This window comes from Pseudomonas migulae, from assembly GCF_024169315.1.
Classification (GTDB): Bacteria; Pseudomonadota; Gammaproteobacteria; order Pseudomonadales; family Pseudomonadaceae; genus Aquipseudomonas; species Aquipseudomonas migulae_B.
Genome location: NZ_JALJWR010000001.1, coordinates 4,792,519 through 5,023,204, shown reverse-complemented (window position 1 = coordinate 5,023,204; position 230,686 = coordinate 4,792,519). Strand labels below are relative to the sequence as shown.

The 230,686-nt window shown below is 58.9% G+C and carries 193 protein-coding genes and 3 pseudogenes (2 of these 196 running past the window's edge); 89 read left to right on the top strand and 107 right to left on the bottom strand.

Features of this window, described 5'->3' with window-relative positions; genetic code table 11:
* Nucleotides 1-420 carry the 5' portion of a hypothetical protein gene (locus J2Y86_RS22915; RefSeq protein ID WP_253436801.1) on the bottom strand. It extends 57 nt beyond the left edge of the window, so the window shows 420 of its 477 coding nt (coding positions 1-420); its start codon is at nucleotides 418-420; its stop codon lies beyond the left edge, outside the window.
* A 261-nt stretch (nucleotides 421-681) separates the two neighbouring features.
* Here J2Y86_RS22915 and J2Y86_RS22910 point away from each other — a divergent pair, with 261 nt between their 5' ends.
* Both J2Y86_RS22910 and J2Y86_RS22905 read left to right on the top strand, forming a co-directional pair.
* Nucleotides 682-2,604 carry an alkaline phosphatase D family protein gene (locus tag J2Y86_RS22910; protein WP_253436798.1) on the top strand — a complete coding sequence of 641 codons (1,923 nt, stop codon included), beginning with the start codon at nucleotides 682-684 and terminating at the stop codon, nucleotides 2,602-2,604.
* A gap of 63 nt (nucleotides 2,605-2,667) precedes the next feature.
* The gene (locus tag J2Y86_RS22905) at nucleotides 2,668-3,177 is read left to right on the top strand and encodes a shikimate kinase (RefSeq protein ID WP_253436795.1); all 510 of its coding nucleotides are present in this window, start codon (nucleotides 2,668-2,670) and stop codon (nucleotides 3,175-3,177) included.
* 308 nt (nucleotides 3,178-3,485) lie between these two features.
* On the opposite strand, the gene J2Y86_RS22900 is transcribed toward J2Y86_RS22905, so the two are convergent.
* Entirely contained in the window at nucleotides 3,486-4,661 is a 1,176-nt protein-coding gene (locus J2Y86_RS22900; RefSeq protein ID WP_253436792.1) for an aspartate aminotransferase family protein, read from the bottom strand.
* A 102-nt stretch (nucleotides 4,662-4,763) separates the two neighbouring features.
* On the opposite strand from J2Y86_RS22900, the gene J2Y86_RS22895 reads away from it, so the two are divergent.
* Nucleotides 4,764-5,669, top strand: coding sequence for a LysR family transcriptional regulator (locus J2Y86_RS22895; RefSeq protein WP_253436789.1), 906 nt, complete (start codon nucleotides 4,764-4,766; stop codon nucleotides 5,667-5,669).
* 65 nt (nucleotides 5,670-5,734) lie between these two features.
* A complete protein-coding gene (locus J2Y86_RS22890) occupies nucleotides 5,735-6,748 on the top strand; it encodes a sensor domain-containing diguanylate cyclase (RefSeq protein ID WP_253436785.1) in 1,014 nt (337 codons plus the stop codon).
* Nucleotides 6,749-6,769: 21 nt separating this feature from the next.
* Here the strand turns inward: J2Y86_RS22890 and msrA are convergent, their stop codons facing one another.
* From msrA to msrB, 3 genes are read right to left on the bottom strand one after another with little or no spacing between them, the layout of a single operon-like run.
* Nucleotides 6,770-7,477: a peptide-methionine (S)-S-oxide reductase MsrA gene (msrA, locus tag J2Y86_RS22885; protein WP_253436782.1), complete on the bottom strand. Its 708-nt coding sequence runs from the start codon at nucleotides 7,475-7,477 to the stop codon at nucleotides 6,770-6,772.
* Nucleotides 7,478-7,510: 33 nt separating this feature from the next.
* Entirely contained in the window at nucleotides 7,511-9,277 is a 1,767-nt protein-coding gene (locus J2Y86_RS22880) for a cytochrome c biogenesis protein DipZ (protein WP_253436779.1), read from the bottom strand.
* Between the two features lie 31 nt (nucleotides 9,278-9,308).
* Nucleotides 9,309-9,827, bottom strand: a complete 519-nt coding sequence (gene msrB, locus J2Y86_RS22875; protein ID WP_253436776.1) for a peptide-methionine (R)-S-oxide reductase MsrB — start codon at nucleotides 9,825-9,827, stop codon at nucleotides 9,309-9,311.
* A gap of 151 nt (nucleotides 9,828-9,978) precedes the next feature.
* Here msrB and J2Y86_RS22870 point away from each other — a divergent pair, with 151 nt between their 5' ends.
* The 6 genes from J2Y86_RS22870 to J2Y86_RS22845 all read left to right on the top strand — a co-directional run bounded on the left by J2Y86_RS22870 (nucleotide 9,979) and on the right by J2Y86_RS22845 (nucleotide 16,958).
* Nucleotides 9,979-10,695 carry a response regulator transcription factor gene (locus J2Y86_RS22870; RefSeq protein ID WP_084320741.1) on the top strand — a complete coding sequence of 239 codons (717 nt, stop codon included), beginning with the start codon at nucleotides 9,979-9,981 and terminating at the stop codon, nucleotides 10,693-10,695.
* Entirely contained in the window at nucleotides 10,692-12,212 is a 1,521-nt protein-coding gene (locus tag J2Y86_RS22865) for a sensor histidine kinase (RefSeq protein WP_253436773.1), read from the top strand. Before J2Y86_RS22870 ends, J2Y86_RS22865 begins: the two co-directional genes overlap by 4 nt.
* Nucleotides 12,213-12,523: 311 nt before the next feature.
* The gene (locus J2Y86_RS22860) at nucleotides 12,524-13,837 is read left to right on the top strand and encodes a hypothetical protein (protein ID WP_253436770.1); all 1,314 of its coding nucleotides are present in this window, start codon (nucleotides 12,524-12,526) and stop codon (nucleotides 13,835-13,837) included.
* Between the two features lie 166 nt (nucleotides 13,838-14,003).
* Nucleotides 14,004-14,513, top strand: a complete 510-nt coding sequence (locus tag J2Y86_RS22855; protein WP_253436767.1) for a DUF6622 family protein — start codon at nucleotides 14,004-14,006, stop codon at nucleotides 14,511-14,513.
* A gap of 91 nt (nucleotides 14,514-14,604) precedes the next feature.
* Complete coding sequence (locus J2Y86_RS22850; protein ID WP_253436763.1) at nucleotides 14,605-15,309, top strand: hypothetical protein; 705 nt, start codon at nucleotides 14,605-14,607, stop codon at nucleotides 15,307-15,309.
* A 221-nt stretch (nucleotides 15,310-15,530) separates the two neighbouring features.
* Nucleotides 15,531-16,958, top strand: coding sequence for a PLP-dependent aminotransferase family protein (locus J2Y86_RS22845; RefSeq protein ID WP_253436760.1), 1,428 nt, complete (start codon nucleotides 15,531-15,533; stop codon nucleotides 16,956-16,958).
* A 110-nt stretch (nucleotides 16,959-17,068) separates the two neighbouring features.
* Here J2Y86_RS22845 and J2Y86_RS22840 read toward each other — a convergent pair whose 3' ends face one another.
* The 10 genes from J2Y86_RS22840 to J2Y86_RS22795 form a co-directional block, all read right to left on the bottom strand.
* Nucleotides 17,069-17,869: an N-acyl homoserine lactonase family protein gene (locus tag J2Y86_RS22840; protein WP_253436757.1), complete on the bottom strand. Its 801-nt coding sequence runs from the start codon at nucleotides 17,867-17,869 to the stop codon at nucleotides 17,069-17,071.
* A gap of 14 nt (nucleotides 17,870-17,883) precedes the next feature.
* Nucleotides 17,884-18,843, bottom strand: coding sequence for a diiron oxygenase (locus J2Y86_RS22835; protein WP_253436754.1), 960 nt, complete (start codon nucleotides 18,841-18,843; stop codon nucleotides 17,884-17,886).
* A gap of 67 nt (nucleotides 18,844-18,910) precedes the next feature.
* On the bottom strand, nucleotides 18,911-19,669 hold the full coding sequence (locus tag J2Y86_RS22830; protein ID WP_253436722.1) for a TauD/TfdA family dioxygenase: 759 nt from the start codon (nucleotides 19,667-19,669) through the stop codon (nucleotides 18,911-18,913).
* Nucleotides 19,670-19,690: 21 nt separating this feature from the next.
* Nucleotides 19,691-20,563, bottom strand: coding sequence for a branched-chain amino acid aminotransferase (locus J2Y86_RS22825; RefSeq protein WP_253436719.1), 873 nt, complete (start codon nucleotides 20,561-20,563; stop codon nucleotides 19,691-19,693).
* Nucleotides 20,564-20,587: 24 nt separating this feature from the next.
* On the bottom strand, nucleotides 20,588-21,928 hold the full coding sequence (locus J2Y86_RS22820) for a KamA family radical SAM protein (protein ID WP_253436716.1): 1,341 nt from the start codon (nucleotides 21,926-21,928) through the stop codon (nucleotides 20,588-20,590).
* A gap of 33 nt (nucleotides 21,929-21,961) precedes the next feature.
* Nucleotides 21,962-22,618: a glutathione transferase gene (yfcF, locus tag J2Y86_RS22815; RefSeq protein WP_253436713.1), complete on the bottom strand. Its 657-nt coding sequence runs from the start codon at nucleotides 22,616-22,618 to the stop codon at nucleotides 21,962-21,964.
* A gap of 195 nt (nucleotides 22,619-22,813) precedes the next feature.
* A complete protein-coding gene (locus J2Y86_RS22810) occupies nucleotides 22,814-23,281 on the bottom strand; it encodes a cupin domain-containing protein (RefSeq protein WP_253436710.1) in 468 nt (155 codons plus the stop codon).
* 83 nt (nucleotides 23,282-23,364) lie between these two features.
* Entirely contained in the window at nucleotides 23,365-23,862 is a 498-nt protein-coding gene (locus J2Y86_RS22805; RefSeq protein WP_017340366.1) for a RidA family protein, read from the bottom strand.
* Between the two features lie 50 nt (nucleotides 23,863-23,912).
* Nucleotides 23,913-25,193, bottom strand: a complete 1,281-nt coding sequence (locus tag J2Y86_RS22800; RefSeq protein WP_253436707.1) for an ATP-grasp domain-containing protein — start codon at nucleotides 25,191-25,193, stop codon at nucleotides 23,913-23,915.
* A 42-nt stretch (nucleotides 25,194-25,235) separates the two neighbouring features.
* Nucleotides 25,236-26,336, bottom strand: a complete 1,101-nt coding sequence (locus J2Y86_RS22795) for a hypothetical protein (protein ID WP_253436704.1) — start codon at nucleotides 26,334-26,336, stop codon at nucleotides 25,236-25,238.
* 148 nt (nucleotides 26,337-26,484) lie between these two features.
* Here J2Y86_RS22795 and J2Y86_RS22790 point away from each other — a divergent pair, with 148 nt between their 5' ends.
* Both J2Y86_RS22790 and J2Y86_RS22785 read left to right on the top strand, forming a co-directional pair.
* Nucleotides 26,485-27,903: a PLP-dependent aminotransferase family protein gene (locus tag J2Y86_RS22790; protein ID WP_253436701.1), complete on the top strand. Its 1,419-nt coding sequence runs from the start codon at nucleotides 26,485-26,487 to the stop codon at nucleotides 27,901-27,903.
* 389 nt (nucleotides 27,904-28,292) lie between these two features.
* Nucleotides 28,293-28,570: pseudogene (locus tag J2Y86_RS22785) on the top strand (DUF3077 domain-containing protein).
* A 132-nt stretch (nucleotides 28,571-28,702) separates the two neighbouring features.
* Here the strand turns inward: J2Y86_RS22785 and J2Y86_RS22780 are convergent.
* The 15 genes from J2Y86_RS22780 to J2Y86_RS22710 all read right to left on the bottom strand — a co-directional run bounded on the left by J2Y86_RS22780 (nucleotide 28,703) and on the right by J2Y86_RS22710 (nucleotide 42,053).
* Nucleotides 28,703-28,867 carry a hypothetical protein gene (locus J2Y86_RS22780; protein WP_253436697.1) on the bottom strand — a complete coding sequence of 55 codons (165 nt, stop codon included), beginning with the start codon at nucleotides 28,865-28,867 and terminating at the stop codon, nucleotides 28,703-28,705.
* Nucleotides 28,864-29,316: a hypothetical protein gene (locus J2Y86_RS22775; protein ID WP_214380770.1), complete on the bottom strand. Its 453-nt coding sequence runs from the start codon at nucleotides 29,314-29,316 to the stop codon at nucleotides 28,864-28,866. The genes J2Y86_RS22780 and J2Y86_RS22775 overlap by 4 nt, the downstream gene beginning before the upstream one ends.
* Nucleotides 29,300-29,938, bottom strand: coding sequence for a DUF6036 family nucleotidyltransferase (locus J2Y86_RS22770; RefSeq protein WP_253436693.1), 639 nt, complete (start codon nucleotides 29,936-29,938; stop codon nucleotides 29,300-29,302). The genes J2Y86_RS22775 and J2Y86_RS22770 overlap by 17 nt, the downstream gene beginning before the upstream one ends.
* A 347-nt stretch (nucleotides 29,939-30,285) precedes the next feature.
* Complete coding sequence (gene cyoE / locus J2Y86_RS22765) at nucleotides 30,286-31,173, bottom strand: heme o synthase (protein WP_017340372.1); 888 nt, start codon at nucleotides 31,171-31,173, stop codon at nucleotides 30,286-30,288.
* An 11-nt stretch (nucleotides 31,174-31,184) separates the two neighbouring features.
* A complete protein-coding gene (gene cyoD, locus J2Y86_RS22760) occupies nucleotides 31,185-31,520 on the bottom strand; it encodes a cytochrome o ubiquinol oxidase subunit IV (RefSeq protein ID WP_084320724.1) in 336 nt (111 codons plus the stop codon).
* Nucleotides 31,521-32,147: a cytochrome o ubiquinol oxidase subunit III gene (locus J2Y86_RS22755; protein WP_253436690.1), complete on the bottom strand. Its 627-nt coding sequence runs from the start codon at nucleotides 32,145-32,147 to the stop codon at nucleotides 31,521-31,523.
* Between the two features lie 3 nt (nucleotides 32,148-32,150).
* The gene (gene cyoB / locus J2Y86_RS22750; RefSeq protein WP_253436687.1) at nucleotides 32,151-34,181 is read right to left on the bottom strand and encodes a cytochrome o ubiquinol oxidase subunit I; all 2,031 of its coding nucleotides are present in this window, start codon (nucleotides 34,179-34,181) and stop codon (nucleotides 32,151-32,153) included.
* A gap of 3 nt (nucleotides 34,182-34,184) precedes the next feature.
* The gene (gene cyoA / locus J2Y86_RS22745; RefSeq protein WP_253436684.1) at nucleotides 34,185-35,120 is read right to left on the bottom strand and encodes a ubiquinol oxidase subunit II; all 936 of its coding nucleotides are present in this window, start codon (nucleotides 35,118-35,120) and stop codon (nucleotides 34,185-34,187) included.
* Between the two features lie 828 nt (nucleotides 35,121-35,948).
* Nucleotides 35,949-36,458 carry a disulfide bond formation protein B gene (locus tag J2Y86_RS22740; protein WP_032828589.1) on the bottom strand — a complete coding sequence of 170 codons (510 nt, stop codon included), beginning with the start codon at nucleotides 36,456-36,458 and terminating at the stop codon, nucleotides 35,949-35,951.
* A gap of 266 nt (nucleotides 36,459-36,724) precedes the next feature.
* Nucleotides 36,725-37,501, bottom strand: coding sequence for an ABC transporter substrate-binding protein (locus tag J2Y86_RS22735; protein WP_253436681.1), 777 nt, complete (start codon nucleotides 37,499-37,501; stop codon nucleotides 36,725-36,727).
* Nucleotides 37,502-37,801: 300 nt separating this feature from the next.
* Complete coding sequence (gene moaE / locus J2Y86_RS22730) at nucleotides 37,802-38,254, bottom strand: molybdopterin synthase catalytic subunit MoaE (RefSeq protein WP_253436678.1); 453 nt, start codon at nucleotides 38,252-38,254, stop codon at nucleotides 37,802-37,804.
* 3 nt (nucleotides 38,255-38,257) lie between these two features.
* On the bottom strand, nucleotides 38,258-38,500 hold the full coding sequence (gene moaD, locus J2Y86_RS22725; RefSeq protein WP_214380762.1) for a molybdopterin converting factor subunit 1: 243 nt from the start codon (nucleotides 38,498-38,500) through the stop codon (nucleotides 38,258-38,260).
* Complete coding sequence (gene moaC / locus J2Y86_RS22720; RefSeq protein ID WP_253436675.1) at nucleotides 38,497-38,970, bottom strand: cyclic pyranopterin monophosphate synthase MoaC; 474 nt, start codon at nucleotides 38,968-38,970, stop codon at nucleotides 38,497-38,499. The genes moaD and moaC overlap by 4 nt, the downstream gene beginning before the upstream one ends.
* Nucleotides 38,971-39,198: 228 nt before the next feature.
* A complete protein-coding gene (locus tag J2Y86_RS22715) occupies nucleotides 39,199-40,593 on the bottom strand; it encodes a PhoH family protein (RefSeq protein ID WP_253436671.1) in 1,395 nt (464 codons plus the stop codon).
* A gap of 335 nt (nucleotides 40,594-40,928) precedes the next feature.
* Entirely contained in the window at nucleotides 40,929-42,053 is a 1,125-nt protein-coding gene (locus J2Y86_RS22710; RefSeq protein ID WP_253436668.1) for a polysaccharide deacetylase family protein, read from the bottom strand.
* Nucleotides 42,054-42,316: 263 nt separating this feature from the next.
* Between J2Y86_RS22710 and yaaA the strand changes: the two genes are divergently transcribed.
* The 13 genes from yaaA to J2Y86_RS22645 all read left to right on the top strand — a co-directional run bounded on the left by yaaA (nucleotide 42,317) and on the right by J2Y86_RS22645 (nucleotide 60,559).
* On the top strand, nucleotides 42,317-43,096 hold the full coding sequence (gene yaaA / locus J2Y86_RS22705; RefSeq protein WP_253436665.1) for a peroxide stress protein YaaA: 780 nt from the start codon (nucleotides 42,317-42,319) through the stop codon (nucleotides 43,094-43,096).
* Nucleotides 43,097-43,909: 813 nt separating this feature from the next.
* Entirely contained in the window at nucleotides 43,910-45,226 is a 1,317-nt protein-coding gene (locus J2Y86_RS22700; RefSeq protein WP_253436663.1) for a nucleotide sugar dehydrogenase, read from the top strand.
* Between the two features lie 162 nt (nucleotides 45,227-45,388).
* Complete coding sequence (alg8, locus tag J2Y86_RS22695) at nucleotides 45,389-46,870, top strand: mannuronan synthase (RefSeq protein ID WP_437180668.1); 1,482 nt, start codon at nucleotides 45,389-45,391, stop codon at nucleotides 46,868-46,870.
* 35 nt (nucleotides 46,871-46,905) lie between these two features.
* Complete coding sequence (locus J2Y86_RS22690) at nucleotides 46,906-48,075, top strand: alginate biosynthesis protein Alg44 (protein WP_253436660.1); 1,170 nt, start codon at nucleotides 46,906-46,908, stop codon at nucleotides 48,073-48,075.
* Between the two features lie 15 nt (nucleotides 48,076-48,090).
* Complete coding sequence (algK, locus tag J2Y86_RS22685) at nucleotides 48,091-49,596, top strand: alginate biosynthesis TPR repeat lipoprotein AlgK (protein WP_367399730.1); 1,506 nt, start codon at nucleotides 48,091-48,093, stop codon at nucleotides 49,594-49,596.
* A complete protein-coding gene (locus J2Y86_RS22680) occupies nucleotides 49,593-51,077 on the top strand; it encodes an alginate export family protein (RefSeq protein WP_253436657.1) in 1,485 nt (494 codons plus the stop codon). Before algK ends, J2Y86_RS22680 begins: the two co-directional genes overlap by 4 nt.
* Before the next feature lie 26 nt (nucleotides 51,078-51,103).
* Nucleotides 51,104-52,675, top strand: a complete 1,572-nt coding sequence (algG, locus tag J2Y86_RS22675; protein ID WP_253436654.1) for a mannuronan 5-epimerase AlgG — start codon at nucleotides 51,104-51,106, stop codon at nucleotides 52,673-52,675.
* A gap of 10 nt (nucleotides 52,676-52,685) precedes the next feature.
* Nucleotides 52,686-54,134, top strand: coding sequence for an alginate O-acetyltransferase (locus tag J2Y86_RS22670; protein WP_253436650.1), 1,449 nt, complete (start codon nucleotides 52,686-52,688; stop codon nucleotides 54,132-54,134).
* Nucleotides 54,135-54,141: 7 nt separating this feature from the next.
* Nucleotides 54,142-55,266, top strand: a complete 1,125-nt coding sequence (locus J2Y86_RS22665) for a mannuronate-specific alginate lyase (protein WP_253436647.1) — start codon at nucleotides 54,142-54,144, stop codon at nucleotides 55,264-55,266.
* Nucleotides 55,267-55,469: 203 nt separating this feature from the next.
* Nucleotides 55,470-57,035 (top strand): MBOAT family O-acyltransferase, encoded by a 1,566-nt coding sequence (locus J2Y86_RS22660; protein ID WP_253436644.1) that lies wholly within the window; start codon nucleotides 55,470-55,472, stop codon nucleotides 57,033-57,035.
* An 11-nt stretch (nucleotides 57,036-57,046) separates the two neighbouring features.
* Complete coding sequence (locus J2Y86_RS22655; RefSeq protein WP_253436641.1) at nucleotides 57,047-58,222, top strand: alginate O-acetyltransferase; 1,176 nt, start codon at nucleotides 57,047-57,049, stop codon at nucleotides 58,220-58,222.
* Between the two features lie 14 nt (nucleotides 58,223-58,236).
* Complete coding sequence (locus J2Y86_RS22650) at nucleotides 58,237-58,893, top strand: alginate O-acetyltransferase AlgF (RefSeq protein ID WP_253436638.1); 657 nt, start codon at nucleotides 58,237-58,239, stop codon at nucleotides 58,891-58,893.
* A 214-nt stretch (nucleotides 58,894-59,107) separates the two neighbouring features.
* The gene (locus tag J2Y86_RS22645) at nucleotides 59,108-60,559 is read left to right on the top strand and encodes a mannose-1-phosphate guanylyltransferase/mannose-6-phosphate isomerase (RefSeq protein ID WP_253436635.1); all 1,452 of its coding nucleotides are present in this window, start codon (nucleotides 59,108-59,110) and stop codon (nucleotides 60,557-60,559) included.
* A 78-nt stretch (nucleotides 60,560-60,637) separates the two neighbouring features.
* Here the strand turns inward: J2Y86_RS22645 and J2Y86_RS22640 are convergent, their stop codons facing one another.
* Nucleotides 60,638-63,382 carry an RHS repeat domain-containing protein gene (locus tag J2Y86_RS22640; RefSeq protein WP_253436632.1) on the bottom strand — a complete coding sequence of 915 codons (2,745 nt, stop codon included), beginning with the start codon at nucleotides 63,380-63,382 and terminating at the stop codon, nucleotides 60,638-60,640.
* A gap of 61 nt (nucleotides 63,383-63,443) precedes the next feature.
* The gene (locus J2Y86_RS22635) at nucleotides 63,444-66,230 is read right to left on the bottom strand and encodes an RHS repeat domain-containing protein (protein ID WP_253436629.1); all 2,787 of its coding nucleotides are present in this window, start codon (nucleotides 66,228-66,230) and stop codon (nucleotides 63,444-63,446) included.
* Nucleotides 66,231-66,324: 94 nt separating this feature from the next.
* Here J2Y86_RS22635 and J2Y86_RS22630 point away from each other — a divergent pair.
* Nucleotides 66,325-66,510: pseudogene (locus J2Y86_RS22630) on the top strand (mannose-1-phosphate guanylyltransferase/mannose-6-phosphate isomerase); the annotation flags it as partial.
* Between the two features lie 89 nt (nucleotides 66,511-66,599).
* Here the strand turns inward: J2Y86_RS22630 and J2Y86_RS22625 are convergent.
* The 4 genes from J2Y86_RS22625 to J2Y86_RS22610 are packed head-to-tail and all read right to left on the bottom strand — an operon-like array spanning nucleotide 66,600 to nucleotide 82,551.
* Complete coding sequence (locus J2Y86_RS22625) at nucleotides 66,600-69,455, bottom strand: RHS repeat-associated core domain-containing protein (protein WP_253436625.1); 2,856 nt, start codon at nucleotides 69,453-69,455, stop codon at nucleotides 66,600-66,602.
* Nucleotides 69,452-74,080, bottom strand: a complete 4,629-nt coding sequence (locus J2Y86_RS22620) for a SpvB/TcaC N-terminal domain-containing protein (RefSeq protein WP_253436622.1) — start codon at nucleotides 74,078-74,080, stop codon at nucleotides 69,452-69,454. The genes J2Y86_RS22625 and J2Y86_RS22620 overlap by 4 nt, the downstream gene beginning before the upstream one ends.
* Complete coding sequence (locus J2Y86_RS22615) at nucleotides 74,077-78,978, bottom strand: neuraminidase-like domain-containing protein (protein ID WP_253436619.1); 4,902 nt, start codon at nucleotides 78,976-78,978, stop codon at nucleotides 74,077-74,079. The genes J2Y86_RS22620 and J2Y86_RS22615 overlap by 4 nt, the downstream gene beginning before the upstream one ends.
* Nucleotides 78,979-78,987: 9 nt before the next feature.
* A complete protein-coding gene (locus J2Y86_RS22610) occupies nucleotides 78,988-82,551 on the bottom strand; it encodes a Tc toxin subunit A (protein WP_253436614.1) in 3,564 nt (1,187 codons plus the stop codon).
* A 2,451-nt stretch (nucleotides 82,552-85,002) separates the two neighbouring features.
* Between J2Y86_RS22610 and J2Y86_RS22605 the strand changes: the two genes are divergently transcribed.
* The 4 genes from J2Y86_RS22605 to J2Y86_RS22590 all read left to right on the top strand — a co-directional run bounded on the left by J2Y86_RS22605 (nucleotide 85,003) and on the right by J2Y86_RS22590 (nucleotide 92,270).
* The gene (locus J2Y86_RS22605; protein WP_253436611.1) at nucleotides 85,003-90,129 is read left to right on the top strand and encodes a hypothetical protein; all 5,127 of its coding nucleotides are present in this window, start codon (nucleotides 85,003-85,005) and stop codon (nucleotides 90,127-90,129) included.
* Nucleotides 90,130-90,431: 302 nt separating this feature from the next.
* Nucleotides 90,432-90,896 (top strand): multidrug transporter, encoded by a 465-nt coding sequence (locus J2Y86_RS22600; protein ID WP_253436608.1) that lies wholly within the window; start codon nucleotides 90,432-90,434, stop codon nucleotides 90,894-90,896.
* A 33-nt stretch (nucleotides 90,897-90,929) separates the two neighbouring features.
* On the top strand, nucleotides 90,930-91,754 hold the full coding sequence (locus J2Y86_RS22595; RefSeq protein ID WP_253436605.1) for an SDR family oxidoreductase: 825 nt from the start codon (nucleotides 90,930-90,932) through the stop codon (nucleotides 91,752-91,754).
* A gap of 120 nt (nucleotides 91,755-91,874) precedes the next feature.
* The gene (locus J2Y86_RS22590; RefSeq protein ID WP_253436602.1) at nucleotides 91,875-92,270 is read left to right on the top strand and encodes a DUF4440 domain-containing protein; all 396 of its coding nucleotides are present in this window, start codon (nucleotides 91,875-91,877) and stop codon (nucleotides 92,268-92,270) included.
* Between the two features lie 3 nt (nucleotides 92,271-92,273).
* Here the strand turns inward: J2Y86_RS22590 and J2Y86_RS22585 are convergent, their stop codons facing one another.
* The 4 genes from J2Y86_RS22585 to J2Y86_RS22570 all read right to left on the bottom strand — a co-directional run bounded on the left by J2Y86_RS22585 (nucleotide 92,274) and on the right by J2Y86_RS22570 (nucleotide 97,181).
* Nucleotides 92,274-93,122: an efflux RND transporter periplasmic adaptor subunit gene (locus J2Y86_RS22585; protein ID WP_253436599.1), complete on the bottom strand. Its 849-nt coding sequence runs from the start codon at nucleotides 93,120-93,122 to the stop codon at nucleotides 92,274-92,276.
* Between the two features lie 25 nt (nucleotides 93,123-93,147).
* On the bottom strand, nucleotides 93,148-93,348 hold the full coding sequence (locus J2Y86_RS22580) for a DUF1656 domain-containing protein (protein WP_007896379.1): 201 nt from the start codon (nucleotides 93,346-93,348) through the stop codon (nucleotides 93,148-93,150).
* A complete protein-coding gene (locus J2Y86_RS22575) occupies nucleotides 93,338-95,530 on the bottom strand; it encodes an FUSC family protein (RefSeq protein WP_253436595.1) in 2,193 nt (730 codons plus the stop codon). The genes J2Y86_RS22580 and J2Y86_RS22575 overlap by 11 nt, the downstream gene beginning before the upstream one ends.
* A gap of 139 nt (nucleotides 95,531-95,669) precedes the next feature.
* Nucleotides 95,670-97,181, bottom strand: a complete 1,512-nt coding sequence (locus tag J2Y86_RS22570) for an efflux transporter outer membrane subunit (RefSeq protein ID WP_253436592.1) — start codon at nucleotides 97,179-97,181, stop codon at nucleotides 95,670-95,672.
* Between the two features lie 275 nt (nucleotides 97,182-97,456).
* On the opposite strand from J2Y86_RS22570, the gene J2Y86_RS22565 reads away from it, so the two are divergent.
* From J2Y86_RS22565 to J2Y86_RS22555, 3 genes are all read left to right on the top strand, one after another.
* Nucleotides 97,457-98,425 (top strand): LysR family transcriptional regulator, encoded by a 969-nt coding sequence (locus J2Y86_RS22565; protein ID WP_214380739.1) that lies wholly within the window; start codon nucleotides 97,457-97,459, stop codon nucleotides 98,423-98,425.
* Nucleotides 98,426-98,663: 238 nt separating this feature from the next.
* Entirely contained in the window at nucleotides 98,664-99,638 is a 975-nt protein-coding gene (locus J2Y86_RS22560) for a 2-hydroxyacid dehydrogenase (protein WP_253436588.1), read from the top strand.
* A 164-nt stretch (nucleotides 99,639-99,802) separates the two neighbouring features.
* The gene (locus J2Y86_RS22555) at nucleotides 99,803-100,312 is read left to right on the top strand and encodes a DUF2165 domain-containing protein (RefSeq protein WP_253436585.1); all 510 of its coding nucleotides are present in this window, start codon (nucleotides 99,803-99,805) and stop codon (nucleotides 100,310-100,312) included.
* Between the two features lie 28 nt (nucleotides 100,313-100,340).
* Here the strand turns inward: J2Y86_RS22555 and J2Y86_RS22550 are convergent, their stop codons facing one another.
* Nucleotides 100,341-101,243 (bottom strand): DMT family transporter, encoded by a 903-nt coding sequence (locus J2Y86_RS22550; RefSeq protein WP_253436582.1) that lies wholly within the window; start codon nucleotides 101,241-101,243, stop codon nucleotides 100,341-100,343.
* A gap of 138 nt (nucleotides 101,244-101,381) precedes the next feature.
* Here J2Y86_RS22550 and J2Y86_RS22545 point away from each other — a divergent pair, with 138 nt between their 5' ends.
* Nucleotides 101,382-102,257, top strand: coding sequence for an AraC family transcriptional regulator (locus J2Y86_RS22545; protein WP_253436579.1), 876 nt, complete (start codon nucleotides 101,382-101,384; stop codon nucleotides 102,255-102,257).
* 144 nt (nucleotides 102,258-102,401) lie between these two features.
* Here J2Y86_RS22545 and J2Y86_RS22540 read toward each other — a convergent pair whose 3' ends face one another.
* The 8 genes from J2Y86_RS22540 to J2Y86_RS22505 all read right to left on the bottom strand — a co-directional run bounded on the left by J2Y86_RS22540 (nucleotide 102,402) and on the right by J2Y86_RS22505 (nucleotide 110,731).
* Complete coding sequence (locus tag J2Y86_RS22540; protein WP_253436575.1) at nucleotides 102,402-104,831, bottom strand: TonB-dependent siderophore receptor; 2,430 nt, start codon at nucleotides 104,829-104,831, stop codon at nucleotides 102,402-102,404.
* A gap of 215 nt (nucleotides 104,832-105,046) precedes the next feature.
* Nucleotides 105,047-106,033 carry a FecR family protein gene (locus tag J2Y86_RS22535; protein WP_253436572.1) on the bottom strand — a complete coding sequence of 329 codons (987 nt, stop codon included), beginning with the start codon at nucleotides 106,031-106,033 and terminating at the stop codon, nucleotides 105,047-105,049.
* Entirely contained in the window at nucleotides 106,030-106,593 is a 564-nt protein-coding gene (locus tag J2Y86_RS22530; RefSeq protein WP_253436569.1) for an RNA polymerase sigma factor, read from the bottom strand. Before J2Y86_RS22530 ends, J2Y86_RS22535 begins: the two co-directional genes overlap by 4 nt.
* Nucleotides 106,594-106,597: 4 nt before the next feature.
* The gene (locus J2Y86_RS22525; RefSeq protein ID WP_253436566.1) at nucleotides 106,598-106,924 is read right to left on the bottom strand and encodes a DUF3325 domain-containing protein; all 327 of its coding nucleotides are present in this window, start codon (nucleotides 106,922-106,924) and stop codon (nucleotides 106,598-106,600) included.
* Nucleotides 106,925-108,505, bottom strand: a complete 1,581-nt coding sequence (locus tag J2Y86_RS22520) for a PepSY-associated TM helix domain-containing protein (protein ID WP_253436563.1) — start codon at nucleotides 108,503-108,505, stop codon at nucleotides 106,925-106,927.
* Nucleotides 108,502-108,795, bottom strand: coding sequence for a DUF3649 domain-containing protein (locus tag J2Y86_RS22515; RefSeq protein ID WP_253436560.1), 294 nt, complete (start codon nucleotides 108,793-108,795; stop codon nucleotides 108,502-108,504). The genes J2Y86_RS22520 and J2Y86_RS22515 overlap by 4 nt, the downstream gene beginning before the upstream one ends.
* A gap of 367 nt (nucleotides 108,796-109,162) precedes the next feature.
* Entirely contained in the window at nucleotides 109,163-109,570 is a 408-nt protein-coding gene (locus J2Y86_RS22510) for an HPF/RaiA family ribosome-associated protein (protein ID WP_008150614.1), read from the bottom strand.
* 213 nt (nucleotides 109,571-109,783) lie between these two features.
* Entirely contained in the window at nucleotides 109,784-110,731 is a 948-nt protein-coding gene (locus tag J2Y86_RS22505) for a LysR substrate-binding domain-containing protein (protein ID WP_253436557.1), read from the bottom strand.
* 135 nt (nucleotides 110,732-110,866) lie between these two features.
* On the opposite strand from J2Y86_RS22505, the gene J2Y86_RS22500 reads away from it, so the two are divergent.
* Both J2Y86_RS22500 and J2Y86_RS22495 read left to right on the top strand, forming a co-directional pair.
* The gene (locus tag J2Y86_RS22500) at nucleotides 110,867-112,243 is read left to right on the top strand and encodes an L-serine ammonia-lyase (RefSeq protein WP_253436553.1); all 1,377 of its coding nucleotides are present in this window, start codon (nucleotides 110,867-110,869) and stop codon (nucleotides 112,241-112,243) included.
* A gap of 263 nt (nucleotides 112,244-112,506) precedes the next feature.
* Complete coding sequence (locus J2Y86_RS22495; RefSeq protein ID WP_253436550.1) at nucleotides 112,507-112,821, top strand: DUF3509 domain-containing protein; 315 nt, start codon at nucleotides 112,507-112,509, stop codon at nucleotides 112,819-112,821.
* Here J2Y86_RS22495 and J2Y86_RS22490 read toward each other — a convergent pair.
* A complete protein-coding gene (locus J2Y86_RS22490; RefSeq protein WP_253436545.1) occupies nucleotides 112,818-113,318 on the bottom strand; it encodes a phosphate-starvation-inducible protein PsiE in 501 nt (166 codons plus the stop codon). The two genes, J2Y86_RS22495 and J2Y86_RS22490, sit on opposite strands and share 4 nt — an antisense overlap.
* Before the next feature lie 247 nt (nucleotides 113,319-113,565).
* Between J2Y86_RS22490 and J2Y86_RS22485 the strand changes: the two genes are divergently transcribed.
* Entirely contained in the window at nucleotides 113,566-116,394 is a 2,829-nt protein-coding gene (locus J2Y86_RS22485; RefSeq protein WP_253436542.1) for an RHS repeat domain-containing protein, read from the top strand.
* Between the two features lie 154 nt (nucleotides 116,395-116,548).
* Nucleotides 116,549-116,803, top strand: a pseudogene (locus tag J2Y86_RS22480) (YebG family protein); the annotation flags it as partial.
* 152 nt (nucleotides 116,804-116,955) lie between these two features.
* Here the strand turns inward: J2Y86_RS22480 and J2Y86_RS22475 are convergent.
* From J2Y86_RS22475 to J2Y86_RS22465, 3 genes are read right to left on the bottom strand one after another with little or no spacing between them, the layout of a single operon-like run.
* On the bottom strand, nucleotides 116,956-117,381 hold the full coding sequence (locus J2Y86_RS22475; protein WP_253436539.1) for a hypothetical protein: 426 nt from the start codon (nucleotides 117,379-117,381) through the stop codon (nucleotides 116,956-116,958).
* The gene (locus J2Y86_RS22470; RefSeq protein WP_253436536.1) at nucleotides 117,378-118,289 is read right to left on the bottom strand and encodes a hypothetical protein; all 912 of its coding nucleotides are present in this window, start codon (nucleotides 118,287-118,289) and stop codon (nucleotides 117,378-117,380) included. The genes J2Y86_RS22475 and J2Y86_RS22470 overlap by 4 nt, the downstream gene beginning before the upstream one ends.
* 18 nt (nucleotides 118,290-118,307) lie before the next feature.
* Complete coding sequence (locus J2Y86_RS22465) at nucleotides 118,308-119,327, bottom strand: Glu/Leu/Phe/Val dehydrogenase family protein (RefSeq protein ID WP_253436531.1); 1,020 nt, start codon at nucleotides 119,325-119,327, stop codon at nucleotides 118,308-118,310.
* Nucleotides 119,328-119,501: 174 nt separating this feature from the next.
* Between J2Y86_RS22465 and J2Y86_RS22460 the strand changes: the two genes are divergently transcribed.
* Complete coding sequence (locus J2Y86_RS22460) at nucleotides 119,502-120,305, top strand: SirB1 family protein (protein ID WP_253436527.1); 804 nt, start codon at nucleotides 119,502-119,504, stop codon at nucleotides 120,303-120,305.
* A gap of 119 nt (nucleotides 120,306-120,424) precedes the next feature.
* Here the strand turns inward: J2Y86_RS22460 and maiA are convergent, their stop codons facing one another.
* From maiA to hmgA, 3 genes are read right to left on the bottom strand one after another with little or no spacing between them, the layout of a single operon-like run.
* Nucleotides 120,425-121,060: a maleylacetoacetate isomerase gene (maiA, locus tag J2Y86_RS22455; protein ID WP_253436524.1), complete on the bottom strand. Its 636-nt coding sequence runs from the start codon at nucleotides 121,058-121,060 to the stop codon at nucleotides 120,425-120,427.
* Between the two features lie 12 nt (nucleotides 121,061-121,072).
* Nucleotides 121,073-122,377, bottom strand: a complete 1,305-nt coding sequence (fahA, locus tag J2Y86_RS22450; protein ID WP_253436520.1) for a fumarylacetoacetase — start codon at nucleotides 122,375-122,377, stop codon at nucleotides 121,073-121,075.
* A gap of 3 nt (nucleotides 122,378-122,380) precedes the next feature.
* Entirely contained in the window at nucleotides 122,381-123,685 is a 1,305-nt protein-coding gene (gene hmgA, locus J2Y86_RS22445) for a homogentisate 1,2-dioxygenase (protein ID WP_253436517.1), read from the bottom strand.
* Nucleotides 123,686-123,850: 165 nt separating this feature from the next.
* On the opposite strand from hmgA, the gene J2Y86_RS22440 reads away from it, so the two are divergent.
* Complete coding sequence (locus tag J2Y86_RS22440; RefSeq protein WP_253436515.1) at nucleotides 123,851-124,645, top strand: IclR family transcriptional regulator; 795 nt, start codon at nucleotides 123,851-123,853, stop codon at nucleotides 124,643-124,645.
* 6 nt (nucleotides 124,646-124,651) lie between these two features.
* Here J2Y86_RS22440 and J2Y86_RS22435 read toward each other — a convergent pair whose 3' ends face one another.
* The 5 genes from J2Y86_RS22435 to J2Y86_RS22415 all read right to left on the bottom strand — a co-directional run bounded on the left by J2Y86_RS22435 (nucleotide 124,652) and on the right by J2Y86_RS22415 (nucleotide 133,541).
* Entirely contained in the window at nucleotides 124,652-127,099 is a 2,448-nt protein-coding gene (locus tag J2Y86_RS22435; protein WP_253436511.1) for a dermonecrotic toxin domain-containing protein, read from the bottom strand.
* Nucleotides 127,100-127,177: 78 nt separating this feature from the next.
* Nucleotides 127,178-127,510, bottom strand: coding sequence for a hypothetical protein (locus J2Y86_RS22430; RefSeq protein WP_253436508.1), 333 nt, complete (start codon nucleotides 127,508-127,510; stop codon nucleotides 127,178-127,180).
* Between the two features lie 150 nt (nucleotides 127,511-127,660).
* The gene (locus J2Y86_RS22425) at nucleotides 127,661-130,216 is read right to left on the bottom strand and encodes a LuxR C-terminal-related transcriptional regulator (protein ID WP_253436505.1); all 2,556 of its coding nucleotides are present in this window, start codon (nucleotides 130,214-130,216) and stop codon (nucleotides 127,661-127,663) included.
* A 140-nt stretch (nucleotides 130,217-130,356) separates the two neighbouring features.
* The gene (locus J2Y86_RS22420; RefSeq protein WP_253436502.1) at nucleotides 130,357-131,724 is read right to left on the bottom strand and encodes a DUF1329 domain-containing protein; all 1,368 of its coding nucleotides are present in this window, start codon (nucleotides 131,722-131,724) and stop codon (nucleotides 130,357-130,359) included.
* Nucleotides 131,725-131,747: 23 nt separating this feature from the next.
* Nucleotides 131,748-133,541, bottom strand: a complete 1,794-nt coding sequence (locus J2Y86_RS22415) for a DUF1302 domain-containing protein (protein WP_253436499.1) — start codon at nucleotides 133,539-133,541, stop codon at nucleotides 131,748-131,750.
* Nucleotides 133,542-134,250: 709 nt separating this feature from the next.
* Between J2Y86_RS22415 and J2Y86_RS22410 the strand changes: the two genes are divergently transcribed.
* Both J2Y86_RS22410 and J2Y86_RS22405 read left to right on the top strand, forming a co-directional pair.
* On the top strand, nucleotides 134,251-136,431 hold the full coding sequence (locus J2Y86_RS22410; protein ID WP_253436496.1) for an S-type pyocin domain-containing protein: 2,181 nt from the start codon (nucleotides 134,251-134,253) through the stop codon (nucleotides 136,429-136,431).
* Nucleotides 136,428-136,688, top strand: coding sequence for an immunity protein (locus J2Y86_RS22405; protein WP_253436493.1), 261 nt, complete (start codon nucleotides 136,428-136,430; stop codon nucleotides 136,686-136,688). The genes J2Y86_RS22410 and J2Y86_RS22405 overlap by 4 nt, the downstream gene beginning before the upstream one ends.
* Nucleotides 136,689-136,737: 49 nt before the next feature.
* Here the strand turns inward: J2Y86_RS22405 and J2Y86_RS22400 are convergent, their stop codons facing one another.
* The 4 genes from J2Y86_RS22400 to J2Y86_RS22385 all read right to left on the bottom strand — a co-directional run bounded on the left by J2Y86_RS22400 (nucleotide 136,738) and on the right by J2Y86_RS22385 (nucleotide 140,082).
* On the bottom strand, nucleotides 136,738-137,649 hold the full coding sequence (locus tag J2Y86_RS22400; RefSeq protein ID WP_253436490.1) for an SDR family oxidoreductase: 912 nt from the start codon (nucleotides 137,647-137,649) through the stop codon (nucleotides 136,738-136,740).
* A gap of 113 nt (nucleotides 137,650-137,762) precedes the next feature.
* On the bottom strand, nucleotides 137,763-138,665 hold the full coding sequence (locus tag J2Y86_RS22395; protein WP_253436487.1) for an alpha/beta fold hydrolase: 903 nt from the start codon (nucleotides 138,663-138,665) through the stop codon (nucleotides 137,763-137,765).
* Entirely contained in the window at nucleotides 138,665-139,447 is a 783-nt protein-coding gene (locus J2Y86_RS22390; protein ID WP_253436484.1) for a class II aldolase/adducin family protein, read from the bottom strand. The genes J2Y86_RS22395 and J2Y86_RS22390 overlap by 1 nt, the downstream gene beginning before the upstream one ends.
* A gap of 176 nt (nucleotides 139,448-139,623) precedes the next feature.
* A complete protein-coding gene (locus tag J2Y86_RS22385; protein ID WP_253436480.1) occupies nucleotides 139,624-140,082 on the bottom strand; it encodes a flavodoxin in 459 nt (152 codons plus the stop codon).
* A gap of 103 nt (nucleotides 140,083-140,185) precedes the next feature.
* Here J2Y86_RS22385 and J2Y86_RS22380 point away from each other — a divergent pair, with 103 nt between their 5' ends.
* Both J2Y86_RS22380 and J2Y86_RS22375 read left to right on the top strand, forming a co-directional pair.
* Nucleotides 140,186-140,662, top strand: coding sequence for a PAS domain-containing protein (locus tag J2Y86_RS22380; protein WP_253436478.1), 477 nt, complete (start codon nucleotides 140,186-140,188; stop codon nucleotides 140,660-140,662).
* A 60-nt stretch (nucleotides 140,663-140,722) separates the two neighbouring features.
* The gene (locus J2Y86_RS22375) at nucleotides 140,723-141,328 is read left to right on the top strand and encodes a hypothetical protein (RefSeq protein WP_017336578.1); all 606 of its coding nucleotides are present in this window, start codon (nucleotides 140,723-140,725) and stop codon (nucleotides 141,326-141,328) included.
* Between the two features lies 1 nt (nucleotide 141,329).
* On the opposite strand, the gene J2Y86_RS22370 is transcribed toward J2Y86_RS22375, so the two are convergent.
* Nucleotides 141,330-142,289, bottom strand: coding sequence for a MerR family transcriptional regulator (locus tag J2Y86_RS22370; protein WP_253436475.1), 960 nt, complete (start codon nucleotides 142,287-142,289; stop codon nucleotides 141,330-141,332).
* A gap of 211 nt (nucleotides 142,290-142,500) precedes the next feature.
* Between J2Y86_RS22370 and J2Y86_RS22365 the strand changes: the two genes are divergently transcribed.
* The 11 genes from J2Y86_RS22365 (at nucleotide 142,501) to J2Y86_RS22315 (ending at nucleotide 151,308) form a co-directional block, all read left to right on the top strand.
* Nucleotides 142,501-143,070 (top strand): antibiotic biosynthesis monooxygenase, encoded by a 570-nt coding sequence (locus J2Y86_RS22365; RefSeq protein WP_253436472.1) that lies wholly within the window; start codon nucleotides 142,501-142,503, stop codon nucleotides 143,068-143,070.
* Between the two features lie 171 nt (nucleotides 143,071-143,241).
* Entirely contained in the window at nucleotides 143,242-143,952 is a 711-nt protein-coding gene (gene folM / locus J2Y86_RS22360) for a dihydromonapterin reductase (protein ID WP_253436469.1), read from the top strand.
* Between the two features lie 21 nt (nucleotides 143,953-143,973).
* Nucleotides 143,974-144,534, top strand: a complete 561-nt coding sequence (gene folE, locus J2Y86_RS22355) for a GTP cyclohydrolase I FolE (protein ID WP_253436466.1) — start codon at nucleotides 143,974-143,976, stop codon at nucleotides 144,532-144,534.
* Nucleotides 144,535-144,536: 2 nt separating this feature from the next.
* Nucleotides 144,537-144,908 carry a dihydroneopterin triphosphate 2'-epimerase gene (gene folX, locus J2Y86_RS22350; RefSeq protein ID WP_008000591.1) on the top strand — a complete coding sequence of 124 codons (372 nt, stop codon included), beginning with the start codon at nucleotides 144,537-144,539 and terminating at the stop codon, nucleotides 144,906-144,908.
* A gap of 68 nt (nucleotides 144,909-144,976) precedes the next feature.
* Complete coding sequence (locus tag J2Y86_RS22345; RefSeq protein ID WP_253436463.1) at nucleotides 144,977-145,273, top strand: DUF1244 domain-containing protein; 297 nt, start codon at nucleotides 144,977-144,979, stop codon at nucleotides 145,271-145,273.
* Nucleotides 145,266-145,604, top strand: coding sequence for a HopJ type III effector protein (locus J2Y86_RS22340; protein ID WP_253436460.1), 339 nt, complete (start codon nucleotides 145,266-145,268; stop codon nucleotides 145,602-145,604). Before J2Y86_RS22345 ends, J2Y86_RS22340 begins: the two co-directional genes overlap by 8 nt.
* 240 nt (nucleotides 145,605-145,844) lie before the next feature.
* Complete coding sequence (locus J2Y86_RS22335) at nucleotides 145,845-147,095, top strand: 2-aminoadipate transaminase (RefSeq protein ID WP_253436456.1); 1,251 nt, start codon at nucleotides 145,845-145,847, stop codon at nucleotides 147,093-147,095.
* 129 nt (nucleotides 147,096-147,224) lie between these two features.
* On the top strand, nucleotides 147,225-148,199 hold the full coding sequence (locus tag J2Y86_RS22330; RefSeq protein WP_017336570.1) for an amino acid ABC transporter permease: 975 nt from the start codon (nucleotides 147,225-147,227) through the stop codon (nucleotides 148,197-148,199).
* 69 nt (nucleotides 148,200-148,268) lie between these two features.
* Nucleotides 148,269-148,997 carry an amino acid ABC transporter ATP-binding protein gene (locus J2Y86_RS22325; protein WP_253440401.1) on the top strand — a complete coding sequence of 243 codons (729 nt, stop codon included), beginning with the start codon at nucleotides 148,269-148,271 and terminating at the stop codon, nucleotides 148,995-148,997.
* A gap of 46 nt (nucleotides 148,998-149,043) precedes the next feature.
* Nucleotides 149,044-149,877: a transporter substrate-binding domain-containing protein gene (locus J2Y86_RS22320; protein ID WP_253436453.1), complete on the top strand. Its 834-nt coding sequence runs from the start codon at nucleotides 149,044-149,046 to the stop codon at nucleotides 149,875-149,877.
* Between the two features lie 147 nt (nucleotides 149,878-150,024).
* Nucleotides 150,025-151,308, top strand: coding sequence for an NAD(P)/FAD-dependent oxidoreductase (locus tag J2Y86_RS22315; protein ID WP_253436450.1), 1,284 nt, complete (start codon nucleotides 150,025-150,027; stop codon nucleotides 151,306-151,308).
* Between the two features lie 191 nt (nucleotides 151,309-151,499).
* On the opposite strand, the gene trxB is transcribed toward J2Y86_RS22315, so the two are convergent.
* Nucleotides 151,500-152,462 carry a thioredoxin-disulfide reductase gene (trxB, locus tag J2Y86_RS22310; protein ID WP_054049855.1) on the bottom strand — a complete coding sequence of 321 codons (963 nt, stop codon included), beginning with the start codon at nucleotides 152,460-152,462 and terminating at the stop codon, nucleotides 151,500-151,502.
* Nucleotides 152,463-152,777: 315 nt separating this feature from the next.
* Here trxB and cysZ point away from each other — a divergent pair, with 315 nt between their 5' ends.
* Entirely contained in the window at nucleotides 152,778-153,533 is a 756-nt protein-coding gene (cysZ, locus tag J2Y86_RS22305) for a sulfate transporter CysZ (RefSeq protein ID WP_253436447.1), read from the top strand.
* A 204-nt stretch (nucleotides 153,534-153,737) separates the two neighbouring features.
* Here cysZ and J2Y86_RS22300 read toward each other — a convergent pair whose 3' ends face one another.
* Nucleotides 153,738-154,349 carry a hypothetical protein gene (locus tag J2Y86_RS22300; RefSeq protein WP_253436445.1) on the bottom strand — a complete coding sequence of 204 codons (612 nt, stop codon included), beginning with the start codon at nucleotides 154,347-154,349 and terminating at the stop codon, nucleotides 153,738-153,740.
* A gap of 302 nt (nucleotides 154,350-154,651) precedes the next feature.
* On the opposite strand from J2Y86_RS22300, the gene J2Y86_RS22295 reads away from it, so the two are divergent.
* Nucleotides 154,652-156,229 carry a beta-N-acetylhexosaminidase gene (locus J2Y86_RS22295; protein ID WP_253436442.1) on the top strand — a complete coding sequence of 526 codons (1,578 nt, stop codon included), beginning with the start codon at nucleotides 154,652-154,654 and terminating at the stop codon, nucleotides 156,227-156,229.
* An 89-nt stretch (nucleotides 156,230-156,318) separates the two neighbouring features.
* Nucleotides 156,319-157,518 carry a glycosyltransferase family 4 protein gene (locus J2Y86_RS22290; RefSeq protein ID WP_253436439.1) on the top strand — a complete coding sequence of 400 codons (1,200 nt, stop codon included), beginning with the start codon at nucleotides 156,319-156,321 and terminating at the stop codon, nucleotides 157,516-157,518.
* A 137-nt stretch (nucleotides 157,519-157,655) separates the two neighbouring features.
* On the opposite strand, the gene J2Y86_RS22285 is transcribed toward J2Y86_RS22290, so the two are convergent.
* The 3 genes from J2Y86_RS22285 to J2Y86_RS22275 form a co-directional block, all read right to left on the bottom strand.
* A complete protein-coding gene (locus J2Y86_RS22285; protein ID WP_253436436.1) occupies nucleotides 157,656-158,759 on the bottom strand; it encodes an NADH:flavin oxidoreductase in 1,104 nt (367 codons plus the stop codon).
* Nucleotides 158,760-158,994: 235 nt separating this feature from the next.
* A complete protein-coding gene (locus J2Y86_RS22280) occupies nucleotides 158,995-159,477 on the bottom strand; it encodes a glutathione peroxidase (protein WP_253436433.1) in 483 nt (160 codons plus the stop codon).
* Nucleotides 159,478-159,599: 122 nt separating this feature from the next.
* Entirely contained in the window at nucleotides 159,600-160,085 is a 486-nt protein-coding gene (locus J2Y86_RS22275) for an FKBP-type peptidyl-prolyl cis-trans isomerase (protein ID WP_116260360.1), read from the bottom strand.
* Here J2Y86_RS22275 and J2Y86_RS22270 point away from each other — a divergent pair.
* From J2Y86_RS22270 to J2Y86_RS22260, 3 genes are read left to right on the top strand one after another with little or no spacing between them, the layout of a single operon-like run.
* A complete protein-coding gene (locus J2Y86_RS22270) occupies nucleotides 160,054-160,392 on the top strand; it encodes a DUF3565 domain-containing protein (protein WP_253436430.1) in 339 nt (112 codons plus the stop codon). The two genes, J2Y86_RS22275 and J2Y86_RS22270, sit on opposite strands and share 32 nt — an antisense overlap.
* 60 nt (nucleotides 160,393-160,452) lie before the next feature.
* On the top strand, nucleotides 160,453-162,552 hold the full coding sequence (gene pta, locus J2Y86_RS22265; protein ID WP_253436427.1) for a phosphate acetyltransferase: 2,100 nt from the start codon (nucleotides 160,453-160,455) through the stop codon (nucleotides 162,550-162,552).
* Nucleotides 162,553-163,455 (top strand): acyltransferase, encoded by a 903-nt coding sequence (locus tag J2Y86_RS22260; protein WP_253436424.1) that lies wholly within the window; start codon nucleotides 162,553-162,555, stop codon nucleotides 163,453-163,455.
* Nucleotides 163,456-163,618: 163 nt separating this feature from the next.
* Here the strand turns inward: J2Y86_RS22260 and cysN are convergent, their stop codons facing one another.
* The 3 genes from cysN to J2Y86_RS22245 all read right to left on the bottom strand — a co-directional run bounded on the left by cysN (nucleotide 163,619) and on the right by J2Y86_RS22245 (nucleotide 167,451).
* Nucleotides 163,619-165,517, bottom strand: a complete 1,899-nt coding sequence (cysN, locus tag J2Y86_RS22255) for a sulfate adenylyltransferase subunit CysN (protein WP_253436420.1) — start codon at nucleotides 165,515-165,517, stop codon at nucleotides 163,619-163,621.
* A gap of 9 nt (nucleotides 165,518-165,526) precedes the next feature.
* Nucleotides 165,527-166,444, bottom strand: a complete 918-nt coding sequence (cysD, locus tag J2Y86_RS22250) for a sulfate adenylyltransferase subunit CysD (RefSeq protein ID WP_010463281.1) — start codon at nucleotides 166,442-166,444, stop codon at nucleotides 165,527-165,529.
* Between the two features lie 248 nt (nucleotides 166,445-166,692).
* Entirely contained in the window at nucleotides 166,693-167,451 is a 759-nt protein-coding gene (locus tag J2Y86_RS22245; protein WP_214380695.1) for a Nif3-like dinuclear metal center hexameric protein, read from the bottom strand.
* 102 nt (nucleotides 167,452-167,553) lie between these two features.
* Here J2Y86_RS22245 and algW point away from each other — a divergent pair, with 102 nt between their 5' ends.
* Nucleotides 167,554-168,714 carry a Do family serine endopeptidase AlgW gene (gene algW, locus J2Y86_RS22240; RefSeq protein ID WP_253436416.1) on the top strand — a complete coding sequence of 387 codons (1,161 nt, stop codon included), beginning with the start codon at nucleotides 167,554-167,556 and terminating at the stop codon, nucleotides 168,712-168,714.
* 122 nt (nucleotides 168,715-168,836) lie between these two features.
* On the opposite strand, the gene hisC is transcribed toward algW, so the two are convergent.
* The 10 genes from hisC to J2Y86_RS22190 form a co-directional block, all read right to left on the bottom strand.
* Nucleotides 168,837-169,889 carry a histidinol-phosphate transaminase gene (gene hisC, locus J2Y86_RS22235; RefSeq protein WP_253436413.1) on the bottom strand — a complete coding sequence of 351 codons (1,053 nt, stop codon included), beginning with the start codon at nucleotides 169,887-169,889 and terminating at the stop codon, nucleotides 168,837-168,839.
* Between the two features lie 2 nt (nucleotides 169,890-169,891).
* Complete coding sequence (gene hisD / locus J2Y86_RS22230; protein WP_253436410.1) at nucleotides 169,892-171,229, bottom strand: histidinol dehydrogenase; 1,338 nt, start codon at nucleotides 171,227-171,229, stop codon at nucleotides 169,892-169,894.
* A 125-nt stretch (nucleotides 171,230-171,354) separates the two neighbouring features.
* A complete protein-coding gene (gene hisG, locus J2Y86_RS22225) occupies nucleotides 171,355-171,990 on the bottom strand; it encodes an ATP phosphoribosyltransferase (RefSeq protein WP_253436407.1) in 636 nt (211 codons plus the stop codon).
* Nucleotides 171,991-172,118: 128 nt separating this feature from the next.
* Nucleotides 172,119-173,384, bottom strand: coding sequence for a UDP-N-acetylglucosamine 1-carboxyvinyltransferase (murA, locus tag J2Y86_RS22220; RefSeq protein WP_017336551.1), 1,266 nt, complete (start codon nucleotides 173,382-173,384; stop codon nucleotides 172,119-172,121).
* A 22-nt stretch (nucleotides 173,385-173,406) separates the two neighbouring features.
* The gene (locus tag J2Y86_RS22215) at nucleotides 173,407-173,658 is read right to left on the bottom strand and encodes a BolA family protein (RefSeq protein ID WP_253436403.1); all 252 of its coding nucleotides are present in this window, start codon (nucleotides 173,656-173,658) and stop codon (nucleotides 173,407-173,409) included.
* A gap of 113 nt (nucleotides 173,659-173,771) precedes the next feature.
* Nucleotides 173,772-174,077, bottom strand: coding sequence for an STAS domain-containing protein (locus J2Y86_RS22210; RefSeq protein ID WP_253436399.1), 306 nt, complete (start codon nucleotides 174,075-174,077; stop codon nucleotides 173,772-173,774).
* The gene (locus J2Y86_RS22205; protein ID WP_253436396.1) at nucleotides 174,074-174,715 is read right to left on the bottom strand and encodes an MlaC/ttg2D family ABC transporter substrate-binding protein; all 642 of its coding nucleotides are present in this window, start codon (nucleotides 174,713-174,715) and stop codon (nucleotides 174,074-174,076) included. Before J2Y86_RS22205 ends, J2Y86_RS22210 begins: the two co-directional genes overlap by 4 nt.
* An 11-nt stretch (nucleotides 174,716-174,726) precedes the next feature.
* Nucleotides 174,727-175,194, bottom strand: coding sequence for an outer membrane lipid asymmetry maintenance protein MlaD (mlaD, locus tag J2Y86_RS22200; protein WP_010463308.1), 468 nt, complete (start codon nucleotides 175,192-175,194; stop codon nucleotides 174,727-174,729).
* Entirely contained in the window at nucleotides 175,194-175,991 is a 798-nt protein-coding gene (gene mlaE / locus J2Y86_RS22195; RefSeq protein WP_084318116.1) for a lipid asymmetry maintenance ABC transporter permease subunit MlaE, read from the bottom strand. Before mlaE ends, mlaD begins: the two co-directional genes overlap by 1 nt.
* Complete coding sequence (locus tag J2Y86_RS22190) at nucleotides 175,991-176,800, bottom strand: ATP-binding cassette domain-containing protein (protein WP_028623782.1); 810 nt, start codon at nucleotides 176,798-176,800, stop codon at nucleotides 175,991-175,993. Before J2Y86_RS22190 ends, mlaE begins: the two co-directional genes overlap by 1 nt.
* Before the next feature lie 275 nt (nucleotides 176,801-177,075).
* Here J2Y86_RS22190 and J2Y86_RS22185 point away from each other — a divergent pair, with 275 nt between their 5' ends.
* From J2Y86_RS22185 to J2Y86_RS22140, 10 genes are all read left to right on the top strand, one after another.
* Nucleotides 177,076-178,050 (top strand): KpsF/GutQ family sugar-phosphate isomerase, encoded by a 975-nt coding sequence (locus J2Y86_RS22185; RefSeq protein ID WP_253436393.1) that lies wholly within the window; start codon nucleotides 177,076-177,078, stop codon nucleotides 178,048-178,050.
* Complete coding sequence (locus tag J2Y86_RS22180; RefSeq protein ID WP_008037377.1) at nucleotides 178,050-178,574, top strand: KdsC family phosphatase; 525 nt, start codon at nucleotides 178,050-178,052, stop codon at nucleotides 178,572-178,574. Before J2Y86_RS22185 ends, J2Y86_RS22180 begins: the two co-directional genes overlap by 1 nt.
* 7 nt (nucleotides 178,575-178,581) lie before the next feature.
* Entirely contained in the window at nucleotides 178,582-179,154 is a 573-nt protein-coding gene (gene lptC / locus J2Y86_RS22175) for an LPS export ABC transporter periplasmic protein LptC (protein WP_253436390.1), read from the top strand.
* Complete coding sequence (lptA, locus tag J2Y86_RS22170) at nucleotides 179,141-179,689, top strand: lipopolysaccharide transport periplasmic protein LptA (protein ID WP_253436387.1); 549 nt, start codon at nucleotides 179,141-179,143, stop codon at nucleotides 179,687-179,689. The genes lptC and lptA overlap by 14 nt, the downstream gene beginning before the upstream one ends.
* Complete coding sequence (gene lptB / locus J2Y86_RS22165; RefSeq protein ID WP_017336541.1) at nucleotides 179,689-180,414, top strand: LPS export ABC transporter ATP-binding protein; 726 nt, start codon at nucleotides 179,689-179,691, stop codon at nucleotides 180,412-180,414. Before lptA ends, lptB begins: the two co-directional genes overlap by 1 nt.
* A 184-nt stretch (nucleotides 180,415-180,598) precedes the next feature.
* Complete coding sequence (locus J2Y86_RS22160) at nucleotides 180,599-182,092, top strand: RNA polymerase factor sigma-54 (protein WP_017336540.1); 1,494 nt, start codon at nucleotides 180,599-180,601, stop codon at nucleotides 182,090-182,092.
* A 74-nt stretch (nucleotides 182,093-182,166) separates the two neighbouring features.
* Nucleotides 182,167-182,475 (top strand): ribosome hibernation-promoting factor, HPF/YfiA family, encoded by a 309-nt coding sequence (gene hpf, locus J2Y86_RS22155; RefSeq protein ID WP_007941242.1) that lies wholly within the window; start codon nucleotides 182,167-182,169, stop codon nucleotides 182,473-182,475.
* Nucleotides 182,476-182,487: 12 nt separating this feature from the next.
* On the top strand, nucleotides 182,488-182,952 hold the full coding sequence (ptsN, locus tag J2Y86_RS22150) for a PTS IIA-like nitrogen regulatory protein PtsN (RefSeq protein ID WP_253436383.1): 465 nt from the start codon (nucleotides 182,488-182,490) through the stop codon (nucleotides 182,950-182,952).
* Nucleotides 182,953-182,954: 2 nt separating this feature from the next.
* Nucleotides 182,955-183,812, top strand: a complete 858-nt coding sequence (gene rapZ / locus J2Y86_RS22145) for an RNase adapter RapZ (protein WP_253436380.1) — start codon at nucleotides 182,955-182,957, stop codon at nucleotides 183,810-183,812.
* A 15-nt stretch (nucleotides 183,813-183,827) separates the two neighbouring features.
* The gene (locus J2Y86_RS22140; RefSeq protein WP_253436377.1) at nucleotides 183,828-184,103 is read left to right on the top strand and encodes an HPr family phosphocarrier protein; all 276 of its coding nucleotides are present in this window, start codon (nucleotides 183,828-183,830) and stop codon (nucleotides 184,101-184,103) included.
* Between the two features lie 170 nt (nucleotides 184,104-184,273).
* Here J2Y86_RS22140 and J2Y86_RS22135 read toward each other — a convergent pair whose 3' ends face one another.
* The 6 genes from J2Y86_RS22135 to pmbA all read right to left on the bottom strand — a co-directional run bounded on the left by J2Y86_RS22135 (nucleotide 184,274) and on the right by pmbA (nucleotide 189,626).
* On the bottom strand, nucleotides 184,274-185,167 hold the full coding sequence (locus tag J2Y86_RS22135; RefSeq protein ID WP_253436374.1) for a ZIP family metal transporter: 894 nt from the start codon (nucleotides 185,165-185,167) through the stop codon (nucleotides 184,274-184,276).
* 30 nt (nucleotides 185,168-185,197) lie between these two features.
* A complete protein-coding gene (locus J2Y86_RS22130; protein WP_253436371.1) occupies nucleotides 185,198-185,809 on the bottom strand; it encodes a superoxide dismutase in 612 nt (203 codons plus the stop codon).
* 1 nt (nucleotide 185,810) lies between these two features.
* Nucleotides 185,811-186,242, bottom strand: a complete 432-nt coding sequence (locus J2Y86_RS22125; RefSeq protein ID WP_253436367.1) for a hypothetical protein — start codon at nucleotides 186,240-186,242, stop codon at nucleotides 185,811-185,813.
* A gap of 27 nt (nucleotides 186,243-186,269) precedes the next feature.
* Nucleotides 186,270-187,646 (bottom strand): class II fumarate hydratase, encoded by a 1,377-nt coding sequence (locus J2Y86_RS22120; protein WP_253436364.1) that lies wholly within the window; start codon nucleotides 187,644-187,646, stop codon nucleotides 186,270-186,272.
* The gene (locus J2Y86_RS22115; RefSeq protein WP_253436361.1) at nucleotides 187,627-188,034 is read right to left on the bottom strand and encodes a FagA protein; all 408 of its coding nucleotides are present in this window, start codon (nucleotides 188,032-188,034) and stop codon (nucleotides 187,627-187,629) included. The genes J2Y86_RS22120 and J2Y86_RS22115 overlap by 20 nt, the downstream gene beginning before the upstream one ends.
* Nucleotides 188,035-188,279: 245 nt before the next feature.
* Nucleotides 188,280-189,626, bottom strand: coding sequence for a metalloprotease PmbA (pmbA, locus tag J2Y86_RS22110; RefSeq protein WP_253436357.1), 1,347 nt, complete (start codon nucleotides 189,624-189,626; stop codon nucleotides 188,280-188,282).
* 108 nt (nucleotides 189,627-189,734) lie between these two features.
* Here pmbA and yjgA point away from each other — a divergent pair, with 108 nt between their 5' ends.
* Complete coding sequence (gene yjgA / locus J2Y86_RS22105; RefSeq protein WP_007901505.1) at nucleotides 189,735-190,259, top strand: ribosome biogenesis factor YjgA; 525 nt, start codon at nucleotides 189,735-189,737, stop codon at nucleotides 190,257-190,259.
* Between the two features lie 60 nt (nucleotides 190,260-190,319).
* On the opposite strand, the gene tldD is transcribed toward yjgA, so the two are convergent.
* The 8 genes from tldD to mreB form a co-directional block, all read right to left on the bottom strand.
* Nucleotides 190,320-191,762 carry a metalloprotease TldD gene (gene tldD, locus J2Y86_RS22100; protein ID WP_253436354.1) on the bottom strand — a complete coding sequence of 481 codons (1,443 nt, stop codon included), beginning with the start codon at nucleotides 191,760-191,762 and terminating at the stop codon, nucleotides 190,320-190,322.
* A gap of 12 nt (nucleotides 191,763-191,774) precedes the next feature.
* Nucleotides 191,775-192,629, bottom strand: a complete 855-nt coding sequence (locus tag J2Y86_RS22095; protein WP_253436351.1) for a carbon-nitrogen hydrolase family protein — start codon at nucleotides 192,627-192,629, stop codon at nucleotides 191,775-191,777.
* Nucleotides 192,630-192,794: 165 nt separating this feature from the next.
* Nucleotides 192,795-196,598: a YhdP family protein gene (locus J2Y86_RS22090; protein WP_253436348.1), complete on the bottom strand. Its 3,804-nt coding sequence runs from the start codon at nucleotides 196,596-196,598 to the stop codon at nucleotides 192,795-192,797.
* Between the two features lie 75 nt (nucleotides 196,599-196,673).
* Nucleotides 196,674-198,131, bottom strand: coding sequence for a ribonuclease G (rng, locus tag J2Y86_RS22085; RefSeq protein ID WP_253436345.1), 1,458 nt, complete (start codon nucleotides 198,129-198,131; stop codon nucleotides 196,674-196,676).
* A gap of 57 nt (nucleotides 198,132-198,188) precedes the next feature.
* On the bottom strand, nucleotides 198,189-198,785 hold the full coding sequence (locus J2Y86_RS22080) for a Maf family protein (protein WP_253436342.1): 597 nt from the start codon (nucleotides 198,783-198,785) through the stop codon (nucleotides 198,189-198,191).
* Nucleotides 198,786-198,830: 45 nt separating this feature from the next.
* On the bottom strand, nucleotides 198,831-199,322 hold the full coding sequence (gene mreD / locus J2Y86_RS22075; RefSeq protein WP_008037410.1) for a rod shape-determining protein MreD: 492 nt from the start codon (nucleotides 199,320-199,322) through the stop codon (nucleotides 198,831-198,833).
* Nucleotides 199,322-200,488 carry a rod shape-determining protein MreC gene (gene mreC / locus J2Y86_RS22070; RefSeq protein ID WP_367399729.1) on the bottom strand — a complete coding sequence of 389 codons (1,167 nt, stop codon included), beginning with the start codon at nucleotides 200,486-200,488 and terminating at the stop codon, nucleotides 199,322-199,324. The genes mreD and mreC overlap by 1 nt, the downstream gene beginning before the upstream one ends.
* Nucleotides 200,489-200,628: 140 nt before the next feature.
* Entirely contained in the window at nucleotides 200,629-201,666 is a 1,038-nt protein-coding gene (mreB, locus tag J2Y86_RS22065) for a rod shape-determining protein MreB (RefSeq protein WP_002555108.1), read from the bottom strand.
* Between the two features lie 215 nt (nucleotides 201,667-201,881).
* Between mreB and gatC the strand changes: the two genes are divergently transcribed.
* From gatC to J2Y86_RS22035, 6 genes are all read left to right on the top strand, one after another.
* On the top strand, nucleotides 201,882-202,169 hold the full coding sequence (gatC, locus tag J2Y86_RS22060) for an Asp-tRNA(Asn)/Glu-tRNA(Gln) amidotransferase subunit GatC (protein WP_007901429.1): 288 nt from the start codon (nucleotides 201,882-201,884) through the stop codon (nucleotides 202,167-202,169).
* Between the two features lie 16 nt (nucleotides 202,170-202,185).
* Nucleotides 202,186-203,637 carry an Asp-tRNA(Asn)/Glu-tRNA(Gln) amidotransferase subunit GatA gene (gene gatA / locus J2Y86_RS22055; protein WP_253436336.1) on the top strand — a complete coding sequence of 484 codons (1,452 nt, stop codon included), beginning with the start codon at nucleotides 202,186-202,188 and terminating at the stop codon, nucleotides 203,635-203,637.
* Nucleotides 203,638-203,647: 10 nt separating this feature from the next.
* Nucleotides 203,648-205,093 carry an Asp-tRNA(Asn)/Glu-tRNA(Gln) amidotransferase subunit GatB gene (gene gatB, locus J2Y86_RS22050; RefSeq protein ID WP_253436333.1) on the top strand — a complete coding sequence of 482 codons (1,446 nt, stop codon included), beginning with the start codon at nucleotides 203,648-203,650 and terminating at the stop codon, nucleotides 205,091-205,093.
* Between the two features lie 149 nt (nucleotides 205,094-205,242).
* Entirely contained in the window at nucleotides 205,243-205,617 is a 375-nt protein-coding gene (locus J2Y86_RS22045; RefSeq protein ID WP_253436331.1) for a septal ring lytic transglycosylase RlpA family protein, read from the top strand.
* Nucleotides 205,618-205,667: 50 nt separating this feature from the next.
* A complete protein-coding gene (locus J2Y86_RS22040) occupies nucleotides 205,668-206,729 on the top strand; it encodes a calcium/sodium antiporter (protein WP_253436328.1) in 1,062 nt (353 codons plus the stop codon).
* Nucleotides 206,726-207,106 carry a carboxymuconolactone decarboxylase family protein gene (locus J2Y86_RS22035; RefSeq protein WP_109627965.1) on the top strand — a complete coding sequence of 127 codons (381 nt, stop codon included), beginning with the start codon at nucleotides 206,726-206,728 and terminating at the stop codon, nucleotides 207,104-207,106. The genes J2Y86_RS22040 and J2Y86_RS22035 overlap by 4 nt, the downstream gene beginning before the upstream one ends.
* 129 nt (nucleotides 207,107-207,235) lie before the next feature.
* On the opposite strand, the gene J2Y86_RS22030 is transcribed toward J2Y86_RS22035, so the two are convergent.
* The 5 genes from J2Y86_RS22030 to kdgD all read right to left on the bottom strand — a co-directional run bounded on the left by J2Y86_RS22030 (nucleotide 207,236) and on the right by kdgD (nucleotide 213,884).
* On the bottom strand, nucleotides 207,236-208,177 hold the full coding sequence (locus tag J2Y86_RS22030) for an AEC family transporter (RefSeq protein ID WP_253436324.1): 942 nt from the start codon (nucleotides 208,175-208,177) through the stop codon (nucleotides 207,236-207,238).
* 186 nt (nucleotides 208,178-208,363) lie between these two features.
* The gene (garD, locus tag J2Y86_RS22025; RefSeq protein WP_253436321.1) at nucleotides 208,364-209,917 is read right to left on the bottom strand and encodes a galactarate dehydratase; all 1,554 of its coding nucleotides are present in this window, start codon (nucleotides 209,915-209,917) and stop codon (nucleotides 208,364-208,366) included.
* 11 nt (nucleotides 209,918-209,928) lie between these two features.
* Nucleotides 209,929-211,299 carry an MFS transporter gene (locus J2Y86_RS22020; RefSeq protein ID WP_253436318.1) on the bottom strand — a complete coding sequence of 457 codons (1,371 nt, stop codon included), beginning with the start codon at nucleotides 211,297-211,299 and terminating at the stop codon, nucleotides 209,929-209,931.
* 167 nt (nucleotides 211,300-211,466) lie between these two features.
* Complete coding sequence (locus J2Y86_RS22015; RefSeq protein ID WP_253436314.1) at nucleotides 211,467-212,912, bottom strand: aldehyde dehydrogenase family protein; 1,446 nt, start codon at nucleotides 212,910-212,912, stop codon at nucleotides 211,467-211,469.
* A 60-nt stretch (nucleotides 212,913-212,972) separates the two neighbouring features.
* Nucleotides 212,973-213,884, bottom strand: a complete 912-nt coding sequence (gene kdgD, locus J2Y86_RS22010) for a 5-dehydro-4-deoxyglucarate dehydratase (RefSeq protein WP_008026855.1) — start codon at nucleotides 213,882-213,884, stop codon at nucleotides 212,973-212,975.
* Between the two features lie 238 nt (nucleotides 213,885-214,122).
* Here kdgD and J2Y86_RS22005 point away from each other — a divergent pair, with 238 nt between their 5' ends.
* The 3 genes from J2Y86_RS22005 (at nucleotide 214,123) to J2Y86_RS21995 (ending at nucleotide 216,037) form a co-directional block, all read left to right on the top strand.
* Nucleotides 214,123-215,427, top strand: coding sequence for a phospholipase (locus J2Y86_RS22005; protein WP_253436311.1), 1,305 nt, complete (start codon nucleotides 214,123-214,125; stop codon nucleotides 215,425-215,427).
* Nucleotides 215,428-215,441: 14 nt separating this feature from the next.
* Complete coding sequence (locus tag J2Y86_RS22000) at nucleotides 215,442-215,633, top strand: hypothetical protein (RefSeq protein WP_253436308.1); 192 nt, start codon at nucleotides 215,442-215,444, stop codon at nucleotides 215,631-215,633.
* Between the two features lie 179 nt (nucleotides 215,634-215,812).
* Nucleotides 215,813-216,037: a hypothetical protein gene (locus J2Y86_RS21995; protein WP_253436305.1), complete on the top strand. Its 225-nt coding sequence runs from the start codon at nucleotides 215,813-215,815 to the stop codon at nucleotides 216,035-216,037.
* Here J2Y86_RS21995 and J2Y86_RS21990 read toward each other — a convergent pair.
* The 4 genes from J2Y86_RS21990 to J2Y86_RS21975 all read right to left on the bottom strand — a co-directional run bounded on the left by J2Y86_RS21990 (nucleotide 216,034) and on the right by J2Y86_RS21975 (nucleotide 220,691).
* A complete protein-coding gene (locus J2Y86_RS21990; protein ID WP_253436302.1) occupies nucleotides 216,034-216,783 on the bottom strand; it encodes a FadR/GntR family transcriptional regulator in 750 nt (249 codons plus the stop codon). The genes J2Y86_RS21995 and J2Y86_RS21990 overlap by 4 nt on opposite strands.
* Nucleotides 216,784-217,050: 267 nt before the next feature.
* A complete protein-coding gene (locus tag J2Y86_RS21985) occupies nucleotides 217,051-218,778 on the bottom strand; it encodes an ABC transporter ATP-binding protein/permease (RefSeq protein WP_253436299.1) in 1,728 nt (575 codons plus the stop codon).
* Between the two features lie 97 nt (nucleotides 218,779-218,875).
* Nucleotides 218,876-219,436 (bottom strand): response regulator transcription factor, encoded by a 561-nt coding sequence (locus tag J2Y86_RS21980; RefSeq protein WP_017336511.1) that lies wholly within the window; start codon nucleotides 219,434-219,436, stop codon nucleotides 218,876-218,878.
* Nucleotides 219,429-220,691, bottom strand: coding sequence for an ATP-binding protein (locus tag J2Y86_RS21975; protein WP_149630532.1), 1,263 nt, complete (start codon nucleotides 220,689-220,691; stop codon nucleotides 219,429-219,431). Before J2Y86_RS21975 ends, J2Y86_RS21980 begins: the two co-directional genes overlap by 8 nt.
* 373 nt (nucleotides 220,692-221,064) lie before the next feature.
* Here J2Y86_RS21975 and J2Y86_RS21970 point away from each other — a divergent pair, with 373 nt between their 5' ends.
* The 7 genes from J2Y86_RS21970 to J2Y86_RS21940 form a co-directional block, all read left to right on the top strand.
* The gene (locus tag J2Y86_RS21970; RefSeq protein WP_253436296.1) at nucleotides 221,065-221,781 is read left to right on the top strand and encodes an SIMPL domain-containing protein; all 717 of its coding nucleotides are present in this window, start codon (nucleotides 221,065-221,067) and stop codon (nucleotides 221,779-221,781) included.
* Nucleotides 221,782-222,739: 958 nt separating this feature from the next.
* Nucleotides 222,740-224,365 (top strand): ABC transporter substrate-binding protein, encoded by a 1,626-nt coding sequence (locus J2Y86_RS21965; protein ID WP_253436293.1) that lies wholly within the window; start codon nucleotides 222,740-222,742, stop codon nucleotides 224,363-224,365.
* 309 nt (nucleotides 224,366-224,674) lie between these two features.
* Entirely contained in the window at nucleotides 224,675-226,276 is a 1,602-nt protein-coding gene (locus J2Y86_RS21960; RefSeq protein WP_253436290.1) for an ABC transporter substrate-binding protein, read from the top strand.
* A gap of 171 nt (nucleotides 226,277-226,447) precedes the next feature.
* A complete protein-coding gene (locus J2Y86_RS21955; RefSeq protein WP_253436287.1) occupies nucleotides 226,448-227,866 on the top strand; it encodes an OprD family porin in 1,419 nt (472 codons plus the stop codon).
* 78 nt (nucleotides 227,867-227,944) lie between these two features.
* Complete coding sequence (locus J2Y86_RS21950) at nucleotides 227,945-229,540, top strand: ABC transporter substrate-binding protein (protein WP_253436283.1); 1,596 nt, start codon at nucleotides 227,945-227,947, stop codon at nucleotides 229,538-229,540.
* Nucleotides 229,541-229,614: 74 nt separating this feature from the next.
* Nucleotides 229,615-230,625 (top strand): ABC transporter permease subunit, encoded by a 1,011-nt coding sequence (locus J2Y86_RS21945; protein WP_253436278.1) that lies wholly within the window; start codon nucleotides 229,615-229,617, stop codon nucleotides 230,623-230,625.
* 13 nt (nucleotides 230,626-230,638) lie between these two features.
* On the top strand, nucleotides 230,639-230,686 hold the 5' end (the start) of the coding sequence (locus J2Y86_RS21940) for an ABC transporter permease subunit (protein WP_253440398.1). The gene runs 876 nt beyond the window's last position; only the first 48 of its 924 coding nucleotides appear in the window; it begins with the start codon at nucleotides 230,639-230,641; its stop codon lies beyond the right edge, outside the window.

Below are 230,686 nucleotides of genomic sequence, written 5' to 3'. Positions count from 1 at the left end.
AGATGCGTTGAACTCCTGAACTGCTACCTCAGCCAATCGTGAATCAGCAGGCAAACTTGCAACACACATATTACTTAGTACTTTCAACTCATCGTAACTTGCCTTTATTTGATTAGACATAGAATCCAATCCACGAGCATAATTTTCGGAATTTTTATAGGCACTCCCTTGCAAACTCAATTTATGAGCGCCAATCGACGCTATCCCATTAGCCAATCTGTCAAGTTGCGGGGCGGAGTCCTTTATTAAGGAGGTTTTCTCGGAGTCCGACAGCCCCTGACTCTTTAAATCCACGATTAATCTGGATGCACTTTGCTGCACTGTTTCCAATTTAGCTACAAGACAGAATACTTTCCCTGAAAAATCAGCCTCTTTACTAGTAGCCACTATTGAAGGCGACGAAATATTAATGCCTGACATGTTCATTCCCAACCACCTCAAAAACCATTATAAATATTAACTATTGAACTCAAAGCCTAAAAACCAAACACACTATCACTCTATCAATTTTCGCTCTTTCATGAAGATTTCTTCACCATCTTATTTCAGTCTATTTCAAATGTATTCGATTCGATCTGGCCATATCCATCCCAAAGAGTACAAGACGCACAATGCTTAACAGGCAACCCTGACCACCTGCGTTATCATCACCCCCCTACGCGCCAAGAGCCTTGACCCCGGATGTCCGAACCGCAGCCATTGCCTGACCATCAAACCCCATTGCCACCCGTCCTCGTCGGCCCCATGCTGCGGCGCCTGGAGCCGACGCGCCTGGTGCTTTGGCTGGTAGGAACCCGATCGCTGTCGCTGACATTACGCCTGGCGGGCATCGGCGATATTCCCTTGAACGCCGGGCAGTGCACGGTCATCCCGATTGGCCTCCATGCCTTTATCCATTTGATCGATGTGCCACTGGACACCGCCCTGCCCTGCGACACGCTGATCGAGTACGACCTGCTGATAGATGACGCCGCAACGGGCATCGCCGACTGGGCGCCGCATCTGCTGTATGGCGAAGCACGCCGCCCGAATTTTGTTTTGCGTTCCCGGATCGATCAGCTGCTGCATGGCTCCTGCCGCAAACCGCACTATCCCGCCGCCGATGGCTTGCTTTGCGTTGATCGCTTGCTGGCGTCGGAACATGAAGCAACGGAACGCCCGGCGCTGCTGATGATGAGCGGCGATCAGGTGTATGCCGATGACGTCGCGGGGCCTATGCTGCGCGCTATTCACGCCTTGATCGCACGTCTGGGGTTGTTCGGCGAACACCTCGAAGGCGCGGTGGTCAGTGACAGCGCCAAGCTCTATCAGCATGAAGCCAGCTACTACCACCGTGCGGATTTGTTACCAGCGCTGCAGAGCAACGAAACCCTGCGCGAGCGATTTTTCGGCGGTGCTCGTAAGCCGATTTTCACCAGCAGCAGTGCCGACAATCATCTGGTGACGTTCGCTGAAGTCATGGCCATGTACCTGCTGGTGTGGTCGCCGACACCCTGGACGCTGATCGCGCCAAAACCGCCAAAACTGATTCCCGAACGGCGCGAGCGTTATGCGCTGGAGCAGACGCGTATCGATGATTTCAAGGCTGGCCTTGGCGGTGTTGCACGAGCCTTCGCGCATCTGCCGTGCCTGATGATTTTCGACGACCACGATATTACCGATGACTGGAATCTTTCCGCGCAATGGGAGGAAACGGCCTACGGCCATCCGTTCTCCAAGCGCATCATCGGCAACGCGCTGATTGCCTATATGTTGTGCCAGGGCTGGGGCAACAATCCGGATGCGTTCGGTGCGTTGCTGGAGAAGACGGACGGTTTTAGCGCGACCGGGGACGATGGCTATCTCGACAGTCCGGTGCAGGACGCTTTGATCGATGAGTTGTTGAAGTTTCAGCACTGGCATTACGTGCTGCCGACCACTCCGGCGATGGTGGTGCTCGACACCCGCACCCGGCGCTGGCGCAGTGAGATGACGCTCAAGCAACCGTCGGGTCTGTTGGACTGGGAAGCCCTGAGCGAACTGCAACAGGAATTGCTCGATCACCCTTCGGCGATCATCGTTTCACCGGCTCCGGTGTTCGGCGTGAAGCTGATCGAAACCGTGCAACGGGTGTTCAGCTGGTTCGGTTATCCCCTGCTGGTGGACGCCGAGAACTGGATGGCCCATCGCGGCGCGGCGCAGGTGATCCTGAACATTTTCCGACACTCGCGTACACCGGGTAACTACGTGGTGCTGTCAGGCGATGTGCATTATTCCTTCGTCTATGAAGTCTTTATCCGACACCGCACGGCCGGCCCGAGGATCTGGCAGATCACCAGCAGCGGCATCAAGAACGAATTTCCACCGGCGCTGCTTGAGTGGTTCGACCGGCTCAATCGCTGGCTCTATTCCCCGCGCTCGCCATTGAACTGGCTGACCAAACGCCGGCGGATGCGCATCGTGCCGTATGTTCCGGAGCACGCCGAGGCGGGTGAACGGCTGTGGAATTCGGCGGGGATCGGGCAGGTGTTCTTTAATGAAAAAGGGCAGCCGCAGGAGATTTTTCAACACAACTCGGATGGTTCGCCGAAGACACGGATGGTGGCGCCGAAGACTGAGGATTGAAGGTGCTCGCTCACTGATGATCGTTCCCACGCGTGGGAACGATCTGACTTGACGGTGACGCTTGTGAATCTCACTCGAACGCTGATCATCGGCAACTCCGGCTCGGGCAAGAGCTGGCTGGCCGAGCGCTTGGCTGAACACCTGCGATTACCGTGGATCGATCTCGATTCGATCCACTGGCTGTCTGACGAACACAGCATCTCTCGTCCACGCGCCGAAGCATTGGGCATGGCGCGGATCGCCGCAGATGAAGAGCGCTGGGTGATCGAGGGTGTTTACGGCTGGATCGCCAGCGAACTTATCCACCGCGCTACCGCGTTGATCTGGTTGTGTGTTGATGATCAACATTGCGTCGCTAATATTCGCCAGCGAGAACACAAACCGGAGGATGACGAGTTGTTGATGGCGCTGCTGGCGTGGGCCGGCAGCTATCGTGACCGCGAAGACTCCAGTGGTTTTTTGGCGCATCAGCAGCTGTACGAAGCTTTCGCAGGTTCGAAAATCAAACTGATGAATGGGAATGAGATCACGGCATTCGTGAAAATCCTGAAGCGGCCGAAAGATGGCGTTTGAATCGGACGCGGATTACATCGTTCACGGAAACGTCTTTCAGTTAGTCGATGGATACTGATGGCTCTTGAAATCGGGGAACACCATGCGAGCCATCCGCCAATCAATGAATCGCGAACGCCTCGGAGAAAGGGCTGCGACTCACTCCAAGGCAACCGATGAAACCGCCTACCTTCTAAGTTCTAAATTCAATGCAGAACGTCTGCTCAAATCGATCGATAATTTGAGAGCAGGGAAGCTGATGACACTGAATCCTGTAGGAGCCACAGAAGGCGGCACCTACAGGTAATGGGGTGTAACCCGAGAAAGGTTCAGGCCGCACCCACCGCCCGACAAACCCCTCTGACAATCATCTCCACCTCCCGCTCATCAATCGTCAGCGGCGGCAGCAACCGGATGGTCTTGCCCCGTGTCACGTTGATCAACAAACCGTGATCCCGGGCGGCGATCAGGGTCAGGTCGCGAATCGGTTGCTTGAGTTCGATGCCGATCATCAGGCCCTGGCCACGGATGGCCAGTACGTTCGGGTCATCGGCCAGCTCGGTGCGCAATCTGTCGAGCAAGCGTTCACCCTGCACTTTGGCGTTTTCCAGCAAGCCCTGTTCTTCGATGATGTCCAGCACGGTGCAACCCACGCGACACGCCAGTGGATTGCCGCCGAAGGTGCTGCCGTGGCTACCGGGGGTGAAGAGGTCGGCGGCTTTGCCCCGGGCCAGGCACGCGCCGATAGGGACGCCATTACCCAGACCTTTGGCCAACGTTATGACGTCCGGAACGATGCCTTCGTGCTGGAACGCAAACCACTGGCCGGTGCGACCGATGCCGGTCTGGATTTCGTCGAGCATCAGCAGCCATCCGCGCCGGTTGCACAGGTCACGCACGGCTTTTAGGTATCCCGGCGGTGCCAGTTGCACACCGCTTTCACCTTGAATCGGTTCCATCAGGATCGCCACGATGCGCGGGCCGTGGGCCTGTTGCACCTTGTCCAGCGCCTTGAGATCGCCAAACGGCACTTTGACGAAATCCCCTGGCAGATCATTGAAACCCAGGCGCACCGCCGGGCCATCACTGGCGGACAGCGTGCCGAGCGTCCGGCCATGGAAGGCATTTTCCATGACGACCACCAAGGGCTGCTCGATGCCTTTGTGCCAGCCATGCAGCCGTGCCAGTTTCAGCGCGGTTTCGTTGGCTTCGGCACCGGAATTGTTGAAAAACGCCCGCTCCATGTCCGCGAGCCGGGTCAGTTTCTGCGCCAGCTGCTGCTGCCAGTCGATGCTGTAGAGGTTGGAGGTGTGCAACAACAGCCCCGCCTGTTCGCTGATGGCGGAGACAATTTTGGGGTGGGAGTGGCCGACATTGGTCACCGCCACGCCCGCCACCGCGTCCAGGTATTCACGACCGGCCTGATCCCACAAGCGTGTGCCCAGGCCTTTGGTGAAACTCAAGGCCAGTGGTTGGTAAGTGCTCATCAGGCAGGCGGCGGTCATGACATCAAGCTCCATCAATAGTCGGTGTTTTTGCAGTATGGTTAGCCACCTGAGCTGGATAAACGCTGCAACACTTCAATCATTTTAAAGTCGGGCTTGATAATGGATTTGTTCCAGGCAATGACCGTTTACGTCAGAGTGGTGGAATCCGGCAGCATGACCGCTGCCGCTTTTCAGTGCGAAATGTCTACCACCATGGTGGGCAATCACTTGCGGGCACTGGAACAACGCTTGGGCGTGCGCTTGCTCAACCGTACGACGCGGCGCCAGCGGCTGACGGAATTTGGGACTGCGTACTATCAACGCTGCCTCGAAGTACTGGGGCTGGTGGCCGATTCCGAACGCCTCGCCGAGCAAGCCCTCGACGAGCCGAGCGGCACCCTGCGCCTCACCGCACCGCTGACGTTCGGCACCGAAAAACTCGCGCCTGCGCTGAGCGAATTCGCCCTGCTTTGTCCGCGAGTGAAACTGGACGTCGTCCTCACCAACCGGCGTCCGGACCTGCTCGAAAACGGTTTCGACGTGGCGTTTCGGCTGGGCAACATGGAAACGACCAACCTGATCGCCCGCCCACTCGAGGACTACACGTTGACCATGTGTGCCTCACCGAGCTACCTGGCGCGTCGAGGCAACCCGGAAAAACCGGATGACCTGCGACACCATGACTGCCTGTCCTTTGCCTACCCGGCCGGCGATGACTGGCATTCGGTGGAAAAGGAATGGCGCCTGACCGGGGCCGATGGCGAGGTGACCGTGGCGGTCAGTGGGCCCATGCTGATCAACAGTTCCGCCGGCTTGCATCAGGCGGCACGCACCGGCATGGGCATCGTGTTGTTGCCCGACGCCTTGGTGGACCAGGATCTCAAGGACGGAATACTGGTGGCCGTGATGCCGGATTACCTGCCGCCGAACCGGCCAATGAGCCTGATGTATGCTCAGGATCGCTACCGTTTGCCGAAACTGCGCAGTTTCGTCGACTTCGCCATGCGGATGTGGGGCAAGCACTAGCGGGCTGAAGGCGCCATCGACTAATCTCCTCGACAGACGGGTCACTTCAGTCAGGGAGAGCGGCGATGGGTGGGGTCTCGGATATCGAAGCGTTGAAGTTCAATCTGTCCGATTTGAACGAAAACATGCTGCACACCGTTATGGAACTAGTCAGTGACGGCATCTGGGACTGGAACGCCAATACCGGGTTCGTTTACCGCAACCCCGGCTGGTACGAAATGCTTGGCTATGCACCTCACTCCCTCGACAACACGGTATTGACCTGGGAAAACGTGATGCACCCCGACGATTACCCGCGTGTCATGGCCCTGTTTGACGACTACCTGAGCCAACGGGCTCCCGGTTATCAAGCCGAGTATCGTTGTCGCACACAGGACGGGCGCTATATCTGGATCGAAGACCGGGGCCACGTGCTTGCACGCAATGTCGACGGCTCGGTCGCGCGAATGGTCGGAGCGCACCGCTGCATTGAAGACAAGAAGCGCCTGTTTGAAGCGCTTGAACAAAGAAATCAATCCCTCGAAGCCATCGTCGAAGAACGCACTCGAGAGCTATCCCGGGTCAACCAGCAATTGCAGATTCAGCTCGAAGAAAACCGCAAACTGGCGGAAACCGACGCGCTGACCTCAATCGCCAATCGACATCTTCTGAGTAAAACCCTTCCCCAGGCCTGTGATCGCGCCCAACGCTTTCGACAGCCACTGTCGCTGATTGCCATGGACATCGACGACTTCAAGAACATCAACGATCACTACGGTCATGCGCTGGGTGATGCCGCATTGGTGCAGGTGGTCGAGAGTGTGAAGCGCTGTGTCCGCGAGGGCGATTTGCTGGCGCGTTGGGGCGGTGATGAATTCATCATGGTTCTGCCCAACACCCCCCTGGCCGACGCCAGAACCCTCGCCGAAACCATCCGCCATAGCCTCGCCGACTTGCCGCCCGTGGGAGACTTTCAACTGACCCTCAGTTTTGGTGTGGTTCAGCGCTTCGACGAAGAACAGCAGACCGGACTGTTGGCCAGGGCTGATCAGGCGTTGTATCGGTCGAAGGTGGCGGGCAAGAATGTGATTTCGGGGTGAGCGTTGTGCTCGCCCCTCCTCTTACATCCCCGACTTCACCAGCACCGGTTTTTCCTGATACCGCTCTGGATACAACTGCTTCAGCTGCGCCACTTTCGGTAGATCGTTGATCACGATGTACGGGTAAGTCGGATGCTCGGTCAGAAAATCTTGATGTTCCTCCTCCGCCGGGTAGAAACCGTTATAGGTTTCCAGTTTGGTGACTATTGGTTTGTTGAATGATTTCGCAGCGTCGAGCTGGGCAATGTAGGCCTGGGCGACACGCTGTTGTTCGCTGCTTTCCGGAAAAATTGCCGATCGGTACTGAGTACCGTGGTCAGGTCCCTGACGATTGAGTTCGGTCGGGTTGTGCGCGACAGAGAAGTAGATCTGCAACAAGGTACCGTAGCTGACCTGAGCGGGATCGAAGGTGACCTCGACAGATTCCGCGTGACCGGTATCACCGTCGCTGACGCGTTCGTATCGAGCGGTGTTGGCCGCTCCGCCGGCATAGCCGGAGACCGCTTTCTTCACGCCTTTGACATGCTGAAACACACCTTGCACACCCCAGAAGCAACCGCCGGCGAAGACCGCCGTTTCGCTGTGGGCCTGGGTAGTTTCGTCGAGAGCCGGCGGGGGAATGATGACCGCTTCTTCGGCAGCGCCGAAAGAGAATGCCGAGCATTGACCGATGATGCCTGCGGCAGCCAGCCCCAGCAGGGTGCGGCGCCAGGTGAACTGGGTTTTCATGAGGCTGACTCCTGAATCAGTGAAGGGGGGCTGTCAACCGAACGTAAAGGCATACGCCGAGACGCCGGGGTCGAGAAATTCGATGCTGAAGGTTCGATCCGTGACACCGCCGGGTTGGCGCACCAGTTGATACAACCGTTGCTCGGTCACGCTGCCGCTGCCATCGGGGGCGACGTCCGTACCGTGAGCATCACCAGGGGCTTTTCCGTCAATCAGGACTTTGAAGCGCACCGGTTTTCCATCAGCGGCGGGCCCCAGTACCAGGTGCAGATCGCGAGCGTGGAAGCGGTAGACGATGCGACTGGCCGGCGCGCTTGAGGTGGCTCGCTCCGAACCGACAGTCCACTGACCGCCCAGGCTCCAGTCATTCAGGGCCAGTTGCGACGGTGGGTTGTAGGCCGTCGACTTGTCGGGAACCAGACCGGTTTCGGGGACGAAATGCTCCGAGCGTTGGTAGCCGACATAGGTTTCCGGTGACTGCACTTCGTTCATGTCCGGCGCGAGTTGAACCCCCTCAGCATTGGCGTTGATCAGCCCGTCGGCCACCTTGGCGGCACCCGCTTCACGCAACAACTGCTGGATCACCCGCTCCGACTCGGCGTAATTTCCTTCGCCAAAGTGGTGATAACGAATGCGCCCCTGAGCGTCGGCAAAATAGTGGGCTGGCCAGTATTCGTTGTTGAAAGCACGCCAGATCTTGTAGTCGTTATCGATCGCCACCGGGTAGTTGATGCCCAGGTCCTTCATGGCTTTGGTGACGTTGCCTACATTGCGTTCAAAAGCGAATTCGGGTGCATGGACGCCGATCACCACCAGCCCCTGATCACGATACTTTTCCGCCCACGCCTTCACATACGGCAGGGTGCGCAGGCAGTTGATGCAGGAGTAGGTCCAGAAATCCACCAGCACCACTTTGCCCTTCAACGCCTCAGCGCTGAGAGGGGGTGAATTGAGCCATTGCACGGCACCGTCCAGCGGTGGAAGGTTGCCTTCGATCGGCAGCGCACCCGGCGTTTTGTCAGCCGCTTTCATTGCACCACCGGGGTCACGCGCCATCATTGCCCCGCTTTCATTTGGAGACCTGGCCAACCGACCAACCAGCGCCTGTTCGATACCGCCCGTGGACGCCGTCGAAAACCGCGCCAGAATCCCGGTGTCGAGCCCCAGTGCAATCGCCGCCACACCCGCCAGCATTGCCGCACCCAAACCTCGACGAACCCACTCGCCAGCACCGATGGAACGCTTCATTGCAGCGAATACTTTACCGCCCAGCAGCAGCGCCACCGCGAGGGAAGTGGCGGCACCGGCGGCGTAGGCCAGCAGTAACAGGGTGGTTGCGATGCTTGCCCCTTGCAGTGCCGCACCGGTCAGTACCAGACCTAGAATCGGCCCCGCACACGGCGCCCAAAGCAGGCCGGTGGCAACACCGATCAGGAACGAAGCACCGGGACGCGGCCGCGAATCGGCGCCTGCCGCTTCCGACAAACGACTGCCCGCCGCCACCAGCGGACGCGTCAGGCGCTCAGCCAGTTGCGGCAGCAATAACGTCAAGCCGAACAGTGCGACAAACACCAACGCGAGCCAGCGCCCGTACTGATTGAGTTGCACCACCCAGCCGCCACCCACCGCTGCCAATGAGGCCACCAGCGCGAAGGTCAGTGCCATCCCCGCCAGCAGCGGCAAGCTGCTCTTCATGAACGGCTGCCCGGTGCGAGCGAAGACAAACGGCAGTACCGGCAGAATGCACGGGCTGACGATGGTCAGCACACCACCGAGATAAGCGAGAACCAGAAGCCACATAGCGTCGACCTGCATGAAGTGAAAGAGAGGGTTAAGCCGCCTGTGGCTTGAAGGTCATCGCCAGTCCGTTCATGCAGTAACGCAGGCCGGTGGGCTTGGGCCCGTCATCGAAAACATGCCCCAGATGACCGCCGCAACGCCGGCAGTGAACCTCTTCGCGCAGCACGCCGAAGGATCGGTCCTGACGGGTCGCCACGGCCTTTTCCAGCGGGGCCCAGAAACTTGGCCAACCGGTGCGGCTGTCAAACTTCGTGCTGGATGAAAACAACGGCAGGTCGCAACCGGCACAGGCAAAGGTGCCCTCACGGTGCTCGTTATTCAGCGCACTGCTGTAGGCCCGTTCGGTGCCCTCCTCGCGCAGGATTTCGTACTGCTCGTCGCTGAGCAGGGCGCGCCACTCGCTGTCGCTGTGGGTCACCTCGAAAACCTCCTCGGCACTGGCCTCGCTGACCAGTGCGGAACGGGCGGCAAATTTTGGCAATACACCGATCACCAGGGCTGCAGCCCCCAGCCCGCCGCTTACCAGTAGAAATTGTCGCCGTGAAAACATGGCCGCCTCCAACAATCCAAAGTGCCTTTCATGGAACACAGCCTAGGCTTGGGTTGTTCGCCAAATCCTCACGGGAAGTTAAACAATTCGTGATAACTCTGGCCCTGGAAAACCCGCACAATGCGCTCATTGCGCCGAAGGATTGAGCCTGATGGAACCGACCAAACGCGTCCTCGTGGTCGAGGACGACCTGCATATCGCCGACCTTATCTGCCTGCATCTGCGCGATGAGCAGTTCGAGGTAGTGCACTGCGCCGATGGCGATGAAGGCATGCGCTTGCTGCAACAAGGAAACTGGGACGCGCTGATCCTCGACCTGATGCTGCCGGGTGTCGACGGCCTGGAAATCTGCCGCCGCGCCCGTGCCATGGCCCGCTACACCCCGATCATCATCACCAGTGCGCGCTCCAGCGAAGTGCATCGGATACTGGGGCTGGAACTCGGCGCCGATGACTACCTGGCCAAACCCTTTTCCATGCTCGAGCTGGTTGCCCGGGTCAAGGCGCTGCTGCGACGGGTCGACGCCATGGCGCGCAACCTGAAAATGGACGCCGGCAGCCTGATCATCGACGGCCTCTCCATCGACCCGATCACCCGCGAGGTGTCCCTCGACGGTCGGCGTCTCGACCTCACGCCACGGGAGTTCGACCTGTTGTATTTCTTCGCCCGCCAGCCTGGCAAAGTGTTTTCGCGCATGGACCTGCTCAATGCCGTGTGGGGTTACAGCCATGAAGGCTACGAGCACACGGTCAATACCCACATCAACCGTCTGCGCGCAAAGATCGAGGCCGATCCGGCACAACCGGTGCGCATCCTCACGGTGTGGGGTCGAGGCTACAAATTCGCGGCCAGGGAGGAACAGCCATGAGTCTGACCCTGACGCAACGGCTGTCGCTGGTTTTCGCCGTGCTGTTGCTGGTGTGCTGCGGCACCTCGGCCTGGATGCAGGTGCGTTCCAACCAGATGCATGAACAGGAAGTGGTGCAAGGACTGTCGCGGGACCTGGCCCAACATATCGCCCGCGACACGGTGCTGATGGACACCCAGGGCCTGATGCCCGATGCCGTGCGTGACCTGTTCAGCAAGCTGATGCTGGTCAATCCCAGTGTCGAGGTCTATCTGCTCGACATCGGGGGCAGGATTGTCGGCAGCGCAGCCCCCGAAGGCCGGATTCACCGGGAACGGGTCGACCTTGCGCCCATCCAGCGCCTGCTCAAGGGTGATGCCCTGCCGATTCTCGGCGACGACCCGCGCAGCGTCGATGCCCGAAAAGTGTTCAGCGCTGCGCCGCTGAAGGTCGACGGCAAGTCTGTCGGTTATCTTTACGTGGTGTTGCTCGGCGAAGACCACGATCGCCTGGCGGAACGGGGCGCCACCAGCGCAGCCCTCAACACGGCCCTGCTGTCGATCGGACTGGTCGCATTGCTCTGCCTGATTGCCGGTCTCACCGCGTTTGCGCTGATCACCCGGCCGTTGCGCCGTTTGACCGAAACCGTCAGCCAGTTCGATATCGACGGCGTCCCGGCAACGGCACCTGAACCGGCGCCGGTGGAAAAAACCGCCAGTCACGACGAAATCGCCATTCTCGACGCCACCTTCCGCCAGATGCAGGCGCGCCTCAGCGAACAATGGCGTTCGCTGACCCGCCAGGATCAGGAACGCCGCGAACTGGTGGCGAACATTTCCCACGACCTGCGTACGCCTCTGGCGTCGCTGCACGGTTATCTGGAAACCCTGTCGCTCAAGGACGCCACGCTCTCCCCCACCGACCGTCGCCGCTACCTGGGCATCGCTCTGGATCAAAGCCGCAAGGTCGGCGGTCTGGCGCAATCGCTGCTGGAACTGGTGCGCCTGGAACACGGTTTCGTGCAGCCCGTGCTGGAGCGCTTCTCCCTGACCGACCTGGTGCAGGACATCTTCCAGAAATTCGAACTGACCGCCGAGGCGCGCCAGGTGCAGTTGAAGGCGAGCTTTGCACCAACGGTGCCCGGGGTGTTTGCCGACCTTGGGCTGATCGAGCGGGTACTGACCAACCTGTTCGATAACGCCCTGCGTCATACGCCAGTGGGCGGGAAAATAGGCATCAGCCTGGTACCGCTGGGCAAGTTTGTCGAGATCACCGTCTGCGACAGCGGGCCAGGTATTTCTGCGCAGCTGCGCGAAGGGTTGTTTTTACGGCCGTTCAACATCGGCGGTGCGCGGCGTGACGGTGGTTTGGGATTACGGATTGTGCAGCGGATCCTGCAGCTGCATGGCCGAGAGATTCGGCTGGTGGATGTACCGGAGCAAGGGGCCACGTTTGTGTTTTCGTTGCCTATGGATGAGGAGACTGCGACGGCGTTGGCGGTGCGTTCGATGAATCTGAATACGCCGAGGCATGTCTGAAAGACCGTGGTGCCCGCATCGCGAGCAGGCTCACTCCCCACAGTTGAACCGAGTGGCACACAAATCCCTCTTACGCAGGAGATCTCTGTAGGAGTGAGCCTGCTCGCGATTGCGGTGTGTCAGGCAGCACATCTTCGGTTGGAAGAGCATCGCCCCCGTTTTGGAGCTTGGCCAACAAAAAAAGCTCTTAGAACTGTCAACTTTGACAGTATCCCCTCCCCTGAGAATGTGCGTTAAATGTTCTATGACTGCTGAGGCCTGTGAACAAGGGCAGTTATTACATCGATCGTATTCTTCAAGGGAGAAGAATCATGCTTAATATTACAGAAGCCATCCGGCGACCTTTCTGGATGCTGTGTATTACTTCGCTGACAGCGTTGCTTATTGCGTGTACGCATCCAACGCCGCCTGCCGGCACCCAATCAAAAAGCTGGGTAACCGAAAATGTTGCAGCCAAGAGCACGGACGAGCTATACAAGCCTTTTATCGGGTCTTCCCGGTTTGAGCGATCGAGTTCGAGAATAGTCGATGGTTACACCATTGAGAGTGGTAATTTACGGACTGATGAGTCTACTGGATCACTAGTTACTGTCCGAGCCAAGGACGGTAGTCTGACGGCGATAGTTGATACACAGGGTACTGTGGGCGTTCTACGGATCAATACAGATGGCCAGAGTAGATTCACCGCGGAAAAACCTCCTGCGTCCATATTGGACGGCGTCGTTAAAAGAGCAAATGATTCATCCACGGTATCTCCCCCAGCAAAGCCAACTGCCGCCAATGAAAATTTTATCATTACAGTACTTGTAGCTTACTCTCGCCCGTATGCTGATAGGGTTGTCGACGCTCGCGCATATGCACTGGCAGAGTTGGAGACGGTAAACCTAGCTCTTCGAAACTCCCTGGTTACAAACGTTTCACTTGAACTCGCAGGGATTACGATTGTTGAGGCAGACCTCGCTTTAAGTCCCTCGCTATTTTGGTCTCTTAGTCCCATTTTGATACCAATCATAGAGCTATATAACCCTGATATTGTGGCAGGCTTTTTTATCGATCATGATTACAAGTATGCTTGGCTGGCTTTTGATGGGCCGAACCGTATAACGCTCATGGGTTATAGCACTTACTTTCGTGCCGCAGTGGGAGTCAATGCCGGTGCCAAGAACAGGTGTTCACCTAACGATCCCGCTCAGGGCTACAACTTTGGGTATAAGACTTCAATTATGTGTACCGAACACGGGCCAGAACCTTTTTATTCGACACCTTTAGTTCTTGATGAGAACGGAGAACCGCGCGGCGATGCCGCCACCGCCGATATGGCGCGAGTCTGGCGTGAAAATGCACAGCGGATGGCTCATTACGGTGTAGACACCCCCAAAAATTTTAGAAAACAGTATTTTACGCCAACGCCACCTAGGATTGTATTTTTCTGGGACGCGTCGCCTGGCGCTGTCGGGTATGAGGTTTACTACACATCGTCAACAAACCCAGACCCGGTAAAACACTCTAATGTAACAGGTACATCCTTTACCGCGCCCATGGAAGCGCAACCGGTACGTACCTGGTATGTTAAAGCAGTAAGTCCTATTGGGCAGAAGTCCGGCTTGAGCAATGGGGCGCAATGAACACTTTCAACCCTAACCTTCACACCACACAGTTAATTGCTAGTGATTGTCAACACCGCTTATTTAGCTACTTCCAAAACGTGTTCAATTGATTACACTTTACGGTCCACCCAAGTCCCACAGCGGTTATCATCCCAGTACTATTTTTCGGCAAGGACGCTGCGCGATGTTGAATGTTCTGGAAAATACACCACTGTGGGTTTACACGGTACTTATGCTGCTCTGCTACTTTGGTTTCAAAACTCTCTCCCCGACGCGCGAAAGCAAAACCGCACTGCTGAGCACGCCACCGGCCCTACTCGGTTGGTCGCTGTATTCGTTGGATCTGACGCTCCCTCCAATACTGGCCCTAAGCTGCTGGCTGGTCGCGATCATGTTCGGCAGTATCGTTGCGCTGGCGGTTTTTTCGCGCAAAGGGGTGGAGTTGGATGACGCTGGTACCGCACTGATCGTGCCGGGCACCGCAAAAACCCTGGTGCTCTACCTGCTGTTTTTCGCCGTTAACTATTTCTTTGGCTATCAGGCAGCGGTTGATCCGGAGCACTCGGCCACGCTGCCGATGGTGTTGCTCAAGGCCTGTGCATCAGGCTTTGCGAGCGGTTTGTTCTGCGGACGGTCGATCAGGTTTTATCAGATGTTCCGATCCCTGAAGACCGCACCCGCCAGGAATCCGTGACAACGCCGCCCCGGTCCAATAGATTAGGCGGCCTGAAAAGGCCCAGCGCTTTCTCGCCTCAACCCAAGTTTAAAGAAGTAGTGAAATTTCAATGTCCGATTCCAATACCGCTGAATCCGTAGTCACCTTGTCGTCCAAAGCGGAATACGAAAACTCCATCAATCTTTCACAGCACGTGCCCCAGGCCAAGACCATCAGCGAGATGGTCCTGGATGCTTTCCAGTCCACCCGTGAAAGCGATCAGATCCGCGAGCTGCGCGCCGCGATTCGTCAGGCTCACGACCGCTTCGACGACGACACAGCCTACGAACTGATGGGCGAACTCAAGCAGCTCAAGGACGCTGAAGCGGCCGACATCGCCGCTCTCGAAGACCTGAGCAGCAAGTTCTCGATCAGCCGAATTCTTTCCAGCTTCAAGGACGATCCGGCGTTTCAGGAAATCGTCTACGGCCTGGCATTGAAGGTGCTGAACCAGACGCATCAGGCCATCAGCAACCCGACCAGTGGCAAGAGCAAAACGGCTCGTGCCAAGAAAGAAGTCGAAGTGTTTACCATCAGCAAGGATGGCGTGAGCGTCACTTTGCCGCTGCGTACACCCCGCTCGCGACTGAACGTTGACCGTGAAGCGCTGGAATTCCTGGGTTTCACGTTCGTCGGTGAGGGCGATGAAGCCGAGCTGGAAAGCGAAACGTTCCTGGACAGCGCCGGGACTGAACAAGCGGTCAACCGCAAGAACATCATTACCGCGCTTCAGCAGCAAACCGCATTCGATGGCTACAGCATCGCCGCGCAGTAACACGATCAATCAGCAGCGCTTCAGGCGCCACTGACCTAAAAGCCCCGCCCTAGAGCGGGGCTTTTTATTGCCCGCGATTCCGCTAAAAGCCCGATTACTCTCACAGTATCGACACCCGAATAAACACTTCCCTTCACCCTTGAGCACCACGGGTCCGCCTGCGGGGAGCGTCAACTCACTTTCCAGCTCAAGACTTCAGTGGTGCGATTGCTGAGGTCATCATGCACACAACCCCTTTGTACCGTCAGTTAGCCAATCATTACCTTGACGCGATCCGCAGCGGCACCTTGAAAACCGGTGAACGTTTCCCCTCCATTCGGCTGATGATGGAAAAACACGCCGTCAGCCTGTCGACCGCCGTGCAGGTTTGCCGGGAGCTTGAAGACTACGGCGTCCTGGAAGCCCGCCCGCGTTCCGGCAACTACATTCGCCAGCCCGACACCTTGCCCAAACCTGTCGTGACTGCTCCCCCGCCCCTCGACACCGACGTCTACTTCGGCATTCACGAGCAGGTGTCATCGGTGCTCAAGGCCAGCCAGCGTGCGACGATCAAGGTCAATTTCGCCAGTGCCTACTGTGCACCGGAGCTCTACCCGTTGAAGATTTTGCAGGAGCACATGATCAAGGCGCTGCGTCAGGATCAGCGTCTGCTGGGTATTCAAGGCTCGACCAGCGGCAACCTCGCATTGCGCAACATCCTGGCGCGACGGGCGCTGACCACCAAAGCCAATTTGACCGCCGAGAAGATTGTGATCACCAACGGCGCAACCGAAGCGATCAACCTGGCCTTGCGCGCGGTCACCCAACCCGGTGACACCGTGGCCGTGGAGTCGCCAACCTTCTACGGTTTGCTGCAAATTCTCGAAAGCCTGAACCTGCGCGCACTGGAAGTCCCGGCGACGGCCCACGCGGGCATCAATCTGTTTGCACTGGAACAACTGCTGCAAAAGCCCGAACGTATTCGGGCGCTGATCGTCATTCCCAACCTGCAGAATCCACTGGGCAGCATCATGCCCGACGCCAACAAGGCGCGGCTGGTGCAATTGTGTGCCGAGCACGGCACGGTGCTGATCGAAGACGACACCTATGGTGATCTGGTGGACACCGAGCAACCACTGTCCACCCTTAAACACTGGGATCGCAGTGACAACGTGATCTATTGCGCCTCGTTGAACAAAACCCTGGCACCGGGCCTGCGCCTGGGCTGGATCAGCGCAGGGAAATGGCACGAGCGCGTGGAAATGCTCAAACACACCCAGACCCGCGGTTGTGAAGCATTGTCGCAATTGGCGGTCGGTGCGTTCATGAAAACACCGTCCTACGAGCGTTACCTGCGTCGCCTGAGGAAAACCCTGACGCAACAACGCCAACAGATGAGTGCCGCGATCACCCGCTACTTCCCACCCGGCACCTGCGTGACCGACCCTCGGGGCGGCACATTGCTGTGGGTGGAACTGTCACCTCGACATTCGTCCATGGCGCTTTTTCATGAGGCGTTGAAGGTGGGGATCCAGGTTTCACCTGGGGTTATCTTTTCCAATACCCGGCGCTTCGATCACTTTGTGCGGATTGGGTGTGGGGCGCCGTTTTCGCCGAAGATTGATGAGGCACTGGCGACGTTAGGCCAACTCCTCAAAAACCAAGGCTGACACATCTCCTGTAGGAGCGAGGCTTGCCCGCGAAGAACGATAACGCGGTTCTCCTGAATGACCGCGTTATCGTTCTTCGCGGACAAGCCTCGCTCCTACAGGGAATGCGTTCAGGCCGGGGGTTGGTGGAGGCAAATGATATGCGGGTCGTCATTCCAGTGCGGGAAACGCTCGGCAATGAGTGGGTCATGACCGGGAATGACGTGGTCCTCGCTGTCAGCCAAACGGTCGATTTCGATAAACGCCTCAAGCGTCTGCGCCAGATCATCCAGTATCGGAAACGGACTGCGCTGGCGAATGTTCGCCCACAAATGCGCAGCATCCGACGCCAGAACAATCCACCCGCGTTCGGTGTTCACCCGTACCACCTGGCTGCCCGGCGTATGCCCGCCCACCGGGTGCAGCGTCACGCCGGGAACCACCTCGACCGTACCGGTGTGCAAGCGCATCCGGCCTTCGAACAGCGGTGGCAACGCCGACATCACGTCGTCGACTTCGTAGGTTTTGTTCACCGTGCGATGGGCCATTTTCGGCCCGGTGCAGAAGCGCAATTCCGCTTCCTGCAAATGCACCGTGGCTTTCGGAAACAGCCCCAGGTTGCCCGCGTGATCCCAGTGCAAATGGGTGAGGATCAGGTTCTCGACCTGCGCCGGATCGATGTCCAGTTGACGTAGGGATTCTTCCGGCAGGCGATACATCTGACGGTTACGCCGATCCGCCGTAGCCGGTTGAAAACAGGTGTCGACCACGATGACCTGTTGCTCGTTGCGAATGACCCAGAAGTAGTAATCCAGTGGCATCGACGCATTGGGATCACCGCAGCAGGCGTCGTAAAGAAAGTTTTCCCGGGCGGTGCGCTGGGCATTGGCGCCGACACGGATGGCAAACACTTCGTACACAGGAACGGACATTTTCACCTCCTGAGTCAGGCCACGGCCGCCGCTTTGAGAGTCGGTCGGAAGTCGAAATCAATCTCGTCGGTAATCCCCAGATCCTGCGCCAGACGATGCAGGCCGCTGTAGTCACGCATGATCGTGGCGTTCTTGTTGCTCTCCCGGGTATCGGCAATGATCAGCGCCGCATCCTCGACGCCAAGCTGCGTCAGAATCGCCTCCCACATCGAGTAGTCCTGAGCGACAAAGGCACTCAGCGCCTCCGACAACGTCTGTGCGAAAAATGCCCGCTGAGGTACCTGCATGTTCGCGTACATGACTTTCGCCACTTCAGCGAGAATCTTGCTGTGGGCGTATTCGTCGCGGTTATGCAGCTCTGCCACGCGGCGGTTTTGCGGCTGAATGGTCTGATCGTCGGCCAGCAGATCCAGGTAAGCGTTGACGCTGATCTCGGCTACCACTGCAAAGGTGATCGCCGCCAGGTCGCGCTGCCATTGCTCGGGCAACGTTTCACGCAGCGCGACAAGTCTCAGGTAGGTGACCGACGGCGGCAACTCCAGGTCCTGATCGAGTGCGCGGTCCTCTTTGGTTCGCTCGATGGCACGAAGGTGCATGAGCGTGTGGTAGTGCTCGTCGATCAACGTCTGCTGCATCGCCTCGCGAAAATGCCAGTCGTTTTTACCCAGGTACTGATTGGCGATGACGCTCAGCGCCGGGTTCACAACGTGCTCTTCGGCCGTGACCGTGCGCAGGTTGTAGCCGATCCAGCCCCAGGTCACCACGGTGCTTTTGAGCTCGTCGCTCAGGGCCTGGAATTTCGGGTGATGGAAAAACGGCACCATGCACTCCGGATAATCCGGGCGCGCCGGGTCGAACGCTTCGCTGACCGAGGCCTTGTCCGGCGCGCACACCGTGGCCCTTTTGGTCCAGGCCTGATTGAGCCGAACGACCAGTTGATGATCGACCTTGGCGATCTCGATTGCTGTTTGCATGACGCGATACCTGTAGGACGCGTACCCGCCGTGGGGTACGCCAATGGAATGGTGGGCGACGGATGAATCAGGCCAGCCAGTAGCGGGTCAGGTTTCGCGCCGGGTCAGTGTATCGGCTACGGGCATGGATCATTCGCCAGTTGTCCCAAATCAGCATGCAGCCGTCGGGAATCAGCACCGGCGTGTTGTTCCGAATGAAGTACTCCTCGCCCAGCACCGCGAACTTCGCCAGTGGAGATGAGCTGTTGGCCACCTTCGATTGCTGCAAATCCTCGACGGAAGGATTCACGTCGCCGTAGTGAAACTGGTTGTAGCTGAAGCGGAAAATGTCCCCTTCTTCTGTAGGCGTCAGGATGTACTCCTTGACCCTGGTTTGCGCCGCCTCACCCGGTTTGGCGGTGGCGACGAACTCTACGGGCGTGTCGTCGATCCATTCACGCAACTCGGGCTCGGTGCGCTCCAGGAACCTCAGCAGCTCATACCCGTCTACCAGCCCCGTATGCCCGCCGCCGCATGTCGCTTGTTGGTGACAATGCAGTGCCAGATAACGCGGCGGCGGTCCATAGACCGGCGCTTCGGTGTGCGGGCCGATGCCGTTCATGCTCTGGGAGTACGGCAACGCTTCATAGCCCGGCTTGCGGGTGATCGCGAACGCCGTCTGCCCGTTGAATTGCGGAATGATCCGGCCGAACGCCTGCAACGTGCCGACGACATCGTAGGCAAATTCGCCTGGCGTCAGCACCGTCCAGCCACGGGACGACAATTCATCATGGCGATGGCCCAGTGAAACGTAAGGTGTAGACGCAACAATCCCTTGATCTGACATGGTGGTGTTCCTGGCGGTTTATCAGGCGTTAACGGTTGAGGTGTAAGCGGCAATGAATTCGCGACAGGCGTTGCCCGGTCGATAGCGCTGTTCGTCGATGCTCTGTACGGGGGTGATTTCAGCGGCGGTGCCCGTCAGAAAACACTCATCGAATTCGCCAAGCTCCGTAGGAAGAATCGTGCGCTCGACCACCTGGTAATCCAGCGCACCGGCCAATTCGATAACGGTCTGGCGGGTGATGCCATTGAGGAAACAATCGGGCAGCGGCGTGTGCAGCGTCCGGCCCTTGACGAAGAACACGTTGGCGCTGGTGGCTTCGGCGACGTGGCCGCGCCAGTCGAGCATCAGCGCATCGTGATAACCGTTGTTTTCCGCATCGTGCTTGCTGAGCGTGGCGATCTGATAATGCCCGGACGCCTTGGCCTCGAACGGGCTGCTGCTGGGTGGCGGACGACGCCACTCGGCGGTCTTCAAACGGATGCCGCCCATGTGCCCAGCCGGATCGAAATAGCTCGGCCATTGCCAGCAGGCGATCGCCACGTGCACGCGGTTGAAACGGGCCGAAGTCGAGATCATTTCACTGCCGCGCCACGCCACCGGCCGCAGATAACCGTCGACCACCTTGTTGCGTTGCAACAGTTCATGACTGGCCGCTTCCAGATCGGCCAGCTCATAGGGAATCGCGAAATCCATCAACTGCGCCGAGCGATACAGCCGCTCGCTGTGCTCACGCAGTTTGAAGATCTTGCCGTTGTAGACACGCTCCCCTTCGTACACGGTGCTCGCGTAATGCAAACCATGGGTCAGCACATGCAAGCGCGCCTCGGACCACTCGACGAACTCGCCGTCGAGCCAGATAAAACCTTCTCGCTGATCAAACGGAATGCCGCTCATATCCCTATCTCCTGATGAATTTTCCTACGCCGTTTCGAGCAAGACCGGTATCAATTCGGGCGCTGCAACAGGCTCCGGCTGAAAGAAAAACGTGCGCTCACCAAATGCCGGTCGCAACTCGTCGAACCAGGTTGCTTGCGGATCGAATCGCGCATAGAAGGTGCGCAATACCCACTGCGGATCGCGCGCCTGAAGAAACTGCAACACGAAGACTTTTTCCCCGGCCACGGTCTCGATGCCGTTGATCAAGACCTTCCCGTAAAACGTGCTCATCGATGGCCCGCGCACCGTGCGCGCCAGCCCGGACACCGTTCGGTAAGCCGCCTGGAAAATCTCGAACGCCCGCACCAGCGGCATCGCGAAGTAGTGGCTCGGCCCGGTATCGCGCTCGACAAACATGTAATAAGGCACCGCCCCCAACCGCACGCCCTCGGTCCAGAGCGCCGCCCAGTCGGCGGGGTTTTCGTTGATGTGGCGGATCACCGGCGCCTGCATGCGCAAGGTCGCCCCGGTGGAACGAATGCGTTCGACAGCCTGGCGGGCGATGTCCTGACGGATCTCCACCGGGTGGTTGTAGTGCCCCATGATCGACAGGTGTTTGCCCGCCGCGACGATCCGTTTAAACAGCTCCAGCAGTTCCGGCGCGTCCTTGTCGCTGACAAACCGCTGCGGCCAATACGCCACGGACTTGGTGCCGATGCGGATGCTTTTGAGGTGAGGCAGTTCCAGCAGCGGCTCGATGTACCCCGCCAGCGACCGGGTGTTCATGATCATCGGGTCGCCACCGGTGATCAGCACGTCGGTTACCTCGGTGTGCACCCGCAGGTAATTCACCAGCTCCTGGGACTCACGCGCGTTGAACTTGAGTTCTTCCTCGCCGATGAACTGCGCCCAGCGGAAACAGAACGTGCAGTACGCGTGACACGTCTGACCGGCACCAGGGAAAAACAGCACAGTCTCGCGGTACTTGTGCTGTATGCCAGGCAGGACTTTTCCGTCGAGGGTCACGCCGTTGTGTGTCAGCTGTCCGGCCGGATGCGGGTTCATGCGCAGCCAGATGGCTTCGATCCGACGCTTGATGGCGACGGCGTCATCCCGTTCGATCAGTTGCTTGAGCGACGCGTACTCGTCCGGCAGCAGCATGTCCTTGTGGGGGAAGGTCATGCGGAAAATCGGATCATCCGGAATGTTGTTCCAGTCGATCAGCGTACCGAGCACATATTCATTGGTGCGAAACGGCATGACCCGGGCCACCACCGTCATGGCTTCCTGCAACGCAGGTGTCAGTTTTTGCCAGTACGGCGTGTCGCGAATGGTGCGTGAGTTATAGGGTTTGTATCTTTCCTGCTCCGACAGTCCCTGCATGGCAGCGCTCCTGATGATTGCCTGGCGTGGGCCTTAATGTTTCAAGGGCAAAATGGCCGGCGCTGCGCGCTCTATATCCATCCAGGCCCGGACGCTGTCGCGATCCCATTGCCGGCGCACATACGCCGCGAGCCGCTCAGGCACCCGATCACCATTGGCGACCAGTCGGTTGAGCATGATTGCCAGGTCGGTGTCGGCGATGCTCCAGTCCCCGAACAGGTGATCGGCGCCCTCCTCCAGCAACCGGTCCGCCACAAAGAACAGTCGGTCGACAGCGGCCAGCGCCTCGTCAGACAGGGAGTTATCTTTTTGGCCGAAGTAAATGAGGTCTGCCGGACGCTCTTTGCGAATGACCAGCAGATCACTGCGCAACCACGCCTGGAGCTGACGGGCGCGGGCGCGTTGCTTGATGTCCAGCGGGAACAGTTTTGGATGCCCTGGTGCTATCTCTTCCAGGTATTCGGCAATGGCCGAAGATTCCGACAGCGCAAAACCATCGTGAACCAGCGTGGGGATCTTGCAGGTCAACGAAATATCTTGATAACTCGCCTGATAGTTCTCACGCGCTTTCAAGTCCAGCGTGACAAGTTCGAACGAAAGTTGCTTTTCTTTCAACGCTACAAATGCCGACATTGCAAAAGCACTGACAAAATCTGCGCCGACATACAGTTTCAGCTTCGTACTTTCCATAGAACGCTCCCTTGCTTAACCACAATAATCCGTTGCATTGGAAACGATCGTAGTTAGTTGGTTAAGCGCTGAACAGATACAGAAATTATCTGTTTCTACGGATACAGAACTTCAAAAACACAGCGAGCAGAAACAAAAAAGGGAGCCTGCGAATGCGGACTCCCTGGTGGGTAACAGAGGTGAAGATCGAGCGTGTCAGACCGTGGCGTCTGCCGCATTGGAGAGCTGCGCCATTTGCGGCATGTTGCTCATGTTCAGCATGGCCAGCGGTTCAGTGGTGCTGGTGTTGACGAAGCCGTGCCGGGTCCAGGCCGGCACCAGCAACACGTCGCCAGGGCTGACGTTTACTGCATCGGCATCGCCCAGGGTCAACGCGCCGCTGCCGGACTGAATGATGAACAGGTGCCACCACGAATGCGCATGGCCATTCAGCGACGTGCCCGGTTTCAACCATTGCATGGACACCGCCATCCCCGGCGTCAACTTGCAGCCTTCAGTGTCGTCGGCGTGAGCCAGCGCGACAATATCGACCTCGCTGTCCTTGAGCTGCTGACGCATGCCGGTGAGTTCATCACCTGTCCACACCCGCGCATTGACCGGCGGTCGGTTCAAACTCTGGCGAAAGTCCTTATATGAAAAAAAACCGCCTTTAATGTTATTCATCCGCACACACCGACTTATTATCGACTTTAAGTGACCAGACACTAGGCGAACTATCGATCACTGTAAAGTCGACCAACTAACACTCACAATACCGAAGGCCGCAGTGCCACGATCATGTCAACTTCCACGGCGGCATTTTTCGGTAGCTGATAGACGCCGACAGTGGTTCGGGTATGTTTCCCCGCATCGCCCAGCACATGACTGAAGACATCCGATGCACCGTTGGCCACTTCACTGAGATCAACGAAGTCCGCCGTGCACTTCACGTACACCGTGACCCGTATCAACGACTTGATTTTGTCCAGCGAACCGATGGCATCAACGATCAGTGCCAGCCCGCGCATGGCGCTGATGCTGGCGGCCGCTTGTGCATCCGCCAGGCTGAGTTCCAGCCCGACCCTGCCCGGGTATTGCATTTTGCCGCTCATGCGCGGGACCAGGCCGCTGACGTAGATTTCATCGTGATGCCGCACCAGCGGTGCGTAACGTCCGCCCACGGTGTTCTCGCCGTAGATGTCGTAGTTGAGTTCTTTCGCCAGGGCGATGAACCGTTCGTCACACGACATTTTTTGCTCAATCATTCACTCAACCCTCTTAAACCAATAATGCTTGAAACTTTGATCCCGAAGGCTCAACCCACGGCTCTCGCCGGCGCCGCCAGACAGGTGACTTCGACGCGCGATTCGATCGCCTCTGCCAGCCGCAGCAAGTTGTCGCTGAGCTGCCCGTAGTCTTCGCTGAACAAAACGACGTGGCCGATAAACGACGTGTTGTCCTTCACCAGTGCGGTGACGGAATCACTGAGGCGCTTGGCGTACACCGCCTCGACCAGCTCGATGTCCAGCTCCCGGGCAAGGGATTCGATGTCCGGCACGTAGCGCAAAAGACCACCGGCCGGCGCCCGGAGCAGGCGAATGCCGCAATAGCCGCGGGCAACGGGGTCGTGATGGTCGACCTTGCCTTCCACCGCCCAGCGGACCCAGCGTTCCCATGGATCGAAATCGACAAACGCCAGACGCGCCAGGTCCCAGATGTGCATGCCTCCGGGGCGCATGTTGGTTTCCACCGCCGAGGTCAGGCCGTCGCGGCGCAGGAAGATCTCGTTGTGATAGGCGCCGTTTTCCAGCGAGACCAGTCCGGACATGTGCCGGCCGGCCGCCGCCAGGCGCGCCTGGACGTCAGCCGCCAACGGCGCCGGCACCACTTGCTGGATCTCCGCGCGATAGGCGCCTTCGGTGGTGGTTTTCTCGGTGACCCAAGTGCTGCCCGCGACGTAATCCCAGCTGTATTCCCGGGCGTTCTGAATCAACTCTTCGAGGACGATGCCGCCTTCGCGATAGGGCTTGAGCGCCTGCCAGGCCTCGTCACATTCGGACGGATGATGGATGACCCGGCAACCTCGGCTCGCGCCTTCGCAGGCCGGTTTGATGAAGGCTTTGCCGCCCAGTTCGACCACCCGCTGACGCAGTTCGCCGAGGCTTTCGACACGGGCGGAAAACACCGGACGGTAATCGTCGGGCGCCGTGTCGGTGGCCGCTTCGAGCTTGCGAAAAATCTGTTTGTCCAGCCCCGCCCGCGCTTCGCCGGGGGTAATGCCGGGCAGGCCGAAATGCGTGGCCAACGCGGCACCGAGCAACACGCCACGGTCGGAAAATGGCAGGACGCCGATCAGCTTCCAGCAATCGGCACCGAGACAACCGACCAGCAGATCGACGGAATCGGCGATGTCCTGCGGCGCCATCGAGGCCGTGCAGACGTGATCCGCCACCTGATCGTCATCGGGTTGAATCTGCTCGACCACCAGGATCAGCCTGGCGTTATAGAGCGTCTTGCAGAGGTCGCGCAGCTTCCGGATATCGTGAACCCGGTTGCCGTTGTACCCGACCACTACTACGCATGACGTCGTATTCATGAAGCCTCCGACCTGTGGAGTGAAAAGCGCAAACGCGGTGACTCAGTCGTGCAATGACGCGTTGGATTTACGGTTGAGCCAGTACCAGGCGAGGATGCCGCCCGCGCCGATGGCCGCCAGTACCAAGGCGTTATAGGGCGGTGGCATGACCCGCATGATCAGCACCGTCAGCCCGGCGCCGACGCCCAGGGACACTTCCTTGACGAACATGTTGTTCTGTTTGACGGAGAAGTAATCGAGGTAGCTGAACGCGCACTCGGCGATGGACAGCAGCGCGACCCAGATCAACGCCCCGGCGAGGGTTTCGACGCGGAACGCGGCCGGCGACGAGAGCACGGCGAAGCCGCCGATGATGATCCCGATGACAGCGACCACCTTGAAGCGCCCGGTGCGCTCGATCAGTTTCATCACCGGCACCTGGGCGAACACCACCACGGCGCTGTTGAGGATCAGCATCAAGCCATACCAGGCCGGCAATTCACCGGTCTTGAGCAGGATCGCCTGGGGCAAAATCGAGAACACGCCAAACAGCTTGATGCCCATGATGATGCCGGCGATGACCCACGGCAGCTTGTTGCGCCAGCCGCTGCCATCGTGGGCGACCGGGCTTGCAACCACCGGTTGGGTGGTGAAGGTCGCACCCATGGCGATGGGCAGGCACAGCAGGACGAAACCTGCGGCGCCGAGGAAAAACAGGGTTGGGGTCAGCAGCGGCGAGAGCAGGATCAGCCCCGCCACCAGGCTGCCCATGTTCATGGCGACTCGGTTGTAGGCTGCGCCCTCTTTGGTCTGGGCGGCTTCGCTCTTGATCAGGTAGCCGGCAATGGCAATGCCGTAGGCGAACAACGCCGCGGCGAACATCACCATGCCCTGGTTGCTGGTGACCGCCAGCAACACCAGGCCGAGGGCGGCGCACATCAGCGTAACGCTGAGGGAGCGGCGGCCGAGTACCAGCAACGTCAGCGGTAGTAACAGCAATAGCGCCCGATACCCGAGGGCGAGGATGCTGTTGGTGGCGGTGTCGAGCCAGACGTTGGCCTTGCCCAGAACGGCAAACAGCGACACGGCGGTGATGATCCGGATCGTGAACAGGCGGATGTTGATCACCGGTTTGGCGACGGCGACCGTAGTTTGAACACTCATGCAACACCTCTGGAACCAGCGATTGTTCAGGCGTCCAGCGCGAACAATCAGGAAAGTCTGTAAGGTGATGGTAGAGAGAGTCGCTTGTTTTCATCAGAGCAAGTTCGTATAGAATCAAACGAACTTTACTGCCGGAGAGACCAGTAAAATGCAGGTTCAGCGTGCAGTGATCGCCGCTATCGAGTTCCAGCCGGGTGTACCGCTGGTCCAGCAGATCGTCGATCAATTGTCGGTGGCGATCAGCCAGGGCGGGCTGCCTCACGGTTCGCGGCTGCCACCGATTCGCGAACTCTCCGAGTTGATGAACGTGGGCAAGTCCACGGTGGTGGATGCGCTGGATCGCTTGCGGGCCAAGGGTCTGGTGGTTTCACGCCAGGGTTCGGGGCATTACGTGCACCGTTCCAGTCTCACGCACAAGTCTGATGCCGGCCCGGACCTGCAACCTCAAGACACACTGAGCGTGGTCCGCCGCGCGGTACTGCAGGACAACGGTGCGCTGCGCCCCGGCGCCGGTTTCCTGCCTTCCTCGTGGCTGCCGGCAGACGAACTGTTGAAAGCGGTGCGCGGCACCCTGCGCGCCACTTCCCTGCGCATGGGCGAATACGGCGTCGCCGCCGGTTATCTGCCACTGCGCGAAGCGCTGCGGGTCAAACTGGCGACCTTGGGCATCGAAGTGCCGGTGGACCAGATCATCACCACCGCCAATACCGTGCAGGCCATCGACATGCTGATGCGCCTGCTGGTCAAACCCGGCGACACGGTGCTGCTCGACGACCCGTGTTACTTCACCATGCACACCAATCTGGCGTTGCATGGCGCCAAGGTCATCACCATCCACCGCGGCGTCGACGGCATGGACCTGGACGCCTTCGAGCAATTGCTGATCGTCCATCGGCCCGTGCTCTACATGACCAACAACACCCTGCACAACCCGACCGGGCATTCGTTCTCCCCGGCGCAGGTTTATCGCTTGCTGGAGTTGAGCCACCGGTATGGTTTTCACATCGTTGAAGACGATTTGTATTGCGACATGCAGCAACGAACGACGCCACGCCTGGCGGCGGGCGGGCTGGACAATGTCAGTTACGTGTCCGGTTTCTCCAAGACCCTGACGGCGAACAGCCGTGTCAGCTATGCCGTTCTTTCGCCACAGCTGGCGGCACGGATGGTCACCCTGAAAATGGCCTGCGGTGGCATGACGTCGGAACTGGCGGAGCAGATTATCTGCACGATGCTCAGTGATGGCAGCTACGCCAAACACACCCGGCGCACGGTGGACCGGCTTTACGAATCGAGCAGTCGGGTATCGAACTGGCTGGTCGAGGCGGGTTGTTCCGTTTCATCGCTGCCCCATGAAGGGTTGTTCATCTGGACGCGATTGCCCGACGGGCATCATGCCGAAACGCTGGCGAGGAAAGGGCTGGACATCGACCTGGTGCTGGCGCCTGGCACCCTGCTCAGCAAAGCACCGGATGCCAGTCATTTTCTGCGTTTCAACGTGGCGCACAGCGATAACGTTCAGGTGCGGGAACGGTTCCTTCGGTTGCTCGACGATTACAAAACGTAACCGCTTCACTCCCCCTGTGGCGAGGGAGCTTGCTCCCGCAGGAGTGCGAAGCGCTCCCCCCTCAACTTCTTCTGAAACACCGCATTTACAGGCTTATGCGACTGCTGCGCAGCCGAACGGGGATGAATCCCCTCGCCACATTGACCGTGTCCGACACGGCAGTTGCTGGCGGCATGACATCCACCGCCACCAGATCGCTACGATTGTGATCCTCACCTCCCCCACGCTAACTTCGACCCGTCGCTGCCCATTCAGCGACCGGGCCTGATAACTCGAACACGATGTAGGCACCAATCGGAGTTCTCTTTTATGCACGCCAACAATCCGTTCAAAATTTATGCATCTGTGCCACCTTTCCCCCGTCACCTCCCAACCACAGGAGGTGCCCAATGACCAACCCCCAAGACCTGAAAACCATCGGCCTCACCCCTTCTCCTATCACGCCAACCAACCGCTATTCCGCATCAATCGTGACGTCCCGATAATCCAGGCGCTACACCACGCTTCCGACCTGCTCCATATCGCCAAACTACTTGCATCCGACGCCGCCATGATTCGCGATAGCGACCGGCATGCCTGGGCGTCGCATTTTTTGCAGGATATGAGCAAGGCAATCATCGATGATGTGGCGAAGGTGCTCGATGCACCGTGTAACAACGGGACGTAAATGAAAAAGCCCCGTGCAATTCTTAATACACGGGGCCCTCAGCGCGAAATTCCTCAGTTTTAATCAGATCAACCATTTTTTCTTGAGCGGACCAATAAAATCTTAAGATTTCCAGATCGTCTCGATTTTTTCTTAAATGTCGTGCTCGACCTCAGTACCCGCCATGTCTTGCGCCGCCAAATCAGAATCAGGGATGTCCTGAATTGACGTATTGCGCAACTTGGTCTTGCCTTCGCGTTGAGCCGACATCTCCTCGACTCCCTGCATCAATTCTGCAAACAGGTCGCGCGCGTTCATGAGTCAGTTGCACGCTGCTCAGCTTCATAATGTCGCGTCTGAAAAGGCATAAGCGTTTGAGCCTTCAATCCAAGGCCCTCACTCAACCCCCACGAGACTGCAAGTTCATCACGGCGTCGACGCAGCGGTGCGACAGCCAGCGGTATAACCGCTTGCCTGCATGTTGAATGAGCAAAAAGCTGAAGAGCACTGAGGGCTTCCGAAACGCGGCTATCGGATACGCACGCAAAACGAGTGAACCGCTCAAGCAAGTAGCCAGCGCGTCGAAGCTCTACCTCGTCAGTATGGCAATTCAGAAAGGCCGTAACTTCACTCTCAAGATTCGAACTGGAATACCAGACCGCTTTGGCGGCGTTCACCAGCGCAGCGTCATCTGCTTGATTTAATGGATTCTTGACCAGTGTGTCCAAGGCCGATGAGAGGACGTGGCCATCAACGGGACTCTTCATCCGTACTCTCCAGGTAATCTTCCAGAATTTGAGTTAGAACCGAAGTTGGAGGCTCTTTGTTCCCAACATATACATCAATTGCCTGCAATGCCAGCCGATGGAAATCGGCACTCAGTATGAAGCCGCTCCGCAGAAGCGCCATGACATCGCTAATGTCCTGCTCGGTCGCTCTGCCCAATTTTGAAATCGCAATATCGATCGGTGCGGCAATGTGCACGTACAGAGGGGATTCAATCGGAAACTCCGCGAGCGGAATGCTGCGATCCCAATAATCCTCGTGAATGGGGCCGAAGCTGGTGTTGTATTGGAGGTCATAGTTCAGCTCCATTAGCCGACCTGACTGCTCATCTACAAATTGCTCGGGTATCTGCGCAAGCATGGTTTGAAGGTGAAGCGCTTCAGGCACATTTGCCTCGTAAATCTCTGCGTCGACGTCTGTCGAAAAACGATGATTTGTATACAGGTGAACCGCACAACCACCAAACACGATAATTTTGACTGCCCCGGGTTCTGCGCTCTCGAGTACCAGTTCCGCTTCGAGGGATTTGAACATCGAAATCAAAGCTTGGCCCAATGCTTTGCTCGTATTAACGCTCGGGGTAATTGCGTCCTGCTCTGCCATTGTCGGTCCTCTAATACTCTTGGAGCGTGGCGCGGCGCGCGAGTATTTCTGCCGCTGAATTGCGCACGTCCCGAAGTTAGAGAGGCGACTTCCGACCGACAACCTGAAAGCGGTGTGGGAAGTTTCTGCAGTTTTACAGATTGATAGTCTTCGTCTGTCAGGCCGCCATCGCGAGCAAGCTCGCTCCCACAGGGGGGTTGGCGGCGAACATAAAATTGCGTCAACGCAGATCCAATTGTGGGAGCGAGCCTGCTCGCGAATGGGGTGACACGGTTCACCAAAATTCACCCAATAAAAAACCCCGCGCTTCTCTCGAAGGCGGGGTTTTTCATTACAGCATCCAACGCTTAAGGCGCGTACGTCAGCAACAGCTCGCTCGGCACTTTGAAGTCCAGGGACATCATCACGCTCAACGCGGTAATGGTAAAGATCGAGAACACGAACAGCTTGCGTGCCCAGACCGTGTCATCCACTGCCTTGTAGCCGGTCCAGGCCATGTACAGCCAGTACATGCCCATGGCCGCGGCGACGGCGAGGTAGCTCATGCCGGCGTAGCCGCTGAAGGTCAGCATCAAGGTCGCCACGAGGAAGGCCAGGATGTAGATCAGGATGTGCTTCTTCGCCACTTGAATCCCGCGCTTCACTGGCAGCACCGGAATCGAGGCGGCCAGGTAATCGTTGAAGCGGAAGATAGCGATGGCGTAGGAATGCGGCATCTGCCACAAGCTGAACATCACCAGCAGCGTCAGTGCGGCCATGTCGAAGCTGTTGGTCACGGCGACGTAGCCAATCACCGGCGGCATGGCGCCCGACAGACTGCCCACCAGCGTGCCGTGAACCGACTTGCGCTTGAGGTACAGGCTATAGAAGCCGACGTAGATGACGAAACCGATCACCGCGAACAGCGCGGCCAACGGGTTGGCCACCTTGTACAGCAACGCAACGCCGGCGACACCCAGGACGGTCGCGAAGACCAGCGCCAGTTTCAGGGAGATCAAGCCCTGGACCAGCACGCGGTTCTTGGTGCGTTCCATCTTCAGGTCGATGTCGCGGTCGATGCAGTTGTTGAACACACAACCGGAAGCCACCACCAGGGACGTGCCGATCATGGCGGCCAGGAAGATGGCCAGATCGACATGCCCTTTCGAGGCCAGGAAAAATCCGCCTGCCACTGAAAGCACGTTACCGAAAATGATCCCCGGTTTGGTGATTTGGATAAAGTGCTTCAAGGACATCCGGATTTACCTCACTTCGCCATCATGTTGGTGTGGATGCTGAACATGATCCACAGCGACAGGCCAACCAGCAGGACAATCACGATCGCGGCGAACACAAATGCAATCACGTTGTTACGCTGCGCGGCGGAACGGTCCAGGTGCAGGAAGTACACCAGGTGCACCAGCACCTGGATCACCGCAAACGCCAGGACGATCCACAGGGTCAGCGATTTCGGCAGCGACGGGTACATCACCAGGCCGAAAGGAATGACGGTCAGGATCACCGACAGGATGAAACCGATAGCGTAAGACTTGACGCTGCCGTGGCCGGCGTCGTGGCTATCGTGGGAATGAGCGTTAGCCATTTACATAGTCCCCATCAGATAAACAACGGTGAATACGCAGATCCACACCACGTCCAGGAAGTGCCAGAACAGGCTCAGGCAGCTCAGACGGGTCTTGTTGGTCGCCGTCAGGCCTTTTTTCTGCACCTGGTACATCATGATCGCCATCCAGATCAGACCGCTGGTCACGTGCAGACCGTGGGTGCCGACCAGGGTGAAGAACCCGGACAGGAAGCCGCTGCGGCTAGGACCGAAGCCCTCGGAGATCAACACGTGGAACTCGTTGATTTCCATGCCGATGAAGCCGGCACCGAACAGGAAGGTCATGGCCAGCCAGCCCAGGACCTGGTTCTTCTTGCCCTTGAACAACGCCAGCATGGCGAAGCCGTAGGTGATCGAGCTGAACAGCAGCAGAGCGGTTTCGCCCAGTACGTATGGCAGCTCGAAGATGTCGTGGCCCGACGGGCCACCCGCTACGTTGTTAACCAGTACCGCGTAGGCCGCGAAGATCGACGCAAACAGAATGCAGTCGGTCATCAGGTAGAGCCAGAAACCGAATACGGTCATCTCGCCCGAGTCGTGGTGATGGTCATCGTGCCCATGTCCATCGACATGGGTGTGTCCAGCATTGGTCACTAAGTTCGACATGGTTTAAGCCTGTTCCAACGAGGTTTCAACACGGGTGGCGGTAGCTGGGACTTTCCCGGCCGCTACCAGACGCTTGTGCTGCTCGGCTTCGATGCGCTCGATCACGTCGACCGGCACCATATAGCCTTGATCATCGCGGGCAGCGTGGATCACGAAGTAGCCCACGGTGCCGACCAGACTGATGATGGCCAGCCACCAGATGTGCCAGATCATCGCGAAACCGAACACGGTCAACAGAGCACCCATGACCAGGCCGGTCGCGGTGTTGTTTGGCATGTGGATCGGTTCGTAACGAGCAGGAGCCTGGTACGCGGTACCGTTTTCCTTGGCTTCGGTGAACGGATCGATGGTTTCCGCTTTTGGCAGCACGGCGAAGTTGTAGAACGGTGGTGGCGACGAGGTCGACCATTCCAGCGTGTGGGCATTCCACGGGTCGCCGTGTTCGCACATGTTTTCCGGCTTGTTGCGGTCACGCACGCTGACGTACAGCTGAATCAGCTGGCAGGCGATGCCCACAGCGATCATCACCGCACCGAACATGGCGACGTACAGGTACGGCACCCACTCAGGGTTGGTGGTGGCGTTCAGACGACGGGTCATACCCATGAAGCCCAGTGCATAGAGCGGCATGAACGCGACGAAGAAGCCCGAGATCCAGAACCAGAACGCTGCCTTGCCCCAACCTTCGTGCAGCTTGAAGCCGAACGCTTTAGGGAAGTAGAAGCCGAAGCCGGCGATGTAGCCGAATACCGCGCCGCCGATGATCACGTTGTGGAAGTGAGCGATCACGAACAGGCTGTTGTGCAGGACGAAGTCCGCACCCGGGATGGCCAGCAGTACGCCGGTCATGCCGCCGATGGCGAAGGTCACCATGAAGCCCAGGGTCCACAGCACCTGGCTGGTGAAACGCAGACGCCCTTGGTAAATGGTGAACAGCCAGTTGAACAGCTTCACCCCCGTCGGGATCGAAATCAGCATCGTCGCCAGACCGAAGAAGGCGTTGACGCTGGCACCCGAACCCATGGTGAAGAAGTGGTGCAGCCAGACCATGAAGCCCAGGATCGAGATCGCGCCCGATGCGTAGACCATCGAGTGGTGGCCGAACAGACGCTTGCCGGTGAAGGTCGAGATGACTTCGGAGAAGATCCCGAACGCCGGCAGAATCAGGATGTAAACCTCAGGGTGACCCCAAGCCCAGAACAGGTTGACGTACATCATCGGATTGCCACCAAGTTCATTGGTGAAAATGTGGAAATCCATGTAACGGTCAAGCGTCAGCAGTGCCAGGGTAGCGGTCAGGATCGGGAACGAAGCCACGATCAGGACGTTGGCCCAGGTGCAGGTCCAGGTGAAGATCGGCATGTCCATCAGCTTCATGCCAGGGGTACGCATTTTCAGCACGGTGGCCAGGAAGTTGACCCCCGTCAGCGTCGTACCCAACCCGGAAAGCTGTAGCGCCCAGATGTAGTAGTCCATCCCCACGCCCGGGCTGTATTGCAGGCCCGACAACGGTGGATAGGCAACCCAGCCGGTCTTGGCGAATTCGCCGACGCCCAGGGACAGGTTGATCAGCACGACGCCGGATACCAGCAGCCAGAAGCTCAGGGAGTTCAGGAACGGGTAGGCAACGTCACGCGCGCCGATCTGCAGCGGCACTGCCAGGTTCATCAGGCCGGTGAAGAATGGCATCGCCATGAAGATGATCATGATCACACCGTGAGCGGTGAAGATCTGGTCATAGTGTTCAGGCGGCAGGTAGCCAGGCGAACCCTCGGTGGCCATGGCCAACTGGGTACGCATCATGATGGCGTCGGCAAAACCGCGCAGCAGCATGACCATGGCAACGATGATGTACATCACGCCGATTTTCTTGTGGTCGACCGAAGTCAGCCACTCGGACCACAGGTAGGTCCACTTCTTGAAATAGGTGATTGCAGCGAACAGCGCCACACCACCGAGCGCGATCATGGCGATGGTAATCATCACGATCGGTTCGTGGAACGGGACCGCTTCCCAACTTAATTTACCAAACATCGTTTACTCCTCTGCCCCGGCAGCTGAATGCGAGTTCATGTCCGTAGCGGCCACTTCTTTCTCTTTCTTCTCGTGATGCACCGGCTTGCCCGGTTTCATACCTTCGTACTTGTCGACGATGATCTGGAACAGGTTCGGCGTGACCGAGGAGTAGAGCTCGACCGGGTTGTTCTGGCTCTGCTTGGCAAGCGCTGCGTATTCAGCCTGTTCAAGCTTTTTAGGTGCCTTTTTGACTTCACTTACCCAGGCGTCGAATTCTTCCTGGGTCGTTGCGGTCGCTTTGAATTTCATGCCAGTAAAACCAGCGCCGCTGTAGTTGGCGGAGATACCGTCCATTTCAGCGTTCTGGTTGGCGATCAGGTGCAGTTTGGTCTGCATGCCGGCCATCGCGTAGATCTGGCCGCCCAGCGCCGGGATGAAGAACGAGTTCATCACGGAGTCCGAAGTCACCTTGAAGTTGATCGGCGTGTGCGCCGGGAACACGATCTTGTTGACGGTGGCGATGCCTTGCTCCGGATAGATGAACATCCACTTCCAGTCCAGCGCGACCACTTCAATGGTGATTGGCTTGACGTCGGATTCCAGTGGCTTGTAAGGATCCAGCGCGTGGGTCGACTTGTAGGTGACATAACCCAGGGCAATGATGATCAGCACCGGAACAGCCCACACCGCGATTTCGATCTTGGTGGAGTGCGACCACTTCGGCGTGTAGACGGCGTCAGTGTTGGACGCGCGGTATTTCCAGGCGAACAGGAACGTCATGACGATGACCGGAACCACGACCAACAGCATCAGCAGCGTTGCGGTGATGATCAGGTTTCGCTCATCCAGGCCAACCTGGCCCTTGGGATCGAGCAAGGTCATGTTGCAGCCTGACAGCAACAACGTGCCGATCAGCGGCAATAAGCCTAGTAGTCTGGGGTACCTGTTTTTACTCATCTCACGACCTCTAAAGCAGCTTGCGCAATGCAGTTGGGTTTTGATCGCCAACACTTCACCCTGCCAAGGGTTGGCATTTTCTTGGATTGAATAAGGGCTGCCCGTCGCGCGTCAGACGCTGCTCGACAAATCCTGGGCCAGCGGTGAGTTCTTATTCGAATTCGTGGTCAAAGGCCTTGTTACAGACCAATTCCATTTGGTGCGGATAGTTGGAAGGCACCGACACCAGAGGAGCCGCATGAAGCCATCCGGCTTCTCGACGTCCTATTGCTGCTCATGCACCTGAGTCAGGGTGAGCAGTGCCGGGAATTCAGTGCGGGCGATTGTAGATATGTAACGATTCATAAACCATGTCTCATCCCGAAATAATTTTTATCCAATCCAGCAACAATCCTTGACGGTTTTTGCAAAAGTGCGCCATGTTATCGAAATTGATTCTCAACAAAAACACCAAAAATAGTAGGTCTACCACCCGCAGTTCAGACAGTATCGGAGGCTCTGCGCTCCCCTTCGACCCTGCCCAAGCCCCCATGCGACAAGGGCTCTGGCAAATCGCCAGGGCCTGTTAAAACTGCCTGTTCCGGGTTGAGAGGATCGAAATTGGCAGAGGCACCAAAAGACCAATTTCATTGCGTCGACGTGCACCAATCCGGCCCCCTGAAATGCCTTGCGACACTCGCGCTGTGACAACATGTCGCACACGTGTCGCACCCCTCGTTGCCACACATCACGAACTTTTAACCCGGCCTCTGAAATGCAAAACGCCCCGACCCTCTCAACGAGGACCGGGGCGTTTTTTTGTGTCACGCGGCGATGTGGCGAATGACCTCAGCGCAGCGCCTTGCGGTTACGCGAAGTGAGCAACGGCACCAGCACCACCACCAGGACAAACGCGATCAACGCCCACTGCGCCAGCGACAGACCGAGGATCGGCGGGTACGGCGTGGAGCAGAAGCCATCGACCTGGAACCCCAGCGGGAAAATCTTCGCCAACGGCAGGCCATCGACAATCGGCTGAAGCACATCGATGCCGCAGCTGACCGCCGGATAGAACTGGGTATAGACGTGATGCCCGGCCACCCCGACGCCTGCCAGGGCGCAGATCACCACCAGGGTTTCAAACACCGTGATGCTGCGGCGGGTGCGCATGGCTGCGCCGATGAACGCGAAGATGGCGATCAGCAGCAAGGCATAGCGTTGCAGGATGCACAGCGGGCATGGCGCCTCGCCCAACACAATCTGCATGTACAGCGCGCCGCCGATCAGCGCCAGGCAGATGATGCCCAGCAACACCAGATAGCGCCGCTCACGGCCCAACCGCATCGTTTCCTCGCTCATTGCGTTTCCCTTCTAGATATCGATTGACCGGAAGTCTACACGCTGGCCCGGACCTTGGAGAGCCCGGGATGCGCGGAATAGATGTCGGGAAATAAACGATAAGGCGGTTAAGAAGGGATTAAATTCGAGCAATTTCCAGAGTTTTGAATAAGCCAACGGGCCCTTTCGCGAGCAAGCCCGCTCCCACATTCGATCTCCATTGAACACAAGGTTTGTGTTCAACATAGAACCAGTGAGGGAGCGGGCTTGCTCGCGAATGCGTTCTATCAATCGCCGTAGATATCGGACTTGAAGTACTTGTCCGAAATCTTCTGGTACTCGCCGCTGGCGCGAATACCGTCGATGGCCGTGTTCAGCTGGCTGACCAACTCGCTGTTGCCCTTGCGCACCGCAATCCCGGCGCCCTCACCCACGTATTTCGGGTCCTTCAGCTCCGGGCCGGCAAAGGCATAACCCTTGCCACGCGGCATCGACAGGAAGTCATTCAGCGGGATGGTGTCGGCAAAAATAGCATCGAGCCGACCGGCCGCCAGGTCCATGTAGATCTCTTCGTTGTTGCCGTAGCGCTTGACGTTGATGCCCTTCGGTTCAAACACCTCGGTGGCGTAGCGGTCGGTGGTGGTGGCACGCTGCACGCCGACGGTTTTGCCTTTGAGGCTGGCGTACTGGTCATCGACGACCGCGCCTTCCTTCATCACCAGACGCGATGAAGTGAAGTAGTACTTGTGGGTGAAATCCACTGACTTCTTGCGGTCTTCGTTGATGGTCATCGACGACAGCGCCATGTCGATTTTCTTCACCTTCAGGGAAGGAATCAGGCCATCGAACTCACCTTCGACCCAGACGCACTTGACCTGCATCTGCGCGCACAGGGCATTGCCGATGTCGTAGTCGAAACCGACGATTTCGCCTTTGTCGGTTTTGGACGCGAACGGCGGGTAAGCCGCTTCGATGCCGATGCGCAGGGTTTTATCGGCGGCGAACAAGGTGCTGCACGCCAACAGGCTCAGGGCCAGACCGGTGATGAGGGGGAATTTCTTCATGTTCGTTCTCTCGCGGGTTGTTGTTGGTTTGGCAAGACAGAAGAAAGAGCAGAAACGGGGGGAACGCCTTTTTTGTACTTATAATTCCATACTGGACTTTTATGTATCAGGCGTCAATTGGGGGAAATCGCCGGGCGATAGTCGGGAGGTGGGTCTGGAGGATATTAGGTGTTGCGGATGGCCTCTTCGCGGGCAAGCCCGCTCCCACAGGTGTTGTGGCGTTCACATGATGTGTGCACGGCGCAATACCTGTGGGAGCGGGCTTGCCCGCGAAGGCGTATTTGAACGTACCGACCAAAGTTACTGCTTCCAGCGATCCGCCGCCGCATGATCGCTGTCACGCCCCTCAACCCAACGCGCGCCATCGCTGGTGTTTTCCTTTTTCCAGAACGGCGCACGGGTTTTCAGGTAGTCCATGACAAAGGCGCAGGCGTCGAACGCCGCCTGACGGTGAGCGCTGGCGGCGCCGACGAAGACGATCGGCTCGCCCGGTTCCAGAGCGCCGATGCGATGCAGCACTTCCAGCTTGAGCAACGGCCAGCGTTGCTCGGCCTCGGTGGCGATCTTGCCGAGTGCCTTCTCAGTCATGCCCGGGTAGTGCTCAAGAAACATCCCCGCCACATCGAGCCCGTCATTGAAGTCGCGCACGTAGCCGACAAAACTCACCACCGCCCCGACACCGACATTGGCGGCGTGCATGGCGTTGACTTCGACGCCCGGATCGAACGCCGTGGATTGCACACGAATGGCCATGGTTCAGCCCCCGGTCACGGTCGGAAAGAACGCCACTTCGTCGCCGTCACTGACCGGTTCGTCGAGTTGGCAGAGGTCTTCGTTGCGGGCGCACATCAGGTTCTGTTCGCTCAACACATCGGCGCCATCACGCTTGGCCAACAGCGCGCGAACGTCATCGACCGTGGCGAAGTCACCTTCAACCTTCACCGAGTCGACGCCCAGTGCTTCTCGATAACGAGCGAAAAACTTCACGGTGACGTTCATGGCTGATCCGCCTGGAAATGGCCGCTCTTGCCGCCGAGTTTCTCCAGCAGGCGCACGCTTTCAATGGTCATGCCGCGATCGACGGCCTTGCACATGTCATAGATAGTCAGCGCCGCAACGCTCGCGGCGGTCAGCGCTTCCATTTCCACGCCGGTCTGCCCGGACAACTTGCAGCGCGCGACGATGCGCACGGTGTCGTCACCTTCAGCGCTGAGCTCGACTTTGACACCGGTGAGCATCAGCGGGTGGCACAGAGGAATGAGGTCGCTGGTTTTCTTTGCCGCCTGAATGCCGGCGATGCGCGCCACGGCGAACACATCACCCTTGGGATGGCCGCCGCTGACGATCATCTGCAGGGTTTCGGGCAGCATGCGCACCAGCGCCTGGGCCGTCGCCTCACGGAACGTCACGGCTTTATCGGTGACGTCGACCATGTTGGCGCGACCTTGGGAATCGAGATGAGTCAGCACAGGGTTACTCCTGATCAAGAGCTTCGATTGTAAACCTGTGGGTCAAATTTCCGCACGCACGATTGCAATGTCTTTGTAGGAGCAAGGCTTGCCCGCGAAGGCGGTGTGTCAGGTGGATTGATATTGGATGTGCCGCCGTCTTCGCGGGCAAGCCACGCTCCCACAAGGTTTTGCGACAAGCACAAAAAAACCGGGCGGCTTTGAGGCCGCCCGGTTTTGGTGAGGCGATTACAAATGCGATTCGGCGTATTCGGCCAGAATCGAACGCGGCACCCCTTGCAGGGTGATGTGGACGCCGTTCGGAAAATCCTTGAAACGTTCAGTCAGGTAGGTCAGCCCGGAGCTGGTCGCGGACAGGTAAGGGGTGTCGATCTGCGCCAGGTTGCCCAGGCACACCACTTTGGAACCGGCGCCAGCACGGGTGATGATGGTTTTCATCTGGTGCGGCGTGAGGTTCTGGCATTCATCGATCAGGATCAGGCTCTGCTGGAAGCTGCGGCCCCGGATGTAGTTGAGGGATTTGAACTGCAACGGCACTTTGCTGAGGATGTAATCGACGCTGCCATGGGTGTTTTCGTCATCCATGTGCAAGGCTTCGAGGTTGTCGGTGATGGCGCCCAGCCAAGGCTCCATTTTTTCCGCTTCGGTGCCGGGCAGGAAGCCGATCTCCTGGTCCAGCCCCTGTACGCTGCGCGTCGCGATGATCCGGCGATAGCGCTTGCTGACCATGGTCTGCTCGATCGCCGCCGCCAGTGCGAGGATGGTTTTACCGGAACCCGCTGCCCCGGTCAGGTTGACCAGGTGGATATCCGGATCGAGCAAGGCGTACAGCGCCAGGCTCTGATAGATGTCACGCGGTTTCAGGCCCCAGGCTTCCTGGTGCAACAGGGGTTCCTGATGCAGGTCGAGAATCAGCAGCTTGTCTTCGTCGATCTCCTTGATCCAGCCGACAAAGCCCTGTTCGTCGATGATGAACTCGTTGATGTGCACCGCCGGCAGGTTGTCGATCATTTTCACCTGATGCCAGGTGCGACCGTGATCCTGACGGGTTTCGACATCCTTCACGCGGTCCCAGAAGGAGCCGTCCATGGTGTGGTAACCGTTGGGCAGCAACGATACGTCGTCAACCAGTTGGTCAGTGCTGTAGTCCTCGGCCGCGATCCCGCACGCACGGGCCTTGAGGCGCATGTTGATGTCTTTGGTGACCAGCACCACGGGCAACTTTGGCTCGCGCGCGTGCAGGTCGATCAACTGGTTGATGATGATGTTGTCGTTCAGGTGTTCGGGAAGAATGATGTTCGGTTCGGCACGTTTGCTCATCAGAATTGACAGCAAACCCTTCGGCCCACTTTTGCCACGCTGGATCGGCACACCCAGTTCAACGTCTTCAGGGCTGGCATCGCCCAGGGTCTTGTCGATCAGGCGAATCGCCTGACGGCATTCCGCAGCCACGCTGTGATGCCCGCTCTTGAGCTTGTCCAGCTCTTCAAGCACGGTCATCGGGATCGCGACGTGGTGTTCTTCGAAGTTCAGAAGGGCGTTTGGATCGTGAATCAATACGTTGGTATCGAGTACATAAAGGATTGGCTGGTTGGAGGAAGAACTACGTCCGTGATCATCCATACTCGGTCACCTTTGTGGGAGCCATTCGACGCAATACCTTGGCGGTGCTGCGCCTCGAAGTGACTGCCGAATTCACCTGTGATGATTCAAGTGAACTGCTCACAAAATGGGTCTTGGGAGACGCCACCTGTGTTGCAGGTTTCGGCGGTCTGTCTTCGTAATACTCCAAAACCTGTGACAGAAAAAAGCACTTTGACGCTTTTTTGAAGTTTATTTTTCAGAGTGACGAATAGCCCTTGGCGTGCAGGCAATGTGCCGTTAAAGTCGGAAGTCCGCCTGCATCGAATTCTTGCCTGAAATCACCCCTCGCCCAATGTTTACGGGGTTTTCCCGTTTCAGCGAAACCCGTCCTGACAGTCCTCCCAACCGATCCCGCTGGGCGCCGTTTGCGTAATGAGCCAAGGCATCGCCGTTTTCACGCCATCCTGCTTGATGTTGAAGTTGATCACTCCGTGCCGCCACAACAGCATCAGGGTCAACACCCGCTGCGCACTTTGATTGGCCTTGAGCTTGCCCGCGCCGTCCTGGGCATCGATGTCCCACAACGCCACCTGCAAGCCCTGGGATCTGAAGAAGCCTTCCGCGTCCGAACGGCGCTGGCCATCGGGCGGACGGAACAGCGGCACGTAGTTCTCCGGCAATTTGCTTCTGACCAGTTCGGCGCTGCGCCGCACCGAGTCCTGCCAGTCCTGCCAGTGGCTGTGGGAGCGGAACTCCCAGCCTTGCACGCCGATGCACTGCGCGGCGTAAGTGGCCTGCAGGCTCGCCACTGAGCGCTCGCCCAGGCGCGCCTGAACATCCTTGCCGAGGACAAAGAACGTACCCGTCATGTTGGCCTTTCGCAGGTACTCGGTGACCCACGCCGTGTTGTCCGGCGCGGCATTCGCGGCGCTGTCGAAGGACAACAGGAACAGCCGGTCATGCATCGACTCGCCGTTGCGCTCGTAGTCGCCAAAACGATCGACTTCGCTGCTGGTTTGCGGAAACAGCGCAGCCTTGCGCAACTGCTCGTCGAGGTACTGCGCATGGAACAGCCGGCTCGGTTCAGCCCACTTTATGTAGTAGCTGTCTTCGCTGACCTGAAACTTGGCGGCTTGCTCGCGCAAGGTGGCCATGTCTTCGACCAGGAAACAGAACGAGGCATCCTGATCGCAGCTCTGCTGGGCGAAGTTGTAGTTGGTCAGCAGGCGTTGCCACAGGCGCTGACGCAGGTTGTTGACCGAATCCAGATTGATCGTGCGCAGGCCCAGGCGCTGGGCCAGGCTTGCCTCGTCCAGCGATTCACTGGCCAGCAGCACGCGAGCGAACATCAGAATCTCAGCGCGCGAGGCGACATCGAACAGCGTCGGACTGCTGAGCTGTTCAGGCCAGGTGCTGCGATCAAGTGTCGCCACATCGCCCGGCGCCGCCACGGCACCGAAACTCAACAGCCAGGCCGAAAAAAGAAAAACGATACGCAATGGGATGTCTCCATAACAAAACCCGCGCGGCACTATAGCTGATCCGACCCCGACTCCCGCAGCAACACTGATCTACTGTGGGAGCGGGCTTGCTCGCGAATGCGGTGGCTCAGCCAACATCATGGGTAACTGATACACCGCTTTCGCGAGCAAGCCCCCACAGGTTTTGTGTATAGACACCGATCATCACCTATGGACGTGATAGCTGGAGTCAACACCGACAACCCCCTAGAATCGCCCCCACGATTAAAGGAGACGACTTCATGCTGATGGTGATTTCCCCCGCCAAGACCCTCGATTACGAAACACCGCCGGCGACCCAGCGCTTCACCCAACCGCAATACCTCGACCATTCCCAGGAGCTGATCCTGCAGTTGCGCGACCTGACGCCAGCGCAAATCAGCGAGCTGATGCACGTCTCCGACAAGATCGGCGGGCTCAACGCCGCGCGTTTCGGCAGCTGGACCCCGGCGTTCACACCGGAAAACGCCAAGCAGGCATTGCTGGCGTTCAAGGGCGACGTTTATACCGGGTTGAACGCTCAGACCTTCAGCGAAGCCGATTTCGATTACGCCCAGCAGCATCTGCGCATGTTGTCCGGCCTGTATGGCCTGTTGCGTCCATTGGACCTGATGCAGCCGTATCGCCTCGAAATGGGCACCAAACTGCCCAACGCCCGCGGCAAGGACCTGTATGCCTTCTGGGGTACGCGGATCAGCGAATGGTTGAACGAAGCCTTGGCTGACCAGGGTGATGACGTGCTGCTGAACCTGGCGTCCAACGAGTATTTCTCGGCGGTCAAACGCACGGCCTTGAAGGCTCGCATCATCAATACCGAGTTCAAGGACCTGAAAAACGGTCAGTACAAAATCATCAGTTTCTACGCGAAAAAAGCCCGGGGCATGATGAGCCGCTTCGTCATCGAAGAACGCATCAACGACCCGGCAGCCCTCAAGCAATTCGACGTTCAGGGCTATCGATACAGCGCTGAGCAGTCAAAACCGGACAATCTGGTGTTTCTGCGCGATCACGCTCCCGAGTAACGCACCCGATCGGTGCACGACAACCCATTTTTTCGTCGTGCACCGACGTCCGATCGTCCAACAATTTCCCGCCCGAATCGCCAACCTCTTGGCGTCAAAAAACCAACAGTCGCTTTTCTAACTTTAGTTTCACTCGACTTCGATGATTTTTTTCAGTAGTGGCACTGAAATTTTTTATCGGTAGTGGCACAAAACTATCTTTCTTGCTTATCGCCCCGTGTAACAAGGGTGAGACAGCAAGTGCCATCAATTTGAAAGTAGTGCCATCTTTCTCAATATTTCAAGAAATTTCAGAATTCGCGATGGGCGGACAGGAACTATGTCCAAATGCGTAGCTCATACCACCGGTAACGATTATCTCTGAACATGTACGAGATAACTTACGCAGAGAAGAGATCACATAGCGAAGTTGTCACAATAACTTCGGCTAAATAATCCCTGATTTGGGCAACACATGAAGGACAGGAGATAACGCATCACTACTATCCCCTACACGGCCAAGGCTGCGCCCCTATAAACGTGCTCACCCGAGCACCCGAACCGCTTGATTTACGGGCTTCTGGCCTGGCATTGAGCGCGCAAGACCTTTGCACGGATGACCTCTGACCAGAGGACTCGGCTGCATAACAGGGCAATCATAATAATAAGGCCTAGTTGCGCACACCTTGAGTGCACTTATTTAGACACTCGGAACTTAGTATGCCTGCACACGGCATTGCGGCGCCTGTCGCCAAAACTTCCGAGTGCACTATGACCGCTGAACACCATTAACTCCGGCCATGTAATGGCTTGATAAATACAGAGGTAAATGCGATGCGCATCAGCATATTTGGTTTGGGTTACGTCGGTGCAGTATGTGCCGGTTGCCTGTCTGCACGGGGCCATGACGTCGTTGGCGTCGATGTCGCCAAAGACAAGATCGATATGATCAACGCCGGCAAATCGCCGATCGTTGAACCGGGTCTGGGCGAACTGCTGGCCAAGGGTATCGAAACCGGCCGTTTGCGCGGTACGACCAACTTCTCCGAGGCGATTCGCGACACCGACCTGTCGATGATCTGCGTCGGCACGCCGAGCAAGAAGAACGGCGATCTGGAACTGAACTACATCGAAGCAGTGTGCCGCGAGATCGGTTTTGTCCTGCGTGACAAGACCACCCGCCACACCATCGTGGTTCGCAGCACCGTATTGCCAGGCACTGTCGCAAACGTTGTCATCCCGATTCTCGAAGATTGCTCCGGCAAGAAAGCCGGCGTTGATTTCGGTGTGGCAGTGAACCCTGAGTTCCTGCGTGAAAGCACTGCGATCGCCGACTACGACCTGCCACCGATGACCGTCATCGGCGAGTTCGACAAGGCATCCGGCGACGTTCTGCAATCGCTGTACGAAGAACTCGACGCGCCGATCATCCGTAAGGACATCGCCGTTGCCGAGATGATCAAGTACACCTGCAACGTGTGGCACGCCACCAAGGTGACCTTCGCCAACGAGATCGGCAACATCGCCAAGGCGTGCGGCGTCGACGGTCGTGAAGTGATGGAAGTGGTCTGCCAGGACAAAACGCTGAACCTGTCCCAATACTACATGCGCCCAGGCTTCGCGTTCGGCGGCTCCTGCCTGCCGAAGGACGTGCGCGCCCTGACCTACCGCGCCGGCGCCCTGGACGTGGAATCGCCGCTGCTGAACTCGCTGATGCGCAGCAACGAATCCCAGGTGCAGAACGCCTTCGACATCGTTTCCAGCCACGACAAACGCAAAGTCGCCCTGCTGGGCCTGAGTTTCAAGGCCGGCACCGATGATCTGCGCGAAAGCCCGCTAGTGGATCTGGCCGAAATGCTGATCGGCAAGGGTTACGACCTGAGCATCTACGACGCCAACGTTGAATACGCCCGCGTTCACGGTGCGAACAAGGATTACATCGAGTCGAAGATCCCTCACGTCTCGTCCTTGCTCAATTCCGACTTCGACGAAGTGATCAACAACTCCGACGTGATCATCCTCGGCAACCGTGACGAGAAATTCCGCGCTCTGGCGGAACAGGCTCCACACGGCAAGCAAGTGATCGACCTGGTCGGCTTCATGTCCAAAGCCACCAGCGTGAGTGGCCGGACTGAAGGCATCTGCTGGTAATACCCGCTCCCTGTAGGAGCCAGGCTTGCCGGCGAACCAGGCGTCCCGGTGTGTCAGGCAGGCAGCCTTCGCGGGCAAGCCTCGCTCCTACAGCTTTTATGCCTGCCTTAACCCCATCGGGCCACCCCACAGGCTCGCCCGAGATAGAGACGGATGCAGATTATGCACAGGCTAAAGCACGGCCTACTTCAGGCCGCCGGTTGGCTGTTTTACTTAAGTATTCTGATGGGCATCGCCATGGCGTTGCCTGCGACTACGTTCGATTCCGAGTCGAAGGATTTCATCTTCCTGATCGGCTTCATCGGGATCTGGCGCTATTCGATGGGTGCCACGCACTTCCTGCGCGGCATGCTGTTTCTGTACGTGGTCTACCCGCACCTGCGGCGCAAAGTGCGCAAGCTGGGTAAAGCGGCAAACCCGTCCCATGTGTTCTTGATGGTCACCAGTTTCCGTATCGACGCGCTGACCACTGCCCAGGTCTATGCCTCGGTGATTCGCGAAGCGATCGACTGCGGCCTGCCGACCACCATGGTCTGCTCGATCGTGGAAATGTCCGACGAGAAGCTGGTGAAAAGCCTTTGGGCCCGGATGAATCCGCCTGAGCGGGTCAAGCTCGACTTCGTGCGCATTCCCGGCACCGGCAAGCGTGACGGCCTGGCCTACGGTTTCCGCGCCATCTCCCGCCACCTGCCGGACGACCGTGCAGTGGTTGCCGTGATCGATGGCGACACCGTGCTCGCCGAGGGCACCGTGCTCAAGACCGTCCCGTGGTTCCAGCTGTTCGGCAACGTCGGCGGCCTGACCACCAACGAATTCTGCGAAGTGCGCGGCGGCTACATCATGAGCGAATGGCACAAACTGCGATTCGCCCAGCGCCACATCAACATGTGCTCGATGGCCCTGTCCAAGCGCGTGCTGACCATGACCGGCCGGATGTCGGTGTTCCGTGCGACCGTGGTCACCAACCCGGACTTCATCGCCGACGTGGAAAGCGACTCGCTGCAACACTGGCGCCTGGGCCGCTTCAAGTTCCTCACCGGTGACGACAAGTCGAGCTGGTTCAGCCTGATGCGCCTGGGCTACGACACGTTCTACGTACCGGACGCCGCGATCCACACCGTGGAGCATCCGCCAGAAAAAAGCTTCATCAAGGCCAGCCGCAAACTGATGTTCCGCTGGTACGGCAACAACCTGCGCCAGAACGCTCGCGCTCTGGGCCTGGGTGTCAAACGCCTCGGCCTGTTCACCTCGGTGGTGCTGTTCGATCAGCGTGTATCGATGTGGACGTCCTTGCTGGGCCTGACGGTCGCGATCATCGCGTCCTTCAAGTACGGCACCGCGTTCATCCTGGTGTACCTGCTGTGGATCGGCATCACCCGTCTGATCCTGACCCTGCTGCTGTCCTGCTCCGGTCACCGGATCGGCCCGGCCTACCCGGCGATTCTCTATTACAACCAGATCGTCGGCGCGCTGGTGAAGATCTACGTGTTCTTCCGCCTCGACCAACAATCCTGGACTCGCCAGCCCACTTCCCTGACCCGTGATCTCGCCAGCTTTCAACGTTGGTTCAACACCTGGTCGTCTCGGACCATGACCTTCTCCGCCGGCAGCATTTTTGTCGCCGTGCTGCTGATGATGGTCTGACCGAACTCGCCTGAATTAACTAGGAAATCGCCCATATGAATACCGCCGTCAACGCCAACGTAGTGCATGAGTCAGAAGCCCAGCGCCAACACGCCCGAGTGAAAATTCCGGCCAAGCTGCGTTTCTTCGGTCCGGACCGGACGCCGATGGAAGCTCGAGTGATCGACCTCTCCGCAGGTGGCCTGGCGTTCAACGCCGGTCAACTGCCACTGAAGATCGGCGACGTGTACAAGGCTCGCCTGCAGTTCGTCATCGATAACCTCGGCCTGGCCATGGACGTGGAGCTGCAAGTGCGCTCCGTCGACCGCCAGACCGGTCGTGCCGGCTGCCAGTTCCAGAACCTGGAACCGCAAGACATCTCGACCCTGCGCCACCTGATCACCTCGCACCTGGCCGGCGATATCGTCAGCATGGGTGAAGTGCTGGCGACCCTGCAGCGCGACAACTTCACCAAGGCGCGCAAGGTCAAGGATGGCGGCCACGGCATGTCTGCGTTCGGTCGCCTGCGTGCAGTGACCTTCAGCCTGGCGATTTTCCTCGTCGGCCTGGCGGCGTTCGGTTTCATTTTCAAATCGGTGTACGGCATGTACTTCGTCAGCCACGCCCAGGCCGGTCTGGTCAGCGTGCCAGGCATGAACATCACCATGCCGCGCGACGGCACCGTGCAGAGCCTGATCAAGGCTGACGGCATCGCTGCCAAAGGCGCGCCGCTTGCGACCTTCAGCACCAGCATGCTCGACGTGCTCAAGGGTCATCTTGACGACAATCAACTGCAACCGGCCAAGGTTGAAGAACTGTTCGGCAAGCAAATGACCGGCACCCTGACGTCGCCGTGCGATTGCACCGTGGCCCAGCAACTGGTCGCCAACGGTCAGTACGCCAGCAAGGGCGACGTGATCTTCCAACTGGTGCCGCGTAACAGCGAAGCCAACGTCGAAGCACGCTTCTCCTATCGCCAGTTCGGCGATGTGCGTCCAGGCACCAACGTCAGCTTCCAGATTGCCGGCGAAGACAAAACCCGCACCGGCAAGATCGTCAGCAGCACCAGCCTGAAAAGCGCCGACCTGTCATCCGACATCCGCGTGTTGATCCAGCCTGACGAACCGCTGGACAGCAAATTCGCCGGCCGCCCGGTTGAAGTGAACAGCGACCGTGGCCCGAACCTGAACTGGCTGATCGATAAAGCCATGGCTTCCGGTATTTAAGCAGAGGACATGCCTGTGACCATTATCAGTCTCTTGAAAACACCGCAAACCCTGTGGGAGCGGGCTTGCTCGCGAAGGGAACAACGCGGTCTGCCTGATGCATCGCAGCGCCTGCTTCGCGAGCAAGCCCGCTCTCACATGTGTTACGCGTTCTGTTCGCTGGCCCTGGCCGTAAGCCTGGCCGGTTGCGCCGGTCTGCCCGACCAGCGCCTGGCCAATGAAGCTCTCAAGCGCGGCGACACCACGCTGGCGCAGCAGAACTACAAGCAACTGGCCGACCTCGGCTACAGCGAGGCTCAAGTAGGCCTCGCCGATATCCAGGTCGACAGCCGCGACCCGGCGCAGATCAAGCAGGCCGAGGCGACTTACCGCGCCGCAGCCGATGTTTCGCCGCGGGCTCAGGCTCGCCTGGGTCGCCTGCTGGTGGCCAAGCCCGGTTCCACCGAAGCCGAACAGCACGAAGCCGAAGGCCTGTTGAAAAAAGCCTCGGCCAATGGCGAAGGCAATACGCTGATTCCGCTGGCGATGCTGTACCTGCAATACCCCCACAGTTTCCCGAACGTCAACGCGCAACAGCAGATCAGCCAATGGCGCGCCGAAGGCAAGCCTGAAGCGGGCCTGGCCCAAGTGCTGCTCTATCGCACCCAGGGCACCTACGACCAGCACCTCGACGAAGTCGTCACCATCTGCAAAGCCGCGTTGAACACCACCGACATCTGCTACGTCGAGCTGGCCACGGTTTACCAGAAACAAGGCAAACCGGAACAGCAGGCCGAGCTGATCAAACAGATGCAAGCGGCGCATGCCCGTGGAACCGTTTCTGCTCAGCGCGTTGACAGCGTCGCTCGTGTGCTCGGTGATGCAAGCCTGGGCAAGACCGACGAGAAAACCGCTCAGTCGCTGCTCGAAGGCATCGCCCCCGGCTACCCCGCTTCGTGGGTCAGCCTGGCGCAATTGCTGTACGACTTCCCGGAACTCGGCGACGTCGACACGATGATGAAGTACCTGGACAACGGCCGTGCCGCTGACCAGCCGCGCGCCGAACTGTTGCTCGGAAAGCTCTACTACGAAGGCAAAATGGTGCCGGCCGACGCGAAGGTCGCCGAAGAACACTTCAAGAAAGCCGTCGACAGAGAAGTGGCCGCCGATTACTACCTCGGCCAGATCTACCGTCGCGGTTACCTGGGCAAGGTTTATTCGCAGAAAGCGCTGGACCACCTGCTCAAGGCTGCGCGCAACGGCCAGAACAGTGCCGACTTCGCCATCGCCCAGCTGTTTTCCCAAGGCAAGGGCACCCGGCCCAACCCGCTTAATGCTTATGTCTTCAGCCAATTGGCCAAGGCCCAGAACACCCCGCAAGCCACCGAGCTTGCGCAGACACTCGAAGCCCAACTGCCGCCTGCCCAGCTCGCCGAGGCCCAACGCCTGTTGAAACAAGAACAGGCCGTTCGTGGCGCCTTGAGCCAGAACACGCTGGAACTGCATGCCCTGGAAGAAGAAGACGGCGAGGAATCCCTATGAAGTTGAATCCATTCATGAAGGCCGGTATCGGTCTGACGTTCGCGCTGATCTGGTCTTGTCCAACCCTGGCGGCAGAGACCGAAGCCAAGAATTTCGGTCTGGACGTGAAAGTCACCGGTCAGTCCGAAGATGACCGTGACCTCGGCACCGCCAGTGGCGGCGACGTCAACGGCGTCGGCCTCGACCTGCGTCCATGGGTCTATGGCGAGAGCGGCTCGTGGAGCGCCTACGCCATGGGTCAGGCCGTGACGTCCACCGACATCATCGAAACCGACACCTTGCAGCAGTCCGACAACGACGGCACCCAGGCCACCGACAACGGTGATCGCAAGACCAAGAAAAACTACCTGGCCATGCGCGAATTCTGGGTCGGCTACAGCGGCTTCACGCCGTATCCGGGCGAGCAATTGAAGCTCGGTCGCCAACGCCTGCGCAACGACGACGGCCAATGGCGCGACACCAACATCGAAGCCCTGAACTGGACCTTCGACACCACCTTGTTGCGCGCCAACGTCGGTATTGCCGAACGCTTCAGCGAATACCGCACCGACCTGAAAGAACTGGCACCGAAAGACAAGGATCGCCTGCACGTCTACGCCGATACCGCGTATCAATGGACGCCGGGCAACTGGGTCGGGATTCGCGGTCATCATACCCACGATGACGGCAAGCTCGATTACCCGGAACCGGGTGTGGCCGGCGACTCGCTGGACAAGAAACAGAACGGCGACATCAGCTGGCTCGGCCTCACCGCCGACAGCGACGCCTACAACTACCGCAACACCAACACCGTCAATTACTGGGGCAGCGTCACCGGCATGAGCGGCGACACCGACACGGTGAATCAGCTCAACGCCGACGGCACGCGTCCAACCGACGCCAAGCGCGGTGAAGACCTCAACGGCTGGGCCACCGATGTCGGTGTGCGCCTGCGCCTCGATCCGCAATGGCAAGTGGGTGCAGCCTATGCCCGCGCCAGTGCCGACTACGAACAGAACGGCCTGGAAAGCAACCGCTCGAACTACACCGGTACGCGTTCGCGGGTTCACCGTTTCGGCGAAGCCTTCCGTGGCGAAATGAACAACATGCAAACCGCAACGTTGTTCGGCTCGTGGATGCTCAACGACGAATACGACGCCAGTGTGATCTACCACAAGTTCTGGCGCGTCGACGGCAACAAGCCGGTCGGCAGCAACGGCATCAACGCCGTCGAGAACGACACTGACCCGACCGGCGCGATTCTCTCCAGCACCTCGTTACCGCTGGAAGATGGCAACAAAGACCTCGGCCAGGAAATGGACCTCGTGGTCACCAAGTACTTCAAGCAAGGCCTGTTGCCTGCCGCGCTGAGCCAGTCGATCGACGAACCGTCGGCCCTCGTGCGCTTGCGTGGCGGTGTGTTCAAGCCGGGCGATGCCTATGGCAAAGAAGTCGACTCGTACATGCACCGCGCGTTTGTCGACGTGATCTGGCGCTTCTGATGCGAACCGCTAAGGGAGTTCCTGACATGAACAGTCCGAAGAGAGGCTCACTGACCTTGCTGGCCGGCGCGATGCTGCTGGCAAGCTCGGCGTGCTTCGCCAATGTGGAGCCGGTCAAGCCGGTGACCACGGCCAAGGAATTGCAGCAGGCCAAGACCTACACCGTCAGCAGCGCGCCCACCGCGCCGCTGGAGCTGGAAAAACCGAAACTGCCGGACACCTCCGGCTACACCGCCGAAGCCATCGCCGCGAAAGTCGTGCGCACCAAGGCCGGCAAGATCAGCGTGCGCCGGATGATGCAGGAAAACGCCCTGAAGGACTTCATCGGCGGCGATAACAAAATGGCTGAATGGGTGGTGCGTCAGCACGGTATCCCGCAGGCGATTTTCATCGACGACGGCTACATGAACCTCAAGGACCTGGCGAAGAAACTGCCCAAGCAGTACTTCAGCGAAACCTCGCCGGGCGTGTTCCTGGCGAAGTTGCCGATTGTGGTCGGCGAGAAAGGCATCCTGGAAATCGACAAGCAGACCCAGGAATTGCGCCTGTCCCAGGAGGCCGGTTCGTTCATGGTCAACGACGGCCAATTGTTTGTGCGTGACACCAAAATCACTGGCTGGAGCGAGAAGGCAAACGGCCCGGCGGCCTTCAAGTCGCCGAAGGAGTTTCGTCCGTTCCTGCTGTCCTGGGGCGGCACCCAGACCTACATCGCCAACAGCAAGATCGCCAGTTTCGGTTACGCCAACAGTAAGTCGTACGGCGTGAGTATTTCCCAGTACACGCCAAACATGGCCAAGGTGCTCAAGCGCCCTGAACCGAGCGGCTGGATCGTCGGCTCCGAGTTCTCGGACATGTGGTACGGCTTCTACTGCTACGAAACCCGCGACTTCGTGGTCAAGGGCAACACCTACAAAGACAACATCGTCTACGGCATCGACCCGCATGACCGTTCCCACGGTCTGATCATCGCGGACAACACCGTCTACGGGACCAAGAAGAAGCACGGGATCATTATTTCCCGTGAGGTCAACGACAGTTTCATCTTCAACAACCGCAGCTACGACAACAAGTTGTCGGGCCTGGTGATCGACCGGAACAGTGTCAACAACGTCATCGCCTACAACGAGATCTACAAGAACCACACCGACGGCATCACCCTCTACGAGAGTGCCGACAACCTGCTATGGGCCAACAAGGTGATCAGCAACCAGCGCCACGGCATTCGTATTCGTAACAGCGTGAACATCCGCCTCTACGAAAACCTCGCCATGGCCAACGGACTGACTGGCGTCTACGGCCACATCAAGGATTTGAGCGACACCGACCGTGACATCAAGCTCGATCCGTTCGATGCCCAGGTGTCGCTGATCATCGTCGGCGGTGAACTGGCCGGCAATGGCAGCGGACCGCTGTCCATCGACTCGCCGCTGAGCGTCGAGCTGTACCGCGTCTCCATGCTCGCCCCGACCAAATCCAGCGGCATCAGCTTCAACGGGATTCTCGGCGAGCGTCAGGATGAAATTCTCGACCTGCTGGTGCGCCAGCAGAAAGCCGTGCTGATCGACCCTGTCGAACGCCAGACCGAAATGCGGGACTGAGGATAATTTTATGCACCCACACTTGATCAAATTACTCAGCTTGTCGGCCCTGACGGTCGGCATTCTCGCGGCCAGCGCGGGCGCCCGTGCCGATGAAGCCAAGGCACCGGCATTCAACGCCGAGCCGTGCTGCAACCTGTGCCCCGAAGCCCATGACGCGAAGAACTACACCACGCGTTACCAGCAGAACTTCACCACGCTGGTGCAGGCCCAGGGCGACTGGCTGTTCCGTACGCAGGAAGACTTGCGCACCGAATTCGACACCACGCCCGCCGGCTACAAACGCATGAAAGAACTGCACGATGCGTTCAAGAGCAAAGGCGTGGAACTCGTTGTTGTTTATCAACCTACGCGTGGCCTGGTGAACCGCAACAAGCTCAATCCGGAAGACAAGGCCAAGTTCGATTTCGACAAGGCGCTGAAGAACTACAAGACCATGCTCGGCCGTTTCGAGCAGATGGGTTACGTAGTGCCGGACCTGTCGCCGCTGACCAACGAATCGCTGCCCGACACCTTGCCCGCCCACGACTTCTACTTCCGCGGCGACCAACACTGGACGCCGTATGGCGCCCAGCGCACGGCGAAAATCGTCGGTGAGAAAATCAAGCAATTGCCTGAATTTGCTGGCATTCCGAAACGCGAATTCGAGAGCCACAAGTCGGGTCGCATGGGCAAGACCGGAACGTTACACAACATGGCTGGTCAACTCTGTGGCACCAGCTACGCGATCCAGTACATGGATCAGTTCACCACCGAGCCGAAAGGCGAAGCGGCGGATGGCGATCTGTTCAGTGACTCCGGCAATCCCGAGATCACCCTGGTCGGCACCAGCCACAGTGGCAAGAACTACAACTTCGCCGGTTTCCTCGAAGAGGCCATCGGCGCCGACATCCTCAACGTGGCATTCCCCGGCGGTGGCCTGGAAGGTTCGATGCTGCAGTACCTGGGCAGCGAAGAGTTCCAGACCAAGCCGCCGAAGATTCTGATCTGGGAATTCTCGCCGCTCTATCGCCTCGACCAGGAAACCATCTACCGCCAGATGATGGCGCTGCTGGACAACGGTTGCGAAGGAAAGGATGCACAGATGAGCGGCAGTGCCACGTTGAAACCGGGCAAGAACGAATTGATGGTCAACAGCAAGAACCTGAACCTGCAAAACAGCAGTCACCAGGTTGATATCCGCTTCGCCGATCCATCGGTGAAAACCCTGCAAGCCACCCTCTGGTACATGAACGGTCGCCACGAGGACATCAAGATCGATAAACCGGAAACCTCCGATACCGACGGGCGTTTCGCCTTCGAGTTGCGCACGGACGAAGACTGGGCCTCGCAGAATCTGCTGGCCGTCGAAGTCCAGGGCCCTGAAGCAGGTGCCGCGCCACAGAAAGTCGAAGCGAAAATCTGCAAACGCAACGTGTTCCCAGGCGCTGAGCAACGTACCGCTCAGGCCGGGCAATGAGGCAATCATGCAAACCCGAACTTTGAAAAGACTGATCGCACCGTCCCTGTTGAGCCTGGCCATGTTTGCCGGTGCGACTCAGGCCGCCGCGCCCCTGCGTCCACCCCAGGGTTACTTCGCGCCGATCGAAAAAGTCAAAACCGGCGACAAGAGCGAAGGCTGTGACGCAATGCCGACGCCCTACACCGGCTCGCTGCAATTTCGCAGCAAGTACGAAGGCTCCGACAAGGCTCGTTCGACCCTGAACGAAGCCTCGGAAAAAGCCTTTCGTGACACCACCGCCGACATCACCAAGATTGAGCGCGGCACCAGCAAGCGCGTGATGCAGTACATGCGTGACGGTCGCCCGGAACAGCTCGAATGCACGCTGAACTGGTTGACCGCGTGGGCCAAGGCCGATGCGCTGATGTCCAAGGACTTCAACCACACCGGCAAGTCGATGCGCAAATGGGCGCTGGGCAGCATGGCGTCTTCGTACCTGCGCCTGAAATTCTCCGACTCGCATCCGTTGGCCAACCACCAGCAAGAGTCGCAGCTGATTGAAGCCTGGTTCAGCAAAATGGCTGATCAGGTGGTCAGCGATTGGGACAACCTGCCGCTGGATAAAACCAACAACCACTCGTACTGGTCCGCCTGGTCGGTGATGGCAACGTCCATCGCCACCAACCGTCGCGACCTGTTCGACTGGTCGGTGAAGGAATTCAAGGTCGGCGCCAATCAGATTGACGCCCAGGGTTTCCTGCCCAACGAACTCAAGCGCCAGCAACGCGCCCTCGCCTATCACAACTATGCCCTGCCGCCACTGGCGATGATCGCCAGTTTCGCCCAGGTCAACGGTGTGGATTTGCGTCAGGAAAACAACGGCGCGCTGAAACGCCTGGGTGATCGAGTGCTCGCAGGGGTCAAGGACCCGGAAGAATTCGAGAAGAAGAACGGCAAGGAACAGGACATGACCGACCTCAAGGTCGACTCGAAATTCGCCTGGCTCGAACCGTTCTGCACGCTCTACACCTGCTCGCCGGATGTGCTTGAGAAAAAGCGCGAGATGCAGCCGTTCAAGACCTTCCGCCTCGGGGGTGACCTGACCAAGGTCTACGACCCGGCCAACGAAAAAGGCAATAAGGGGAGCTGACACAGATCCCCTGTGGAATAGAGATCCTGTGGGAGCGGGCTTGCTCGCGAATGCTGTCTGACATGCACCAATGATGTCGACTGATACACCGCTTTCGCGAGCAAGCCCGCTCCCACATTGAAGTTGTGTTGCCCCTCAAATATCACAGGGGGGTTTGGGGGGGCTGCGGCCCTTGACTGTTGGTTAAACATGGAGAGACCGGGATGGTATTTTCATCCAACGTGTTCCTGTTTTTGTTCCTGCCGATCTTTCTCGGCATGTACTACTTGAGCGGAATACGCTATCGCAACCTGCTGCTGCTGATCGCCAGCTATGTGTTCTATGCCTGGTGGCGCGTGGACTTCCTCGCGTTGTTCGCCGCCGTCACGCTGTGGAACTACTGGATCGGCCTCAAAGTCGGCGCTGCAGGCGTCAGGACCAAACCGGCCCAGCGCTGGCTGCTGCTTGGCGTGGCCGTCGACCTGTGCATTCTCGGCTACTTCAAGTACGCCAACTTCGGCGTCGACAGCATCAACGCGATGATGACTTCGGTCGGTCTGTCGCCGTTCATCCTGACCCACGTGCTGTTGCCGATCGGGATCTCGTTCTACATCTTCGAGTCCATCAGCTACATCATCGACGTCTACCGCGGTGACACCCCGGCGACCCGTAACCTGATCGACTTTGCAGCGTTCGTGGCGATCTTCCCGCACCTGATTGCCGGCCCGGTCTTGCGTTTCCGCGACCTCGCCGACCAGTTCAACAACCGCACCCACACCCTCGACAAGTTCTCCGAAGGTGCCACGCGGTTCATGCAGGGTTTCATCAAGAAGGTCTTCATCGCCGACACTCTGGCGGTGGTTGCCGACCATTGCTTCGCCTTGCAGAACCCGACCACGGGCGACGCCTGGCTCGGGGCCCTCGCCTACACCGCGCAGTTGTACTTCGACTTCTCCGGCTACAGCGACATGGCCATCGGCCTGGGCTTGATGATGGGTTTCCGCTTCATGGAAAACTTCAAGCAGCCGTACATCAGCCAGTCGATCACCGAGTTCTGGCGTCGCTGGCACATCAGCCTGTCGACCTGGTTGCGTGACTACCTGTACATCACGCTGGGCGGTAACCGCAAAGGCACGCTGATGACCTATCGCAACCTGTTCCTGACCATGCTGCTCGGTGGTCTGTGGCACGGCGCGAACATCACCTACATCGTGTGGGGTGCGTGGCACGGCATGTGGCTGGCCATTGAAAAAGCCCTGGGCCTGAACACTTCACCGCGCAGCATCAACCCGATCCGCTGGGCGCTGACCTTCCTGCTCGTGGTCATGGGCTGGGTGATCTTCCGTTCGGAAAACCTGCACGTCGCCGGCCGTATGTACGGTGCGATGTTCAGCTTCGGCGAATGGTCGCTGTCGGAACTCAACCAGGCCAGCCTCACCGGTCTGCAAATCGCGACCCTGGTGGTGGCTTACATGACCCTGGCGTTCTTCGGCATTCGTGATTTCTACAGCAACCTGCCACCTGAGAAGACCAAGCCTGCCGTGAACGTCGAGGCCGACGGCCCTGCCGCCGCGACACCTGGAATGATCAAGGCTGTACCAGGCGACAACCCGGCCAGCATCCACGAACCGGGTTACACCGTTGGCGTTGAAGCCTCCGTGCAACCGGCTTACTGGACCGCGGACTGGTCGCGTTACGTGATGCGCACGCTGGTACTGGTGCTGTTCATCGCTTCGATTTTCAAACTCTCGGCGCAAAGCTTCTCGCCGTTCCTTTACTTCCAGTTCTGAGGGATCTGACCATGACCCGCTCATTACGTATCTTCTACATCACCTTGTTCATGGTGACCCTGCTGGTCCTGGGCCTGTGGTCGACGCGCAGCTTCCTCGGCTTCAGCACCAACGCCGATGCGACGGTGCTCAATGGCCGCTGGGCCAAAGCCGTGGAAACGCACTACGACGACGAGTTCCCGATCAAGCGCCTGGGCACCAACCTCTGGGCCGCGCTGGATTTCAAACTGTTCAACGAAGGTCGTCCGGGCGTCGTGCTCGGTCAAGACCAGTGGTTGTACAGCGATGAAGAATTCAACCCGATCGTCAACGAAGAACTGAACCTGCAAGGCAACTACGCGCTGGTCGAAGGCGTGCGCCAGGAACTGAAAGCCAAAGGCGTGAAACTGGTGATGGCGATCGTGCCGGCCAAGACTCGCCTGTACCCGGAACACCTGGGTGAAGTGAAGCCTTCGAGCATTCACGCCAACCTCTATGAGGACTTCCACGCTCGAGTGGCGGCCAACAAGGTCCTTGCTCCTGACCTGTACGGTCCGCTGCTGAAGGCCAAGCTCGACGGTCAGCAAGTGTTCCTGCGCACCGACACCCACTGGACCCCGGAAGGCGCGCAAATCGCTGCCGAGACCCTGGCCAAAACCATTGCCGAAAAAGCCCCGCTCAGCGGCGAGCCTCAGCGCTTCGTCACCGAGCCGGCAGAGACAGTGACCCACAAGGGTGACCTGCGTTTGTTCCTGCCGCTCGATCCGCTGTTCGAAAACCTGATGCCGAAGCCAGAGCCGTTGCAGAAGCGCAACACCGTTGTGGCACAAGACCAGCCGGCCGGTGATGACGCGCTGTTCGCCAACACCGAAGTGCCGGTGGCCCTGATCGGCACCAGCTACAGCGCCAACCCGAACTGGAACTTCGTCGGCGCGCTGAAAGAAGCACTGAACAGCGACGTGGTCAATTACGCCGAAGACGGCCACGGTCCGATTCTGCCGATGCTCAGCTACCTGAAAAGCGATGCCTTCAAGAACAGCCCGCCACAGGTGCTGATCTGGGAGTTTCCTGAACGTTATCTGCCTGTGAACAACGAAATCGGCGACGCCGACCCGCAGTGGGTCGCAGAGCTCAAAGAAGCCGGCGCCCGCCAACAAAACGTAGCCGCAAACACTAAATCCGAGACGCCCGACCGGGCGCAAAACTGAAAGAGAGGTACACCATGACTTTCACTACTACTCCTCGCCGTCTCGCCAAGACCTTTGCTCTGGCCGCGACCTTCAGCGTCCTTTCCATGAACGCCTTCGCCGGTGGTGACTCCGCGCTCTACGGCCCGACCGCACCGAAAGGCTCGAGCTTCGTGCGTGTCTACAACGCCGGCAACGCTGAAGTCAGCGCCACCGTCGGCAGCACCAACCTGGCCGAAGTCGCGCCGCTGTCCAGCACTGACTTCAGCTTCATGCCGGGCGGTGACTACAGCGCCAAGGTCGGCAGCCAGACCCTGCCGGTGAAACTGGCCGGCGATCACTATTACACCCTGGTCAACAACGCCAGCGGCGCGCCGCAACTGATCGAAGAGCCGCCGTTCAAGAACAAGCAGAAATCCCTGGTTCGCGTACAGAACCTGAGCGACAAGGCCCTGACCCTGAAAACCGCTGACGGCAAGACCGAAGTAGTGCCATCCGTGGCCGCCAAGGGCCGTGGCGAGCGTGAAATCAACCCGGTCAAAGTCAGCCTGGCCCTATACGATGGCGCCACGAAAGTAGGCGACGTGAAACCGGTTGCCCTGGAACGCGGCGAAGCAGCGGTGCTGTACGTCACCGGCAACGGCAGCAGCCTGTCGCCAGTCTGGGTAAAACGCCCGGTTTCGACGCGCTAAATAATTTTCCGGATTGACGCATCCCCTCTGTGGGAGCGGGCTTGCTCGCGAATACGGTTTTACATTCAACGATGATGTTGACTGACCCACCGCTTTCGCGAGCAAGCCCGCTCCCACCTTGGACCGGGTCGTCAATCCGGACACGGAATAAGAACAAGAGTGAAACGACAGAACGCAGTAGCTCTGACCCATACGATTTTCAAGGAGTAACAACATGATTCCGGTAATCTTGTCAGGTGGTAGTGGCTCACGTCTTTGGCCGCTTTCCCGTAAGCAGTTCCCTAAGCAATTCCTCGCCCTGACCGGCGAACACACGCTGTTCCAGCAAACCCTGGAACGCCTGGTGTTCGAAGGCATGGACACCCCGATCGTGGTCTGCAACAAGGACCACCGCTTCATCGTCAACGAGCAGTTGACCGCGCGCAAACTCGAAACCCAGCGCATCCTGATGGAACCGTTCGGCCGCAACACCGCGCCGGCCGTGGCCCTGACCGCGATGATGCTGATCAACGAAGGTCGTGACGAACTGATGCTGGTACTGCCGGCCGATCACGTTCTGGAAGACCAGAAAGCCCTGCAACGCGCCCTGGCCCTGGCCACCGTTGCCGCCGAAAACGGCGAAATGGTGCTGTTCGGTGTCCCGGCCACCAAACCGGAAACCGGTTACGGCTACATCAAGTCGACCAACGACTCGCTGCTGCCAGAAGGCGTCAGCCGCGTCTCGCACTTCGTTGAAAAACCGGACGTGAAACGCGCCACCGAGTTCGTCCAGTCCGGCGGTTACTTCTGGAACAGTGGCATGTTCCTGTTCCGCGCCAGCCGCTTCCTCGAAGAGCTGAAAAAACACGATCCGGACATCTACGACACCTGCCTGCTGACCCTTGAGCGCAGCGAACAGGATGCCGACACTGTCACCATCGACGAAGCCACCTTCGCCTGCTGCCCGGACAATTCCATCGACTATTCCGTGATGGAAAAAACCCAACGCGCCTGCGTCGTACCGTTGACCGCCGGCTGGAGCGATGTCGGTTGCTGGGCGTCGCTGTGGGAAGTGAATGACAAAGACGTCAACGGTAACGTCACCAAAGGCGACGTGGTCATTCAGGACAGCAAAAACTGCATGATCCATGGCAACGGCAAACTGGTGTCGGTGATCGGCCTGGAAAACATCGTGGTCGTCGAAACCAAGGACGCCATGATGATCGCGCACAAGGACTCGGTCCAAGGCGTGAAACAGATGGTCAACACCCTCAACGAACAGGGTCGCAGCGAAACCCAGAACCACTGCGAAGTCTATCGTCCGTGGGGTTCCTACGACTCGGTCGACATGGGCGGGCGCTTCCAGGTCAAGCACATCTCGGTGAAACCGGGCGCGTGCCTGTCCCTGCAAATGCACCACCACCGCGCCGAACACTGGATCGTGGTCAGCGGCACGGCTGAAGTGACCTGCGATGAGAATGTGTTCCTGCTGACTGAAAACCAGTCGACGTACATTCCGATTGCTTCGGTTCACCGTTTGCGCAACCCGGGCAAGATTCCACTCGAGATCATCGAAGTGCAATCGGGCAGCTATCTGGGTGAAGACGATATCGAGCGGTTCGAAGATATCTATGGTCGGTCTACGCCGATCGAGCGTGGCGTGTCGGTGAAAACCATCGCGCAGTAAGCGTTCAGTAAAACGAAAAGCCCCCGTCCAGCCCACTGCGCTCCCTATCCGCAGTGGGTTGGGTGGGGGCTTTTTAAGTTAGAAACCAAAATACCTTTTTTGAACCTCATTGACATTCAAGGCATGAATCAGACTTTCTACGCTGGATGCGTTTAGGAGATTTACCTTTATTCGCAATGAAGCATCAGTTTTATACTTTTCCAAACTGGCCGAAAGTACGGGCTCGACGCCTTGAACCATAATATCCGCGACGGCTCCGATGCCGTCGATCGCTCCAATCAAAAGCCCAACATTCAATCTGCTTCCTGCGGAGAGTGGATCTTTGGCGACTTTCACTGCCTCCAGCCTCTCAAGATCCTGATAATGCTTCAACCCAGTGCTGGCCATACGCTGGTTTTTGTATGACCAAATATCATCAGTATTATTGTATGAATGACTACTTTCATGATTGATCACTCGAGAAAAAAAGGCTCCACTCGCCCGGTCATTAACTTGGGATGTTATGTATATTCTGGGATCACCTTGAAATGTAAATACTGGACCACTCTGGCTAAAGTCGACCATAAATATGTCTTCCCCTGCTGTCATTAAATGATGCTCTACGCCTTCACCGAGAACTTTTAAAACCTCAACTGTAGCGAGAGCGGCTTCACGCACATCAACTTCACTCTCAGGGGTATTACCGAAATAATCTTTGAGAATGCTCCCCACAAACTCAACCTGCGCCGGATCCTGCAACTTATTTATAGCCACAGCGACAAACTCTTTACTTCCAGCGATTCCAGCAGAAATACCTTCTTCGATTTTCGGGTATGTTTTGCCTATTTCTTTCGCACCTCTTTTTAGTACATCAATACCTCGCTCCTTAAAATAACTGGATTCGGCGGTACCCCCCCCTACCAAACCTGCATTGTCCTTTAAAACTAATGGGCAGTTATTGACCATCGAGTAGAGGTTCAGACCATCAATCTGTCCCGCAGGATCGGAATTGCACCACCGCTGTAACCAAGACACGTAATACCTGAACCCATAGTAATAAAGCCCCGTCGCATCCAGCTCCTTGCCCGAGTACCGCGCCGTTTTGTAGCTCACCTGCACCGCCTCGCCGTTACTCCACGCCGTGCCACCAAACGGGTAATACCTTTCCTGGGTGATAATGCTGGCGTCCTGATCCAGCTCCAGCGTGCTTGAACCCAGATGATCCGTCAGGCTGTAACGCTGCTGGTTGTTGGTGATCCCATTCGGCTTTCCCGCCTCCCAGTGCAACACCCGCACGTTGCCGCGTCCGGTCGCCACTTCGATGACATGCAGCACTTCGCCGGTACCGCTGTGGGTACGGATTTCCAGACCGGGCAAGTAACGGGTTTCGATGACCACCGTTTGCGCATTGGTCTGCAGCGAACGAACCTTGCGCACGCGCATGCCGTCAGCACCGTAGTCGTAGCGCTCGTAATCGTCAGGCCCCGTGTCGCGTTCGACCGGCCGGACTTCGCGCAGTTGATTGCGCAGATCCCAACTCAGCGTTTGTCCCGGTCCCAATTTCAGCAAGTTGCCGTTGGCATCGAAGCCGTTGCGGAAATCGTCTTCGCCCGGCTCGATGCCATCGCGCACCGGCAGGCAGCGGTTGCTGTGGGCAGCGGCGATCAGGCGATGGCCGTGATTTTGCGGGCCGAAATGAGTGAGTTCGAGCAGGTTGTTGCCGGCGTCGTAACGATAGGTTTGGCGGTAGTTGCCGGGGGTGGCGGGATCCGCCGTCGTCGCCGACGACGACGGACCGTGGTTGACCGATCCGGCCTCCCATCCCGTTGCTTCGATCAACCGATAGAGCGTGTCGTACCAATAATGGCTGACCGGTTCGATGCGCTGATTGGCGAAGTAGCGGATCGGCAGCGCGGCGTCTTCGATACTCAGCACATTGCCGACCGGGTCGTAGGTGTAACGCAGATCCTGCAACGGCTCATTCTGACCGAGTCGGGATACCAGGCGTTGCAGGCGCCCATCCTCGGCGGTGTATTTGAGGGAAGTGATCACGCCATTGCCGGCGACTTCCCTTTCGACCTGGAGGTGGGCGTTGTATGCGATGGAGCTGACCATGGGCAGCCATTCCAGCGTGTTGTTCAAGCGCAGATCCACGGCGCATAAATGGCCGCCCACGGTCTGGCTGACACGTTGTTCGTTACCTTGGGCATCGGTTCGAGACAACAGGTCACCCAATGGGTTAAGGCGTGAATGCGTGGAAAAAGATTGCGCGATATCACCGATACGCCGCTCTTGCTCGAGTGCCGCGCCGGTCAATCCGTAGTCGTTGAACAGCAGCATACCGGCGGCGTCTTCGTGGCTGATCAGCCGACCGCACTGGTTGTGATCGGCGAACGCAGGATCGTTCGTCGCGTAGCTCAAACGCTCGGCGCAAACTGCTTCCCCCTCTGCAGTTTGCTCGAACAATGCGGTCAATCGTTGCTGATTGTCATAGTGCATCCAGCGCTGCGCACCCCGGCCATCCCAGCTGTGAACTGGCTGACCCGCCTCGCCGAACAGACTGACACGCAACCCGGCGTCGACGCTGACGGTGCACACGGCGGTACCGGAGAGCCCATGAATCGTACTCACATTGGCCGGCGCCGAGGCATCGACGAACAGACGCGGGTCCCGCTGGGCAATCGCCCGTCCTGCCGGGTCGTGGGCCGTGTGGTTGACCTGCGCTTCAGCGTTATCACCGGAACCGGCACGGTAATAATCCATCGAGCGTACAACCAGATCACGGGGCTCGATGGCAATCAGCTTTGGGGTATGCCTGTGCGTTACCTGTAGTTGAATTTTCATAGCACGTAACCCGGCAACTTAGTAAATAAAACTGAAACCCACTGACCAACGACAATTAAAACTAAACTCCCGACCAATACACTTGTGTTTGATATTGGAAACGCTTTGGATCAACAGGATCATAGTCAGGGACTCTTGACACGTCACCTTCCCCGCGCCTTTTATAAAAATCATCTGCGCGATAGATATCCGAATATTCAAAATTTGCAACAAGTGGCGATTTCGTATCGCCGCGAACTGAATGCTCCATGGGAATGCGTTCGGATACAAAGGTACTCGACAGATCAACCCCTGATTGTTTTAGAAATTGCAAAGTGTGCATTTTCTGCTCCATATTAGGTTTATAATGCCCACTCTTATTTTCAATGAATGCAATCTTTCCTTTGTAAATTGTCATCATCCCGGCATCAAGTACTCTGCCACCGCCGAAACCGCTAGAATGATGAAACTCATTTATTTTATGTTGAAAGACAAGCAGTTGCTTTTCATTTGGAGAATTCAGATTCCAACCAAGAACATAAGCCATCTGTGTAGTTTTCCAGTTAACAGCCGAAGTCGTGCTTCGGGTTTCCCTCATAATTTTTCGCCCCCTAACCTCTCCCTCAGCAGAAGATGTCAGAAGCTGGTTCCCTACGGTATGAAGTCGCCCTTTGTTAATGGAAACCACAAAGGATTGACGCTCTTCCGCAGAAAAATACTTTACACCTCTGTATTGATGAGAGCGTTCTGTTGTACGTGACTGATCGGATAGGACTTCCGTCGCGGTCCTGTCATCGCGCTTACTTCCCAGCATTGGATGAATAAGCGCTGTAGGGCGTGTTTCTGGAAATAACATTGAACGGAGGTTGGAAGTCGCAATACGCCATTTTTCGCTGCTCGTTCCGTAACGACTTGTATTCACAGCAGGAGTGTCCGCGTCCCCACCAGATAAACCAAAATGATCCGCTCGACTCACCGGATTATTCATTACCATTGCATAAAAATTAAGGCCATCAATGTCTCCTGCCGGATCAGGATTCAACCACCGCTGCGACCACGCCACGTAATACCTCAACCCATAATAATAAAGCCCCGTCGCGTCCTGCTCCTTCCCCGAATACCGCACCGTTTTGTAGCTGACCTGCACTGTCTCGCCGTTACTCCACGCCGTTCCGCCAAAGGGGTAATACCTTTCCTGAGAGATGATCTTGCCATCCTGATCCAGCTCCAGCGTGCTTGACCCCAGATGATCTGTCAGGCTGTAACTTCGCTGGTTGTTGGTGATCTCGTTTGGTTTTCCCGCCTCCCAATGCAACACCCGCACGCTGCCGCGTCCGGTCGCCACGTCGATGACGTGCAGCACTTCGCCGGTGCCGCTGTGGGTGCGGATTTCCAGGCCGGGCAGATAGAGCGTTTCGATGACCACGGTTTGCGCCTTGGTCTGCAACGAGCGAACTTTGCGCACACGCTGGCCGTCGGCGCCGTAGACATAACGTTCGTAATCGTTTTCGCCGCCATCACGGCAGACCGGTCGCACTTCGCGCAGTTGATTGCGTAGATCCCAATTCAGTGTTTGTCCCGGATGCAGCTTCAACATATTGCCGTTGGAATCGAAGCCGTTGCGAAAGTCTTCTTCGCCCGGCTCCACGCCATCGCGCACCGGCAGGCAGCGGTTGCTGTAAGCATCCGCGACGAGGCGATGGCCGGGGTTTTGCGAGCCGACGTGGGTCAGTTCCAGCAGGTTGTTGCCGGCGTCGTAGCGGTAGGTCTGACGGTAATTGCCCGGCATGGCGGGATCGGCGGCCGTCGCTGATGAGGGGCCGTGCTTGACGATACCCGCTTCCCAGCCAGTTGCCTCGATCAACCGATAAAGCGTGTCGTAACGATAATGACTGATCGGCTCGATTCGTTGGTTGGCGAAGTAACGGATTGGCAGTACGGCGTCTTCGATGCTCAACACATTGCCGACCGGGTCGTAGGCATAACGCAGATCCTGCAACGGCTCGTTCGGGTCGCGCCGGGATAGCAGGCGTTGCAGACGCCCGTCTTCGACTCCGTACTCGAGGGTGGTGATCACGCCATTGCCGGCGACTTCCCGTTCGACCTGGCCGTGGGCGTTGTAGGTGATGGTGCTGACCATCGGCAGGTTTTCGCTTGTGTTGCTCAGGCACAAATCCACCGCGCGTAACTGGCCGTCCACGGTCTGACTGAAGCGCTGTTCGTTGCCTTGGGCATCCGTCCGGGACAGCACATCGCCTGATGGGTTAAAGCGAGAATGCGTGGAAAAAGACTGCGCGATGTCACTGAGACGCCGTTCTTGCTCGAGTACCGCACCGGCCAATCCGTAATCATTGAACAGCAGCATACCGGCAGCGTCTTCGTGGCTGATCAGCCGACCGCACTGGTTGTGATCGGCGAGCGCCGGATCGTACGTCGCGTAGCTTAAACGCTCGGCGCAAACCGCTTCACCCTCCGAGGCTTGCTCGAACAACGCGGTCAATCGTTGCTGATTGTCATAGTGCATCCCACGTTGTGAGCCCCGGCCATCCCAACTGAGAACCGGTTGTCCCGCCTCACCAAAAAGACTGACACGCAACCCGGCATCGACGCTGACGCTGCACAAAGCCGTGCCGGAGAGCCCATGAATCGTACTCACATTGGCCGGCGCCGAAGCCTCCACGAACAGACGCGGGTCCCGCTGGGCAATCGCCCGCCCTGCCGGGTCGTGGACCGTGTGGTTGACCTGCGCTTCAGCGTTATCACCGGAACCGGCACGGTAATAGCCCACCGAACACACGGCCAGACCACGTGGATCGATGGCCATCAGCGTTGGGGTATGACGATGCATTGCCGTTACTTGAACACCCATGATGAGTCATCTTGAAGAATGGCAATCAGCTAATGCTTAAAACTGATGTTTGCCTACTGTCAGAAGTGACAGTCACGACCGTTGGCGCAAAATCCAGTCGACTTACATTCCGATTGCTTCGGTTCACCGTTTGCGCAACCCGGGCAAGATTCCACTCGAGATCAACGAAGTGCAATCGGGCAGCTATCTGGGTGAAGACGATATCGAGCGGTTTGAAGATATCCATGGTCGGTCTACGCCGATCGAGCGTTGCGTGTTGGTGAAAACCATCGCGCAGTAAGCGTTCAGTAAAACAAGAAGCCCCCGTCCAGCCCGCTGAGTTTCCCTATCCGCAGCGGGTTGGGTGGGGGCTTTTTCTATGCCGATCAGTTAAAAGGACGCCCTTCTCAATACTGACGGTCGACGAAAAATGGATTCACCACTTCCATTCAAAGGCTCAAATTGACCCGATCCAAAAGTGTCGGGGTCTGGATTGTCCAAGGAGTAAAATACCACCCCAGGGCCGGTGATCCTTACCGTTTCGTCAACACGGGTAGAGGGCGAAAAAACCTCCGGCGCAGCGCCTTTTGCGTCTTCGTAATCGGCGCGCCGATCATTGAGCAGTGTCAGTAAAGAAGAACGCTCTGAAGGTGAAGCCGTTTTGATCGCTGGGACCATTGCCAACATTTCACTTCTCATACCCTGTAAATAAGCCTCCTTGGTTTCCTTCTGAAGAGCTATCTCGACGGGTCCTGGGTAGGCGCGTTTTTCCATCCATGTAACCGAAGCTGGTTTTGAGTACTCATCAGCAATCCTGGACCGCGCTCGAGCAGATACGGGAGAGCTCTTGCTGGCCGCCAAAATTGCATTGGAAAAATTGCCGTTTTCATCTGTGTACAGCAAAAGCCCTGCTGGGGCATTCAAGGACGCCGGCAAACTCTTTTTCAGCCTGACATCGACGTCGAAATAAATACCTTTCACCAATAGCCGCGCTATATCACTAGCCGCTGCATAATTTTTGAGCGGCCCAGAGCGCTCGCGCTCAAACGCCGCATGCAGTTTCTGACTTCGCCCTTGAAAAAGATCCGATACATTAGCAATGCGAACTCGCTTATCAACATGCTCAAGTGCAGTCGCGTGTTTAGACCCTGCCTGGGCGTCGACCCATAGCGTGGCACTGTAACCAGAGGCCTTAGCCAAGTTATGGTTAATGTTCATTGCCGCATCTAAAGGTAACGGCGCACCTAACCATATCCAGTTGATCTGCCTCGGAACTTCGCTGTCCGTACCAAAACGGTCAATAAAACTGACCGGATTATTCAGAGTCATCGCGTAAACATTCAATCCATCCATCGCCCCCAAGGGATCCGGATTCAACCAGCGCTGTAACCAAGGCACGTAATATCTGAACCCATAATAATAAAGCCCGGTCGCGTCCTTCTCCTTCCCCGAATACCGCACCGTTTTGTAGCTGACCTGTACTGTCTCGCCGTTACTCCACGCCGTTCCGCCAAAGGGGTAATACCTTTCCTGAGTGATGATCTTGGTGTCCTGATCCAGCTCCAGCGTGCTCGAGCCCAGGTGATCCGTCAGGTTGTACCGCTGCTGGTTGTTGGTAATCTCGTTGGGTTTTCCCGCCTCCCAATGCAACACCCGCACGCTGCCGCGTCCGGTCGCCACGTCGATGACGTGCAGCACTTCGCCGGTGCCGCTGTGGGTGCGGATTTCCAGGCCGGGCAGATAGAGCGTTTCGATGACCACGGTTTGGGCCTTGGTTTGCAACGAACGAACTTTGCGCACGCGCAGGCCGTCGGCGCCGTAGACATAACGTTCGCAATCGTCTTCGGCACCGTCACGTTCCACCGGTCGCACTTCGCGCAATTGATTGCGCACATCCCAACTCAACGTTTGCCCCGGTTGCAGCTTCAGCAAATTGCCGTTGGCGTCGAAGCAGTTGCGGAAGTCTTCTTCGCTCGGCTCCACGCCGTCGCGCACTGGCAGACAGCGGTTGCTATGTGCATCCGCGACGAGGCGATGGTCGGGGGTTTGCGGGCCTTCATGAGTCAGTTCCAACAGGTTGCCGCCCCGATCGTAGCGATAGGTCTGACGATAATTACCTCGCCGGCCGGGGTCATCGAACGACGAAAATTGTGGGCCTTTGTTCGCGCCGCCCGCCTCCCAACCGGTGGCGCTGATCAATTGATACAGGCTGTCGTAGGCGTACTGGTTGACCGGGTCAATGCGCTGATTGGCGAAGTAGCGCGGTACGGCGGCGTCTTCGATGCGCAGCACGTTGCCCGTCGGGTCGTATTCATAATTTGAGTCTTGCAGGACGTTGTTGCCACGCCTTGCGTGCAAGCGGGTCAGGCGAGCGTCTTGCGGGGCGTATTCGAGGGTGGTGATCACGCCGTTGCCCGCCACTTCCCGTGCGCTCTGGCCATGGGCGTTGTACTGGATAGCGCTCACCAGCAGGGTTGGCGCAGTGTCTTTGAGCAGTTGCAGTCGGACTTCGCGCAGTTGACCGGCGACGGTGTGGCTGAACGACTGACGGTTACCCTTGGCGTCGGTCTGTTCGAGCAGCTCGCCCTGCGGGTTGAAGCGTGAGCGGGTCATAGCGCCAGGCCCGGGCTCCAGCCATTCGTTGCGCTCGGCCACGGGTTCCGGCCAGTCGGGTGAGGTCAATTCCCGAAAAAAGTGTCGAGTCTGCTCAAGCAGCCCGCCGTTCATCCCAAACTCGGTGAACAGCTGGGTGCCCGCAGGGTCATCATGACGAATGAGTTGTCCGCACTGATTATGTGCGGCAGAGGCCGGATCCGCACCGCCATAGTCGTAGCGCTCCGCGCAGAACGACAATTTATCCTGCCCCTGCTCGAACACCGCCAGCGGTCGCAATTGGTCGTCGTATTCATTCCAGCGCTGGCTACCACGGCCATCCCACCCGTGCACGAGTTGCCCCGCCTCACCCGGCAAACTGATCCGCCACCCGGCATCGACGCTGATCGTGCTCAGTACCTTGCCTGACAGCGAGTAGATCGTCGTCAGGTTGGCGGGCGCCGAAGCGTCCGTCACCCGTCGCGGATCCCGCTGGGTGATCGCGCGTCCGGCGGGGTCGTAGGTGGTGCGGTTGATTCGTGCCTCGGCGGGTTCCGTGATCGCGCTACGGCAATAGTCGACCGAGCACACCGCCAGACTGCGCGGCTCGATGACCGCCAGCTGCGGGGTGTTCAAATGAATCCCAGGGTTCAATGCAGAGTCTCGTTGTTTCGCCGCTTCTTCGGCGGCGGCTCGAACAGATCGTTCTCATCGAAGGCGACGGTGCACCAGATCCAGTACCACATCTCCCGACGCAATGGTTTCAGTTGAGCCGGGTTGCCTTGCAGCATTTTTTTCGCCAACACGGTCTCGGTCGGGCGGCCTGCCGCGTCGTAGAACTGTTGGTCGTGGTAGGCGTGCTTGCGCATCGACCGATCATTGATGTAACGCGGTTGGTCGGCGAAGTACGGTCGATAGATTCGTACCTTCAGGCCCTTGTTGTTGTACTCGACCGGCTCACTGACCCGCCAGCGTCGCAGCGCCTCGAGTTCTACCGGCGTGCCGTCGGGCTTGAGGATCAACTCGCCATGTTCATCGACCTGCCAGGACTTGCCCGGTTCAACTTCCTGCTTGGTTTGCAGCGTCCGGCCTAATCCGTCCAGGCAGGTGATGCTCGCCCGCACTTGCATCTCGGGATCACCGGGATAGCGGTCAGCCAGCAGGGTAACGGCGTGCACCGGCTCACGCTGTGCCGCGTCGATCTGTGCCTTGAGGACCGTCTCGTTCGGGTCGAGCTCTTCGATGTCGGCAAGATGTCGCCGGGCCCTGTCGCAGAGGTGCCCGCTGGGCAGTATGAAACCTTCGGTCCTGGCCCAGGCCAGCCATTCGGGGGATGGCTGTGCTGTTCGGGAGACACGACCCATCCAGCTGAAGGTGTCCCAGAAACCGGCGCTGGCGAAATGGCCGATGGCTGTTTTCGGATCGGCAATGGCGATGGCTGGGGCACGGTCTTCAGGGGGGACGTAGGTCTCCAGAGGTTCGAAGCCCACGGGTTCTCCCAGTTCTGTACCGTGGAAACTGGTCACCAGCGGTTCACCGAACGCACTGTAACGGGCTTCCTGGATATTGCGATTGGCATCCTCGATGGCCGCCGGCAGAAACGAGCGATAGTCGATGTCGAGGCTGCGAGTGGTACAACCGTCAGGCAAGGTGACGGCGATGGTCAGGCACCAGTAGGGGTCGTAGGTGATCTTCGTTTTGCCGTGACTTTGGGTTTCCTGGTATTGCTCGACGTTATAAAAGCCGGCCAGTCCAAGGTAGGTGGGGAAGCCCCGGTGTACGGACCACAAGTAGTCTTTCGCGTCGTCCGAGTCCGGTTCCTTTTTCACCTCGGGCAAGAACAGCGCCATGATGTGGTAGCCCACCTCGGGCGATTCGAGTTTTTCTTTCAGGTTGAAGGGCATGTTGCCCTGTTCATCCTTGAGTTTGTCGTAAGCGCTCAGGGCGGTTGCGTCCAGTTCCGCTATTTCGATATAGGCGGGCAAACCTTCGATGGTCGCTTTTCCTGGCGCCAGGGTTTGACCGTCAGGGTGCATGTAGCGCTGCAACGACAAACCGGTCAGCACCGACAGCTTCGCCCAGTCGCCATCGTCCTGGCTCTGCTCAAGGAAGTGCTCGTGGTTGATCGTCTCAGGACTCAACTGCCCTTTGTCCAGCACCAGTGCATTTCCGCGCTGCTGGTAAGGCAGGCCCAGGCGCCAGGCCTCAGGGTCCGGTTCTACTTCACCCAAGTGGTGGATGTGCAACGCCTTGGTTTGTGTCAAGTACCACTTTTGCTGGGCGTCGTCGTGGGCGTCTTTCCACCAGGTCTTCTGATACTCGTCACTGAAGGGCGGCGTATCGTTGGGGGTTTTGCGTCGTGCGTAGTTCACGGTGAATGCATGGACGACGCTGCCATATTGATCCCATTCCAGGTTGAGGCTGTGCTGGCATAACGGGTCGTCCGGGATGTGCGGTTCGTAGTGGTAACTGATCGACTCCACGTCCAGGGACTGAAGCACTGCGTAAGGATGATGCTTGCTTTTGAGGCGCAACACCCGCACGGCATAGCGGTTTTCCTGTACGACGTAGGGCACGGCGGTTTTCGGGTCATCGTCCGCGGCATAGACCTCCGAGCGCACTACCCTGCCGCTCAGGCAGCGGGCAATTTCACGGGCGGTGTCTTCGTCAGGTGCAGTGAAGGGTTGCGCTGCGCGATCGTTGAAGTGGTAGTTCTGCAGCAGCGTGGGCTTGAGGGGTACAGCCAACGGATCGAGCTCGTAGTAACCGTCCCTCGGCGGGTCGATGTCCTTCCCCGTATGAAACCAGGTCTTGCTCAGGATCGGCGCGGTGAAACCGGCCGTTGCGCGTTCAGCGGGCGTGGCTTCGGTGTCGGTCTGCAGCAGCAGGCGAAAACCACGAAACTCTCGTTCGTAGCGGTCGTAATAACCGCCTCGGTACCTGAATCCCTGGGTCAGTCGGTTGCCTGTGATCTCATCGAGTTGGGTTTGCTGATTCACCAGGTGCATGGCAAAAGGCAACTGGGAAACCGGGTTCTCGACCCCCGCAGTGTGCTGCTCCTGCTTCTCATCCAGCCATTCCTGCGCCGAGCTGCGGTAGCTCACGCTGCTGCTGGCGCCCATGTTGTTGCAGGTTCCGTTCACCAGGTAGGGCTTGGCCTCGACGAAATCGTAGCGAAAGTGCTGTGGTTCCATATGAGGCACCGTCAGGATCACGCTGGAGCAACCCTTCCCTTGCAGGTCGGCGGTGCTGACCAGGCAGAGCCGGTCGTAGCGCACACCTTCGGGCCACGGCAGATCGACGGAAATCTGTTCGCAACCCTCTCCGGCATGGTTCATGAACACACGCAGGCGATCAGATTCCAGATAGATCATATCCGCCGCGCCCGAACCGTCGAGATCGGCCAGCAGCACCTGTGCGGCGTTGAACTCGGTGTAGGCAAACGGCAAGGCACACAGCACAAAACCCCTGCCGAACCGTCCACGACCCAGGTTCGGCCAGCATTTGATTTCGTTGTGACGGATGCGCACCAGATGCGCCTGCCCACTGCCGAGCACATCGGCGAAGGCCACCAACTCGGTCGGGGTGTTGCTCAACAGTGGCAGGTCATCGTCATCGCCCTCGGCGGTTTTATCCAGGTGAGGCACATCGATGCCGTTGTCGAACCCTGCCTCTCGACGGTTGCCGTACAGGCGAACGCTCTGGGTGCCGATCAGCGCCAGGTCGCTCAGGCCGTCACCGACCAGGTCGGCCATGCGTGCCATCGGGTGGAGGAACTCGCTGGGAAAGGCATCAAAGGGCACGAAGTTGGACCAGTTGCGGTCCGGGTCGAGGGTGAAGAAACCATTCATCCCCGGGCGGGCGATCACCCAGTCCAGCTTGCCATCGCCGGTCAGGTCGGTGAGCGACTGGTGGACGGGTTTGCTGCTGTCGGCCACGGGGATGTTTTCCAGGCGTTTCCAGTCGCTGTAGCACACATTGTCGCCACCCGTGTCGCAGCGTAACGGCTCGCGGTAGTACCAGGCCTCGTCATAACGGCACAGCACGCCGGACATGCCTTCGCCGTACAGGTCGACAATCTGGTATTGCTGACCGTTATTGAGACCGGGCATGGCATCGAATGAGGTCCAGCCCGGGCGCCGCGGATCAAGTTCAAACGGGTTGTAGCTGAACTCCATCGGCGGCCGGCTCTCGACCTGGCCCAGGCTGTCATAGGCCTGGACGTGGGCGGCCGTCAGGTGGTTGTAGCCCAGCGGACTGGGCCGGTGCTCCAGCAGCAGGCGCTGGACCAGCACTGGATCATCGCCCAGTTCTTCGGGGAAGTGATGAAACATCAGCACTTGCCGACACAGGCGCCGTGTACCCAGCTGGAAACCGTAGGCGAAGTTCCAGAACGGATCGGTACGCACGGACCAGGGTTGCGTTTCATCGAAGGTGGGCGCGGTCTGCAGATCCGTGCTGCGCTCGCCGTAATCGAACACCAGCTGAAAGTGCCAGAGCACTTTTTTCCAGCTGCCAGGGATCCAGGCGTACAGATGCGGATGGGCCTCTGCATTGCCGTAGCACACGCGCCTGAGGTAGCGCTGGGCGCGGTAGTCGCGCCTCTGCGGAGGCGTGGGGTCGTCCACTTCGGCCTTGTACTCGTAGACGATGTGCTCGCCCCGGTTGTTGAGGCTTTCTTCGATCATCCAGACGCCGACATGCGTTTCTTCGTCCGGATCAGCCCGGCGCGAGTCCCCGGTTGTGCCATAAATATGCAAACTGCCGTCGGCACTGTGGATCAGCCAGTGACCGGCTTCGTCGTCCGTGGTGAACCAACGCTCGATCAAGGAGAACTCACCCTCGACCCTGGGCCAATAACGCACCACCGTATACTCGGCGCCCAGGGGCACGCCGTTGTAGGTGGTCACCGTACGGGAAATCAGTTTGCCATCGCTTTCCGTGCGTTCGGGCATCCACACATCGCCGCCAGGCCCCACCACCTGGTCGTTGCCGTCGTAGGTCGGCACGCCCTTGGTGGTGCGCAGGGTGATGGCATTGGTCGTCATCCGCCAGCCAATCCCGAATGGGCTATTACCCACATCGCTGCTGTAGCTCATCGCGATCGCCGGGGCATCACCGCGTCCGGGTGAGATCGGCAGGGGTAATTCCAGCGAGGCAGCACCGGTGGTGCCCACCCCGCCCCAACCCTTGCCGATGCTTTGGATCGCGCCGCCGCCCTTGGGCAAAGTGGGGGTGTTGATTTGCATCGTCGTCGGCTGCTGCTGTTGTTCGTTCATAGCGAACCACCCTGTCTGGCCGTGTAGCTCACGTGCACGATGATGTCGTTAAGAGAGTCGAGCACTGCCTTCTGCGCCTCAGCGTTGGGGAAGACGAGGCTCCAGCGTGAAACGGCCCCGGTGTATTCGAACGGCAGGTAGCGCTCATCCTGGAAGTTGAGCTGGAACATGCCGTTGTCATCGACACCATGGGACAGGGCGATCTGTTGGCTGGCCCGCAGGTTCTCCTTGAAGTTGCCGGTGGTGGCCGACATTTCCACCTTGCTGTAGCTCTGGTTCAGAACGGCGCGAATGTCTTGATAAGGACCCAGGGTGACGGGCAGGCTCATGCTGATGGTCTTGATCCGCCGCAGGTAATGATTCTGGCCGTCGTAATCGTCATCGAACATTTTTTGCGTCAGTTCGAACTCACAGGCGCCAGTGGTTTGCAGCGCCGTTTTTATTTCCGCCCAGGTTTTGTTGACCGTCGAGGCTGGATCCTTGGCCTTCAGATCTTTCAGCGACACGGTCTTGCGGATTTCCAGGTCGCGCTTGTTGTTTTGCAGGTACTTGCCGTGCATCTGCTGCAGGCTGGTTTTCAACTCTTCTCCGGCACCCAGGCCGCGGTAAGTGGCATTCCACGCACCGGGCTGAATGAAGTTCTGTGCAAAGTCGCCCAACTCGTACTGCCAGCAGGCTTCGGCCGCCTGGCACAGGGACAATGCGGTGGTGTAGGCGGTGTGGTAGAAACCGGCGAACTTGCTGTTGAGCCAGTCATAGGTCTGGGACTTGCTGAAGCGGTTACTGCTCAGCAGGAAGTCATGGGTGGCCTTGGTCTGGTTGAGGGCGGTTTGTGCCTGGCGCAGTTGCAGTTGGGTGGCTTTGTGTTGCTCTTTGTAGACCGCGAGTTGGGCATCGATTTGGGTGGCTTCGAGTTTTGCCTGTTCGTGTGCCTGGGTCCATTCCTGGTGGCGGCGGCGGTACTGTTCATAGAGGCCAACGTTTTCTCCTCCGCCACGCAAAACACCTGCAATACCTTGTGTAGTGAAGGCAGCAGCTTGCCCTGCAGCATCCAAGCGGTAGCCTCCCACGATGCCAAAGGCAAACCCCAAACCAACCCCGGCACCTAGAATATTAGGTTGCGCTGTCATCAGCGTGCTAGTAGCCAGGATCGCCGGGGCGCCCTGATCCGCCACTCTAGACCCAAGATTTAACGCTCCCGCGGTAATCTCTCCGGGGCTTGTTACCTGCTTCACCAACTTCTCGTAATAACTGACCCGTCCTTGGATCACGGCCTGACTAGCCTGCAGCGCTTTTTTATTCTCATCATCAACTTTCCCGGCCTGGACCTGTATATCCACCGCCACCTTCGCCAGATTCCAGGCCTGCTGCTGTTGCAACTCCTGGTACTGCGCCTGCTCCTTGCGTTCGAGCAATGACAACAGGGTCGTGCCGAACTGGGTCACGCTGTCCACCGCATTCTGCGCAAGGGCGAACATGAAGCTGAAGCGGTAATGGGGAATCTGTGGATTCAACAAGCGACTTTGGGCCGCACCCGACAAGCCCTGCCCCCTCGCCGCGAGCAACGCACGTGGATCCAGCGGCGTGGCGAACAACGGTAGGTGCAAGACATTGCCTGCGATGTCGAGGTTGTGACGCAGGTTGTACAACCGGCTCTCGGCCCGCTCCCAACGCTGGATCAACTCGGGGTTGAAGGGAAGACGCAAATACGGATTGTCAGCGCTCGACAAGGATGAATCTTCGACATAAGGCCGCAGGCACAGCAGTGGGGCGACCTCCGAGGCCGGGGCCTTGCCGATGCGCAACGGAGGATCGTCCTTGAGCCGCCGCTCATAGGCGATCAATTGCCGTTCGAACTCACGCAGCTCCTGATTCTTCGCAGAACTCAGCTCATCCAGATTGATCGGTGCCCAGTCGTCAACTTGCCGGACATCCGGGCGTTTACCCAGTAAATCCAGAATGTGCACATAACGCAGCTTGGCCTCTGCCAGCCCGTCCGGCGTCAATTCCCCGTAAGCCCGATCAGCCTGATTACTCTCGATATCGATGTAGAGCCCATACAGGGCTTTGCGAAAGTGCACCGGATTACCGAGGGCAATCTGGTGCGGGTCGTCAGGATTCAAAATCGCCGGGCTCGGATCCACCGGCACGGGCCAAACGGGTTCTTCCAGCGGCACCGCCTGCCAATAACCGGGATGCCCCGGGTCGACACTCTGGCGCGAAGGGTCGAAGACATAGGACAGCCAGAGCTTGGCCTCGTCGTACTGTTGTTCTTCGTTCAAGCGGTAGGCAACCAGCCACGGCAGGTACAGGAAAAGCTCGAGGAAATACAGGTAGTACGCGCCCGAGAAGTCCATCGCTTCTGCGCCGAGATCGTTGGGGATGGACGGTTCTATTTTTTGCGTCTGGGTTTCCCAACTCAACAGAGGTTCCATGCCACTCTCGGCGAGTGGGATCAGCTCCCTGGCGAAGACAGTGTTCATGCGAATCGGGGGGCGAGACATCCAATAATCATCGTTGAGTTGGATATCTGAACCAGTGAAGTCAATAAATTGGGCCCTGCCCAAGGACGGGCTATCCCCCTGGCTCGGATTCAGCAGACTGTTGATGCTCGGGGCGATATGCGGCCCTCCTTCGGGTATTTCCCCCCAACCAACAGTCAGCATCTTCAGGGCGCCACCTGTAAGTTCCCAATTGATATTTGGCGGCGTAAGTTTATAGATCAACACACCATAAATAAGGGGAATTTTTACCTCTTGCGGATTTGCAGGCCAGGTTCCTTCCCACCCCTCGGGCTGATAGGTGTTCTGGTCGATCGAGAACGAGAAGGTTAGTTTTATATCCTTGGGCAAGCTGACGACGGGGATAGAGACCTGCAATGCACGCATGTCGCTGAGTGTTTTGGGGGGCTCTTTGGCCTGGACATCTATGGGATGTGCGATGAATAGTTGGTAGAGGAAAGGGCCGAACTTATAGTATGGCACCTCCTTATGGAGGTCTAACGTTACGACCTTTCCGTCAATTTCACGCCAGCATTGAGTAATAAAAATGCCGGAATCACACAAAATTTCTTCGAACATTTCTTTGAATAAGAGCTTTCCCTCGAGCGAGGCCGACATTCCCTGCGGTGTCTTGGGCAACTTAAATCGATCCCCCCCGCCAGTACTTTCTATAATCAGATTTTTCCGACCCCAGCTGTGAGTGAAAGAATACTTGGCATCTGAATAATCTAAGAAATCGGTACCCGTAGGCGTTATAGTTGAACCTTTCAAAAGGGTATAGCGCCTGTTATGGAGACTTGATTCTTTGAACACTACCACCACTTTGAAAAGTTTATTCTCGGGAACATCGTGAGCAAAAATAGAAAACTCGATAGCTTGTTCTTCACTGAAAGCCTCATCCAGCTTAACGGTCAATTCAATATTGGAATTTCTTCGATTGTAAACGAGTTCGGCATCTTTCTCGCCGGTCTTGATTCGCGACTGCCAACCGCCGAAGTCCCAAGTATCTTTATTTACTGTAGGCGCGTTGGGAACTACATCACCGAACACAGGGGTACTGGATGGAAGCCAGTATTGAAAACGGCCAGCGTTCTTGTTGGCATTGGCAAAGATACAGCCGACAAACAACACATGTCCGCGACTCGGATCGTCGTCCGTTGGTGTGAGCGCCAACGAGCGCGGTTTGATATTGGGTACGACACCGAATGACGGGAACAGCGGTTTCACATGGAAGTTTTTATCGATTCGTACGGTTCTGAGGAAATCGTATTGATCTTTACCGCCAGTAAAATCCGGATCCTCGCCATCGGCGGGTTTAAAAGGCTGATAGTTGGAATACAGCATCAGTACCATCGACTCGGGTGACGTCGAGTGGTCATACACCGCAATGGTCTGGGTTTCCTTTTCGATCTGCTCTGGCGTCTTGGCAATCAGTGCAGGGGTCTGGCAATAGTTATCGATGTAGACCCGTGGCGTGCTCCAGCTGTTATCGTATTTTTTGTAGCTGGCGTACAAACGGAACCGCGGATGCACCTTGATGGCCGTGTCGGCTTTCCCCTCGGAAGCAATCACATCCGAGTCCTGGTACTCCACCTCGGCCCAGATCACGAATAGCCGGTTATTGAACCAGCACGGACGGACCGTGTGCTCCAGGGCCTTCTCGGAGATCGGTACATTGGCTCGTTTCCAGTCCGACCAGGCATTGGGCAAGGGCTTGGCGTACTTTTTCGGAACTACGCCTCTCGCCGACGTGGCAGTTTTCACGGGACGTTGGCTCATGTCCAGTGAGCGCCAGTACCAGGCGTTTTCGGCAGGAGATTTAGCGATGAAGTAATAGGTGCTGTTGGCGAAATCCTCGCCATCGATGTAGCCGTTGCAGATCTTCAGGTTGGCGATTTCCTCGAAACGTGCGAGGTAGGCCAGTACCGCCGTCTGCACGGTATCGGGCTGGATCTGCGCCTGATTGATGTCGTTTTCCAGCTGCTCGAAACTCTCGGTCTTGGTCAGACGCAGCGTCGGGTCCAGGTAGATGTCCGGGAAGTGGTGCAGCTGCTGGATAGCGGCCCAGATCGGGTAGCGGTTCAGGCCGTCGCGCCAGGTTTTGGTCTGCTGTGGCGTCAGGCTGTCGTCGCTGTAGCCGGGTTCCATGTTGAGCATCATGCTGTTGACCAGCTGCTGCAGGCTGGCAATGGCACAGGCCACCGGGCTGGTCGGCACATTCTGGCTGACCAGCACGTCCAGTAACCAGAACTCATAGAGGTCGTCGGCGGTCTTGATCCGGTCGGCCAGTTCCTGGTCAATCAGGTACTGATCGTTGGGCACGGCTTCGTGCAAATACAGTGCGAGCATCGCGTCGCGCAAAGACTCATTCAGTGGAGCGTCGAAGGCAGTTGTCATGATCGTTCCTCAAACAGTCGCAAGGGATGAGTCAGTTGTTGAACTGGCGGCCATGACCGCCTCACCAACGGCTTTCCAGTTATCCAGCGTGCTTTTCTCATCCAGTTCGGTGGCTTGCAGCAGCGCCTTGACGGAGAGCCCGCTGGCCTCAGAGCTCGCCCGGCAACGGCGTACCCAGTCCACCTGCGCCATGGAGCAGGCACGTTTTTCGCTCAAAGTGGCGGTCAGCGCGGTAATTTCTGTCTCGGGCCAGTCCAGCAGCCGGGCCAATGCACTGTTGGCCGTTTCGCTGGCGACCTGGCGCAGTGCCTTGTTCTTGAGTTTGGACTTGGCCGGGTTGGCGAGGCTGAAGTAACTCAACAGCTTGTCTTCCGGCTCGCTCTGGCTGTGGAGCCAATGGCTGAAGCGTTCAAACAGATAAAGGTCGGCGAGCGAGGGTTCGCTGTTGCTGACTGGGTATTGAGCGCGACCCAACCAGGCTGGATTGACCAGGAACAGGCGCAACGCGCTGTCGCTCAAACGCAGGCTCAGGACGATTTCGGCATGCCGTGAAACGCTCTGGAAACGTTCGATCAGTTGGGGCGTCGCCTCCCCCTCCAGCGCGTCCACCAGGAGGGTGTAGACCGAGTAATTGGCCCAATGGATAACCGCGACGCAGCGTTCCGGTGGTAGTTTTGCGGTTTCCTGGAACAGCCCTTCGAGCAGTCGGGCTTGCCGGTCGTGCGCGCCGAGCAGCAACTCGACGAGTTTTTCCGCGCAGACTTGTTTGACCTCCTCTGGCAGGCTGATCGGCTTGAGCATCTGGTCAACGTCATTCCTGAGCCAGCTGAGGGGGTCGTCAACCAGCGTCAACTCATGATCAAGTCCCCGTAACAATCCGTCCTCGTCGAGCAGTGCGTGGCTGATCAGTAACCGGAACCAGTCGATGGATGTACTGGGGTTGATGGTTTTACGTCGGTTATCCTGTTTCCCGGGCAGGCCCAACGCAGCCACCTGCTCCTTGGTTACAACGCTGCGAACCGTGTCGTCATGCAATCTGGCCAGGCGTTTGAGCAAGTCATCGGGCAGCGGCTCGGACTCCTGCACCTTGGCTGGCGGGTTGCCGCCAAGTTTTTTGCCAGACGGGCGCTTCACGGCCAGTGGAACATCGGGCCCCAAGCGCTGCTGTAATTGCGCAACGGTCTGTTGGCTGTCCTTGAGCCAGTCGACGGCCCAGGCCAATTGCATCAGTACGTCGAGAATATCCGGAACCGCAGGTGTCGTCCGAGGGCTCAGTTGACCACTGGCCAGTGCCGTTTTGTAACGATGGCCACCGAGCAGGCTCGCCAGCGTCAGGAGATCGGCCACCGAAAGACCGAAGAGCCGGGCGATCCGCGCCTGGCGGTAAAGCGACGAAACGGTGGGCAAGTCACGCTTGAGATCACCCACGTATTTTTCAGTCTGTTTGGCAATCAACAGCAACGAGTCTTCGGTCGGTTTTACACCGAGGCCAGCGCACAACTGCAGCAGGGTCTTCTGGTCGGCGGGCGTAGTGCCGCTCAAGTCGAGTTCTGTTTGATCGAGGATCAACGCCGTGTCGAACAGTTGCACCCGATTGAACACCAGGTCGAACAGCGGCACCTCACCCTTGCCACTGGCATAGGGCGTGAGATCGTGCATCAGCGCGGCGAATTCCTGGGGATCGATGCCGTAATGCTGGTTCAGGTAGCGATAGACCCCCAGTGCGCGCAAGGTGTTTTCGTTGAGCTCCATCCCCAGGTTCTCTTCACCCTCGGCCCGTATCGCACTGATGATCAGGGTGTCCAGTTTCGCGAAGGGTATGCCCGTCCAGCGCTGCAGGCGGACCATCCGTTGCAGGCGGTCGAAGCGGTTGAGTGACGTCTTGGTCAGGCGCCAGATTTTTGCACTGCCCTGATCGACTTGTTCCAGCCCCATGGCGTTATCGAACTGATCGCGGTAGATCGACGTGGCGGTGGGTACTCGTTCGCTGTCGTACAGGGCCGCGCCAGTGCCGTTGACGTAACAGGCGCCGTAGTGGTTCGGGTGGGGGAACGGTAAAACCTTGCCGGTGACGCCGGGGAACGCCAAGCCAGCGTGTTGTGGGCTGAGGCTTGGGCAGTTGGGTGATAACCGTGGAGCATGGGTGCGACGAGACAAGAGCATCTCGACCTGCTCCGCGTTCAGGCCCGTGCGCTGCATGAAACTGGTCAGGTCGGCCATTTGCAACAGTGAAGAGTCAGACCCTTCAATGCCAAGAGACTGTTTGAAGAAGGCCTGCTCCGGCGCGTTAAGGTGGTATTCCTCATTCAGTGTGAGGGTGACGCGTTGACTGGCCAGTCTCACCGGTTCGGCAACGGTGCCGGTAGCGGTGATCAGATCGAATGTAGCGGTGTACCCCTCCTTGTCCGGTTTGGGAAGCTTTGCCGTCTCGCCGGTGAGGAAGAAAACCAAGGGTCTCTCGGCCGCTGGATGCAGAAAGTTAAGAAACGCCCCGCCCGTGAGCCCGGAGGTAAAATTAGCGGACCTTAGTTGCACTTCACCGGTTTCGGTTTCATCTGCTGCACGAAAGGTTACTGATGCAATGTTTTTTGTTCCCCCTGTCCCTGAAGTAGTGGGGACATCCGCCACCGGGGTAACAGTCCCGATATCCGCTTGATCCGACAGGAGCAGGAAGCAAGTACTCAGAGGTATATGAGGACGCAGATGGGTGGTACCGGCACTTTTCCAGCCGTCGATCACATTCTGTCGGGTCACATAGAAATTGCTGAACACAGAGGGTTCGATCAGCAATTGCTGCTGCTGCGGACTCAAGCCCGATAACAGCTGTTGCGCTTGCAGCACCGGTTTTTGCACTTCGCCATATTTGTTGGTTGCGGGCTGTTGAATCGGCAGCAACAGGCTGACCCGGTAATTCAACGCCCCCAGTCCGGGCTTTTTATCGGCCAATCCCAGCTGGCATTGATGGTGATAGAAGTTGTAGGGCAATTCGAAAGGGTAGCGACGTTCGGCCAGCACCTCATGAGTGGACTTGGTTTTGTCTTCCTGATTTCCATCCAGGTAAGCGCGCAAATTCTTGTCCAGCACTTCGTTGACGATTTCCAGCATGGGCCTTGGGGTAAAGGTGCTTTCTTCGGTGATCAGCAAGTCCTTCAGGTCGGGGCGGCGTTTGTCCAGCAAGATGCGTTTGGGGTCTTCGCTGGTGGTTTCCAGTTGCTGGATAAAAACCCGAAGCGCACTCAGGTAGGCCACCGGCGAATCGATGGCGGCGATGGCCCCGACCTTGCAGAACTCGTCCCAGTTTTCCTTGAACAGATTGGGAAAAGTAGGCCCCAACGGCACGAGGGCACGAACGCCACTGCGTTGGGCCAGTTGCTGGAAGGTACCGGACGAAGTCTTGTATTCCCGGTACAAGCGCGCAATCAGCGCCGCATAGCCCATGGCATTGTCGTAGGCCAGGTCGGCATCGGCGTCACTGAACCTGGCCAGCTGTCGAGCGAATGCCGCCTTGGGCAGGCGAACGATGTCAAAGACCGAGGTGAAACCCATTTTTTGCATGGCCTTCGCAAAATCCACCCGGCCTTTTCTTTTCGGTGAGCCGTCTGTTCGAACAAGCGCAGTCATCAGCGAGTTTTTTTCAACGGCCATATCAAAGTTTCTCCTGCCAACAAATGGGGTATTGACCAATGCCAGCCAGTTGAAGCTCTACGCAAATCCGTAGGAGCTGCCGCAGGCTGCGATCATTTGGGCGGCCAACGCTTAACAGGCATCAAGGGCATCAATGGATTGCCCGGCAGGATCAAACCTAGCGAAAAACAGGAGTCTCGTAACCTGTCAGATTTGACAGGCTGAGGGGGTTCTTTTAGACCGAATTCATTCGAAGAGTTTATTTCTTATTGCGAATATGGAGATGGGATGGGTTCATCAGGAATGAATGAGTCGTTGAACCTCAGCGGTTCTGTGGTTTATCAGATGGATTGCAGCTAGCGCCCCGTAGCTGCTCGCGTACTCGTTATCCAACGTCCTTTCCTCCTACAAAAATCCGTGCTCCGTCAGCTGACGGACCGCTAGCGCAGTTGTGCGAAGATGGGCACTTCAACTGCTACCGTTCGTCAGAACTGTCAGATTTTACAGGTATCAGTACTCCCCCCGAAAATTGTATATGAGCGTACCAAGAGTTGGATTTCCTTCCGAAAAAGAGGCTGCGCCATGACGGACATTAGCGAAACTCAAACTGACGATAAAAACGAACCACAGATGGAGCTTCTGCCCCCCCCAATAATTACTGCACCCACGGCATCAGTAGTGAGTCGCCCATTTACCATCCGCGCGATCGTACCGTCAGTAGCTCACACTAATTGGGACATAGATTTTTACAAGGTTGGTGAAGCTAGCAGATTCAAAAGATATAGCGGCGGGTTAGGTGCTGGCCTCATTGAGTTGGTGGCCCCCGCTGACTTACCAGAAGGGGAGAACATTTACTTCAAGATCCAATACCGAAGTCATACGGGTATTTACAGCCTCTGGGCCACCAGTCGTACCTTTAAGATTGACTGACAAGGTTGAGGGGGATTTTTTAGACCGGAGTTATTCGAGTACTTTATTTCTTATTGCGAAATTCGAGGGAAGATGGATTCGCGAGGCACGAATGAGCCACTGAAGCCTGGCGGTTCAGTGGCTTTTTTTCAGTCGAGTTGTGGGTGGAGGCACTTGATTGATCGAGTACGTCGTATACCCGTTATCCAGCGCCTTTCCACAGCAACCCAGGCTCTGTCAACTGATGGATCGCCAGTGCCGCGTGCAGAGAACACGGGCAGTAAAACGGATACCGTTCGTCGAGACTGTCAGATTTCACAGGTGTCAGTATCCACCCCGAAAATTGTATATGAGCGCACCAAGGGTCGGATTTCCTTCCGAAAAAGAGGTTGCGCCATGACAGACAAAAGCGAAACTCCAATTGATGAGGAACAAACACCAGAACGCGCGCTTGTGCCCACACCTAAAATTCTTGTGCCCACACCCATAATTACTGCACCCACTGCCTCAGTCGTGAGTCGCAGATTTAACGTCCACGCGATCGCGTCAATCCGACCTCATAGCAAATGGAACCTGGATTTCTTTAAGGTAGGTCAGAGTAGCCGCTTTGCCAGATATAGCGGCGGACCCGGAATTGGCTTCATTGAGTTTGTGGCACCCGATGGGTTGCCAACGGGAGTGTCCATGTACTTCAAGATCGAGTACAGAGATGCTTTAACAACGATATATAGTCCTTGGGCCACCAGTCGTACCTTTAAGATTGCGGCCCCCATACTCTCGCCCGTTATCACCTACCCAACGGAAGGCGCCTCGCTCACACCAAACCAGATTCAGATCCAGGGAAGCTGTGAGATCGGGGCGACGACTGTGACTGTGACAGACAGTCACGGCACTCCTATAAAGAATGCTTACGTGAATAGCCCCGTGGGGGGGTGGGCGCTTGACTACCCATGGAAGTCAGGCGAAAAGAACATCCGGGTGTTTCAGGAAGTGAAAGGGGTAAGGTCCCCCTTGAGCGGCATTCGCACGTTTTACACGAAACCATACGTACCCGTTATCACCTACCCAACGCAAAACGCCTCGCTCACACCAGACCAGATTCAGATTCAGGGAAGCTGTGAGATCGGGGCGACGGCTGTCACTGTGACAGACGTCTTCGGCAATCGTATAGCGGATGCTTACGTGAATAGCCCCGTGGGGGGGTGGGCGCTTGACTACCCATGGACGCCAGGCGAAAAGAACATCGGGGCGGTTCAGATGGTGAACGGGGTACGGTCCGAGTTGAGCGGTATTCGCACGTTTTACACGAAACCATACGTACCTGCGATCACCAACCCCGGGGTTGTACGAACACCTCGACCCACAATCACCGGAACCGGTACTTCCGGTGCCATTGTCAAACTGTATGAGGCCGGTGTCGGGACCATAGTTTTCGCGACCGCACCAGTGAGCAATGGCACGTGGACAGCCCTACTGACACAAGATTTGTGGATGGCCGACCCCTTCAACCTAACGGCCTCGCAAACGTTGAACAACATTGAATCCACGTATGCGGATACCGTCAAATTTGCGGTGTTGTTCAAGCCGCAGATCGTGTCCATTACCGTGTCAGCCGATGGCAAACCCACCGTTAGCGGAAAGGGTGGGCTCAGTGGCGCCAAACTTGAAATCTGGAAGTCAGGGGGGGGCGGCGTTGTTCTATTAACCACGGACGTTCTAGCGAATGGCACCTGGTCGGTTTCCGCCACCACCGCGTGGCTTGCCGGTGAGTACTCCATCTGGGCAAAACAGATTGGGAAGGTCACCAAGCAGGAGTCAGACTGGTCAGATGAAAAATCGTTTACGGTCACACTCTCCAAACCTGCGATCACCAACCCCGGGGTTGTACGAACACCTCGACCCACAATCACCGGAACCGGTACTTCCGGTGCCATTGTCAAACTGTATGAGGCCGGTGTCGGGACCATAGTTTTCGCGACCGCACCAGTGAGCAATGGCACGTGGACAGCCCTACTGACACGAGATTTGTGGATGGCCGACCCCTTCAACCTAACGGCCTCGCAAACGTTGAACAACATTGAATCCACGTATGCGGATACCGTCAAATTTGCGGTGTTGTTCAAGCCGCAGATCGTGTCCGTCACCGTGTCAGCCGATGGCAAACCCACCGTTAGCGGAAAGGGTGGGCTCAGTGGCGCCAAACTTGAAATCTGGAAGTCAGGGGGGGGCGGTGGTGTTCTATTAACCACGGACGTTCTAGCGAATGGCACCTGGTCGGTTTCCGCCACCACCGCGTGGCTTGCCGGTGAGTACTTCATCTGGGCAAAACAGATTGGGAAGGTCACCAAGCAGGAGTCAGACTGGTCAGATGAAAAATCGTTTACGGTCACACTCTCCAAACCTGCGATCACCAACCCCGGGGTTGTACGAACACCTCGACCCACAATCACCGGAACCGGTACTTCCGGTGCCATTGTCAAACTGTATGAGGCCGGTGTCGGGACCATAGTTTTCGCGACCGCACCAGTGAGCAATGGCACGTGGACAGCCCTACTGACACGAGATTTGTGGATGGCCGACCCCTTCAACCTAACGGCCTCGCAAACGTTGAACAACATTGAATCCACGTATGCGGATACCGTCAAATTTGCGGTGTTGTTCAAGCCGCAGATCGTGTCCGTCACCGTGTCAGCCGATGGCAAACCCACCGTTAGCGGAAAGGGTGGGCTCAGTGGCGCCAAACTTGAAATCTGGAAGTCAGGGGGGGGCGGCGGTGCTCTATTAACCACGGACGTTCTAGCGAATGGCACCTGGTCGGTTTCCGCCACCACCGCGTGGCTTGCCGGTGAGTACTTCATCTGGGCAAAACAGATTGGGAAGGTCACCAAGCAGGAGTCAGACTGGTCAGATGAAAAATCGTTTACGGTCACACTCTCCAAACCTGCGATCACCAACCCCGGGGTTGTACGAACACCTCGACCCACAATCACCGGAACCGGTACTTCCGGTGCCATTGTCAAACTGTATGAGGCCGGTGTCGGGACCATAGTTTTCGCGACCGCACCAGTGAGCAATGGCACGTGGACAGCCCTACTGACACGAGATTTGTGGATGGCCGACCCCTTCAACCTAACGGCCTCGCAAACGTTGAACAACATTGAATCCACGTATGCGGATACCGTCAAATTTGCGGTGTTGTTCAAGCCGCAGATCGTGTCCGTCACCGTGTCAGCCGATGGCAAACCCACCGTTAGCGGAAAGGGTGGGCTCAGTGGCGCCAAACTTGAAATCTGGAAGTCAGGGGGGGGGGACGACGGTGTTCTATTAACCACGGACGTTCTAGCGAATGGCACCTGGTCGGTTTCTGCCACCACCGCGTGGCTTGCCGGTGAGTACTCCATCTGGGCAAAACAGATTGGGAAGGTCACCAAGCAGGAGTCAGGCTGGTCAGATGGCGTATCGTTTACTGTCAAACCCAAACCAGCCAAACTGACGATCGAAGAGCTGGTCTCGCCAGTGCCGCACGCTCAGAAGTTGACCATTATGGGGGTGTATCCAGGGCCGGAGACCGTCAAGCTGGAGATGCTCGATGGCAATGGGGTCATTGTTGAGGGATGGTTTTCCGATCACGGCGACCGCGTCAACTTCACACCCAATCCGCCGTGGGTACCGGGCACCAATGAGGTCATGGCCCGACAAACAGTCAATAACGTGGTCTCTGATCCCAGCGACTCACTGACCTTCACCGTAAAACCGTCGACACTGTTGATCACCCCGCCGACCTCACCGGCAGAGCAGAACCAGGTCATCCGCGGGACCGGGGGTTATTACAAAGGCGCCACGCTGACAATTTTCAACTCTGCCAATCAGCCGGTACTCGGGACGTACACGCAGTACGGCATGGACTGGACATTCACACGCATCCAGCCCTGGGAGCCAGGAGTGAATACGATCTATGCCGTGCAGACCGTTGCCGATGTCGACTCCACCCCCAGCGACACATGCACGTTTGAAGTGAAACCAGGGAAACCGGTGATCACCCCACTAACCTCACCCGTGGGACCAGACCAGGTCATCAGCGGTACCGGACTCTATCCAGGCGCCACGCTGAAAATGCTCGACACCGCCAATCAGCCGGTACTCGGGACGTTCACGCAAAAAGATACGGAGTGGGAATTCACGCCTGAAAAAGACTGGCTGCCGGGCATTACCGTGGTCACCGTGGTACAAACCGTCGGCGAGGTGGCGTCTGATCCAAGCGATCCGTGCCCTATCGAGGTAACCCTGGCCCCACCCGAGTTCACGGGGCCGACTAACCCGACAGACTCCCGTCCGATATTTGAAGGTACCGGATTCGAGAGCGCCACGGTCTATGTCGCGCAGCAGGGTAACAATGACGAATATCTGGCGGTCACAACCGTGGTTAATGGCACCTGGACGGCGCCGCTGGACGAAACCCATCCCGCCCTGCCGCCGGGCCTCTGCCCGATCAGAGCCCTGCAGACCTTCAACAAAGCAGCGTCCATCTGGTCACTGTTCGAAATCAAGATAAAACCATCCACACCGGTGATCACCCCACTGACCTCACCCGTGGGGCCAGACCAGGTCATCAGCGGTACCGGACTCTATCCGGGCGCCACGCTGAAAATGCTCGACACCGCCAATCAGCCGATACCCGGGAAGCTCGCCACGGACGACGCGAATTGGGAATTCACGCCTGAAAAAGACTGGCCACCGGGCGAAAACACGATCAAAGCCGTGCAGACCGTGAACACCGTGGAGTCCGACCCAAGCGATGAATGCACCGTCACCGTGGAGGTGGGGGAGAAACCTGACGCCCCCCGCTTCGAACTGCCGGAGGCGGGGTACCAGGTCTCGAGGTTTCTGAACATCAAGGCCTGCGGCCTGCCCCTTTCACGGATGACCGTACGGCTTGCGGGTGAAATCGAGTTGCACTCGGGCCCTGCGGACGACAAGGGCATTCTGGAGTTCGCGGTCGAGACGCCTTTGGATCCCGGGGAGCATTACCTTGAAGTGAAACAGAAAGGAAATGGCCCGGAATCCAACTGGAGTACACCTCATCGGTTCATCGCGAAAACACAGCCAAAAGCTCCCGTCACTGAAAGGCCAACCGAGGGCAGCGAAACCGGTCGCAAACCCAGGATCACGGGCAAAGGTGAAAGCCGAGGGCAGATAAGCCTGCACCATGAGGATGATCCCGATAATCCGTTTGCCACCACCAATGGTACGAATAACTGGAGCTGGACCGCCAAGGACCAATGGGACGTTGGTACTTACACCATTAAGGTGCAACAAACGGACGACGGCGACAGTTCTGACTGGTCGGAAACACGCACATTCAAGGTAATCGAAACCCGATACGCGATCGGCGACGCCAGCCCGGTGCTCGCTCAGCCGGTGGTGAACAAGGAGAGTGCGCTGTTGCGGGTTCAGGTGGTGTCCGGCGAAACCGGGGAGGCGGTTGAGGGAGTAACCGTTGAATGGCGCTTTAAAGGCGAGCAGGACGTCATCGCGACGACCAGGACCAACTCGCTGGGGAGGACCGAATATCGCTATACGCCTGACACTGCCGGAACAAAGGAAATCCTGGCGGATATCACACAGGATAACCAGGGTGTCGTCATGACTGAACGCTTCGAGGTGACTGCCTTGTCGCGTAATGAATGGGCGCAGGAGACCACGCTTTATCTGAACGAGAAGCCGGTTGACCTGAGTAAGGGCGAGCTAGAGCTGTTGAGTGACGAGCCCTATAAACTGCAGCTTGAAGTCAACAGTGGCAGCGTGCTGATCGGCTCCAGCGTTATGCTTGAGGACCTGTCGGACGCCGAGACCCTTGGCCTGAAGTTTGATCCACCGTTAAGCGAACCACAGCCGCTGAAGGAAGGACAGCCCGTGAGTTGGGATATCACTTGCGACCCAGACAAAACCGGTTACTTCGCTTTGAAATTGATCGGCCAAAAACTTCCCGACTGGTATTTGCCGGGGCTGGTGATTGCCAAAAACCCTAACGAGGACGTGGAACTCTATTTAGATACCTCTTCCATGCTTTTCGGGGGCACGCCGGCGTATCCGTGCATCGGTGCGACGCATACATTGACCGTGAAGCCCAAGGATCACAGCTCTTTGCTTGGCAAGTACGTGACTCTGGAAGTAACGGAGGAAGCCGCCGGCCTGGGAGTCAGCGTGAGGCCTGATCCAAGCATCCCCCAAAAGCTCGAGGTTAGGGGTATGCCCTGGACGCTCAGTTGCGTCAACAGCACGAAAAGCGGGACTTTTTCAGTGCGGTTGAAGGTGCTGGAGTGGGACTTCAGTTCTTTGCCATTATCGATGTCACTGGGGCATAACAAAGTCAAAGTCATTGATCGTGATGGACCACGTGAAATTGGTGGGGCCGGTGGACGTTGGAGGACTGGAGTTTGTGTGGCTTCCGAGTTCACCGGGCAGGTTGTTGCCGTGCCAGTGACCGTGTGCATTTCCGACAATCCATCGGAAAGATCAACTGACAGCGATGGTTGGATTTATGTCTTTCATGAAAAAGAGGAGTCAGTCACCTTCACGCTTCACAACTTGTATGACGGAAGTACTGCCGGACAATAGGCACGGTTCTTGAAGCACTCAACGCCCTTTTTCACTCGAGAAAGGGCGTTTCACTATCCGCAGTGGCTTGGACGGGCGGTTTTTTTGCCTGAGCATTTTTTGTTGCCTCGACTGGCCTCATCGCGGGCAAGCCCGCTCCCACAGGTCACGGCGCTGGACACAAATCTTGTGCGCGACACAGATCACTGTGGGAGCGGGCTTGCCCGCGATGAGGTCCGACAGAACACCGCCAACATCAAGCCCATCGCCACCTCACCTGCGCTTAGGTAGGATGCTCGCATCCCCTCCCGAGGTTGTGCGTCATGTTCATCGGCGTCCTGCTGGTCATCACCTGGCTGATCCTGTTGCTGCGTTACCCGGCCAAAGCCCTGCCCGTTTCCGTGGCGGCCGCCATTGGCTTGGGGCTGGTAGCCACGTGGGTGATCTGGATGGACAACCGCGAGGTCAAGCAACTGGCGCGTCTTGAGTTGCGCATCACTTATGCGCCGGAGCACTGCCCGGCGGATCGCCCGCTGCTGTTGAAAATGAACAACGGCAACGACGTGCCACTGACCGAATTGCGTTGGCGCGTCGCCGCGTACGCGCCGGGCGATACGGTCAACCTGGCCGACAATCAATACACCGCGCCACGCTATCGCGGCCCCGGCGAATTGCAGGCGGGGGCGAACTGGGAAGACTGTTTGCCCATGCCGCCCCTGCGTCCCGGTTATCGTCCGCAAACCCTGGAGTTTCGCGCCGAGCGTTTGCAGGGTAGTTTCTCCGACTGATCCCTTTTCTCTCTTCTGCACAAGGACCGCGCCATGCCCGTTGCGTTGATTACCGGTTGTTCCAGCGGCATTGGCCGCGCCCTGGCCGACGCCTTCAAAGGGGCCGGCTACGAAGTCTGGGCCAGTGCGCGCAAGGCTGAGGACGTGGCCGTTTTGACCGCCGCCGGATTCACCGCCGTGCAGCTGGACGTCAACGACGCCGCGGCACTCGAACAGTTGAGCGAGCAGATTGACCAGAAGCATGGCTGCCTCGATGTACTGATCAACAATGCCGGTTACGGCGCCATGGGGCCGTTGCTTGACGGTGGCGTACCGGCCATGCAGCGGCAATTCGAGACCAATGTGTTTGCCATTGTCGGCGTGACGCGCGCGCTGTTCCCGGTGTTGCGCCGCGCCAAAGGGTTGGTGGTGAATATCGGCAGTGTGTCCGGCGTGTTGGTCACGCCGTTTGCCGGTGCGTATTGCGCTTCGAAAGCGGCGGTACACGCCTTGAGCGATGCCTTGCGCATGGAACTGGCACCGTTTGGCGTGCGGGTGATGGAAGTGCAGCCGGGGGCCATCGCTTCCAGTTTTGCCAAGAATGCCGGGGCGGAAGCGGAACAGTTGATCAGCGAACAGTCACCGTGGTTCCCGCTGCGAGAAGGCATTCGGGCGCGGGCCAAGGCGTCCCAGGACAACCCGACCCCGGCCAGTGAATTTGCGGCCGGTTTACTCAAGGCTGCGCAGCAGGGCAAGCCACCGCGACTCATTCGTTTGGGCAATGGCAGCCGGGCGTTGCCGTTGATCGCGGGGTTGTTGCCCAAGGGGTTGCTGGAGTCGGGGTTGATGAAGCGGTTCGGATTGCATGGGCAGCTCTGAGACCGCGTTATCGTTCTTCGCGGGCAAGCCTCGCGCCTACAAGAATCGCGCAAAACCTGTAGGAGCGAGGCTTGCCCGCGAAGGCGCCAGAACAGACTCCACAGAATTTCAGGAAAAAACATGACCGACTACACCGACTACTTCGACGAAGTCATCCAGGCCCACGTCGCCATCGAACAATGGCTGGCCGAAGAACGGGACGCGTCCGAACTCGAACACCTGCTGACACGTTTTTCGCCACAGTTCTCCATGGTCTCGCCGTTGGGCCGGGTGCTGGATTTCGCGGCGTTGAACGAGTTGTTCATGCTGGCGGGCGGCAAGAAACTCGGCTTTCGGATCGAACTCAGCGAACTGCGTGGCCTCGCGTTACATGCCGGCGGTGCAACCGTGAGTTACCGCGAACAACAGACCGATGCCACCGGCCTGCATTCCGATCGCCGCTCGACCGTGGTGTTCGAGAAGGTCGAAGGCAAGATTCTTTGGCGGCATCTGCATGAGACTTTTTGCAAGGAGTGAGGGTTACTTTACGACCACCGTGCAGGTAATCCCCGCCGCCAACAACACACCCTCCGGCACCTCATCAATGTGAATCCGCACCGGCACTCGCTGCGCCAAACGCACCCAGTTAAACGTCGGGTTCACGTCGGCAATCAGCTCACGACTCTCCGGGTTATCACGGTCGTAGATGCCGCGAGAAATACTCTCCACATGCCCCTTGAGCACTTCCCCGCTCATCAACTGCATGTCGGTCTTGTCGCCGACGCGCACGTGGGGCAGCTTGGTTTCTTCGAAGAAGCCATAGACCCAGAACGAGTTCATGTCGACCACGGCCATTTTCGCTTCGCCGATACGCGCGTAGTCGCCACGATGGACGTTGAGGTTGGTCACATAACCGTCCACCGCCGCCCGCACTTCGGTGCGTTTGAGGTTCAGTTCGGCGGCTTCCAGTTGCGCTTGCGCATGCTGGTAATCGGCGAGGGCCGAGTCGGCGATGTTGCTGGCGTCGTCGCGGTTTTCTTTGGAGATCACCAGGGCATCCATGTCGGCGCGGCGATGGGCGTTGACCTTGCGCATCTCCCAGGTCGACTTGCGTGACGCCACCATGGCCTGCGCCTGCTTGACCGCGATGCGGTAGTGCTCGGGGTCGATGCGCATCAGCAGATCGCCCTTCTTCACCTGTTGGTTGTCGCGCACCGGCACGTCCACCACTTCACCGGTGACGTCGGCGGCGACGTTGATGATGTCGGCGCGCACCCGGCCGTCGCGGGTCCATGGCGTGTTCATGTAATGCACCCACAGGGTCCGGCCGATCCATAGCGCGAGGGCCAGCACCAGCAGGGTCGCAAGCAGGCTGAAAAGCTTTTTCATCAGGGCCTTCTTCAGTGATAGAGAGTCAACGATAAACAGTCAGCGCCAGGGCGCCGAACAGACAGGTAAACAGGCTCAGGCGCAGCAGCGCCGGGTGCCAGAAAAAACGGTACAGGTCGAACCCGGACAGGAACCGGTCGAGCGCCCAGGCCAGTGCCGCGGCGATGAAAAACATCAGCGTCATGGTCGGCATGTACACGCCGTGGAAGGCGATTTCACGAGGCATGTTCAAGTCCTTGAGACGGGGTGTTCACGTAAGCGGCGAGCGGCGACTGCGGGTCGAGCAACGAGGTGCGGATGAAGTGCAGATAGCTCTTCACCCGACGCAATGCGGAGGTGTCGAAGTGCGGGGCGAAGGGTTCGTCGGTGGCTTGCACGCGGCTGATTGCATGGTCCACTGCGACCAGTCCGCGCTCCAGATTGCTCTGGCTCGGTTGCAGAAACAGCCGCACCAGCGAGCGCCCCATCACGCGAATGGCCTGGCGCCACGGCTGCGATTCGGCATACGCCGGGTGCACCGGCAGAATCGCCTGCTCCTTGCGCAACTCGATGATCGCGTGACCGATTTCCAGTACCACGAACATCCAGCGCAGCAAGTCCCGTTGCACCTGCGGCTGGCCGGCCGCGAGACCGTAGGCTTGATGCAGCAGGTCCCGCGTGCGGCTTTCGAAACTCGAGGCCAGGCCTTTGAGTTTGCCGCTGATCGCGTAGACCACTTGTCCGCGCAGATCCTGCTCCAGCCGGCGCCACAACCAGCGGCTGTTGGGCGGCAGGATGATCGCCCCCGCCGCCGCACACACCAGCATGCCGAGCACCATGGCGATGTAGTCATTGATGAAGGTGTAAGGGTTGTACACGGTGAGGTTGTCCGGCACCGAACCGGTGCTGAAGAAAATCAGCAAGCCGAGGCCGACACCGGCGTATTGCGGGCGCGAGGTCAGGAACGAGCCGAGCACGATCACTGGCGCGAGCATCACGCACAGCAGTGGAAAACCGTCGATCCACGGGAAGATGAAAAACATCTCGACGAAGCCGATCAACGCACCGAGGAACGTGCCACAGGCCATCTGGAACGCCATGCGTTTTGGATTGGGTGTCGCGGCGGACAATCCGACGGTCGCCGCTGCAATCAAGGTCATGGTCGCGCCGCTCGGCCATGCTGTCGCGACCCAATAGCTGCCGAGCACGACCAGAATGAACGCCGCGCGAATCCCCGAAGCGGCGGATGCCATCCAGTTGGTTTGCGGGGTGAACGGCTCGTCCCATTGCTCCCGCTCATGACGGTGATCGGCGAGGGACGCGTGGGTCTGTGCATAACTGTGCAGGTCGTCGACAAAGCGATAGAGCAGTTCGTACGCGGTGTGGAAATCGAGCTGCTCAGCGTCGTTCGGGTCGCTCTCCTGAAAGGTTGCCCGCAGGCTGCGAACCCTTGCCGGCAGCCCTTCCTTGTAAGCGCTCAGCGCTATGACCAGACGTGCCGCATCGGGGCTGGTCAAGGCACGGCTGCTGAAGCCATCGAGCACTTCGGCCAGGTCCTGCAACCCAGGTTTGATGGCCGCGACCACGTGATCGGCACCGCTGCTGCGCAAGCGCTCAAGCAACTGATGCAAGGCATTGAAGCGCGTGGTGATGCCCATGAATTCGCTGTTCAGACGACTGAGCCGACCGTTGCGGCGACGCATGTGCGGGTCTTCGAACACGGTGACGCTGCGCAGCCCTTCCAGCCCGACCGCCTCGGCGATGAAGCGCACATTGCTCGCCTCGAACGTGTCCTGCTGGCTACGACCGCGCAAACCATCGGTGACGAACAAGGCGAACACGCCGAAGCGCTGATACAAGGCGTTGCGCATGGCCGCGCTGGCGGTTTGCGGCAGGATCGCGGCGCTGACCAGCGTGGCGCAGAGAATCCCCAGGGAGATTTCCAGCACCCGCCAGACCGCCGCCATGAATGCGCCGTCCGGATGCGCCAACGCGGGTAGTCCGACCATCGCCGCCGTATAGCCGGCCAGGACAAAACCATACGCACGAAAGTTGCGATAACGCGCCGCACCCGCCGAACAGATGCCGACCCAGATCGCCAGCGAACCGAGGAACAGTTCGGTGTTTTGCGCGAACAAGGCAATCAGCGCGACCATCACGGCCGACCCGGTCAACGTGCCGAGAAAGCGGTAGAAACTCTTGGCGAACACCTGACCGCTTTGCGGCTGCATGACGATGAACACCGTAATCATCGCCGTGCGCGGTTGCGGCAATTCCAGCCGCATGGCCAGCCACAGGGTCAGGAACGCGGCGATCAACACCTTGAAGATGTAGACCCAGGTCACGCCGTCGCTGCGTGCCCAGTCAAAGAATCCCCGGCGCCAATCAAGGGAATACAGCCAGCGCAAAGGTGCGGGCAAGGGAGTCATCAGATCCTGCTTAGTGATATTCAGTTAAAACACCGGACCTGTGGGAGCGGGCTTGCCCGCGATGACGTTGTATCAGGCGACATTTTTGTTGCCTGACCCACCGCTATCGCGAGCAAGCCCGCTCCCACAGAGTTTGTGTTCAATTGAAGATACTCGTCAGAGTGGCCGGGGTTTTCGGTGCAGCGGTCTGGCTGTCTTTCGGCACATCGTTGCCCGCACCGAGCCCACCACCCAACGCCGTCACCAGTTCGGCATGAGCACTGAGCCGCGCCGCCTGAACCTGCTGCTGAACCTGCTGTTGCTTGAACAACAGCGTCTGCGCATTGAGCACGTTGAGGTAATCGGTGAGCCCGCGTTGATAGGCGATCATCGCGATGTCGTAAGTCTTCTGCGCGGTAGCCACGGACTCGGCGGCGAAGGTTTGCTGCTTGTCCATGGACTCGCGGCGGATCAACTGGTCGGAGATGTTCTTCAGCGCATTGACCAGCGTCTGGTTGTACTTCGCCACAGCGATGTCATAACCGGCCGATGCTTCACCCAATTCGGCACGCAAACGCCCTCCATCGAAAATCGGCAGCGAGATCGCCGGGCCGACGCTGTAATTGAGTTTCTTGCCGGTCAAGAACTCCAGCGCCCCGCCGCCGGTGGCCATGTAGCCGAGGCTGCCGACCAGATCGACGTTGGGGTAGAAACCGGCGTGGGCGACATCGATGCCCCGCGCCTGAGCCGCGACTTGCCAGCGGCTGGCGACCACGTCCGGACGTTGGCCGAGCAATTGCGCGGGCAGCGACGACGGCAATTTCAGCGCCGTGCCCAACGCCAGTGTCGGCCGCTGCAACTGTGCGCCGTCGCCCGGCCCCTTGCCTGCGAGGGCGGCGAGCTGATTGCGGCTGAGGGCTATTTCTTCATCAAGGGCATCGAGCTGGCGGTGGGTTTCCGGCAGCGGTGTTTCGGCCTGGCTGACTTCGAAGTGCGTGCCGATGCCACCGTTGAGGCGCTTTTGCGCCAGGTCGAGAATTTGCTGTTGCTGTTTCAGAGTCGCGGCGACGATGTCCCGTTGCGCGTAATGCAGCGAGAGTTCGATGTAGGCGCGCACGATGTTGTTCTGCAATTCGAGCTGCGCCAGGCGCGCTTCGGCAGCGCTCATGTGTGCCATGTCGACGGCGCGCTCGCTGGCATTGCTTTCACGGCCCCAAAGGTCGAGGGCGTAGCTGAAACCCAGCGCAGCGTTGTTGTCCCAGGTCGTCGTATTGGCCAGCTCGCCCGGCCCGTAGAACTGATCGGTGGGCCAGTTGTGACGCTTGAGGGTGGATTCGCCATTGATCTGCAGCGACTCGGCAGATTCGGCAATGCCGGCCATGGATTTGGCCTGGCGCACCCGCGCGGCCGCCATGGCCATGGTCGGGCTGCCTTGCTGCGCGAGGTCGATCCAGCGGTTCAGTTGCGGGTCGCCGTAGGCCTGCCACCATTGCGCGGTGGGCCAGTGAGCGTCCTGCGCGGCGCTCTGGATGGCGTCGTCGGTGGCCAGTGAATTGGCCTCCAGTGCCTTGCCCTGCGGGGCAATACCTCCGGTTCCGATGCAGCCGCTGATTGCCAGGGTTAAAGCCAAAACACTGAGCGTCTGAAGCGCTCTGCTGATGCGACGCGGCACTGCTGCTAATTCCTGAGGTGAGGGAACTGTAGGAGCGAGGCTTGCCCGCGAATGGAGCGACGCGGTCTATCTGTAGAACCGCGTTATCGTTCTTCGCGAGCAAGCTTCGCTCCTACAAGGATCGAAGGATCGGCGCAATTCTAGGGGTGGGTCTTGATTGCGATAAGCCGGTATTCCTGTGAATCTTTGTTACCGTTCACGCGATAATCCCTTGGTCGGGGTCTCAGACCTTGAAACGTTGTGTCACAATTTGCCATCGCACCCGAGAGCACCCCATGGACACTTTGCAAAACATGCGCGCCTTCAGTTACGTGGCCGAGGCCGGCAGCTTCACCGCCGCCGCCGTGCAACTCGACACCACCACGGCCAACGTCTCGCGCGCGGTCTCCAACCTGGAAGCCCACCTGCAAACCCGCCTGCTCAACCGCACCACCCGCCGCATCGCCCTGACCGAGGCCGGCAAGCGCTACCTGCTGCGCTGCGAGCAGATCCTGGCCTACGTCGAAGAAGCCGAGGCCGAGGCCAGTGACGCCCATGCGCGCCCGGCCGGGCAGCTCAAGGTGCACACCATGACCGGCATCGGTCAGCACTTCGTGATCGACGCCATTGCCCGCTATCGCAAGACTCACCCTGACGTGACCTTCGACCTGACCATGGCCAACCGCGTGCCGGACTTGCTCGACGAGGGTTACGACGTGTCGATCGTCCTCGCCAGCGAGCTGCCGGATTCGGGTTTCGTCTCCCAGCGTCTGGGCATCACCTACAGCATCGTCTGCGCCTCGCCGGCCTATGTGAAAGCCAACGGTTGCGCGCAGAAACCCAGCGATTTGCTGAACCATGCGTGCCTGCGCCTGGTGAGCCCGGTGATTCCACTGGAGAAGTGGACCTTCGACGGGCCTGAGGGTCAGGAAATGGTCACCATCCACAGCTCGCCGTTCCTGGTGAACTCGGCGGACGCGATGAAGACCGCGATCACCAGCGGCATGGGCGTCGGCGTGTTGCCGGTGTACGCAGCGATTGAAGGGTTGCGTAACGGTTCGCTGGTGCGGGTGATGCCGAACTACCGGTCGCAGGAACTGAACCTGTACGCGATCTACCCGTCGCGGCAGTACCTGGATGCGAAGATCAAGACCTGGGTCGAGTATTTGCGCGGGTCGTTGCCGGATATTCTCGCGGCGCATCAGGCGGAACTGGCGGCGTATGAGTTGAGCGGGAGTCTGGCTGGGGCAAGGTTGGCGAATTGACGCGAAGAGCCTCGACGTGCCGGAATGTCTGCTACACCGTTGATCCCTGTGGGAGCGAGCTTGCTCGCGATAGCGGTGTGTTAGCCGACATCAATGTTGAATGTTAATCCGCCATCGCGAGCAAGCCCGCTCCCACAGTTTTGAAGGGTGTACAGCCAGTAAGCCTGGGCACTCGCATAAAAGCGCGGAAGAATGTTAGCGTGCTTGGCATTCTCCACGCCCGACGAGCCCTCCGCCCATGAAAAAGACCGTCCTCGCCTTCAGCCGCATCACGCCTGAAATGATCGAACGCCTCAAGCAGGACTTCGACGTCATCGTGCCCAACCCGAAAAATGGCGACATCAACGCTCAATTCAACGAAGCCCTGCCTCACGCCCATGGCCTGATCGGCGTGGGTCGCAAGCTCGGCCGGGCGCAACTGGAGAACGCGAGCAAACTGGAAGTGGTGTCCAGCGTGTCGGTCGGCTACGACAACTACGACGTCGGCTATTTCAACGAACGCGGGATCATGCTGACCAACACGCCGGATGTCCTCACCGAAAGCACCGCCGACCTGGCCTTCGCCCTGCTGATGAGCAGCGCCCGCCGTGTGGCCGAACTGGACGCCTGGACCAAGGCCGGCCAGTGGCAAGCGACCGTCGGCGCGCCGCTGTTCGGCACCGACGTCTATGGCAAGACCCTGGGCATCGTCGGCATGGGCAACATCGGCGCGGCCATCGCCCGTCGCGGTCGCCTCGGCTTCAACATGCCCGTTATCTACAGCGGCAACAGCCGTAAAACCGCGCTGGAACAAGAGCTCGGCGCGCAGTTCCGCAGCCTGGACGAGCTGTTGGCCGAGGCCGATTTTGTCTGCCTGGTGGTGCCGCTCAGTGAAAAGACCAAACACCTGATCAGCCACCGCGAACTGGCGCTGATGAAGCCGAGCGCGATCCTGATCAACATCGCCCGCGGCCCGGTGGTGGACGAACCGGCGCTGATCGAAGCGCTGCAAAACAACCGGATCCGTGGCGCCGGACTGGATGTCTACGAGAAAGAACCGCTGGCGGAATCGCCGCTGTATCAACTGAAAAACGCAGTGACCTTGCCGCACATTGGTTCGGCGACCCATGAAACCCGCGAAGCGATGGCCAACCGTGCCTTGGCTAACCTGCGCAGCGCCTTGCTGGGCGAGCGACCGCTGGATCTGGTGAACCCGCAAGTCTGGAAAGGTTGATGGATTCGGGCAGGCGTTTATAACGTCTGCCCTTCAACCTCCATAAACGTGCACAACAACCGCTACACACTTTGCAATTCAGTCAGCCACTAAAGAAACAAACCAGGTTATACACTCTCCTTACTTATCCGCACACAAACGGAAAACAGATTTGGAGAACTGACTTGAATCACCTGACAATCAATCAAACTATAAAAATCAGCAAAGCCACCTTGATGCTGTTTATAAGCTTTTTTGGTCTTTTGATGTTGTATAGCAACTTCACCGACTACCCCACCAACTATGAATACATCGCCCACATCCTCAGCATGGACACGACTCGCGAGGGCGCCAGATACAGCTATCGCGCCGTTACCTCGCCCATGGCCCATCACAGGATCTACTGGTTAATCATTACGCTCGAAGTGCTCTTCACTGTCTTTTGCATGGTGGGCACGTACCACCTCTACAAAAACATAAACACCAGCACTAAAAAATTTCACGAAGCGAAGAAGTTTGCAATTATTGGTTTGATGATCGCTGTTTTTATCTATTACGTCTGCTTTCAAATTATCGGCGCAGAGTGGTTCAACATGGATGAATCACCCTACTGGAACTATAAAGACTGGGCCCGACATATTGTCGACTTCATCATACCGTTATTGATCTATCTGACCCTGCGGATCGAGCGCTAAGTAGACATGCACTCGACCCGGACGGTGTTCAAGCCAGTTTGCCATTCCCCTGCACCATCGGCGCCTTGGGTTTACGAAACACCAGCACGTTGCCCAGCATCACCAATACCAGCCCGACCAGCGCCGGTGCGGTCCATTGGTAGCCTTCGGCAAACGCCGACACATTGAGCGCCACCACCGGGAACAACACCGTGCAATAGGCGGCACGCTCAGGGCCCATACGCCCGACCAAGGTCAGGTAGGCAGTGAAACCGATCACCGAACCCGGAATGACCAGGTACAGCAGCGACCCGATATAACGTGCATTCCATTCCATGTCGAAGGGAATGCCCTTGACCAGGCACCACACCGACAGCATCGCCGCGCCGTAGGCCATGCCCCAGGCATTGGTGGTCAGCGGCTTGAGGCCGGCCTTCTGCTGCAGGCTCGACAACATGTTGCCCGCCGAGAAACACAGCGTTCCGAGTAACGCCAGGCCCAGGCCGAGCAAGGTTTCCGGGCTGGCGGTGTGGCCGGCCAGTTCCGGCCAGAACAGCAGGCCCAGCCCGAACAGGCCGAGCGCGCCGCCCATCAGCACGTTGCGGGCGATTTTCTGGCCGAAAAACACCCGCGCATTCAGAGCATTCCACAGCGTAGCGGTGGAAAACACCACGGCCACCAGACCACTGGGTATCCACTGGCTGGCAGTCAGGAAGCACATGAAATTGATGCAAAACAGGCACAACCCCTGTGCCAGGCAGATCAGGTGCCCGCGACGGTTCATCACTTGCAGCTTGCGGCTGAGCAACAGCAGCACGAACAGCACCAGCGCAGCGAGGCCGAAGCGATAAACGATCGACACCGGAATGGCCACCACGCCCAATTGCCATTTCAAGGCAATCCAGGTGGTGCCCCAGATCAGCACGGTCAGCAAGTACAACGAAAGGTTCATGGCGCAGGCTCCTCAATAGGTGCCCAGTGTCCTGCGCCAAACCTTTTCGCACTTGCATAAACTTGCGCTTTTGTCGCCGAAGAGGCTGGCAGCGCAATAGCGACGGAGTAGGATGCAAGGCGTTGGAGAGAACCGATCATGCCCGCACTGGAAACCCTGCAAGTCTTTCAAGCCCTCAACCGCTCGCCCAATGCTCGCCTCGAGCACAGCGCCGAGCTCGGTGACGGCATGGCTGCAGCCTTGTGGAGCAACCATCACGACGCCCAGGACTACGAAGCGCCGAGCCACCATACTTTGTCCTGCTACATCGCCGGCGGCACCGGCACCTTCCGCCGCGACCAGCCCGGCACCAAGGGCGGCCCGGACAAGCTGTGCATCCTGCCCGCCGACCATCAGTCAGGCTGGGTGATCAACGGCGACATTCGTCTTGCCCATCTGTATTTCAGCCCCGAACAATTTGCCCTTGGCTGCGTCACCCTGCTGGACCGCGAACCTCGTGAACTGCAGTTGCGCGAAGGGACTTTTCTGGAAGACCCGCAACAAGCCCGGCGCTTTCGGCAGATGCTCACGCTCAATTGGGATGAACCCGGCGAACGCCTGCTCACCAGCAGCCTGGCCCATGAAATGCTCAGCCATGTGTTGCTCGGCCAGGTCGGGATGCGTGAGGGTTTGCGACTCAAGGGCGGGCTAGCTGCGCATCAGCGACGGCAATTGGTCGAGTTCATCGACGGTCAGTTGGCCGAAGCCATCAGCTTGGGGCAGTTGGCAGGTTTGTGTGCGCTGTCGGAGTATCACTTTGCGCGGATGTTCCGGGAGAGCTTTGGCTTGCCGCCGCATCAGTATGTGTTGGCGAGGCGACTGAGCCGGGCGCGGGAGTTGTTGCGGACAACATCGCAGCCGTTAGGGGAAATTGCGCTGGCGTGCGGGTTTGCCAGTGCGAGTCATTTCACCAATCGGTTTCGGCAGGTTCTCGGTGGGACGCCTGGCGAGTATCGGCAGGCGTTTTTGCGGTAGTCCTGAAATATTCAGTGCCCCTCATACCGCTTTCGCGAGCAAGCCCGCTCCCACAGGGATTTGTGTCGATCGCAAAAATCGGGTTCAACACAAATCCCTGTGGGCGCGAGGCTTGCCCGCGAAGAACGATGACGCGGTCTCTGATCAGAACTCCAATGTGCTGGACAATGATATCTGCCGCGAATCCCCCATCGACACAAAGAACCGGCTCGCCGCGGACGTGTAGTAAGTGCGGTCAAACAGGTTTTTCACATTGAGCTGAAACTTCACCTTCTGCCCTTCGACCTTGGTGTCGTAGGTGGCGAATGCGTCAGCCACGGTGTAGCTCGGCAGGTCGAAATCATTCACCGCGTTGCCCGCCCGCTCACCGACATACCGCGCCCCAGCGCCGACCCGCAACTGATCGCCACCCACGATAGTGCCGAAGTCGTAGACCGCCGACAGCGAGCCGGTGTTCTTGGCAACGTTTTGCAGTTTTTTGCCTTTGTAATCCGGGTCCTCAGTGACTTCGGCATCGGTGTAGGCATAGCTGCCGATCATGCTCCAGCGGTCGCTGAGCTGGCCGGTCAAATCCACTTCCAGACCACGTGAACGCACTTCACCCGCAGCGCTATAGATCGTCACCGGTCCTTCGGAGTTGGCCACCAGCACGTTGCGTTTCTTGATGTCGAACAGCGCGACGTTACCCGTCACACGGCCCGGAATATCCAGCTTGGCGCCGACTTCCCAGGACTTGGCTTCCTCGGGCGCAATGCTGCCGTCGAGCACCGTGCTGCTGCCGCTCAACGGCGCGATGGTCGAGTTGGGTTTGAACGATTCGGTGTAGCTGCCGTAGAACGACACCGCGTCGGTGTAGCGATAGACCAGCCCGGCGCGCGGTACCCATTTCTGGCCGTTGCTGTCGGTGTTGGCCTTGAACGGCACGCCTTTGCCGGCGTACTGGTCGTACTCCTGGAAACGTCCACCAGCCACCAGAATCCACTGGTCGGTGAGGTGGATCGAGTCCTGCAGGAACAGCGAATCGCTGCGCAGTATATCGGTCTGCGCGCTGTCGGCCGGGCTGACGGTAGTGCCGGCGACTTCACGGCCATAGACCGGGTTGAGGTAACTGAACGTGGTCAGGCTTTTCTGGCGGATCAGGTCTTCGCGGTAGATCTTGCGGTACTCGTCATCGACGCCGAACACCAGGTCATGTTGCATGCCCAGCGCATTGACCTTGCCTTCGAGGCTGGCGGTGGTGAAGCGGTCGGTGCTGATCGCGTTTTGCGTGCCGTCCATGCTGCGGGTCAGCGTGCCTCTGGCGGTGTTGATGGCCGTGACGCGCACCTGGCTGGCGTCGTAGGTTTCACGGTTCCAGCTGTAGCCGAAGTGGGCATTCCAGTTGTCGTTGAACTCGTGGTCAGCCTCGAAGTGATACAGGTCCGAGCGCCCTTCCATGTTGTTGAACGGCTCGTCGAGACGCCGGTCGCGGGAAATGTCCAGCGGATGGTTGTCACGCGGGTCGATCAGCGTGCCACGGTCGAACGGGGTCAGGAATTCACGGTGTTCGTAGGCGAACAACAGCTTGGTGCTTTCGCCGAACCAGGCCAGCGATGGTGCCACCAGCGTCTCGCGGTGGGTGCCGAAGTTGCGCCAGTAATCTTCGTCTTCGTGGTCCAGCACCATGCGATACGCCAGCCCGGAATCACCGAGCGCGCCGGTGCTGTCGAGGCCGCCACCGCTGCCGTTCTTGCCGTCGCCATAGGTCGAACCGCGCAGGGTCAACGCGTTGTACTGCTCCAGTTCAGGTTTCTTGCTGACCATGTTGACCACGCCGCCCGGGTCCTGGATGCCGTAAAGCAAGGAGGCCGGGCCCTTGAGCACTTCGACCCGATCGACCGTGGCGTTGAGGCCACGGCCCTGCACCACCGGCATGCCGTCGCGCATGATCGAGCCGTTGCGGTTGTCGCCGAAACCGCGGGTCATCACCGAATCCTGGGTGCTGCCGAGCGTGTTGCCCTGGGTGATGCCGCTGACGTTGGCCAGCGCATCGTCGAGGTTGCGCGGCGCCTGATCGCGAATGACCTGGGCCGGGATCACGTTGACGGTCTGGGGGATTTCCTGAAGCAACGCTGACGAGCGCATCACCGAACTGGTGGGCGGCGGCTGATAACTCATGGTTTGATCCATCACCGAAGTGATGGTGGTCGCGCCCAGGTTCAGGGCGCCTTCGGTGGGTTGCGGTTCCAGCGCCAGGGTGTGAGCATCGGTGCGACGGAAGGTCAGACCCGAACCGCTGAGCAAACGCTGGATCGCCTGTTCGGCGCTCATCTGCCCGCTGACCGCTGGCGCGGTAATGCCGTACGGCGCTTCGTCGGTGTAGACCACGCTGATGCCGGTAATCCGGCTGAAGTCGCTCAAGGCCTGGGGCAGCGGTTTGGCGGCCATCGCAAAGTTGAACTGCGAACGCTGCTGCGTCGTGCCGGCCTCAGCGGCCACTGCCACACTTAATGGCAGCAACGCCGATGTCGAAATAACCAGCGCCGAGGCACCCAACCACTGTTTGACCGAACCCGATTTTGCCCTGGACTTCATTGCTCATGACCTGTGTAGAACCGCTACGGATGCGAATGACTCGCAGTTTCAGTCACTACACGGATGGGGCTTGGGTTTACCTCACCATAATTTTGAAAATATTTTTATTTGGGTTATGCGGTGTTTGATCAGGCGCCTTCGCGGGCAAGCCTCGCTCCTACGGGTTCTGCGTATCCTTGTAGGAGCGAGGCTTGCCCGCGAAGAGGTCAGTAGCCTCAGCGCAAAATAATCAGATGCCCCACAGAGTGCTGCTCAAACCCCATCACCCCCTGCAACGATCCCAACACCGCCCGCGGGTCCTTGCCCGGAAAACTGCCGCTGACCCGCCGCGCCGCCAGTTCATCATTGAGCAGCACGATCCGCCCCGGGTAATAACGGCGCAGATCCTGCACCACATCGGCCAGTGTCGCCTTGTAGTAATTGAGCCAGCCCTGGCGCCACGCCAACTGCGCTTCGCTGTCCACGGCCTGCAATTTTTCCGCCACGCCTTCGCCGTAAGCCACTTGCTGACCGGCGGTCAGAATCTGCTGTTCGGCGTGTTTGTCCGCCTTCACGCCGACTCGCCCTGACAACACCGTGACCTGCGCGCCATGGGGTTGCAGGCGCACTTCAAACTGCGTGCCCAGCACCCGCGCCTGACCCTTTTCCGCGTCCACCACAAACGGCTCGCCCGTGTGCGTCACGCTGAAGAAACCGGCGCCGCGACGCAACTGAACGTGGCGCTCGCCGCGACTGAAATCCACGGAAATGGCACTGTCGGCATCCAGGGTGACTTGCGATTGATCCGCCAGCGTGACGGTACGGATTTCCCCCGGCGCCGATACGTAATCAGCGCCAAGATCATCGACCCAGCGCATTGGCTGCCAGCCTGCACCGAGGCTGACCATCAACAACAGGCACGCCGCCATCGCCAGCGCACCGGACCAGCGCCGGACACTGCTGCGCCGCGATTGATTGATGGCGTTGAGGTAACCCTGCAAGGCAAAGGCGTCTTCATTGGCCAGCGTGCGCGCCGGCCCTTCGCTCAATTCCCACACCACTTGCGCCTGGGCGTAGGCCTCGGCATGCGCGGGATCGGCCTGCAGCCAATGGCTGAACGTGGCCTGGTCGCCGCTGCTCGGCTGGTCATGCAACAGACTCAGCCAGGCGAAAGCGGCCTGTTCCTGAGCGGGCGTCGGGGTGACGCGGTCAAGCTGATTCACGGTGCTTTCCTTGGCGTGCGCGGTTCGGGATCCCGCAGGCTGGCCTTGCAGGCTTCGAGGGCGCGCATCATATGTTTTTCCACGGCACTTTGGGACAACCCCATGGCCTTGGCGATCTCGGCGTATTTGCGGCCGTGGATGCGATTGAGCAGAAAAATCTGGCGCGTGCGTTCGGGCAACGCACGCAACGCGGCTTCGACGTGGCGCAAATCATTGCCCGCCTCCAGCGCGGCCTGGGGTTCACTGCCGTGGCTGTCGGGCTGATCCGGTTGCCAGCCTTCATTGACCCGCACCCGCGTGCCTTCGCTGCGCAAATGGTCGATGGCGATGTTGCCGGCGCAGCGCAACAGGTAGGTGCTGAGTTCTTCGACCTGCACCAGCGGCCGACGCCAGAAGCGCAAAAACAAATCCTGCACCAGGTCCGCCGCCGTTGCCCGACACCCCACGCGACGATTCACCAGCGCTTCCATTTGCGAACGCTGGGACAAGAACACCTGCAGGAAATGCGCACGCGCTCCGCGAGGTTCTTCGTCGTGGGAATCCGGAGGGCTGGCGATCATCGGATCAATACAGCGCAAAAACGGCAACGGGACTGGCGAGCAGGCTCAAACCAGCCAACGACAATGCCAGGCGCGGGCGATACGGCATCAACAGCACCAGCAGCAATGCACTGAGCATCAGCACCGCAAACCACTCCACCAACCCCAGACCCCAACCGGTCGAAGACACCGCCGCCCACAGCGACAGGGCCAGCAACACCCAGCCACCGAGCTTCATGCCGTGACGGCGACGGGCCGACGGCTTGCGACCCAACAGCTCGGTGTGATGCCGATCCATCGATAAACACAGCGCGGTGAAACCGCCGTATGAGAGCAACAGGGCCAGCAACATTCAGTTCGCCTCCTGCTCAAGATTGATCGGTTGGACGCGCTGGCGGTTGACGATTTCAGCCTGTGCCGAACGTTGCATTTTCCACGCGGCCCAGGCGAAAAACACACCGCTGCCCAGACACGCCAAATCGAAACCGGCCATCGCCCAATCGCCCTGCGCCAACGTGAGCCCCAAGTGATAGGGCGTGGTCAGGGCGTTCAGCACCGGCATCGCGCCAAACAGCAGCGCCGCCAGCGTCAATTGCTCGACCCACGCTGCACGGCCGCGGCGGACCATGGCATGCAAGACGCTCAGGCCCCAGACGATAAAGAAGCTGTTCACTTCCCAGTCCGCACGCCCGGCCATGTCCACCGGCAATACGCGATTGGCCCAGAAGAACGCGGCCACGGCGACCATCAGCCCGGACATGCTGGCGATGTTCAGCACTTCCACCAGCCGCAACTCGAACGGCATCACGCCGCTTTTCGCGTGCTTGAGCTGACGCTTGCCGAGCCAGACCACCAACCCGGTGCCGATCATCGCCGTGCTGGCCAACCCGCAAATGAAGTACAACCAGCGCAGCACCGGGTCGGCGAAACGGCCCATGTGCAAGCCGTAGAAACTGCCGGCAATCGCCCTCGGCAGCGATTGTTCCGGAGTCGTGCCGAGCAGCTGGCCGGTGACGCCGTTGAAGGTCGCCGCGCGGCCAAAGTCATGGACCACACGATCGGCACCGTCACGCACCAGCACCACCGAAGCGTTCGCATCGCCCGGATTGTTCACGGTGAGCCGCCCGACCTGCCCACCCGACCACTGCTCGCGAGCCTTTTCCAGCAGCGGTGCCAGCGGCGCCAATTCTGCCGGTTTGCCCGTGAGCTCCGGCGCAGAGGACGCCGGAAACACCTCATCGAAAAACGCCCGCACATCACCGTTATAGGAGGCCAGAATGCTCGCCGGCATCACCATCGACATGAAAATCACCAGGCTGCTGTAGGTGATCATCAGGTGAAACGGCAGCACCAGCACGCCCACCGCGTTGTGGCCATCGAGCCAGGAGCGCTGGCCCTTGCGCGGACGGAAGGTGAAGAAGTCCTTGAAGATTTTCTTGTGGGTGATGATCCCGCTGATCAAGGCGACGAACATCACCATGGCGGCGATGGTCGACAACCAGCGCCCCCACGGATAAGGCATTTGCAGCTGAAAGTGGAAGCGGTAGAAGAACTCGCCGCCCATGGTTTCGCGGCCCTGCACTTCGGCGCCGGTTTGCGGGTCGAGGAGTTTTTCCGTGAACTGGCCGCGTTCGCCACGCTTGGCCGGGGTTTGCTGCCAGCGTACTGACAGGCCGGGTTCGCGAGTATCGGGCAGGTCGATGAGCCAGCGCGAGGCACCGGCGGCGTGTTGCTGAAGGTAGTTCTGTGCCAGGGTCAGACTGGCTTCGGAGGTCACAGAACGGGCCGGAATTTCCGGTTGCATCCAGTGGCTGATCTCGTCCTTGAAATAGGCCAGCGTGCCAGTCAGGAAAATCGCGAACAGCAACCAGCCGAAGGTCAACCCGGCCCAGGTGTGCAGCCAGGCCATCGCCTGACGAAAGCCCTCTTTCATGAGTGGCCCATCCAATACGCCAGCCCCGACACCGCCGCCAGCACCAGGCTCGGCACGATTAACCCGAGCCAGGCCTGCCACGCGCTCCGGCAGGCAAAACACCAGATCACCGCGCACAGGTAGGCCAGAAACGAGGTCATCATCCCGGTCACCACCGCGTCCGCGCGGGCCATGGGCACCCACAGACTCAGGCTGACACTGGCGAGCGCCGCGACGATATAGCCGCCCACCACGGCAGCGAGGACTCGCGACGTGACGGCCATTCGATAGGAAACGGGGAGTGCTTTCATGTTTCGACCTTGAAACGGGTGAGGCCGCGAGAAATTCAGGGGGCCAACAAGGTCTCGATATTAATGATAAATATTCTCATACGCAAAAAAGATCCGGCTTTTCCTGCGTTTTGGTCCAATGATACCTGGAGCAAGACAATCATTGTGGCGAGGGGATTTATCCCCGTTCGGCTGCGAAGCAGTCGTAAATGGATATCAGACACACCGTGATTGCAGATTTTGGGGCCGCTTCGCAGTCCGACGGGGATAAATCCCCTCGCCACAGGTATTCATCGGCCTGGAAGAATTAGCCAAACCCTGAAACAAGAACGGGCCTGCATAAGCAGGCCCGTTTTCAGTGGTGGAAAGATAAATAGTGATTCAGGCGTCAGCCGTTTTGTGCAGCCTGTTCGTTCTCGAGAAACTCGTCTTCCAGCAGCGCATCGGCTGCGACTCTTTCGAATGGCACTACCGCGGCACGCGGTTTGCCTCGCAGTTTGCCGAACAGGTGTTCCAGCGCGTGTTCGAGTTTTTCAGCCGCACCGTCGATCGCCAGTTCCAGGTTTGCGGCTTTATGGGTGACAGAAATCGGTTGGTGGCCTTTTGGCCGCGCTTCCAGCTGGCAGCGCATGTCGTGGGGACCAGGCTTGTCGCCGTTCTCGTCCCGCAGATGAACCTCGACGCGTGTCAGGTCCTCTTCATAACGTTCGAGCGTGCTCTCAATGGTAGTACGTACCCACTCCTCCAGTCGGATGCTGCTTTGAATATGGTTATCGCTGTTGACTTGGATTTGCATAGTTCATCCCTTATTTCAGCTAGCTCGCGAGAGGCCCTTCGGCTGGCCCTTGGGCGTCGTCACCGTGACCTCTTACTTACACAATCGGTCTGTGCGCCGAACAATTCAACCCCTGAAAAAAGATAAATTTTCATTCGCAAAAAAAGCCAGACAAGGAGCAAAAGCGCTGTTAAGGTCGGGAGTTGGGTCGATTCACTTCTTTGTCACAAATGCTCACATCTGCCGCTCTGCCAGCGGGTGCAGGCTTCGAAAAACCCCCGCTTCCTCCACCAGCCAGTCATGCACCGCGCGCACGCCAGGGTGGCTCAGCGCCCCCGGTGCATAAAGCAGCACGTAACGCTTGTGATTGGGCACCGCCAGACCAAACGGCACGATCAACGCCCCGCGCTCCAGCTCATCGTTCAGCAAGGTACGCCGCGCAATCGCCACGCCCATTCCGGCAATCGCCGCTTCGATGGTCAGGTGGTTGCGATTGAAGGTGTGCCCGCGACGCACATCCGCGCCTTCGTAGCCGATGGCGTTGAGATAGAACTCCCATTCCGCGTACTCATAGCTGCCGCGCCAGGCCGTGATGTCATGCAACAACGGAAAGTGCGCCAGGTCTGCCGGGCCATGCAAGGGTGGCCGCCCGCGCAATAAGCTCGGCGCGCAGACCGGGAAGATCTGCTCATCGAGCAAGGTTGTGGATAACAGGCCGGGGTAACTGCCGTCGTTCAGATCTATCGCCAGGTCGAAGTCGCCCTCGTGCAACGGCACGCTGCTGTCCTCCGCCACCAGGCGCAATTGAATGTCCGGAAAACGCTGCTGCAAGCGCGGCAGACGCGGGGTCAGCCATTTGCTCAGGAACGACGGAATCGAACGCACCCGCAACGTCCCGCTGATCATGCCCGCGTCCAGTCGTCGCAATTCCGCATCGATGCTGCCGTAAGCCTCATTGACGGTGATGGCCAGGCGCTGGCCTTCGGCGCTCAACTCCACACCGCGGGCACGCCGGTGGAACAGTCGAAACCCCAGCCGCTCTTCCAGTTGGCGGATTTGCTGACTGACCGCACCCGGCGTGATGTGCAGCTCTTCGGCGCAACGGGTAAACGACAGGTGCCGCGCGGCACAGGAAAACACGTGCAGCCAGACGTAAGTCTGGGCGTGCAATTGGCGACTCATTGTTTAGTCCTGCTAAAGGCTGTCTTAGGAAGTTTCGTTGGTCACGTAGGACCGAGGCAGGCAGTATCGCCGAGATTGCGCTTGTCCTACAAAAATGGCAGCGATTCCTCTTCCATTGCTTGTATAGGCTTTAGCATGGCTATCAGTGTTTTTGATCTTTTCAAAGTCGGTATCGGTCCGTCCAGTTCCCACACCGTCGGCCCGATGCGCGCCGCCGCGACCTTCGCCCAGGCACTGATTGAGCAAAATCTGCTCAACGCCGTCCGTCGAGTGGAAATCCGCCTGTACGGTTCTCTTTCAGCCACCGGCGTCGGCCACGCCACCGACCGCGCCTGTGTCATGGGCCTGATGGGTGAGTGGCCGGACAGCATCGACCCCACATCTATCGACAGCCGAATCCAGACCCTGCGTGAAACGTGCGAACTGCCCCTGGCCGGCAAAAAGACCATTGCCTTCGACTGGCAACGCGATCTCCTGCTGCTCGACGAGAGCCTGCCCTACCACCCAAACGCCATGTCTCTGACAGCCATTGGCGCAACCGGCGAGCTATACGAGCAAACGTACTACTCGGTTGGCGGCGGTTTCATCATCGAAGCGGCCGAAGCCGAGTCCGGCATTGCGCCGACCAGCGACGTGGTGCTGCCGTACGATTTTTCCAGCGCCGCCGAATTGCTCAAGCTCTGTAACCAGCACGGGCTGCGGGTGTCCGAGTTGATGATGGCCAACGAACTGGCCTGGCGCAGCGAAGCCGACATCCGTCAGGGTTTGCTGCACATCTGGTCGGTGATGCGCGAATGCGTAGAGCAAGGCCTGCGCCACGAAGGCATCCTGCCCGGAGGTCTGAATGTTCCTCGTCGTGCGGCGAAATTGCATCGCAGCCTGTTGGAAATCGGCAAGCCGAATGTCATCACTTCGACGCTGTCGGCGATGGAGTGGGTCAACCTGTTCGCCCTCGCCGTGAACGAAGAAAACGCGGCGGGCGGACGGATGGTCACTGCGCCTACCAACGGCGCGGCCGGGATCATTCCAGCCGTGCTGCACTACTACATGAAATTCAACCCGGACGCGTCGGACGATGACGTGGTCGCGTTCTTTCTGGGCGCGGCGGCGGTGGGCATTCTCTGCAAGAAAAACGCCTCGATCTCCGGCGCCGAAGTCGGCTGTCAGGGCGAAGTCGGTTCGGCGTGCGCCATGGCCGCTGCCGGTCTGGCGGACGTGCTCGGTGCCACGCCGGAGCAACTGGAAAACGCTGCCGAAATCGGCCTGGAACATAACCTCGGCCTGACCTGCGACCCGGTCGGCGGTCTGGTGCAAGTGCCGTGCATCGAGCGCAACGCCATCGCCGCCGTCAAGGCGATCAACGCCACGCAAATGGCCCTGCGCGGCGACGGCAAACACTTCATTTCCCTGGACCGGGTGATCCGCACCATGCGCGATACCGGCGCCGACATGCATGACAAATACAAAGAGACTTCACGGGGCGGCTTGGCGGTGAGCTGGGTGGAGTGCTGACCGGTCTGATTGCACCGTCAGCGATCATCTGCTCATTCATGCCCTGAAACGGGCAGAAAAAAGAAGGCGGGCCTCAGTGCCCGCCTCTTTTTTGCTGTGATCATTGTTCGACAATTTTTCCGGCATGCCCCTTGCTACATCCCTGACGAGGCAAAAAGGACTTTTGAAAACCTCAGCGAGCGGCCTGCCGATGGTCCGGAGTTGCGAACCAACCCGATCATGGCCGGTCAACTACTGCACGTTCAATCAGGCGGTGACGCATCATGGACAACCCTTTTCAGCTTATTACCGATGCCTTTGCACCGGATTACCAGATCAACCTGAGCATTCAGGGTCTGGACGGCCGCATCATGCTGACCTTGTCCAACAGTGGCCGCATCGTGGCCAAACGGATGATCAGCGCCGAACAACGCAATGACCCCAAACGCCTCAAACGCTTGGTGCAAAGCATTCAGTTCGGCATTGCCATCGAACAGGGACAGTGCGCCATGACCATCCTCGAAGCCATGACCGACGGCGACAACCACACGCTGCCGCCGCCAACCAAAGGCCATCCGCGGCCCGCCATGCGCCTTTAAATCTCGCCCTTCTCCACGTCGGGATGCTCACCGGAACCCGCACCGATCTTGCGTTGCGGGTGTTCGATCTTCACCGAAGGGAATTGCGACGAGGCGTAACGCACCACCAGAATCGCAAACGCCAGCAGCAGAATCCCGCCGCACAGGTAAATGATCCCGAGGTCAGGCGGGTTGTGGTGCGAGACGTTGGAGATCAGCAAACGCGTCAACGCGGTGATCGCCACGTAGATCAGGAATCGCACCGGCATGTGGTTGGTCTTGAAGTAAATCCCGACCATCGCGCCCAGTTCGAGGTAGATGAACAGCAGCAAGATGTCATCGATCTTGATGTGCCCTTCTTCGATCATCCCCAGAAACTCCATCACCGCCGCCCACGCGGTCACCGCGCCAATGGCGAACAGCGCCAGGTAGTGGAAGGTCTCGACAAACAGATTGCCCAGGGACTCGGCGAGTTGGTGCACGTTCTGCCGCAGGTTCTCGGCCCAGTTGATTTTCACGATGATTCTTCCTTAGCTCGGTTCGAGCGGATGATGCGGGTTGGACGTGACGGTTGTTCAGCATGCAGAAAAAAGGCCAGAGGCCGTCGATTGAGAGGATGGCCGTGGCGTATAAGGCACTTACCGAAGCTCTTTCGACTTCCGAGCAATATCAGCTTTTCCTGTAAAACTGTTATTTCTAACAGTATCGACGGTTAAAAAACTGGGGCACATTGGCTTGAATCGTTGAGGGCATCTGGACGGCCTCATGTCTGCCACCCTACGCAGCCTGGATATTTCGACACCCGCAATCATGGCCATCGACCCGAGAGGTCTGGTCGTGCGCACTATCGCCTACTGCCGAAAGATTGCAGGGGGCAAAGCGCAGACGCGTGTTACTCACCAGCTCTACAACCACGCGGCGCAATTAGTTGGCAACTGGGACCCTCGCCTCTTTAAGCAGGCAGAAACAGAACCCGATACAAAGGCCAATCTCCAACGTCTCTACAATTTGAGTGGCATGGCGCTGATGACGGACAGCGTCGATGCCGGGTGGCGTTTGGCGCTTGCAAATGAAGCTGGCGTGGCTTGCTTGTCGTTTGATTCTCGTGGAAGCCATCGGCGCACCGTATATGACAAATTGCTGCGTGCAGAATCAGTCAGTGAAAGCGAAGCGGGGGGCGACTCAAAAGCCGTCGAGAGGATTACTTTTGGAGAGGGTGACTCTCTATCGGCTGAACTTAATTGTTGTGGCCGGATGATCCGCCATGATGACACGGCCGGCAGCAGGCAAATAACCGGCTATGCACTCGGCAGTGCACCACTCGGAGAGACGCGGCGCTTCCTGAAAGATCTGCAGATACCTTCCTGGCCTGAGGAACTGCCACTGCGAGACGAGCAACTGAAGCAGGATAAATTTTCATCTACCACTCGATACTCACCGACTAACGAAGTGCTGGAGCAGATTGATGCGATGGGCAATCGCCAACGGTATCTATACGATGTGGCCGGGCTGCTCAAGCAAACCTATCTGCAATTGCATGGATCGCCTGAACAAACAGTGTTGAGCAAGATCGGTTACAACGCTTTCGGTCAGGTGGAAAACGAAACGGCTGGCAATGGCGTAATCAACAGCGCTCGATTCCACCCCGAAGACGGGCGGCTTATTCGACTTTTTTCGCAGCATCCCGCAGCACCGCTCCTGCAAGACCTGAACTATGACTACGATCCTGTAGGTAATATCGTGCGCATTGAAGACGCAGCCCTTGCAACGCGCCACTTCAAAAACCAGCGAATCGAACCTGCTTCAAGCTACTGCTACGACAGCTTGTACCAACTGATCAAGGCTACCGGGCGTGAAAGCTGCTCGCCAACCAATGGCCCCGAACTCCCCTACTTTCAGCCGCTGCCGCCTGACCCCAGCCAGATGGCTAACTATGTTCAAACCTTTGATTACGATGATGGCGGCAACCTGTTTAAGTTGGTTCACGTCGGAGCACAGCAATATTGTCGAGAGATGATAACGGCCTCCGGCAGCAATCGTAGTTTGCCCATTACTGAAGGTGGGCCGGATCCCGACTTTGCCAACAGTTTTGACCTGAACGGTAACCTCAAGCGCCTGCAGCCCGGGCCGGACATGAACTGGAACCTGCGTAACCAACTGCAAGAGATCACCCTGGTCTCGCGGCCTGACAGGGCAAACGACACGGAGTGGTACGGCTATGACGGCGACGGTCAACGTGTGCGTAAAGTGCGAACCACGCAGGCCAGAAATCTGGTCCATGTTGCTGAAGTGCTATATCTCCCGGGGTTGGAAATACGCACCAATACGGACGGTCATGAAGTCTTGTACGTTATCCATGTTCAAGCCGGACGCAGCAGTATTCGGGTACTGCACTGGAAGAGCGCCTTACCGAAGGACGCCGGGAATAATCAATTACGCTACGGGCTTGGCGATCAGCTAGGTTCGTGTGTTCTGGAACTGGATGATCAAGCGCGAACGCTGAGCCGGGAAGGTTATTACCCCTATGGTGGCACGGCGTGGTTCGCGGCTCGCAGTGAGACGGAAGGAAACTATAAAACCGTTCGTTATTCGGGAAAGGAGCGTGATGCCAGCGGGCTTATCTACTATGGGTTCCGGTACTACGTACATTGGTGGTCGAGGTGGCTTAATCCGGATCCGGGAGGGGCTGTGGATGGATTGAACCTTTATAAAATGGTTGGTAACAACCCTGTTTCGCATAGGGACACAAATGGTCTGGTGAAGACATCTGCCGGATCGCCTCCGATTTCGGATAGACCTGCTTCCACAACGCGCATCCTGCCCCCTCCAGTTCCGCCGCGACCAATGCACGGAACAAACGGCGCTGGCCGGTCAGAAGTCCCGTCCAGTTTCGCCCCCCCTCCTGATGCTCCTATTGCTGATATTTCGCCCCCCGAAAAAATGATCAACGTTGGTGAAACACCTCTGGAGCTAATAAAAATAAAAGATCTCTCCAGCAGCTTTGAGACCTGGCTGACCAAACACACTGAGAACGATTGGTTAGTGTTAAAGGACTATTCATCCATGGTCGCACTGGATGCCAAAGACGTCGTCAGGCAACGCATAGGTGCCAGTAACGAAGTGTTTGCCTTCCGATTCAGTGAAAAGCTGAATTTGAATATCGTTCCTGCGACGATTCTGCAGCCAGGAGAAGATCGACAGGTTCTCTCACGCTTCGTCCCCCCTACAAATGCATCAATAAATTTCGACCGCCGGAATTCGAGCATGTATGTATTCGATTTTTTACTGAATACACGGGATCGAATTGATGATGGCCAGCATGGGAACATAGTGTTCAATCATGTTGGCAAGGCCTATGCGATCGATCATGACCAGATACTTGAGCCTGGATTTTCTGCCATCGACGCAAATCAGATCACAGATGAACATCTCGCAGTTTTTGCGGACAAGTCATCGACCATGGAGCAATTCATGAATACTGACTGGGGATCTTTTTTTGACGATCACGCGTTGCAGGATCCCCTGATAAACAGGTCACAGGCAAAGGAAGAGTTTGTCGCCCGAATCGAGGTCATTCGCCGACGTCTTGGCTGACGTCAGCCTCTCGCTGCCTGCCACTGCACGATCCATATTTCCGGCTAAAGTAAAAAGCCACTACCCAAAGCGCGGGGATTCGCTTATCCTTTTCGCTGTATATAAATACAGTGGTCGAAACAGACAACTATCGTGAAGGCATGTGAGGTGGTGAATGGCCGTCGAAGTGGTATACCGCAGCAGCCGAGATCTGGAGCGCTTGTTCATGGATAAAGCCGAAGCTGACCGTCATGACAAAATGCTCGAACTGGCCGAATTGCTGGCTGAAGTGTTGCAAAAAGCCGTTCCGTCCCTGACCGAGCAGCAGGTGGAAGAAGCCGGGATCTACATGGCGAAGAACCGCGATGTGTTCGCCAAGGCGTTCAAGAGCCAGCCGGATGCGCTGTCCGAACTGTTGAATGCGCCGGCTGAAATAGCGGAACCCGTTGTTGAAGCAGTCGAAGCCGCTGAGCCTGCCAAGCCCGCTAAAGCAGCCAAGACACCCAAGTAAGAGACACCCGAATTGAATAGGCCCTGAGTCGAATGACTCAGGGCCTTTTTCATGCCTGCGAAAAACGGGGATCAGGCCGTTCGCGGCGCTCTCTTGTCACCAGATCCTCCACGGAATGTCGCCCCCGATGGCGACTGCGGAGAAAGCCCCTGGATGACATAGAGATAGGTCTCTTGTGCGGCGTAGTCGAGCACGCTGATCAACCCGCCGACATAGCTGCCGTTGAAAAGAAAACCATCAAAGTTATAGGTCACCGTGAAGGTGATCTGTGCTTCGGTACTTTTGCCCGAGGCCTCGATGGTCGTGCCTGCCGACGTTGATGGCGATTCGGTGCTTCCCTCGTACGGGATCGGATCTTTGTAAAAACCTGGAAGCGCCAATTCGCCCGTCATCGAAACGGTGTCGAACGTCAACGTGCCGCTCTGCCAAATCTGCAACCCGTTCGGATTGGCGCTCGCGTCCAACAGGCTGACGGAGAACGTGTAAGTAGTGGTCATGATTTCACCCATGGCCGATCAACGACGTTCAGCAGGTAGACCTCATCACTGCCGGGCAGTGAAAACAGGTAGCCATTGTTGAGAAAGTCCTCGTGATCGCTGACATCGATGGGCCAACCGGGATACTGATTACCGTCGGCGTCCAGCACCCACATGAACTTGACGTTGTAATCCGTCGGCGTATCGGATTTGTAGACGCCGCCGGCCACCTGAGTCTCGTCGTCAAACCGCGCCCACGCCATGACGACCGGCGAGCCAACGCTGATTTCGTCAGGCACCGGCGTATTGCCCTGCATGATCAGCGTCCATGCCTCTTTGCCGCCCGCAGGAAGCAACATTCGCGCAACGTGTTGAGGCGTCGGCGATCCGGCCGCCCGGGCCGTAACGGCGCCCTGACCAACGCCAGCGCTTGGCACCACGTCGAGGGTATAACCAAACGTATTTTCACCAGGTTGCGGCACGGGCCCGGAGATGGTGCAGGTCAGGCCGTTTTGCTGGGCGACCTCGATATAGGGGTCCCATGAACCGGGCGTCGATCCCGAGTTGATCACGCAGTTGATGGCCGGGTTTTCAGACTGGTAGAGGGTGAAGAAGACGTTGCCGTCGCTGTCCCATAAACCGGTGCTCACCGGCCCTGCGGTGCCAGGGGTGAAAATAGTGATCTGCCCGCCGTAATTGGCACCGTTATCGTCACTGACAAACGACACGCCAATATCGAGGCTGGAGTTGATCGTGAAATTGCAGGTGAGAGATGAACTGGAAGACATGATTCGCTCCTTGAAATCACGAAAAAGCATTGCGCCAGTCATGATTGCCCCAGACGCTGGCAGGCCCTCATCAACCGGGCGGGTGGCGTTGCGCCATCCCGCTTGCAGCGTAGTCAGGTCTTTGGAATTTGCCAGCGGCATGAAGGACGCAGCAAGCCTTCATCGGTACAGCACTTTCTCCGCCAATTCGTCTGCCACCCGCGCCGGGGAGCGTTTCTCCGCTTGGGCATGGGCGAAGACTTCGGTCAGCCTCGAGCTGATTTTCGACAGGTGGGCGGTGATGGTCGTCAGTTCTTCGCCGCGGTGTTTGAGCGAGACGTAGATCAGCCCGCCAGCATTGATCACATAATCCGGCGCGTAAAGAATGCCTCGCCGTTCCAGTTGATCCGCGACATCCAGATGAGTCAGCTGGTTATTCGCCGAACCCGCCACTGCCGAGCATCGCAGTTGCGTGACGGTATTGCTGTTGAGCACGCCGCCGAGGCCACACGGCGCGAGAATATCGCAAGGTGTGCTGAGCAGTGCGTCGTTGGCGATCGGGTGAGCGCCGAGTTGCTCCATGGCCAGTTGCACCTTGCCGTGATCGATGTCGCTGACCAGCAGTTCGGCACCGGCGGCATGCAGCTGTTCGGCCAGGGCGAAGCCGACATTGCCCAGGCCTTGAATGGCCACGCGCAGGCCTTCGAGGTTATCGCTGCCGAGGCGAGCCATGGCGGTGGCACGAATGCCGGTGAACACGCCCATCGCCGCGTGGGGCGCCGGGTCGCCGGCCGAGGTGGTGCTGGTGACATGTTGGGTCTGTTGGGCGATGCAATCCATGTCCGCCACCGAGGTGCCGCTGTCGATGGCGGTGATGTAGCGGCCGTCGAGCTGATTGATGCAGCGGCCGAACGCTTCGAACAGTGCCGCGCGGTTTTCCACGTGGACCGGTCGCACAATCACCGCCACGCCGCCGCCCTGCGCCAGACCGGCGAGCGCCGCTTTGTAACTCATGCCTTGGGCGAGGCGAATGGCATCCTCGACCGCGGACTCATCGTCGGGATAGGCAAGGTAACGACACCCCCCCAGGGCAGGCCCGAGACGGCTGTTATGAATGGCAATGACCGCCTTCAACCCGGTGACCGGGTCGACGCTCAGATGCAGCGATTCAAGGCGAGTGCTTTGCATGAGAGCGAACATCGTAGGGGCTCCCGAATCACTTCTTGTAGTCGCCAGTATAGGCTCGCGCCCAAAAATTGCAGAAGCGCACCGGAATAAGCATTGCCGTGCTTCAGCGGTTTCGGACATAACCCGGCGTACCACTGGACGAACGCCGCAGACGAGGCTAAAACGAGGCATTCCCCGGAGATTTTGATGACGCCCCGCCAACGCTTCTTCGACTGTCTGCAACGATCACCGCCGGCGCTGTTCGAGGCAGCGCTGTGGATGTGCGTCGAGCATGACAAGGAAGTGAATCCAGAGGCGGTGCTGGCCCACTTCAAGGATCTGCAACAACGCGTCAGTTATGGCCTGCCGATGCTGCCGGTGAGCGAACTGGCGCAACCCCTGTTGCGACGCCTGAATGACCTGGGCTTCGCCCAGGACGACTTCACCCCCTTGCGTCCGCAAGCAGCCTTGCTCGACAAAGTGCTGGAGCGCCGGCGCGGTCAACCGCTGGCACTCGGGCTGATTGCGCTGGAACTGGCCAGGGGCCTGGAAATCCCCCTGGTCGGCGTCAACTTCCCGGGGCATTTCCTGCTGCGGGTCCCGGGGGCCGATCATTTGCTCGACCCTTGCGGTGGACGCCGGTTGTACCCCAACGATTGCCGTGAATTGCTGCAACGCCAGTACGGCCCGAACATGAAACTCAGCGCCGAGCATTTACTCACCGCCGAGCCGGTGCAGATGCTGCAGCGACTGTCGCGCAACCTGCGCCAGTTGCACCTTTCTCACGATGATTACATTGGTGCGTTGATCGACGCCGAGCGTGTGCTGGAACTGGGCAACGCGAGCGCCTCCGATTACCTGGCCCGGGCCAGCCTTTACCAACGGCTGGACTGCCCGAATGCCGAGCGTTTCGATCTGGAGCATGCGCTGCTGCTGAGCGATGACCCGATCCAGCGGATTCGGTTGACCGAGCGATTGGGGCACCTGCCGCCAAACTCAATCGTCCATTGATAGCAAAACCTTGTGAGAGCGGGCTTGCTCGCGAAAGCGGTGTGTCAGCAGCGTAAATGTCGACTGACAAGCCGCATTCGCGAGCAAGCCCGCTCCCACATTGGAGTCGGTGTGAGGCGTCAAGGGGTGTCTGGCTGGTTCGCCGGGTGCGCCTTGATGAAGGCCGGGTGTGTCGCGGCGAGCGCTGCAACCCGACGAATCCGCGGGTACGCCTCAAGTGAAATGTTAAAGCGCTCAGCCGCATACAACTGCGGGATCAGGTAAACATCTGCCAGACCTGGCGTCGGACCAAAGCAATAACCTTCATCGCCGATCAACTGCTCGACCGTCGCCAGCCCTTGGCCGATCCAGTGTCCAATCCACTCGACCACCTGCGTTTCATCGTGCCCCAACTGCCGCAGCCGGTTGAGCACGCTGACGTTGTGCAACGGATGCACATCGCAGCCGATGAGCGCCGCCACGCCCCGCTCATGGGCGCGGGCGGCGAGGTCTTTGGACAGCAGCGGTACCTGTGGATAACGTTCCTCCAGGTACTCGATGATCGCCGGTGACTGGATCAGCAACTCGCGTTCATCGGTGCGCAAGGCCGGTACACGGCCTTGCGGGTTGATGCCCAGATAGGCTGGCTGGCGATGCTCGCCACCGGGCGGTGCGATCAGGTTGACCGGCAGCGCCTGGTAATCCAGCCCTTTCAACGCCAGCGCGATGCGCACCCGGTAAGACGAGGTCGAACGGTAGTAGGTATAGAGTTCCATGACCCGTTCCTCTTAACGCGCCGGCAGCACTTTGCCGCGGCACTCGCCGAAACCGATGGAGGCAAAACCGTCGCGGCTGCAACGGGCGCGCAAGATGATTTCGTCGCCGTCTTCAAGGAATTTACGCACCTCGCCGGAGGCCAGTTCGATCGGCTTCTTACCACCTTCGGTGATTTCCAGCAGGCTGCCGAACTGACCGCTTTCCGGCCCCGACAACGTGCCCGAGCCGAACAGGTCACCCGCCTGCAACTGGCAGCCGTTGACGCTGTGATGCGCCACCAGTTGCGCCACGGTCCAGTACATGTGTTGCGTGTTGCTCAGGGTCAGGCGATGGGCTGGCAGGTTCTGCTCGCGCATGGCTTCGGTGAGCAGCAGCACTTCGAGCTCGATGTCGAAGGCGCCAGCGGCTTGATCGCGTTTGTCGGACAGGTACGGCAGCGGCTGTGGATCGCCTTCAGGACGCGCCGGTTGCGCGCGACGGAATGGCTCCAGCGCTTCGGCTGTCACGACCCACGGCGAGATGCTGGTGATAAAACTTTTCGACAGGAACGGCCCCAGTGGCTGGTATTCCCAGGCCTGGATATCCCGCGCCGACCAGTCGTTGAGCAAGCAGAAACCGGCGATGTGTTCGGCGGCGTCACCGATGGCGATCGAGTCGCCCATCTCGTTGCCCTGGCCAATCCAGATGCCCAGTTCCAGTTCGTAATCCAGGCGTGCGCACGGGCCAAAGGTCGGTTCGGTCTGGCCGGCCGGCAGGGTCTGGCCTTTCGGACGGCGAACGTCGGTGCCGGACGGGCGAATGGTCGACGCGCGACCGTGATAACCAATCGGCACGTACTTGTAGTTCGGCAACAACGGGTTGTCGGGACGGAACAGTTTGCCGACGTTTTGCGCGTGCTCGATGCCGACGTAGAAGTCGGTGTAGTCGTTGATTTTCGCGGGCAGGTGCATCTCGCAGTTTGCCGCCAGCGGCAGCAGTTTCGCGCCTTGGGCCTCGATCTTGCCGTGTAGGGTGCTGCCTTCCTGGAACAATTCGATCAGGCGTTCACGCAGGGCCACACGAGCCTCGCGGCCCAGCTCGAAAAACGCATTCAGCTGACCGCCACGGGTGGCTTCGACGGCAGCTTTTGCCGCACCGTCGAACAGGCCGGCTTCGAGCGCCGCTTCCAGATCAAAGATGTGGTCACCGATCGCCACACCGCTGCGCGGCGCACCGCCCTTCACGCTGAACACGCCCAGCGGCAGGTTTTGCAGCGGAAAATCCGCATGGCCGTTGGCGGAGGCGACCCAGCTACGAGTGATGGAAGTCTGAGTCATGGGTTATCTCCGGGTCGGGTCGAAAGTGGCGGGCAGCGTGGCCCAGCAGGCGTCGTAGTTGGTTTGCAGTTGCGGGCAGTCGAGGGCGAATCGGCTCGGACGCAGCACCTGGCTGGTCTCGAACATGAAGGCCATGGTGTTGTCGATTTTCGCCGGGGCCAGCTCAGCGTTGATCGCCCTGGTGCAGGTTTCGCCGTCCGGACCGTGGGCGCTCATGCAACTGTGCAGCGACGCGCCACCGGGCACGAAGCCTTCGGCCTTGGCGTCGTATTCGCCCTTGATCAGGCCCATGAATTCGTTCATCAGGTTGCGGTGGAACCACGGCGGACGGAAGGTTTTCTCGGCCACCATCCAGCGTGGCGGGAAGATCACGAAGTCGAGATTGGCCAGGCCATGAACACTGGTCGGCGACGTCAGGACGGTGAAAATCGACGGATCCGGATGGTCGAAGCTGACCGTGCCAATGGTGTTGAAACGGCGCAGGTCATATTTGTACGGCACGTTGTTACCGTGCCAGGCGACCACGTTGAGCGGCGAATGATCGAGCTCGCAGCCCCACAATTGGCCAAGGAATTTTTGCACCAGGGTGGTTGGCTGCTTGAGGTTTTCGTAATGGGCGACCGGGGTCAGGAAGTCCCGCGCATTGGCCAGGCCGTTGCTGCCGATTGGCCCGAGGTCCGGCAGGCGCAATGGCGCGCCGTGGTTCTCTGCCATGTAACCGCGCGCCTGCGGGTCGAGCAGTTCGACGCGAAATTTCAGACCGCGCGGCAGCACGGCGATTTCCAGCGGCTCAAGTTCCAGTACGCCCAGTTCGGTGGCGATGCGCAGCCGTCCCTGTTCCGGGACCAGCAACAACTCGCCGTCGGCATTGAAGAACACACGCTCCATGGAACGGTTGGCGCGGTAGCTGTAGATACTGATCCCGGCCGGTTTTTCCGCCGCCGAGTTGGCCGCCATGCTCACCAGCCCGTCGATGAAGTCGGTGGGCTCGGTCGGGATATTCAACGGGTTCCAGCGCAGGCGATTGGGGGTGACTTCACCCAATGGGCCGCCGGCCAGTTGCCGGTCCAGTTTGACGAACGCCGGGTGATTCGCCGACGGCTGAATGCGGTACATCCAGGTGCGCCGCGCTTCGCTGCGGGCCATGGTGAATGCAGTGCCGGAAAACAGTTCGGTGTACAGGCCGTACGGCGCTTTTTGCGGGGAGTTCTGGCCGACGGGCAGTGCGCCAGGCAACGCTTCGCTGCTGAATTCGTTGCCAAAGCCGGACTGGTAAGCCAGCGCTGGCGCCGTTGAATCGAGGTTCATGGAGCCTCCTGAACAGGGAGTGGGCAATGGCCTGTCACTCTGTTTCAGAGGTCCTGGCGCGCCCGGGTTATTTTTATCGTAATTCAATTACGCACAACGTAATTTGATTGGTATTGACCGTCAAGCTATAAAGACGCCCATTCGTCCCGGGATCAGACCGCCTCCATGGAAACGCCGCGCAACAACGACAAACAGAAAGTCCGCTCGGCCGAGGTCGGCACCGACATCCTCAAGGCCCTGGCCGAGCTGTCGCCGTCGACGTCCTTGTCGCGCCTGGCCGAGCACGTGCAGATGCCAGCGAGCAAGGTTCATCGCTATTTGCAGGCCTTGATCGCCAGCGGTTTTGCCGAGCAGAACACCGCCACCAATCATTACGGCCTGGGTCGCGAGGCCTTGCGTGTGGGGCTGGCCGCACTCAACAGTATGGACGTGCTCAAAGTCGGTGCCCTGCCCCTGGCGGAGTTGCGCGATGAATTGAACGAAACGTGCTTTTTGGCGGTGTGGGGCAATCAAGGCGCGACCGTGGTGCATATCGAACCGGCGGTGCGCGCGGTGACGGTAGTGACGCAACTGGGTTCGGTGCTGCCGTTGCTCAGTTCGTCGACCGGATTGGTGTTCGGCGCCTTCCTGCCGAAGCGGGAAACCGTGGACTTGCGCGAGCAGGAGCTGCAAAACGCCAACACCCATGCGCTGGCAGACGATCAGGCTTATGCCACGCTGTGCGAACAGATCCGCGAACGCGGTCTGCATCATGTTCATGGTTTGTTGATGCCGGGCGTCGATGCCTTGTCGGCACCGGTTTTCAATGCCGTCGGCAACGTGGCGGCGGTCATGACCATTGTCGGCCCGACATCGCTGTTCCACGCCGACGAAAACGGCCCGGCGGCGCAGCGGTTGCTGGCGGCGACGCGGGCCGTGAGTTGGCGGATGGGCTACGAGCCGACGGCCGTACCCGGTTAGTCGGGTTTATTCCAGCAGCGTCTGCTCGCTGGAATCAGGCTCAGCCAACGCCTCCTTCATGAGGTCGGTGATCACCGACAAATCCACGGTTACGCCGCTGCAAGCAGAGACCACGCTCATGCAGGTATTCACATCGCCCAATCGCTTGGCGATCAATTTCTGCGCCTGGGAGAACCCCAGCTTGCCGATGCGAAAGGTGGCCAGTTCAAGCATGCAATCGAGATAGCTGGAAAACGCTTTTTCGTGGTCACCCTCGTAATACGCCAGCCCGCCTTCAAAGACCGCTTTCGCCATCACCACGGCGCTCAACCCGAGACCGATGGGTGGGAAAATGCAGCCTATGACGGCGACTGCCCCCACCGCAGCGTCATAGGACAACTGGGCAACAATTTCGATAAGACTGCTGGTCTGGGCATCCACCCCGTTAATGATCTGCGCGATCATGTCCCGATAGCACAGTGAGAAGTCGAAAACCCGGCTATTGACTTGCAGCGCCGGCGGTTCGACATCCCTGTTGCTGCCCATGACCTGTTCAACGTAGGCCTTGACCACGCGCTGGTCAGTGAACCGGGCACGCTTGCAGTAATAATTGCCCAGGCCGCCTCGTTTTATCGACCTCGAGAAATCAGCCAACGGTCGGAACCATCGGCCATCCGGCGCATGCGGGGTATACAACAGATCCTCAGCGACGCCGTTGTTCATCAGGCGAAAAACATAAACCCCCTGAATCTTGCGGTGCTCCATATGAAACTTGTAAACACCGTCGCGCAGGGGGGAATCGGGATAGTCAGCCTCGATGGGGTCGGTGGATTCCGGCTCGTACAGCCGGTCAATGGCCTGTTCGATCCGGTTGTACTGGTCGCGTTGAAGCGCGCCACTGAATAGCTCGGCCAATGCGCCCCGGTGCATTTCATGCCGTTGTACAGCGACATACACGTCACGTCTGAAGGCATAGTCGGCCGAGCCTTCATCCAGATAATCCGAATTCAGCATGTCGATATATTTTTCACCCGGACGCAGCGCTTTCGACCAGTTGGCGATGTAGCCATCCAGCAAGTTCGACATCGGCGGATGACCCGGCAACAGGCGAATTCGCGGATAAATGCCTGGGTTATGCACCGGCCCGCCTTCTTCGGTGATGTGATGCTCTTTGATGATGAGCTGAGTCAGCGTCATCGATTGCGAGTCGTCCAGTTCCACCATGATCAGATCGGGATCGACCGACACGGCCTCGCCGTGGTCCGCCATCAGGTCGTCCGCCATCTTCTTGACCAGATTGAAGGCAAACTTCTCATAACTGATCAGTTTGGTTTCGTGGCCGGCCAGCCGGGTCAGCGCTTTGAGCTCGGTGTTCAGACGGGCGAAGTATTTCCGGTGATAGGACGCTGCGGAGCGATATCCGACGGGGGTGACGGCCTCCAGCTCGCCTCGCAGCCAATCGATACCCAGCAACACGCTGTCGCGTAGCACGGCGCCTTCCGATTCGGGCCAGGCTGTGTGCTTGATCCCACGCCATTGACTGGGCAGATCCAGTACCAACCGCATGTACGATTCGATGCTTTCTCGCTCAGTGGCGTGAGACTGTCGGCTCAGGAAGTTGCGCCCTGCCGGCGATCCCACCCAGTCGGCCATGTGCTGGTTCAATTGCCTGAAGGACGGGAACTCATGCCACGTTCTGCCACCAGGCCCCTGTGGCGCATAAAGCACGCAAACACCGGCCTCGCCTTCCGGCCCGCAATAAACAATCAGCCCATGAAAAGGTTTTCCCCAGCCATCGAACGACAGTTCTCCTGCCGAATAGCCTTCAGCTTTCCGGCTGGCCAGATCAACAATCTTCAGACTGTCATCAACGAGGTGTCCCTGCAGTTTCGCACTGAACAAGCTCAGGGCTATGCGGCTGTCCAGGCGGGCTTGCAAGGCGCGAAGTACCTCTTCGCTGCTGTACTTCTGTTCAAACTTTTCCGAGTACAGCGAACGCATGCTGGTGTCGGCCAGCACGTCCAGAAGGTCTTGCCCCGTCACGCCGGGTGGCAGCGCTTCGCCTTCAAGGGCAATCTCCAGCGGGGCGGTCGAGGGGTCATACAAACCGTTGAGCATGAACTCCGGAAGGGTCAGGCGATTGCGCTGAACGACTTTCTGCTGGCCGACATAAAACGTATGGCGGGCGCTGACGAAGACCTGCTGTGGATCGATCACTTCGCCGCTGAGAACCCTGACAAACTCCCTCGCATAAAAATCGGCGAAAGCCCTGAGAGACCTGGCTTCACTGAGCAGTTCATCCACCGCTTGCTCATCTTTCGCCAACGCCTGCTCGGTGTCGAAGTAATACTGGCGATCTTCTTCACTGGCTCGCTCCAGCCAATCGGGAATTTGCTGCGGTTGTCCTGCCAGCATTCGCGTGGACGGTCGTAGATGTTTTTCCTGAACACTGTTTTCCAAAACTTGAATACTCATGCGCGCTTCCTTTTGCACTTTTCAACATAAATAGCCCGGTAACGCCGCCAGCCTTGGTGGCGTTACCGTACTGATCACTCAGTGATTATTTCGTCGCCAGGATTCAACCACCGCACGCCCGAACAAGTTGACTTGCTCAACATCCAGCCACTCTACTTTAAAGGCAGAATCATACGTCCACCGCTCGGTAAATACCCCTGCGTATTTTTCCTTGAAAGCCGGCAATTCATTTGCCTGAACTTTCTCCATGATCGCCCAACTCAAACTCTCGGAATAATCAACGACCTGTTCGCCCTGATCATTGATGACCACAGACGTGATATAGGTTTCATCCACATTGATCGTGTAGCCTGCGTCCTTGAATAGCTTGCCGAGTTCTTCGCTCACGGCTTCAAGTAATTCGTTTTTCATTCACTTGCTTCCTTTCAGTAAATAATCAGTCGACCCCCACATTAAAAAATATAATTATCAATTTGACCGGGCCGAGGCACACTTTATAAACAGCCAAACGCTGGAAGTACACCCCGCAACTTGTGTGCATTCGTAAATCATCACAAACACTTAAACAACTAACCCCAACACTTTCGCCTTGGCTACGGCTTGGGTTCTACGCTCCACCCCCAACTTTCCATTAATCCGCCGCGCGTGGGTTTTTACTGTATGTAACGATATGAACAACTGATCGGCAATTTGTTGATTGGAGTTACCCAACGCAACCAATTCGAGGACTTCTATTTCGCGCTGGCTCAACCTGTTCTGCAGCGAGGGCGCCGACTCTGGAGGGTGACCCGGTTCGGCACGCCCGATGGCGTCTGGCAGCCGTGGCTGGCGCAGCTGAAGATCGCGCAAAGTCTGTTGCAGATTGCAGCGCTCGATCAGCGCCATTCCTTCCTGCAACGACTGGCGCGCCATGAGCAGGTCACCCTTCAACCAGGCGACTTCGGCCAGTGCCAGGTGCAACTGCGCTTGCAGCCCCGACATCCCCCGCTGCCGGGCCGACTGCAACAGACATTCAAGCCGTTCCACCGGTGACTGCGCCTGCCCCAGATAAACATCGGTCAGCACCAGCAGGTATTCAAGGCTGGGGATCAGCTCCAGTGTCGCCGGCGGCGCCTGACGTGCATCGGGGCCGTGATAGTGACGCAGCACCCGGGTCAAGGCTTCATGAGCCAGTTCCGGGCGTCCCTGTTGTAACCGGAAATGGCTGCTGATCTGCAGCAGGACGCCACGGTAAACCGTTTCGGGAATCCGTCGCTGTTGCATCAATCGTTCGGCGTCACGCAGCAGTACAAAGGCCTGGGCGTAGTCCAGTCGATTGGCCGCGAGTTGCGCCAGGCCGAGGAACCCGTAAAGCACGCGTTTGTCCTGGCTGCGCAGGCACATCTGCAGCCCGCTTTCGAAATGTTCGGCTGCCTGCGCGTCCCGTCCCTGACACAGGCTCAAACGCCCGCGACGCAAGGCAATCCGTCCGAGCAAAGGTTCGGCCAGCGGTTGCCGCTGGGCGAGCAATTCGTGCATGTTGGCCAGCAAGTGTTCGGCCCTGCAGGACGCTCCCCGTTGCTCAAGCAATTGCGCATGATCGAGTTCCAGCAGCCCTTCAAACACCAGCGAACCTTGCGCGCGCGCCAGGCATAACGCCTCGCGGTTAATCGCCTGCGCCACATCAAGCTCCCCCCTGAGCAGTGCTTGCTGGGTCAGGCCGGACAGGCACATCAGCCGGGCGCCCCACAGGTCCGGGCCAAGGTTTTCAAGGGCTTCCAGCAATTGCGTCCGCGAAGGCTCCATATGTCCCAGCAGATGCAGAAGCCAACCCTGCAATGCCTGCCAACGTGCGATCAGCTGTCGCTGCTGGAGCGCCGATGGCTGAGGCATGAAACGCGACAAATGCTCGATGCATTCCCCCGCCTGCTCGAATCGCCCGGCGAACAGCAACGCCGCGGTAATCAACCCCACCAGTTGCGGCGAGCACAACATCAGTTCCTCGCCTTGCTGCTCATGCAGACGCAGCAACAGCACCACGGTCTGCTCCTCGAACAGGTGCTCGAAACTGAAATGCTGCAACAGGCTGACCGCGACTTCGAACTCCTCCGCCAACAAGGCCTGTTCAAACGCGGCTTTCCAGTCCAGTTCGGCAGCGAACCACTGACAGGCACGACGGTGCCAGGAGCGCCCCTGCGGCCATGGCTCTTCGCGCATCAATTGCGTGAGGGGAGCGAAAATCTGCAGCCAGTCTGTCGAGTCTTGCCAAGGCTCGATAAAGCAACCCAGCGCCTGCAACGTATTCAGGCACTGGGCGCCCTCTCCCGCACCAAACAAGTGGTCGCACAGCCTGGCATTGAAGCGGGGCAGATGGGCGAGCACCCGCCAGGCTTCCGTGAGCTCCGGAGTCAGGATGCCGAACAGTTCGTGCTCTAGATAATCGTGCAGCGTGTCGGGTCGACCGTGCAGTTGCTCGTTGCGTGACCAGTCGCATTTCTGCAGCAGCGCAATCCGCACGCCCGCGCACCAGCCGCCGCTCAGTTCGACAATCCTGCCGGCACGCTTGGCCGCCTGCTCCGGCTCCAGGTGATGCAACAGTCGGGCGATTTCAGTTTGAGTGAAGGCCAGCGTGGCGCGCTCGCAGTCGTACAGTTCGTCAGCCAGCAACAGCCGTGGCCAATTGCAGGACGGGCGGCGGCGACCACTCAGCCACCAGGTGATCACCGGGTTACTGATCGCCAATAGCCGGTCGAGCAAAATATCCAACTCGGGGTTGGGCGTGCGGCAATAGTCATCGAGACAGAGCCAGGTCGGCGTTTGCAATTGCGCCAGGTACGCCAGCAATCCGGGTTCGTCCGCTGAGCCCGATCCCAACGCCTGAGCCAGCCGCTGGCAAAATTCGCCGGCACTCAATGACGCGCCCGCCAATGGCAGCCAACAGACGCGACACGGTTCGGGTGCCCGCAGCAGGCATTCGATGAGCAACGCACTCTTACCACTGCCGGCCGGCGCGCAGAGCAGTTTCACCCGCGCCGCCGAGGTCAGTAACGGCTCAAGCAACCGCTCGCGAGACAAGTGATGGGAAGACAAGCGGGGCAAGAGTCCAGGACGGTCCAGACACGGGGTCATGGCGGTCATAGTGGGGCGCCTTTTTATAATTGTGGCGCCACCCTAGCCCTCTCTACACAGCTTGTTGAAGAAGTATTCAACACACTGATCGACACCTATAAAAAAGGTGACCGCAAAGTCACCTTTTTCTGTAGGAGCTGTAGGAATGATTACCTCACCCCTGTACTCCGCAGCGCTGCTGGCGTGTAGTCCCCTGCTTTGGCATCGATACCGAATTCGAAGCTGCGCTTCTCTTCGTTCTTCATCCCCAGGGCAATGTAGCGACCGGCGATCAGGTCATACAGCGCTTCAACGGTATAGGCCGGCACCTGGTGATCGTAGTAGAACTGGGCGTGCCCTTCGGCGACACGCCAGAGCTGGCCGCGACCGTCGTAGTGATCCGCCAGCGCCACCTGCCAACTGTCCTCGTCGATGTACATGTGCCGCTTGGCATACACGTGCCGTTCGTTTGGCTTGACCGTGGCGACGACCTCCCAGACCCGGTGCAACTCATAACGCGTCAGGTCCTGATTGATGTGCCCGGCCTTGATCACATCGGTGTACTTGAGGTCGGGCGAGTCGAGCTTGTAGCTGTTGTAAGGGATGTACATTTCCTTCTTGCCGATCAGCTTCCAGTCGTAGCGATCCGGCGCGCCGGAAAACATGTCGAAGTTGTCGGTGGTGCGCAACCCGTCGGACGATGTACCGACGCCGTCATAGGCCACTTGCGGTGCACGCCGCACGCGGCGCTGACCCGCGTTGTAAATCCACGCCTTGCGCGGTTCCTTGACCTGATCGAGGGTCTCGTGAACCAGCAGCACGTTGCCCGCCAGCCGCGCCGGCGCCGTCACTTCCTGCTTGAAATAGCTGAGAACGTTCTCGTCGCTCCCTGGCTTCAAATCACCCAGCAGCGAAGGCACGGCGACCTCGTCCTTGAAGCGGATCACCGTGAAATCGCCATTGGACTGCGGCGTGGCCTGGGTGATGGTGCGACGCAAATTGCCGCCGTGATAACGGGTGACGTGGTTCCAGATCACTTCGACGCCGTTCTTCGGAATCGGAAACGCGTAGTAGCGATTGCCAGTGAAATTTTCCAGTCCATTGCCATCGTTGATCGGCATCACGTTCAGCGCACTGCGCTTGGCCGACTCGTAGATCTCAGGTGGCAAGGCCACCGTGCGGTGAGTCGGGTAGACCGGGATCTTGTAGGTCTCCGGATAGCGCTTGAACATCGCGATCTGGCCGTCGGAGAGTTTGTCCTTGTACTTGTCGACCGTTGCGGCGGTGATGGTGAACAGCGGCTTTTCATTGGCGAACGGGTCGGCGAGGAAACCTTTACTGTCCACCGCGCCGGCATTTTTCGGGATGCCGCCGGTCCAGGCCGGAATCGAGCCGTCGGCGTTGCCGGCCTTTTCGGCGCCCAACGGTGTCAGGCTGGTGCCGAGTTTGTTCGCTTCTTCCGGCGACACCGCCGCCATCACATCAATGGCCAACAGGCTCAGGGCCAGAACGCCGCATTGCAGAATCATCTTGCGCATTGAAATCATCCTTCTCAGCCAGATCAGAAGTTCACGCCAAAGCTCAACGCCAGGAAGTCGCGATCTTCCAGGGTGTTGTAGTCACCACCGAAGAAATCGGTGTAACTCAGGCTCGCGGTGTAGGTGTTGCGGTAGTCCGCATCGACGCCGACGCTGATCGCCTTGGCGCGTTCGTTGAACAGACCGTTGGGGCCATAACCGGCGACGTCGTGGGACCACGACAGGTTCGGTTTGAAATTGATCCCGGCGATCACGTTGTTGTAATCAAGGATGGCGCGGGCGCGGTAACCCCAAGAGGTCGATGTGACGAAACCGTCCCTGTCACCTTGGAAACCGTAGGCGCCATACACCGAGTCACGGCCATAACGCAGCTTGCTCCGGGCTTCCAGGCCACCGACGTGGACAACCGCCGCCTCACCCACCAGGGTCAGACGGTCAGCCCCCGCAACCTGATCGATGAAATGCGTCAGCGTGCTTTGGACCTGCGTCACTTCCTTGCGACGATAGCCCTTGTTGTCGGCGCCTGGCCGCGTGGCAATCGGCGAAGCCGCGCCGCCCGCGATCGGGTTGAGCAGGGCCAGGGTCAGGTCGGTGCTGTTGACCTGCACCGGCAAGTTGGGGCGATAGCTGATCTCGCCGGTCCATGCGGTGCCGGTGGGCAAGGTAGTCGAGAAGCTCGCACCGTAGAGGCGGATGTCCTCGGGGTATTCGAGGTAGTACTGGCCGCGACCGAGCATCACACTCTGGGCCAGCGCCGAGCCGGTGCCGGGGGCAATGGCGTTGGCGGTACCGACGATGGCCGGTATCCGTGCCAGCGTCCCCAACCCGGCGGTGGTGGTGCCGACATACGGTGTACGGCTGTGGTAGTTCATGAAGTACAGACCGTACTCGGTGTCGTCACCCAGCCAGCGCAACGCGGTACCCCATTGGCCGGAGTCCCGGGCATCGCGGTCGCCGCCACGGGGAACAATCACGCCTTCGCGACCGACCTGAAAGCCTTGGCCGAACGCGGCGGCGATCGGTTGCAACGGCGCGATGGCCGGGCTGGCGACGGTGTATCCCGTGGTGCACCCGTCCGCCGCCACGTCCCCACCGAAGAACGTGCCGCAGTTGTCGAGAACGGTCTGGTCCCACTCCAGCTGATAGAAACCTTCCACGGTGAGCTTGTCGGTCAGGCCCTGCGAGGCGAACAGCATGTTCACCGGAATCAGGCCTTCCTTGATCTCCGCGCCGGGACGGCGGAAGGCTGAAACGTCGACCGGGTTGATGCTGTTGATCGAGTTACCGATGAACGTACTTTCGCCCCAACTCACCACCTGTTTGCCGGCGCGCACAGTGCCCGGCAGATCGGCGATGGAGTAGTTGTGATAGACGAACGCATCGAGGATCTGCGCACCGGCGGACTTGGAGCCCTCCTTGCGATTGTGATCGCTGATCGGCTTGAACTCGCGGTCTTCGTCCTTCAGTTCGAAGTCGTACCAATACTTGCCACGCACGAACACCCCGGTGTCGCCGTACTTCAATTCCAGGTCGTGAATGCCCTTGAAGATCTTGGAGTAGGTTTCGCCCTTCTTGAAGTTCAGTCGCCCGTCGTCACCGGTGGACGCCTGGCCGGTCCCGCCGTTGACGATGCCGACCAGCGACTTGTCGGCATCGCGCATGCCCCAGCTCGCGCCGACGGACAGCGAGGAGTCGAACGTCCCTTCGATTTCGCCAATGTTGAATGAAACGGCCTGCGCCTGGGCACAGCTGCCCAAGGCAACCGCAGCGGCCAGCGCCTGCGGTGTGAAGATGGCGCGCATTGTTGTTTTTGTCATGCGTCTTCCCCGGTGAGTGACAGAAGGCCACACCCTACTGCCGCAGGTCGGGGGCGATAAGCGCACCAAGGAGGTATTCGTTGTGTACCTCTTAAGGATGAAGGGCTTTGCGGGGTGAGGCTTTGCGCGAGGTATGGATGGAGTGGATGAGGGTTTATCAGTCAGACGCATGAACGCGGCACTGTTGCCGAGCCTGCAACACTGCATGTCGGGAATCGCTATTTTTCCCTCGGGCTCAAGCGCTTATTCTTGCCGGGCTTTCAAGGGAAACCGCCTGACAGCACACAACGATGGCGTGTGATCAGTCCACCCGATTGGCAACCGATTTCAGATGAATCGAAGGTTTCGACTCATCGCCCCGTGCTCACTGACGTTGATTTGTAGCTCCTTGATCCAACGTCTTGTTTTGGCCGCTGCGTTTGCAGCGGCCTTTTTTATGGGCGCGAATAGCTTTTTTGTTTAACGACGTTCCTACAAGACATTTCTTAAAGCCCCATAAGAAATATCTCTTTAAGCAAAAGATAATTAACCCGTAATTCCCACTCCGCTGAAATCCCTTTCAATTTTATTTGCAACAGCCCACGCACCTCTCAGACCCGTCCTTTCGAATTCTGCTGTAATTTTAATTTGCGTAAATAAATGGCAGACACCATGTCCCACAACGGACTAACGACTCAGTAAACATTGAGCACATTCAAAGGATATGAATATGCAAAATCCACCAACACCTCCATCCAAGTCGAATTCATCAAGACCCGGCTTTCTTGATATTGATACACCTGTCGAAACTGTTGGCGTTGCACCGCATTGGATGATGCCCCCTTCGCGAACAGGGAACAAAAACATACCAGGCCCATTCGGGTCTGGATTGCCAATGTATTATCAAAATCTGAATTTCATCAAAACGACTACCAAGACGCTTGATCAGGAGTATCAAACAAAGTCCAGTCAACTAGCGCAATCCATCGAAGACGACTTGACAGCGGCACGACTCGAAGGCCCAACCGATCCGCTTTTTCCCCTGCAATCCATAGTCCGGGAAATGGGAGTTCTGAACACACTTACGCAACGCAAAACCGCGGAGTTCCACACTAAAACGGCCATCGCCAATTCTTTTTTCAGGGGCGATCCATTTAATAGACACATCAATGATTTCATGCAAAGCGCTACGAGGCTTGAAAGATATCCGGGACCGAACGGCATTGCCATGCAGGCCTGGAACACGTCGTACCGGGCCGCCCACGACGCGAGACTGTTGTCCCAAACTCTACAGTCGCTTAATCAGCGAAGCGTGAATTTGCAACAAACCCTGAGTGTTTTGCAGGCAGCTGAGCAGGCGGAATTGGCGGTTGAACAAGAGGCCGCTGAACGGGCTCGTCTGGCAGCGCAGTCTGAGGCCGAGGAACAGGCACGGATTGCAACATTGAGACAAGCGCTAGCTGAGGCGCAATCAAAGGCACATGCAGCCGAACAGCATTTTGAATCCGAGCAGGCTCGTCTCCAAGCTGAAATGGAACAGCAGATCGATCAGATACAAAAGCAACTGGAAGCAGAAAGTCAGACGCTTGAGATTCGCTGGAAAGTCATCAACACCGCTACTGCTTTGGCCCACCAACAAGCTCGACTGGCGAGCCTGAAGATACAGCAGCTAAAAGCAAAACAGGCACAAGAGCTCCAGCGACAACAGGCTGATCTGGAAGCGCAATGGCAAGCGGAAACACTGGCACGGTGGCAAAGCCCAACGTTCGCCAATATTGGTTCGAGTGCGGTATTCGGGCCAGCGTTTGCTGGTACAGCCGGAACTGTCAATGTCGGTCCTGCGGCAGCCTTGGCGCTCAGGACTTCTCTACGCGCGGCGATATCCGCGATTCTGGGAGTCATCTCGACGACCGCCGCACCAATCCTCGTCGGGTTTGCGGCACTCCTGACTCCTTCCAGACTCGGCAACGGTGACCTTTATTCCGTCAGCGTTCCGTTATCTGAACTCACCTCGGTTTCAGATACCGACCTGTACGAAATCGCAGCCCGCAAGGGAGAAATCAATCTGCCGGTGAGTCTCGGCTCGAAAACGACTGGCAGCAGGGTAGAGATCGTCGTTGCGACGACAGATGGAGTGAACGTTCCCAGCAGTGTGCCGGTTAATGTTGCCCGCTTTGACGCCCAAAAGAATGTCTACGTTTCTGCCGGCACCGCTCCCAACGGTCCTGTCATCACTTGGACGCCAGTGGTAGATCCGCAAAATCCGTCGACCCATTTTCCAGTTACTGGATCGGATGTTCCAATCTACAAGGGTGCCACTGTCACTCCCGTCGAGGGGCGAATCGACACATTTCCTCTGCTGGATAGTTATGACTTTGGTGGTTTCATCACCGTATTCCCGGTTGAGTCGGGGATTCCGCCTCTGTACGTCGTATTCAACAGCCCGTATGAGGGAGCTACCACCACGGGAAAATACAGTGGTCGCAAATTCAATCCAGAGCAGGCTGGTGGCCCCATACTTGATCTGGACTGGCGTAAGGCTGTTATTACGCAAGAGGGAATCGAAGCAGTTAAATTACACATCTCCCGACTCGACCAATCCGACGCCAACGATGTCATGGTTCAGCGGCTTGAGAAAATCCTGCACGGGTACTGGGTTCTCACAAATGCAGATCTCCGCTATTACACTCATGAGATGAGAGAATTAGAAAGATTTCGAGCCTTGGGTCTAAGCGATGATTTCAAACCTGAAAATGGCTCTCCTGTCTGGAACAACGCACATACCGCAACGCTGGAGGACTACAAACTTAGCAGTGACGACACATTGCTTTACTCGCCAGATGCAATAACTGCAGGAAACAAGCAAATAAAACGGATCTACGAACAAATGCTGAAAGGAAAATACGAATGAACAACATAGAGCAAATTGTGAAAAATGAGCCGATTGCAGATGTTCTTTCAGTTTTTGCGATCGGCCTCGGTTATCCATCGATCGATAGAATGTTTGGCCGATATAAATTCGAAGTCATTGCAAACGGTGAACTGCTAAAAACCTACGCTAGGCTTTTCGAAGAGGGTGTACTGGCTAACGGCGATGGCCCAATTGCCATTAAAGGCCCGAACTGGAAAGCACCTCAGTTCTTGACAGAAAAGCGCTACGAGCAATAAACAAACGGGCCACCAGCCCCTATCCCTACGGCTTGGTGGCCCACGGCCCTTACAGCGAATACTTCTGCAAATTCCCCATCATCTCCTTCAACGCTTCAATATTGTCCTTCGGATGCGCGGCCCCTTCGAAATCACAAATCTGCTGCCAGTGCGCCGCCACATCTTCCGGGGAAAAACCGACTCGCGGATCAAACCCGGCGCCCAGGCTGCGCTCCCAGCGCACCTTGCCCATCCAGCCGCCGCCGACTTCGAACAGGCCGGAGGTTTCCTGGCAGTTTTCGCTGGCGAGGTACACCACCAGCGGGCTGACCAGTTCCGGCTTGAGTTGCTCGAACACTTGCGGCGGGATCAGGCCTTCGGTCATGCGGGTGCCGCCGGTGGGGGCGATGGCGTTGACCAGGATGTTGTTTTTGCGGCCTTCGATGGCCAGCGTGCGGGTCAGGCCGTAGAGGCCGAGTTTGGCCATGCCGTAGTTGGACTGGCCGAAGTTGCCGTAGATGCCCGACGTCGACGCCGTGAAGATCACGCGACCATAGTTTTGCTCGCGCAGGTGCGGCCACGCGGCGCGGGTCACTTTGTAGGCGCCTTCGACGTGAACGCGGTAAACCACGTCCCAATCGGCGTCGTCCATTTTGTGGAAGGTCTTGTCCCGCAGAATCCCGGCGTTGTTGACCACCACGTCGACACGACCGAAGGCGTCGAGGGCGTGTTGCACGAGTTTGTCGCCATCGGTGACGGAGTCATGGTTGGCCTCGGCAATGCCGCCGGCCTCGCGAATTTCAGCCACGACACGGTCTGCTGCAGAGGCATTTGCGCCCTCGCCTTGAGCCGAGCCGCCGAGATCGTTGACCAGCACCCTGGCGCCCTGTTTCGCGAACAACAGCGCATGGGCGCGCCCGAGGCCGCCACCGGCCCCCGTGATGATCACGACTTTATCTTCGAAGCGCACAGGCTCATTCATTGGGGAGGACTCCAGCAGGCCAAGGGACAATGAGTCCGAGTGTCAGGCAAGGCGCTGCGGGTCACAATAAACACGGGTAAGGCTGAATGGTGCGCGATAAGGCTGGGGGATAATCAGGAACAGGCCGCCTTCAACGGCAGCGCTATCAACCGGTCGCGAAACGCCAGATAGTGTTTCAGCACCTGCGCTGGCGCTTCCGTTTGCGGGTAATGGCCAATACCGGTCAACAGCACCGTATCCGGTTCCGGGATCAACTCCCGATAACGCTCGACCATGTGCCGGCCCGAGATTGGATCGGCCTCGCCATCGATCACCCGCAACGGCACCTCACCGCGCTGCATCGCGCTGACCCAACGTTCGCGCTGGACGCGTCGTTCGGGAATGTAGGCAATCAGTTTGTGCAGGATCCGAGGCCCGTGATTGCTGTCCACCAGGCTCCAGAAATCGTCCATCTCACTCTCGGTAGGACGGCTCTGCGGCCCGAAGATCTGCCGGAAACTCTTCACCAGCGCGTCCCGGGAAAAAGCTCGGCCGATCATCCAGCCCAGCGGGCTGAGCAACAGTTTCTGCATCAGTACCGGGCGATGGGTTTCCGGAAAAAGACCGCCGTTGAGGAACACGCAACTGGCAAGATGGATGCGCGATTCGTAATGCCGGGCCAACAGTTCCTGAGCCACGCTGTCGCCATAATCGTGGGCCAGCACGTGCACCGGTTGTTCGACATTCAAATGCGCCAGCAATGCCTGTTGCAGATCGGCTTGCTCCAGCAGGCTGTATTCGTGGTCCACCGGTTTGGCGGAATCACCGAAGCCCAGCATGTCGCAGGCGATCAGCCGATAGCGCTGGGCCAGCGGCTGCCAGAGATAATGCCAGTCCCAACTGGCCGTCGGGAAGCCATGGATAAGCAACAGCGGCTCACCCTGCCCCGCCGTCCAGTAACGGAGGGTCTGGCCACGGAACACGAACGTCTGGCCGCGTTTGCGCCAGACACACAGAGGGATCTCGGCGAGTGGCATCAGAGTTTATAACCCGGGTCTTGTTGATCGAGTTTGCGCAGCAACGCTGGCCAGGCCAGTGCGCCCCCCATTCCTTGTGCGCTTTTGGTGACGCCGGCAATCATCGCCTTGGCGCCCGCCAGAATCTGCGGTTCGATAGCGATCAGTTCAGCGCCACCGTTCTGCGCCATCACCTGGATATCGCAGGCGCGCTGAAAGGTGAACATCATCAGGAACGTATCGGCGATGGTGCCGCCACAGGTCAGCAGACCGTGGTTGTGCAGCATCAGGAAATTGTTTTCGCCGAGGTCGGCTTGCAGCCGCGCCTTTTCTTCATGGTTCAGCGCAACGCCTTCGTAGGCGTGGTAGGCCAGGCTGGACAGGACAAACAACGATTGCTGGCTGATTGGCAGAATGCCTTGCTTCTGCGCCGACACCGCAACGCCTGACGCCGTATGGGTATGCAGCACGCAAACCACATCGTGGCGAACTTCATGCACGGCGCTGTGGATGGTGTAGCCCGCCGGATTGATCTCGTAAGGGCTGTCCATCAGCTTGTTGCCGGCCTGATCGACCTTCACCAGGCTCGACGCCGTGATCTCGTGAAACATCAGCCCGAACGGGTTGATCAGGAAGTCTTCGGTGCCAGGCACCTTGGCGGAAATATGCGTGAAAATCAGATCATCCCAACCATGTAGGGCGACCAGGCGATAGCAGGCCGCGAGATCGACGCGGGCCTGCCACTCGGCGGCGCTGACCTGGTCTTTGACGCTGGAGGACGATTGGAGGGGGGTTACGCTCACGGCAAGGAACCTCACTTTTTTATTATGGAGTGTTTCCAATGACTACCGAGTCTAGTCAGCCCTCGAGGTTCGTGTAGTTGCATTGGCAGCCAGCTTGATGGCCTAGCGAGTCAGTGCGCAAACAAGCGTGGATCCATGTCAAAGTACCGACGCCAGCAACGGCGCAGCGCCCCTCTTCAACTGCCCTGCAGGGCTGTGACCAGTTCCGCCAGCCAAGGCTCGGCATCGGTTTCCGGCGTGACGCTTTCGCTGGCGTCCAGGCGCAGCATCGGCAGCACTTCGCGGATGCCCAGTTCGCCGAACAGCTCACGCATCAGTTCGCCACCGCCGCAGAACGTGTCGCCGTAGCTCGCATCACCCAGGCCGATGACAGCGCCCGGCAAACCACACCAGGCCGCCGGCAACTGATCGCGAATGGCGAAATACAAGGGTTGCAGGTTGTCCGGCAGTTCACCCATGCCGGTGGTCGACGTCACCGCCAGAAACGCTTCGGGGCCGAAGGCCTGGACATCGGCGAGGCTCGCACGCGGGTTGTGGAAGGTTTCGAATCCTGCAGTTTTCAAAATGCTCGCAGCGTGGCGGGCGACTTCTTCAGCCGTGCCGTACACCGAGCCGGAAAGGATGGCGACTTTCATCAATCTGATCCTGAAGCTGACTAAAAGACCGGGATATTAACAGCACAGACCCCATTGTTCTTTTAGAATGCAGAACGTCAATCAATCAGGAAGGGATTCTTCAATGATCAACGCGCAACTGCTGCAAATGGTGATCAACGCGTCTAACGACGGCATTGTGATCGCCGAAAAAGAAGGCGAGCAAGACAACATTCTGATTTACGTCAACCCGGCGTTCGAACGCCTGACCGGTTACACCAGCGAAGAAATCCTCTACCAGGATTGCCGCTTTCTGCAGTCAGGAGACCGCGACCAGGATGCGCTGCCGTTGATTCGCGAAGCGTTGGACAGCGGCGGCTCTTGCCGGGAAATCCTGCGCAATTACCGCAAGGACGGCACCCCATTCTGGAATGAGCTGTCGCTTTCTACGGTGAAAAACCCGAGCGACGGTCAGACTTATTTTGTCGGCGTGCAAAAAGACGTCACCCTTCAAGTCAAAGCGCAGCAGCGGGTTTCACAGCTTGAGGCGCAAGTGGCCGAGCTTCAAAAAGAGCTTGCCGCGCTAAAAGCGACGAACGGCGAAAACAAAAACGAGAATTGATTGTCATTAACTACAATCACCAGTGGCCTTGTAACTATTTCATTTTCATTCGAGCAGACCATGCAACGCGACGCACTCCTGACCCAGGATGAGCTGGATTTTATCCAGACCATGCAACACAACCCGCAACTCAATGTGCGGGATGCGACGTCGAGCCTGCTCGTCAATGGTGGTTCGCAAATCCGTGACTTGCTCACGCGCCTTGCCGCCCATGAGCAAGTCACCATCCAGGCCAATTTCGAAAATCAGCAAATGACCTTCCCGCTGCATCTGGTGGAAGACGAATTTCATGCGCTGCATTTACGCCTCGGCGTCCCCAGCATCTATGAAGACGGGCCGATGGTCCGGCCATGGCGCCTGGTTCTCGACGAGCCGGTCGCGCTGGAAAATGCCAGTGGCCAGCCCGGTACGATGTGGGTGCACGAGGTGTCGTTCAAGGGCGTCCTGCTGGAAGTCCGCAACAAGACCAAACCGCCCAAACATTTCGCGTTGTGGTTCAGCCCGTCAGGCTATGAACGGATCGCGATGCGCGGCACCTTCGAAAAGGAAACCGATAACGGTTTCTACGCGTATCAGTTGAGTCAGAGCGACACCGACGAAACCGAGCGCCTGCGTCAGTACATCCTTCAGCAGCATCGGCTGACGCATCCCGCCCTGCACCTCTGATTCAGGTATCCAGGTTGCCTGCCAGGAACACTCTCAGGCGCTGACGCATCACCATTCCCTCGCTACCCAGACAGCCAATGGACGATCCGTCCAGGTTCTCCTGCGCCAGATCGGACGCATCGCCGGCGAGCATCAACTGGCAATCCAGGCTCATGGCCAGCCGGTTCAAACGCCGCGGCAGTTCATGGGCAGGTGCATGATTGGACACCAACACCAACGCCTGTGGCTTGACTCTTTCGCAAACCAGGGTCAATTCGTCAAAGGGCTGACCGAGCGCCAGCACTTGAATCGCCGAATCGACGCTGCTCAGAAACAGCGCTGTCAGCAGCACGTCAAGCTCGCGGCATTGATCGTTAAGGGCAGCGACAATCACGCGGCGCGGCTGCTGGACACGCACCAGCAACAAACGCTGCAACACGCGAGAACGCAGAAAGCCATCCAGGAATAGCCACTCGCTTGTCTGACCGAACCCCTCATGGCGTTGCAGCAATTGCTGCCAGAGCGGAATCAGAATGTCCTGGAACGCCACCGTGAGGGGGTAACTGGAAAAAATCTGTCCATAGACCTGCTCCAGCTGCACCTCATCAAACGCACTGACGGCTGCCTTGACCTGTTCCTGCCACTGCGCGTAGTCCGCTTGCACCAGTTCATTGGGGATGAGGTGCGACAGCGCTTGAAGCGGCGCGGTCCGGGCCAGGATCTTGCCGACCTTGCTGACGGCAACACCGCGGTCGAGCCAGGCAAGGACACTGTGGACCCGCTCGATATCGGCCATCGCGTACAACCGATGCCCGCTTTCGGTGCGCTTGGGCTGGATCAGACCATAACGGCGCTCCCATGCCCGCAGCGTGACCGGGTTGACGCCTGTCAGCCGAGACACCTCGCGAATCGGAAACAGCTCTTCCTGTTCAATCGGAATGGAAGTCTGAGTACCAGCGATATCGTCAGTCAGGACAGGCATAAGGCAGTCAACGTCCGTGTTTAAATTGGATCCCATTTTAACGCTCTTGCCCCATGATCATTCAAGACATAGATGAGCAACGATTGTCAGGGTCATAACCTGTAGAATCCGGAATAATCCTTGCTTGTTCCGAGACGCAGCCCACCACCCCGGTGTTGCGCCTGGCGAAACTCCTATCCGGAGTCACGCGATTGTCATACGGAGATACAAAATGTCTACCTCACCCGTCACGCTGATGGTTGCGCGTCGCGTCGCCGATGGGCGTTATCAGGACCTGATGGCCTGGTTGCGCGAAGGCGAACAACTGGCCACCGACTTCCAGGGTTATCTCGGCTCAGGCGTGCTCGCCCCGCCGCCCGACGATGACGAATTCCAGATTATTTTCCGCTTCGCCAACGAGCAGACCATGCACGCGTGGGAGCATTCCGCCTCGCGTACCGCCTGGCTTGCACGGGGCAGCGACCTGTTTGCGCATAAAACAGAACACCGCGTGAGCGGCATCGAAGGCTGGTTCGGTGCTGCCGGCCAACGTCCGCCACGCTGGAAACAGGCCGTCGCGATCTGGCTGGCGTTCTTCCCGGTGTCGATGCTGTTCAACTTTGTACTGGGGCCGCTGCTCGGTGAAATGAGCCTGCTGCCTCGGGTGTTGATCAGTACGCTGTGTCTGACGCCGTTGATGGTCTACTTCTTTATTCCACTGTCGACCCGGATGCTGGCCGGGTGGCTGAACAGCACATCCGCACGTCCGTTGCCGACCGAAGCCTCCACTCAAAACCACTGATCCCCTTGTAGGAGCGAGCGGTGCGATCCGGCTTGCCCGCGAAAGCGGTGTACCGGGCACACAAATCTGTCGACTGTTACACCGCTTTCGCGGGCAAGCCTCGCGCCTACAAAAGCCACCTCACGGCTCGTCGCTGGTATAGTTTTGCTCTTACCGCGACGCGAGCCGTTCATGACTTCTTCCTCCGCCCCGATCCTCATTACCGGTGCCGGCCAGCGTGTCGGTCTGCACTGTGCGCGGCGTTTGCTTGAAGACGGCCATGCCGTGATCTTCAGCTATCGCACTGAACGTCCCGGCGTACAGGCATTGCGTGACCTGGGGGCGACGGCGGTCTTCGCGGATTTCTCAACCGAAGCCGGGATCTTCGCCTTCATCAGCGAACTGAAAACCCACACAGACCGCTTGCGCGCAATCATCCACAACGCCTCCGAATGGCTGGCCGAAACACCGGACACCGATGCCGCAGCGTTCACCCGCCTGTTCAGCGTGCACATGCTCGCGCCCTACCTGATCAACCTGCACTGCGCCGACTTGCTGCAACGCTCGAGCCCGGCCGACATCGTGCACATCAGTGATGACGTCACCCGCAGGGGCAGCAGCAAACACATCGGCTATTGCGCCAGCAAAGCCGGGCTCGACAGTCTCACTTTGTCCTTCGCCGCGAAGTACGCACCGGACATCAAGGTCAACGGCATCTCCCCAGCCCTGCTACTGTTTAGTCCCGACGACGATGCGGCCTACCGCGCCAAAGCCCTGGCCAAGTCTGCGCTGGGCATCGAACCCGGCAGCGAAGTGATCTACCAGAGCCTGCGTTATTTGCTCGACAACCCGTATGTCACCGGCACGACCCTGACCGTCAACGGCGGACGGCACCTCAAATAGATTGCCCCGCGAGGATGTTCCATGACGTTATCCCTGTCCCAGAGCTATCGCGAGGTCCTCATCGGCCTCGGTGAAAATCCCGACCGCGAAGGCTTGCTCGATACCCCGGTGCGCGCGGCCAAAGCCATGCAGTACCTGTGTCACGGTTATGATCAATGTGTTGAAGAAATCGTCAACGGCGCGTTATTCGCCTCCGATAACGATGAAATGATCATTGTCGACAACATCGAACTGTATTCACTGTGTGAACATCACCTGTTGCCCTTCATCGGCAAGGCGCATGTGGCTTATATTCCAACGGGTAAAGTGCTGGGCCTGTCGAAGATTGCGCGGTTGGTGGACATGTTCGCCCGTCGCCTGCAAATCCAGGAAAACCTCACCCGGCAAATCGCCGACGCGGTGCAACAGGTGACCGATGCCGCGGGTGTCGCGGTGGTCATCGAAGCCCAACACATGTGCATGATGATGCGCGGCGTCGAAAAACAGAATTCGACCATGAACACCTCGGTGATGCTCGGCGCCTTCCGCGAGTCGAGCAACACCCGCCAGGAGTTCCTGCAATTGATTGGACGGAGCAAGTAGCAATGCCACAACTTCAACCAGGAATGGCACGCATCCGGGTCAAGGACCTGTGCCTGCGGACGTTCATCGGGATCAACGAGGATGAAATCCTCAACAAGCAGGATGTGCTGATCAACCTGACCATCCTGTACGCCGCTCAGGAAGCGGTGCGTGACAACGACATCGATCACGCGCTCAATTACCGGACCATCACCAAGGCGATCATCGCTCACGTCGAAGGCAATCGCTTCGCCCTGCTCGAGCGGCTGACCCAGGAAATTCTCGACCTGGTGATGGCCAACACTTCAGTGCTGTACGCCGAGGTCGAAGTCGACAAGCCCCATGCCTTGCGTTTCGCCGAGTCGGTGTCGATCACCCTGGCCGCAAGCCGCTGACCGCGTCTGGCGCATCGTGCGCCAGGCTTTTATCATCCGCGCCACGATTCGATTGCACAGAGCCCGCCATGAACGATCAAAAACGCCTCGAACTTGAAGCCGCCGCTTTCCGCCGGCTGGTCGCGCACCTGGACAGCCGCAAGGATGTGCAGAACATCGACCTGATGAACCTCTCGGGTTTCTGCCGCAATTGCCTGTCCAAGTGGTACAAGGCCGCGGCAGACGAACGCCAGATCGAGGTCAGCCTCGATGACGCCCGCGAAGTGATCTACGGCATGCCGTACGCCGAGTGGAAAGCCCAATACCAGCAAGAAGCCAGCGCCGACCAACAAGCGGCATTCGCCAAAGGAAAACCCAATGAGTGATTTGAACACCCTGCGCGCGAGTCTCAAGAGCGGCGAACACGTTTTTGCCGACACCCTGGCGTTCATCGCGTCGGCTTACGACTACCAGCCCCAGGCGTTCAACAACGGCGGTGTGGAAAACGCCGCCGGGCAGAACGAAGGTTCGTGCAAGACCCTGGGTCTGGCGCTGCTGGAAGGCCTGAGCGATGAAGAAGCGCTGTTGGCGTTTGGCGAGCACTACCGCTCGGTCGTGGCGACGCCTGAAGGCAGCGATCACGGGAATATTCGTGCGTTGATTGCCCATGGATTGGCCGGTGTGAAATTCACCCGGCAGCCACTGACCCGCCGCTAAAGCTTTTTGTAGGAGCATGGCTTGCCCGCGAAGGCGTCCTTGAACTTTTCATGGGCTTCAAGGACGCCTTCGCGGGCAAGTCATGCTCCTACAGGTTTTGTGTTGTCTGGTTGATTTTGCACGCCGCTCAAACCACATCCCGACTTTTAAGATTGACCCGCCCACTTTATTTCGTTTGCCGGGCACCGCTGCTCGCGGCTTAGATAAAAAGAAGCCTCCCTTCTTCAGAGTCGGTCATCCATGAGCAGCGAATCCATCAGCCGGTCGATCAACATCGTTCATCCCGTCACCCTCAGCCACGGCAAAAACGCCGAGGTCTGGGACACTGACGGCAAACGCTATATCGATTTTGTCGGCGGCATCGGTGTGTTGAACCTCGGCCATTGCCACCCAAGCATCGTAGAAGCCATTCGCGAACAAGCCACCCGGCTGACGCACTACGCGTTCAACGCGGCGCCGCACATGCCCTACCTCGATTTCATGGATCGCCTGGCTGCGTTTATTCCGGTGGATTACCCGGTCAGCGGCATGCTCACCAACAGCGGCGCGGAAGCGGCGGAAAACGCGTTGAAGATCGTCCGGGGCGCGACCGGTCGTACGGCCGTCATTGCCTTCGACGGCGCCTTTCACGGACGCACACTCGCCACGCTCAACCTGAACGGCAAAGTCGCGCCCTACAAACAGAAAGTCGGCGTGCTGCCTGGCCCGGTGTACCACCTGCCCTTCCCCAGCGAAGACAACGGTGTGACCTGCGCCGAAGCGCTGAAGGCGATGGACCGGCTGTTCAGTGTCGAAATCGATGTCGAAGACGTGGCGTGTTTTATCGTCGAACCGGTGCAGGGCGAAGCCGGCTTCCTGGCCATGGACGTCGAGTTTGCTCAGGCGCTGCGACGCTTGTGCGATGAAAAAAACATTCTGCTGATCGCCGATGAAATCCAGTCCGGGTTCGGCCGCACCGGTCAGCGCTTTGCGTTTTCGCGATTGGGCATCGAGCCGGACCTGATCCTGCTCGGCAAAAGCATCGCCGGCGGTGTGCCGCTGGGTGCGGTGGTGGGGCGCAAGTCGCTGCTCGACACCTTGCCCAAAGGCGGATTGGGCGGCACGTACTCGGGCAATCCGATTGCCTGCGCTGCCGCGTTGGCGACGCTCGACGAAATGACTGACGCCAACCTGCAGGCCTGGGGCACGCAGCAGGAAGAAGCCATCGTCAGCCGCTACCAATCCTGGCAGGCGAACAAGATTTCACCCTTTCTCGGACGCATGACTGGTGTCGGCGCGATGCGTGGCATTGAACTGGCCCACGCCGATGGCACACCGGCTCCGGCGCAGCTGACGCAACTGCTGGCCCTGGCGCGGGATGCCGGCTTGCTGCTGATGCCCAGCGGCAAGTCGCGCCACATCATCCGGCTGCTGGCGCCATTGACCACCGAGGCTGCCGTGCTGGAGGAAGGGCTGGACATCCTCGAGGCGTGCCTGGCGAAACTTTCCTGACAGCAAACTGCGATCCGGGACTGACATAGCGAATTATGGTCGCTTGTGGTCCCCGATTTTGCGTCGCAATACTGGCCAAAGCCCCCTTTCATCTAGCGAGATCATCACTACCTACAAGCCGAGGCATGCATGTATCACGACAATATAATTTATAAGAAAAAGTCCAACGATCCTCAATTCCTGCTCGGCGTAGCCGTGGTGCTGTTTCTCGGCGCCTACCTGATGAACCTGGGCAACAGCGCCCTCAGCCATTTCCTGCAACCTTTGCTGGGCGATGCCCCGGACAGCCTGACCGCGCGCAACATCGCCATCGGCCTGGGCATTGCGGTACTGGGCACGCTGAACTTCCACGTCCTCGGGCGCTTGAAGTTCAAGGTGCAGACTACCGTGGTGTGGATCGAGCTGCTGATTCTGTTCCTGGCGTTCTTCGACACCTTCGACCTCTCCTACAGTTTCATCCTCGACAAGGTCGGCTTCCTGATTATCCAGGGCGCTGCAACCACCTTGTACATCTCCGCCGTGGCCATCGTGATTGCCTTCGTGCTGGCACTGATCGGTGCGGTGGCCAAGCTGTCGAACAACGGGCTGGCCAATGCCCTGGCCTCGTTCTACACCTCGTTCTTTCGCGGTGTGCCGCTGCTGATCCAGATCTACCTGATTTACCTCGGGCTGCCGCAACTGGGTTACGTGGTCGATGCGGTGCCCGCCGGCATTCTCGCGCTGTCGCTGTGCTACGGCGCCTACATGACCGAGATCTTCCGGGCCGGTATCCAGAGCATTCCGGTCGGCCAGTGGGAAGCCTCACGCGCCCTGAACATCAGCCCGTTCAAGACCCTGAGCCGGGTAATCATGCCCCAGGCCTTGCGGGTGATCATTCCGCCCACCGGCAACCAGTTCATTGCCATGCTCAAGGACAGTTCGCTGGTGTCGGTGATCGGTGTCTGGGAACTGATGTACCTGGCCAAGACCCAGGGTCGCGCGGACTTCCGCCACCTGGAAATGCTGATCACCGCCGCAATGATTTACTGGGCCCTGTCGTTCATCCTGGAACGGGTACAGGCGCGAATCGAAAAACGGGTCAACCGATCCGTGGCAAGGGGTTGATGCGTGATGACTCGAACCAATACTGCAGAGCGACTCGACCTGGCCTCTGCTGCGCCGGCCAGCCCTTCGATGATTTCGATCACCGGCCTGAACAAGTGGTACGGCAATTTTCACGCCTTGCGCGATGTCGACCTGAACGTTGCCACCGGTGAAATCCTGGTCGTGTGCGGACCGTCGGGCTCGGGCAAGTCGACGATGATTCGCTGCATCAACCACCTGGAAAACTTCCAGAAAGGCCACATTCAGGTCAACGGCCTCACCCTCACCAGTGAAGCGGAAAGTGTCAGCGCCGTGCGCAGTGAAATCGGCATGGTGTTTCAGAGCTTCAACCTGTTCCCGCACTTGAGCGTCATGGACAACCTGACCCTGGCCCCGCAACTGGTGCAAGGCGTGTCGGCCACCGAGGCGAAAAAACGCGCGCAGGTTTACCTGGAGCGGGTGCGCATTGCCGAACACGCGCATAAGTATCCGTCACAATTGTCCGGCGGCCAGCAGCAGCGCGTGGCGATTGCCCGGGCGCTGTGCATGAACCCCAAAGTGATGCTGTTCGACGAACCGACCTCTGCGCTGGACCCGGAAATGGTCCACGAAGTGCTGGACGTCATGGGCGAACTGGCCACCGACGGCATGACCATGATTTGCGTGACCCATGAGATGGGTTTTGCCAGCAAGGTCGCTGACCGCGTGCTGTTCATGGACCAGGGCCAGGTCATCGAACAAGCCACCCCCGCCGAGTTTTTCAACAACCCACAGACCGAACGTGCGCAGAAATTCCTGTCGCAGATCATCGGTCACTGAAGACCGCTTTGCCCCCATAAAACAATAACGAAACATGGAGATGGACATGGTCAGAAGTAAAAGCGTAACCACCCTCGCCGCCGCACTGTCGCTGTTGTTCGTCGGTGCCGCCAACGCCGGTGCCGTGCTGGACAAGATCCAGAGCAGCAAGACGTTGACCGTCGCCACCTCGGCGACCTGGCCGCCCCAGGGGTTCATCAACGACAAGAATGAAATCGACGGCTTCGATATCGACGTGTCCAAGGAGATCGCCAAGCGTCTCGGCGTCGAGGCCAAGTTCATCACGCCCGACTGGGATGTGATCACCGCCGGCAAGTGGAACGGCCGCTGGGACGTGTCCGTGGGCTCGATGACCGCGACCAAGAGCCGCGCGCGGATCCTCGATTTCCCCGGGACCTATTACTACGTGCCCTACGTGTTCGCGGTGCATGACAAATCCAAGGTCACCGACCACAAGGCGCTGAATGGCAAAACCATCGGCGTCGAAGGGGGCACCACGTCCGAAGACTATTTCAGCCAGGCGCTGGCCATTGAAACCACGGACGTACCGCCCGTCGTCTACGACGTGAAAACCGAAAAAATGAAGACCTACGCCGGCTCCGTCGGGCCGCTGGACGACCTGCGTCTGGGCGACGGTGCCCGTCTGGACGCCATCCTCACGCAACGCAGCACACTGGATGCCGCCGTCAAAAAGGGTTATCCGTTGCGGGCCGTCGACAACAACATCGCGTTCTACGAACCGCTGGCCGTTGCCACCGACAAGGGTGACCCGGAACTCAAGGCGAAGCTCGGTGAAATCATCGCTGCGATGCACAAGGACGGCACGCTGACCAAGCTGTCGGACAAGTGGTACGGCGTCGATTACTCGACCATCAAATAACGCAAAACCCTGTGGGAGCGGGCTTGCTCGCGAATGCGGTGGGTCATCCACCATTGGTGTGACTGACACACCGCGTTCGCGAGCAAGCCCGCCCCCACAATGATCAGTTGTTTGTTCAATCGCTCGGTATTTTCTCAAGGATCGACCATGTCCTTTCCCAACACCTGGTATTCCCAAACCTCGCCGCCCCGCGCGGCCAAGTCCGAATTGAACAGCGACGAAACCTGCGACGTCTGCATCATCGGTGCAGGCATCGCCGGGCTGACCGCCGCTCTGGAACTGACCCGACGCGGTAAACGCGTGATCCTCCTCGAAGCCCATCAGGTGGCCTGGGGTGCATCGGGCCGCAATGGCGGCGTGGTGTCGCCGGGCTGGGCCGAAGGGTCCGGCGCGATTCGCAAAAAAGTGGGACTGGAACAGGCTCGTGCGCTGTTTCACATGTCGGTCGAGGGCGTGGAGATCGTGCGCCGCAACATCGCCGAACTGGCGCTGGCAGGTTGTGCACCGTCCGCCGGCACGATTCGGGTCAAGCGTTACGACGACAGCGCTGGCGTGAAAAACCACATCGAAACCATGCGCCGCGACTTCGGCTACGAACTCAATTTCCTCGACACCGCCCAGGTTCGCGAGCGGGCGCATACCCTGCGCTATTTCCAGGGTGTCGAAGATCCCAACGCCATGCACTTCCACCCGCTCAATTATTGCCTGGGCCTGGCCCTGGCCATTGAAACCGCGGGAGGCCGGATTTTCGAGCAGTCAAAAATGCTCGCCTGGCGGCACGATGGCGCCGACAAAATAATCAAGACCGCGCACGGCAGCGTGCGCTGTCAGGACCTGGTGTTTTGCGCCGGCGGCTACGGCGGCCCGGAGCTGCAAAAACTCAGCCGCGCCTACCTGCCCATCGCCACCTACGTGGTGCTGACCGAACACCTGGGGGACTCGATCAAGACCGTCCTCGACTCCGGCGCCGCGTTTTCCGACGACCGCCGCGCTTCGGATTACTACCGCATCGTCGAAGGCGACCGCCTGCTCTGGGGCGGACGCATCACCACCCGCAACGAACAGAATGAAAAGGCCCTGGCGGCCATGCTCAAGGCCGACATGGTGTCGGTCTATCCGCAACTGGGACCGGTGAACATCGAATTGGCCTGGTCCGGTTTGATGGGTTACTCGACCAACAAAATGCCCAACCTCGGGCTGCTGGAGCCGGGCGTCTGGGCTTGCACATCGTTTGGCGGCCACGGCTTGAACACCGGTTCAATCGGCGGACGGGTGATCGCCGAGGCGGTGTGCGGGGAAAGTGTGCGGTATCAGTCGTTCAAACCGTATCTGCTGGACTGGAACGGTGGGCCGCTCGGGCGGGTGGCGGCCAATGCGATCTATCAGTCGTTGAAGGTCATGGACTTCGTACAGGAGCGCTTTCGCGGTTGATCGCGATCGGCTGGCTAACGCCAAAACCTGTGGGAGCTGGCTTGCCTGCGATAGCGGTGTATCAGTCGACGTCAATGTTGAATGATAAATTGCTATCGCGGGCAAACCACCCTCCCACAGGTTTCTGGGTCGGCCACTGAATCGCACGCACAAAAAAACCGGCCGAAGCCGGTTTTTTCATTTCAACGCTCTCAGAACTTGACGTTCTGCAGGTCGTCCAGGTAACGCTCGGCGTCCAGTGCCGCCATGCAGCCGGCGCCGGCTGAGGTGATCGCCTGACGGTAAACGTGGTCAGCCACGTCACCGGCCGCGAAGATACCTTCGAGGTTGGTTGCAGTGGCGTTGCCTTCACGGCCGCCGTGCACCACCAGGTAGCCGTCTTTCAACGTCAGCTGGCCTTCGAACAGCGAAGTGTTCGGGGTGTGGCCGATGGCGATGAACACGCCGTCGACTTTCAGCTCGTCGAAGCTGCCGTCGTTGTTCTTCAGGCGAGCACCGGTCACGCCCATGTTGTCGCCCAGGACTTCGTCCAGGTTCGAGTTCAGCTTCAGGATGATCTTGCCTTCGGCAACCCGGGCATTGAGCTTGTCGATCAGAATCTTCTCGGCGCGGAAGGTTTCGCGGCGATGGATCAGGGTCACGGTGCTGGCGATGTTGGCCAGGTACAGCGCCTCTTCGACAGCGGTGTTACCGCCACCGACCACGGCCACAGGCTTGTTGCGGTAGAAGAAACCGTCGCAGGTCGCGCAGGCCGAAACGCCTTTGCCCATGAACGCTTCTTCCGATGGCAGGCCCAGGTAACGAGCGCTGGCGCCGGTGGCGATGATCAGGGCGTCGCAGGTGTACGTCGCGCTGTCGCCGGTCAGGGTGTACGGCTTGGCAGCGAAGTCCACGGCATTGATGTGATCGAAAACGATCTCGGTTTCAAAGCGCTCGGCGTGCTCTTTCATGCGTTCCATCAACGCCGGGCCGGTCAGGCCGTGGACGTCGCCCGGCCAGTTGTCGACTTCGGTGGTGGTGGTCAGTTGACCGCCGGCCTGCATGCCGGTGATCAAAAGTGGCTTGAGGTTGGCACGGGCGGCATAGACCGCGGCGCTGTAACCGGCAGGGCCGGAACCGAGAATAATCACTCGCGAATGACGGACTTCAGACATGACCTGCTCCTGTTGACCGGCCCGGAACACCTGGCGCGGAACGCCGGTTTGCCGGCGGGAATAAAAAAGGACTGTTGAAAGCACTTGGGGAAGGCTTGAACTCGACAGTCCTGTAAAAAGATTGGGTGCAGCGTATCGAGGGGGCGAAGATTAAGGAAATACGGTTTAACAATCCAGCTCATAGGCGGTCTCTATCCGATTGCCGCCTATATATAGGCGCCTTTGTTACAGTTGATGTCGATACTGCGACCGCGCTTTCGCCCGTCAGGCAAAGCCGGTAAGGTCGGCGCGTTTCCTCTCTGCTCGGAGCACGATATGCCCGCCCCTGTTCTGTCCGGCCCGCAATACCTGCGCGAAGGCCTCAAGCTGGTGCTGAGCCCCAGCCTGCGTTTGTTCGTGTTGTTGCCGCTGGCAATCAACCTGGTGCTGTTCGTCGGATTGATCTATCTGGCCGGCCATCAATTCAGCCTGTGGGTCGATACGCTGATGCCGTCCCTGCCTGACTGGCTGAGTTTTCTCAATTACGTGCTCTGGCCGATTTTCGTGGTGCTGGTGGTGTTGATGGTGTTCTTCACCTTCACGATGCTGGCCAACATCATCGCCGCGCCGTTCAACGGCTTCCTCGCGGAGAAAGTCGAAGTGGTGGTGCGCGGCACCGACGACTTCCCGGCCTTCAGCTGGGGCGAACTGATCGCCATGATCCCGCGCACCCTCGCTCGGGAAATGCGCAAACTCGGCTACTTCCTGCCACGGGCGATCGGGCTGTTCATCCTCTCGTTCATCCCCGTGGTCAATATCATCGCCGCGCCGTTGTGGCTGCTGTTCGGCGTGTGGATGATGGCGATCCAGTACATCGACTACCCGGCAGACAACCACAAACTGGGCTGGAACGAGATGCTCGCCTGGCTGCGGGAGAAGCGCTGGCAGAGCATGAGCTTTGGCGGGAGTGTTTACCTGGTGCTGCTGATTCCGGTGGTCAATATTCTGATGATGCCGGCGGCGGTGGCGGGGGCGACGTTGTTTTGGGTGCGTGAGCGGGGTGCCGAGGCGCGGGTGATTCCTGCTCGATGACAGACGTCATGCAGGCAGCAAACTGGCAGAACCCGTTGAAGGCCCGTTATCAGCGAAGCTGATTCTCCCAGAGACGTTTGGCAAAAAAACCTGCGGTAAGGACGCTTGATCCTTGCCGCAGATACCTCAGGTGGGGCCGTACTCTGTCACCTTCGAATTTGACTGTCTCCAAAACAGCTTCGCGAATTGCCCTCTCCGATTCGACTATTCAACGAAAAACTGAATCATGCTGCTAGGAGAAGATTCCTTGCCGTTCACAGTTGCCACCGCTTTGACGTGCTTGGCACCGCGATCCCACGTACGCTCGTAACCCCAAATACCATGCATTAATTTCTTGGCGACGCCTAGTTGACTATCGTCATAACTCAGTATGCGAACAGCGCTCGCTGCAGGGTCACAGGCCACGACAATTGCCACGTTGCCTGCCTGGTGTCTGCTGTCGTTCATGGGTGCCGCAATCACGGGCGCATCGCTTTCTATGGACACAATGAAACTCCGCTCTGGGCTTGGATAGGAGGTCACTCCATTCACACTCTGTCCAGCTTTGAAGGGCCACTTACCTACGCCCCAATTATGGAGGAGTTGCCACGTTTCGCCGTTAACGCTAGCCTCGCGCCAGATGTTGTTATTCGAATCCAAAATGTGAACCGTAGCACCTCGGATATTTTTTCCCGCTAACATCGTGTATCCCGAGGCATGTTTACTGTTTTGTTGGGGGTAATTAATTATTGGCGGATTCAGCGCGGCGGATTCAGTTCCTTTTGCCACTTCTGGCCGAAGTTGTGAATCATAGGGATTTTCTGTCTGGTCGGTCATGATATTAGCGCTCCAGTTCGCGGCGAAATTGCCGGCAAGCGAAATCCTTGTAGCGCTGCGACAGCGTGCAAACAACCTGTTAAAACTAACAGTCTCGACGAACGGCACGCTGATTCCTGAATCGCCGTATGCCCCGGATTTCGAGGTGCACCCCATTCGGCGATTAATTTCCAAAACCTGTTATTTCTTACAGTAGGCAGGCGTTGCCATCGGGTATCCAATGGATCGCGAAGCTCATCCACAAGGTTAACCGTCAAGCTGTCAGGGATGAGTCATGTGCTTCATTCAAGGAGATCGGCACCATGCCAACGCCCGTCCAAAACCCCGCACCGGCCTTACAGAATCCCAGCAATGCGACCTCTGGTTTCCCATGGAAAAGCCAGAGTCCGGCAGTACTGCACGCCGACGCTGACGGAAAAAATGTCTACGTCATCAGTGCCGGTACGCGCATTTTCATCAGCGACGCAAGCCTTCGGCCACTGGCAACACGGTTGGCAGACGGGCTCACAGGCGCCGCAACACTTGCCAAACCGCCGGCCATTGTGTCGATACCAGGACCACTCCAACCGGGTGATGTGAGGCTGGAACTGGCTACGCCGAATACCACCGGTGTTTCGATCCCTGTCCATGGACAACACGAAACCTACCGGATCGATATCTCGAACACTGTCGAAGTCACTGCGCAGAACCTCGACGCTATGGCTCGCGCCCTGACGACATTGCATAAAGGCGCACGGGCGTTCACCACGCTTGAATCCGGCGTCGTCATCGATGCACCCGCCTATGCCGAACGCTCCGTGTTGATTGATGTGGGGCGTAAATATTACAGCCCAGCGTGGATGAAGTACCTGCTGCGTGAAATGGCCTGGAACCAGCTCAACACCCTGCATTTGCACCTCACCGACAATGAGGGTGTGCGGATCTTTTTCCCCTCCGCTCCGGATACCGCCAGCCCTGACGCCTGGAGCGCCGCAGAGCTCAAAGACATACTCGATACCGCCGCGTCCTACCGCATCAAGGTCATTCCGGAAATCGAGACACCGGGGCATATGAACTGGATTCTGCGTAACCGGCCTCAGTTTCAACTAAAGCTCTCGAATAATACGGTCGTATCGAAAGCGCTCGACTTCAGCATCCCGGCCGCCCGCGATTTTCTCAAGGCACTCTTCAGCGACCTTATCGCTATGTTCCCGGACAGCAGCCATATCCATTTTGGTGCCGACGAGTACTTCCTCAACCCGATCAATCAGTCGAATACGCCGCAGCTGGCTCAGTACGCTCAAGTTGAGTCCGGTATTGCAAACGCCACTTCCGAGGATGCCGTAAGGCACTACGTCAACGACCTGGCTGCCTTCGTCCAGAGCAAAGGCAAGGTCGCACGAGTCTGGAACGACGGGGCTGTTAACCGGAATGCATTGATTGATCTGGATAAAAAAGTAGAAATCGAATGCTGGAGTATATGGGGGAGCGTTCGCAACGAGATGACCGTGGACGAGTTGGTCGATGAAGGCTATACCGTGAAAAACTCCCACGGTGACTACTATTTCGTCTCGCTCATAGGCTGGAGCAATCTCCATCACCCCCTGCACTCCCCTTACGGCCTCTACAATGTCTATCGAGCCAACCACTTCATGGACAAGGCAGGGGGTGCGATAACCGTGATCCCCAAAGACCATCCCTGCATGGCGGGCGCAGGGATTCAAGTCTGGGGAGACCATCCGCACAAGGCTACGCCTGAAGATGTCTGGGACCATCTGAAAGAATGGCTGTTGCCATTCGGGCAGCGAACCTGGGATTCGCCGAACGCCGCTTCCGACTATCAATCGCTGTCGCCGATCGCGCGGTCCGTCGCTCACTCACCGCCTATGCCCTGGTCATAGATCTTCGGCATTGGCGCGATGCAGGCCAGGCTTGATGAACACACGCTTGCATCGTCACAAATCCATCATCTCGACGTCACACTGGCGACATGGCCTCAGCCGACACTGAGGTCATGACGACAGCTCTGCATATCACCCTGATCACCGAAACCTTCCCTCCCGAAATCAACGGCGTGGCCAATACCCTTGGCCGCTTGTGCGACGGTTTGCGCGCGCGCGGGCATCAGGTGGAGCTGGTGCGGCCACGGCAGGGTTGCGATCAGCAGATGGGCAGCGACGATGAGTTGCTGCTGTGCAGGGGCTGGCCGCTGCCGGGGTATCCGGGTTTGCAATGGGGTCAGTCGTCGATGCACAAGCTGCTGCGACGCTGGAAACGCCAGCGCCCGGACGTGCTGTACATCGCCACGGAAGGACCGCTGGGATTGTCCGCGTTGCGTGCGGCACGGCGTCTGGGGATCTCGGTGGTCAGCGGCTTTCACACCAATTTCCAGCAGTACTCCAACCAGTATGGGCTCGGCTTGCTCTCGCGCCTGCTGACCCACTACCTGCGCTGGTTTCACAATCGCTCGACCCTGACCCTGGTGCCGAGTATCAGCCAGAGACTGGAACTGGAGCGCCGGCATTTCGAACGCTTGGCGTTGCTGTCTCGCGGGGTCGACAGTCAGTTGTTTCATCCGATCAAACGCCTGCCATCCCTGCGCGAACAATGGGGCCTGGGCGAGAAGGACATTGCGCTGATTCACGTAGGACGTCTGGCGCCGGAGAAAAATCTTGGCTTGCTCAAGCGGTGTTTCGACAGGCTGACAACGACTTATCCACAGCGAAAAATAAAACTGATCATCGTCGGCGACGGTCCGCAACGGGCGTCGCTGGAGCAGCAACTGCCCGAAGCGATTTTCTGCGGTTCACAACGCGGCGAAGCCTTGGCCAGCCACTATGCGTCCGGGGATGTGTTTTTGTTTCCGAGCATGACCGAAACCTTCGGCAATGTGGTGCTTGAGGCATTGGCCTCGGGACTGGGGGTGGTGGCTTACGATCAGGCTGCAGCGGCGCAGCATATTCGCCATGGCTACAACGGCGTGCTGGCGATGCCGGGGGATGAAGAGGCGTTCAGCGATGCCGCGGCGTGGTTGCTGGAGGAGCGCGAAACCTTGCGCTGCATCAGACTTAATGCGCGTCAGCATGCGAGTCGGCAGGGTTGGGCAGCGATTATCGAGCAGTTCGAGGGGCAGTTGCGCGGGGCTTGTGTTGGGGAGCAAGTGGTGCCGAATGCACCGACCGTCCCTTGAGATCTTTGGTGATGTTGAGTCAATCTTCGCGGGCAAGCCCGCTCCCACAGGATTTTTGTGGTGATCACATAATTTGTGAGCACCCCGGAACACTGTGGGAGCGGGCTTGCCCGCGATGGGGCCAGTGCAGTCGCCGCTTAAACCAGCGTCATCAACGCCTCACGGCTGAACGGCAGGATGTCTTCCTCCCGACCGTCACGCACTTTCTGCGCCCAGTCCGGGTCTACCAGCAGCGCACGCCCCACCGCCACCAGATCGAATTCATCGTTGTTCAAACGCTCCAGCAGTTTTTCCAGGCTGGCCGGTTGCGCGATCTTGTCGGTGTTGACCATGAACTGCAGGAACTCGCCGTCCAGACCTACGCTGCCCACGGTAATGGTTGGCTTGCCGGTCAATTTGCGCGTCCAGCCGGCCAGGTTCAGTTCGGAACCGTCGAACTCCGGCTCCCAGAAACGCCGCGTCGAGCAGTGGAAAATATCCACGCCGGCGTCGGACAACGGCTTGAGGAACTCGCCCAACGCTTCCGGGGTTTGCACCAGACGCGCGGTGTAATCCTGCTGCTTCCACTGGGAAAAACGGAAGATGATCGGGAAACCTTCACCGACCGCTGCACGCACCGCCTGAATCAGCTCGATGGCAAAACGCGAACGGTTGGCCAGGCTGCCGCCGTATTCATCGGTGCGCTGGTTGCTGCCTTCCCAGAAGAACTGGTCGACCAGATAGCCGTGGGCGCCGTGGATTTCCACACCGTCCATGCCGATGCTTTGTGCGTCTTTGGCAGCTTGGGCGAACGCGGCGATCACGTCCTGGATATCCTGTTTGGTCATGCCGTGAACCACGACCTGGCCATCCTTCAATTTTTCCGACGGACCGTAACCCGGCACGCTGGCGTCCGGCTCGGTGCCGATGCGACGCACGCTACCGACATGCCACAGCTGCGGAACGATCTTGCCGCCTGCGGCGTGCACGGCGTCGACGACTTTCTTCCAGCCGGCCAGCGCGGCCTCACCGTAGAAGTGCGGCACGTTCGGGTAGCCGTTGGAGGCCTTGTGGCCGACGGTGGTGCCCTCGGTGATGATCAGGCCAACGCCGGCAGCGGCGCGGCGACGGTAGTACTCGATCACTTTGGAATTGGGTACACCGCCCGGCGAGAAGGAACGGGTCATCGGCGCCATGACAACGCGGGTCGGCAGTTCAAGGGTGCCGAGGTGGAACGGTTTGAACAGGGCTTTGACGGGCATGGGGACGCTCCACGAATACGATATCGACGGGACATAAATTTTATGACGGCGATAATATGCGGAGTGTCGAGCGATGCACAGCACTATTGATCTGGGTGATTAAGGGTCAAAAGGCAGGAGGCATTGTAGGAGCGAACGGTGCGGCGGCCCGATTTGCTCGCGAAGGCGTCGGTCAGCGATGGTCTCGACCGATCGGCCGTCTTCGCGGGCAAGCCTCGCTCCTACAGAAGGGGGTTCAGCTCAGGGCTTTTTCAATCGCCTGGATGACTGAAGGATCATCCGGCGCCGTACGTGGCGAGAACCGCGCCAGTACGCGACCGTCCTTGCCCAGGAGGAATTTTTCGAAGTTCCAGGTAATGTCACCCGGAAATTCAGCCCCCTCGCCCGCCAGCAAACGGTACAACTGATGACGATCATGACCGTTGACTTCCAGCTTGCTGGACAACGGAAAGGTCACGCCATAGTTAAGGCTGCAGAAATCCTGGATCTCTTGTTCAGTGCCCGGTTCCTGCCCGGCAAACTGGTTACACGGCAGGCCCAACACGCTGAAGCCCTTACCTTTGTATTGCTGGTAAAGGTTTTCCAGTGCCGCGTACTGTGGGGTCAAGCCACATTTGGAGGCGACGTTGACTACCAGCACGACGTTCCCTTTAAAGGGTGCCAGCGGTAGCTCCTGTCCATCCAGGGCTGTCAATTTAAGGTCGTGAAAAGCACTCATGACGAACTCCAGATTCCCGTGTTCTACTCGAAACAGCCACTTGGCGATATCGCCAGGGACAGCCGCGGACTAAAAAGGCGCCCTCGGGCGCCTCTCCAGTTCTCTGAGCTTAGCGCAGAAAATCAGTGGTGATGGCCACCTTCGCCATGGACGTGACCATGAGCGATTTCTTCCTGGCTGGCGTCACGGATGTCGACGATCTTGACCTGGAAATTCAGGCGCTGACCGGCCAACGGGTGGTTGCCGTCGACGGTGACATCGTCGCCATCCAGATCGCGAATGGTGACGATCTGCATCTGGCCGTCCGGAGCGGAAGCGTGGAACTGCATGCCCACTTCCAGTTCGTCGACGCCTTCGAACATGCTGCGGCTCAGGGTGCTGACCAGTTCGGCAGCGTATTCGCCGTAAGCATCTTCAGGTTCAACGGCTACGGTCAGCTCGTCGCCGACTGCTTTGCCTTCCAGCGCCTTTTCCAGGCCCGGGATGATGTTGCCTGCACCTTGCAGGTAGACCAGCGGCGCGCCGCCGGCGGAGCTGTCGATGACCTCACCAGCGTCGTTGGTCAGGGTATAGTCGATGGAGACAGCCTTATTGGCGGCGATCAGCATGGGGCGAGACCTTTTGCATAAGAATTTAGAAAGGCCAAGTTTAGCGAAGCAATCGTCCGAAAGCGAACACAACCCGGACAGACGGATCGCGGCGAAAGGCTCGGCGGTCACCGGTTTTCATCAGGACGAGGACGGGCATTGGGTAGTCGAGCTGTCCTGTGGTCATACCCAGCACCTGCGTCACCAGCCACCCTGGCAATCGCGCGCCTGGGTCCTGGACCCCGCGCAACGTATTGAAAAAATAGGCCAGCCCTTTGAATGTGGTTGGTGCGCACAAGGCTCGGTTAGCGATAACCTTGGCGACTGAATTTCGGTAGATCGTCAGGTATAGATGATCACCACTGCCATGCACCTCTAGAGAATTCGCATGCAAACTTTTTTTATCGCGCCCACCGATTTTGGTGTGGGTCTGACCTCCATCAGCCTCGGGCTGGTGCGTACGCTTGAGCGCGCCGGCCTCAAAGTCGGCTTTTTCAAACCGATCGCCCAACCCCATCCGGGTGATACCGGGCCTGAACGTTCCACCGAACTGGTGGCGCGCACCCACGGTTTGAAACCGCCTCAGCCGCTGGGCCTGGCTCACGTCGAGCGCATGCTCGGCGACGGCCAGCTCGATGAGCTGCTCGAAGAAATCATCACGCTCTATCAGCAAGCGGCCATCGGCAAGGACGTGCTGATCGTCGAAGGCATGGTCCCGACCCGCAGCGCCAGTTACGCCGCGCGGGTCAACCTGCATTTGGCCAAGAGCCTCGACGCCGACGTGATCCTCGTCTCGGCGCCGGAAAATGAAGTACTGACCGAACTCTCCGGCCGCGTGGAGTTGCAGGCGCAATTGTTCGGCGGCCCGAAAGACCCGAAAGTCCTCGGCGTGATCCTGAACAAGGTCAAGACCGATGAAAGCATGGACGCCTTCGCCTCCCGCCTGAAGGAGCATTCGCCGTTGTTGCGCAGCGGTGATTTCCGCCTGCTCGGCTGCATCCCGTTCCAGCCGGAACTGAACGCGCCACGTACCCGCGACGTCGCTGACCTGATGGGCGCGCAGATTCTCAATGCCGGCGATTACGAAACCCGGCGCATGACCAAAATCATCATCTGCGCCCGCACCATGCGCAACACCGTGGAACTGCTCAAGCCCGGCGTACTCGTGGTGACGCCTGGCGATCGCGACGACATCATCCTCGCCGTCAGCCTCGCCGCCATGAACGGCGTGCCGCTGGCCGGCCTGTTGCTGACCAGCGACACCCTGCCCGACCCGCGCATCATGGACCTCTGCCGTGGTGCCTTGCAGGCTGGCCTGCCGGTGTTGTCGGTGAGCACCGGGTCCTACGACACCGCCAACCAGTTGAACGGCCTGAACAAGGAAATCCCGATCGACGACCGCGAGCGTGCGGAGATCATCACCGACTTCGTCGCCAGCCACCTCGATGCCAACTGGCTGCACCAGCGTTGCGGCACGCCACGGGAAATGCGCCTGTCGCCGGCGGTGTTCCGTTATCAACTGATCCAGCGCGCTCAAGCCGCCAACAAGCGCATCGTGTTGCCCGAAGGCAGCGAACCGCTGACCGTGCAAGCGGCGGCGATCTGTCAGGCACGCGGCATCGCCCGTTGCGTATTGTTGGCGAAGCCGGAAGATGTCGAGGCTGTCGCTCGCGCGCACGATATCGAGCTGCCGCCAGGTCTGGAGATTCTCGATCCGGACCTGATTCGCGAACGCTACGTCGAGCCAATGGTTGCCCTGCGCAAAAGCAAAAGCCTCAACGCACCCATGGCCGAGCAACAACTGGAAGACACCGTGGTGATCGGCACCATGATGCTGGCGCTGGATGAAGTCGATGGCCTCGTGTCCGGGGTCATTCACTCCACCGCCAACACCATCCGCCCCGCCCTGCAGCTGATCAAGACTGCGCCGGGCTGCACGCTGGTGTCGTCAGTGTTCTTCATGCTGTTTCCCGAAGAGGTGCTGGTCTACGGCGACTGCGTGATGAACCCGCACCCGAGCGCCAGCGAACTGGCCGAGATCGCCCTGCAAAGCGCCGACTCGGCCGCCGCCTTCGGCATTACCCCGCGCGTGGCGATGATCAGCTACTCCAGCGGTGAATCGGCCAGCGGCGAGGAAGTCGAGAAGGTGCGCGAAGCAACGCTGCTCGCCCACGAACAACAGCACTCGCTGCTGATCGACGGCCCGTTGCAGTACGATGCCGCCGCCAATGAAACCGTGGCCCGGCAACTGGCGCCGAACAGTCAGGTGGCCGGTCGTGCCACGGTGTTCGTGTTCCCCGACCTGAACACCGGCAACACCACGCACAAAGCCGTACAGCGCAGCGCCGACTGCGTCAGCCTCGGGCCGATGCTGCAAGGCCTGCGCAAACCGGTGAACGACCTGCCGCGCGGTGCGCAAGTCGATGACATCGTGTACACCATCGCGTTGACCGCGATTCAAGCTGCCAACCGACCTCTGGATCTTTAAATGCTGGATTTCCTGCCTGCCGCCGTACGCGGCGTGATTGCATCGTTGTTGCTGGCACTGAACACGATCCTGCTTTGCTCGTTTCTGTTCTGCGTAGCGATTTTCAAGGTGTTGCCGTTCGCCCTCACCCAGCGCTTCACGCGCTGGTTGATGAGCCATACCCATGAAGCCTGGATCAGCAACAACAAGGCGTGGATGAACCTGGTCCGCCGCACCCGCTGGCACCTCAGCGGCCTGGAAGGCCTGGACTATCAGCACTCGTACCTGATCACCAGCAACCATCAGAGCTGGGTCGACATCATGGTGTTGCAGTACGTGCTCAACCGTCGCATCCAGCCGCTGAAATTTTTCCTCAAGCAAGAGCTGATCTGGGTGCCGGTGATTGGTCTGGCGTGGTGGACGTTGGGCTTTCCGTTCATGAAGCGCTACTCCAAGGCCTACCTGGAAAAGCACCCGGAAAAGAAAGGCAAGGACCTGGAAACCACGCGCAAGACCTGCGCGAAGTTTCGCAATAATCCGGTGGGGATTTTCAATTTCGTTGAAGGCACGCGCTTCACCGAAGGCAAGCATGCCCAGCAGAAATCACCGTTCAAATATTTGCTCAAGCCCAAGGCCGGTGGCATTGCGTTTGTGCTGGATGCGATGGGCGAGCAACTGGAGTCGATCGTCAACGTGACCATCCACTATCCGGGCGGGCGTCCGGGGTATTGGGATCTGTTGTGCGGCAATGTCGCTGACGTGGTGGTGCATTTTCAGGAGCTGAAGATTCCGCCGCAGTTCATTGGCAAGAATTACGACCAGGATGGGGAGTATCGCTTGCAGTTTCAGGGGTGGATCAATCAGTTGTGGGAAGACAAGGATGCGCTGTTGACACAGATGCATCGCGAATACCCAGCAAAATAGTTTGTTGGATGTAACGGCCTCATCGCGGGCAAGCCCGCTCCCACAGTGATAGGCGTCGTTCACAAAACCTGTGGGAGCTGGCTTGCCAGCGATGGCGATTCCAAGGACACAAAAAACCCGCCGATGATCACTCATCGGCGGGTTTTTTATTGGCAGCTAACGCTTAGATCGCGCCACGCTGACGCAGCAGATCCAGCACTTGCTTGACGCTTTCTTCCAGCGACAGCGACTGGGTGTCGACCACGAGGTCGGCGTCCAGCGGCACGTCGTACGGGAAGGAGTCGCCCGGGATGTTGTCCCCGGCCGCCGCATACAGGCCTTGCGGATCACGCTCGGCGCAGACCGTTGGCGAAGCCTGGACGTAGACCGTCAGCAAACGTTCTTTGCCGATCAGGTCCCTGGCCTGTTCACGGCCTTCGGCACTCGGCGCAACGAAGGCGGCCAGCGTCAGCAGACCGGCTTCGTTGAACTGACGCGCCACATGCGCAGCACGACGCCAGTTCTCGGTACGCCCGGCGCGATCCTGTGGCAGACCTTTGTTCAGGTCGTGACGCAGGTTCTGGCCATCGAGCACAAACACCGCACGGCCCATGTCGAACAGCTTGCGCTCGACCGCGTAGGCCAGCGTGCTTTTGCCCGCGCCCGACAAGCCGCTGAACAGCACGGTGGCCGGTTGCTGACCGAAACGCTGGGCGCGTTCTTCGGTGGCAACGTGAGCGAGCTTGCCATGGTGCGTGCTGCTGCCATGCGCCAACGGCTGAGCGATGATCATGCCGGCAGCGACGGTGCCATTGGTCAAACGATCAATGACGATGAACGAACCGGTGGTGCGGTTGCTGGCGTAACCGTCCAGCGCGATGGCCGCGTCGAGGCTGATCTTGACCCGACCGATCTCGTTCAACTGCAACGAGCTCGCCGCCCCTTCCTCCAGGGTGTTCACGTCAACGCGGTTGACGATGCTGGTGATCGAACCCGGCACGTAAGTCGTGGCGCGCTTGATGTCGTATTTCTTGCCCGGCAGCATCGGCTCTTCGGCCATCCACACCAGCATGGCGTCGAAGGCGTCGGTCACTTGCGGCAGGTTGTCGGCATGCACCAGCAAGTCGCCGCGGGAGATGTCGATTTCGTCTTCCATGGTCAGCGTGACAGCCTGGCCTGGACCGGCGTGTTCCAGCTCACCTTCGAAGGTGACGATGGATTTGACGCGGCTGCTCTTGCCCGACGGCAGCACAACGACTTCGTCGCCCTTGTGCACGATGCCGCTGGCCAGGGTGCCGGCGAAGCCACGGAAGTTCAGGTTCGGACGGTTGACGTACTGCACCGGGAAACGCAGGTCGGTGTAGTTACGGTCGCTGGCGATCTCGACGGTCTCGAGGATTTCCATCAGCGACTGGCCGGTGTACCACGGCGAGCGCTCGGACTTGTTCACCACGTTGTCGCCTTTCAGCGCCGACATTGGCACGAAGGCCATGGTGGTCGGCTTGAACGCGATGCCTTCGGCGAATTTCAGGTAATCGGCCTTGATCGACTCGAACACGGTTTCGTCGAAGCCGTTGAGGTCCATCTTGTTGATGGCGACAACGATGTGCTTGATGCCCAGCAACGAGGCAATGAAGCTGTGGCGACGGGTCTGGGTCTGCACGCCGTAGCGGGCGTCGACCAGGATGATCGCCAGGTCACAGGTGGACGCACCGGTGGCCATGTTGCGGGTGTACTGCTCATGACCGGGGGTGTCGGCGATGATGAATTTGCGCTTGGCGGTGGAGAAGTAGCGGTAAGCGACATCGATGGTGATGCCCTGCTCACGCTCGGCCTGCAGGCCGTCGACCAGCAACGCCAGGTCGATGTCTTCGCCGGTGGTGCCGACTTTTTTCGAGTCGCGGGTGATGGCTTCCAGGTGATCTTCGTAGATTATCTTGGAGTCGTGCAGCAGGCGCCCGATCAGGGTGCTCTTGCCGTCGTCGACGTTGCCACAGGTCAGAAAGCGCAGCATTTCCTTGCGTTCGTGCTGGCCCAGGTAGGCGAGGATGTCCTCGCTGATCAAATCAGATGCGTGCGACATGACAACCCCTTAGAAATAACCCTGACGTTTCTTTTCTTCCATCGAGCCTGCGCCATCGTGATCGATGACCCGGCCCTGGCGTTCGGAAGTTCGCGTCAGGAGCATTTCCTGAATGATGTCGGTCAGGCTGGTGGCCTCGGACTCGACCGCACCGGTCAACGGGTAGTCACCCAGTGTGCGGAAACGGACTTTCTTCTTGACGATGCGCGCCTTGTCTTCGTCGCTCAGGTGATTGAGCAGGCGTTCGTCGTCGATCATGATCCAGGTGCCATTCATCTCGATGACGTCGCGCTCGGCGGCGAAATACAACGGCACGATCGGGATGCCTTCGAGGTAGATGTACTGCCAGATGTCCAGCTCGGTCCAGTTCGACAACGGGAAAACGCGGATCGATTCGCCCTTGTTGACGTTGCCGTTGTAGACGTTCCACAACTCTGGACGCTGGTTCTTCGGATCCCAGCGGTGCTTGGTGTCGCGGAAGGAATACACGCGCTCTTTGGCACGGGACTTCTCTTCATCGCGGCGAGCGCCACCGAACGCGGCGTCGAAACCGTACTTGTCGAGGGCCTGCTTCAGGCCTTCGGTTTTCATGATGTCGGTGTGCTTGGCACTGCCGTGGGTCAGCGGGTTGATGCCCTGCGCGACGCCATCGGGGTTCACGTGCACCAGCAGGTCGAGGCCGAGCTCTTCGACCATGCGGTCGCGGAACGCATACATTTCCTTGAACTTCCACCGGGTGTCGACGTGCATCACCGGGAACGGCAGTTTGCCCGGGAAGAATGCCTTGCGCGCAAGGTGCAGCATCACGGCGGAGTCTTTACCGACGGAGTACAGCATCACCGGGTTATCGAACTCGGCGGCGACCTCGCGGATGATGTGGATGCTTTCGGCCTCCAGCTGTTTCAGATGCGTCAGTTTGTCGACCATGGCTACTCACGAAAACGATCTTATGGACGGCCAGCGGGCCGTGTTCGAGCGGGGAATCCTAGCACAGCGACCTCTTCTAATCAGGACGCGAGCTAGATCGAAAGGGTATATGAATATACCCCCTCGTTTGGGCTCGGGCCCTTTGTAGGAGCGAGGCTTGCCCGCGAATAACGTTAACGCGGTGCCTCAGGTACACCGCGTTATCGTTCTTCGCGGGCAAGCCTCGCTCCTACAGGAATGTGTGAAAACTAGATCGGATTCGGGCAATCGATGAAAATATGCTCCAGCGCAAACCGTCGCGCCAGGTAATCGCCCAACGCCTGCACACCATAACGCTCAGTGGCATGGTGGCCGGCGGCGATGAAGCTGATGTCGTTTTCCCGGGCGCTGTGGAATGTCTGTTCGGACGCTTCACCACTGAGGTACAAATCGACCCCGGCCAGCACGGCCTGATCGATGTAACCCTGGCCGCCACCGGTGCACCAGCCGACCCGGCGGATCATCTCGCTGCCTTCGATCAGCAACGGCTCGCGGCCCATGACTTCCTGCACGCGGCGGGCGAAATCACGCGGTGTCACCGGTTCGCTCAGAGAACCCACCAGACCGACAACTTTAAGGTTATCCGGATCAAGCGGGCCTTCGACGGTGATGTCCAGCTGACGCGCGAGCTGCACGTTGTTGCCGACTTCCGGATGCAGGTCCAGCGGCAAGTGATACGACAGCAGACTGATGTCGTGCTTGAGCAGGGTTTTCAACCTACGCTGCTTCATGCCGGTGATGCACGGGTTCTCGCCTTTCCAGAAATAACCGTGGTGCACCAGCACCAGATCGGCCTGGGCTTCGACCGCCGCGTCGAGCAATGCCTGACTGGCGGTGACGCCACTGACGATGCGCATCACCTGCGGCCGACCCTCAACCTGTAACCCGTTGGGGCAATAATCGGCAATCTTGGCACTGTTCAGATAACGGTCAGCTTCTTCGACCAGGGTGCTCAGGGCGACGGCCATAAAAGACTCCTAAATATCCCGTTCAGAGGCGCGCGCGGCCTCGTATAATGCGCGACATTATGGGCGGTCTCATACCGCCTGCAACCTTCCAGGACGTGCTTAATGCTCAAGGCGCTGCGTTTTTCCGGCTGGCCGCTGTTGGCCGGCGTGCTTATCGCTCTGTTGATCATCCAGCGTTACCCGCAGTGGGTCGGGCTTCCGAGCCTCGACGTCAACCTGCAGCAAGCCCCGCAGACCACCACGATGCAGCAAGGTCCGGTGTCGTATGCCGACGCGGTCACCACCGCCGCGCCGTCGGTGGTGAACCTGTACACCACCAAAGTCATCAACAAGCCGAATCATCCGCTGTTCGAAGACCCGCAGTTCCGTCGTTTCTTCGGCGACAATTCGCCCAAGCAGAAACGCATGGAATCGAGCCTCGGCTCCGGCGTGATCATGAGCCCCGAAGGTTACCTGCTGACCAACAACCACGTGACCAGCGGCGCCGACCAGATTGTGGTTGCATTGAAGGACGGCCGTGAAACCCTGGCACGCGTCATCGGCAGCGACCCGGAAACCGACCTCGCGGTCCTGAAGATCGATTTGAAAAACCTGCCGTCGATCACCGTCGGCCGTTCCGACAACATCCGCATCGGCGACGTGGCCCTGGCCATCGGCAACCCGTTCGGCGTCGGCCAGACCGTGACCATGGGCATCATCAGCGCCACCGGCCGCAACCAGCTGGGCCTGAACAACTACGAAGACTTCATCCAGACCGACGCCGCGATCAACCCCGGCAACTCCGGCGGTGCACTGGTGGACGCCAACGGCAACCTGACCGGCATCAACACCGCGATTTTCTCCAAGTCCGGCGGCTCGCAAGGCATCGGTTTCGCGATCCCGGTGAAACTGGCGATGGAAGTGATGAAGTCGATCATCGAACACGGCCAGGTGATTCGTGGCTGGCTGGGTATTGAAGTGCAGCCGTTGACTCAGGAGCTGGCGGAATCGTTCGGTCTGTCAGGACGACCGGGCATTGTGGTCGCGGGTATTTTCCGTGACGGCCCGGCGCAGAAGGCTGGCTTGCAATTGGGTGATGTGATTCTTGCGATCGATGGCGAACCGGCGGGCGATGGCCGTCGCTCGATGAATCAGGTGGCGCGGATCAAGCCATCCGACAAGGTCACGATACAGGTGATGCGCAACGGCAAAGAAATCAAGCTCACCGCCGAGATCGGTTTGCGTCCGCCGCCTGCGCCGGTCAAAGAGAAAGAAGAAGAGTAAGCAGCAACACAAAACCCCGTAGGGGCGAGGCTTGCGCGCGAAGAACGATAACGCGGTGTACTTGATGCACCGTGTCATCGTTCTTCGCGGGCAAGCCTCGCTCCTACAGGGTCAGCAGTGCGTTAGAGGTCGCCGAGGCCGTCGATCAATGCCTGATTCTGTTCCGGCGTGCCGATCGAGATCCGCAGGAACTGGGCAATCCGCTCCTGCTTGAAGTGCCGAACGATCACGCCCTGTTCGCGCAGCTTCGCCGCCAGCCCCGCCGCATCGTGCTGCGGATGACGGGCGAAAATGAAGTTAGCCGCCGACGGCAACACCTCAAAACCCTTGCCCTGCAACTGCGAGATCACCCATTCACGGTGTTCGATCACCAGGCGGCACGTCTTGTCGAAGTACTCACGGTCCTCGAACGCAGCCGCAGCGCCGACATTCGCCATGCGATCCAGCGGGTAGGAGTTGAAGCTGTTCTTGATCCGCTCCAGCGCCTCGATCAGATCCGGATGCCCGACCGCCAGCCCTACTCGCAGGCCAGCCAGCGAACGGGATTTGGACAAGGTCTGAGTCACCAGCAAATTCGGATAGCGGTCCACCAGACTGATCGCCGTTTCGCCACCAAAGTCGATGTAAGCCTCGTCCACCACGACCACCGAATCCGGGCTGGCCTTGAGAATCTGCTCAACCGCGTCCAGCGTCAGCAGGCAACCGGTCGGCGCGTTCGGGTTGGGGAAAATGATCCCGCCGTTCGGTTTGGCGTAGTCCGCCGGGTCGATCTGGAACTGCTCGTCCAGCGGCACCGCGTCGAACGTGATGCCATACAGCCCGCAGTAAACCGGGTAGAAGCTGTAGCTGATATCCGGGAACAGCAGCGGTTTATCGTGCTGCAGCAAACCGTGAAAGATGTGCGCCAGGACTTCATCGGAACCGTTGCCGAGGAACACTTGATTGCCCTGCACGCCGTAATACCTGGCGACTGCGCTCTTGAGCACATCACTGTTCGGGTCCGGGTACAGACGCAGGTTGTCGTTCAGTTCGGTCTGCATCGCGGCCAAGGCCTTGGGCGATGGGCCGTAAGGATTTTCGTTGGTGTTGAGCTTCACCAGTTTTGCCAGTTTCGGCTGCTCGCCCGGTACGTAAGGCACCAGATTCTTGACGAACGGGCTCCAGAATTTACTCATGTTCAGTTCCCCTGCCCTTGTGAAAAGTCTTCGTCAAGGATGCGGTATTCGGCGCTCCGCGCGTGGGCGGTCAGCGACTCGCCACGGGCCAGCACGGAAGCGGTCTTGCCCAGGTCGGACGCACCCTGCTCGGAGCAGAAGATGATCGACGAGCGTTTCTGGAAGTCGTACACACCCAGCGGCGAGGAGAATCGCGCAGTGCCGGAAGTCGGCAATACGTGGTTCGGACCGGCGCAATAATCGCCCAAGGCTTCGGAGGTGTGGCGGCCCATGAAGATCGCACCGGCGTGGCGGATCTGCGGTAACCAGGCTTGCGGATCGGCAACCGACAACTCCAGGTGCTCCGGTGCGATGCGGTTGGCCACTTCAATGGCCTGTTCCATGTCACGCACTTTGATCAGCGCACCACGGCCATTGATCGACGTTTCGATGATCTCGGCGCGCTCCATGGTCGGCAGCAGTTTAGCGATGCTGGCGGCGACCTTGTCGAGGAATTCGGCGTCCGGGCTGACCAGAATCGCCTGGGCATCTTCGTCGTGTTCGGCCTGGGAGAACAGGTCCATGGCGATCCAGTCCGGATCCGTCTTGCCGTCGCACACCACGAGGATTTCCGATGGACCGGCGATCATGTCGATGCCGACCTGGCCAAACACATGGCGCTTGGCGGTGGCGACATAGATGTTGCCCGGACCGACCACCTTGTCGACCTTCGGCACGCTTTCGGTGCCGTAAGCCAGCGCGGCAACCGCTTGTGCGCCACCGATGGTGAAGACGCGGTCAACGCCGGCAATGCAGGCGGCGGCCAGCACCAGCTCGTTGATTTCACCGCGCGGGGTCGGTACGACCATGACCACTTCGGTCACGCCGGCCACCTTGGCCGGAATCGCGTTCATCAATACGGACGACGGGTAAGACGCCTTGCCGCCCGGCACGTACAGACCGGCGCGATCCAGTGGCGTGACCTTCTGGCCCAGCACGGTGCCGTCGGCTTCGGTGTAGCTCCAGGAGTCCTGCTTTTGCTTCTCGTGGTAGCTGCGCACGCGGGCCGCGGCTTTTTCCAGGGCTTCGCGCTGAGGCACGGTGATTCGGGTCAGGGCCAGTTCCAGGCGTTCGCGCGGCAGGATCAGGTCGGCCATCGAGGCGACGTCCAGACCGTCGAACTGCCGGGTGAAATCCACCAGCGCCGCATCGCCGCGTTCGCGCACGGCCTTGATGATGTCCAGCACCCGCTGATTGACCGAGTCGTCAGACACACTTTCCCAGCTCAGCAGATGATCCAGATGATGCGCGAAATCCGGGTCAGCAGCGTTGAGTCGGCGAATTGCAGTCGGTGCGGTCATAGCGAGAGCCTCATAGGATTGGCAAAAAACTCAGGCGCCCGAAGCTAACATTCGATCCGCTTGGGCACCTGAGAATTCTGGCTATGAGGCGGATAGACGGCGCGCCTTGCAGTCGCGCAGGTGAATCAGCCGCGGTGTCGAGACTCCACTGCCTTGCGCAGGGTGTCGATCAACGCCTGGATACGGGCGTGCTGCATTTTCATCGAAGCTTTGTTGACGATCAGCCGGGAGCTGATGTCGGCAATGAAATCCTGAGGTTCCAGGCCATTGGCTCGCAGCGTATTGCCGGTGTCGACCACGTCGATGATCTTGTCCGCCAGACCGATCAGCGGCGCCAGTTCCATCGAGCCGTAGAGCTTGATGATGTCGACCTGGCGGCCCTGTTCGGCGTAATAGCGCTTGGCAATGTTGACGAACTTGGTGGCCACGCGAAGACGGCCCTTGGGCTCGACGTCGCCGACACGACCAGCGGTCATCAGCTTGCAGAGGGCAATTCGCAGGTCCAGAGGCTCGTACAGGCCCTGGCCGCCGTATTCCATCAGCACATCTTTACCGGCGACGCCCAGGTCAGCGGCACCATGTTCGACATAAGTCGGCACGTCGGTGGCGCGCACGATCAGCAGGCGCACATCGGCCTGGGTCGTGGGGATGATCAGCTTGCGGCTCTTGTCCGGATTCTCGGTCGGCACGATGCCCGCTTCAGCCAGAAGCGGCAGGGTGTCGTCAAGGATGCGGCCCTTGGACAGTGCGATGGTCAACATGGGAAACGTCAGTCCTTATCAAGGTACGTGCCCGGTCACAAACGGCGCCGGACACACATCGAGGGTGAAGCACCCCCGACTTGAAACGAATTCAACGGGCACATCCTTATGCCCATGCAGCAAAAAAACTAGCCCGGTACGCGACGGATCTTGGCGCCGAGCATCTGCAGTTTCTCTTCGATGCACTCGTAACCACGGTCGATGTGGTAGATGCGGTCGATCAGGGTGTCGCCTTCAGCGATCAGCGCCGAGATCACCAGGCTGGCCGAAGCACGCAGGTCGGTGGCCATGACTGGCGCGCCTTTCAGCTTCTCGGTGCCGGTAACGATGGCGGTGTTGCCTTCGACCTGGATCTTGGCGCCCATGCGGTGCAGTTCATAGACGTGCATGAAGCGGTTTTCGAAGATCGTCTCGATCACGGCACCGGTGCCTTCGGCAATGGCGTTGAGCGAGATGAACTGCGCCTGCATGTCGGTCGGGAACGCCGGGTACGGAGCAGTCCGCACGTTGACGGCTTTAGGCCGCTTGCCGTGCATGTTCAGCTCGATCCAGTCTTCGCCGCAGGTGATTTCGGCGCCCGACTCGCGGAGTTTTTCCAGGACGGCTTCGAGGATGGTCGGATCCGTGTCCTTGACCTTCACGCGACCGCCGGTCACGGCAGCTGCCACCAGGTAGGTGCCGGTTTCGATACGGTCAGGCATCACTTTGTAAGTGGTGGTGTGCAGACGCTCGACGCCATCAATGGTGATGGTGTCGGTGCCGGCGCCAGTGATCTTGGCACCCATGGCAATCAGGAAGTTCGCCAGGTCGACGACTTCAGGCTCGCGTGCGGCGTTGGCCAGAACGCTGCGGCCCTTGGCCAGAGCGGCGGCCATCATGATGTTTTCGGTACCGGTCACGCTGACGGTGTCGAAGAAGAAGTGCGCACCGCGCAGGCCGCCTTCAGGGGCCTTGGCCTTGATGTAGCCGCCTTCGACGTCGATGACCGCGCCCATGGCTTCAAGACCACGGATGTGCAGGTCCACCGGACGCGAGCCGATGGCGCAACCGCCAGGCAGTGCGACTTCGGCTTCACCGAAACGGGCAACCATCGGGCCCAGCACCAGGATCGACGCACGCATGGTTTTCACCAGTTCGTACGGTGCGATCAGGGTCTTGATGGTGCGCGGGTCGATTTCGACGCTGAGCTTCTCGTCGATCACCGGCTCGATGCCCATGCGACCGAACAGCTCGATCATGGTGGTGATGTCATGCAGGTGCGGCAGGTTGGCAACGGTAACCGGGCCATCGCACAGCAAGGTTGCAGCCAGGATCGGCAGGGCAGAGTTCTTTGCCCCGGAAATGCGGATCTCGCCATCAAGACGAGCGCCACCGGTAATAATCAATTTATCCATAAGAATCTCGACGCCCTTGGGCTCAGGTGCGCTCGGCCCAGGCCGCGCTGCTGAAAAATTTCATAGTGACCGCATGGATGCTGCCATCGGTGATCCATGGGTTCAAATGGGCATAGACCTGCTGCTGACGCTTCACCGGGCTCAACGCCGCCAGTTCATCGCTAATCACGTTCAGCTGGAAATTGCAGCCTTCGCCTTCAACTTCCACCTGCACTTGTGAAAGAGATTCGGACAGCTTTCCTTCAAGGAAGCTCTTTACTTCGGTGGCCTGCATGCTCAACCTCAATCGGCGCCCTGTGCGCGCGGGTCGGACATCATACAAAAAAGCCCCGCGCCTGCGAACCCCGCGAAGCAGGACTCTGACGGGGGGCTTCCTTATCGATGCGGTTAGGGATGCGCCAACAGCTCGGTCAATTCGCTGACCTGAGCAATTTCACGCATGTCTTCTGGCATTGCACGGATGCTCAGCGGCTTGCCGGCCTCCTGCGCATCACGCATGAAACACAGCAACAGCGACAAGCCAACGCTGCTGGACTTCAACACCGCCGAACAATCCACCACCAGTGTGGCGGCCTTGCTGGCCTTGATCAGTGCCTGGCCCTGCTTGCGCAGGCCCGGACCGGTGCGGTAGTCCAGCATGCCGCTGAGCATCAGCTCACCGGATTCATTCATGCGAATGGCCGATACACTCATTGGGCTTGCTTCTCGCTGGCTTCCTTGGCTTTGGCGACTTCACCGGCCCAACCATTGATGGTCTTGTCCAGGTCGTTGCCATTGCGCTGCATCGCATCAGCGAACTGATCACGGAACAGCTTGCCGATGTTGATGCCATTGATGATCACGTTGCGCAGTTTCCACTCGCCATTGATCTTTTCGAGTGTGTAGGACACAGGATAGATCGCGCCGTTACTGCCTTTGACGGTCATGCCAACGCTGGTGCGATCGCCCGACTCGTCTTTGGCCGGATCAACGGTGATGCCCTGGTTGTTGTACTCAAGCAAAGCATTGCCATAGAACTGGAACAGGCCCCTCTTGAAGTTTTCCTCGAAGGTTTTCATCTGTGCCGGCGTGGCTTTCTTCGAATACTTGACCGTCATGATGCTCTTGGAAATGCCCTCGGCATCCACCACAGGCCCGACGATGGTGTTCAGAGCCGTATAGAAATCCTGCGGATCCTGCTTGTACTTCTCTTTGTTGGCGGACAGATCCGCCAACAACCGGGTTGTGGTGTCCTGGACCAGTTCGTGCGCGGAAGGCGCCGCCACGGCGTTAGCCATCAACGGCAGGGCCGCGAGTAATACCAACAGGCCACGTCGCAAGGTAGAGATCATTCAAAAGCTCCTCATTTGGCGTCTTTGCTAACGGTATTGAGCAGGAATTTACCGATCAGGTCCTCGAGCACCAGCGACGACTGGGTGTCATGGATGGTTCCACCATCCTTGAGCAGGCCTTCTTCGCCGCCCACGCTGATACCGATGTATTTCTCGCCCAACAGGCCAGCAGTCAGAATAGATGCAGTGGAGTCCGTCGGCAGGTTATCTACACGCTTTTCCAGTTGCATCGTCACCCGACCGGTGAAGCTGTCGCGGTCCAGATCGATCGCCGTGACCTTGCCGATGGTCACACCGGCCATGGTCACTTTAGCTCTGACCGTCAAACCGGCGATATTGTCGAAATAGGCATAAAGTTTATACGTATCGGTCGTTGCGCTCGGGGACAGGCCACTCACCCGCAACGCCAGCAACAGCAAAGCCAGGATGCCAGCCAGCAAGAAAAGGCCGACACCGATTTCCAGGGTGCGGTTTTGCATCAGAAATCTCCAAACATCAAGGCGGTCAGAATAAAGTCCAGGCCGAGTACAGCCAACGAGGCATACACCACGGTCTTGGTAGTGGCACGACTGATCCCCTCGGATGTGGGCTCGCAGTCATAGCCTTGGAATACGGCAATCCAGGTCACGACAAAGGCGAAAACGATACTTTTGATGATGCCGTTGAGCACATCGTCAGTGAACGTCACGCTGTTCTGCATGTTGGACCAGTAGGAACCTTCATACACACCCAGCCAGTCGACGGCCACCCACGAACCACCCCAGATCCCCACGACGCTGAAAATCATCGCCAGCACCGGCAGGGAAATGAAGCCGGCCCACAGGCGCGGGGCAATGATGTACTTGAGCGGGTCGACACCAATCATTTCCAGACTGGACAGCTGCTCGGTGGATTTCATGTTGCCGATTTCAGCCGTCAGGGCTGAACCGGCGCGTCCGGCGAACAGCAATGCCGTGACCACGGGGCCCAATTCGCGCAGCAAGGTCAGGGCAACCATCTGCCCCACCGCCTGCTCCGAACCGTAGCTGGACAGGATATTGAACCCTTGCAGCGCCAGCACCATGCCGATGAACACCCCGGAGACCACAATGATCACCAGGGACATCACGCCCACCGAATGCAGCTGCTTGATCAGCAGGCCGAACCCACCGCCGATGCCACCACGGCCGAGCAAGGCATGAAACAGGAAAATCGTCGAACGGCCGAACACCGCCAGCACGTCGATGCCGGCGTGACCGAACCGGCGCACGCGTTCTATGAGTGAAATCTTGCGCATCAACGCTTCCCCAGAAGATCTGCGCGGTAATCCGTCGCTGGAAAGTGGTATGCGACCGGGCCGTCGGGTTCGCCGGTCATGAATTGGCGAATCCGTGGCTCTTGCGAGTTCATCAGTTCCTCAGGCGTGCCCTGCCCCAACACCTGGCCTTCACCGACCACATAGATGTAGTCGGCGATGCTCGCGGTCTCGGCCAGGTCGTGGGAGACCACGATGCTGGTGATGCCCAGGGCATCGTTGAGCAGGCGGATCAGGCGCACCAATACGCCCATGGCGATCGGGTCCTGACCGACGAAGGGTTCGTCATACATGAGAATCTGCGGATCGAGGGCAATCGCCCGGGCCAGCGCGACACGGCGCTTCATGCCGCCGGACAGCTCGTCAGGCATCAGGTCGATGGCGCCACGCAGGCCCACGGCCTGTAATTTGAGCAGGACGATGTCCCGGATCATTTCTTCCGGAAGCTCGGTATGAACGCGTAGCGGAAAGGCGACGTTCTCGAACACGTCGAGATCGGTAAACAGTGCGCCGCTCTGAAACAGCACGCCCATGTGCTTGCGCGCATCGAACAGATCGCTGCGCGACAGTTTCGGCAGGTTCTGACCGTTGACCCAGACTTCACCCTTGGTCGGGCGCAATTGGGCGCCCATCAAACGCAACAGTGTGGTCTTGCCACACCCCGAAGGCCCCATGATGCCGGTGACCTTGCCGCGTGGAATACGGATATCGACGTTATTGAAAATGCTGCGCGCACCGCGCTTGAAGGTCAGTCCCTTCAGCTCGACCGCGTAGGCGTTATCGGCACTCATCTAAACTCCTTGCGATGCAGCCTCTCACTCGGACGCCTGACTTTCTGACGAAAGCACATACCTCCCGGGCAGGCCGAACTGGCGGCGAACTATATCACTGCAAAGGCCAACCGCCCAAGGGCCAAGCCAGGTCATGTTCAGCGATATGGCGGGCAAAACGCTTCATTTAGAAGGTTTAAGTAACAGGGAATGTCAAAGCGCGACGAACTTGCGTGAGGGTTTCGATCATTACCGCTATAATCGCCGCCTTTTCATCAGGCTATACGATTTCTGACATGAGCCAATCCAGCGACCTGATTCAATCAGCACAACGCACCATCCGCCTCGAACTGGAAGCCGTACAAGGCTTGCTGCCCCATATCGACGCAGATTTCGTACGCGCTTGCGAGATGATTCTGGCCAGCAAAGGCCGCGTGGTCGTGGTCGGCATGGGCAAATCGGGGCATATCGGCAACAAGATTGCCGCCACCCTTGCCAGCACCGGCACCACGGCTTTCTTTGTGCACCCGGCCGAAGCCAGCCATGGCGACATGGGCATGATTACCCGCGACGACATCATCCTGGCCTTGTCGAACTCCGGCTCCACCAATGAAATCGTCACCCTGCTGCCGCTGATCAAGCGCCTGGGCATCCAATTGATCAGCGTGACCGGCAATCCCGACTCCCCGCTAGCCAAGGCTGCCGAGGTCAACCTCAACGTGCACGTCGAGCATGAGGCCTGCCCGTTGAACCTGGCCCCGACGTCGTCGACCACCGCTGCCCTGGTCATGGGCGATGCCCTGGCCGTTGCGTTGCTCGAAGCCCGCGGCTTTACCGCTGAAGACTTCGCCTTTTCCCACCCCGGTGGCGCGCTGGGTCGACGCCTGCTGTTGAAAGTGGAAAACGTCATGCACGCCGGGCAGGAACTGCCGCAGGTGCAGCGCGGCACCCTGCTCAAGGACGCGCTGATGGAAATGACCCGCAAGGGCCTGGGCATGACCGTTATTCTGGAAACCGACGGCAAGCTCGCCGGGATCTTCACCGACGGTGATTTGCGCCGTACCCTGGATCGCAGCATCGATATTCACAGCGCCACGATCGACCAGGTCATGACTGCCCACGGCAAGACTGCCCGCGCCGAAATGCTCGCCGCCGAGGCCCTGAAAATCATGGAAGACCATAAAATCAACGCGCTGGTCGTGGTCGACAGCGAAGACCGTCCGGTCGGCGCCTTGAACATGCACGACTTGCTGCGCGCGGGAGTAATGTAATGAGCACGGACCTGCTGCAACGCGGCAAACAGATCAAGCTGGCGGTATTCGACGTCGATGGTGTCCTGACCGACGGGCGCCTGTACTTCCTTGAAGACGGCAGCGAATTCAAGACCTTCAACACGCTCGACGGCCAGGGCATCAAGATGTTGATGGCAGCCGGCGTACAGACCGCTATCATCAGCGGCCGCAAGACCCCGGTGGTCGAGCGACGGGCGAAGAACCTCGGCATTCCCCACCTGTATCAGGGGCGCGAAGATAAACTGGTGGTACTGGACGAACTTCTCGCCCAACTCAACCTAAGCTATGAGCAAGTCGCCTACCTCGGTGACGACCTGCCAGACCTGCCGGTGATTCGCCGCGTCGGCCTGGGCATGGCAGTGGCCAACGCCGCCAGTTTCGTGCGTGAACACGCCCATGGCATCACCCAGGCCCGTGGCGGCGAGGGTGCCGCCCGCGAATTCTGCGAATTGATCCTGCGCGCCCAGGGCCGCCTCGATGCGGCCAACGCCGCGTACCTGTGAGCCAACTATGCTGAGCAAGAAATTTCGCAACATCCTGATGTTCGGTTGCATCGCAGCGATTTTTGCGGCGGTCGGCTATTGGAACATCAGCCCGGAACGCTTCCTCGACCAGCCAGTGGCAAAGGTCGATGAAAGCGCGATCGACTATTACGCACTCAACGCCCACAGCGTGCAGTACTTGCCGGACGGCAAACTGCAGTACGAAATGACGTCCGACAAGGTTGAACACCTGAAGGCGACCGAAGTGACGCTGTTGACCAATCCGGACCTGAACCTGTTCCGCGGCACCCAGTTCCCCTGGCACGTCCAGAGCGAGCACGGCGAAGTCAATCCGGATGGCACCCAGGTCGAGCTGATCGACTCGGTGCGCATCACGCGTTTCGACGAGAAAAACCGCAAGACCCTGATTACCACCACCCGCATGACAGTGTTCCCGCAGCAGCAATATGCGCAGACCGATCAACCCGTTAGAATCGACGGCGCTGGTGGTGTCTCGACTGGCAAGGGAATGAAAGCGTATTTGAAAGAAAGCAGGATACACCTGCTATCGAACGTAAGAGGACAGTATGAGGCTCGTTAAAACTCTCCCTATTTTGCTCGGTCTGGGCGCAGCACTGGGAAGCGTGAGCGCCTGGGCTCTGCCGAACGATCAACAGCAGCCTATCCGCATCCAGGCCGACGATGCCCAACTGGACGACAAGAATGGCATTGCCACCTATAAAGGTGACGTGATCATCACCCAGGGCTCGATGATCGTTAAAGGCAATACTGTGACCATGACCCGCACCGCTGCCGGCGACATCGACGTGGTGACTTCGGTGGGCAACCTCGCCTATTTCGAACAACTGCAAACGGCGGGCGACACCAAGCCGGTTCAGGGCTGGGGTGTGACCATCCAGTATCACGCTTCGCAAGACCGCGTCGTGCTGATCGATCGCGCCAAAGTTGTCGATAAAGACGGTAACGTCACTCAAGGCGAGAAAATCGTCTACGACACCAACAAAAAACTCGCCAGCGCCGGCCGTGCCACAGGCACCAACGTGACCGAGTCGCGTCCGCGCATCGACATGGTGATCCAGCCGAAAAAGAAAACCGAAGAGCAAAAGGCCCCTTAATGGCAACTCTGAAAGCTCAGCATCTGGCCAAGAGCTACAAGAGCCGCCAGGTCGTGCGCGACGTCAGCCTGTCCATCGACAGCGGTCAGATCGTCGGCCTGCTTGGTCCGAACGGCGCCGGCAAGACCACATGCTTCTACATGATCGTCGGGCTTGTCCAGGCTGATCAGGGGCGCGTCCTGATCGACGATCTGGACGTCAGCCACCAGCCGATGCACGGTCGTGCGAAGGCGGGTATCGGCTATCTTCCGCAAGAAGCGTCGATCTTCCGCAAACTCTCGGTCGCCGATAACATCATGGCCATCCTCGAGACGCGCAAGGAACTCGACAAGGCCGATCGTCGCAAAGAGCTGGAAAGCCTGCTGCAGGAATTCCACATCAGCCACATCCGGGACAACCTCGGCATGAGCCTGTCCGGTGGTGAACGCCGCCGCGTGGAAATCGCCCGCGCTCTGGCGACCAACCCGAAATTCATCCTCCTCGACGAACCCTTCGCCGGTGTGGACCCGATTTCCGTGGGCGACATCAAGCAGATCATCTACCACCTCAAGGCCAAGGGCATTGGCGTGCTGATCACTGACCACAACGTCCGTGAAACACTGGACATCTGCGAAACCGCCTACATCGTCAACGATGGCCAGCTGATCGCCGAAGGTGACTCTGCCACCATCCTGGCCAACGACCTGGTCAAGGAAGTGTATCTGGGCCACGAGTTCCGCCTGTAAGCGCTGAGGTGTCTGGCTGGTTGTCCGAGCGCTCGCCGCGATAAAAAATCAATACTTTTTTATTGTTACAGCGCTCTAGGCAAACGCTGCAGTTTCGGGCATATAATTTGCTTATGTTTGGCGCTTCGGCGCCCTGTAGTGGATGGCGCATGTGCGCCGGCGAATAAGGTGTTAAGCCCCTGCCATGAAACCATCGCTAGTCTTGAGAATGGGCCAGCAGCTGACGATGACACCGCAGCTGCAACAGGCCATCCGCCTGCTCCAATTGTCGACCCTGGACCTGCAACAGGAAATCCAGGAAGCCCTGGAGTCCAATCCGATGCTCGAACGCCAGGAAGAAGGCGACGACTTCGATAACGCCGACCCCTTGGCCGACAAAGCCGAACAGCAACCCAACGCCGATGTTTCGGAACCCTCCTACCAGGAAACCGCCCCGACGGTGGACAACCTCGACGAGGGCGACTGGAACGAGCGCATTCCCAACGAACTGCCCGTCGACACTGCCTGGGAAGACGTCTATCAGACCAGCGCCAGCAGCCTGCCGAGCAACGATGACGACGAGTGGGATTTCACCACCCGCACATCGGCCGGTGAAAGCCTGCAGAGCCATCTGCTGTGGCAACTGAACCTGGCGCCGATGTCCGACACCGATCGCCTGATCGCCGTGACCCTGATCGATTGCATCAACAATCAGGGCTACCTGGACGAAACCCTCGAGGAAATCCTCGAAGCCTTCGACCCGGAACTCGACATCGAACTGGACGAGATCGAAGCCGTCCTGCACCGCATCCAGCAGTTCGAACCGGCCGGCATCGGCGCCCGCAACCTCGGTGAATGCCTGCTGCTGCAATTGCGCCAGCTGCCCGCCAAGACACCCTGGCTGGCCGAGGCCAAGCGCCTGGTCACCGACTATATCGATTTGCTCGGCAGCCGCGACTACAGCCAGCTGATGCGCCGCATGAAGCTCAAGGAAGATGAACTGCGCCAGGTCATTGAACTGGTCCAGAGCCTCAACCCGCGTCCTGGCTCGCAGATCGAGTCCAGTGAAGCCGAATACGTCGTTCCCGACGTGATCGTGCGCAAGGACAACGAGCGCTGGCTGGTAGAACTGAACCAGGAATCGGTACCGCGGCTGCGGGTCAACGCCCAGTACGCCGGTTTTGTGCGCCGCGCCGACACCAGCGCCGACAACACCTTCATGCGCAATCAGCTACAAGAAGCCCGCTGGTTCATCAAGAGCCTGCAGAGCCGTAACGAAACGCTGATGAAAGTTGCCACCCAGATCGTCGAGCATCAACGCGGTTTTCTGGAATACGGCGACGAAGCGATGAAACCGCTGGTACTGCATGACATCGCTGAAGCGGTGGGCATGCACGAATCGACGATTTCCCGGGTGACCACGCAAAAATTCATGCATACCCCTCGGGGCATATATGAGCTGAAATACTTTTTCTCCAGCCATGTCAGCACCTCCGAAGGCGGCGAATGCTCGTCCACGGCGATCCGCGCGATCATCAAAAAACTGGTTGCGGCGGAAAATCAGAAAAAGCCGTTGAGTGACAGCAAGATCGCTGGTTTACTGGAGGCACAAGGCATTCAGGTGGCTCGCCGCACCGTCGCCAAGTACCGCGAATCCCTCGGGATCGCGCCTTCGAGCGAACGCAAGCGGTTGATGTAGAGCCACGCCACAGCGTTCCAGTGGTAGATCATCTGATCTACCGCTTTATGCACTGGCAACGAAGGAGAAGCTGTATGCAAGTCAACATCAGTGGACACCAACTGGAAGTGACCGAACCTCTTCGCACCTACATCGGCGAAAAACTCGAACGATTAGAACGGCATTTCGACAAGATCACCAACGTGCAGGTCACGATGACGGTCGAGAAGCTGAAGCAGAAAATCGAAGCCACGCTGCATATTCCCGGCAATGAAGTGGTCGCAAACGCGGAACATACCGATATGTACGCGGCGATCGACGCGCTGACCGACAAGCTGGATAAACAACTCAAAAAGCATAAGGAAAAGACCCAGAGCCTCCTCCAGGGCGCGACCGGTCGTTAACACTCCCAACCCATGATCCGACTTGAAAGCATCCTGACCCCCGGCCGTTCCCTCGTGAACGTGCCGGGCGGCAGCAAAAAGAAAGCCCTCGAGCAAATTGCCAACCTTATCCATAAAGAAGTGCCGGATCTGGAGATGCAAGATGTCTTCGAGGCTTTGATTGCCCGTGAAAAACTGGGCTCGACCGGTTTTGGTAACGGCATCGCCATCCCCCACTGCCGCCTGAAAGGCTGCACCTCGCCGATCAGTGCCTTGATGCACCTGGATGCTCCCATCGATTTCGACGCCATCGACGGCGCCCCGGTTGACCTGCTGTTCGTTCTGCTGGTCCCGGAAGCCGCTACCGATGCGCACCTTGAATTGCTCCGCCAGATCGCAAGCATGCTTGATCGCAAGGAAGTCCGTGATCGCCTGCGCAGCGCCCCGAGCAATGAAGCCTTGTATCAGGTTGTCCTGGACGAGCAAAACGGGCACTAATCATGCGCTTGATCATCGTCAGTGGCCGCTCCGGCTCAGGTAAAAGTACCGCGCTCGATGTTCTCGAGGACAACGGCTATTACTGCATCGACAACCTGCCCGCCGGGTTGCTGCCGGAACTGGCCGAACGTGCGTTGATTCATACTGAGCTGGCGCAGCCGCTGGTTGCCGTCTCCATCGACGCGCGCAACCTGCCGAGCCATCTGAGCCGATTTCCGGAACTGCTCGCAGAAGTCCGCAGCCGGCATATCCAGTGCGATGTCCTGTACCTGGACGCCGACGAAGAAACATTGCTCAAACGTTTTTCGGAAACCCGCCGTCGCCACCCGCTGAGCAGCGCCAATCGCTCGCTGGCCGAGGCGATCAACGATGAAACCAACCTTCTCGGGCCGATTGCCGACCTCGCCGATCTGAAGGTCAACACCACCAATCTGAACCTGTATCAGCTGCGCGACACCATCAAGTTGCGCCTGCTGAACCAGCCGGAACCCGGCACTGCGTTTTTGGTGGAGTCTTTTGGATTCAAGCGGGGCATGCCGGTGGACGCCGACCTGGTGTTCGACGTGCGCTGCCTGCCGAACCCCTATTGGAAGCCGGAACTGCGCGAGCAGTCCGGGCTTGATCAGCCGGTTGCCGAGTACCTGGCGGCCCAGCCGGACGTCGAGGAGATGTTCCAGGACATTTCCACGTACCTGCTCAAATGGCTGCCCCGCTTTGCCGCCAGCAACCGTGCTTATGTCACCATTGCCATTGGCTGTACCGGCGGGCATCACCGCTCCGTCTACCTGACCGAACGTCTGGGTCAGGTCCTGCAAAAATCCCTGAAGAATGTCCAGGTCCGCCACCGCGACCTCAGCTAAAGGATTCACATCGCGATGCCTGCTCTGGAAATCGAAATCATCAACAAGTTGGGCCTGCATGCCCGCGCATCCGCGAAATTTGTCGGAGTCGCCGGTCAATTCAAGGATTGCACGATAAGGGTAGGACGCACGCCGGAATCCACGGTCGACGGTAAAAGCATCATGGCCATGATGATGCTGGCCGCCGGCAAGGGCACCAAAATCCATTTGAGTACGGAAGGCGAGCAGGAACAGGAAGCGCTGGACGCGCTGGTGGCGTTGATCAATAACTACTTCGACGAAGGCGAATAACACCGCAACCCGATGGGCTTTTTGTGGCGAGGGGGCTTGCCTCCGTTCGGCTGCGCAGCAGTCGTGATGTCAGTGAATGCAGTGTGTCTGTCGTACATCGGTAGCATGTTTCAGGGCCGTTTCGCGACCCAACGGGAGCAAGCCCCCTCGCCACAAAAGCTCTACACCGCTCAAGCGAGCGCGGTATCCATCACCATCATCAAACAAAACCCGATCAGCAGCCCAAGGCTGGCCAGCTTGTCGTGACCATGGCGGCGCGACTCGGGGATGACTTCATGCGTGACCACCAACAGCATCGCCCCGGCCGCCAGCGCCAATCCCAAAGGCAACAGCAACTCGGCCAGGCTCACCAGCCAGGCGCACAACAGTGCGAAGACCGGCTCGACCAACCCTGACGCCGCACCGATCAGGAACGCCTTGACCCGCGACATCCCTGCCCCGGCCAGCACCAACGCAATGACCAGGCCTTCCGGTACATCCTGCAAGGCAATGCCCATGGCCAGACTGTCAGCGTCGGGCATGCCGCCGCCGGCCGAGACGCCGACCGCCATGCCTTCAGGAATGTTGTGGGCGATGATGGCAAACACGAACAACCAGATCCGTGGCGGAATCACCGGCCGCTCCAGTGTCCCGACGAGCATCTCCGGTGAAGCGCCGGAGACCTTTCGATCCACCAGAAACAGCCCGAACGCCCCCAGCATGATGCCGAAACTGATCAGGCCGCTGGCCGCCCAAGGCGTCAGCCCCAGGCTTTCAGCCGCAGCGATACCCGGAACGATCAACGAAAACGCTGTCGCCGCGAGCATCACCCCGGCACCGAAGCCGAGCAGCGTATCGCTGACCGCCTGAGGCATGCGCCGGATCACCAGCACCGGCACCGCGCCCAAGGCGGTACCCAACGCGCAGATCGCACCGCCCTGTAAGGCGCGTAGCAGTTTCGGTTCAAGATCCAGCCACGCCAGGCCCTGGGCGACCAATAAGCTCATACCCGCCAGCAGTAACAGCGACCCCAATGCGTAACGAAACATCCGCCCACTTCCGATCGCCAGTGTTTCAGTGCCCATAGTCCGCCCAGGATTGTTTTTATAGAAGACTTAAACCAGTGCAGCCTGATAGCGCGCAGCGACTTCAGGCCAATTGATTACGTTGTAAAACGCGTTGATGTATTCCGGGCGACGGTTTTGATATTGCAGGTAATAGGCGTGCTCCCACACGTCCAGGCCGAGGATGGGCGTATTGCCGTTCATCAACGGGCTGTCCTGGTTGCCGCTGCTTTCCACGACCAGGGTCTTTTGCGGGGTCACACTCAGCCAGGCCCAGCCGCTGCCGAAACGGGTCAGCGCGGCTTTGGTGAACGCGTCCTTGAAACGGTCGAGGCCACCCAGTTGCTCATCGATTGCCTTGGCCAGCTCGCCGTCCGGCTGACCGCCGCCGTTGGGCACCATGACTTCCCAGAACAGCGAATGGTTGGCATGACCCCCACCCTGGTTGATCACCGCCGCGCGGAGTTTTTCCGGGAGTTGCTGGACGGCAGCCACCAGTTTTTCCACCGGCCACTCGGCAAACTCGGTGCCTTCGACGGCCGCGTTCAGATTGTTGATGTAGGTCTGGTGATGCTTGGTGTAGTGGATTTCCATGGTCTGCGCATCGATGTGCGGTTCCAGGGCATCGTAGGCGTACGGCAAGGCAGGCAAGCTAAAAGCCATTTCAATGGACTCCTTGATGTAAAGGCGCAGCGGGCGACGCGGCATCGATGTGCAGCAAACGATGAGTACGCGGGTATTCGCCGTGCTCGCTGATGAAATTCAGCAGTTCGACGTAGGTTTTGCTGCTCTGACGCAGTGCGGCTTCGCGTAATGCGGGCGCCAGCCGCGGGTCCTGCATGGTCTGCAATAGCCGCTGGTGGATGGCGCACAGGTATTCGGCGCTCTCCTCCGGCTGGTTCAGACGCAAATGCAGGTCCGCCAGGTTGTGGTGGGAAATCACGCAGGCCGCTACCGCTTCGTCGGCATCCGCCCAGCGCTCGAACAACACCTGGGCCAGGGCCAATGCCTGCAGGTAAGCCTCGCGGGCATCCACTAGCTCGCCCAGCATGAAACAGCGGTTTGCCCTTTCGATCGTGCGTTTCCAGTGCTCCATGGTGAGCCTCCAAAGCGGTTGCGGTAATTACACGCCGCCTGCAGTGAGCTTTTCCGGATTGAGCAACTCTTCCAGTTGGCTACGGGTCAGGTCGGTGTGTTCCAGAGCGACATCGATCACCGGCCGGCCTTGCTGATAAGCCTTCTTGGCGATTTCAGCGGCTTTCTGGTAACCAATGATCGGGTTGAGTGCAGTGACCAGAATCGGGTTGCGCGACAGCGCTTCCTTGAGCCGGGCTTCGTTGACCTTGAAGCTGGCGATGGCCTTTTCACCCAGCAGGTGGCTGGCGTTGGCCAGCAACTCAATGCTGCTCAGCAGGTTCTGGGCGATGATCGGCAGCATCACGTTCAGCTCGAAGTTGCCCGACTGGCCTGCGATGGTGATGACGGTGTCATTGCCGATCACTTGGGCGGCGACCATCGCGGTGGATTCCGGGATCACCGGGTTGACCTTGCCGGGCATGATCGACGAACCCGGCTGCAAGGCTTCGAGTTCGATTTCGCCGAGGCCGGCCAGCGGGCCGGAGTTCATCCAGCGCAGGTCGTTGGCGATTTTCATCAGCGAAACAGCGGTGGTTTTCAGCTGCCCGGAGACCGCAACGGCAGTGTCCTGGGAGCCGATCAGCGCGAACAGATCGGTGCCCGGCTTGAACTGCACCTGAGTCAGCGTGCTCAACTGTTGACTGAAACGCGCGGCGAACTCGGGATGCGCATTGATGCCGGTGCCCACCGCCGTGCCGCCCTGCGCCAGGGATTGCAGGCTCGGCAGCAGATCCTGCAGATGACCGATGTTGGCCTTTAGCTGCTGCGCCCAACCGTTGAGCACCTGGCTCATGCGTACCGGCATCGCGTCCATCAAGTGCGTGCGACCGGTCTTGACGTGATGGTGAACCTCTTCAGCCTTGTGCTCGATCACTTGCACCAGACGCACCAGCGCCGGCAGCAGTTGCTCATGCAACGCCAGTGCAGCGCTGACGTGGATGGTGGTCGGGATGATGTCATTGCTGCTCTGGCCGCAATTGACGTGATCGTTGGGGTTCACCGGCTCACCAAGCAGACGGCTGGCCAGGGTCGCGATCACTTCGTTGGCGTTCATGTTGGAACTGGTGCCGGAACCGGTCTGGAAAATATCCACCGGGAAGTGCTGCATGAAGTCGCCCTGCAGCAAGCCCAGTGCCGCGTCGACGATGGCTTTGCCCTGGGATTCGCTGATCTGCTTGAGTTCGACGTTGGCTCGGGCAGCGGCGGCCTTGGCCAGGATCAGTGCGCGGATGAACTGCATCGGCATTGGCTTGCCGCTGATCGGGAAGTTATTCACCGCACGCTGGGTCTGTGCGCCGTAAAGCGCGTCCACCGGGACCTGAAGCTCGCCCATGCTGTCGCGCTCAATACGAGTCTTGTTCATCAGAAAATCCTTGCACCAGTTCAGTAAGAGGAATCGAGGGCTGCAACTCGCAGGTCGCCAGTTGCCAGGTGTAGCTTTGCCAGCGCTTGAGGCGGCACTTGCAGAGGGAGAGGCGTTCGAGTTCGCGCAGCGGGCGCCACGCCTGATCCAGGCAATAAGTCCGCCAGTGCCAGGGCAGTGCGACATCGGCGGCGGTGTCGAGCAGCAAGCGGAAGGAAGTTTCGGCGATGGTCCAGGGTGAGGTCGCCGTGCAGCACGCGAGATACCGGCCTTCGGCGAGGTAATGCTCAATCAGGCGAGGCTCGTCGGGATCCATCGCGCAACGGATCTGGCGACTCATCCAGCGCCAGTTTTCGAGGTACGGCTGCTCGTGCAAGGCAGAACTCATGATCCGGGCTCATTCGGTAATGAGATTCATTATTATATGATAATGAGAACCAAAACAAGTCTGGCGGCACACTGAAGTCATTGTGGGAGCGGGCTAGCTCGCGAAGAGGCCATCACATTCAACATCAACGTTGACTGATACGCCGCCTTCGCGAGCAAGCCCGCTCCCACACTGGGACGGTGCATGGCGCATAAAAAAGGCGCGCAACCCAATGGGCGGCGCGCCTTTTGTGTAGCGGAGAGGGTTTAGCTGCCCGCCACCGTCATCCGCTCGATCAACACCGAACCCGTGCGAATGTTGCTGCGCAGTTCGAGATCATTACCCACCGCAACGATCTGCTTGAACATGTCGCGCATGTTGCCGGCGATAGTGACCTCCTGAACCGCGAACTGGATCTCGCCGTTCTCGACCCAATAGCCCGCCGCACCGCGAGAGTAATCGCCGGTGACCATGTTCAGGCCCTGGCCCATCAGCTCGGTGACCAGCAAGCCACGGCCCATGCGCCGCAGCAACGCGGCCTGATCTTCATCGCCGTGGGTAACGAACAGGTTGTGCACGCCGCCGGCGTTGGCGGTGCTCGGCATGCCGAGTTTGCGACCGGAATAGGTGCCGAGGATATAGGACACCAACTCACCCTTTTCGACGAACGGTTTGGCGTAAGTGGCCAAACCATCGCCATCGAACGCCGAACTGCCCATGGCGCGCATCAGGTGCGGACGCTCATCGATGGTCAACCATTCCGGGAACAACTTCTGCCCGAGCGTGCCTTCGAGGAACGACGATTTGCGATACAGGCTGCCGCCGGAAACCGCCGAGAGGAAGCTGCCGAACAAACCACCGGCCAGTTCCGCGGAGAACAGCACCGGCACTTCACAGGTCGGCACCGGACGCGCGCCCAGACGGCTCGCTGCACGTTGCGCAGCACGCTGGCCGATGCTCACCGGATCAGCCAGCAGTTTGCCCTGGCGGTTCACGTCATACCAGTAATCACGCTGCATCTGGCCATCGGCCTCGGCGATCATCACGCAGCTCAGGCTGTGACGGGTCGACGCGTAACCACCGATGAAACCGTGACTGTTGCCGTAGACGCGGCAGCCCTGGTGAGTGCTGAGGGTGGTGCCGTCGGCGTTCTTGATCCGGCTGTCGGTGGCAAACGCTGCCGCCTCACAGCTCAGGGCCATCTCGATGGCTTGCTCCGGTGTGATGTCCCATTGGTGGAACAGGTCGAAATCCTGCAGATCCTTGGCCATCAGCGCCGCATCCGCCAGACCGGCGGCTTCGTCTTCGGAGGTGTGCTTGGCGATGGCCAGTGCCGCAGCGACGGTTTCGCGAATCGCCTCCGGGCCACTGGCCGAGGTGCTGGCCGAGCCCTTGCGCTGACCAACATACAAGGTGATGCCAAAGCCCTGATCGCGGTTGAATTCGACAGTTTCGACTTCGCGCTGACGCACGGAAGTGGACAGCCCCTGCTCCAGGGACACCGCCACTTCACAGGCACTGGCGCCCTGGCGCTTGGCTTCAGCGATGATCTGCTCGACTTGTTCCTGCAGTGCCGGCAACGCTTGTGGGCCGACGCTTTCAACTGCACTCATGCTGTTCTCCACTCAAATTCTGCTTTCGGTAAAGGCCTTCGAGCGACCGGGCCGGACAAGCGGCCCCCGACTGGTTATCATGGCGGCGTTTCTTTGCGGACGGCCACCATGGTTGATTCTTACGACGACTCCCTCGATACGGGAGAAAAAAGCAAATCCCAGGTTAAACGCGAGCTGCATGCTCTGGTTGACCTCGGCGAGCGCCTTACAACGCTCAAGCCTGACCTGCTGGCAAAACTGCCGTTGACCGACGCTATGCGCCGGGCCCTGGCCGATGCGCCCAAGCACACCGCGAATATCGCGCGTAAACGGCACCTTATGTTCATCGGCAAACTGATGCGCGATCAGGACACTGACGCCATTCTGACGTTGCTCGATCAACTCGATGCCTCCACCCGGCAGTACAACGAACGTTTCCATGGCCTGGAACGCTGGCGCGATCGCTTGATCGCGGGCGACGATGCAGTCCTGGAGAAGTTCGTGCTCGACTACCCGGAGGCTGATCGTCAGCAATTGCGCTCCCTGATCCGTCAGGCCCAGCACGAACTGGCGACCAACAAGCCACCGGCATCGAGCCGTAAAATCTTCAAGTACATCCGTGAGCTGGACGAGACTCAACGCGGTCTGCGTTAAGTCCCTTCCGGGGTGAGCCGCCAAGCGGCTCACCCGAAGCTTCACTTTTTCAAAAGCCACTTATGCGCCTGTGCCACCCACAGTGATCGCATCGATTTTCAGCGTTGGCTGGCCGACACCCACCGGCACCGACTGCCCGTCCTTACCGCACGTGCCAACGCCGCTGTCCAGCGACAGATCGTTACCGACCATCGACACCTTGCTCATGGCTTCCGGCCCGTTGCCGATCAATGTCGCGCCTTTGACCGGCGCCGTAATCTTGCCGTCCTCGATCAGGTACGCCTCGCTGGTGGAGAACACGAATTTGCCGCTGGTGATGTCCACCTGACCGCCGCCGAGGTTGGCGCAGTAGATGCCGCGTTTCACCGACGCAATGATTTCCGCCGGATCGCTTTCGCCCGCCAGCATGTAAGTGTTGGTCATGCGCGGCATTGGCAGGTGCGCGTAGGATTCGCGACGACCATTGCCTGTGCGGGCCACGCCCATCAGGCGCGCATTGAGCTTGTCTTGCATGTAGCCTTTGAGTACGCCGTTTTCGATCAGCGTGGTGCACTCGGTCGGGGTGCCTTCGTCGTCGACGCTCAGCGAGCCACGGCGACCGGCCAGCGTGCCGTCATCGACGATGGTGCAGAGTTTGGACGCAACCATTTCGCCCATGCGACCGCTGTAGGCGGAGCTGCCCTTGCGGTTGAAATCGCCTTCCAGACCGTGGCCGACCGCTTCGTGCAGCAGCACACCGGACCAGCCCGATCCCAATACCACCGGCAACGTACCGGCCGGCGCCGGAATGGCCTCAAGGTTGACCAGCGCCTGACGCAACGCCTCTCGGGCATAGCTCATGGCGCGGTCTTCGGCGAGGAAATAGCGGTAATCGGTACGACCGCCGCCGCCATGACCGCCGCGCTCACGGCGACCGTTCTGCTCAACGATCACGCTGACATTGAAACGCACCAACGGCCGCACATCCGCCGCCAGGCTGCCGTCGGTCGAAGCTACAAGAATGCGCTCCCAGACACCGGCCATGCTCACGGTGACTTGCTGGATACGCGGATCGAGGGCGCGCGTGGCGACGTCGATACGCTTGAGCAGGTCGACTTTCTCGGCGCGGGTCAGCACTTCCAATGGGTTATCCGGCCCGTACAGCTGGGCGACATCCTGAGTGGTGAACGCCTGCACCGTGCCGTTCTGCCCGGCGCGGGAGATCGAACGAGCAGCACGCGCCGCCGCGCCCAGGGCTTCCAGAGTGATTGCATTGCTGTAGGCGAAACCGGTTTTCTCACCCGATTGCGCGCGCACGCCAACGCCCTGGTCGAGGTTGAAGCTGCCTTCCTTGACGATTCCGTCTTCCAGCGCCCACGACTCGGAAATCTGCCCCTGGAAATACAGGTCGGCGGCATCGATGCCCGGGCCGGCCAGATCGCCGAGCACACCTTGCAGGCTCTCGATGGTGACGCCGCCGGGCGCCAGGAGGTGTTCACTGACTGAGGACAACAACTCGCGCATATGCTTTACGCCTTAAATTCGTCGTTCTGAGGCAGGTCGCTGTGCGCCCTGCGAGAAAAAGCGCCGGTGACTGGACACCGGCATCCGCGCCCGGATGGACGCCTGTTCGCTGCTATCGCGTTCGGCCAGCAGCACGGCCTCGCCTTGATCCTGTTGCGCGAGCACGCGCCCCCACGGGTCGATGATCGCGGCATGACCGAAGGTCTCTCGCGGTCCCGGATGCGTTCCACCCTGGGCCGCCGCGAGCACATAACACTGGGTCTCGATGGCCCGCGCACGGATCAGCACATCCCAATGCGCCGCGCCGGTGACGGCGGTAAAGGCCGACGGCGCTGTAATCAATTCTGCACCGGCAGCCCGCAGTTCGCTGTACAGCTCCGGGAAGCGCAGGTCATAACACACCGTCAGGCCGACCCGACCGACGGGCGTGTCGGCGACCACCACGCCACTGCCATAAGCATAGTCATCGGATTCACGATAACGTCCGCGGTTGTCCGCCACGTCTACGTCGAACAAATGCAGTTTGTCGTAGCGCGCCACCGTCTCGCCCTGATCATTGAACAGCAGCGAGCAGGCATGCACTTTCGCCGTCGGCTGATCCACCGGCGGCAACGGCAACGTGCCGGCTACTATCCATAACTTGAGGTCGCGGGCGGTCTGTTTCAACCATGGCAGGATCGGACCTTCGCCCAACGCCTCGGCGCGGCCGATGTCAGCGATATCACGACGGCCCATTGCAGCGAAGTTTTCCGGCAGTACAGCCAGCTTCGCGCCACCGGCGGCCGCTTGCTCGAGCAGCCGACGGGCCTGGGCCAGATTGGCCAGCACATCGCTCTGGCTGACCATTTGAATCACCGCTAACGACATGGCCTTACCCTTATCTGGAATCAACACATACCTGTAGGAGCGAGGCTTGCCCGCGAACCGACGCACCGCGGTGTGTCAGGAACGACGCCTTCGCGGGCAAGCCTCGCTCCTACAGGGGAAACGTCGCTACGGCCATGCTACTCCATCGGTTCGAAGGATGGCTTTTCAAAAAGGTTTGTCGAAGGTGATTTTCGGCTCTTTCCATGGGCCTTTGACCGTGTACTTCACGCTGGCGAAACGCGCCACGCGGTCACCGATCAGCTTGTCGATCAGGAACAACGCGCCGCCGATGGCCGGTGCGCCGACGATCAGCGCCGCAATCGGCAGGTTGTTGGTCACCGGCAAGGTCACCAGCAGCTTCGCATCGACCTGATCACCCACCAGATCCAGCGTGCCATTGAGTTCCAGATTGCTCGAAGGACCGGTCAGCACGATCGGTTCGCGGGTCACGTAGACCCCGTTGGTCGCCACCAGCAGGCCCTTGACCCGGTCGTAACTCAGGCCCTTGCCGAACAGGTCGGAGAAGTCCAGACGCAGGCGCCTGCCGATGGAGTTGAAGTTGAGCAGGCCAAACACGCGCAACGCCTGGGCGCCGCCCTCGACTTCAACGAACTGGCCTTTATTCAGCGACGCATCGAGTGTGCCGGAGAAACGCTTGGTGGCCAGCCAGGCCGGCGAACCTGGCCAGCGACCGTCGACATCCATATGAAATTCTTCACTGGTGACACTGGGCGCAAAGCCCCAGCCTTTCAATACATCCGCAAGGTTCTTGCCGCTGACCCGACCCTTGTACCAACTGGTGGAAGCACCGGGCGCACCTTCCCAGCCACCGTTGCCCTGCAACAGAATGCCCTTGAGGCCCAGGTCCAGCGCATTGAGCGCGATGCCTTTGGCGGTCGGACGTACTTTCAGCGACCAGCCTCCGACCAGATCCTGCCCCTGGAACAGTTGATTGATGGTGATATCCAGCGCCGGGATTTTTGTCGGATCCACGGTGGCCAACGGATCCGGCGAATTTTCATCGGCCAGGACCGTCGGGTCCGGCGCAGGCAGACGTACGTACTGCAGATTGATCGCAATCGGCGCGGCTTTCGCGTCAGGGATAGCGGCGGCGCCCTTGACCTGTTTACTGTCGAGCTGCAAGGCCCACGCCGCCGGTTTACGGTTCAACTGCACCGAAGCCTGATCGAGGGTGGTACCGATGCCGCTGAGCTTGCCGACCTTGAAGTCCGCGCTGTTGAGCAGTTGCTTGGCGCTGCCGCCCGGATCCTGGCCAGCATACTTGTCCACCAGGTCTTTCCACGGGCCGACATCCAGCTCCGACAGCACCCCGCGCACCCGCAGGCCTTTGGCACCGGGCAACACGGCTTCGCCGTCACCGAGGAACAATTCGCCGCGACCGTCGGCAAAATTGCCGGGCGGTGCTGCAAACGTGAAACTCGCCAGCTCGCCGTATCTGACCCAATAACGCCGCTCCTGCCCTTGCAGGGTCATGCGGAACGTCGTGTCGCGCCCCACATCGGCCGCCATGCCGAACGGTGCAGGCAAATCCACCGCCACGCCTTTGAGGTTCGAATTGACCATCAACTGGCTGTCGGGGCCGTCCAGGTTCAGTTGCAACTGGTAAGGAATCAGGCCGGACACCGGCAACGGCTGGGTAACGCTCAGCCAGTCAGTGAGTTTCTTCACCTCGACCTCGCCCGAGGCGGTGACACGGGTCTTGATATCGCCCGGGCCGCCTTCGGCGAAAATCTGCGCAGTGACCGGCTTGTCAAAGGCGCGAGCAGTGATGTTTTGTCCGCTCAAACCCTTGCTGCTGTCGAAGCGGAAATCGCCCTTCAGTTGGGTCAGCTCAAGGGCTGGTTCGGCGAGTTTCAGGCGCGCCTTGGCGGTCTTGAAGTCGACGAGGATCTTCGGCTGTTCGCCTTTGGCCAGCGGAATATCGAGCTTCACCTTGCCCTTCAGGTCACCCTCGCCTTCCCATCCGGCGAAGGTGGTGGCAGTGCCGATCGGCGCTTCCTGGAGAATTTTCAGGCCATCACCCAGCCCGCCGGCGAAAGCGCCATCGAGCAACAGGTGAGGGTTTTGCCCGGCGGGTGCGTGGGGAATATTGACGTAGATGTCGCTGACTTGTGTGTCGAGCAACTGGCCTTTGCTGGCCAGGATACGCACGCCACTGTCTTCGATGAACACATCGCCACTGACCTTGCTGACATGCGGCCACCCCGGCTGGAACGCCAGCTCGGCATCGTGGACCTTGAAGAACAGACTGATGCTGCGAGCCGTGTCGGCGGCGCCATGATTGAGCGAGCCCTGATACTGGAAGAAACCCTGGTCGACCGCGCCCTTGAGAATCGCCGTACGCAGCCATTCGTCCAGCGCCGGACTGAGCACCTCCGGCAGGTACTTGGCGGTGTATTTGCCGTCGCCGTCCACCAGGCCGACCCGCAGGTCCATGTAGTCTTCCTGGGTATGATCGAAATGCAGGCGGATCAGGAAGTCGCCGGCAATCTTGCCCTCCTCGCCCAGCACCTTCAGGTACGGCGCGATCAGGGTGAAGCCTTCTTTGTCCAGCTTCCAGGTCAGCCGGGCGTTGGCCTGAATGTATTGCCATGGCTTGGCGAAAATCGGGTCGAGGTGCAGGACAAAATCCTTGCTGTCCATTCGCAGCTCACCCTGACCGAGGTCACCGCTGATGCTGCCGCTGACATTTCGCGCTGCCGGGGCGCCGTGATAGGCATCAAAGCCGACCTGGTCGAGGTTGGCGGCGAAACTGACCTTGCTGTCGTCGGTCGCACTGGGCCGGAAGTCGAGCAGCACGTTGCGCAAACCACCGGTCACCTTGAGCCGCTCCACGGCGGTGGCGAGGCCTTCGGGCAATGGCCCCAGTGCATTCAGCAGCGGCGTGAGCGGAGTGAGGTCGAGGCGGTCGGCTTGCAGATGCCAGAGCTCTTCGGCCTTGTCGGTGGCCAAGGTTTGTTTGAGTTGCAGGCGCGACTCCCAGCGGGTCTCGCCAAAGTTCATGGACAGCGAGTCCACCGTCACCAGAAAGCCTTCGGCACTGCGCTGGAAATAACTGTTGAGTGCCAGGTTGTTGATCTGGATCGGCTTGCGCTCGGCGTAGGCGCCCTTGATCTGCGGCGCATTCAGGCGGATCGCAGCGCTTTGCAGCGCGCCTTTGCCCCAGTTGACCCAAAGCTCGCCACCGGCCTTGATCTCGGAAAAATTCCATTGCCGGGTCAGGCGTTCGGGCAGCCATTTCGACCAGTCACTTTGCGGCAGGCTCACGTAGGCGTCCGCTTCGCCGTCCTTCCATTGGCTGGCGCGAAGGCGCGTGCGCAGGCTCATGGCCACCGGCTGACCGTCGGGCAGGGTCAGCCGCGCATCGAGTCGCTGACGGGAGACGCCGGTTTTCAGGTTCAGGCCGACGTAGGTCAAGGTCAGCGGCGGGTGATCCAGCGGCTGCAAGGTCACCTGACTGTCGAGCACCGACAACTGCTGGACCATCTGTATGCGATTGAGCAACTGTTCCGGGTCCAGCGGCTGATCCTGCTGCACCGGCAAGCCTTCCAGCGCCCAATGACCATCCTCGCCTTCCTTGAGGCTGATCTTCAAACCGTTGAGTTCAAGGTGCGCGATGCGCACTTCACGAGCCAGCAGGCTGGCCCACAGATCCGGCACCACACGCACCTGATCCAGGCGCAGGGTGTTGGCGCCCTCGCCGACCATCACGTCGTGAGCCAGCAGGATCGGCGCGAAGCCGTGCCAGTTACCTTCCAGTTCGCCGATATGCAGCGGCATGCCAAGGGCTGCGCCGGCCTTGGCTTCGACTTCGGCCCGATATTCGGCCACCAGCGGCGTCAGCTCGCGGCCGAGACTGACGTACAGCGCCATCAGCACCAAAGCCAACGCGCACAGGCCCAGACCCCAGCGGGTCAGCGCGGCCAATATGCGTGTCAGACGCTCCATGTCAGTTGGCTCCCATGGCAAAAATACTGCAAAAAGCTGAGGCCAGCCGTTCTAGTGGGGGTAAAACACAGCGATTCAGAGCAGCACCACGTCGTATTGTTCCTGGGAATACATGGTTTCCACCTGGAACCGAATCGTGCGTCCGATAAAACCTTCGAGCTCGGCAACGTTGCCCGACTCTTCATCCAGCAGGCGGTCGACGACTTTCTGGTTCGCCAATACACGATAGCCTTCCGCCTGATAGGCGCGAGCCTCGCGGAGAATTTCGCGGAAGATTTCGTAGCAAACGGTTTCCGGCGTCTTGAGCTTGCCGCGGCCCTGGCAACTGCTGCACGGTTCGCACAACACTTGTTCGAGGCTTTCGCGGGTGCGCTTGCGGGTCATCTGCACCAGGCCCAGCTCGGTGATGCCGATGATGTTGGTCTTGGCGTGATCGCGCTCCAGCTGTTTCTCAAGCGTGCGCAGCACCTGACGCTGGTGCTCTTCGTCTTCCATGTCGATGAAGTCGATGATGATGATCCCGCCCAGGTTGCGCAGGCGCAGCTGGCGAGCAATGGCGGTCGCGGCTTCGAGGTTGGTCTTGAAGATGGTTTCTTCGAGGTTGCGATGGCCGACGAATGCACCGGTGTTGACGTCGATGGTGCTCATGGCTTCCGCCGGATCGACCACCAGGTAACCGCCGGACTTGAGCGGCACTTTGCGCTCGAGGGCTTTCTGGATTTCGTCTTCGACGCCGTACAGGTCGAAAATTGGCCGCTCGCCCGGGTAATGTTCCAGGCGATCGGCGATTTCCGGCATCAGTTCGGCAACGAACTGCGTGGTTTTCTGGAAGGTTTCCCGGGAATCGATGCGGATCTTCTCGATCTTCGGGCTCACCAGATCGCGCAGGGTGCGCAAGGCCAGCCCCAGGTCTTCGTAGATCACGCTTGGCGCGCTGATGGTTTTGATCTGCTCGCTGATCTGGTCCCAGAGCCTGCGCAGGTAGCGGATGTCCATGAGGATCTCATCGGCCCCGGCGCCTTCGGCGGCGGTACGCAAAATGAAGCCGCCGGCTTCCTTGATGCCTTCTTTGGCCACGCAATCGGTGACCACTTGCTTGAGGCGTTCGCGCTCGGCTTCGTCTTCGATCTTCAGGGAAATGCCGACGTGTGCAGTGCGCGGCATGTACACCAGATAACGCGAAGGAATCGACAGTTGCGTGGTCAGGCGTGCGCCCTTGGAACCGATCGGGTCCTTGGTGACTTGCACCACCAGGCTCTGGCCTTCGTGAACCAGCGCGCTGATGCTCTCGACCGCAGGGCCTTCACGCAGAGAAATTTCCGACGCATGAATGAACGCGGCGCGGTCCAGGCCGATGTCGACGAAAGCCGCCTGCATGCCCGGCAATACCCGCACGACCTTGCCTTTGTAGATGTTGCCGACGATTCCGCGCTTTTGCGTGCGTTCGACGTGGACCTCTTGCAGGACACCGTTTTCAACCACCGCCACGCGCGATTCCATCGGCGTGATGTTGATCAGGATCTCTTCACTCATGGCAGGGTCTCGTTCAGGCATGTTCACGATAATGGCCGCATCTTGTCAGTACGACGCTCAGCGCGCGTTAAGGGTTTGCCAACAGGGTATGCCGAAATGCCCGAGCAGCTCAGCGGTTTCGCACAGCGGCAGCCCGACTACCGCGGAATAGCTTCCGGTCAGCTGGGCGACAAACACCGCACCCAGGCCTTGAATGCCATAGCCACCGGCCTTGTCCCGCGGTTCGCCACTGGCCCAGTAGGCCGCCGCTTCATCGCGGCCGATGGGGCGAAAACGTACCAGGCTGCGCACAACCCGTGACTCGCAACGCTCACCGTCAAGGACGGCAATGGCGGTCAGCACTTCGTGTTCTTGACCCGCCAGCATCATAAGCATGGCGCACGCATCGGCTTCGTCCACCGGTTTGCCGAGAATTTTCCCGTCCAGCACCACCGCGGTATCGGCACCCAGCACGCAGGATGCGGCGTCGGACACAACCGTGCGGCGCCCGGCTTCAGCCTTGCCGCGCGCAAGGCGCTCGACATAGGCCGACGGCGATTCATGATTCAAAGGGGTTTCATCGATGTCCGCGCTGATGGCGGAGAACGGCACGCCGATCTGCGTGAGCAGTTCACGCCGACGCGGCGAGCCTGAGGCAAGGTACAACCGTTTCATCAAGACATCTCCCTTGTCGAGGTGTGGGCAAATGCCTGAACCGAATTAATTGATTTTGTAACGTCGACGCAGACCGCGCAAACCGAAGCTGATCCACGGCCAGAGCAACGCGCTGACCAGTGCCGGCAATACCAGCGCCAGCGTTGGCTGACGGTTGCCGGTCAGGGCGCTGAGCCAGAGTTGCACAAGCTGCGCGAGGCCGAAGATCACCAGGATCACCAGACTCTGCTGCCACATCGGGAACATCCGCAGCCGTTGTTGCAGCGACAGCACCAGGAAGGTGATGAGCGTCAGGATCAATGCGTTCTGGCCCAGCAACGTGCCGTAGAGCACGTCTTCGGCCAGGCCCAGGCACCATGCAGTGACCATGCCGACTTTCTGTGGCAGGGCCAGCGCCCAGAACGCCAACAGCAAAGCGAGCCAGAGCGGACGAAGGATTTCCATGAATTGCGGCAGCGGCGAAACGCTGAGCAGCATGCCGATGGCGAATGTCAGCCAGATCATCCAGCCGTTTCGGGAGGCGGTAGCACCGACCATTATTCTCTTCCCCCTGGGGTGGCCGGCGCGGAGACAGGCGGTTTGGCAGCAGGCTTCACTACAGCAGGTTGCGTCGCCGGTGGTTTGGCGGCCGGCGTCGTCGCGGGCGGCTTGGTGGCGGCGGGATGTGCGGCAGCGGGTTTGGCCGGGGTGGCGGCAGCCGGTTTGGCCGGGGTAGCCGTCGCAGGTGCAGGCGCAGCGGCGGGAGCGGCCGGGACTGCAGCGGCAGCCGGGGCTATCACGCCGACAGGTTTCGGCACGGTCGCGGGAATGATTGGCCCGCCGCCCTGCGCGTCGAGGTTTTCCTGGGCCTGAGCGGCATCGTTTGCGCGCTCTTCCGGCGTACGGGTGTCGCTGAACACCAGCAGCAAGTAACGACTGCGGTTCAATGCGGCTGTCGGCACGGCGCGAACAATGGCGAACGGCTGGCCGGAATCGTGGATCACTTCCCTGACCGTCGCCACCGGGTAACCCGCCGGGAACCGCTGGCCGAGACCGGAGCTGACCAGCAGATCGCCTTCCTTGATATCCGCCGTGTCGGCCACGTGGCGCAATTCCAGGCGTTCAGGGTTGCCGGTGCCGCTGGCAATCGCCCGCAGACCGTTACGGTTCACCTGCACCGGAATGCTGTGGGTGGTGTCAGTCAGCAGCAGTACACGGGAGGTGTACGGCATCAACTCGACCACCTGGCCCATCAGGCCGCGGGCATCGAGCACCGGCTGGCCGAGGACCACACCGTCACGCTCACCTTTATTGATGATGATGCGATGGGTGAAGGGGTTGGGGTCCATGCCGATCAACTCGGCCACTTCGACCTTCTCGTTGACCAGCGCAGAGGAATTGAGCAACTCGCGCAGCCGAACGTTCTGCTCGGTGAGGGCGGCAAGCTTTTGCATGCGACCCTGCAGCAGCAGGTTTTCGGTCTTGAGTTTTTCGTTTTCGGCGACCAGTTCGGTACGGCTGCCAAACTGGCTGGCCACACCTTGCCATAGCCGCTGCGGCAGGTCGGTGATCCAGTAAGACTGCATCAGCACCAGCGACATCTGGCTACGCACTGGCTTGAGCAGTGTGAAGCGGGCATCGACCACCATCAGCGCGACCGATAGCACGACCAGCACCAACAAGCGCACGCCCAGTGAAGGCCCTTTGGTGAAAAGCGGTTTAATAAGCCGCTCCTCCCAGGCAAATGTTTTGTTTATTCATACGGCAGACCGGCCTGGATACAGACTGACAGAAGGTAAACGCAAACAGGCAGCACTGCAAAGTGCCGCCTGCGCGCTCAACAGCATAGATGCATCGGGCGAGATCACTCGCTCGACAGCAGGTCCATGGTGTGTTTATCCATCATTTCCAATGCACGGCCACCGCCGCGAGCAACGCAGGTCAGCGGGTCTTCGGCAACGATCACCGGCAGACCGGTTTCCTGGGCCAGCAACTTGTCGAGGTCACGCAGCAAGGCGCCACCACCGGTCAGTACCAGGCCACGCTCGGCGATATCGGAAGCCAGCTCCGGAGGCGATTGCTCCAGCGCGCTTTTCACTGCCTGAACGATGGTGGCCAGCGACTCTTGCAGAGCTTCCAGCACTTCATTGGAGTTCAGGGTGAATGCACGTGGAACGCCTTCGGCCAGGTTACGGCCACGAACGTCGACTTCACGAACTTCGCCGCCCGGGTAGGCAGTACCGATTTCCTGCTTGATGCGCTCGGCGGTGGATTCGCCGATCAGGCTGCCGTAGTTGCGACGCACGTAGGTGATGATCGCTTCGTCGAAGCGGTCGCCGCCAACCCGTACGGATTCGGCGTAAACCACACCGTTCAGGGAGATCAGCGCGATTTCAGTGGTACCACCACCGATATCGACAACCATCGAGCCGCGGGCTTCTTCAACCGGCAGGCCGGCACCGATCGCAGCGGCCATTGGCTCTTCGATCAGGAACACTTCACGTGCGCCGGCACCAAGGGCCGATTCACGGATGGCTCGACGCTCAACCTGGGTGGATTTGCACGGAACGCAGATCAGCACACGAGGGCTCGGCTGCAGGAAGCTGTTTTCGTGAACCTTGTTGATAAAGTACTGCAGCATCTTTTCGCAAACGCTGAAGTCGGCAATGACGCCGTCCTTCATCGGACGAATGGCCGCGATGTTGCCCGGCGTACGGCCGAGCATGCGCTTGGCCTCGGTGCCGACAGCAACGACACTTTTCTGGTTACCGTGTGTCCGAATAGCCACAACCGATGGCTCATTCAGGACGATGCCGCGCTCGCGCACGTAAATAAGGGTGTTGGCAGTGCCCAGGTCAATGGAAAGATCGCTGGAAAACATGCCACGCAGTTTCTTGAACATGGGAAAGGGACCCTAGGCAACGCGTGGGTAAAAAAGTGCGGCAAACTCTAACAACGACAGGGATTTTGGGCAAGGCGCCAATCATGTTAAATTGGCCGCTTTTCTGTGCACCAACCCCCACAATCGCGGCCTTATGACCGTAGAAATGCGGTAGTGTTCCGACAATCTAACACACGGATAGCATCCGTTCTGTTTTCCTTCCACTGGAGAATCCCATGGCGCTTGAACGCTCCGACGTGGAAAAAATCGCTCATCTGGCCTGTCTGGGCCTTAATGATGCCGATCTTCCACACATTACTTCGGCCCTGAACAGCATTCTCGGGCTGGTCGACGAAATGCAGGCGGTCAATACCGACGGTATCGAGCCGCTCGCCCACCCACTGGAAGCCAGCCAGCGCCTGCGTGCGGATGTCGTGACCGAGACCAATCATCGCGAGGCCTATCAGTCCATCGCACCAGCGGTCGAAAACGGCCTGTACCTGGTTCCGAAAGTCATCGACTAAAGGGAAAGAGCCTGCAATGCATCAATTGACTCTGGCCGAGATCGCCCGCGGACTCGCCGATAAAAAGTTTTCTTCCGAAGAGCTGACCAAAACCCTGCTGGCGCGCATCGCCCAGCTCGATCCTCAGCTCAACAGCTTCATCAGCCTCACCGAAGACCTGGCGCTCCAGCAGGCGAAAGCCGCTGACGCACGCCGTGCCAATGGTGAGAGCGGCGCCCTGCTCGGCGCGCCGATCGCGCACAAAGACCTGTTCTGCACCCAGGGCATCCGCACCAGCTGCGGTTCGAAGATGCTCGACAACTTCAAAGCACCGTACGACGCCACCGTGGTTGCCAAACTGGCGGCCGCCGGCGCGGTGACGCTGGGCAAGACCAACATGGACGAATTCGCCATGGGGTCGGCCAACGAATCGAGCTACTACGGCGCGGTGAAAAACCCGTGGAACCTGGAACACGTGCCCGGCGGTTCGTCCGGTGGTTCGGCTGCAGCCGTTGCCGCTCGCCTGTTGCCGGCGGCTACCGGTACCGATACCGGCGGCTCGATCCGCCAGCCTGCTGCACTGACCAACCTCACCGGCCTGAAACCGACGTACGGTCGCGTTTCGCGCTGGGGCATGATCGCCTACGCGTCCAGCCTCGATCAGGGCGGCCCTCTGGCCCGCACCGCCGAAGACTGCGCGATCCTGCTGCAAGGCATGGCCGGTTTCGATCCGCAGGATTCCACCAGCATCGACGAGCCGGTGCCTGACTACAGCGCCAGCCTCAACGGTTCGCTGCAGGGCCTGCGCATCGGCGTGCCGAAGGAATACTTCAGCGCCGGCCTGGACCCGCGTATCGCCGACCTGGTCATGGCCAGTGTCGAAGAGCTGAAAAAACTCGGCGCCGTGGTCAAGGAAATCAGCCTGCCGAACATGCAGCACGCGATTCCTGCGTACTACGTGATCGCCCCGGCAGAAGCTTCTTCCAACCTGTCGCGCTTCGACGGCGTGCGTTTCGGCCATCGCTGCGAAGACCCGAAAAACCTGGAAGACCTGTACAAGCGTTCCCGTGGTGAAGGTTTCGGCGCGGAAGTGCAGCGCCGGATCATGGTCGGTGCCTACGCGCTGTCTGCCGGCTACTACGATGCCTATTACCTGAAGGCGCAGAAGATTCGTCGCTTGATCAAGAACGACTTCATGGCCGCCTTCAATGAGGTCGACATCATCCTCGGCCCAACCACGCCGAACCCGGCCTGGAAGCTCGGCGCCAAGAACAGCGACCCGGTCGCTGCGTACCTGGAAGACGTCTACACCATCACCGCCAACCTCGCCGGTCTGCCGGGCTTGTCCATGCCAGCCGGTTTCGTCGATGGCCTGCCGGTGGGCGTGCAACTGCTCGCGCCGTATTTCCAGGAAGGTCGCCTGTTGAACGTTGCCCACCAGTATCAGTTGAACACTGACTGGCACACCCGCACCCCAACCGGCTTCTGAGGAGACACACATGCAATGGGAAGTCGTGATCGGGCTGGAGATTCACACCCAGCTCACCACCCGGTCGAAAATCTTTTCCGGTAGTTCCACCACGTTCGGTTCCGAGCCGAACACCCAGGCCAGCCTGGTTGACCTCGGCATGCCCGGCGTACTGCCGGTGCTGAACCAGGAAGCGGTGCGCATGGCGGTGATGTTCGGTCTGGCGATCGATGCCGAGATTGGCCAGCACAACGTGTTCGCCCGTAAAAACTATTTCTACCCGGACCTGCCGAAGGGCTACCAGATCAGCCAGATGGAGTTGCCGATTGTCGGCAAGGGTCACCTGGACATCGCCATGGAAGACGGCACGATCAAACGTGTCGGCGTGACCCGTGCGCACCTGGAAGAAGACGCCGGCAAAAGCCTGCACGAAGAGTTCAACGGCGCCACCGGCATCGACCTGAACCGTGCCGGCACACCGCTGCTGGAAATCGTGTCCGAGCCGGACATGCGCAGCGCCAAGGAAGCCGTGGCTTATGTCAAGACGATCCACGCGCTGGTGCGTTACCTGGGCATTTGCGACGGCAACATGGCCGAAGGCTCGCTGCGTTGCGACTGCAACGTGTCGATCCGTCCTAAAGGTCAGGTTGAGTTCGGCACCCGCTGCGAGATCAAGAACGTCAACTCGTTCCGGTTCATCGAGAAAGCGATCAACAGCGAAGTGCAGCGTCAGATCGAGCTGATCGAAGACGGCGGCAAAGTGATCCAGCAGACTCGCCTGTACGATCCGAACAAGGACGAGACCCGTCCGATGCGCAGCAAAGAGGAAGCCAACGACTACCGCTACTTCCCCGATCCGGACCTGCTGCCGGTGGTCATCGAGGACTCGTTCCTCAATGACGTGCGCGCCACACTGCCGGAATTGCCACCGCAAAAACGCGAGCGTTTCCAGGAGCAGTTCGGTCTGTCGGTCTACGACGCCAGCGTCCTGGCCACCAGCCGCGAGCAAGCCGATTACTTCGAGAAAGTCGTGAGCATTGGCGGCGACGCCAAACTGGCGGCCAACTGGGTGATGGTTGAACTGGGCAGCCTGTTGAACAAACAGGGCCTGGACATCGAGCAGTCGCCGGTTTCGGCCGAGCAACTGGGCGGCATGCTGCTGCGGATCAAGGACAACACCATCTCCGGCAAGATCGCCAAAGTGGTGTTTGAAGCCATGGCCAACGGCGAAGGCAGCGCCGACGAGATCATCGACAAGCGCGGCCTCAAGCAGGTGACCGACACCGGCGCAATCTCGGCGGTGCTGGACGAAATGCTCGCGGCCAACGCCGAGCAGGTCGAACAATACCGTGCGGCAGACGAAGCCAAACGCGGCAAGATGTTCGGCTTCTTCGTCGGCCAGGCCATGAAAGCCTCCAAAGGCAAGGCCAACCCGCAACAGGTCAACGAACTGCTGAAAAGCAAGCTCGAAGGCTGACCGGAATGGAGCCAGATCTTAAGCCTGGCTCCATTCCCTTGTGGGAGCGGGCTTGCTCGCGAAAGCAGTTCGGCCCTCAACACAAGGTTGACTGTCAGAATGCATTCGCGAGCAAGCCCGCTCCCACATTTGTTTCCGGGATACCTTTTATGAAGCGTCTGCTCAGTGCCTGCGCCCTGCTCTCTCTGCTGGCCGGTTGCGCCAGCACGGATGTTGTTGATCCACACGGCTACGACAAGTCCGGCGTAGCTTCGTATTACGGCGCCAAACACCATGGCAAACGCACCGCCAGCGGCGAGCGTTTCAACCAGCACGGCCTGACCGCCGCCCATCGCCAGTTGCCATTCGGCACCCGGGTGAAGATTACCAACCTGAATAACGACAGGTCCTGCGTGGTGCGCATCAACGACCGCGGGCCATACTCTCGTGGGCGCCTGATCGACGTGTCACGTGAAGCGGCCGAACAGTTGGGCATGATGCGCAGTGGCACCGCGAAGGTTCGCGTACAAGCCCTCGACGACTGATAGACGGAGCGCCAACCATTTTCGGACTTGCCGATATACCCCTGATCAGCGTGATTGAATTGCTCAGCGGCTTGCTGTTGCTGATCGCCGGCGCTGAGCTGATGGTGCGCGCCGCCGTGCGTCTCGCCGCGCGCCTGCATGTACGACCGCTGATCATCGGCCTGACCATCGTCGCCCTGGGCAGCAGCGCGCCGCAGATGGCGGTCAGCCTGCAAGCCACCCTGGCACAAAACGCCGACATCGCCGTCGGCAGCGTGATTGGCAGCAGCATCTTCAACATCCTCGTCACCCTCGGGCTCTCGGCGCTGATCACCCCGCTGCGGGTTTCGCGGCAACTGGTGCGCCTGGACATTCCGTTGATGATCGGCGCCAGCCTGCTGGTGTTTGTTCTGGCCTGGAATAAAGAACTGACCCGCGTCGATGGCGTGATGCTGCTGACGGCGCTGGCACTGTATCTGGGCTTGTTGCTGCGACAGTCGCGGCACTCGGTCCGTCCGCAATCGACAACGCATGACGTCCCGCAAGTGCCGTGGTTCAGCAGCCTGCTGATGATCGTCGCCGGCCTCGCGATGCTGGTATACGCCGGGCACTTGCTGTTGGGCGCTGCGGTGTCGGTCGCCACTGACCTAGGGCTGTCGGAAAGGATCATCGGCCTGACCATCGTCGCCGTCAGCACGTCCTTGCCGGAGCTGGCCACCTCGTTGATCGCGGCGTTACGTGGTCAGCGTGACATCGCCGTCGGTAACGTGATCGGCAGCAACCTGTTCAACCTTTTGGGGGTGCTGGGCGTGACAGCGCTGATCGCGCCGTCACCGTTGTCGGTCTCGCCCAACGCACTGGATTTCGACTTGCCGGTGATGCTCGGCGTCGCGGCGCTGTGCCTGCCGGTGTTCTATTCCGGGTATCGGGTGACACGCGCCGAAGGTCTGCTGTTTTTGGGCTTGTACCTGGCTTACGGCCTGCACGTGGTGTCGTTCACCACCGGCATGCCGCTGGCCGGCAAGCTTGAACACCTGATGCTGTTTTTCGTCCTGCCGGCGCTGGTGGCGTTTCTGTTGTTCACGTCGCTGCGCGCCTGGCGTCGCCAACACCACAAGAGGGAATTGCCATGACCGATAATAAAAAGCCCGGCGTTGAAGTCCGCCGCCAAGTGATGGGCGATGCCTTCGTCGACCGCGCGCTGGGCAATGCCACAGAGTTCACCCAGCCGTTGCAGGATTTCGTCAATGAACACGCCTGGGGCAGCGTGTGGAATCGCGAAGGCCTGCCGCTGAAAACCCGCAGCCTGATCACCCTCGCCGCGCTGACCGCGCTGAAGTGCCCGCAGGAATTGAAAGGCCACGTGCGCGGTGCGCTGAACAACGGGTGCACCGTGGAAGAGATTCGCGAGGCGTTGCTGCATTGCGCGGTGTATGCGGGCGTGCCGGCGGCGATCGATGCGTTTCGGGCGGCGCAGGAAGTGATTGATACCTACCAGAAGCCGGAATGAATATTCGAATTTAGGGGTGAAAGGACTGGCACCTTCGCGGGCAAGCCTCGCTCCTACAGGTTAGGAGATCCTCTGTAGGAGCGAGGCTTGCCCGCGAAGAGGCCCTGAAGGCCACTGCAAATCCCGAAGCTAGATCCACCCCCCCCACTGCAACAGGAAGATCCCGATGTTAGTGGTCACCGCCGCCATCAGCGTAGTGATCACAATGATCGCCGCCGCCAGTTCATGATTGCCATCGGCCTGTCGGGCCATGACAAAACTGGCCGCTGCGGTCGGGCTGCCGAAGTACAGGAACAAGATTCCCAACTCCGCCCCGCGAAAGCCCCACAACCAAGCCCCCAGCGTCGCCAGCACCGGCAGGCCGATCATCTTCACCAGGCTTGAACTCAGCGCCATGTTGCCGCTCTTGCGCATGGCCGCCAGCGACAGCGTGCCGCCGATGCAGATCAATGCCAACGGCAACGTGGTTTGCGCCAGGTACTGACCGGACGTCTCCAGCCAGCCCGGCAGACCGATCTTGAAATACGCAAACGGCGCCGCCGCAAACACGCTGATGATCAACGGGTTGATCATCACGCTTTTGCAGATACTCCACGGATCGGACTTGATCACCGGGCTGTAGACCGCCAGCACGATGGTCGAGAGCGTGTTGTAGAACAGGATCACCAGCGCCGCGAGAATCGCCCCGAGGGAAATCCCGTAATCGCCGTACATGCTCGCGGCCAGAGCGAGGCCGATAACCCCGTTATTGCCGCGAAACGCGCCTTGAGTGTAAATCCCGCGGTCTTCACGCGGACACCTCAGGATCGCCCAGCCCCAGGCGATGGCGAAGCTGACCAGCGTCGCAATCGAAAAATAGATCAGCAGCGCCGGTTGCAACGCGGCGCGCAGGTCGGCGTGCAGGATGCCCAGGAACAGCAACGCCGGCATGGTGACGTTGAACACCAGGGCCGACGCGGTGTGGATGAAATTGTCGTTGATCCAGTTGATGCGCTTGAGCACGACACCCAGAAACAGCATGGCAAACACCGGCGCGGTGATGTTCAGGGTTTCGAGGAAGATTGCCAGCATGCCGGGAGTTACCTTGGGTGGGCGTCGTTAGGGGGCTAATGATAAGCCACTGAAGACATCGGCGTCTGGTAGAACGCCATCGCGGGCAAGCCCGCTCCCACAGGGTGCGTCGTTGTTGCACAAATTGTGTGAACACCGAAGATCACTGTGGGAGCGGGCTTGCCCGCGATGAACGATGACGCGGTCTTAAGTGATCGGCGCCGGGTTGAACAACGTGATGTCGTTATGCAGCTTGTGCTGCTCGGCCCACGTCTGCTTCTTGCCGCTGGCCACGTCCAGGTAGTAGTGAAACAACTCCCACCCGAGGTCCTCGATCGACGCGCGTCCGGTCGCAATCCGCCCGGCATCGATGTCGATCAGGTCCGGCCAGCGCTGCGCCAGTTCAGTCCGGGTCGACACCTTCACCACCGGCGCCATCGCCAGACCATACGGCGTACCGCGCCCGGTGGTGAACACATGCAGGTTCATTCCCGCCGCCAGTTGCAACGTCCCGCAGACAAAATCACTGGCCGGGGTCGCGCAGAAAATCAGGCCTTTACGCTTGAAGCGTTCGCCAGGGCCAAGCACTCCGTTGATCGCGCTGCTGCCGGATTTGACGATCGAGCCCAGGGACTTCTCGACAATGTTCGACAACCCGCCCTTCTTGTTGCCCGGCGTGGTGTTGGCGCTGCGGTCCGCTTCGCCCTTGGCCAGGTAACGATCGTACCAGTCCATTTCCCGCACCAGTTCCTGAGCGACCTCCTCGGTTTCCGCACGGGAAGTCAGCAGGTAAATCGCATCGCGCACTTCGGTGACTTCGGAAAACATCACCGTCGCGCCCGCGCGCAGCAACAGGTCCGAGGCATAGCCCAACGCCGGGTTCGCGGTGATCCCGGAGAACGCATCGCTACCGCCGCACTGCATGCCGAGGATCAGCTCGGAGGCCGGCACGGTTTCCCGGCGACGTAGATCGAGCTTCTTCAAACGGGTCTCGGCCAGCGCCATGATCTGCTCGATCATTTCGGTGAAGCCGTGACTCGAATCCTGCAAGCGGTACAGCCACGGATCGCTGAGATCGACCGAACTGTCGTTCTCGTGCATCACCTGCCCGGCCTGCAATTTCTCGCAGCCCAGGCTGATCACCAGCGCCTCGCCACCCAGGTTCGGGTTGCGCGCCAGATTGCGCACGGTGCGAATCGGGATGTACGCGTCGGTGGCGGTAATCGCCACGCCGCAGCCGTAGCTGTGGGTCAGTGCCACCACGTCATCGACGTTCGGGTACTTGGGCAGCAATTCATCCTTGATGCGCTTGACCGCATGATCGAGCACCCCGGTGACGCACTGGACCGTGGTCGTAATCCCGAGAATGTTGCGCGTGCCGACGGTGCCGTCGGCGTTGCGATAACCCTCGAACGTGAAGCCTTCCAGCGGTGCCTGCGCCGCCGGCACATCGGTGGACAGCGGCAAGCTGTCCAGCGGTGGCGCGGTGGGCATGCGCAGTTGATCTTCCTTGACCCAGCTGCCGCGCGGAATCGGCTGCAACGCGTAGCCGATGGTCTGGCCGTAACGAATCACCTGGCCGCCCTCGGGGATGTCTTCGAGGGTGACCTTGTGGCTCTGTGGCACGAAGTCCACGGTGACCAGGCCATCGGGAAACTCGGTGCCTGCCGGTACGCCCTGATCGTTGACCACGATCACGACGTTGTCCCGTTCGTGCAGGCGGATGTAACGCGGCGAGTCGGAATGTTCAATCAACTGCATGACGCCGCTCCTCAGGAATGCGCTTGTGACAATTTATTATTGGTTTCAGGACCGCTGACGGGCGGCTCTTTAAGTACCACACGCTTGATCGGACCCACGATCACCAGGTAGCTGAACACGGCAACCAGTGCGTTGCAGCCGACAAACACCAGCGCCCATTTGAACGAGCCTGTAGAGCTGATGATGTAGCCGATCACGATTGGCGTGGTGATCGAAGCGATGTTGCCGAAGGTGTTGAACAGACCACCGCTCAGACCGGCGATCTGTTTCGGCGACGTGTCGGACACCACGGCCCAACCCAGCGCACCCACGCCTTTGCCGAAGAATGCCAGGGCCATGAAGCCCACGACCATCCATTCAACATCGACATAATTGCAGGCCACGATGCTGCTGGAAACCAGCAAACCGGCAATGATCGGCGCCTTGCGGGCGAAAGTCAGGGAATGGCCCTTACGCAGCAGGTAATCGGAAATCACCCCGCCGAGCACGCCACCGATGAAACCGCAGATCGCCGGCAACGAGGCGATGAAACCGGCCTTGAGGATGGTCATCCCGCGCTCTTGCACCAGGTATACCGGGAACCAGGTCAGGAAGAAGTAGGTGATGCCGTTGATGCAGTACTGGCCCAGATACACACCGAGCATCATGCGGTTGGTCAGCAGTTGGCGGATGTAGTCCCACTTCGGACCGTCGCCTTTTTTGCCTTTGCCTTTGTCCTGGTCCATATCGACCATGCCGCCGTTGTCGGCGATGTGCTTGAACTCGGCGTCGTTGATCATCGGGTGCTGACGCGGGCTGTAGATCACCTTCAGCCAGATGCCCGAGAAGATGATGCCGATCACACCCATGACGATGAACACGTGCTGCCAGCCGAAGCTGTAGACGATCCAGCCCATCAGCGGCGCGAACAACACGGTGGCGAAGTATTGCGCCGAGTTGAAGATCGCCGAAGCGGTGCCACGTTCAGCGGTCGGGAACCAGGCCGCAACGATGCGTGCGTTACCGGGGAAGGATGGCGCTTCGGCCAGGCCTACCAGGAAGCGCAGCATGAACAGCGCAACCACCGCCGTGGACATGCCGAACTCGCCGACATAGCCCTGCAGCACGGTGAACAATGACCAGGTGAAAATGCTCAGCGCGTAGATTTTTTTCGAGCCGAAACGGTCCAGCAGCCAGCCACCGGGAATTTGCCCGGCCACGTAGGCCCAACCGAATGCAGAGAAGATGTAACCGAGGGTGACCGCGTCGATGCCGAGGTCTTTTTGCAGGCTGGAGCCGGCGATGGCGATGGTAGCCCGGTCGGCGTAGTTGATCGTGGTCACGAGGAAAAGCATGAGCAGGATCAAATAGCGGACGTGAGTCGGCTTCTGAGTCGATTGCATGTAGATGTACTCCCACTGATTATTTTTATGCGGGTAATAACAATGTTCTGTAGGCGCTGATTTCCTGTGGGAGCCGGGCTTGTCCGCGATGCAGGCACCGCGCAGTGTCAGTCACTTTGCGGTGATGCTATCGCCGGCAAGCCAGCTCCCACAGGTATAGCGGTGCGTCAGGAACCGATGTACGACGTTTTTACGACTGTGTAGAACTCTTGCGCATAGCGACCTTGTTCGCGGGAACCATAGGATGAGCCTTTACGCCCACCGAACGGAACGTGGTAATCCACGCCGGCGGTCGGCAGGTTGACCATCACCATCCCGGCCTGGGAATGACGCTTGAAGTGGTTGGCGTACTTCAGCGACGTGGTGGCGATGCCTGCCGACAAACCGAACTCGGTGTCGTTGGCCATGGCCAGCGCAGCGTCGTAATCGGCCACACGAACCACGTTGGCCACCGGGCCAAAGATCTCTTCACGGCTGATGCGCATCGCGGCTTCGCTGTCGGCAAACAGCGTTGGCGCGAGGTAGTAGCCTTCGGTGTCGCAGGTCACAAGACCACCGCCGCTGACCAGACGCGCACCTTCGGACTGGCCGATGTCGATGTACTTCATGTCCTGTTCAAGCTGCGCTTGCGAAACCACCGGACCGATGTCGGTGCCGGTTTTCAGCGCGTGACCGACCTTGATCGACTTCATGCGCTCGGCCATGGCTTCGACGAATTTGTCGTGGATGCCGGCGGTGACGATGAAACGGCTAGAGGCGGTGCAACGCTGGCCGGTCGAGTAGAACGCGCTCTGTACCGACAGTTCGACCGCTTGCTTGAGGTCGGCGTCATCGAGAATGATCTGCGGATTCTTGCCGCCCATTTCCAGCTGGACTTTGGCTTGGCGCGACACGCAGCTGACGGCGATCTGACGACCGACACCGACGGAGCCGGTAAAGCTGATGCCGTCGACTTTCGGGCTCTGCACCAGCGCATCGCCAACCACGCGACCGCTGCCCATCACCAGGTTGAACACGCCGGCCGGGAAGCCTGCGCGGGAGATGATTTCCGCCAGCGCCCAGGCGCAACCCGGAACCAGATCGGCCGGTTTCAGCACGACGCAGTTACCGTAAGCGAGGGCCGGGGCGATTTTCCACGCCGGGATCGCAATCGGGAAGTTCCACGGGGTAATCAGGCCAACCACGCCCAATGCTTCGCGAGTGACTTCGACGTTCACGCCCGGACGTACCGACGGCAGGTAATCACCGGACAGACGCAGGGTTTCACCCGCGAAGAACTTGAAGATATTACCGGCGCGGGTCACTTCGCCGATGGCTTCAGGCAGGGTCTTGCCTTCTTCACGGGCCAGCAAGGTGCCGAGCTCTTCGCGGCGAGCGAGGATTTCAGTGCCGACTTTATCCAGTGAATCGTGGCGCGCCTGAATACCCGAAGTGGACCAGGCCGGAAACGCCGCGCGAGCGGCGTCGATGGCGGCGTGGACCTGGGCCAGATCAGCCTTGGCGTAGTTGCCGATGGTATCGGTCAGTTCGGACGGGTTGATGTTGGCGCAGTAATCGCTGCCCGCAACCCATTCACCGTTGATGTAGTTATCGAAACGCTTTGCATCTGCCACAACAATTCTCCTCACGCAAAAAGCCGCTGATCACTCAGCGGCCTTGTTTAATCGGGTGTGTTACTGCGCACCTTGCTTGTCGATCAGCGCGGCGAGCATTTCGTACTCTTCGCCGGTCAGGTCGGTCAGCGGCGCACGCACAGGGCCGGCGTCGTAGCCAGCGATCTTCGCACCGGCCTTGACGATGCTCACCGCGTAACCGGATTTGCGGTTACGGATGTCCAGGTACGGCAGGAAGAAGTCGTCGATGATCTTGCCGACAGTGGCGTGATCTTCGCGAGCGATGGCGTGGTAGAAATCCATCGCGGTTTTCGGGATGAAGTTGAACACCGCCGAGGAGTAGACCGGCACGCCCAGCGCCTTGTAGGCAGCGGCGTAGACTTCGGCGGTCGGCAAACCGCCCAGGTAGCTGAAGCGATCGCCGAGGCGGCGACGGATCGACACCATCAGTTCGATATCGCCCAGGCCATCCTTGTAGCCGATCAGGTTCGGGCAGCGCTCGGCCAGACGTTCCAGCAACGGAGCGGTCAGGCGGCACACATTACGGTTGTAAACCACCACGCCGATTTTTACCGATTTGCACACGGCTTCAACGTGGGCGGCAACGCCGTCCTGGCTGGCTTCGGTCAGGTAGTGCGGCAGCAGCAACAGACCTTTGGCGCCCAGACGCTCGGCTTCCTGTGCGTACTCGATTGCTTGACGGGTCGAACCACCCACACCGGCGAGAATCGGCACGCTGGTTTCGCAAGTGTCGACGGCCGTCTTGATGATTTCCGAATATTCGCTGGCCGCCAGAGAGAAAAACTCACCGGTGCCGCCCGCGGCGAACAGAGCCGAGGCGCCGTATGGGGCCAGCCATTCGAGACGCTTGATGTAACCCGCGCGATTGAAGTCGCCCTGAGCATTGAAATCGGTAACCGGGAAAGACAGCAGACCGGAAGAGAGGATGGACTTCAGTTCTTGTGGATTCATTATTCGAACACCCTGGGTAGCACGTTTGTGTGTGAGGAAATCGTTCGGCCTGCGCCGAAGTTGTAGGTCATCGTACAACTTAAAAAACAACCGTCAACTGCATTTCATCGCTGCACCTAAAAATTGTGTGTCGGAAAAGTATTTTCTTGACGTAGGAAAGTTCTCCTCTATGCTCCGAACAACTGTATATACATACAGTTACATTAAAGCATACCGACGACATATCAAGGAGATAGAAATGTCAGGTCTACACACACAAATGCCGGAAAAATCCAAGCAGGTCATCGCTGGACTGGATGAGCTGTTTTCCGAAAACGGCATCACCATTACGGGTAATGACCATCTGGTCCTGCGCCTCGACGCCCATGGCACCGACGCCCATCAACCGTCCACCCCTGCTTCCGGCAACGCCTTGAGAGGCAAGCCACAACTAAGGTTCGAGGGGGGTGAACACACCGCCATCGGCGACAACACGCTGCTGCGTTTCGTCAAGGACGCCCCTGCGATAGTGGCGTCGCAGGTCGAGCTGCACTTGCCGAACGGGTTGGCGCTGACCTATGGGCAAGTCGTTGCGCTGGGGGGCGATTTCTATGGCATTCCCGATAAACCGATCAGCGAAGGCGCGACCGCGGCCGACCGGATTCAGCGATTTACCGAGGCCTTCAATTCCCTGGCGGTACTGCCGGCGTCCAATGCCGAAGCGAAGCTGATTCTCGGTGTCATGCAGAAGGAAATCGTCGCCGTCAAACAGGCGATCAAGGACGGCAAACAACCCCACGAGGCGTATGACGCCCTGGGTGATACGTTGTCGGAAGAGTGGAACAGGATCACCGGCGGCGGCAGTTTCGTTTCGGCCCTTTATCCATTGGGCCGCTACCTGAAACTGGCCGCCAACAATGCCGATCACTTTGCCGAGTGGGCACTGCTGGCCTATATCGCCGGGCACACCGCCGCGTTGCAACAAGCGGTGATCGCCCACAACACGGGCGACGACAAGGCGCTGGAACTGGCTTACGCGATGAACGCTTTCGCCGATCACTACCTGACCGACCTGTTTTCCGCCGGCCACCTGCGCGTGCCACGCAAACAGTTGGCGGCGGTGGTCACGCCGAGTGATCTGGGCTCATTGATTACCCGCTTCATGCACGACGAAGACAGCAAGTTCGGCCTTAACGTGCGCAACGGCGATGGCGCGCAATGGCACGCGTATGGCGACAAGCGCTACTTCGACGCAATCGACAGCGCCAATCGCCTCCAGGTCAATCAAGCGGTTCAAGTGTCGGCGGATGAGATATTCGCGGCGTACCTCAGCGGCATCGCCCCTTCGCCAGGCAGCTTCGCAGCGTTGAAAAAACTGCCTGATCTGCAAGCGGTGTTGAGCCCGACGGGCAATTTCTCGCCGTTGTTCAAGGTCGAGGGCACCAAGGTGCTGCGGCGCAAGGACGTCAACAACCTGAACGATACCGCCACGGTGGATGACTGGTGGGGCTGGAGCACTTACCTGCTGCTCAAGGACTACAACCCGACTGGCAACGTGGCCTGATAAGGAGATCGATGATGAGCATCAAATTGAAACTGGAACTGGCCTCGGGCCAATCGCTGAAGGGTGCGCCGCTGGAGTTGTTGGCGGATGGCAAGCCGATTGCCAAAGCGGTGGTGGGTGAGTCTGGGGTCGTGGCGTTCGATGCCAGGCCCAAGGCAGCCAAACTGACGGTGCGAGTAGACCGGGGGATTTTGAAAACCGCCTGAAAGATGGTTTGAAGGCTTCTGGCCCCATCGCGGGTTCGCCCGCGATGGCATTATCTGTGACGCAGCGGCGAAGGCGGATTGACACTGACCATTCATCGAAACTGTTATTTCTTACAGTTTCGAGTCCCCTACCTCCGAGGCTTAATCGGGCAGTCAATCACTGCACAGGCGAAGGCCCCATGAGCACAATCCATCGGTTTAACTTTCCTGCCAAAACCAGACATGCAGCTCAGGAGTTGCCATCAGATTTTGACCTGAATGTGAGTGTGGGCGATATCGTCGCGTTTGAAACACTGCCCGGCCAGTACTGGGAAATCACCCTGAAAATATTCAAGGTTTTGCTGAACGACACAATTGAGTACGTGGATTACAAAACGATCGAGGTGAAAGATCCTTACCTCTAGCCCCGCTGCGCCTCAGCCTCTTCATGGGCATGACGCAACCGCTCGCGGCTGTTGGTCAAATGCAAGCGCATCGCCGCCCGCGCGGCATCGGAATCCTGACGGGCAATCGCATCGTAGATCTCTTCGTGCTCACGGCTCAGACGGCTCATGTAGTGCTGCTGATCATCATGGGCCAGGCGCGCCGAGTTGAGTCGAGTGCGCGGAATGATGCTGGTGCCGAGGTGGGTCATGATGTCGGTGAAATAGCGGTTGCCGGTCGACAGCGCGATTTGCAGGTGGAACTGAAAGTCCGAGGCCACGGCATCACTGGCGTGGGCCGCGCTTTCGTTCAAGGCGTCCAGCGCGGCGCGCATCAGCGCCAACTGTTCAGGGCTGCGGCGTTGTGCGGCGAGGCCGGCGGATTCCACTTCGAGGCTGATGCGCAGTTCCAGAATCGCCAGCACATCACGCAGCGTCACCACGGTGGCCGGGTCGATACGAAAACCGCTCGGGCTCGGCGTATCGAGCACGAAGGTGCCGATGCCGTGGCGGGTTTCCACCTGCCCGGCCGCCTGCAAACGGGAAATCGCTTCGCGCACCACGGTGCGACTGACGCCATGGGCATCCATGATCGCCGACTCGGTGGGCAACTTGTCGCCGCGCTTGAGTTGACCGTCGCGGATCTGCTCGGACAGCACCGTCACCAGTTCCTGTGCGAGGCTACGGCGCTTGCGAGGGAGGCGTGGTACGTCGATCGGGTTTTCCATGGGGAACGTCTGTCTCGAAAAATTCGGCTGAAACCGCATCATAGCGCAACGCGGTTGTACGATCACCACCACTCCCTGTGGGCGCGAACTGTGGCGAGGAGATTCATCCCCGCTGGATGGCGGAGCCATCCCAAAACCTGCCGCCTCGGTGCAGCAGGTACACCGAGTGCAGATGGATTTGCGACGGCTGCGCCGCCGAACGGGGTGGTGCGGCGTTCCGATGAATCCCCTCGCCACAAAGGCTTTATCCCCCAGGGATTGTGGTGTTTATGCCGTCACGGTCTGATCCACCAGATGCCCATTGTCGATGCGCACATGCCGCGGGTGGAAGCGTTTCAGGCTGCTGCGATGCCCGACGCTGACGATGCTCAGCCCCGGAATCTCATCGATCAACGCCTGGTACAACGACGCCTCATCCTCCTCGTCCATCGCCGAGGTCGCTTCGTCCATGTACAGCCACTGCGGCGCATAAAGCAGCGCTCGGGCAAAGGCCAGGCGCTGTTGCTCACCCGGCGAGAGCATGCGTTGCCAGTGATTCGCTTCATCCAGACGCGAAACCAGGTGCGGCAAACGACAGGTTTCCAGCACGTGAACGTAACGCTCTTGCGAATAGGTCTCGCCGGGCTGTGGATAACTCAGCGCTTCGCGCAGCGTCCCAATCGGCAGGTAAGGTTTTTGCGGCAGGAACAGATAACGCGCCGCCGGCAGACGAATGCTGCCATGACCCGCCGGCCACAGATGCCCCATAGCCCGCAGCAACGTGGACTTGCCGCTGCCGGAACGACCGCTGAGCATCACGCGCTCGCCCTCCTCCACGGTCATGTCGGCGTTGGTCAGCAGGTGACGACCATCCGCGAGGTCGAGGCCCAGGTTTTGCACTTTCAACGCCGAACCCGAATTCTGCACGTCGATCGCGGGTGCGCGCTCTTCGTTGTCGGTCATGGCCTGACGGAAACTCAGCAGACGATCACACGTGGCGCGCCACGACGCGAGGTTCTGGTACGCACTGATAAACCAGCTGAAACTCTCCTGCACATTGCCGAACGCCGAACTGATTTGCATCAGCTCACCGAGTTCGATCTTGCCGGCGAAATAACGTGGCGCGGCGACCATGAACGGAAAGATGATGGCCGCCTGTTGGTAACCTGCGGTAAAGAACGTCAGACGCTTGGACACCTTCATGATGTCCCAGAAGTTGTGCCAGACCAGCCCGAAGCGGCTGCTCAAGCGACGGTTTTCATTCGGCTCACCGTTGTACAAGGCAATGCTTTCGGCATTTTCACGGACGCGGACCATGGAGAAACGCAGATCGGCTTCGAAACGTTGTTGGTTGTTGTTCAGGCCGATCAAGCGACGGCCGATCAAATGGGTCAGCCAGCTGCCGATCACGGCATAGACCAGCACGCACCAGAACATATAGCCGGGAATGGTAAAACCGAACACTTCAATGCTGCCCGAAACGCCCCACAGAATGATCGAGAACGACACCAGGCTGACGATGTTACGCAGCAAACCGATGCCCAGTTCCAGAGTGTTCGAGGTGAAGTTGTTGAGGTCTTCGGAAATCCGCTGGTCCGGGTTATCGGTATAACCGCCCTGCTCCAGCTGGTAGTAATTCTTGTTGCCGAGCCAGCGGGCGAAATGCTTTTCCGTGAGCCAGGCCCGCCAGCGGATGGTCAGCATCTGGGTCAGGTAGAGCCGGTACACGGCGCCGACGATCGCCACCGCCGCAATCCCGCAGAAATACAGGATCAACCGCCAGAACGCGGCTTCGTCCTTTTGCTGCAGAGCGTTGTAGAAATCCTTGTACCAGGTGTTGAACCACACCGAGATGCCCACGCTGACCAGTGATAATGCAATCACTGCGATCAGCAGCGTCCAGGCCTTGACCTTCTCTTCGCTGCGCCAGTAAGGCGTGATCATCGCCCAGACTTTGCGAAAAAACTGCCCGCGCACAGCATCGTTGACCGCGGAATATTCAGCGTTCTGATTCATGGAAAAGGCTCGATAAAGAAAAGAACACGCACGAACCGATCATAGAGGATCGGTTCGGTCTGTCGCGAGGCGCGGTCGGCATTCGTTCAGCGCAGGTTCAGCGACGAACGGGACGCTTCTGCAGTTTGCGCTGCAGCGTGCGCCGGTGCATGCCCAGGGCGCGGGCAGTGGCGGAGATGTTGCCTTCATGTTCGGTCAGCACGCGCTGGATATGTTCCCACTGCAGACGGTCCACCGACATCGGGTTTTCCGGCACCAGGGTGTCGAGGTCGGCGTGCTCGGAGAGCAGTGCGGCCAAAACGTCATCGGCATCCGCCGGTTTGCACAGGTAGTTGCACGCACCGCGCTTGATCGCCTCGACGGCGGTGGCAATGCTCGAGTAACCGGTGAGGATCACCACGCGCATGTCCGGGTCGAGTTCGAGCAGTTTCGGCAACAACACCAGGCCCGAATCGCCGTCCATCTTCAGGTCCAGCGCGGCGTAATCCGGGATGTCGGCCTGGGCGATGGTCAGGCCTTCTTCGGCGGAACCGGCGGTGCTGACGCGAAAACCGCGGCGTGCCATGGCGCGCGCCATCACGCGGGTGAACGTGGCGTCGTCATCTACCAGCAGCAAATGCGGCAGTTCTTCGCCTTCGACTTGGATCTCGTCACTCATGTTCGTCTCCTCGGGCGACACGGGGCAGGCGCAGCTCGGTGAGCGTGCCACCTTCCTCATGACTGTAGAGTTTCACTGAGCCGCCGGCGCGTGTCACGCTGGCCTTGCTCAAAAACAGGCCCAGGCCGAAACCTTTGCCCTTGGTGGTAAAAAACGGTTTGCCGATCTGTTCGGCAATGGCCAGTGGCACACCGGCGCCGTGGTCGCGAATGCTGATGGTCAAATCCTCGGCATTCCAGTCCAGCGTCACTTGCAGCCCTTCGGGGCAGGCGTCGGCGGCGTTGTTCAACAAATTCAGCAGTGCCTGGGTCAGGTCCGGCGGCGGCGCCATGCGCGGCACCGTGCCCTGGCCCAGACGCTGGAAGCGGTAGCTGGCTTCCGGGCGCATCAGGTGCCAGCGATTCAGCGCTTCGTCGAGCCAGTCGGTGACGTCCTGCATTTCCACCGCCAAACGGCGATTGGCCTCCGCCGCCCGAACAAGTTGCTGCAGGGTCTCTTTGCAGAGTTTGACCTGATCCTGCAATACGCTCAGGTCGTCCTGCAGCATCGGGTCGTGATGGTCCTGGCGCATTTCCTTGAGCAGCACGCTCATGGTCGCCAGCGGCGTGCCCAGTTCATGGGCGGCGCCGGCGGCCTGGGTGGCGACGGCCAGCAATTGCTGATCACGCAGACCTTCTTCGCGACGGATCGCCCGCAGCTCTTCCTGGCGGCGCAGCTCTTCAGCCATGCGCGCGGCGAAGAAAGTGATCACCGCAGCGGCCAGGGCGAAACTCAGCCACATCCCGTAGACCTGCAGATTTTCCCGGGCAATCGGGAAGGTTTGCAGGGGATAGAAGCGCGCCAGCAGCAAGGTGTACATCGTCAGCGCAATGCCCGACAGGATCACCGAATAACGCCATGGCAGCGTCACGGCGGCGATGGTCAGCGGCACCAGGTAATAAGAGACGAAAGGGTTGGTCGAGCCGCCGGAGAAATACAGCAAGGCACTGTGGATAAACAGGTCGCAGGCCAGTTGCACGGCGTATTCGAGTTCGGTGACGGGCCATGAAGTGCGCAGGCGAATCGCCGTGAACGCGCACAGCAACATCGAGCAACCGAGGGTCGCGGCCAGTTGAAACCAGGGCAGTGGCAGCAAGTCGAGCCAGTAGGCCAGGCCCACGGAACCGGCCTGAGCGGCCAGCACCAAGGTGCGGATGAACGTCAGCCGCCAGAGATTCTGGCGGGTTGCAGAAGTGATTTGAACGGCGGCGAGCATGAGCTCTCCTGATGAGCGCTCCAGGCGGATCGCACGGAGTATAACCAAGCACGGAGGCTGGCAGGCAAAAGTGCGGCAAACGGCCACAGGTGCGTGTGACAAACACTCTTTGTGACTGGGAGCTCTTTGTGGCGAGGGGATTCATCCCCGTCCGGCGGCGAAGCCGTCGTAAACCGTCCACTGATATATATGGCAGGATTGGGTATTTTGGGGCGGCTTCGCCACCCAACGGGGATGAATCCCCTCGCCACAGGGTCACCTGGCAATCATCTGTATAGAAGTTGTAACTGTGCGAACCGGATCATTAAAGCTAGAGTCTGATGGTTTCACGCAGGCTCGGACCCAACCCCTGCGCATCGTCCAAGGAGTTTTCATGCACACTTTCCGCCGCAGCGCCGCCCTCCTCGCCCTCAGCGCTGGCACCGTCGCCAGCCTCCCGGCGCTGGCTGCCGACGAACTGCATTACAACCAGATCTCCCTGCGCGCCGAAGTCAGCCAGGAAGTGGCCCGCGACCTGATGATCGTGACCCTCTACACCGAAGAACAAAACACCGACCCGGCCAAACTCGCCGCAGACGTCAGCACCACCATGAACAAGGCGCTGGCCCAGGCCAAGCAAGTCAAAGACGTCACCCTGCGCCAGGGCAGCCGCAACAGCTACCCGATCTACGACACCAAGGGCCAGAAAATCACCGGCTGGCGTGAACGTGCCGAACTGCGCCTGGAAAGCTCCGACTTCGCCGCGCTGTCGAAGCTGACCGGCGAACTGCTCACCGACCTGAAAATGGGCGGCATGGACTTCGCCATCGCCACACCAACCCGCAAGGCCAGCGAAGACGCGCTGCTGAAAGATGCTGTGACAGCCTTCAAAGCCCGCGCGCAACTGGCCACCGATGCACTGGGCGGCAAGGGCTACAAAATCGTCAACCTGAACCTCAACAGCAACGGTTACCCACAACCGTACATGCGCGGACCAATGATGATGAAAGCGGCGAGCATGGACGCCGCGCCGGTGACGCCAGAAGTTGAAGCCGGCACCAGCCAGGTCAGCATGACGGCGGACGGGGTCGTTGAAGTGTTGCTGCCTTGATTGGATAACCTGCATAAAAAAACGGCGATCACCGAAGTGATCGCCGTTTTTTATTGCCTGACAAAAGACAGGGGGTGGGCTGTCAAATTTACGGTGATCGCACCGCCGCCATCGCTGGCAAGCCAGCTCCCACAGGGGGCGGGGGTGTCAGCGGAAAACTGGTCGGCTGTCAGGCCGCCTTCGCTGGCAAGCCAGCTCCCACAGGGGGCGGGGGTGTCAGCAAAAATCCGGTTAGATGTCAGGCCGCCATCGCTGGCAAGCCAGCTCCCACAAGGCATCTCGGTAGGGCTTCCGCTCTTCACCACTCATCAGGCCGAGCGTTAGCTCGCCTTGCGCTTTTGATTTTGATCCACCCGCCCCTTCGGTAGGCTGAGTGGAGGTTCTGCGCAGTGGGCAACCCGGCATGGATGCCGGGTTAGCCGCGCACGGCCATGGATGGCCGATCGCGGCGGGCCCACGGAGCAGGACCGGAGCGAAGGAACGCCGAGCCTAAGCGAGGGGCCGGACGCTGGGGCAAGACTTTTTGGTTCCTTTTGTGGCGTTTGACAAAAGGGACTCGCCGTAAGGGCGAAACCGCCAGCCGCCGTCACCGCAGCAACGGATATACACACCAAACCCAAGAACCTGGTCGGCTACCGGGCCGCCAAGGTGTCCAGTGACAAACAGCAACGAGTCAAACTGCTGGGTATAAATAAGTAACACCACGCCCCAACCGGGTGCGCCAGACACCACGATCGCCCCCTGCCAGTGCGCGGTTTGCACCGAAAAAACCCCGCGCAAACGGTCAAATGCGCACGAATTTATACATATGCGACATTAAGGTACGTTCGTGCCACTGTTTAACGCCTGTGGTCGTTCAGGATCTTGCATTGGGTATGGCCCCTGCATAAGTATCCGCAGGCACGGCTCACGAGGTCGTCCTCTAATTCCAAAAATGACAACAAATCATGAGGCCAACATGCTTAAACACGCGGTCATTCCGTTTTTAGTCGGCGCCAGCTTGTTAGCTGCCGCACCTTTCGCCCAAGCGGCGACTAACCTGGTGTTTTGCTCCGAAGGGAGCCCGGCCGGTTTTGATCCTGGTCAGTACACCACCGGAACCGACTTCGACGCCTCTGCAGAAACCATGTTCAACCGCCTGACTCAGTTCGAGCGCGGCGGCACCGCCGTTACTCCTGGTCTGGCGACCAAGTGGGACATCTCCGACGATGGCCTGACTTACACCTTCCATTTGCGTGAAGGCGTCAAGTTCCACACCACCCCGTACTTCAAGCCGACTCGTGAGTTCAACGCCGACGACGTGCTGTTCACCTTTAATCGCATGATTAACAAGGATGACCCGTTCCGTAAGGCGTACCCGACCGAATTCCCGTACTTCACCGACATGGGGATGGATACCAACATCACCAAGATCGATAAAGTCGACGACCACACCGTCAAGTTCACCCTCAAGGAAGTTGACGCTGCGTTCATCCAGAACATGGCCATGAGTTTCGCTTCGGTGCAGTCCGCCGAGTACGCTGCCCAGCTGCTCAAGGACGGCAAAGCTGCCGATATCAACCAGAAGCCGGTCGGCACTGGCCCGTTCGTGTTCAAGAGCTACCAGAAAGACTCCAACATCCGCTACACCGGGAACAAGGACTACTGGAAGCCTGACGACGTCAAGATCGACAACCTGATCTTCGCCATCACTACCGACCCGTCGGTTCGCATCCAGAAGCTGAAGAAGGGCGAGTGCCAGATCACGCTGTTCCCGCGTCCGGCCGACCTGAAGGCGCTGAAAGAAGACAAGACCCTGAAGGTGCCTGACCAGGCTGGTTTCAACCTGGGTTACATCGCCTACAACGTGATGGACAAGATCAAGGGCAGCGATCAGCCGAACCCGATGGCCCAACTCAAAGTGCGTCAAGCACTGGACATGGCCGTCAACAAACAGCAGATCATCGATTCCGTTTACCAGGGTGCAGGTCAACTGGCCGTCAACGCCATGCCGCCGACCCAGTGGTCTTACGACACCACCATCAAGGATGCGCCGTACAACCCTGAGAAAGCCAAAGAGCTGCTCAAGGAAGCCGGCGTCAAGGAAGGCACCGAGATCAACCTGTGGGCAATGCCGGTGCAGCGTCCGTACAACCCGAACGCCAAGCTGATGGCAGAAATGCTGCAGTCCGACTGGGCCAAGATCGGTATCAAGGCCAAGATCGTGACCTACGAGTGGGGCGAGTACATCAAGCGCTCCAAAGGCGGCGAAAACGGCGCGATGCTGATTGGCTGGAGCGGCGACAACGGTGACCCGGACAACTGGCTGAACGTGCTGTTCGGCTGCGACTCGCTGCAGGGCAACAACTTCTCCAAGTGGTGCGACAAGAAGTTCGACGGCATCGTCAAGGAAGCCAAGCGCACGACCGACCAGGGCAAGCGCACCGAACTGTACAAACAGGCGCAACACGTCCTCAAGGACGCCGTTCCAATGACACCTATCGCTCACTCGACGGTGTTCCAACCCATGCGCAACGAAGTGCAGGATTTCAAGATCAGCCCATTCGGCTTGAACTCCTTCTACGGCGTTAGCGTCAGCAAATAAGGTTTGGCAACGGCGACGTTTTTTGACGTCGCCGTTGTTTTATCTACCGAAAAAGTAGGAAACAACCTACATCCAGTTCCCCTGCGGATTACAGCAGCGGCATCGGACGCGTTGCCCTTTCCTACGAGTCTTTAGGACTCTTCGCATTTACTGCCAGACCCACGGTTCATACCGTCGGGATCTGACCAGCTTATGCGTGGGCTTTCGGTTTTTGCTGCACACCATGGCTTGAAATCAGTGATGCCTCCACGTCCCCGGACGGGACCACGGCGCATTGAAAACACTTAGAGAAAGAGAAAAGGGAGCGTCATGCGCCATACCTTGGTTTTATCCGCATTGCTGGGCACCGGCCTGCTGGCCGCCACTTCCATCAGCCAGGCCGCCAATAACAGCCTGGTGTTCTGCTCCGAAGGCAGCCCGGCGGGCTTCGACACCGCGCAGTACACGACCGCGACCGATAACGATGCCGCCGAGCCGTTGTACAACCGACTGGCAGAGTTCGAGAAAGGCGCCACCAACGTCGTACCAGGCCTGGCAACTAGCTGGGATATTTCCGAAGACGGCCTCAAGTACACCTTCCACTTGCGTGAAGGGGTGAAATTTCACACGACCAAGTACTTCACGCCGACCCGTGATTTCAACGCCGACGACGTGCTGTTCACCTTCAATCGCATGCTCGATCCGCAGCAACCTTTCCGTAAGGCCTATCCCACCGAATTCCCGTATTTCAACGGGATGAGCCTGAACAAGAATATCGCCAAGGTCGAGAAGACCGGGCCGCTGACCGTGGTCATGACGCTCAACAGCGTTGACGCCGCGTTCATCCAGAACATCGCCATGAGCTTCGCCGCCATCCTGTCTGCCGAGTACGCCGACAAGCTGCTCGCCGAAGGCAAGCCGAGCGACATCAACCAGAAACCGATCGGCACCGGGCCGTTCGTGTTCAAGAGCTACCAGAAAGATTCCAACATCCGTTACAGCGGCAACAAGCAGTACTGGGACCCGAGCCGGGTCAAGCTTGAGAACCTGATTTTCGCCATCAACACCGACGCCTCGGTGCGGGTGCAGAAGCTCAAGGCCAACGAGTGCCAGGTCACCTTGCACCCCCGCCCTGCCGACGTTGAAGCGTTGAAGAACGACGCTAAGCTCAAGCTCATCGAGAAGCCCGGTTTCAACCTTGGCTACATCGCCTACAACGTGCGCCACAAGCCGTTCGACCAGCTCGAAGTGCGTCAGGCGCTGGACATGGCGGTGAACAAGCAAGGCATTCTCAACGCGGTGTACCAAGGCGCCGGCCAACTTGCGCAAAACGCCATGCCGCCGACGCAATGGTCCTACGACGACACCATCAAGGATGCCGCCTACAACCCGGAAAAAGCCAAGGAATTGCTCAAGGCTGCCGGCGTGAAGGAAGGTACCGAAATCACTTTATGGGCGATGCCGGTGCAGCGCCCGTACAACCCGAACGCCAAGTTGATGGCCGAGATGCTCCAGGCGGACTGGGGGAAAATCGGCCTCAAAGTGAACATCGTCAGCTACGAATGGGGCGAGTACATCAAGCGCACCAAGAATGGCGAACACGACGTCAGCCTGATTGGCTGGACCGGTGACAACGGGGACCCGGACAACTGGCTCGGCACGCTTTACAGCTGCGACGCCATTGGCGGCAACAACTACTCCCAATGGTGTGATCCGGCTTACGACAAGCTGATCAAGCAGGCCAAGGTCGTCACCGACCGTGACCAGCGCACCGTGCTCTACAAACAGGCCCAGCAGTTGCTCAAGCAGCAAGTGCCGATCACGCCTGTCGCCCACTCGACGGTCAACCAGCCGTTAAGCGCCAAAGTCGAAGGATTCAAGGTGAGTCCATTCGGCCGCAACGTGTTCTCGGGCGTCAGTATCGACCAATAACCGATTAGCCAAAACCCTGGGGGCGGATTCCGCCCTCACGCAAGCGTGTTGCCGAAATTCGCCTTTCAGGCTTTCAGCAAACGTTTGCGATGCCTTGTATGAGTTCCAAACCAATAGTCGGATCACCAAAAAAGACCGGCATTAAAAAAAAGAAAGAAAGGAGCTTCACCCATGAAACTGAGCAGCACCGCGTTATTGGCCCTGGCCATAAGCAGCGTCACCGCCACGGCATACGCAGAATCCCAGAGCCAGGCTTTCACACCGGTTACCGTCAAGGAAAAGAGCGCCCAAAGCGAAGCCACCGGCTTCGTCGAAGGTCAATCGGTCACCGGTTCCACGCGCAACTGGTATGCAAATGAGCAGTTCAAACGGGGCGCGACGCTCAACTATCGTAAGAATGGCGAGACGCACACCACTGACCGTCGCATCAACTGGGTGCAAGGCACGATCGTCAAGTACAACTCGGGCTTCACCGAAGGCACCGTAGGCTTCAGCACTGAAGTCGCGGCCTACAATGCCATCGCCCTGGACCGTGATCGTAAAGACCTCGCCTCCGGCAACGGCGGTGCTCCCGAGCCAGGCCGCGGCGGCCGTGGCAACAACCGTACGCTGACTGAAAATGGCGGCGACGCTGTTGACCAGTGGAGCAAACTGGGCCTGGCCAACGTCAAGGCACGCTTCTCCAACACCACGTTGACGGCCGGTCGCCAGAACTTCAGCAGCCCGCAAGTGGATGTGATCGGTAACCGTCCTCTGCCTTCGAGCTTCGAAGGTGTGACCCTGCACAGCGAAGAGCTGGAAAACCTGTCCTTCGACCTCGGCACCTTCGACCGTAACTCGCCGCGTACCGAACAGAGCCAGCGCAAGTTCCGCTCCGAATACGGCGACGGCACTGCCGAAGCGGATCACGTCAACACCGCCGGTATCACCTACCAGCCGTTCGCCAGCCTGACCACCAGCCTGTGGGGCACCCAGGCTGAAGACCTGTGGAACCAATACTACTTCGGCGCCAGCCATGTGTTGGGCGACAGCTCGATCCTGAGCCTGACCACCGGCCTGAACTACTACAAGACCGTCGATGAAGGCAAAAAACTGCTGGGCGACATCGACAACGACACCTACTCCCTGTCGTTCGGCCTGACTCACACCGCTCACACCCTGACCTTCTCGTATCAGGAAGTGAACGGTAACGAGTACTTCGACTACCTGCACGAAACCAACGGCATCTACCTGGCCAACTCCCTGCTGTCGGACTTCAACGGCCCGAACGAGAAATCCTTCCAGGTCGCCTACGGCCTGAACATGGCTGAATACGGGGTTCCAGGCCTGAAGTTCAACATCTACCAGGCTCGCGGCTGGGGCATCGACGGCACCAAGTACAAGGGCGGCGGCTACGACGGCGTGCAGTTGATGGACGGCGAGCATCACTATGAATACGGCATCGGTGCGGCATACGCCGTGCAGAGTGGCCCACTCAAAGCGACCGCTATTCGCGCGACCTACACCACTCACCGCGCCAGTGAAAACCAGGCGGATGGCAGCCTCAACGAGTTCCGTCTCGTGACCACCATCCCGTTCAACATTCTGTAATGCACCTGCCGAACGGCTGACTCAGCGATGAATCAGTCGTTCGGCTTTTGTCCTTTAACTGATTGCAGAGGGTTCTTGATGAAAATGCTTCCCCTACGTGCGGCCATCGCTGCCGCGTTGCTGAGTGTTGCCGTTGGCGTCTCGGCCAAACCTTTGGTGGTTTGTACCGAAGCCAGTCCGGAAGGCTTCGACATGGTCCAGTACACGACTGCAGTCACAGCCGATGCGGTGGCCGAAACCATCTTCAACCGCCTGGCGGACTTCAAGCCCGGCACCACCGAAGTGATTCCGGCACTGGCCGAGTCCTGGGACATCAGCGAGGACGGCCTGACCTACACGTTCCACCTGCGCAAAGGCGTCAAGTTTCACACCACCGAATACTTCAAGCCGACCCGCGACATGAACGCCGACGACGTGGTCTGGAGCTTCCAGCGTCAGCTGGACCCGAATCACCCGTGGCACAAACTGTCGAGCGTGGGCTTCCCGTACTTTGAAAGCATGGGCTTCAAGGAACTGCTCAAAAGCGTAGAGAAGATCGACGACCACACCGTCACCTTCACCCTGACCCGTCGCGAAGCGCCGTTCCTGGCCGACATCGCCATGGCTTTCTCCTCGATCTACTCCGCCGAGTACGCTGACCAGTTGCTCAAGGCGAACAAGGCCGGCGACCTGAACAACAAACCGGTCGGCACCGGCCCGTTCATTTTCCAGCGTTACGCCAAGGACGCCCAGGTTCGTTTCAAGGCCAACCCGGACTACTTCCGCGGCAAGCCGCCAGCGGACTCGTTGATCCTGGCCATCGCCACCGACAACAACGTGCGCCTGCAAAAACTCAAGGCCAACGAATGTCAGGTAGCGCTGTATCCGAAGCCGGATGACATCCCGAGCATCAAGAAAGACGCCAAGCTGAGTGTCGATGAGCTGAACGCGATGACCGTTTCGTACATCGCCATGAACACCACGCACAAATACATGAGTGATGTGCGGGTGCGCAAAGCCATCGACATCGCCTTCGATAAAGAGGCTTATGTCAACGCGCTGTTTGGCAAAGGCAACGCGACGGTGGCGGTCAACCCGTTCCCGGACACGCTGCTGGGCTACAACCACGACCTGAAGAATCCGCCACGTGATCTGGACAAGGCCCGCGCCCTGCTCAAGGAAGCCGGCGTACCGGAAGGCACCACCTTCACCCTGTTCACCCGTAACGGTGGCGGCCCGACCAACCCGAACCCTATGCTCGGCGCGCAGATGATGCAGGCCGACCTGGCCAAGGTCGGGATCAAGATCGACATTCGCGTGATGGAATGGGGCGAAATGCTCAAACGCGCGAAAAACGGCGAGCACGACATGGTTTCCGCCGGTTGGGCGGGCGATAACGGCGACCCGGATAACTTCCTGACGCCTATGCTCAGTTGCGAAGCGGCGAAGAACGGCGAAAACTATGCGCGCTGGTGCAATGACAAGTTCCAGACACTGATCGACCAGGCCCGGGAAAAAACCGATCCTGCCGAGCGAGCAGCGCTGTACGAACAGGCTCAGGTTATTTTTAACCAGGACCAGCCATGGATCAGCATGGCACACACTAGAATGTTCACCGCAATGCGCAACAACGTAGAGGGCTATCACATTAGCCCGCTCACCACTAATAACTTCGCCACCACCCAGGTGAAGTAGATAAGAAAACTCCCGGTGTCCCTGACTCCAGGGACACCAGGCACGCCTAACCGGCTGATGAGGTACACCACAAGATGTTTAGTTTTATTGCCCGCCGATTGGGGTTATTGATCCCCACGTTCTTCGGCATCACCTTGCTGACTTTCGCGTTGATTCGCATGATTCCAGGCGACCCCGTGGAAGTAATGATGGGCGAACGTCGAGTCGACCCCGAAATGCATGCTCAGGCAATGGAACGCCTAGGTCTGAACAAACCGCTGTATGCCCAATACCTGGATTACATTGGCAAACTGGCCCACGGCGATCTCGGCGAATCCCTGCGTACCCGGGAAAGCGTCTGGAGCGAATTCACCTCTCTCTTCCCGGCGACCCTGGAACTGTCCATGGCCGCCCTGTTGTTCGCCGGCATCCTGGGCCTGTTGGCCGGGGTGATCGCGGCACTCAAGCGAGGATCCCTGTTCGACCACGGGGTGATGGGCATCTCCCTCGCGGGATATTCGATGCCGATCTTCTGGTGGGGCTTGATCCTCATCATGTTCTTCTCGGTATCCCTGGGCTGGACCCCGGTGTCCGGGCGGATCGACCTGCTCTATGACATCGAGCCGCGCACCGGCTTCATGCTCATCGACACGCTGCTGGCCGATGACGTCGGTGCGTTCTTCGATGCCCTGCATCACCTGATCCTGCCTGCCATCGTGCTCGGCACCATCCCGCTGGCTGTGATTGCGCGGATGACCCGTTCGTCGATGCTCGAAGTGCTGCGCGAGGACTACATCCGTACCGCCCGCGCCAAAGGCCTGTCGCCGTCGCGCGTGGTGTTCGTGCACGGCCTGCGTAACGCGCTGATTCCGGTGTTGACCGTGGTCGGCCTGCAAGTCGGCACATTGCTGGCCGGTGCGGTCCTGACCGAAACCATCTTCTCGTGGCCCGGCATCGGCAAATGGCTGATCGAAGCCATTGGCGCACGGGACTATCCCGTGGTGCAGAACGGCATCCTGTTAATCGCCTGCCTGGTGATTCTGGTCAACTTCGTGGTGGACGTCCTCTACGGCTTTGCCAACCCACGCATCCGTCACCAGCGCTGAGATCATCATGACCATGACCACTCCAGCTTCAACTCAAAATCAAGCGGTAACAGTCGATCAA

Bases quoted from the DNA above. Each gene is read 5' to 3' on its own strand.
- J2Y86_RS22910 (WP_253436798.1), top strand. From the start codon at position 682: ATGTCCGAACCGCAGCCATTGCCTGACCATCAAACCCCATTGCCACCC.
- J2Y86_RS22900 (WP_253436792.1), bottom strand. From the start codon at position 4,661: ATGACCGCCGCCTGCCTGATGAGCACTTACCAACCACTGGCCTTGAGT.
- J2Y86_RS22895 (WP_253436789.1), top strand. From the start codon at position 4,764: ATGGATTTGTTCCAGGCAATGACCGTTTACGTCAGAGTGGTGGAATCC.
- J2Y86_RS22890 (WP_253436785.1), top strand. From the start codon at position 5,735: ATGGGTGGGGTCTCGGATATCGAAGCGTTGAAGTTCAATCTGTCCGAT.
- msrA (WP_253436782.1), bottom strand. From the start codon at position 7,477: ATGAAAACCCAGTTCACCTGGCGCCGCACCCTGCTGGGGCTGGCTGCC.
- J2Y86_RS22880 (WP_253436779.1), bottom strand. From the start codon at position 9,277: ATGTGGCTTCTGGTTCTCGCTTATCTCGGTGGTGTGCTGACCATCGTC.
- msrB (WP_253436776.1), bottom strand. From the start codon at position 9,827: ATGTTTTCACGGCGACAATTTCTACTGGTAAGCGGCGGGCTGGGGGCT.
- J2Y86_RS22870 (WP_084320741.1), top strand. From the start codon at position 9,979: ATGGAACCGACCAAACGCGTCCTCGTGGTCGAGGACGACCTGCATATC.
- J2Y86_RS22865 (WP_253436773.1), top strand. From the start codon at position 10,692: ATGAGTCTGACCCTGACGCAACGGCTGTCGCTGGTTTTCGCCGTGCTG.
- J2Y86_RS22860 (WP_253436770.1), top strand. From the start codon at position 12,524: ATGCTTAATATTACAGAAGCCATCCGGCGACCTTTCTGGATGCTGTGT.
- J2Y86_RS22855 (WP_253436767.1), top strand. From the start codon at position 14,004: ATGTTGAATGTTCTGGAAAATACACCACTGTGGGTTTACACGGTACTT.
- J2Y86_RS22850 (WP_253436763.1), top strand. From the start codon at position 14,605: ATGTCCGATTCCAATACCGCTGAATCCGTAGTCACCTTGTCGTCCAAA.
- J2Y86_RS22845 (WP_253436760.1), top strand. From the start codon at position 15,531: ATGCACACAACCCCTTTGTACCGTCAGTTAGCCAATCATTACCTTGAC.
- J2Y86_RS22840 (WP_253436757.1), bottom strand. From the start codon at position 17,869: ATGTCCGTTCCTGTGTACGAAGTGTTTGCCATCCGTGTCGGCGCCAAT.
- J2Y86_RS22835 (WP_253436754.1), bottom strand. From the start codon at position 18,843: ATGCAAACAGCAATCGAGATCGCCAAGGTCGATCATCAACTGGTCGTT.
- J2Y86_RS22830 (WP_253436722.1), bottom strand. From the start codon at position 19,669: ATGTCAGATCAAGGGATTGTTGCGTCTACACCTTACGTTTCACTGGGC.
- J2Y86_RS22825 (WP_253436719.1), bottom strand. From the start codon at position 20,563: ATGAGCGGCATTCCGTTTGATCAGCGAGAAGGTTTTATCTGGCTCGAC.
- J2Y86_RS22820 (WP_253436716.1), bottom strand. From the start codon at position 21,928: ATGCAGGGACTGTCGGAGCAGGAAAGATACAAACCCTATAACTCACGC.
- yfcF (WP_253436713.1), bottom strand. From the start codon at position 22,618: ATGGAAAGTACGAAGCTGAAACTGTATGTCGGCGCAGATTTTGTCAGT.
- J2Y86_RS22810 (WP_253436710.1), bottom strand. From the start codon at position 23,281: ATGAATAACATTAAAGGCGGTTTTTTTTCATATAAGGACTTTCGCCAG.
- J2Y86_RS22805 (WP_017340366.1), bottom strand. From the start codon at position 23,862: ATGATTGAGCAAAAAATGTCGTGTGACGAACGGTTCATCGCCCTGGCG.
- J2Y86_RS22800 (WP_253436707.1), bottom strand. From the start codon at position 25,193: ATGAATACGACGTCATGCGTAGTAGTGGTCGGGTACAACGGCAACCGG.
- J2Y86_RS22795 (WP_253436704.1), bottom strand. From the start codon at position 26,336: ATGAGTGTTCAAACTACGGTCGCCGTCGCCAAACCGGTGATCAACATC.
- J2Y86_RS22790 (WP_253436701.1), top strand. From the start codon at position 26,485: ATGCAGGTTCAGCGTGCAGTGATCGCCGCTATCGAGTTCCAGCCGGGT.
- J2Y86_RS22780 (WP_253436697.1), bottom strand. From the start codon at position 28,867: ATGAACGCGCGCGACCTGTTTGCAGAATTGATGCAGGGAGTCGAGGAG.
- J2Y86_RS22775 (WP_214380770.1), bottom strand. From the start codon at position 29,316: ATGAAGAGTCCCGTTGATGGCCACGTCCTCTCATCGGCCTTGGACACA.
- J2Y86_RS22770 (WP_253436693.1), bottom strand. From the start codon at position 29,938: ATGGCAGAGCAGGACGCAATTACCCCGAGCGTTAATACGAGCAAAGCA.
- cyoE (WP_017340372.1), bottom strand. From the start codon at position 31,173: ATGTCCTTGAAGCACTTTATCCAAATCACCAAACCGGGGATCATTTTC.
- cyoD (WP_084320724.1), bottom strand. From the start codon at position 31,520: ATGGCTAACGCTCATTCCCACGATAGCCACGACGCCGGCCACGGCAGC.
- J2Y86_RS22755 (WP_253436690.1), bottom strand. From the start codon at position 32,147: ATGTCGAACTTAGTGACCAATGCTGGACACACCCATGTCGATGGACAT.
- cyoB (WP_253436687.1), bottom strand. From the start codon at position 34,181: ATGTTTGGTAAATTAAGTTGGGAAGCGGTCCCGTTCCACGAACCGATC.
- cyoA (WP_253436684.1), bottom strand. From the start codon at position 35,120: ATGAGTAAAAACAGGTACCCCAGACTACTAGGCTTATTGCCGCTGATC.
- J2Y86_RS22740 (WP_032828589.1), bottom strand. From the start codon at position 36,458: ATGAGCGAGGAAACGATGCGGTTGGGCCGTGAGCGGCGCTATCTGGTG.
- J2Y86_RS22735 (WP_253436681.1), bottom strand. From the start codon at position 37,501: ATGAAGAAATTCCCCCTCATCACCGGTCTGGCCCTGAGCCTGTTGGCG.
- moaE (WP_253436678.1), bottom strand. From the start codon at position 38,254: ATGGCCATTCGTGTGCAATCCACGGCGTTCGATCCGGGCGTCGAAGTC.
- moaD (WP_214380762.1), bottom strand. From the start codon at position 38,500: ATGAACGTCACCGTGAAGTTTTTCGCTCGTTATCGAGAAGCACTGGGC.
- J2Y86_RS22715 (WP_253436671.1), bottom strand. From the start codon at position 40,593: ATGGATGATCACGGACGTAGTTCTTCCTCCAACCAGCCAATCCTTTAT.
- yaaA (WP_253436665.1), top strand. From the start codon at position 42,317: ATGCTGATGGTGATTTCCCCCGCCAAGACCCTCGATTACGAAACACCG.
- J2Y86_RS22700 (WP_253436663.1), top strand. From the start codon at position 43,910: ATGCGCATCAGCATATTTGGTTTGGGTTACGTCGGTGCAGTATGTGCC.
- alg8 (WP_437180668.1), top strand. From the start codon at position 45,389: ATGCACAGGCTAAAGCACGGCCTACTTCAGGCCGCCGGTTGGCTGTTT.
- J2Y86_RS22690 (WP_253436660.1), top strand. From the start codon at position 46,906: ATGAATACCGCCGTCAACGCCAACGTAGTGCATGAGTCAGAAGCCCAG.
- J2Y86_RS22680 (WP_253436657.1), top strand. From the start codon at position 49,593: ATGAAGTTGAATCCATTCATGAAGGCCGGTATCGGTCTGACGTTCGCG.
- algG (WP_253436654.1), top strand. From the start codon at position 51,104: ATGAACAGTCCGAAGAGAGGCTCACTGACCTTGCTGGCCGGCGCGATG.
- J2Y86_RS22670 (WP_253436650.1), top strand. From the start codon at position 52,686: ATGCACCCACACTTGATCAAATTACTCAGCTTGTCGGCCCTGACGGTC.
- J2Y86_RS22665 (WP_253436647.1), top strand. From the start codon at position 54,142: ATGCAAACCCGAACTTTGAAAAGACTGATCGCACCGTCCCTGTTGAGC.
- J2Y86_RS22660 (WP_253436644.1), top strand. From the start codon at position 55,470: ATGGTATTTTCATCCAACGTGTTCCTGTTTTTGTTCCTGCCGATCTTT.
- J2Y86_RS22655 (WP_253436641.1), top strand. From the start codon at position 57,047: ATGACCCGCTCATTACGTATCTTCTACATCACCTTGTTCATGGTGACC.
- J2Y86_RS22650 (WP_253436638.1), top strand. From the start codon at position 58,237: ATGACTTTCACTACTACTCCTCGCCGTCTCGCCAAGACCTTTGCTCTG.
- J2Y86_RS22645 (WP_253436635.1), top strand. From the start codon at position 59,108: ATGATTCCGGTAATCTTGTCAGGTGGTAGTGGCTCACGTCTTTGGCCG.
- J2Y86_RS22640 (WP_253436632.1), bottom strand. From the start codon at position 63,382: ATGAAAATTCAACTACAGGTAACGCACAGGCATACCCCAAAGCTGATT.
- J2Y86_RS22635 (WP_253436629.1), bottom strand. From the start codon at position 66,230: ATGGGTGTTCAAGTAACGGCAATGCATCGTCATACCCCAACGCTGATG.
- J2Y86_RS22620 (WP_253436622.1), bottom strand. From the start codon at position 74,080: ATGAACGAACAACAGCAGCAGCCGACGACGATGCAAATCAACACCCCC.
- J2Y86_RS22615 (WP_253436619.1), bottom strand. From the start codon at position 78,978: ATGACAACTGCCTTCGACGCTCCACTGAATGAGTCTTTGCGCGACGCG.
- J2Y86_RS22605 (WP_253436611.1), top strand. From the start codon at position 85,003: ATGGCCGACCCCTTCAACCTAACGGCCTCGCAAACGTTGAACAACATT.
- J2Y86_RS22600 (WP_253436608.1), top strand. From the start codon at position 90,432: ATGTTCATCGGCGTCCTGCTGGTCATCACCTGGCTGATCCTGTTGCTG.
- J2Y86_RS22595 (WP_253436605.1), top strand. From the start codon at position 90,930: ATGCCCGTTGCGTTGATTACCGGTTGTTCCAGCGGCATTGGCCGCGCC.
- J2Y86_RS22590 (WP_253436602.1), top strand. From the start codon at position 91,875: ATGACCGACTACACCGACTACTTCGACGAAGTCATCCAGGCCCACGTC.
- J2Y86_RS22585 (WP_253436599.1), bottom strand. From the start codon at position 93,122: ATGAAAAAGCTTTTCAGCCTGCTTGCGACCCTGCTGGTGCTGGCCCTC.
- J2Y86_RS22580 (WP_007896379.1), bottom strand. From the start codon at position 93,348: ATGCCTCGTGAAATCGCCTTCCACGGCGTGTACATGCCGACCATGACG.
- J2Y86_RS22575 (WP_253436595.1), bottom strand. From the start codon at position 95,530: ATGACTCCCTTGCCCGCACCTTTGCGCTGGCTGTATTCCCTTGATTGG.
- J2Y86_RS22565 (WP_214380739.1), top strand. From the start codon at position 97,457: ATGGACACTTTGCAAAACATGCGCGCCTTCAGTTACGTGGCCGAGGCC.
- J2Y86_RS22560 (WP_253436588.1), top strand. From the start codon at position 98,664: ATGAAAAAGACCGTCCTCGCCTTCAGCCGCATCACGCCTGAAATGATC.
- J2Y86_RS22550 (WP_253436582.1), bottom strand. From the start codon at position 101,243: ATGAACCTTTCGTTGTACTTGCTGACCGTGCTGATCTGGGGCACCACC.
- J2Y86_RS22545 (WP_253436579.1), top strand. From the start codon at position 101,382: ATGCCCGCACTGGAAACCCTGCAAGTCTTTCAAGCCCTCAACCGCTCG.
- J2Y86_RS22540 (WP_253436575.1), bottom strand. From the start codon at position 104,831: ATGAAGTCCAGGGCAAAATCGGGTTCGGTCAAACAGTGGTTGGGTGCC.
- J2Y86_RS22530 (WP_253436569.1), bottom strand. From the start codon at position 106,593: ATGATCGCCAGCCCTCCGGATTCCCACGACGAAGAACCTCGCGGAGCG.
- J2Y86_RS22525 (WP_253436566.1), bottom strand. From the start codon at position 106,924: ATGTTGCTGGCCCTGTTGCTCTCATACGGCGGTTTCACCGCGCTGTGT.
- J2Y86_RS22520 (WP_253436563.1), bottom strand. From the start codon at position 108,505: ATGAAAGAGGGCTTTCGTCAGGCGATGGCCTGGCTGCACACCTGGGCC.
- J2Y86_RS22515 (WP_253436560.1), bottom strand. From the start codon at position 108,795: ATGAAAGCACTCCCCGTTTCCTATCGAATGGCCGTCACGTCGCGAGTC.
- J2Y86_RS22510 (WP_008150614.1), bottom strand. From the start codon at position 109,570: ATGCAAATCCAAGTCAACAGCGATAACCATATTCAAAGCAGCATCCGA.
- J2Y86_RS22505 (WP_253436557.1), bottom strand. From the start codon at position 110,731: ATGAGTCGCCAATTGCACGCCCAGACTTACGTCTGGCTGCACGTGTTT.
- J2Y86_RS22500 (WP_253436553.1), top strand. From the start codon at position 110,867: ATGGCTATCAGTGTTTTTGATCTTTTCAAAGTCGGTATCGGTCCGTCC.
- J2Y86_RS22495 (WP_253436550.1), top strand. From the start codon at position 112,507: ATGGACAACCCTTTTCAGCTTATTACCGATGCCTTTGCACCGGATTAC.
- J2Y86_RS22485 (WP_253436542.1), top strand. From the start codon at position 113,566: ATGTCTGCCACCCTACGCAGCCTGGATATTTCGACACCCGCAATCATG.
- J2Y86_RS22475 (WP_253436539.1), bottom strand. From the start codon at position 117,381: ATGACCACTACTTACACGTTCTCCGTCAGCCTGTTGGACGCGAGCGCC.
- J2Y86_RS22470 (WP_253436536.1), bottom strand. From the start codon at position 118,289: ATGCCGCTGGCAAATTCCAAAGACCTGACTACGCTGCAAGCGGGATGG.
- J2Y86_RS22465 (WP_253436531.1), bottom strand. From the start codon at position 119,327: ATGTTCGCTCTCATGCAAAGCACTCGCCTTGAATCGCTGCATCTGAGC.
- J2Y86_RS22460 (WP_253436527.1), top strand. From the start codon at position 119,502: ATGACGCCCCGCCAACGCTTCTTCGACTGTCTGCAACGATCACCGCCG.
- maiA (WP_253436524.1), bottom strand. From the start codon at position 121,060: ATGGAACTCTATACCTACTACCGTTCGACCTCGTCTTACCGGGTGCGC.
- fahA (WP_253436520.1), bottom strand. From the start codon at position 122,377: ATGACTCAGACTTCCATCACTCGTAGCTGGGTCGCCTCCGCCAACGGC.
- hmgA (WP_253436517.1), bottom strand. From the start codon at position 123,685: ATGAACCTCGATTCAACGGCGCCAGCGCTGGCTTACCAGTCCGGCTTT.
- J2Y86_RS22440 (WP_253436515.1), top strand. From the start codon at position 123,851: ATGGAAACGCCGCGCAACAACGACAAACAGAAAGTCCGCTCGGCCGAG.
- J2Y86_RS22435 (WP_253436511.1), bottom strand. From the start codon at position 127,099: ATGAGTATTCAAGTTTTGGAAAACAGTGTTCAGGAAAAACATCTACGA.
- J2Y86_RS22430 (WP_253436508.1), bottom strand. From the start codon at position 127,510: ATGAAAAACGAATTACTTGAAGCCGTGAGCGAAGAACTCGGCAAGCTA.
- J2Y86_RS22425 (WP_253436505.1), bottom strand. From the start codon at position 130,216: ATGACCGCCATGACCCCGTGTCTGGACCGTCCTGGACTCTTGCCCCGC.
- J2Y86_RS22420 (WP_253436502.1), bottom strand. From the start codon at position 131,724: ATGCGCAAGATGATTCTGCAATGCGGCGTTCTGGCCCTGAGCCTGTTG.
- J2Y86_RS22415 (WP_253436499.1), bottom strand. From the start codon at position 133,541: ATGACAAAAACAACAATGCGCGCCATCTTCACACCGCAGGCGCTGGCC.
- J2Y86_RS22410 (WP_253436496.1), top strand. From the start codon at position 134,251: ATGCAAAATCCACCAACACCTCCATCCAAGTCGAATTCATCAAGACCC.
- J2Y86_RS22405 (WP_253436493.1), top strand. From the start codon at position 136,428: ATGAACAACATAGAGCAAATTGTGAAAAATGAGCCGATTGCAGATGTT.
- J2Y86_RS22400 (WP_253436490.1), bottom strand. From the start codon at position 137,649: ATGAATGAGCCTGTGCGCTTCGAAGATAAAGTCGTGATCATCACGGGG.
- J2Y86_RS22395 (WP_253436487.1), bottom strand. From the start codon at position 138,665: ATGCCACTCGCCGAGATCCCTCTGTGTGTCTGGCGCAAACGCGGCCAG.
- J2Y86_RS22385 (WP_253436480.1), bottom strand. From the start codon at position 140,082: ATGAAAGTCGCCATCCTTTCCGGCTCGGTGTACGGCACGGCTGAAGAA.
- J2Y86_RS22380 (WP_253436478.1), top strand. From the start codon at position 140,186: ATGATCAACGCGCAACTGCTGCAAATGGTGATCAACGCGTCTAACGAC.
- J2Y86_RS22375 (WP_017336578.1), top strand. From the start codon at position 140,723: ATGCAACGCGACGCACTCCTGACCCAGGATGAGCTGGATTTTATCCAG.
- J2Y86_RS22370 (WP_253436475.1), bottom strand. From the start codon at position 142,289: ATGCCTGTCCTGACTGACGATATCGCTGGTACTCAGACTTCCATTCCG.
- J2Y86_RS22365 (WP_253436472.1), top strand. From the start codon at position 142,501: ATGTCTACCTCACCCGTCACGCTGATGGTTGCGCGTCGCGTCGCCGAT.
- folM (WP_253436469.1), top strand. From the start codon at position 143,242: ATGACTTCTTCCTCCGCCCCGATCCTCATTACCGGTGCCGGCCAGCGT.
- folE (WP_253436466.1), top strand. From the start codon at position 143,974: ATGACGTTATCCCTGTCCCAGAGCTATCGCGAGGTCCTCATCGGCCTC.
- folX (WP_008000591.1), top strand. From the start codon at position 144,537: ATGCCACAACTTCAACCAGGAATGGCACGCATCCGGGTCAAGGACCTG.
- J2Y86_RS22345 (WP_253436463.1), top strand. From the start codon at position 144,977: ATGAACGATCAAAAACGCCTCGAACTTGAAGCCGCCGCTTTCCGCCGG.
- J2Y86_RS22340 (WP_253436460.1), top strand. From the start codon at position 145,266: ATGAGTGATTTGAACACCCTGCGCGCGAGTCTCAAGAGCGGCGAACAC.
- J2Y86_RS22335 (WP_253436456.1), top strand. From the start codon at position 145,845: ATGAGCAGCGAATCCATCAGCCGGTCGATCAACATCGTTCATCCCGTC.
- J2Y86_RS22330 (WP_017336570.1), top strand. From the start codon at position 147,225: ATGTATCACGACAATATAATTTATAAGAAAAAGTCCAACGATCCTCAA.
- J2Y86_RS22325 (WP_253440401.1), top strand. From the start codon at position 148,269: ATGATTTCGATCACCGGCCTGAACAAGTGGTACGGCAATTTTCACGCC.
- J2Y86_RS22320 (WP_253436453.1), top strand. From the start codon at position 149,044: ATGGTCAGAAGTAAAAGCGTAACCACCCTCGCCGCCGCACTGTCGCTG.
- J2Y86_RS22315 (WP_253436450.1), top strand. From the start codon at position 150,025: ATGTCCTTTCCCAACACCTGGTATTCCCAAACCTCGCCGCCCCGCGCG.
- trxB (WP_054049855.1), bottom strand. From the start codon at position 152,462: ATGTCTGAAGTCCGTCATTCGCGAGTGATTATTCTCGGTTCCGGCCCT.
- cysZ (WP_253436447.1), top strand. From the start codon at position 152,778: ATGCCCGCCCCTGTTCTGTCCGGCCCGCAATACCTGCGCGAAGGCCTC.
- J2Y86_RS22300 (WP_253436445.1), bottom strand. From the start codon at position 154,349: ATGACCGACCAGACAGAAAATCCCTATGATTCACAACTTCGGCCAGAA.
- J2Y86_RS22295 (WP_253436442.1), top strand. From the start codon at position 154,652: ATGCCAACGCCCGTCCAAAACCCCGCACCGGCCTTACAGAATCCCAGC.
- J2Y86_RS22290 (WP_253436439.1), top strand. From the start codon at position 156,319: ATGGCCTCAGCCGACACTGAGGTCATGACGACAGCTCTGCATATCACC.
- J2Y86_RS22285 (WP_253436436.1), bottom strand. From the start codon at position 158,759: ATGCCCGTCAAAGCCCTGTTCAAACCGTTCCACCTCGGCACCCTTGAA.
- J2Y86_RS22280 (WP_253436433.1), bottom strand. From the start codon at position 159,477: ATGAGTGCTTTTCACGACCTTAAATTGACAGCCCTGGATGGACAGGAG.
- J2Y86_RS22270 (WP_253436430.1), top strand. From the start codon at position 160,054: ATGGAGACAGCCTTATTGGCGGCGATCAGCATGGGGCGAGACCTTTTG.
- J2Y86_RS22275 (WP_116260360.1), bottom strand. From the start codon at position 160,085: ATGCTGATCGCCGCCAATAAGGCTGTCTCCATCGACTATACCCTGACC.
- pta (WP_253436427.1), top strand. From the start codon at position 160,453: ATGCAAACTTTTTTTATCGCGCCCACCGATTTTGGTGTGGGTCTGACC.
- J2Y86_RS22260 (WP_253436424.1), top strand. From the start codon at position 162,553: ATGCTGGATTTCCTGCCTGCCGCCGTACGCGGCGTGATTGCATCGTTG.
- cysN (WP_253436420.1), bottom strand. From the start codon at position 165,517: ATGTCGCACGCATCTGATTTGATCAGCGAGGACATCCTCGCCTACCTG.
- cysD (WP_010463281.1), bottom strand. From the start codon at position 166,444: ATGGTCGACAAACTGACGCATCTGAAACAGCTGGAGGCCGAAAGCATC.
- J2Y86_RS22245 (WP_214380695.1), bottom strand. From the start codon at position 167,451: ATGGCCGTCGCCCTGAGCACCCTGGTCGAAGAAGCTGACCGTTATCTG.
- algW (WP_253436416.1), top strand. From the start codon at position 167,554: ATGCTCAAGGCGCTGCGTTTTTCCGGCTGGCCGCTGTTGGCCGGCGTG.
- hisC (WP_253436413.1), bottom strand. From the start codon at position 169,889: ATGAGTAAATTCTGGAGCCCGTTCGTCAAGAATCTGGTGCCTTACGTA.
- hisD (WP_253436410.1), bottom strand. From the start codon at position 171,229: ATGACCGCACCGACTGCAATTCGCCGACTCAACGCTGCTGACCCGGAT.
- hisG (WP_253436407.1), bottom strand. From the start codon at position 171,990: ATGTTGACCATCGCACTGTCCAAGGGCCGCATCCTTGACGACACCCTG.
- murA (WP_017336551.1), bottom strand. From the start codon at position 173,384: ATGGATAAATTGATTATTACCGGTGGCGCTCGTCTTGATGGCGAGATC.
- J2Y86_RS22215 (WP_253436403.1), bottom strand. From the start codon at position 173,658: ATGCAGGCCACCGAAGTAAAGAGCTTCCTTGAAGGAAAGCTGTCCGAA.
- J2Y86_RS22210 (WP_253436399.1), bottom strand. From the start codon at position 174,077: ATGAGTGTATCGGCCATTCGCATGAATGAATCCGGTGAGCTGATGCTC.
- J2Y86_RS22205 (WP_253436396.1), bottom strand. From the start codon at position 174,715: ATGATCTCTACCTTGCGACGTGGCCTGTTGGTATTACTCGCGGCCCTG.
- mlaD (WP_010463308.1), bottom strand. From the start codon at position 175,194: ATGCAAAACCGCACCCTGGAAATCGGTGTCGGCCTTTTCTTGCTGGCT.
- mlaE (WP_084318116.1), bottom strand. From the start codon at position 175,991: ATGCGCAAGATTTCACTCATAGAACGCGTGCGCCGGTTCGGTCACGCC.
- J2Y86_RS22190 (WP_028623782.1), bottom strand. From the start codon at position 176,800: ATGAGTGCCGATAACGCCTACGCGGTCGAGCTGAAGGGACTGACCTTC.
- J2Y86_RS22185 (WP_253436393.1), top strand. From the start codon at position 177,076: ATGAGCCAATCCAGCGACCTGATTCAATCAGCACAACGCACCATCCGC.
- J2Y86_RS22180 (WP_008037377.1), top strand. From the start codon at position 178,050: ATGAGCACGGACCTGCTGCAACGCGGCAAACAGATCAAGCTGGCGGTA.
- lptC (WP_253436390.1), top strand. From the start codon at position 178,582: ATGCTGAGCAAGAAATTTCGCAACATCCTGATGTTCGGTTGCATCGCA.
- lptA (WP_253436387.1), top strand. From the start codon at position 179,141: ATGAGGCTCGTTAAAACTCTCCCTATTTTGCTCGGTCTGGGCGCAGCA.
- lptB (WP_017336541.1), top strand. From the start codon at position 179,689: ATGGCAACTCTGAAAGCTCAGCATCTGGCCAAGAGCTACAAGAGCCGC.
- J2Y86_RS22160 (WP_017336540.1), top strand. From the start codon at position 180,599: ATGAAACCATCGCTAGTCTTGAGAATGGGCCAGCAGCTGACGATGACA.
- hpf (WP_007941242.1), top strand. From the start codon at position 182,167: ATGCAAGTCAACATCAGTGGACACCAACTGGAAGTGACCGAACCTCTT.
- ptsN (WP_253436383.1), top strand. From the start codon at position 182,488: ATGATCCGACTTGAAAGCATCCTGACCCCCGGCCGTTCCCTCGTGAAC.
- rapZ (WP_253436380.1), top strand. From the start codon at position 182,955: ATGCGCTTGATCATCGTCAGTGGCCGCTCCGGCTCAGGTAAAAGTACC.
- J2Y86_RS22140 (WP_253436377.1), top strand. From the start codon at position 183,828: ATGCCTGCTCTGGAAATCGAAATCATCAACAAGTTGGGCCTGCATGCC.
- J2Y86_RS22135 (WP_253436374.1), bottom strand. From the start codon at position 185,167: ATGGGCACTGAAACACTGGCGATCGGAAGTGGGCGGATGTTTCGTTAC.
- J2Y86_RS22130 (WP_253436371.1), bottom strand. From the start codon at position 185,809: ATGGCTTTTAGCTTGCCTGCCTTGCCGTACGCCTACGATGCCCTGGAA.
- J2Y86_RS22125 (WP_253436367.1), bottom strand. From the start codon at position 186,242: ATGGAGCACTGGAAACGCACGATCGAAAGGGCAAACCGCTGTTTCATG.
- J2Y86_RS22120 (WP_253436364.1), bottom strand. From the start codon at position 187,646: ATGAACAAGACTCGTATTGAGCGCGACAGCATGGGCGAGCTTCAGGTC.
- J2Y86_RS22115 (WP_253436361.1), bottom strand. From the start codon at position 188,034: ATGAGTTCTGCCTTGCACGAGCAGCCGTACCTCGAAAACTGGCGCTGG.
- pmbA (WP_253436357.1), bottom strand. From the start codon at position 189,626: ATGAGTGCAGTTGAAAGCGTCGGCCCACAAGCGTTGCCGGCACTGCAG.
- yjgA (WP_007901505.1), top strand. From the start codon at position 189,735: ATGGTTGATTCTTACGACGACTCCCTCGATACGGGAGAAAAAAGCAAA.
- tldD (WP_253436354.1), bottom strand. From the start codon at position 191,762: ATGCGCGAGTTGTTGTCCTCAGTCAGTGAACACCTCCTGGCGCCCGGC.
- J2Y86_RS22095 (WP_253436351.1), bottom strand. From the start codon at position 192,629: ATGTCGTTAGCGGTGATTCAAATGGTCAGCCAGAGCGATGTGCTGGCC.
- J2Y86_RS22090 (WP_253436348.1), bottom strand. From the start codon at position 196,598: ATGGAGCGTCTGACACGCATATTGGCCGCGCTGACCCGCTGGGGTCTG.
- rng (WP_253436345.1), bottom strand. From the start codon at position 198,131: ATGAGTGAAGAGATCCTGATCAACATCACGCCGATGGAATCGCGCGTG.
- J2Y86_RS22080 (WP_253436342.1), bottom strand. From the start codon at position 198,785: ATGAAACGGTTGTACCTTGCCTCAGGCTCGCCGCGTCGGCGTGAACTG.
- mreD (WP_008037410.1), bottom strand. From the start codon at position 199,322: ATGGTCGGTGCTACCGCCTCCCGAAACGGCTGGATGATCTGGCTGACA.
- mreB (WP_002555108.1), bottom strand. From the start codon at position 201,666: ATGTTCAAGAAACTGCGTGGCATGTTTTCCAGCGATCTTTCCATTGAC.
- gatC (WP_007901429.1), top strand. From the start codon at position 201,882: ATGGCGCTTGAACGCTCCGACGTGGAAAAAATCGCTCATCTGGCCTGT.
- gatA (WP_253436336.1), top strand. From the start codon at position 202,186: ATGCATCAATTGACTCTGGCCGAGATCGCCCGCGGACTCGCCGATAAA.
- gatB (WP_253436333.1), top strand. From the start codon at position 203,648: ATGCAATGGGAAGTCGTGATCGGGCTGGAGATTCACACCCAGCTCACC.
- J2Y86_RS22045 (WP_253436331.1), top strand. From the start codon at position 205,243: ATGAAGCGTCTGCTCAGTGCCTGCGCCCTGCTCTCTCTGCTGGCCGGT.
- J2Y86_RS22035 (WP_109627965.1), top strand. From the start codon at position 206,726: ATGACCGATAATAAAAAGCCCGGCGTTGAAGTCCGCCGCCAAGTGATG.
- J2Y86_RS22030 (WP_253436324.1), bottom strand. From the start codon at position 208,177: ATGCTGGCAATCTTCCTCGAAACCCTGAACATCACCGCGCCGGTGTTT.
- garD (WP_253436321.1), bottom strand. From the start codon at position 209,917: ATGCAGTTGATTGAACATTCCGACTCGCCGCGTTACATCCGCCTGCAC.
- J2Y86_RS22020 (WP_253436318.1), bottom strand. From the start codon at position 211,299: ATGCAATCGACTCAGAAGCCGACTCACGTCCGCTATTTGATCCTGCTC.
- kdgD (WP_008026855.1), bottom strand. From the start codon at position 213,884: ATGAATCCACAAGAACTGAAGTCCATCCTCTCTTCCGGTCTGCTGTCT.
- J2Y86_RS22005 (WP_253436311.1), top strand. From the start codon at position 214,123: ATGTCAGGTCTACACACACAAATGCCGGAAAAATCCAAGCAGGTCATC.
- J2Y86_RS22000 (WP_253436308.1), top strand. From the start codon at position 215,442: ATGAGCATCAAATTGAAACTGGAACTGGCCTCGGGCCAATCGCTGAAG.
- J2Y86_RS21995 (WP_253436305.1), top strand. From the start codon at position 215,813: ATGAGCACAATCCATCGGTTTAACTTTCCTGCCAAAACCAGACATGCA.
- J2Y86_RS21990 (WP_253436302.1), bottom strand. From the start codon at position 216,783: ATGGAAAACCCGATCGACGTACCACGCCTCCCTCGCAAGCGCCGTAGC.
- J2Y86_RS21985 (WP_253436299.1), bottom strand. From the start codon at position 218,778: ATGAATCAGAACGCTGAATATTCCGCGGTCAACGATGCTGTGCGCGGG.
- J2Y86_RS21980 (WP_017336511.1), bottom strand. From the start codon at position 219,436: ATGAGTGACGAGATCCAAGTCGAAGGCGAAGAACTGCCGCATTTGCTG.
- J2Y86_RS21975 (WP_149630532.1), bottom strand. From the start codon at position 220,691: ATGCTCGCCGCCGTTCAAATCACTTCTGCAACCCGCCAGAATCTCTGG.
- J2Y86_RS21970 (WP_253436296.1), top strand. From the start codon at position 221,065: ATGCACACTTTCCGCCGCAGCGCCGCCCTCCTCGCCCTCAGCGCTGGC.
- J2Y86_RS21965 (WP_253436293.1), top strand. From the start codon at position 222,740: ATGCTTAAACACGCGGTCATTCCGTTTTTAGTCGGCGCCAGCTTGTTA.
- J2Y86_RS21960 (WP_253436290.1), top strand. From the start codon at position 224,675: ATGCGCCATACCTTGGTTTTATCCGCATTGCTGGGCACCGGCCTGCTG.
- J2Y86_RS21955 (WP_253436287.1), top strand. From the start codon at position 226,448: ATGAAACTGAGCAGCACCGCGTTATTGGCCCTGGCCATAAGCAGCGTC.
- J2Y86_RS21950 (WP_253436283.1), top strand. From the start codon at position 227,945: ATGAAAATGCTTCCCCTACGTGCGGCCATCGCTGCCGCGTTGCTGAGT.
- J2Y86_RS21945 (WP_253436278.1), top strand. From the start codon at position 229,615: ATGTTTAGTTTTATTGCCCGCCGATTGGGGTTATTGATCCCCACGTTC.